Source organism: Corynebacterium zhongnanshanii, assembly GCF_014490575.1.
Taxonomy (GTDB): Bacteria; Actinomycetota; Actinomycetes; order Mycobacteriales; family Mycobacteriaceae; genus Corynebacterium; species Corynebacterium zhongnanshanii.
The window spans coordinates 1,614,543-1,845,228 of the sequence record NZ_CP061033.1 but is presented as its reverse complement, the minus strand read 5'-3'; the positions used below and the strand labels follow the sequence as shown (position 1 = coordinate 1,845,228).

Annotated in this window: 221 protein-coding genes, 1 tRNA gene and 1 pseudogene (2 of these 223 only partly in view); 157 read left to right on the top strand and 66 right to left on the bottom strand. The window is 61.1% G+C overall.

Features of this window, described 5'->3' with window-relative positions; translation table 11 throughout:
• Positions 1-647, top strand: the final stretch of a protein-coding gene (locus IAU67_RS08290) for a UDP-glucose dehydrogenase family protein (RefSeq protein WP_151842198.1). The gene continues 766 nt to the left of window position 1, outside the view; 647 of the gene's 1,413 nt are visible here — the last part of the coding sequence; the start codon falls outside the window, past its left edge; its stop codon occupies positions 645-647.
• A gap of 22 nt (positions 648-669) precedes the next feature.
• On the opposite strand, the gene IAU67_RS08285 is transcribed toward IAU67_RS08290, so the two are convergent.
• Entirely contained in the window at positions 670-1,623 is a 954-nt protein-coding gene (locus IAU67_RS08285; RefSeq protein WP_151842197.1) for an esterase/lipase family protein, read from the bottom strand.
• Positions 1,624-2,007: 384 nt separating this feature from the next.
• Here IAU67_RS08285 and rplJ point away from each other — a divergent pair, with 384 nt between their 5' ends.
• The 14 genes from rplJ to tuf all read left to right on the top strand — a co-directional run bounded on the left by rplJ (position 2,008) and on the right by tuf (position 21,003).
• The gene (rplJ, locus tag IAU67_RS08280; protein ID WP_151842196.1) at positions 2,008-2,523 is read left to right on the top strand and encodes a 50S ribosomal protein L10; all 516 of its coding nucleotides are present in this window, start codon (positions 2,008-2,010) and stop codon (positions 2,521-2,523) included.
• Positions 2,524-2,634: 111 nt separating this feature from the next.
• Entirely contained in the window at positions 2,635-3,021 is a 387-nt protein-coding gene (rplL, locus tag IAU67_RS08275) for a 50S ribosomal protein L7/L12 (RefSeq protein ID WP_151842195.1), read from the top strand.
• A gap of 113 nt (positions 3,022-3,134) precedes the next feature.
• On the top strand, positions 3,135-4,109 hold the full coding sequence (gene pgfA, locus IAU67_RS08270) for a cell envelope lipid trafficking protein PgfA (protein WP_151842194.1): 975 nt from the start codon (positions 3,135-3,137) through the stop codon (positions 4,107-4,109).
• 357 nt (positions 4,110-4,466) lie between these two features.
• The gene (gene rpoB / locus IAU67_RS08265; RefSeq protein ID WP_151842448.1) at positions 4,467-7,979 is read left to right on the top strand and encodes a DNA-directed RNA polymerase subunit beta; all 3,513 of its coding nucleotides are present in this window, start codon (positions 4,467-4,469) and stop codon (positions 7,977-7,979) included.
• 79 nt (positions 7,980-8,058) lie between these two features.
• A complete protein-coding gene (locus IAU67_RS08260; RefSeq protein WP_151842193.1) occupies positions 8,059-12,027 on the top strand; it encodes a DNA-directed RNA polymerase subunit beta' in 3,969 nt (1,322 codons plus the stop codon).
• 194 nt (positions 12,028-12,221) lie between these two features.
• A complete protein-coding gene (locus IAU67_RS08255) occupies positions 12,222-13,355 on the top strand; it encodes a hypothetical protein (RefSeq protein WP_151842192.1) in 1,134 nt (377 codons plus the stop codon).
• A 36-nt stretch (positions 13,356-13,391) separates the two neighbouring features.
• Positions 13,392-13,982, top strand: a complete 591-nt coding sequence (locus IAU67_RS08250; RefSeq protein WP_151842191.1) for a hypothetical protein — start codon at positions 13,392-13,394, stop codon at positions 13,980-13,982.
• Positions 13,983-14,038: 56 nt separating this feature from the next.
• Complete coding sequence (locus tag IAU67_RS08245) at positions 14,039-15,007, top strand: phytoene/squalene synthase family protein (protein WP_342355612.1); 969 nt, start codon at positions 14,039-14,041, stop codon at positions 15,005-15,007.
• Positions 15,004-15,558, top strand: coding sequence for an isopentenyl-diphosphate Delta-isomerase (gene idi, locus IAU67_RS08240; RefSeq protein WP_151842190.1), 555 nt, complete (start codon positions 15,004-15,006; stop codon positions 15,556-15,558). The genes IAU67_RS08245 and idi overlap by 4 nt, the downstream gene beginning before the upstream one ends.
• 60 nt (positions 15,559-15,618) lie before the next feature.
• Positions 15,619-15,801, top strand: coding sequence for a DUF4236 domain-containing protein (locus IAU67_RS08235; protein WP_151842189.1), 183 nt, complete (start codon positions 15,619-15,621; stop codon positions 15,799-15,801).
• A 341-nt stretch (positions 15,802-16,142) separates the two neighbouring features.
• A complete protein-coding gene (gene rpsL, locus IAU67_RS08230) occupies positions 16,143-16,514 on the top strand; it encodes a 30S ribosomal protein S12 (RefSeq protein ID WP_112768809.1) in 372 nt (123 codons plus the stop codon).
• A gap of 3 nt (positions 16,515-16,517) precedes the next feature.
• Positions 16,518-16,988, top strand: coding sequence for a 30S ribosomal protein S7 (gene rpsG / locus IAU67_RS08225; RefSeq protein ID WP_151842188.1), 471 nt, complete (start codon positions 16,518-16,520; stop codon positions 16,986-16,988).
• A 308-nt stretch (positions 16,989-17,296) separates the two neighbouring features.
• Positions 17,297-19,411, top strand: a complete 2,115-nt coding sequence (fusA, locus tag IAU67_RS08220) for an elongation factor G (protein ID WP_151842187.1) — start codon at positions 17,297-17,299, stop codon at positions 19,409-19,411.
• 401 nt (positions 19,412-19,812) lie between these two features.
• Entirely contained in the window at positions 19,813-21,003 is a 1,191-nt protein-coding gene (gene tuf / locus IAU67_RS08215; protein WP_151842186.1) for an elongation factor Tu, read from the top strand.
• Between the two features lie 248 nt (positions 21,004-21,251).
• Here the strand turns inward: tuf and IAU67_RS08210 are convergent, their stop codons facing one another.
• The 4 genes from IAU67_RS08210 to IAU67_RS08195 form a co-directional block, all read right to left on the bottom strand.
• Positions 21,252-21,851, bottom strand: a complete 600-nt coding sequence (locus IAU67_RS08210) for a hypothetical protein (protein ID WP_151842185.1) — start codon at positions 21,849-21,851, stop codon at positions 21,252-21,254.
• 120 nt (positions 21,852-21,971) lie between these two features.
• A complete protein-coding gene (locus tag IAU67_RS08205) occupies positions 21,972-22,778 on the bottom strand; it encodes an SDR family NAD(P)-dependent oxidoreductase (RefSeq protein ID WP_151842184.1) in 807 nt (268 codons plus the stop codon).
• Between the two features lie 26 nt (positions 22,779-22,804).
• A complete protein-coding gene (locus tag IAU67_RS08200) occupies positions 22,805-23,212 on the bottom strand; it encodes a carboxymuconolactone decarboxylase family protein (protein WP_151842183.1) in 408 nt (135 codons plus the stop codon).
• Positions 23,213-23,224: 12 nt separating this feature from the next.
• Positions 23,225-23,968 carry a cyclase family protein gene (locus IAU67_RS08195; RefSeq protein WP_151842182.1) on the bottom strand — a complete coding sequence of 248 codons (744 nt, stop codon included), beginning with the start codon at positions 23,966-23,968 and terminating at the stop codon, positions 23,225-23,227.
• Positions 23,969-24,236: 268 nt separating this feature from the next.
• On the opposite strand from IAU67_RS08195, the gene IAU67_RS08190 reads away from it, so the two are divergent.
• The 3 genes from IAU67_RS08190 to IAU67_RS08180 are packed head-to-tail and all read left to right on the top strand — an operon-like array spanning position 24,237 to position 26,781.
• The gene (locus IAU67_RS08190; RefSeq protein ID WP_151842181.1) at positions 24,237-25,028 is read left to right on the top strand and encodes an ATP-binding cassette domain-containing protein; all 792 of its coding nucleotides are present in this window, start codon (positions 24,237-24,239) and stop codon (positions 25,026-25,028) included.
• Positions 25,025-26,221: a hypothetical protein gene (locus IAU67_RS08185; RefSeq protein ID WP_151842180.1), complete on the top strand. Its 1,197-nt coding sequence runs from the start codon at positions 25,025-25,027 to the stop codon at positions 26,219-26,221. The genes IAU67_RS08190 and IAU67_RS08185 overlap by 4 nt, the downstream gene beginning before the upstream one ends.
• Complete coding sequence (locus tag IAU67_RS08180) at positions 26,218-26,781, top strand: hypothetical protein (protein WP_151842179.1); 564 nt, start codon at positions 26,218-26,220, stop codon at positions 26,779-26,781. The genes IAU67_RS08185 and IAU67_RS08180 overlap by 4 nt, the downstream gene beginning before the upstream one ends.
• On the opposite strand, the gene IAU67_RS08175 is transcribed toward IAU67_RS08180, so the two are convergent.
• The gene (locus IAU67_RS08175) at positions 26,778-27,155 is read right to left on the bottom strand and encodes a hypothetical protein (protein ID WP_151842178.1); all 378 of its coding nucleotides are present in this window, start codon (positions 27,153-27,155) and stop codon (positions 26,778-26,780) included. The two genes, IAU67_RS08180 and IAU67_RS08175, sit on opposite strands and share 4 nt — an antisense overlap.
• Before the next feature lie 600 nt (positions 27,156-27,755).
• On the opposite strand from IAU67_RS08175, the gene rpsJ reads away from it, so the two are divergent.
• The 16 genes from rpsJ (at position 27,756) to IAU67_RS08095 (ending at position 38,486) form a co-directional block, all read left to right on the top strand.
• On the top strand, positions 27,756-28,061 hold the full coding sequence (gene rpsJ / locus IAU67_RS08170; RefSeq protein WP_010120790.1) for a 30S ribosomal protein S10: 306 nt from the start codon (positions 27,756-27,758) through the stop codon (positions 28,059-28,061).
• Between the two features lie 47 nt (positions 28,062-28,108).
• Positions 28,109-28,765, top strand: coding sequence for a 50S ribosomal protein L3 (gene rplC, locus IAU67_RS08165; RefSeq protein ID WP_151842177.1), 657 nt, complete (start codon positions 28,109-28,111; stop codon positions 28,763-28,765).
• A complete protein-coding gene (gene rplD / locus IAU67_RS08160; RefSeq protein WP_151842176.1) occupies positions 28,762-29,415 on the top strand; it encodes a 50S ribosomal protein L4 in 654 nt (217 codons plus the stop codon). Before rplC ends, rplD begins: the two co-directional genes overlap by 4 nt.
• Positions 29,415-29,717: a 50S ribosomal protein L23 gene (gene rplW / locus IAU67_RS08155; RefSeq protein ID WP_151842175.1), complete on the top strand. Its 303-nt coding sequence runs from the start codon at positions 29,415-29,417 to the stop codon at positions 29,715-29,717. The genes rplD and rplW overlap by 1 nt, the downstream gene beginning before the upstream one ends.
• 36 nt (positions 29,718-29,753) lie before the next feature.
• A complete protein-coding gene (gene rplB, locus IAU67_RS08150; protein ID WP_151842174.1) occupies positions 29,754-30,596 on the top strand; it encodes a 50S ribosomal protein L2 in 843 nt (280 codons plus the stop codon).
• 16 nt (positions 30,597-30,612) lie between these two features.
• Positions 30,613-30,891, top strand: coding sequence for a 30S ribosomal protein S19 (gene rpsS / locus IAU67_RS08145; RefSeq protein ID WP_151842173.1), 279 nt, complete (start codon positions 30,613-30,615; stop codon positions 30,889-30,891).
• A 2-nt stretch (positions 30,892-30,893) separates the two neighbouring features.
• The gene (gene rplV / locus IAU67_RS08140) at positions 30,894-31,253 is read left to right on the top strand and encodes a 50S ribosomal protein L22 (RefSeq protein WP_151842172.1); all 360 of its coding nucleotides are present in this window, start codon (positions 30,894-30,896) and stop codon (positions 31,251-31,253) included.
• Positions 31,254-31,257: 4 nt separating this feature from the next.
• On the top strand, positions 31,258-32,004 hold the full coding sequence (gene rpsC, locus IAU67_RS08135) for a 30S ribosomal protein S3 (protein ID WP_151842171.1): 747 nt from the start codon (positions 31,258-31,260) through the stop codon (positions 32,002-32,004).
• 5 nt (positions 32,005-32,009) lie between these two features.
• Positions 32,010-32,426 carry a 50S ribosomal protein L16 gene (gene rplP / locus IAU67_RS08130; RefSeq protein ID WP_151842170.1) on the top strand — a complete coding sequence of 139 codons (417 nt, stop codon included), beginning with the start codon at positions 32,010-32,012 and terminating at the stop codon, positions 32,424-32,426.
• Positions 32,426-32,659, top strand: a complete 234-nt coding sequence (gene rpmC, locus IAU67_RS08125) for a 50S ribosomal protein L29 (protein ID WP_151842169.1) — start codon at positions 32,426-32,428, stop codon at positions 32,657-32,659. Before rplP ends, rpmC begins: the two co-directional genes overlap by 1 nt.
• Entirely contained in the window at positions 32,656-32,934 is a 279-nt protein-coding gene (rpsQ, locus tag IAU67_RS08120) for a 30S ribosomal protein S17 (RefSeq protein ID WP_151842168.1), read from the top strand. Before rpmC ends, rpsQ begins: the two co-directional genes overlap by 4 nt.
• Positions 32,935-33,487: 553 nt before the next feature.
• Positions 33,488-34,237 carry a methionyl-tRNA formyltransferase gene (locus IAU67_RS08115; protein ID WP_187767890.1) on the top strand — a complete coding sequence of 250 codons (750 nt, stop codon included), beginning with the start codon at positions 33,488-33,490 and terminating at the stop codon, positions 34,235-34,237.
• 62 nt (positions 34,238-34,299) lie between these two features.
• Complete coding sequence (locus tag IAU67_RS08110; protein ID WP_151842167.1) at positions 34,300-35,316, top strand: iron-siderophore ABC transporter substrate-binding protein; 1,017 nt, start codon at positions 34,300-34,302, stop codon at positions 35,314-35,316.
• Between the two features lie 217 nt (positions 35,317-35,533).
• Entirely contained in the window at positions 35,534-36,589 is a 1,056-nt protein-coding gene (locus tag IAU67_RS08105) for a FecCD family ABC transporter permease (protein ID WP_151842166.1), read from the top strand.
• Complete coding sequence (locus IAU67_RS08100) at positions 36,589-37,683, top strand: FecCD family ABC transporter permease (RefSeq protein WP_151842165.1); 1,095 nt, start codon at positions 36,589-36,591, stop codon at positions 37,681-37,683. Before IAU67_RS08105 ends, IAU67_RS08100 begins: the two co-directional genes overlap by 1 nt.
• A 38-nt stretch (positions 37,684-37,721) precedes the next feature.
• On the top strand, positions 37,722-38,486 hold the full coding sequence (locus IAU67_RS08095) for an ABC transporter ATP-binding protein (protein WP_187767999.1): 765 nt from the start codon (positions 37,722-37,724) through the stop codon (positions 38,484-38,486).
• Between the two features lie 689 nt (positions 38,487-39,175).
• On the opposite strand, the gene IAU67_RS08090 is transcribed toward IAU67_RS08095, so the two are convergent.
• Entirely contained in the window at positions 39,176-39,682 is a 507-nt protein-coding gene (locus tag IAU67_RS08090) for a hypothetical protein (RefSeq protein ID WP_151842163.1), read from the bottom strand.
• Positions 39,683-40,402: 720 nt separating this feature from the next.
• On the opposite strand from IAU67_RS08090, the gene rplN reads away from it, so the two are divergent.
• The 3 genes from rplN to rplE are packed head-to-tail and all read left to right on the top strand — an operon-like array spanning position 40,403 to position 41,664.
• Positions 40,403-40,774 (top strand): 50S ribosomal protein L14, encoded by a 372-nt coding sequence (gene rplN, locus IAU67_RS08085; protein WP_151842162.1) that lies wholly within the window; start codon positions 40,403-40,405, stop codon positions 40,772-40,774.
• Between the two features lie 3 nt (positions 40,775-40,777).
• The gene (rplX, locus tag IAU67_RS08080; RefSeq protein ID WP_151842161.1) at positions 40,778-41,092 is read left to right on the top strand and encodes a 50S ribosomal protein L24; all 315 of its coding nucleotides are present in this window, start codon (positions 40,778-40,780) and stop codon (positions 41,090-41,092) included.
• Between the two features lie 2 nt (positions 41,093-41,094).
• On the top strand, positions 41,095-41,664 hold the full coding sequence (gene rplE, locus IAU67_RS08075; RefSeq protein WP_151842160.1) for a 50S ribosomal protein L5: 570 nt from the start codon (positions 41,095-41,097) through the stop codon (positions 41,662-41,664).
• Between the two features lie 113 nt (positions 41,665-41,777).
• On the opposite strand, the gene IAU67_RS08070 is transcribed toward rplE, so the two are convergent.
• From IAU67_RS08070 to IAU67_RS08060, 3 genes are read right to left on the bottom strand one after another with little or no spacing between them, the layout of a single operon-like run.
• Positions 41,778-42,806 (bottom strand): ABC transporter substrate-binding protein, encoded by a 1,029-nt coding sequence (locus IAU67_RS08070; protein WP_151842159.1) that lies wholly within the window; start codon positions 42,804-42,806, stop codon positions 41,778-41,780.
• A 53-nt stretch (positions 42,807-42,859) separates the two neighbouring features.
• Positions 42,860-43,651: an ABC transporter ATP-binding protein gene (locus IAU67_RS08065; protein ID WP_151842158.1), complete on the bottom strand. Its 792-nt coding sequence runs from the start codon at positions 43,649-43,651 to the stop codon at positions 42,860-42,862.
• Positions 43,648-44,643, bottom strand: a complete 996-nt coding sequence (locus tag IAU67_RS08060; protein WP_151842157.1) for a FecCD family ABC transporter permease — start codon at positions 44,641-44,643, stop codon at positions 43,648-43,650. The genes IAU67_RS08065 and IAU67_RS08060 overlap by 4 nt, the downstream gene beginning before the upstream one ends.
• A gap of 368 nt (positions 44,644-45,011) precedes the next feature.
• On the opposite strand from IAU67_RS08060, the gene IAU67_RS08055 reads away from it, so the two are divergent.
• From IAU67_RS08055 to rplO, 9 genes are all read left to right on the top strand, one after another.
• The gene (locus IAU67_RS08055) at positions 45,012-45,686 is read left to right on the top strand and encodes an ATP-binding cassette domain-containing protein (protein WP_151842156.1); all 675 of its coding nucleotides are present in this window, start codon (positions 45,012-45,014) and stop codon (positions 45,684-45,686) included.
• 13 nt (positions 45,687-45,699) lie between these two features.
• Complete coding sequence (locus IAU67_RS08050; RefSeq protein WP_151842155.1) at positions 45,700-47,148, top strand: hypothetical protein; 1,449 nt, start codon at positions 45,700-45,702, stop codon at positions 47,146-47,148.
• On the top strand, positions 47,145-47,453 hold the full coding sequence (locus tag IAU67_RS08045; protein ID WP_151842154.1) for a hypothetical protein: 309 nt from the start codon (positions 47,145-47,147) through the stop codon (positions 47,451-47,453). The genes IAU67_RS08050 and IAU67_RS08045 overlap by 4 nt, the downstream gene beginning before the upstream one ends.
• Before the next feature lie 281 nt (positions 47,454-47,734).
• Positions 47,735-48,133, top strand: coding sequence for a 30S ribosomal protein S8 (gene rpsH, locus IAU67_RS08040; RefSeq protein ID WP_151842153.1), 399 nt, complete (start codon positions 47,735-47,737; stop codon positions 48,131-48,133).
• A 15-nt stretch (positions 48,134-48,148) separates the two neighbouring features.
• A complete protein-coding gene (gene rplF / locus IAU67_RS08035) occupies positions 48,149-48,685 on the top strand; it encodes a 50S ribosomal protein L6 (protein WP_151842152.1) in 537 nt (178 codons plus the stop codon).
• A 2-nt stretch (positions 48,686-48,687) separates the two neighbouring features.
• Positions 48,688-49,095 carry a 50S ribosomal protein L18 gene (gene rplR / locus IAU67_RS08030; RefSeq protein WP_151842151.1) on the top strand — a complete coding sequence of 136 codons (408 nt, stop codon included), beginning with the start codon at positions 48,688-48,690 and terminating at the stop codon, positions 49,093-49,095.
• A gap of 37 nt (positions 49,096-49,132) precedes the next feature.
• Complete coding sequence (rpsE, locus tag IAU67_RS08025) at positions 49,133-49,777, top strand: 30S ribosomal protein S5 (RefSeq protein ID WP_151842150.1); 645 nt, start codon at positions 49,133-49,135, stop codon at positions 49,775-49,777.
• Between the two features lie 3 nt (positions 49,778-49,780).
• Positions 49,781-49,966, top strand: coding sequence for a 50S ribosomal protein L30 (gene rpmD / locus IAU67_RS08020; protein WP_151842149.1), 186 nt, complete (start codon positions 49,781-49,783; stop codon positions 49,964-49,966).
• Positions 49,967-49,968: 2 nt separating this feature from the next.
• A complete protein-coding gene (gene rplO / locus IAU67_RS08015) occupies positions 49,969-50,418 on the top strand; it encodes a 50S ribosomal protein L15 (RefSeq protein WP_151842148.1) in 450 nt (149 codons plus the stop codon).
• A 142-nt stretch (positions 50,419-50,560) separates the two neighbouring features.
• On the opposite strand, the gene IAU67_RS08010 is transcribed toward rplO, so the two are convergent.
• Positions 50,561-52,648, bottom strand: a complete 2,088-nt coding sequence (locus IAU67_RS08010) for an acyltransferase family protein (RefSeq protein ID WP_151842147.1) — start codon at positions 52,646-52,648, stop codon at positions 50,561-50,563.
• Positions 52,649-52,938: 290 nt separating this feature from the next.
• On the opposite strand from IAU67_RS08010, the gene secY reads away from it, so the two are divergent.
• The 13 genes from secY to IAU67_RS07945 all read left to right on the top strand — a co-directional run bounded on the left by secY (position 52,939) and on the right by IAU67_RS07945 (position 66,601).
• On the top strand, positions 52,939-54,264 hold the full coding sequence (gene secY, locus IAU67_RS08005; protein WP_151842146.1) for a preprotein translocase subunit SecY: 1,326 nt from the start codon (positions 52,939-52,941) through the stop codon (positions 54,262-54,264).
• Positions 54,261-54,806 (top strand): adenylate kinase, encoded by a 546-nt coding sequence (locus tag IAU67_RS08000; RefSeq protein ID WP_151842145.1) that lies wholly within the window; start codon positions 54,261-54,263, stop codon positions 54,804-54,806. The genes secY and IAU67_RS08000 overlap by 4 nt, the downstream gene beginning before the upstream one ends.
• 110 nt (positions 54,807-54,916) lie before the next feature.
• On the top strand, positions 54,917-55,711 hold the full coding sequence (map, locus tag IAU67_RS07995) for a type I methionyl aminopeptidase (protein WP_151842144.1): 795 nt from the start codon (positions 54,917-54,919) through the stop codon (positions 55,709-55,711).
• Between the two features lie 162 nt (positions 55,712-55,873).
• Positions 55,874-57,079, top strand: coding sequence for a dicarboxylate/amino acid:cation symporter (locus tag IAU67_RS07990; RefSeq protein WP_151842143.1), 1,206 nt, complete (start codon positions 55,874-55,876; stop codon positions 57,077-57,079).
• 158 nt (positions 57,080-57,237) lie between these two features.
• Entirely contained in the window at positions 57,238-57,459 is a 222-nt protein-coding gene (infA, locus tag IAU67_RS07985) for a translation initiation factor IF-1 (RefSeq protein ID WP_005519800.1), read from the top strand.
• Positions 57,460-57,667: 208 nt separating this feature from the next.
• Positions 57,668-58,036, top strand: a complete 369-nt coding sequence (gene rpsM, locus IAU67_RS07980) for a 30S ribosomal protein S13 (RefSeq protein ID WP_151842142.1) — start codon at positions 57,668-57,670, stop codon at positions 58,034-58,036.
• A complete protein-coding gene (rpsK, locus tag IAU67_RS07975) occupies positions 58,036-58,440 on the top strand; it encodes a 30S ribosomal protein S11 (protein ID WP_151842141.1) in 405 nt (134 codons plus the stop codon). The genes rpsM and rpsK overlap by 1 nt, the downstream gene beginning before the upstream one ends.
• Positions 58,441-58,465: 25 nt before the next feature.
• Positions 58,466-59,071 carry a 30S ribosomal protein S4 gene (rpsD, locus tag IAU67_RS07970; RefSeq protein WP_151842140.1) on the top strand — a complete coding sequence of 202 codons (606 nt, stop codon included), beginning with the start codon at positions 58,466-58,468 and terminating at the stop codon, positions 59,069-59,071.
• Positions 59,072-59,167: 96 nt separating this feature from the next.
• Positions 59,168-60,181 (top strand): DNA-directed RNA polymerase subunit alpha, encoded by a 1,014-nt coding sequence (locus tag IAU67_RS07965; protein ID WP_151842139.1) that lies wholly within the window; start codon positions 59,168-59,170, stop codon positions 60,179-60,181.
• A gap of 47 nt (positions 60,182-60,228) precedes the next feature.
• On the top strand, positions 60,229-60,777 hold the full coding sequence (rplQ, locus tag IAU67_RS07960; protein ID WP_151842138.1) for a 50S ribosomal protein L17: 549 nt from the start codon (positions 60,229-60,231) through the stop codon (positions 60,775-60,777).
• 134 nt (positions 60,778-60,911) lie between these two features.
• Positions 60,912-61,823, top strand: coding sequence for a tRNA pseudouridine(38-40) synthase TruA (gene truA / locus IAU67_RS07955; RefSeq protein ID WP_151842137.1), 912 nt, complete (start codon positions 60,912-60,914; stop codon positions 61,821-61,823).
• Positions 61,824-61,828: 5 nt separating this feature from the next.
• Positions 61,829-64,186: a DUF6541 family protein gene (locus IAU67_RS07950; RefSeq protein WP_151842136.1), complete on the top strand. Its 2,358-nt coding sequence runs from the start codon at positions 61,829-61,831 to the stop codon at positions 64,184-64,186.
• A gap of 1,167 nt (positions 64,187-65,353) precedes the next feature.
• Positions 65,354-66,601: a type VII secretion protein EccB gene (locus tag IAU67_RS07945; RefSeq protein WP_151842135.1), complete on the top strand. Its 1,248-nt coding sequence runs from the start codon at positions 65,354-65,356 to the stop codon at positions 66,599-66,601.
• A gap of 215 nt (positions 66,602-66,816) precedes the next feature.
• Here IAU67_RS07945 and IAU67_RS09985 read toward each other — a convergent pair.
• Together IAU67_RS09985 and IAU67_RS07940 are read right to left on the bottom strand one after the other, a co-directional pair.
• Positions 66,817-67,596, bottom strand: a pseudogene (locus tag IAU67_RS09985) (S8 family serine peptidase); the annotation flags it as partial.
• On the bottom strand, positions 67,593-68,729 hold the full coding sequence (locus IAU67_RS07940) for an EsaB/YukD family protein (RefSeq protein WP_151842133.1): 1,137 nt from the start codon (positions 68,727-68,729) through the stop codon (positions 67,593-67,595). The pseudogene IAU67_RS09985 and the gene IAU67_RS07940, both read right to left, overlap by 4 nt.
• 311 nt (positions 68,730-69,040) lie before the next feature.
• On the opposite strand from IAU67_RS07940, the gene IAU67_RS07935 reads away from it, so the two are divergent.
• From IAU67_RS07935 to IAU67_RS07875, 14 genes are all read left to right on the top strand, one after another.
• Complete coding sequence (locus tag IAU67_RS07935; RefSeq protein ID WP_151842132.1) at positions 69,041-72,229, top strand: FtsK/SpoIIIE domain-containing protein; 3,189 nt, start codon at positions 69,041-69,043, stop codon at positions 72,227-72,229.
• A gap of 13 nt (positions 72,230-72,242) precedes the next feature.
• The gene (locus IAU67_RS07930) at positions 72,243-73,595 is read left to right on the top strand and encodes a type VII secretion-associated protein (RefSeq protein WP_187767889.1); all 1,353 of its coding nucleotides are present in this window, start codon (positions 72,243-72,245) and stop codon (positions 73,593-73,595) included.
• Positions 73,596-74,327: 732 nt separating this feature from the next.
• Entirely contained in the window at positions 74,328-74,456 is a 129-nt protein-coding gene (locus tag IAU67_RS10050; RefSeq protein ID WP_255441108.1) for a hypothetical protein, read from the top strand.
• Positions 74,456-74,701, top strand: a complete 246-nt coding sequence (locus tag IAU67_RS07925) for a hypothetical protein (protein ID WP_151842130.1) — start codon at positions 74,456-74,458, stop codon at positions 74,699-74,701. The genes IAU67_RS10050 and IAU67_RS07925 overlap by 1 nt, the downstream gene beginning before the upstream one ends.
• A gap of 790 nt (positions 74,702-75,491) precedes the next feature.
• Positions 75,492-75,779 (top strand): WXG100 family type VII secretion target, encoded by a 288-nt coding sequence (locus IAU67_RS07920; RefSeq protein WP_151842129.1) that lies wholly within the window; start codon positions 75,492-75,494, stop codon positions 75,777-75,779.
• An 87-nt stretch (positions 75,780-75,866) separates the two neighbouring features.
• Positions 75,867-76,148, top strand: a complete 282-nt coding sequence (locus IAU67_RS07915) for a WXG100 family type VII secretion target (RefSeq protein ID WP_151842128.1) — start codon at positions 75,867-75,869, stop codon at positions 76,146-76,148.
• Between the two features lie 353 nt (positions 76,149-76,501).
• A complete protein-coding gene (rplM, locus tag IAU67_RS07910; RefSeq protein WP_151842127.1) occupies positions 76,502-76,945 on the top strand; it encodes a 50S ribosomal protein L13 in 444 nt (147 codons plus the stop codon).
• Positions 76,945-77,463, top strand: a complete 519-nt coding sequence (rpsI, locus tag IAU67_RS07905; RefSeq protein ID WP_151842126.1) for a 30S ribosomal protein S9 — start codon at positions 76,945-76,947, stop codon at positions 77,461-77,463. The genes rplM and rpsI overlap by 1 nt, the downstream gene beginning before the upstream one ends.
• 767 nt (positions 77,464-78,230) lie before the next feature.
• The gene (gene bioB / locus IAU67_RS07900) at positions 78,231-79,214 is read left to right on the top strand and encodes a biotin synthase BioB (RefSeq protein ID WP_151842125.1); all 984 of its coding nucleotides are present in this window, start codon (positions 78,231-78,233) and stop codon (positions 79,212-79,214) included.
• Between the two features lie 11 nt (positions 79,215-79,225).
• Positions 79,226-79,495, top strand: coding sequence for a biotin synthase auxiliary protein BsaP (gene bsaP, locus IAU67_RS07895; protein ID WP_151842124.1), 270 nt, complete (start codon positions 79,226-79,228; stop codon positions 79,493-79,495).
• Positions 79,496-79,638: 143 nt separating this feature from the next.
• Positions 79,639-80,979: a phosphoglucosamine mutase gene (glmM, locus tag IAU67_RS07890; protein WP_151842123.1), complete on the top strand. Its 1,341-nt coding sequence runs from the start codon at positions 79,639-79,641 to the stop codon at positions 80,977-80,979.
• Positions 80,980-81,180: 201 nt separating this feature from the next.
• Positions 81,181-81,477 (top strand): hypothetical protein, encoded by a 297-nt coding sequence (locus tag IAU67_RS07885; RefSeq protein ID WP_151842122.1) that lies wholly within the window; start codon positions 81,181-81,183, stop codon positions 81,475-81,477.
• Complete coding sequence (locus IAU67_RS07880; protein ID WP_151842121.1) at positions 81,474-82,871, top strand: hypothetical protein; 1,398 nt, start codon at positions 81,474-81,476, stop codon at positions 82,869-82,871. The genes IAU67_RS07885 and IAU67_RS07880 overlap by 4 nt, the downstream gene beginning before the upstream one ends.
• Positions 82,865-83,134 (top strand): hypothetical protein, encoded by a 270-nt coding sequence (locus IAU67_RS07875; RefSeq protein ID WP_151842120.1) that lies wholly within the window; start codon positions 82,865-82,867, stop codon positions 83,132-83,134. The genes IAU67_RS07880 and IAU67_RS07875 overlap by 7 nt, the downstream gene beginning before the upstream one ends.
• 125 nt (positions 83,135-83,259) lie before the next feature.
• On the opposite strand, the gene IAU67_RS07870 is transcribed toward IAU67_RS07875, so the two are convergent.
• Positions 83,260-84,156 (bottom strand): dienelactone hydrolase family protein, encoded by an 897-nt coding sequence (locus IAU67_RS07870; protein WP_187767888.1) that lies wholly within the window; start codon positions 84,154-84,156, stop codon positions 83,260-83,262.
• 86 nt (positions 84,157-84,242) lie between these two features.
• Between IAU67_RS07870 and glmS the strand changes: the two genes are divergently transcribed.
• From glmS to groL, 11 genes are all read left to right on the top strand, one after another.
• The gene (glmS, locus tag IAU67_RS07865; protein WP_151842119.1) at positions 84,243-86,105 is read left to right on the top strand and encodes a glutamine--fructose-6-phosphate transaminase (isomerizing); all 1,863 of its coding nucleotides are present in this window, start codon (positions 84,243-84,245) and stop codon (positions 86,103-86,105) included.
• Positions 86,106-86,129: 24 nt separating this feature from the next.
• Entirely contained in the window at positions 86,130-87,338 is a 1,209-nt protein-coding gene (alr, locus tag IAU67_RS07860) for an alanine racemase (RefSeq protein ID WP_151842118.1), read from the top strand.
• A complete protein-coding gene (tsaE, locus tag IAU67_RS07855; protein ID WP_225723485.1) occupies positions 87,328-87,873 on the top strand; it encodes a tRNA (adenosine(37)-N6)-threonylcarbamoyltransferase complex ATPase subunit type 1 TsaE in 546 nt (181 codons plus the stop codon). The genes alr and tsaE overlap by 11 nt, the downstream gene beginning before the upstream one ends.
• Before the next feature lie 242 nt (positions 87,874-88,115).
• Positions 88,116-89,045, top strand: coding sequence for a DMT family transporter (locus IAU67_RS07850; protein ID WP_151842116.1), 930 nt, complete (start codon positions 88,116-88,118; stop codon positions 89,043-89,045).
• A gap of 125 nt (positions 89,046-89,170) precedes the next feature.
• On the top strand, positions 89,171-89,908 hold the full coding sequence (locus tag IAU67_RS07845) for a hypothetical protein (protein WP_151842115.1): 738 nt from the start codon (positions 89,171-89,173) through the stop codon (positions 89,906-89,908).
• 15 nt (positions 89,909-89,923) lie between these two features.
• The gene (locus IAU67_RS07840) at positions 89,924-90,607 is read left to right on the top strand and encodes a hypothetical protein (protein WP_151842114.1); all 684 of its coding nucleotides are present in this window, start codon (positions 89,924-89,926) and stop codon (positions 90,605-90,607) included.
• Between the two features lie 31 nt (positions 90,608-90,638).
• Positions 90,639-92,057, top strand: coding sequence for a serine/threonine-protein kinase (locus IAU67_RS07835; protein WP_225723484.1), 1,419 nt, complete (start codon positions 90,639-90,641; stop codon positions 92,055-92,057).
• Between the two features lie 133 nt (positions 92,058-92,190).
• Positions 92,191-92,715 carry a CAP domain-containing protein gene (locus tag IAU67_RS07830; RefSeq protein ID WP_151842113.1) on the top strand — a complete coding sequence of 175 codons (525 nt, stop codon included), beginning with the start codon at positions 92,191-92,193 and terminating at the stop codon, positions 92,713-92,715.
• Between the two features lie 64 nt (positions 92,716-92,779).
• Positions 92,780-95,182: a tRNA (adenosine(37)-N6)-threonylcarbamoyltransferase complex transferase subunit TsaD gene (gene tsaD / locus IAU67_RS07825; RefSeq protein ID WP_151842112.1), complete on the top strand. Its 2,403-nt coding sequence runs from the start codon at positions 92,780-92,782 to the stop codon at positions 95,180-95,182.
• 171 nt (positions 95,183-95,353) lie between these two features.
• Positions 95,354-95,650 carry a co-chaperone GroES gene (groES, locus tag IAU67_RS07820; RefSeq protein ID WP_151842443.1) on the top strand — a complete coding sequence of 99 codons (297 nt, stop codon included), beginning with the start codon at positions 95,354-95,356 and terminating at the stop codon, positions 95,648-95,650.
• Positions 95,651-95,662: 12 nt separating this feature from the next.
• Entirely contained in the window at positions 95,663-97,279 is a 1,617-nt protein-coding gene (groL, locus tag IAU67_RS07815; RefSeq protein ID WP_151842111.1) for a chaperonin GroEL, read from the top strand.
• Positions 97,280-97,443: 164 nt separating this feature from the next.
• Here groL and IAU67_RS07810 read toward each other — a convergent pair whose 3' ends face one another.
• Positions 97,444-97,800 (bottom strand): WhiB family transcriptional regulator, encoded by a 357-nt coding sequence (locus IAU67_RS07810; RefSeq protein ID WP_151842110.1) that lies wholly within the window; start codon positions 97,798-97,800, stop codon positions 97,444-97,446.
• 284 nt (positions 97,801-98,084) lie between these two features.
• Between IAU67_RS07810 and shbA the strand changes: the two genes are divergently transcribed.
• Complete coding sequence (gene shbA / locus IAU67_RS07805) at positions 98,085-98,672, top strand: RNA polymerase sigma factor ShbA (RefSeq protein WP_151842109.1); 588 nt, start codon at positions 98,085-98,087, stop codon at positions 98,670-98,672.
• 48 nt (positions 98,673-98,720) lie between these two features.
• Positions 98,721-99,659: a hypothetical protein gene (locus IAU67_RS07800; RefSeq protein ID WP_151842108.1), complete on the top strand. Its 939-nt coding sequence runs from the start codon at positions 98,721-98,723 to the stop codon at positions 99,657-99,659.
• 85 nt (positions 99,660-99,744) lie between these two features.
• Here the strand turns inward: IAU67_RS07800 and IAU67_RS07795 are convergent, their stop codons facing one another.
• Entirely contained in the window at positions 99,745-100,146 is a 402-nt protein-coding gene (locus tag IAU67_RS07795) for a DUF5319 domain-containing protein (protein WP_187767887.1), read from the bottom strand.
• A 137-nt stretch (positions 100,147-100,283) separates the two neighbouring features.
• Between IAU67_RS07795 and guaB the strand changes: the two genes are divergently transcribed.
• The 4 genes from guaB to IAU67_RS07775 all read left to right on the top strand — a co-directional run bounded on the left by guaB (position 100,284) and on the right by IAU67_RS07775 (position 105,611).
• A complete protein-coding gene (guaB, locus tag IAU67_RS07790) occupies positions 100,284-101,816 on the top strand; it encodes an IMP dehydrogenase (protein ID WP_151842107.1) in 1,533 nt (510 codons plus the stop codon).
• A gap of 21 nt (positions 101,817-101,837) precedes the next feature.
• Positions 101,838-102,992 (top strand): GuaB3 family IMP dehydrogenase-related protein, encoded by a 1,155-nt coding sequence (locus IAU67_RS07785; protein ID WP_151842106.1) that lies wholly within the window; start codon positions 101,838-101,840, stop codon positions 102,990-102,992.
• 46 nt (positions 102,993-103,038) lie between these two features.
• A complete protein-coding gene (guaA, locus tag IAU67_RS07780; protein ID WP_187767886.1) occupies positions 103,039-104,619 on the top strand; it encodes a glutamine-hydrolyzing GMP synthase in 1,581 nt (526 codons plus the stop codon).
• A 245-nt stretch (positions 104,620-104,864) separates the two neighbouring features.
• Complete coding sequence (locus IAU67_RS07775; protein ID WP_151842105.1) at positions 104,865-105,611, top strand: hypothetical protein; 747 nt, start codon at positions 104,865-104,867, stop codon at positions 105,609-105,611.
• A 74-nt stretch (positions 105,612-105,685) separates the two neighbouring features.
• Here the strand turns inward: IAU67_RS07775 and IAU67_RS07770 are convergent, their stop codons facing one another.
• Entirely contained in the window at positions 105,686-106,087 is a 402-nt protein-coding gene (locus IAU67_RS07770; RefSeq protein ID WP_151842104.1) for a hypothetical protein, read from the bottom strand.
• Between the two features lie 225 nt (positions 106,088-106,312).
• On the opposite strand from IAU67_RS07770, the gene IAU67_RS07765 reads away from it, so the two are divergent.
• Genes IAU67_RS07765 through IAU67_RS07755 form a run of 3 tightly spaced genes read left to right on the top strand, consistent with a single transcriptional unit; the run spans position 106,313 to position 109,812 of the window.
• The gene (locus tag IAU67_RS07765; protein ID WP_151842103.1) at positions 106,313-107,047 is read left to right on the top strand and encodes a hypothetical protein; all 735 of its coding nucleotides are present in this window, start codon (positions 106,313-106,315) and stop codon (positions 107,045-107,047) included.
• Positions 107,044-108,723 carry a Y-family DNA polymerase gene (locus IAU67_RS07760; RefSeq protein ID WP_151842102.1) on the top strand — a complete coding sequence of 560 codons (1,680 nt, stop codon included), beginning with the start codon at positions 107,044-107,046 and terminating at the stop codon, positions 108,721-108,723. Before IAU67_RS07765 ends, IAU67_RS07760 begins: the two co-directional genes overlap by 4 nt.
• 36 nt (positions 108,724-108,759) lie before the next feature.
• A complete protein-coding gene (locus IAU67_RS07755; RefSeq protein WP_151842101.1) occupies positions 108,760-109,812 on the top strand; it encodes a ferredoxin family protein in 1,053 nt (350 codons plus the stop codon).
• A gap of 60 nt (positions 109,813-109,872) precedes the next feature.
• Here the strand turns inward: IAU67_RS07755 and IAU67_RS07750 are convergent, their stop codons facing one another.
• The 4 genes from IAU67_RS07750 to IAU67_RS07735 form a co-directional block, all read right to left on the bottom strand.
• Positions 109,873-110,982 (bottom strand): hypothetical protein, encoded by a 1,110-nt coding sequence (locus tag IAU67_RS07750; protein WP_151842100.1) that lies wholly within the window; start codon positions 110,980-110,982, stop codon positions 109,873-109,875.
• A 279-nt stretch (positions 110,983-111,261) separates the two neighbouring features.
• The gene (locus IAU67_RS07745; protein ID WP_151842099.1) at positions 111,262-111,942 is read right to left on the bottom strand and encodes a methionine ABC transporter permease; all 681 of its coding nucleotides are present in this window, start codon (positions 111,940-111,942) and stop codon (positions 111,262-111,264) included.
• Entirely contained in the window at positions 111,939-113,006 is a 1,068-nt protein-coding gene (locus IAU67_RS07740) for a methionine ABC transporter ATP-binding protein (protein ID WP_151842098.1), read from the bottom strand. The genes IAU67_RS07745 and IAU67_RS07740 overlap by 4 nt, the downstream gene beginning before the upstream one ends.
• Before the next feature lie 169 nt (positions 113,007-113,175).
• Positions 113,176-114,042, bottom strand: coding sequence for a MetQ/NlpA family ABC transporter substrate-binding protein (locus IAU67_RS07735; protein WP_151842097.1), 867 nt, complete (start codon positions 114,040-114,042; stop codon positions 113,176-113,178).
• A gap of 195 nt (positions 114,043-114,237) precedes the next feature.
• Between IAU67_RS07735 and IAU67_RS07730 the strand changes: the two genes are divergently transcribed.
• Positions 114,238-117,558: an error-prone DNA polymerase gene (locus tag IAU67_RS07730; protein WP_151842096.1), complete on the top strand. Its 3,321-nt coding sequence runs from the start codon at positions 114,238-114,240 to the stop codon at positions 117,556-117,558.
• Positions 117,559-117,687: 129 nt separating this feature from the next.
• Positions 117,688-118,911, top strand: a complete 1,224-nt coding sequence (locus IAU67_RS07725; protein ID WP_151842095.1) for a CE1 family esterase — start codon at positions 117,688-117,690, stop codon at positions 118,909-118,911.
• A gap of 6 nt (positions 118,912-118,917) precedes the next feature.
• Here IAU67_RS07725 and IAU67_RS07720 read toward each other — a convergent pair whose 3' ends face one another.
• The gene (locus IAU67_RS07720; protein ID WP_187767885.1) at positions 118,918-120,024 is read right to left on the bottom strand and encodes a DUF4272 domain-containing protein; all 1,107 of its coding nucleotides are present in this window, start codon (positions 120,022-120,024) and stop codon (positions 118,918-118,920) included.
• Between the two features lie 108 nt (positions 120,025-120,132).
• Here IAU67_RS07720 and IAU67_RS07715 point away from each other — a divergent pair, with 108 nt between their 5' ends.
• From IAU67_RS07715 to IAU67_RS07705, 3 genes are read left to right on the top strand one after another with little or no spacing between them, the layout of a single operon-like run.
• Positions 120,133-120,618: a tRNA (cytidine(34)-2'-O)-methyltransferase gene (locus tag IAU67_RS07715; RefSeq protein ID WP_151842093.1), complete on the top strand. Its 486-nt coding sequence runs from the start codon at positions 120,133-120,135 to the stop codon at positions 120,616-120,618.
• 27 nt (positions 120,619-120,645) lie between these two features.
• Positions 120,646-121,500 carry a bifunctional methylenetetrahydrofolate dehydrogenase/methenyltetrahydrofolate cyclohydrolase gene (locus IAU67_RS07710; protein WP_151842092.1) on the top strand — a complete coding sequence of 285 codons (855 nt, stop codon included), beginning with the start codon at positions 120,646-120,648 and terminating at the stop codon, positions 121,498-121,500.
• 22 nt (positions 121,501-121,522) lie between these two features.
• The gene (locus IAU67_RS07705; RefSeq protein WP_225723483.1) at positions 121,523-121,888 is read left to right on the top strand and encodes a DUF3017 domain-containing protein; all 366 of its coding nucleotides are present in this window, start codon (positions 121,523-121,525) and stop codon (positions 121,886-121,888) included.
• A gap of 32 nt (positions 121,889-121,920) precedes the next feature.
• Here IAU67_RS07705 and metX read toward each other — a convergent pair whose 3' ends face one another.
• The 3 genes from metX to IAU67_RS07690 form a co-directional block, all read right to left on the bottom strand.
• Entirely contained in the window at positions 121,921-123,087 is a 1,167-nt protein-coding gene (metX, locus tag IAU67_RS07700) for a homoserine O-acetyltransferase MetX (protein ID WP_151842091.1), read from the bottom strand.
• Between the two features lie 21 nt (positions 123,088-123,108).
• A complete protein-coding gene (locus IAU67_RS07695) occupies positions 123,109-124,434 on the bottom strand; it encodes an O-acetylhomoserine/O-acetylserine sulfhydrylase (RefSeq protein WP_151842090.1) in 1,326 nt (441 codons plus the stop codon).
• A gap of 140 nt (positions 124,435-124,574) precedes the next feature.
• Positions 124,575-126,791, bottom strand: a complete 2,217-nt coding sequence (locus tag IAU67_RS07690) for an NADP-dependent isocitrate dehydrogenase (protein ID WP_151842089.1) — start codon at positions 126,789-126,791, stop codon at positions 124,575-124,577.
• 177 nt (positions 126,792-126,968) lie between these two features.
• Between IAU67_RS07690 and IAU67_RS07685 the strand changes: the two genes are divergently transcribed.
• From IAU67_RS07685 to IAU67_RS07630, 12 genes are all read left to right on the top strand, one after another.
• Positions 126,969-128,243: an MFS transporter gene (locus tag IAU67_RS07685; RefSeq protein WP_151842088.1), complete on the top strand. Its 1,275-nt coding sequence runs from the start codon at positions 126,969-126,971 to the stop codon at positions 128,241-128,243.
• A 24-nt stretch (positions 128,244-128,267) separates the two neighbouring features.
• Positions 128,268-129,335 (top strand): exodeoxyribonuclease III, encoded by a 1,068-nt coding sequence (locus tag IAU67_RS07680; RefSeq protein WP_151842087.1) that lies wholly within the window; start codon positions 128,268-128,270, stop codon positions 129,333-129,335.
• The gene (locus IAU67_RS07675; RefSeq protein ID WP_151842086.1) at positions 129,335-130,069 is read left to right on the top strand and encodes a trimeric intracellular cation channel family protein; all 735 of its coding nucleotides are present in this window, start codon (positions 129,335-129,337) and stop codon (positions 130,067-130,069) included. Before IAU67_RS07680 ends, IAU67_RS07675 begins: the two co-directional genes overlap by 1 nt.
• Before the next feature lie 11 nt (positions 130,070-130,080).
• Positions 130,081-131,130, top strand: coding sequence for a tryptophan--tRNA ligase (gene trpS / locus IAU67_RS07670; protein ID WP_151842085.1), 1,050 nt, complete (start codon positions 130,081-130,083; stop codon positions 131,128-131,130).
• A 140-nt stretch (positions 131,131-131,270) separates the two neighbouring features.
• A complete protein-coding gene (locus tag IAU67_RS07665; protein WP_151842084.1) occupies positions 131,271-132,371 on the top strand; it encodes a YhjD/YihY/BrkB family envelope integrity protein in 1,101 nt (366 codons plus the stop codon).
• Between the two features lie 33 nt (positions 132,372-132,404).
• Positions 132,405-133,691 (top strand): adenosine deaminase, encoded by a 1,287-nt coding sequence (locus tag IAU67_RS07660; protein ID WP_151842083.1) that lies wholly within the window; start codon positions 132,405-132,407, stop codon positions 133,689-133,691.
• Between the two features lie 70 nt (positions 133,692-133,761).
• Positions 133,762-134,793, top strand: coding sequence for a substrate-binding domain-containing protein (locus IAU67_RS07655; RefSeq protein ID WP_151842082.1), 1,032 nt, complete (start codon positions 133,762-133,764; stop codon positions 134,791-134,793).
• Positions 134,790-135,794: an ABC transporter permease gene (locus IAU67_RS07650; RefSeq protein ID WP_225733019.1), complete on the top strand. Its 1,005-nt coding sequence runs from the start codon at positions 134,790-134,792 to the stop codon at positions 135,792-135,794. The genes IAU67_RS07655 and IAU67_RS07650 overlap by 4 nt, the downstream gene beginning before the upstream one ends.
• Positions 135,791-136,606, top strand: a complete 816-nt coding sequence (locus IAU67_RS07645) for an ATP-binding cassette domain-containing protein (protein ID WP_151842081.1) — start codon at positions 135,791-135,793, stop codon at positions 136,604-136,606. Before IAU67_RS07650 ends, IAU67_RS07645 begins: the two co-directional genes overlap by 4 nt.
• A gap of 247 nt (positions 136,607-136,853) precedes the next feature.
• Positions 136,854-137,795, top strand: coding sequence for a hypothetical protein (locus tag IAU67_RS07640; protein WP_151842080.1), 942 nt, complete (start codon positions 136,854-136,856; stop codon positions 137,793-137,795).
• Positions 137,796-137,936: 141 nt separating this feature from the next.
• Positions 137,937-138,962 (top strand): hypothetical protein, encoded by a 1,026-nt coding sequence (locus IAU67_RS07635; RefSeq protein WP_187767884.1) that lies wholly within the window; start codon positions 137,937-137,939, stop codon positions 138,960-138,962.
• A 20-nt stretch (positions 138,963-138,982) separates the two neighbouring features.
• The gene (locus IAU67_RS07630; protein WP_151842079.1) at positions 138,983-139,984 is read left to right on the top strand and encodes a hypothetical protein; all 1,002 of its coding nucleotides are present in this window, start codon (positions 138,983-138,985) and stop codon (positions 139,982-139,984) included.
• Positions 139,985-140,139: 155 nt separating this feature from the next.
• Here the strand turns inward: IAU67_RS07630 and IAU67_RS07625 are convergent, their stop codons facing one another.
• Genes IAU67_RS07625 through IAU67_RS07610 form a run of 4 tightly spaced genes read right to left on the bottom strand, consistent with a single transcriptional unit; the run spans position 140,140 to position 142,891 of the window.
• Positions 140,140-141,399 carry a hypothetical protein gene (locus tag IAU67_RS07625; RefSeq protein ID WP_151842078.1) on the bottom strand — a complete coding sequence of 420 codons (1,260 nt, stop codon included), beginning with the start codon at positions 141,397-141,399 and terminating at the stop codon, positions 140,140-140,142.
• A 24-nt stretch (positions 141,400-141,423) separates the two neighbouring features.
• Positions 141,424-141,600, bottom strand: a complete 177-nt coding sequence (locus IAU67_RS07620) for a hypothetical protein (RefSeq protein WP_187767883.1) — start codon at positions 141,598-141,600, stop codon at positions 141,424-141,426.
• 51 nt (positions 141,601-141,651) lie between these two features.
• The gene (locus tag IAU67_RS07615) at positions 141,652-142,596 is read right to left on the bottom strand and encodes a C40 family peptidase (RefSeq protein ID WP_223111903.1); all 945 of its coding nucleotides are present in this window, start codon (positions 142,594-142,596) and stop codon (positions 141,652-141,654) included.
• A 7-nt stretch (positions 142,597-142,603) separates the two neighbouring features.
• Positions 142,604-142,891, bottom strand: a complete 288-nt coding sequence (locus IAU67_RS07610) for a hypothetical protein (protein ID WP_151842077.1) — start codon at positions 142,889-142,891, stop codon at positions 142,604-142,606.
• A 134-nt stretch (positions 142,892-143,025) separates the two neighbouring features.
• Here IAU67_RS07610 and upp point away from each other — a divergent pair, with 134 nt between their 5' ends.
• Positions 143,026-143,676 (top strand): uracil phosphoribosyltransferase, encoded by a 651-nt coding sequence (upp, locus tag IAU67_RS07605; protein ID WP_151842076.1) that lies wholly within the window; start codon positions 143,026-143,028, stop codon positions 143,674-143,676.
• On the opposite strand, the gene IAU67_RS07600 is transcribed toward upp, so the two are convergent.
• Both IAU67_RS07600 and IAU67_RS07595 read right to left on the bottom strand, forming a co-directional pair.
• On the bottom strand, positions 143,669-145,081 hold the full coding sequence (locus tag IAU67_RS07600) for a phospho-sugar mutase (protein ID WP_244960851.1): 1,413 nt from the start codon (positions 145,079-145,081) through the stop codon (positions 143,669-143,671). The genes upp and IAU67_RS07600 overlap by 8 nt on opposite strands.
• 185 nt (positions 145,082-145,266) lie before the next feature.
• Positions 145,267-146,076, bottom strand: coding sequence for a purine-nucleoside phosphorylase (locus IAU67_RS07595; protein WP_151842075.1), 810 nt, complete (start codon positions 146,074-146,076; stop codon positions 145,267-145,269).
• Positions 146,077-146,135: 59 nt separating this feature from the next.
• Here IAU67_RS07595 and IAU67_RS07590 point away from each other — a divergent pair, with 59 nt between their 5' ends.
• Entirely contained in the window at positions 146,136-147,350 is a 1,215-nt protein-coding gene (locus IAU67_RS07590; RefSeq protein WP_151842074.1) for an amidohydrolase, read from the top strand.
• Here IAU67_RS07590 and IAU67_RS07585 read toward each other — a convergent pair.
• The 4 genes from IAU67_RS07585 to IAU67_RS07570 all read right to left on the bottom strand — a co-directional run bounded on the left by IAU67_RS07585 (position 147,337) and on the right by IAU67_RS07570 (position 152,345).
• Positions 147,337-147,930 carry a DUF1707 SHOCT-like domain-containing protein gene (locus IAU67_RS07585; RefSeq protein WP_151842073.1) on the bottom strand — a complete coding sequence of 198 codons (594 nt, stop codon included), beginning with the start codon at positions 147,928-147,930 and terminating at the stop codon, positions 147,337-147,339. The genes IAU67_RS07590 and IAU67_RS07585 overlap by 14 nt on opposite strands.
• Before the next feature lie 59 nt (positions 147,931-147,989).
• Complete coding sequence (glpK, locus tag IAU67_RS07580) at positions 147,990-149,540, bottom strand: glycerol kinase GlpK (RefSeq protein ID WP_151842072.1); 1,551 nt, start codon at positions 149,538-149,540, stop codon at positions 147,990-147,992.
• Positions 149,541-149,552: 12 nt separating this feature from the next.
• Positions 149,553-151,331: an acetyl/propionyl/methylcrotonyl-CoA carboxylase subunit alpha gene (locus tag IAU67_RS07575; RefSeq protein ID WP_151842071.1), complete on the bottom strand. Its 1,779-nt coding sequence runs from the start codon at positions 151,329-151,331 to the stop codon at positions 149,553-149,555.
• 129 nt (positions 151,332-151,460) lie between these two features.
• Positions 151,461-152,345: a sulfurtransferase gene (locus IAU67_RS07570; RefSeq protein ID WP_151842070.1), complete on the bottom strand. Its 885-nt coding sequence runs from the start codon at positions 152,343-152,345 to the stop codon at positions 151,461-151,463.
• 145 nt (positions 152,346-152,490) lie between these two features.
• Between IAU67_RS07570 and IAU67_RS07565 the strand changes: the two genes are divergently transcribed.
• On the top strand, positions 152,491-153,555 hold the full coding sequence (locus IAU67_RS07565) for a Cj0069 family protein (protein ID WP_151842069.1): 1,065 nt from the start codon (positions 152,491-152,493) through the stop codon (positions 153,553-153,555).
• Here IAU67_RS07565 and IAU67_RS07560 read toward each other — a convergent pair.
• The 3 genes from IAU67_RS07560 to IAU67_RS07550 are packed head-to-tail and all read right to left on the bottom strand — an operon-like array spanning position 153,552 to position 155,793.
• The gene (locus IAU67_RS07560) at positions 153,552-154,178 is read right to left on the bottom strand and encodes a Maf family protein (RefSeq protein ID WP_151842068.1); all 627 of its coding nucleotides are present in this window, start codon (positions 154,176-154,178) and stop codon (positions 153,552-153,554) included. The two genes, IAU67_RS07565 and IAU67_RS07560, sit on opposite strands and share 4 nt — an antisense overlap.
• Positions 154,179-154,194: 16 nt before the next feature.
• Positions 154,195-154,389 carry an acyl-CoA carboxylase epsilon subunit gene (locus IAU67_RS07555; RefSeq protein ID WP_151842067.1) on the bottom strand — a complete coding sequence of 65 codons (195 nt, stop codon included), beginning with the start codon at positions 154,387-154,389 and terminating at the stop codon, positions 154,195-154,197.
• A gap of 12 nt (positions 154,390-154,401) precedes the next feature.
• Complete coding sequence (locus IAU67_RS07550) at positions 154,402-155,793, bottom strand: acyl-CoA carboxylase subunit beta (protein WP_151842066.1); 1,392 nt, start codon at positions 155,791-155,793, stop codon at positions 154,402-154,404.
• A gap of 65 nt (positions 155,794-155,858) precedes the next feature.
• On the opposite strand from IAU67_RS07550, the gene IAU67_RS07545 reads away from it, so the two are divergent.
• Genes IAU67_RS07545 through purE form a run of 4 tightly spaced genes read left to right on the top strand, consistent with a single transcriptional unit; the run spans position 155,859 to position 158,898 of the window.
• Positions 155,859-156,647, top strand: a complete 789-nt coding sequence (locus IAU67_RS07545) for a biotin--[acetyl-CoA-carboxylase] ligase (protein ID WP_151842065.1) — start codon at positions 155,859-155,861, stop codon at positions 156,645-156,647.
• Complete coding sequence (locus IAU67_RS07540; RefSeq protein WP_151842064.1) at positions 156,644-157,180, top strand: hypothetical protein; 537 nt, start codon at positions 156,644-156,646, stop codon at positions 157,178-157,180. The genes IAU67_RS07545 and IAU67_RS07540 overlap by 4 nt, the downstream gene beginning before the upstream one ends.
• A gap of 6 nt (positions 157,181-157,186) precedes the next feature.
• Positions 157,187-158,359: a 5-(carboxyamino)imidazole ribonucleotide synthase gene (locus tag IAU67_RS07535; protein WP_225723481.1), complete on the top strand. Its 1,173-nt coding sequence runs from the start codon at positions 157,187-157,189 to the stop codon at positions 158,357-158,359.
• 14 nt (positions 158,360-158,373) lie between these two features.
• A complete protein-coding gene (gene purE, locus IAU67_RS07530; RefSeq protein WP_151842063.1) occupies positions 158,374-158,898 on the top strand; it encodes a 5-(carboxyamino)imidazole ribonucleotide mutase in 525 nt (174 codons plus the stop codon).
• Positions 158,899-158,904: 6 nt separating this feature from the next.
• Here the strand turns inward: purE and IAU67_RS07525 are convergent, their stop codons facing one another.
• The 8 genes from IAU67_RS07525 to IAU67_RS07490 all read right to left on the bottom strand — a co-directional run bounded on the left by IAU67_RS07525 (position 158,905) and on the right by IAU67_RS07490 (position 167,364).
• Positions 158,905-159,720, bottom strand: a complete 816-nt coding sequence (locus IAU67_RS07525) for a slipin family protein (RefSeq protein ID WP_151842062.1) — start codon at positions 159,718-159,720, stop codon at positions 158,905-158,907.
• A 5-nt stretch (positions 159,721-159,725) separates the two neighbouring features.
• Complete coding sequence (locus IAU67_RS07520; RefSeq protein WP_151842061.1) at positions 159,726-160,349, bottom strand: hypothetical protein; 624 nt, start codon at positions 160,347-160,349, stop codon at positions 159,726-159,728.
• A 14-nt stretch (positions 160,350-160,363) separates the two neighbouring features.
• Positions 160,364-162,727, bottom strand: coding sequence for a nitric-oxide reductase large subunit (locus tag IAU67_RS07515; protein ID WP_151842435.1), 2,364 nt, complete (start codon positions 162,725-162,727; stop codon positions 160,364-160,366).
• A 241-nt stretch (positions 162,728-162,968) separates the two neighbouring features.
• Positions 162,969-163,163: a hypothetical protein gene (locus IAU67_RS07510; protein ID WP_151842060.1), complete on the bottom strand. Its 195-nt coding sequence runs from the start codon at positions 163,161-163,163 to the stop codon at positions 162,969-162,971.
• Positions 163,164-163,982 carry a carbohydrate ABC transporter permease gene (locus IAU67_RS07505; RefSeq protein ID WP_151842059.1) on the bottom strand — a complete coding sequence of 273 codons (819 nt, stop codon included), beginning with the start codon at positions 163,980-163,982 and terminating at the stop codon, positions 163,164-163,166.
• A gap of 3 nt (positions 163,983-163,985) precedes the next feature.
• Positions 163,986-164,942 (bottom strand): carbohydrate ABC transporter permease, encoded by a 957-nt coding sequence (locus IAU67_RS07500; RefSeq protein WP_151842434.1) that lies wholly within the window; start codon positions 164,940-164,942, stop codon positions 163,986-163,988.
• 47 nt (positions 164,943-164,989) lie between these two features.
• Positions 164,990-166,231, bottom strand: coding sequence for an ABC transporter substrate-binding protein (locus IAU67_RS07495; protein ID WP_151842058.1), 1,242 nt, complete (start codon positions 166,229-166,231; stop codon positions 164,990-164,992).
• A 68-nt stretch (positions 166,232-166,299) separates the two neighbouring features.
• Entirely contained in the window at positions 166,300-167,364 is a 1,065-nt protein-coding gene (locus tag IAU67_RS07490) for an ABC transporter ATP-binding protein (RefSeq protein ID WP_151842057.1), read from the bottom strand.
• Between the two features lie 32 nt (positions 167,365-167,396).
• On the opposite strand from IAU67_RS07490, the gene IAU67_RS07485 reads away from it, so the two are divergent.
• The gene (locus IAU67_RS07485) at positions 167,397-168,620 is read left to right on the top strand and encodes an ATP-binding protein (protein WP_151842056.1); all 1,224 of its coding nucleotides are present in this window, start codon (positions 167,397-167,399) and stop codon (positions 168,618-168,620) included.
• The gene (locus IAU67_RS07480; RefSeq protein WP_151842055.1) at positions 168,621-169,295 is read left to right on the top strand and encodes a response regulator; all 675 of its coding nucleotides are present in this window, start codon (positions 168,621-168,623) and stop codon (positions 169,293-169,295) included.
• Here IAU67_RS07480 and IAU67_RS07475 read toward each other — a convergent pair.
• Positions 169,287-170,393 carry an HNH endonuclease signature motif containing protein gene (locus tag IAU67_RS07475; protein WP_151842054.1) on the bottom strand — a complete coding sequence of 369 codons (1,107 nt, stop codon included), beginning with the start codon at positions 170,391-170,393 and terminating at the stop codon, positions 169,287-169,289. The two genes, IAU67_RS07480 and IAU67_RS07475, sit on opposite strands and share 9 nt — an antisense overlap.
• A 213-nt stretch (positions 170,394-170,606) precedes the next feature.
• Between IAU67_RS07475 and IAU67_RS07470 the strand changes: the two genes are divergently transcribed.
• Entirely contained in the window at positions 170,607-171,575 is a 969-nt protein-coding gene (locus tag IAU67_RS07470) for an ABC transporter ATP-binding protein (RefSeq protein ID WP_187767882.1), read from the top strand.
• Positions 171,565-172,317, top strand: a complete 753-nt coding sequence (locus tag IAU67_RS07465) for an ABC transporter permease (RefSeq protein ID WP_151842053.1) — start codon at positions 171,565-171,567, stop codon at positions 172,315-172,317. Before IAU67_RS07470 ends, IAU67_RS07465 begins: the two co-directional genes overlap by 11 nt.
• Here IAU67_RS07465 and IAU67_RS07460 read toward each other — a convergent pair.
• On the bottom strand, positions 172,314-172,955 hold the full coding sequence (locus IAU67_RS07460) for a TIGR03089 family protein (protein ID WP_151842052.1): 642 nt from the start codon (positions 172,953-172,955) through the stop codon (positions 172,314-172,316). The two genes, IAU67_RS07465 and IAU67_RS07460, sit on opposite strands and share 4 nt — an antisense overlap.
• Before the next feature lie 11 nt (positions 172,956-172,966).
• A complete protein-coding gene (locus IAU67_RS07455) occupies positions 172,967-174,508 on the bottom strand; it encodes an LCP family protein (RefSeq protein WP_151842051.1) in 1,542 nt (513 codons plus the stop codon).
• A 47-nt stretch (positions 174,509-174,555) separates the two neighbouring features.
• Here IAU67_RS07455 and rfbD point away from each other — a divergent pair, with 47 nt between their 5' ends.
• The 4 genes from rfbD (at position 174,556) to IAU67_RS07435 (ending at position 178,097) form a co-directional block, all read left to right on the top strand.
• Positions 174,556-175,425 carry a dTDP-4-dehydrorhamnose reductase gene (gene rfbD, locus IAU67_RS07450; RefSeq protein ID WP_151842050.1) on the top strand — a complete coding sequence of 290 codons (870 nt, stop codon included), beginning with the start codon at positions 174,556-174,558 and terminating at the stop codon, positions 175,423-175,425.
• A 10-nt stretch (positions 175,426-175,435) separates the two neighbouring features.
• Positions 175,436-176,311 carry a glycosyltransferase family 2 protein gene (locus IAU67_RS07445; RefSeq protein WP_151842049.1) on the top strand — a complete coding sequence of 292 codons (876 nt, stop codon included), beginning with the start codon at positions 175,436-175,438 and terminating at the stop codon, positions 176,309-176,311.
• Positions 176,312-176,372: 61 nt separating this feature from the next.
• Entirely contained in the window at positions 176,373-177,461 is a 1,089-nt protein-coding gene (gene manB, locus IAU67_RS07440) for a mannose-1-phosphate guanylyltransferase (protein ID WP_151842048.1), read from the top strand.
• Positions 177,462-177,758: 297 nt separating this feature from the next.
• Entirely contained in the window at positions 177,759-178,097 is a 339-nt protein-coding gene (locus IAU67_RS07435; RefSeq protein WP_151842047.1) for a WhiB family transcriptional regulator, read from the top strand.
• Between the two features lie 3 nt (positions 178,098-178,100).
• Here IAU67_RS07435 and IAU67_RS07430 read toward each other — a convergent pair whose 3' ends face one another.
• Positions 178,101-178,568 (bottom strand): metallopeptidase family protein, encoded by a 468-nt coding sequence (locus tag IAU67_RS07430; RefSeq protein WP_151842046.1) that lies wholly within the window; start codon positions 178,566-178,568, stop codon positions 178,101-178,103.
• Positions 178,569-178,608: 40 nt separating this feature from the next.
• Between IAU67_RS07430 and IAU67_RS07425 the strand changes: the two genes are divergently transcribed.
• From IAU67_RS07425 to manA, 3 genes are read left to right on the top strand one after another with little or no spacing between them, the layout of a single operon-like run.
• Positions 178,609-179,061 (top strand): DUF3499 domain-containing protein, encoded by a 453-nt coding sequence (locus IAU67_RS07425; protein WP_151842045.1) that lies wholly within the window; start codon positions 178,609-178,611, stop codon positions 179,059-179,061.
• A gap of 20 nt (positions 179,062-179,081) precedes the next feature.
• Positions 179,082-180,458, top strand: a complete 1,377-nt coding sequence (locus tag IAU67_RS07420; RefSeq protein ID WP_151842044.1) for a phosphomannomutase/phosphoglucomutase — start codon at positions 179,082-179,084, stop codon at positions 180,456-180,458.
• Between the two features lie 26 nt (positions 180,459-180,484).
• Complete coding sequence (manA, locus tag IAU67_RS07415) at positions 180,485-181,615, top strand: mannose-6-phosphate isomerase, class I (protein ID WP_151842043.1); 1,131 nt, start codon at positions 180,485-180,487, stop codon at positions 181,613-181,615.
• Positions 181,616-181,624: 9 nt separating this feature from the next.
• On the opposite strand, the gene IAU67_RS07410 is transcribed toward manA, so the two are convergent.
• Positions 181,625-182,311, bottom strand: coding sequence for a hypothetical protein (locus IAU67_RS07410; protein ID WP_151842042.1), 687 nt, complete (start codon positions 182,309-182,311; stop codon positions 181,625-181,627).
• A 138-nt stretch (positions 182,312-182,449) separates the two neighbouring features.
• On the opposite strand from IAU67_RS07410, the gene IAU67_RS07405 reads away from it, so the two are divergent.
• The 9 genes from IAU67_RS07405 to secA all read left to right on the top strand — a co-directional run bounded on the left by IAU67_RS07405 (position 182,450) and on the right by secA (position 193,449).
• Positions 182,450-182,821 (top strand): DUF4259 domain-containing protein, encoded by a 372-nt coding sequence (locus tag IAU67_RS07405; protein ID WP_151842041.1) that lies wholly within the window; start codon positions 182,450-182,452, stop codon positions 182,819-182,821.
• A gap of 98 nt (positions 182,822-182,919) precedes the next feature.
• Positions 182,920-184,392, top strand: coding sequence for an adenosylhomocysteinase (gene ahcY, locus IAU67_RS07400; protein WP_151842040.1), 1,473 nt, complete (start codon positions 182,920-182,922; stop codon positions 184,390-184,392).
• 4 nt (positions 184,393-184,396) lie between these two features.
• Complete coding sequence (locus IAU67_RS07395) at positions 184,397-185,083, top strand: dTMP kinase (protein WP_151842039.1); 687 nt, start codon at positions 184,397-184,399, stop codon at positions 185,081-185,083.
• 3 nt (positions 185,084-185,086) lie between these two features.
• Complete coding sequence (gene mtrA / locus IAU67_RS07390; RefSeq protein ID WP_151842038.1) at positions 185,087-185,761, top strand: MtrAB system response regulator MtrA; 675 nt, start codon at positions 185,087-185,089, stop codon at positions 185,759-185,761.
• Between the two features lie 10 nt (positions 185,762-185,771).
• A complete protein-coding gene (gene mtrB, locus IAU67_RS07385; protein WP_151842037.1) occupies positions 185,772-187,436 on the top strand; it encodes an MtrAB system histidine kinase MtrB in 1,665 nt (554 codons plus the stop codon).
• Positions 187,423-189,162, top strand: a complete 1,740-nt coding sequence (locus IAU67_RS07380) for an LpqB family beta-propeller domain-containing protein (protein WP_151842036.1) — start codon at positions 187,423-187,425, stop codon at positions 189,160-189,162. The genes mtrB and IAU67_RS07380 overlap by 14 nt, the downstream gene beginning before the upstream one ends.
• Positions 189,163-189,189: 27 nt before the next feature.
• A complete protein-coding gene (locus IAU67_RS07375; RefSeq protein ID WP_151842035.1) occupies positions 189,190-189,894 on the top strand; it encodes a ComF family protein in 705 nt (234 codons plus the stop codon).
• Positions 189,895-189,991: 97 nt separating this feature from the next.
• Positions 189,992-190,645, top strand: a complete 654-nt coding sequence (gene hpf / locus IAU67_RS07370) for a ribosome hibernation-promoting factor, HPF/YfiA family (RefSeq protein WP_151842034.1) — start codon at positions 189,992-189,994, stop codon at positions 190,643-190,645.
• 203 nt (positions 190,646-190,848) lie between these two features.
• Positions 190,849-193,449, top strand: a complete 2,601-nt coding sequence (secA, locus tag IAU67_RS07365) for a preprotein translocase subunit SecA (RefSeq protein ID WP_151842033.1) — start codon at positions 190,849-190,851, stop codon at positions 193,447-193,449.
• Positions 193,450-193,464: 15 nt separating this feature from the next.
• Here the strand turns inward: secA and IAU67_RS07360 are convergent, their stop codons facing one another.
• Complete coding sequence (locus IAU67_RS07360; protein ID WP_151842032.1) at positions 193,465-194,031, bottom strand: hypothetical protein; 567 nt, start codon at positions 194,029-194,031, stop codon at positions 193,465-193,467.
• Positions 194,032-194,143: 112 nt separating this feature from the next.
• On the opposite strand from IAU67_RS07360, the gene IAU67_RS07355 reads away from it, so the two are divergent.
• Both IAU67_RS07355 and IAU67_RS07350 read left to right on the top strand, forming a co-directional pair.
• Complete coding sequence (locus IAU67_RS07355) at positions 194,144-194,554, top strand: HAD family hydrolase (RefSeq protein ID WP_151842031.1); 411 nt, start codon at positions 194,144-194,146, stop codon at positions 194,552-194,554.
• 3 nt (positions 194,555-194,557) lie between these two features.
• Positions 194,558-195,064: a DUF6912 family protein gene (locus tag IAU67_RS07350; protein WP_151842030.1), complete on the top strand. Its 507-nt coding sequence runs from the start codon at positions 194,558-194,560 to the stop codon at positions 195,062-195,064.
• 15 nt (positions 195,065-195,079) lie between these two features.
• On the opposite strand, the gene rsgA is transcribed toward IAU67_RS07350, so the two are convergent.
• Together rsgA and aroA are read right to left on the bottom strand one after the other, a co-directional pair.
• The gene (gene rsgA, locus IAU67_RS07345; protein ID WP_151842029.1) at positions 195,080-196,072 is read right to left on the bottom strand and encodes a ribosome small subunit-dependent GTPase A; all 993 of its coding nucleotides are present in this window, start codon (positions 196,070-196,072) and stop codon (positions 195,080-195,082) included.
• Entirely contained in the window at positions 196,065-197,360 is a 1,296-nt protein-coding gene (gene aroA / locus IAU67_RS07340) for a 3-phosphoshikimate 1-carboxyvinyltransferase (RefSeq protein ID WP_151842028.1), read from the bottom strand. Before aroA ends, rsgA begins: the two co-directional genes overlap by 8 nt.
• A 39-nt stretch (positions 197,361-197,399) precedes the next feature.
• Here aroA and IAU67_RS07335 point away from each other — a divergent pair, with 39 nt between their 5' ends.
• Genes IAU67_RS07335 through rsrA form a run of 3 tightly spaced genes read left to right on the top strand, consistent with a single transcriptional unit; the run spans position 197,400 to position 198,987 of the window.
• Positions 197,400-198,041 (top strand): SOS response-associated peptidase, encoded by a 642-nt coding sequence (locus IAU67_RS07335; protein WP_151842027.1) that lies wholly within the window; start codon positions 197,400-197,402, stop codon positions 198,039-198,041.
• A 36-nt stretch (positions 198,042-198,077) separates the two neighbouring features.
• Entirely contained in the window at positions 198,078-198,743 is a 666-nt protein-coding gene (locus IAU67_RS07330; protein ID WP_370451942.1) for a sigma-70 family RNA polymerase sigma factor, read from the top strand.
• Complete coding sequence (gene rsrA / locus IAU67_RS07325) at positions 198,736-198,987, top strand: mycothiol system anti-sigma-R factor (RefSeq protein ID WP_151842025.1); 252 nt, start codon at positions 198,736-198,738, stop codon at positions 198,985-198,987. The genes IAU67_RS07330 and rsrA overlap by 8 nt, the downstream gene beginning before the upstream one ends.
• 62 nt (positions 198,988-199,049) lie before the next feature.
• On the opposite strand, the gene IAU67_RS10115 is transcribed toward rsrA, so the two are convergent.
• Positions 199,050-199,124, bottom strand: coding sequence for a 50S ribosomal protein bL37 (locus IAU67_RS10115; RefSeq protein ID WP_106015642.1), 75 nt, complete (start codon positions 199,122-199,124; stop codon positions 199,050-199,052).
• A gap of 74 nt (positions 199,125-199,198) precedes the next feature.
• The gene (locus IAU67_RS07320; RefSeq protein ID WP_151842024.1) at positions 199,199-199,465 is read right to left on the bottom strand and encodes a WhiB family transcriptional regulator; all 267 of its coding nucleotides are present in this window, start codon (positions 199,463-199,465) and stop codon (positions 199,199-199,201) included.
• A gap of 332 nt (positions 199,466-199,797) precedes the next feature.
• On the opposite strand from IAU67_RS07320, the gene IAU67_RS07315 reads away from it, so the two are divergent.
• Complete coding sequence (locus IAU67_RS07315) at positions 199,798-200,217, top strand: hypothetical protein (RefSeq protein WP_225723480.1); 420 nt, start codon at positions 199,798-199,800, stop codon at positions 200,215-200,217.
• Between the two features lie 42 nt (positions 200,218-200,259).
• On the opposite strand, the gene IAU67_RS07310 is transcribed toward IAU67_RS07315, so the two are convergent.
• The gene (locus IAU67_RS07310; RefSeq protein ID WP_151842023.1) at positions 200,260-201,501 is read right to left on the bottom strand and encodes an Rv3212 family protein; all 1,242 of its coding nucleotides are present in this window, start codon (positions 201,499-201,501) and stop codon (positions 200,260-200,262) included.
• Entirely contained in the window at positions 201,501-202,736 is a 1,236-nt protein-coding gene (locus IAU67_RS07305; RefSeq protein ID WP_342355611.1) for a DEAD/DEAH box helicase, read from the bottom strand. Before IAU67_RS07305 ends, IAU67_RS07310 begins: the two co-directional genes overlap by 1 nt.
• A gap of 111 nt (positions 202,737-202,847) precedes the next feature.
• Between IAU67_RS07305 and IAU67_RS07300 the strand changes: the two genes are divergently transcribed.
• The 7 genes from IAU67_RS07300 (at position 202,848) to IAU67_RS07270 (ending at position 215,043) form a co-directional block, all read left to right on the top strand.
• Positions 202,848-203,075: a DUF3107 domain-containing protein gene (locus IAU67_RS07300; RefSeq protein WP_151842021.1), complete on the top strand. Its 228-nt coding sequence runs from the start codon at positions 202,848-202,850 to the stop codon at positions 203,073-203,075.
• Positions 203,076-203,083: 8 nt separating this feature from the next.
• Positions 203,084-204,019 (top strand): DUF3152 domain-containing protein, encoded by a 936-nt coding sequence (locus tag IAU67_RS07295; RefSeq protein ID WP_151842020.1) that lies wholly within the window; start codon positions 203,084-203,086, stop codon positions 204,017-204,019.
• Positions 204,019-204,894, top strand: coding sequence for a TIGR02569 family protein (locus IAU67_RS07290; RefSeq protein ID WP_151842019.1), 876 nt, complete (start codon positions 204,019-204,021; stop codon positions 204,892-204,894). The genes IAU67_RS07295 and IAU67_RS07290 overlap by 1 nt, the downstream gene beginning before the upstream one ends.
• A gap of 109 nt (positions 204,895-205,003) precedes the next feature.
• Positions 205,004-208,237 (top strand): ATP-dependent DNA helicase, encoded by a 3,234-nt coding sequence (locus IAU67_RS07285; RefSeq protein ID WP_151842018.1) that lies wholly within the window; start codon positions 205,004-205,006, stop codon positions 208,235-208,237.
• Positions 208,238-211,828, top strand: coding sequence for an ATP-dependent helicase (locus tag IAU67_RS07280; RefSeq protein WP_151842017.1), 3,591 nt, complete (start codon positions 208,238-208,240; stop codon positions 211,826-211,828). It abuts the gene before it with no gap.
• Positions 211,829-211,888: 60 nt separating this feature from the next.
• Positions 211,889-212,965: a potassium channel family protein gene (locus tag IAU67_RS07275; RefSeq protein ID WP_151842016.1), complete on the top strand. Its 1,077-nt coding sequence runs from the start codon at positions 211,889-211,891 to the stop codon at positions 212,963-212,965.
• The gene (locus IAU67_RS07270; RefSeq protein ID WP_151842015.1) at positions 212,965-215,043 is read left to right on the top strand and encodes an ATP-dependent DNA helicase UvrD2; all 2,079 of its coding nucleotides are present in this window, start codon (positions 212,965-212,967) and stop codon (positions 215,041-215,043) included. The genes IAU67_RS07275 and IAU67_RS07270 overlap by 1 nt, the downstream gene beginning before the upstream one ends.
• Positions 215,044-215,071: 28 nt before the next feature.
• Here the strand turns inward: IAU67_RS07270 and IAU67_RS07265 are convergent, their stop codons facing one another.
• Both IAU67_RS07265 and IAU67_RS07260 read right to left on the bottom strand, forming a co-directional pair.
• A complete protein-coding gene (locus tag IAU67_RS07265; protein WP_151842014.1) occupies positions 215,072-215,956 on the bottom strand; it encodes a hypothetical protein in 885 nt (294 codons plus the stop codon).
• An 80-nt stretch (positions 215,957-216,036) separates the two neighbouring features.
• Positions 216,037-217,419: a zinc-dependent metalloprotease gene (locus tag IAU67_RS07260; RefSeq protein WP_151842013.1), complete on the bottom strand. Its 1,383-nt coding sequence runs from the start codon at positions 217,417-217,419 to the stop codon at positions 216,037-216,039.
• Positions 217,420-217,528: 109 nt separating this feature from the next.
• On the opposite strand from IAU67_RS07260, the gene IAU67_RS07255 reads away from it, so the two are divergent.
• A complete protein-coding gene (locus IAU67_RS07255) occupies positions 217,529-218,590 on the top strand; it encodes a YlbL family protein (protein ID WP_151842012.1) in 1,062 nt (353 codons plus the stop codon).
• Positions 218,591-218,622: 32 nt separating this feature from the next.
• Here IAU67_RS07255 and IAU67_RS07250 read toward each other — a convergent pair whose 3' ends face one another.
• Positions 218,623-219,201, bottom strand: a complete 579-nt coding sequence (locus IAU67_RS07250) for a PPA1309 family protein (protein WP_151842011.1) — start codon at positions 219,199-219,201, stop codon at positions 218,623-218,625.
• Between the two features lie 119 nt (positions 219,202-219,320).
• Between IAU67_RS07250 and IAU67_RS07245 the strand changes: the two genes are divergently transcribed.
• Both IAU67_RS07245 and IAU67_RS07240 read left to right on the top strand, forming a co-directional pair.
• A complete protein-coding gene (locus IAU67_RS07245) occupies positions 219,321-222,269 on the top strand; it encodes a UPF0182 family protein (protein WP_225723517.1) in 2,949 nt (982 codons plus the stop codon).
• 116 nt (positions 222,270-222,385) lie between these two features.
• A tRNA-Met gene (locus tag IAU67_RS07240) sits at positions 222,386-222,459 on the top strand.
• Between the two features lie 97 nt (positions 222,460-222,556).
• Here the strand turns inward: IAU67_RS07240 and IAU67_RS07235 are convergent.
• From IAU67_RS07235 to IAU67_RS07225, 3 genes are all read right to left on the bottom strand, one after another.
• On the bottom strand, positions 222,557-223,720 hold the full coding sequence (locus IAU67_RS07235) for an MFS transporter (RefSeq protein WP_151842009.1): 1,164 nt from the start codon (positions 223,718-223,720) through the stop codon (positions 222,557-222,559).
• Between the two features lie 244 nt (positions 223,721-223,964).
• Positions 223,965-224,288, bottom strand: a complete 324-nt coding sequence (locus IAU67_RS07230) for a ribbon-helix-helix protein, CopG family (protein ID WP_151842008.1) — start codon at positions 224,286-224,288, stop codon at positions 223,965-223,967.
• Positions 224,289-224,697: 409 nt separating this feature from the next.
• Positions 224,698-225,681: a bile acid:sodium symporter family protein gene (locus IAU67_RS07225; protein ID WP_151842007.1), complete on the bottom strand. Its 984-nt coding sequence runs from the start codon at positions 225,679-225,681 to the stop codon at positions 224,698-224,700.
• A 513-nt stretch (positions 225,682-226,194) separates the two neighbouring features.
• Between IAU67_RS07225 and IAU67_RS07220 the strand changes: the two genes are divergently transcribed.
• The 4 genes from IAU67_RS07220 (at position 226,195) to IAU67_RS07205 (ending at position 230,125) form a co-directional block, all read left to right on the top strand.
• Positions 226,195-227,439, top strand: coding sequence for an inorganic phosphate transporter (locus tag IAU67_RS07220; protein WP_151842006.1), 1,245 nt, complete (start codon positions 226,195-226,197; stop codon positions 227,437-227,439).
• Between the two features lie 51 nt (positions 227,440-227,490).
• Entirely contained in the window at positions 227,491-227,793 is a 303-nt protein-coding gene (locus tag IAU67_RS07215) for a hypothetical protein (RefSeq protein WP_151842005.1), read from the top strand.
• Between the two features lie 75 nt (positions 227,794-227,868).
• On the top strand, positions 227,869-229,194 hold the full coding sequence (locus IAU67_RS07210) for an acid phosphatase (RefSeq protein WP_225723479.1): 1,326 nt from the start codon (positions 227,869-227,871) through the stop codon (positions 229,192-229,194).
• Positions 229,195-229,321: 127 nt separating this feature from the next.
• Positions 229,322-230,125, top strand: a complete 804-nt coding sequence (locus IAU67_RS07205; RefSeq protein ID WP_225723478.1) for a S1 family peptidase — start codon at positions 229,322-229,324, stop codon at positions 230,123-230,125.
• Here IAU67_RS07205 and IAU67_RS07200 read toward each other — a convergent pair.
• Both IAU67_RS07200 and IAU67_RS07195 read right to left on the bottom strand, forming a co-directional pair.
• A complete protein-coding gene (locus tag IAU67_RS07200; protein WP_151842004.1) occupies positions 230,122-230,322 on the bottom strand; it encodes a hypothetical protein in 201 nt (66 codons plus the stop codon). The genes IAU67_RS07205 and IAU67_RS07200 overlap by 4 nt on opposite strands.
• A 125-nt stretch (positions 230,323-230,447) precedes the next feature.
• Positions 230,448-230,686 carry the 3' portion of a chorismate mutase gene (locus IAU67_RS07195; RefSeq protein ID WP_187767881.1) on the bottom strand. The gene runs 61 nt beyond the window's last position, so the window shows 239 of its 300 coding nt (coding positions 62-300); the start codon falls outside the window, past its right edge; it ends in the stop codon at positions 230,448-230,450.

Here is a 230,686-nt window from a genome sequence, read left to right as displayed (position 1 = left end):
CCCTGGGCCTGGACGCGCGCATCGGCCCGAAGTTCCTGAACGCCGGCCTGGGCTTCGGTGGCGGCTGCCTGCCGAAGGACATCCGCGCGTTCATGGCGCGCGCGGGTGAGCTCGGCGCCGACCAGACCCTGACCTTTCTGCGCGAGGTGGAGGCGATCAACATCCGCCGCCGGGACAAAACCGTTGATATTATCCGACGCCGACTCGGCGGATCCTTAATCGCTCACCGCATCACGGTGCTGGGTGCTGCCTTCAAGCCGAACTCCGATGACGTGCGCGATTCCCCCGCGCTGAACGTTGCCGGGCAGCTGTCCCTGGGTGGTGCGGCCGTGACGGTGTACGACCCGCAGGCGATGGAGACCGCCCGTGCCGCGTTCCCCACACTGCACTACGCGGACAGTGCGGAGACCGCGCTGGAGGGGGCGGAGATTGTGCTGGTGGCGACGGAGTGGGACGAGTTCCGGCAGCTCGACCCCGTGGACGTGGCGCGCCGGGTGGCTGGCGTGGACGTGGGGGAGGGGCCGGGGGCGCGGCGGCCGGTGGTGGTGGATGCCCGTAATTGCCTCGACGCCGAGGCGTGGATACGAGCGGGGTGGGACTACCGCGCGCTGGGGCGTGGACAGACGCTCGCGCCGCGTGAGAGCTAGGTGTGAGGGTGAGGCGCGGGAGCTACCTGCGGCGGCGTGGGAAACGCGGACGGTGGACAGCACCCATCATGGGCACGACCACGCCACGCTTATATGGATTGGCGGTCCGATAGGCAGCCCTGCCTCCGGCGTCGGGGTGCAATGCCTCCTTGACCAGGTCCACCACGCGCGGCGAATACAGCATGGAGAGGTGGCTGGACCAGTCGAAGATGTTGCCCTCGTCCTGCACTCCGATGTTGTAGACCACGGCGCCCTCGCCGGCGACCATGATCTGGTCGCGCCAGGGGGTGGCGATGCCGTCGAACTTGGTGGTGATCATCGTGTACTCCACGCCGGGGACGGTATCGCCATCCTTGTTGAGGTACTCGCCGAACTCGCTGCCCTTCGCCTGATCCGTGGCGGCGCCGCCCAGGATGGCGTGGATCAGCGGATAGGACTTCTTCCCGCGGTCCAGGCTGTGAGCGAGGGTGGACACGCCACTGAGGGTGGTGCCGTGGTGCGCGGGGCCGAGGCCGACGATACGGCGGACGGGGTTGAGCCCGTCTGTGGCTTCCTCGTGGGCGTCCTGTGCAGCGAGCTCAGCGGCGAACTCCGCGGCCACCATCCGGCACTGAGCCACACCCTGCGAGTGGCCCACAAGATCCACCTGCTCCGCACCCGTGCGCTCCAGTACCTCGCGCACAAATGCGATGACCTCTTTGTATGCCTCCCGCAGGAAGTTATTCGCATACACACCCGCGGCCTTGCCCACGAAGGACTGGGGCTCCTTGCCATAGTTCACCGCAAACACGGCATGGCCGGTCTCGATCAGGTGACGAGCCAGGTAGTCAAAGGTGTTGTACGCGTTCAGCCACGTGCCGTGAATCAGGATCACCGGCACCCGACCGTTCAACGGTTCGTCCCACTGGTTCACGCCCTCCGGCAGAGGATTGGGGCGGGCTACACTTTTCAGAAACTTCGGAATAAACGCGTCCATGTGCCAACCCTAACCCATAGCACCTACACACAATTTGGGAATTCGCCGAATTGCCTGTACAGTCTGCTGAGGAAGTTTGAATAACGTTCAAAGTTTCACCGAAGACCGTCGGTCATTGCGGATCCCATCAGTTTCCTGGTGGATGCGCGATTGAAGGTTCATCGCTTGTATACGATGACGGCCCACGCAGGTAACACGAGACGTATCACGAAAGCTTAACGCGGCCACGATGGCCCGCACAGAAGCTAGCATGAGCGCCCTGTTCCCCCTGCGGGTACGGGGCGCCTTGTTGTATGAAGTGTTGCCTTTCATATGATCAACGGTGCATGTACACACGTACACCAAGCACATTTATTGCGCACTTTTATGGAAGGAGGCGAGAGTATGGCAAACCCAAAGAATCAGGCATCCCTGGCTGAGCTGAAGAACCGTTTCGAGGGCACCACGACCACTCTGTTGACTGAGTACCGTGGCCTGTCCGTAGCGGAGACCACTGAGCTGCGCCGCGCACTGGGTGCTGATGTGACCTACTCCGTCGCCAAGAACACCATGATCAAGCTGGCTGCTCAGGAAGCCGGCGTGGAGTACGACGAGGCTCTGCTGACTGGTCCTACCGCCATCGCATTCGTCCACGGCGAAGCCGTTGACGCTGCGAAGGCCATGAAGAACTTCGGCAAAGACCACAAGAACTTCGTGATCAAGGGTGGCTACATGGACGGTAACGCGCTGTCCGCTGAGCAGGTGGAAGCACTTGCTGAGATGGACAACCGCGAGACCACGCTGGCCAAGCTGGCTGGCGCCATGCAGGGTTCCTTGGCAAAGGCTGCTGGACTCTTCAACGCTCCTGCATCTCAGATCGCACGCCTCTCGGCTGCACTGCAGGAAAAGAAGGGCGAGTAGTTCCCACCCACCCAGGCTTCTGGGTGGCACAACATGTACACAAACCTGTGCCCGCTGCATCACTTTAAGTAACAACATCGCAGCAGGCACGAAGAACGAAAGGATGCCATCATGGCTAAGTTCACCAACGATGAGCTCATCGAAGCTTTCAAGGAAATGACCCTCATCGAGCTGTCCGAGTTCGTGAAGCTGTTCGAGGACACCTTCGACGTAACCGCTGCTGCTCCAGTTGCAGTTGCAGCTGCCGGCGCTGCTGGCGGCGAGGCTGCTGCTGCTGAGGAGAAGGACGAGTTCGACGTTGTTCTGGAAGACGGCGGCGCTAAGAAGATCGGCGTTATTAAGGTCGTTCGCGAGATCGTCTCCGGCCTGGGCCTGAAGGAAGCTAAGGAGCTGGTTGAGTCCGCTCCTAAGGCTATCCTGGAGGGTGCTTCCAAGGACGACGCTGAGGCTGCCAAGACCAAGCTGGAAGAGGCTGGCGCAAAGGTCTCCCTCAAGTAATCTCGTCTCTCGACGGATCCAACCCCACGCACTCGGTGAGTGCGTGGGGTTTCCCTTATGCTCTGCGCTGAAACCTCTTCACGGTGTGTGTGCAAAGGGCTATAGTGGTCGCTATGCGCTCGAAACTGTACCCCATCGCGATCGTCACGCTGATCATCGGCGTGGCTCTGCTCACCGCGGGGTATCTGCTCCCACAAAAAGTCACCGAGGAAAAGCCGCTCCCATTGCAGCTTGCTACGTCTACGCTCACGCTGGAAGACGACGAGGCCAGCGTCGGATCTGCATATCCAGCAACGGGCGGCAAGACCATCAAGGCCCCCGTCATCAAGCAGTATGATATGGCGCTGGGACAGCCGGCGTCTGAGGATTCCGCGGCGGCGAAGGTGGGCGTGAGCGTGGCGCGTGGCGACATCGACGAAGATGAAAAGGCACTGCTGAACGCGCAGATCTGGAGCTTTACCGTGGACCGCTTCACGGGGGAGGTGCGGGGTCAGGCGAAAGTCTCGGATACTCCGGCCACGCCGCCGACGGCCGTGGACAACATGGGGCAGTGGGTGAAGTTCCCGCAGGAAGTGGAGCAGCGGGACTACGAGTACTTCGACGACCAGGTGCGCAAGCCCGTCAAGGCCGCCTACCAGGGCACCGTGACCCACCAAGATCAGGCCGGCAAGGATGTGGAGTTGTACGTCTTCAAGCAGGAGATTCCGGACACGGATGTGTCCTCTCAGTACGACTCCCTGTGGAACACGCAAATGCTGCGCAAGGATGGCAGCGATGAACGGGTGGAGGGGCACCTGACGTACTCCGGGACACGCACCATCACGGTGGAGCCACGCAGCGGCATGATCGTGGCGCTGGACGAGAACCTGAATGCCCGATACCTGGACGATCAGGGCAACAAGCTGGATGACCTGCTGGTTTTCAACGGCCGCACCACGGAGAAAGTGGAGCACGACATGCTTGCGCAGGCGCAAAAACTGGGCGAATTTCGGCACACCTCGTCGTGGGGATTTGGGCTGACGGGTTTGGGTGCTATTGTGACTGCAGCATCGCTGATCGCGCTTGTTGTGTATAGGCGCCGTCCGTAGCGCCGCGCGGGCGTCGGAGGACGGGGCGCGGGAGTTCCCCCGGGCGCCTCGAGGGGCGGCCACATGGGCGTCGGTTTTCTTCCTGCCCAGCCTAGACATGCGGCCATATCTGTAATACAATGTTTCTTTGCGCTGGAATAATTTTCAGGCGCACGGCCGCGATCAGGCACTATGGTGCACATATCACCACTTTAAGGCTTTGTCAGAATGCACACTACGCGATTTGACAAGGTCGTTTAGTCATTCCATCGCTGCGGTGTGTCCTGTCGGTTTATTCCAACTAAATGACCATCACTACTCAGTACACACACCCGATCAGGGGTAGCGCTGCTCCACCATGCGGACCCTTGTGACGTGGTGCTGGAAGGACCCATCTTGGCAGTCTCCCGCCAGACAAGTTCAGTGGCCGGAATCCCTGGAGCATCTCAGCGACACTCGTTCGCGAAGATTGATTCTCCCATCGAGGTTCCAGGCCTTCTTGACCTCCAACGAGAGTCCTTCGCTTGGCTCGTTGGCACCCCTGAGTGGCGTGCCCGTGCACAAGCCGAGGCAGGGGAGGGCGTTCGCATCACCAGCGGACTCGAGGACATCCTCGAAGAGCTTTCCCCGATTGAAGATTATTCGGAGAACATGTCCCTGACCCTCTCCGAACCACGCTTCGATGAGGCAAAGTCCACCATCGACGAAGCGAAGGAAAAGGACATTAACTACGCGGCACCACTGTACGTGACCGCGGAGTTTACCAACGCGATGTCTGGTGAAATTAAGTCCCAGACCGTGTTCATCGGCGATTTCCCGATCATGACGGAAAACGGCACCTTCATCATCAACGGCACCGAGCGTGTTGTTGTGTCCCAGCTGGTGCGTTCCCCCGGCGTGTACTTTGACGCGTCCATCGACGCGACCACGGAGCGTCCCCTGCACGCCGTGAAGGTGATCCCTTCCCGTGGTGCATGGCTGGAGTTCGACGTGGACAAGCGCGATACCGTCGGCGTGCGCATCGACCGCAAGCGTCGCCAGCCCGTGACTGTTCTGCTGAAGGCCCTGGGCCTCAGCACCCAGGAGATCACGGACCGCTTCGGCTTCTCCGAGATCATGATGTCCACCCTGGAAAAGGACGGTGTGGCCAACACCGACGAGGCACTGCTGGAGATCTACCGCAAGCAGCGCCCAGGCGAGTCCCCCACGCGCGACTCCGCACAGGCTTTGCTGGAGAACTCCTTCTTCAAGGACAAGCGCTACGACCTGGCGAAGGTGGGTCGTTACAAGGTCAACCGCAAGCTGGGTCTGGGTGGCGACCACGAGGGCAACATGACCCTCACGGAAGAGGACATCCTCACCACCATCGAGTACCTGGTGCGCCTGCACGCGGGTGAGAAGACCATGACCTCCCCAGAGGGCGTGGAGATCCCTATCGGCGTGGATGACATCGACCACTTCGGTAACCGCCGCCTGCGCACCGTGGGTGAGCTGATTCAGAACCAGGTGCGTGTGGGTCTGTCCCGCATGGAGCGCGTGGTGCGCGAGCGCATGACCACGCAGGACGCGGAGTCCATCACTCCAACGTCCCTGATTAACGTGCGCCCTGTGTCCGCCGCGATCCGTGAGTTCTTCGGTACCTCGCAGCTGTCCCAGTTCATGGACCAGAACAACTCCCTGTCTGGCCTGACGCACAAGCGCCGCCTGTCCGCACTGGGCCCGGGTGGTCTGTCCCGTGAGCGCGCTGGCCTGGAGGTCCGTGACGTTCACCCATCTCACTACGGCCGCATGTGCCCGATTGAGACTCCTGAGGGTCCGAACATTGGTCTGATCGGTTCCCTGTCTTCCTACGCTCGCGTGAATAGCTTCGGCTTCATCGAGACGCCGTACCGTCGCGTGGTGGATGGCAAGATCACCGACGAGGTGGAGTACTTCACCGCGGATGAGGAGGATCGCCACGTCATTGCCCAGGCGAATACTCCGTTCGACGCGGATCACAAGTTCACCGAAGACCGTATTGAGGTCCGTCTGCGCGGCGGCGACGTGGAGGTCGTTCCGGCAGATCAGGTTGATTACATGGACGTGTCGCCGCGTCAGATGGTTTCCGTGGCGACTGCGATGATTCCGTTCCTGGAACATGACGACGCCAACCGTGCGTTGATGGGAGCGAACATGCAGCGTCAGGCTGTGCCACTGATGCGCTCCGAGGCTCCGTACGTGGGTACCGGTATGGAGTTGCGTGCGGCCTACGATGCCGGTGACATGATCATCGCTCCGAAGGCCGGTGTGGTGGAGTACGTGTCCGCTGATTACATCACCGTCATGGATGACGATGGTGTGCGTGACACGTTCATGCTGCGCAAGTTCGAGCGTACGAACCAGGGCACCAGCTACAACCAGAAGCCTCTGGTTGACGAGGGTGACCGCGTGGAGGCCGGCCAGGTTCTGGCTGACGGCCCGGGCACGGACAACGGTGAGATGGCACTGGGTAAGAACCTGCTGGTTGCCTTCATGCCGTGGGAAGGCCACAACTACGAGGACGCGATCATCCTGAACCAGCGCATGGTGGAGGAGGACGTTCTGACGTCCATCCACATCGAGGAGCACGAGATTGATGCTCGTGACACCAAGCTGGGACCGGAGGAGATCACCCGCGACATTCCTAACGTGGGTGAGGACGTTCTGAAGGACCTGGATGAACGCGGTATTGTCCGCATCGGTGCGGATGTTCGCGATGGTGACATCCTGGTTGGTAAGGTCACCCCGAAGGGTGAGACGGAGCTGACCCCTGAGGAGCGCCTGCTGCGCGCCATCTTCGGGGAGAAGGCCCGCGAGGTACGCGATACTTCCATGAAGGTACCGCACGGTGAGACCGGTAAGGTCATCGGCGTGCGCGTGTTCTCCCGTGAGGACGACGACGATCTGGCAGCCGGCGTGAACGAGATGGTTCGCGTGTACGTGGCCCAGAAGCGCAAGATCCAGGACGGCGATAAGCTGGCCGGTCGCCACGGTAACAAGGGTGTGGTGGGCAAGATTCTGCCTGCTGAGGACATGCCATTCCTGCCGGACGGTACTCCGGTGGACATCATCCTGAACACCCACGGTGTGCCTCGCCGTATGAACATCGGCCAGGTGCTGGAAGTGCACTTGGGCTGGTTGGCGAAGGCCGGCTGGAAGGTTGATACGGAGTCCCAGGATCCAAAGATCCAGGCGATGCTGGAGACCCTGCCGGAGCACCTGTACGACGTTCCTGCAGATTCCCTGACGGCTACCCCTGTGTTCGACGGTGCGTCGAACGCGGAGCTGTCCGGTCTGCTGCGTTCCTCCCTGCCGAACCGTGATGGCATTCGCCTGGTGGATGATTTCGGTAAGGCCCAGCTGATTGACGGCCGTTCCGGCGAGCCGTTCCCATACCCGGTGGCTGTGGGCTACATGTACATCCTGAAGCTGCACCACTTGGTGGATGAGAAGATTCACGCTCGTTCCACGGGTCCTTACTCCATGATTACCCAGCAGCCTCTGGGTGGTAAGGCTCAGTTCGGTGGTCAGCGCTTCGGTGAGATGGAGGTGTGGGCTATGCAGGCGTATGGTGCCGCCTACACGCTGCAGGAGCTTCTGACCATCAAGTCCGATGACGTGGTGGGCCGTGTGAAGGTCTATGAAGCCATTGTGAAGGGTGAGAACATCCCTGATCCTGGTATCCCTGAGTCCTTCAAGGTGCTGTTGAAGGAGCTGCAGTCCCTGTGCCTGAACGTTGAGGTTCTGGCCGCGGATGGTACTCCGATGGAGCTGTCTTCCGACGACGACGATGAGCTGGACAGCGCTAACGCTGCCCTGGGCATCAACTTGTCGCGTGATGAGCGTCCGGATGCTGACTTAGAGGTCGGCTAGAGCGCCGCTACAAGCTTTTAGAATTTGACCTTCGTTACATTTTCAAGGCCCTCCGAAGAGGAGGGGAAAGGAAGTTCACGTGCTGGACGTTAACTTCTTCGATGAGCTTCGCATCGGACTCGCTACTGCTGACGATATTCGTCGTTGGTCCCGTGGTGAGGTTAAGAAGCCTGAGACCATTAACTACCGTACTCTCAAGCCTGAGAAGGACGGTCTGTTCTGCGAGCGTATTTTCGGACCTACCCGCGACTGGGAGTGTGCTTGTGGTAAGTACAAGCGTGTCCGCTACAAGGGCATCATCTGTGAGCGCTGTGGTGTAGAGGTCACCAAGTCCAAGGTGCGCCGTGAGCGCATGGGCCACATTGAGCTGGCTGCACCTGTGACTCACATTTGGTACTTCAAGGGTGTTCCTTCCCGCCTGGGTTACCTGCTGGACTTGGCTCCGAAGGACCTGGAGAAGATCATCTACTTCGCTGCCAACATCATCACCTCTGTGGATGAGGAGGGTCGCCACAACGACCTGACCACCTTGGAGGCAGAGATGCTTCTGGAGAAGAAGGAAGTGGAGGCTGACCGCGATGCCGAGCTGGCTGAGCGTGCTCAGACTCTGGAGGAGGATCTGGCTCAGCTGGAGGCCAATGGTGCCAAGGCTGACGCGAAGAAGAAGGTGCAGTCCGCGGCTGACCGCGAGATGCGCCACATCCGTGAGCGTGCGGAGCGTGAGATCGACCGTTTGGACGAGATCTGGAACACGTTCGTGAAGCTGGCTCCGAAGCAGATGATTGTGGATGAGAACATCTACACCGAGCTGCAGGACCGCTATGAGGATTACTTCACCGGCGGCATGGGTGCGGAGGCTATCCAGACCCTGATCCGCGGCTTCGACTTGGAGGCCGAGGCCGAGTCCCTGCGTGAGGTCATCCGCGATGGCAAGGGCCAGAAGAAGCTGCGTGCTCTGAAGCGCCTGAAGGTGGTTGCCGCCTTCCTGCGTTCCGGTAACGACCCTGCGGGCATGGTGCTGGATTGCATCCCTGTGATCCCACCAGAGCTGCGTCCGATGGTTCAGCTGGACGGTGGCCGCTTCGCCACGTCCGACCTGAACGATCTGTACCGCCGCGTGATTAACCGCAACAATCGCCTGAAGCGCATGCTGGATCTGGGTGCGCCTGAGATCATCGTGAACAACGAGAAGCGCATGCTTCAGGAGTCCGTGGACGCCCTGTTCGACAATGGCCGACGCGGCCGTCCAGTCACCGGCCCAGGTAACCGTCCGCTGAAGTCTCTGTCTGACCTGTTGAAGGGTAAGCAGGGCCGCTTCCGCCAGAACCTGCTGGGTAAGCGCGTGGACTACTCCGGTCGTTCCGTGATTATCGTGGGTCCTCAGCTGAAGCTGCACCAGTGTGGTCTGCCGAAGCTGATGGCCCTGGAGCTGTTCAAGCCATTCGTGATGAAGCGTCTGGTGGAGAAGAGCTACGCGCAGAACATCAAGTCCGCTAAGCGCATGGTGGAGCGTCAGCGTTCCGAGGTGTGGGATGTGCTGGAAGAGGCCATCGCCGAGCACCCTGTGATGTTGAACCGTGCACCAACGCTGCACCGTCTGGGTATTCAGGCCTTCGAGCCTGTCCTGGTGGAGGGTAAGGCTATCCAGCTGCACCCTCTGGCCTGTGAGGCCTTCAACGCCGACTTCGATGGTGACCAGATGGCTGTGCACTTGCCACTGAGTGCTGAGGCGCAAGCCGAGGCTCGTATCCTGATGCTGGCCTCCAACAACATTTTGTCTCCTGCGTCCGGTAAGCCTCTGGCTATGCCGCGTCTGGACATGGTGACGGGCCTGTACTTCCTGACGATGCCGAAGGGCCGCGAGGAGTTCGGTGGTCAGGGTGCGTACACCCCTGCCACGGAGGATGCTCCTGCTCAGGGCGTGTACTCCTCCCTGGCTGAGGCCATCATGGCGTTCGACCGTGGTGTGCTGGGCCTGCAGGCTCCCATCAAGGTGCGCATCAGCCACCTGCGTCCGCCTGCGGACATCGAGGCTGAGCTGTTCCCCGATGGCTGGCAGCGTGGCCAGACCTGGTTGGCGGAGACCACCTTGGGTCGCGTGCTGTTCAACGAGCTGCTGCCGTGGAACTACCCGTATGTTGAGGGTGTGATGGCGAAGAAGCCTCAGGCTGCCATCATTAACGACTTGGCTGCGAAGTACCCGATGATTACCGTGGCACAGACCGTGGACAAGTTGAAGGATGCTGGTTTCTACTGGGCTACTCGTTCCGGTGTGACTATCACCATGCATGACGTGCTGGTTCTTCCGAACAAGCGTGAGATCCTGGACTCCTACGAGGCCAAGGCTCGTGTGATTGAGAGGAAGATGGCGCGAGGAAAGATCAACGAGTCCGAGCGCTACCAGTCCCTGGTGGACCTGTGGAAGGAAGCTACGGACTTCGTGGGTCAGTCTGTGGAGGACCTGTACCCGGATGACAACCCAATTCCGATGATCGTGAAGTCCGGTGCTGCCGGTAACATGCGTCAGATTTGGACCCTGGCAGGCATGAAGGGTATGGTCACGAACTCCCTGGGTGACTACATCACCCGTCCGATTAAGACCTCCTTCCGTGAGGGCCTGTCGGTGCTGGAGTACTTCAACAACTCGCACGGTTCCCGTAAGGGTCTGGCGGATACAGCTCTGCGTACCGCGGACTCGGGTTACCTGACTCGCCGTCTGGTGGATGTGGCGCAGGACGTCATCATCCGCGAGGACGATTGTGGCACCAAGCAGGGCGTGGTCATGAACGTGGCCGATGCTGTGCTGGATGCTGAGGGCAACCCCACGGGTCAGTTCACTCGCGCGGACTTCGTGGAGACGTCTGTGGCTGGCCGTTACCTGGCCGCCGACGCCACGAACGCTCAGGGCGACGTGCTGCTTGCTGCCGGTGAGGTGATTAATGATTCTGATATCGACGCCTTTATCGCCGCGGGGGTTGAGACCGTCAAGGTTCGTTCCGTGTTGACCTGTGCTACCGCGACGGGCGTGTGCTCGACGTGCTACGGCAAGTCCATGGCGACGGGCAAGAAGGTGGACATCGGTGAGGCTGTGGGTATTGTGGCCGCGCAGTCCATTGGTGAGCCCGGTACTCAGCTGACGATGCGTACGTTCCACCAGGGTGGTGTTGGTGGCGACATTACGGGTGGTCTGCCTCGTGTGCAGGAGCTGTTTGAGGCTCGTGTGCCGAAGGCGAAGTCCCCGATTGCCTCCGTGGATGGCCGCGTGAAGATTGAGGACGACGATAACTTCTTCACCTTGACCATCGTCCCTGATGATGGTTCCGAAGAGGTTGTGTACGAGAAGCTGTCGAAGCGCCAGGGCTTGGCTACGCTGGCCAACGGTGGTGTGGAGCGTCCGATCCGCGATGGCGATAGCGTCAAGATGGGTCAGCAGTTGCTGAAGGGCTCTGCGGATCCGCATGAGGTTCTTCGTGTGATGGGCCGCCGTGGTGTGCAGCAGCACCTGATTAACGAGGTGCAGAAGGTGTACCGCGATCAGGGTGTGGCTATCCACGATAAGCACATTGAGATCATTGTGCGCCAGATGCTGCGCCGCGTGACGGTGATTGATTCCGGTTCTACGGAGTTCCTGCCTGGTTCGTTGGTGGAGCACGCTGATGCTGTGGCTGCGTCCAAGGAAGCTGTGAAGTCCGGTGGACGTCCGGTGGAGGTCCGTGCGGAGATCATGGGTATCACGAAGGCCTCCCTGGCTACGGAGTCCTGGCTGTCTGCTGCGTCCTTCCAGGAGACCACTCGTGTCCTGACGGATGCTGCGATCAACAAGCGCTCCGATAAGCTGATCGGTCTGAAGGAGAACGTGATCATCGGTAAGCTGATCCCGGCTGGTACGGGTATCGCGCGTTACCGCAACATCACGGTGGAGCCTACCGAGGAGGCGCGCGCTGCAGCGTACTCGCTGCCATCGTCCTTCGGTGATGGCTTCTATGGTGATGACGCCTACGGTGACTTCACCGGAGCTGCAGTTCCGCTGGATGACCTGCAACTCTAAGGGGTCCGCTGCCGTGAGAAAGGCTTAGCTTTCTCCCGGTAGTGTGACTTCATACACGAGCACGCCGTCCCACTGACATGTGGGACGGCGTGCTCGTGTATTTGCGGGGGGGGGGGGGGAGGCGGAGTATTAGACTGACCGGAGATTACTCACTGACGTTGTGGATGAGTGTACGGAAAAAGAGAGTCTCTGCTGTGACCCTACTGACTAAGAAAATAGTGTTATCCGCGGTGATCGCCGTGGAGGTTGTGCTCCTGGCGATGGGCGGGACGGCGCTCGCGACGCGCGACTCCGGCTCGAAGAACGCTGACACGCAGGCTGCGCAGCCTGCAGGCAACGATCCACAGCCGGAGGAGGGTGGCCCTGCTCCCGAGGCTGGGTCCGAGGACCAGCCCACCGAGGATTCCGGATCCAAGCTGGCTGATCTGTACGCCGGTGTGTTGGATAACCCCTCCCAGGTGGACTTCTCTAACGCGGACATGGGCGAGTACGGGGGAATGGGCACCGGGGAGTTGCAGTACGCGCTGCACGACGTGAACGGTGATGGCCAGCCGGAGCTGCTGCTGAAGGACAGCCAGTCCGTGGTGCGTGTGGTGGGTGCGAATGATTCCAAGGACGCTATCGTGCAGTACGATCCCACCTTCTGGTTGGGAAGTGGTCCGAGCGGACGGCGCCGCGCGGCCCTGTCTGTCGAGAGTAGCGGCAGTGGAGTGATCTACACCGAGACCGAAGGCATGTCCGGGGACACCACCTCTACTCCGTATTCCGGCCAGGGCAACAGCCTGGTTCCGAGTGGAGAGAGTTGGAACTACCGCATCGACCAGACCCCTGGGGATCTGGCAGGCCGCGAGGAGCAGATTAACTGGATTTCCGCCGGGGATCGCTCCGCGTTGGACGCTCTGCGCGGTGGTGGCTCCGGTGCGCCGTCCGGTGACGGCCAGCCTGTGCCGCAGGCCCAGCCCGCTCAAGAACAATCCAACGGTTGGGGTCCACCGTCAAATCCGAACAATGAAGTAACCGGAACAATTCGTGAGCTAACTGCCCAGGAAATAGTGGACCTCCAAGGATTGGACGGATTTCCAAACGGAAAGTCAGATGCCAATCGTACGTATGTTGTTTTGATCTTGGATTCGCCAACGGAAATAAATGCATACTCCTGGGGTCCTAAAGATATTAAAACGGGTGTTACAAAGATGATATTCCTCTACAAAGAGAGCCCAAGTAAAGCGGGTAAGCATGTGACCACTCAGTTAAACCCTGATAAAACAACGTGGGCAAGTGACGCTGGTCTGCCTTTAAAGGAGCCCCGAAGTGATCTAACCTTCTAGGATGACCATGCAACCCCACCGACGGACGAGCGAACCATGACAGAGAATCAGAACCCACCCCATCAGCAACCCGCGAACTGGCAATACCAGGGCCCGTATCAGCAGGGCCAGCCCTCCCCGCAGAATCAGCCTGCGCAGAAGGATCAGCGGATCGTCACGATCCTCGCCACCATCGCAGCGGTGCTGGCCGTAGCGCTGCTGGCGGTGGGTGGCCTGCTGCTGTTCACCGGCCAGGACGAGGAGTCCCTACAGGCAGGCACCTTCTCCGAGAAGGCGGACGGTGCTTCCTCGAGCGACGCTTCCGAGGAGCCGAAGGAGAAGGACAAGGGTCGCCCCACTAAGTCCGAGCTCCCAGCCGGTGTGGTGGCAGTCAACGATGCCGCCCGTAATAACGAGCCGGTAGGCAACCTGAACTCCGTGTGGAAGTCCGGCCCCACATCGGTTCCCTTTGCCCAGGCCGTGCGCAACGAATACGTGAAGAAGTGGTCAGAGAAGAAGGACAACTACAACCTGACCATCGATGTGTACAGTCCGGTCATGTACACCACGTACACCATGAACTGCCAGGATAAGGGCAGCTACGTCCACTGCACGGGCGGTAACAACGCGAACGTGTACATCGCCTAACACCCGCCCAGTGCGACCAATGTAGTAAGCTGCCGTGAAGCCCACCTGTCAACCGCGTGGGAACACAACTGGAGGTGGAGGTGAACGTGCGGACGCACCAACAACCCCCGGCCGGCCGGCTCTACACCGCGATGGCCACCCGCTCGGCAGCGCAGGTCATCGCCGCCTATTCCACCAGCTTCAGCCTTGCGACCCGCCTGCTGGATGCACAGACCCGCCAGGACATCCGCAACCTCTACGCGGTGGTCCGCATCGCCGATGAGATCGTCGATGGGGCCGCCGCCACCGGCACCTCGGAGCAAGCACAGACCCAGAAGGCAGCGCTGCTGGACGCCTACGAACAGCAAGTCATGGACGCTCCCGCACACCCCTTCCACACCGACCCGGTGCTGCACGCCTATGCGGACACCGCCCGCCGCTGCCACCTCGAGCCCGAGCACATGCAGGCCTTCTTCGCCAGCATGCGAATGGACATCCGCACCACGGAGCACTCCCCGGAAAGCCTCCAGAGCTATATCTATGGCTCCGCAGAAGTCATCGGGCTGATGTGCCTGGCGATCTTCCTGCGCGGACAACATCGCTGCCCAGCAGAGCTTCGGCAGTTGCGCGCCGGCGCGCAGGCGTTGGGCTCGGCCTTCCAGAAGATCAACTTCTTACGGGACCTCGGCGACGATTACGCGCACCTGGGCCGCCTCTATTTCCCCGCCGCCGCGCAGAGCACCGAGACCACCGCACACAACGGGCACACCCTCACCGACGCCACGAAAACCCACATCGTTGAAGAGATCCGGGGGGAGGTGCGCTTGGCGTCGGAGGCAATAGATCTTCTCCCGCTGCGCCCGCAGATGGCAGTGCGCGCGGCCACGGACCTCTTTGCCACCCTGCTGGAGGACATCAACGCCACCCCCGCCGCCGCCCTGCCGCACACGCGCGTGTCCGTCTCCACCCCGCGCAAAGCCGGCATCGCGCTGCGCGCCACCGCCACCACACTGCGCCGATGGCGGCCACACAGGAGGACACCATGACTCACCCCCACGCCAGTACCGACGAGCTGGTGGTGCTGCTTAGCTCCGACGGCCACCCCATCGGCACCCACCCCAAGGCCACCGTCCACACCCATGACACCCACTACCACCTGGCCTTTTCCTGCTACCTGGTGAACCAGGCCGGGCAGGTGCTGATCACCCGCCGCGCCCTGACTAAGGTGGCGTGGCCGGGCGTGTGGACCAATTCCGTCTGTGGTCATCCGGCGCCGGGGGAGAGCTTCGCCGATGCTATCCGACGCCGGGCGCGCCACGAACTCGGCATGGACATAGAACCACCGGAGCTGGTGCTGGGCGGCTTTTCCTATCGCGCCGTGGACGCCAGCGGGATCGTGGAATGGGAGAAGTGCCCTGTGTACGTGGCCAGGGCTGCGAGCGAGTGTCAGCCAAACCCGGACGAGGTGTGCGACTTTCAGTGGGTGGAGGCGGCGTCCGTGCTGCGGGCGGTGGATGCGATGCCGCGGGCGTTCAGCCCGTGGATGGGCGAGCAGCTGGCGCACCAGGAGCTGCGGGCGCGACTGGAACGCGGCTAGGCAACGACGGCTAGACAACGACAGCCCCCAGTGTGCGGGCGGCTTGCTACACTAGCGCCCATGGGTTTTGGATATCGTAAAACAAAGAAAATCGGTCCCTTCCGCTTCACCGCCAGCAAGTCTGGCGTGAGCTCGTCAGTGGGCGTGGGGCCATTCCGCATCACCCGCAATGCGCGCGGCAAGATCAGCACCAGCTCCCGCACCGGCATTCCCGGGTTGAGCTTCCGGAAGCAGTGGAAGTAGCGCGGCGCTGGGCGTCGGTTTCATGGGGGATAGGGGGATCGCGCACGGTGAGGTTGCTGCAGGAGCGCGGGAGGATCGCAGCAGGTTTGGTGAAACCGCCGCGCTCTAGTAAACTGCTTCTTTAGTCCCTAAACAAGAGGATCATCCGGCGGATTGAATGTCGCAGCCAGCGAAGAACAATCCCGTGTGGCCATGGGTCACCGCATCTGAAAACGCGCAGGATTTTTACCCCGTAGGCCAGCGAAAGCGGCTGACGGGCTTACGCACGTTTACAGAGGATATCCTCACTGGCCGTCAACGGTGAATGGGAAACGACAAGCCACAAAGAAGAAAGTCGGTACATGCCAACTATTCAGCAGCTGGTCCGCAAGGGCCGTCACGACAAGACCGCCAAGGTCAAGACCGCTGCGCTGAAGGGCTCCCCTCAGCGCCGTGGCGTGTGCACCCGCGTGTACACCACCACTCCAAAGAAGCCTAACTCCGCACTGCGTAAGGTCGCCCGTGTGCGCCTGACCTCCGGCATCGAGGTATCCGCATACATCCCAGGTGAGGGCCACAACCTGCAGGAGCACTCCATGGTCCTCGTCCGCGGTGGACGTGTGAAGGACCTCCCAGGTGTTCGCTACAAGATCATCCGCGGTTCCCTGGACACCCAGGGTGTTAAGGACCGCAAGCAGGCTCGCTCCCGCTACGGCGCAAAGAAGGAGAAGTAAGACATGCCACGTAAAGGTCCTGCACCATCACGCCCATTGCCCAAGGACCCAGTATACGGCGACGTTATCGTCTCCCAGCTGGTGAACAAGGTCCTGCTGGACGGCAAGAAGTCCACCGCAGAGCGCATCGTCTACGGTGCCCTGGAGACCTGCCGTGAGAAGACCGGCACCGACCCAGTGCTCACCCTGAAGAAGGCTCTGGACAACGTCAAGCCAGCCCTCGAGGTTCGCTCCCGCCGCGTGGGTGGCGCAACCTACCAGGTTCCTGTTGAGGTTCGCCCAGGCCGCTCCACCACCCTGGCACTGCGTTGGTTGGTGACCTTCACCCGCCAGCGTCGCGAGAACACCATGACCGAGCGTCTCGCCAACGAAATCCTGGACGCATCCAACGGCTTGGGTGCATCTGTGAAGCGCCGTGAGGACACTCACAAGATGGCAGAAGCCAACCGCGCATTCGCACACTACCGCTGGTAGTCGCACGCGCCGCTGTTGCGCGCTGCGTGTGACTGCGTGGCTGCCGCGCACTGACGCGCTGCGAGGCATGACCACGCCCAGCGAGTCGCGCGACGGCGCGCACCGCAGCCCGGTGGGAAGAATCGATCACTTCCCACGGCTACGTAGACAGCATGAAACCACGTGGCGTCGTTGAACAAGCGAAAACGCACCACACGTGGCAAAATAGATCGAGTACGTAAACATCCTGCGGCACAACTCACCACGCAGCCTCCACGCAGGCGCCGTGCGAAAGTGTCGCTCAACAATGAAACGAGCGGGGAATCCCTGTGGCACTTGAAGCGCTGACTGACCTGAAGAGGGTCCGTAACATCGGCATTATGGCGCACATCGATGCTGGTAAGACCACCACCACCGAGCGCATCCTTTTCTACACCGGTATCAACCGTAAGGTGGGCGAAACCCACGACGGTGCATCCACCATGGACTGGATGGAACAGGAGAAGGAGCGCGGTATCACCATTACCTCCGCAGCTACCACCTGTTTCTGGAAAGACAACCAGATCAACATCATCGACACCCCTGGTCACGTTGACTTCACCGTCGAGGTGGAGCGCTCCCTGCGTGTCCTGGATGGCGCTGTCGCCGTATTCGACGCCAAGGAGGGCGTGGAGCCACAGTCCGAGCAGGTGTGGCGCCAGGCTTCCAAGTACGACGTCCCACGTATCTGCTTCGTCAACAAGATGGACAAGCTGGGCGCTGACTTCTTCTTCACCGTGGACACCATCGTTGAGCGCCTGGGCGCCAAGCCACTGGTGATGCAGCTGCCTATCGGCGCTGAGGACGACTTCGACGGCGTGGTCGACCTGCTGGAGATGAAGGCTCTGGTCTGGGAGGGCGTTACCCCCATCGGTACCGAAGCATCCGTTCAGGACATCCCAGCAGACCTGCAGGAGAAGGCTGAGGAGTACCGCGAGAAGCTCATCGAGACCGTTGCTGAGTCCGACGAAGAGTTGATGGAGCGCTACTTCTCCGGTGAAGAGATCACCATCGACGAGCTGAAGGCTCAGATCCGTAAGCTGACCGTGAACTCCGAGGTCTACCCGGTCTACTGTGGTTCTGCCTACAAGAACAAGGGCATCCAGCCCATGCTGGACGCAGTGGTGGAGTTCCTGCCTAACCCAATGGACGTTGGTTCCATCAAGGGCACCGAAGTTAACGACACCGAGAAGGAGCTCATCCGCAAGCCTTCCAAGGATGAGCCATTCTCCGCACTGGCCTTCAAGGTCGCCGTGCACCCATTCTTCGGTAAGCTCACCTACGTTCGCGTGTACTCCGGCTCCGTGGAGACTGGTGCTCAGGTCACCAACTCCACCAAGGGTAAGAAGGAGCGCGTGGGTAAGCTGTTCCAGATGCACTCCAACAAGGAGCAGCCAGTAGACAAGGCCTCCGCAGGCCACATCTACGCCTTCATCGGTCTTAAGGAAACCACGACCGGTGACACCCTGTGTGACGCCTCCAACCCAATCATCCTGGAGTCCATGGACTTCCCAGACCCAGTGATTGAGGTGGCCATCGAGCCTAAGACCAAGTCCGACCAGGAGAAGCTGGGTACCGCTATCCAGAAGCTGGCCGAAGAGGACCCAACCTTCACTGTGAAGCTGGACGAAGAGACCGGCCAGACCGTGATCGGCGGTATGGGTGAGCTTCACCTGGACGTGCTGGTGGACCGCATGAAGCGCGAGTTCAAGGTGGAAGCAAACGTGGGTGCCCCACAGGTTGCCTACCGCGAGACCATCCGCAAGCCAGTCGAGAAGCTGGAGTACACGCACAAGAAGCAGACCGGTGGTTCCGGTCAGTTCGCTCGCGTGATCATCTCCATCGAGCCATACGAGCCAGAAGAGGGATCCGAGGAGACCTACGAGTTCGCAAACGCCGTCACCGGTGGTCGCGTTCCTAAGGAGTACATCCCATCCGTTGACGCTGGTATCCAGGACGCCATGCAGTACGGCTACCTGGCTGGCTTCCCGCTGGTGAACATCAAGGCCACCCTGGAAGACGGCGCCTACCACGAGGTTGACTCCTCCGAAATGGCCTTCAAGCTGGCCGGTTCCCAGGCCCTGAAGGAAGCAGTTGCCAAGGCAAAGCCAGTGCTGCTGGAGCCAATGATGAACGTTGAGGTTGTGACCCCTGAGGAGTACATGGGTACCGTTAACGGTGACATCAGCGCTCGCCGTGGCCAGGTGTACGCCATGGAGGACCGCTCCGGCGCGAAGGTTGTTCGCGCGAAGGTTCCACTGTCCCAGATGTTCGGCTACATCGGTGACCTGCGTTCCTCCACCGCGGGACGTGCGAACTTCTCCATGGTGTTCGACTCCTACGCAGAGGTTCCATCCAACGTGGCAGCGGACATCATCGCTGAGCGCACCGGCGGTCAGTCCTAAACTTCTGACCCCACAGGACACTACCTAGAAGCTTCGGCGCCGGGTGGGCACGTGCGGTGCACGTGCCCACCGGAAGCGCTGACAGTCTCCAGGGTAGGGGCCTGCACGTCACATCCTTCAGCACTCCTTCCCCATGAGCTAGTAAAGCCGGGGGAGGTGTGAGAGCCCTAAATTGTCTCTAGGGTGTAAATGCCGTAGGATGCGGTGTGCTGGCCGTTACCCATCGGCACGGAAGAGCGTGTAACCTGGACAAGGTACATGCCGTCTTCACAACCCGATTGTTACAACGGCACTAACAAAGCAAGCCGGGGAAGCTCCTCACCGGGAGCAGGTACGGCGAATTAAGGAAACACATGTGGCTGCGAGAGTCGTAGCCACCGAGAAGTCCAGGAGGACACAAAGTGGCGAAGGCTAAGTTCGAGCGTTCCAAGCCGCACGTTAACATCGGCACCATTGGTCACGTCGACCACGGCAAGACCACCACCACCGCTGCGATCACCAAGGTTCTGGCTGACAAGTTCCCAGAGGCCAACAAGTCTTTCGCTTTCGATGCCATCGACAAGGCACCGGAAGAGAAGGAGCGCGGCATCACGATCAACATCTCCCACGTGGAGTACGAGACTGAGAAGCGCCACTACGCACACGTTGACGCTCCAGGTCACGCTGACTACATCAAGAACATGATCACCGGTGCTGCTCAGATGGACGGCGCTATCCTGGTTGTCGCTGCAACCGATGGCCCAATGCCACAGACCCGTGAGCACGTGCTGCTGGCTCGCCAGGTTGGCGTTCCTTACATCCTGGTTGCACTGAACAAGTGCGACATGGTTGACGACGAAGAGCTCCTCGAGCTCGTCGAGATGGAAGTTCGTGAGCTGCTGGCTGAGCAGGACTACGACGAAGAGTGCCCAGTTGTGCACATCTCCGCTCTGAAGGCTCTCGAGGGCGACGCTGAGTGGACCGAGAAGGTTGTCGAGCTCATGCAGGCTTGCGATGACTCCATCCCAGACCCAGAGCGCGAGACCGACAAGCCATTCCTGATGCCAATCGAGGACATCTTCACCATCACCGGCCGCGGTACCGTTGTTACCGGCCGTGTTGAGCGTGGCGTTCTGAACCTCAACGAAGAGGTTGAGATCCTGGGTATCCGCGAGAAGTCCACCAAGACCACCGTCACCTCCATCGAGATGTTCAACAAGCTGCTGGACACCGCAGAGGCCGGCGACAATGCTGCACTGCTGCTGCGTGGTCTGAAGCGCGAGGACGTTGAGCGTGGCCAGATCGTTGCTAAGCCAGACGCTTACACCCCTCACACCGAGTTCGAGGGCTCCGTCTACATCCTGTCCAAGGACGAGGGTGGCCGCCACACCCCATTCTTCGACAACTACCGCCCACAGTTCTACTTCCGCACCACCGACGTTACCGGTGTTGTGAAGCTGCCAGAGGGCACCGACATGGTTATGCCAGGCGACAACGTTGAGATGTCTGTCACCCTGATCCAGCCAGTCGCTATGGACGAGGGTCTTCGCTTCGCTATCCGCGAGGGTGGCCGCACCGTTGGTGCAGGCCGCGTGACCAAGATCAACAAGTAATCAACCATTACTTGCTGTTCGGTCCTGAGGGCTAGCGTATAGCCCGACCACAGTGAAGCCCGCCGGCTATTCCTTTAAAGAGGATGGCTGGCGGGTTTCTTTTTGCTTTCTATGGCTGGTTCTGGTCTTCCTCGCGGTGGTGCTTCTCCCAATGCCGACGGTTGATGTAGAACACTGGAAACACCAGATATTAGGCGAAGTAGACAGCATTTCCGAATAACAAGGCTGTGTTTCCTATTTTCGGATGATCAGGGCAGTTTCTCGTTGAGTGCACATTTTCCAGCCAGTATGGCGATTGACGCCGCCAAACCCGCAGGACCTCCGAGGGCTGAAAATCCATAAGTTAACGCGGCACTGGCTCCGGAAAGCGCAGCCATACCGAGTATTTTTTCGGCAGCTTTTCTAAATTGTTTGCCTTGTACTAGGTGTGCAATCTCGATTGCGTCAGATGTTGAAATAGGACTGCCTAAAACACCTGTGGCAATGCATTCACCATAGCTTGCCCAGCCTCTGAAGGATGTGTCGCCAGGCACAGGCGCGTTCATGAAGTCCGCGAGGGTCTGTGCGTCGTCTGTTGAGATTCCATGCCGGGCCGCGGCTGCAGGGTCAGCATGCCAATTGCCGAACTCGTCTTCGATCACAACTTCGCTGAACAGTGTCTCAAAACCTTGTTCGAGCTCATCGACCAGAGCTTGCTGATCCGCTGTGGTTTCGGGACTTGTGGTCGCGGCAGTGGTGGAGTTGGTGTCTGCAGCGGTGTCGGCTGCGGTGGCAATGCCTGGCGTGACGAGCGTGGCAGTCAACAGCAGGCAACTGGTTGTGGCGGTCAGTTTCTTCCAGGGTCTCATGGTGTCTCCTCTGTAGGTGGGGCGAATTCTTGAGATGTCCGTTGGAGGAGATCTCAAGAATGTGATGTACGTCTCCCACTGTAACGACAATGCAGGAAGCTTGCTACCCTTATAAAACTATTAGAACCGCAAACCCATACCGCCGGCCACATCAATGGATGCTCCGGTGATATAGCTGGATCGGGCTGACGCAAGAAAGGTGACCACGTCCCCTAGCTCCTGAGCATCGCCAATACGCCGCAGGGGAATGTCCTCGGACACCGTCTTGCTGAAAAACTCCTCCATGCTGAGCTCAGGTGCTCGCTTGGATCGGATATTCTCCCACTGAGGAGTTTCAATCACGCCGATATTCACAAGATTTACCAGGATGCCCTCTGATGCCAGATGCGCGGCCCATGTCTTGGTGAGATTCTCATCAGCTGCTCGGAACACTGAAGTGGAAAAGAATCCAGGATCCGGCACGCGTCCGTACACCGAACCGATATTGATAATGCGAGGCTGATCCGATTTCCGTAGGTAGGGAAGTGCTTCCTTAATGAGCCTTTGCCACGAAAGAACCTTAATATTAAAATCCGCCTCAAAAGCCTCATCGGTGATCGTTGAGGGGGAACCAGGGTGAGCTCCACCGGCGTTGTTCACCAGGATATCCACTGCGCCGAGATCCTGTGCAGCGGCGCTAACGAACTCGCGCACAGCTTGCCCATCGCGTACATCCGCCGTATAACCGACGACCCGCGGGGGAACTTCGGGAAAAGTGGAGTGCGCTGTTTCACGGAGGCTGTTGACGGCGTCGTTTATCTCAGATTCGGTACGGGAGCATATCGCAACATTCGCACCCTCGGTGACTAAAGCGGCGGCAGTGGCGAAACCCAGCCCCTTCGATCCGCCGGTGACAATGGCGGAACGTCCGCGTAATCCTAAATCCATGTTTTCCTTTCGAGTTTGTCGTTGAGTCAGGCCAATGCGTCATCGACGGGAACCTGCAAGCCCACCATCAGGCTATTGGTTTTGCTGGCAACGCCAATCACGCGATGAAGCTCAGCTAATTGAGCATCCGTTAAGCCTAACTGACGAGCAGCCGCCGTGTGACTCCGCACGCAATACGTGCACCCATTGGCCACAGACACAGCAATGTAAATCAATTGTTTCGTGAGTACGTCCAATTCGCCGTCAGGACTCAAGACGGATTTCACATCCGCCCAGGTTTCCTCGAGCAGTGTGTCATTATTCGCCAGTACTCGCCAGACGTTATTTACATAGTGTGTGGAACGAGTAGTGCGAATATCCTCGAACACTTTCTGTGCGCGTTCGGACAGCTCGTCGTCCTTCAAGACGGGCATCAGGGGAGATAATTGTTCCATGTGCACGCTCCTTTAACGGGGGACAACGGCGAAAACGCGCGCAGGGAAACCCGTGCCATCCTTCGGTTTCGCCCAGGTAGCAACAATCAACGCGCCAGCTTCTGGAAGATCATCCAGATGAGCCATCAATTCGATTTGCCAATGATCCATCTTCAACCAATACAGCTCGCGCTCGAAGTTTCCCTGATCGATGGATGAGCCGGGGTCGGTGTCCGTGGTTTCATGCCCAATGGCGGTCACCCCACGCTGATGGAGCGCCTCTAACGCCTCCAGCGACCAGCCCGGGCAATTATTGTGCCCGTCCTGATCCTTGCCGTACAGATCGTCTGTATCCCACCGCTTATGCCAATCGGTACGCAAAGCTACAAAAGAGCCGGCAGGAATGGGGCCGTGCTCAGCCTCCCAGCGTTCAATATCCTGCGTAGAGACGGCGTAATTCGGATTATCTTGAACGGCGTCCACAAGATTGAGAACAACAAGCGGCAAGATCATGTCCTCCACGCTCAGCTCGTCGAGGGTGCGAGCGTTATTCACAAAGTGAATCGGTGGATCAACGTGAGTTCCCCACTGGCCAACAAGGGAATACCGGTCCACGGTGAAACCTTGCTCGTCGACAGTGAAAATGCGGGTGGTTTCCTGATCCGGCAGCATCGCGAACTTCGGCTGGCCGGGGAAGAAGGTGTGTGTGAGGTCGACGAAACGGAAGTCAGAGGAATGCAAGCGTGCTGCAATGTCCCAGAGTTCGTGCTGAGTCATGGGGTGCTCCTGAGTGAGATGGTGATGTGGGTGATTGGGGCAATGTGCCTACGAGCCATAGTTTAGGGTTCGTCCTGCGGTATTGGGGTATGCCACGGAGTTTTTGGTTGCGAAGGGGAATCAAGGTCTGGAAAGGGGTGTTCGGGTGCTACCCCCGCGGCGGGATGGGGTCAGACAAGGTATTGAGCCTGCCATTTCCCATAAGCTAAGGTAAACCTTACCCAAACGGTCAAGCTTGGGTCAGTTCCTGGTCACATGAGAAGGAATCATGGCTAATCACATACCAGAGCACTTCCCAGCTCAACCACCCCAATCACCCCAACCAACCTCATCGCACGTATCTCCACCGCAACAGCCCCGGGTCCGCCCCACGAGCCTCTCATTCTCTTTTCACCACCCAGGAGGGGCTGGGGTCGTCGCAGCAGAGGACCTATCAATCACTGGGGAGCCGACCCTGCTCCTCGGCGCTAACGGCGCAGGAAAAACCACCTTGATGAGGATTCTTGCCGGCCAGCTTCGTGTGCGTGGACTCGACCGATCCGGCCTTCCGGCTGTCAGCTATGTTCCTCAATTCTTCACCCCAATCCGCGGATTCACGGTGCGCGAGCACGTCTCTTATGTGGCCTGGCTTGACGGGCAAAAGAGGGCAATGGCCACGAAGAATGCTGATCAGTGGCTAGATTTCGTGGGCCTTGGTGGCCTGGCGAACCGGAGTTGTGCGCAACTGAGCGGTGGTCAGCAAGCAAAGGTGCAATTGGCCACAGCGCTGAACAGCGGTGCTCAACTCTTGCTGCTTGATGAGCCGAGTGCATCACTGGACCCCTTGGCTAAGCGTGAACTCCAGGACCTATACAACAGTATCGTCGCTGCTCACACTGGCGTGTGGGTCTCAACCCACCAGCCGCACGAGGTGGCTGATCCGTTCACTCGCGTCATTGTGCTGCACGAAGGGACGGTGCGCTACGACGGTACGATAGACGGCTTTCGTGCCCTTGGCAGCGGCGCAACTGCCGATGGCGATCCAGCCGTTGTGGCCCTAGCTCAGGCGACGGTCCGATGAACGCGCTGAAAAATTGGACAGCGTTTCGATGGTGGTTAGGGCCAGTGATTATGGTGGTGGCCGCTGTGCTCGGTTACTACATTGTGCACGCAAATTTCCCCGAAATTTCCAACGGATATGACGGCATTTCCCGTGGCCTTGGCTACTTTTTCTCGTTAGGCCCGGCGCTAGCAGGGTTCGCGGCCTGGGATATTTCCCGCTTTCGTGAACTATTGGCATTACGCGGTCGGACGAGTGAGTTGTGGCGAATTATCCTCCGCCGCCTTAGCGTATCGGCTGGTGTTGCTTTATTCTCTGTTGTCCTCGTCATGGCTTATTACGGAGGATTTTCGGTCTCCCAAGGCTGGGCCGGTAGTGCACTAGCTGTGCTTTTAGCCAGCCTGTGGGTGCTATTTGGCGCTGCCCTTGGAGTATATGTATCGCCCGTTCTGTCTTTGCCTATTGCGGTATTTATCCCATGGGTGCTGAGTACGTATCCGCAGGCCATTCCTGATCCTGCGTGGAGACAGATGTTTGGCCAACCATTGGGCGGTTGCTGCGGCGTGGAATCCATGATTGATGCGGTCACACTAAGGTCTTCAGCCGTGACTTTGACTTCGCTGGTCGTGGTCTGTGTACTCCTGATTCATGTCCGGCTGGCACCACGTCCACTCCGCATTGGCGGGATCGGTGTTGCTGCGATTCTCACTGCCGGAGGTTTAACCCTAGGTTACGCGCTGGGTGGGCCTGGTAACTTCCATAATTCTCAACCGCGCCCAGTCTCTGAACGCATCTGCGACGACCGACTCTGTATGTGGCCCGAAACGGACCGTTCCATCGCCGAATTAAATCGACAGGCGGCCGACCAATTAGGCGTTCCTCACAATATCCCCATAATCGACGCCGAACCTCTCAGCCCCAACGAATTACGTATGTCTCAGGCTTCAGATGTCACCGGGGTTGAACAACAACTCATTATTCAACTCCTCCAACGTGCGCAAGAACTGCAGGCAGCAGAGTCCTGCTGGACGGATGATAGCGGCCGTCGTCTGAGCATGGCTGAGGAGGCTGACGTGCTTGTGGACACTCCCGACCTCATCCGGCTTGCTACCGGACCTGATGGCCGCTTCCTCTCCTATAGTGACAGTGCCAATCCCCAGGCGTGGGAAGGCCTCAAGGAACTCATCAGCGGAAAGCTCGGGTGCTCGGCGTGAGACAGTACATCACACTGTATGCCGTGGGGCATAGGGGCGGTCGAGCGTTCGGCCTGCTGGTGCTGGCGATCGTCATCTCCATCATCACGGGAAGCACCAGCATTCCGCTGCCATGGCTCTCCGAGGGATCGCTGGATCTATCCGTAAACCATCTGCTGGCCGTCGCACTTCTCGCAGCGCACATCACACTACTGACGGGGGAGTTGTCCCATCGCGAGGAATCTGGAGCCCGTTCCTGGTGGTGGGCAGACAGCCTCGGACAGATGGCGCTTCTCAGCGCGCCCGTGATTCTGGCGCTGACTGGGAGCGCCGGGCTGCTTCAAAATACGCTGCTGTACCTGGTACTTTTCTTTAGCCTAAGCCTGCCCCTGGGGCCGGAGATCGCGTACCCCGCAGTCATTGTCCTTATTGTTATTCAGACGATGGCTGTGGCGCTGGTTTCCAACCACGAGCGCATTCCCCTGTTCTGGGCGCCAGATAGTCGCATCATCGGAGTGCTTTTCCTCCTGGCGCTTGTTACGTTCGCGATGGCGCGCCGCAGGATAAAGATCGCCCGCTAACTGAAAAACTTACGGACGTTGTTCATCGAGCGGGCGGCTTTGCGTGCCAGATCCTCCAATACAGAATCATTGCTCGAATCCTTGAGGCTCTCCCTGGACGAGGGCCGTACACGTTCCTCCACGCGCTGGGCGGCAGACGCGGCCCAGCGCTCCGCGGAACGATACGCCGCCTCCGCCTTCTCCCGGGCATCATCCGGCAAAAAACTCAAAGAATCAAACACCCGGGCAGCAGGAAACGCTCGGGTATAGCGCTCATCAAGCTTCTGCAGTTCGGAAATGAGCTTTTCGTCGCTACCGCCGGCGTCGGGATGATATTGACGGATGATCCGCCGCCTCTCCTTGATATAGGCAGGATCGGTTTTGTAATTCTCCATGAGCCCACTGTAGAGAAAGAACGACAGCAGCGGGCGAACCCGGCGACGGCCACACAGCAGTCACGAGACAGTCTTGAGACAGCCCCAACGTGATTGTGCACACATGATTTGCATACACGCCCCACCCTGTGGTTATATAACGGACGTTGCTTTAACACGGTGCATGAGTCACAGACCGCACGGTCGCAGACAAGAAGGTACCGCTGGTGAAGTGAGCATGATCCATCGTCAGTAAAGACCCGCAAGGGTAGCTTTGCTGTGCGGTACTTTCAGCGGAGACGGCAAGACACGCCCGACCGCGGGTGCCGGAGTGGGACATGGTAAATGAACAGCGGCAGTAAGCGAAGCCCGCACTGAATAAATTTTCAGCAGCGGTCACTTCCAAGCGAAGAAACGCCTCCACACTATGGGGGAGTTCTGGTGTGTGCATGACATTTATCCTGGACCGCGAAGAAGGCACAGATAAGTAAATGTAAACACCAAGCGAACTGGCGACTGGACCAGGCCACCCACGGCCGGACAGCGTTAAGACAAAAGAGTAAGAGGCGTAACAGCCTGCACACGCGCAAGCGAGCAGGCACGCTGAGGAAGAGGACAAGCGTGGCGGGACAAAAGATCCGCATTAGGCTCAAGGCCTACGACCACGAGGCAATCGACGCTTCTGCCAAGAAGATCGTCGAAACGGTCACCCGTACCGGCGCCCGTGTTGTTGGCCCAGTGCCACTGCCAACTGAAAAGAACGTGTACTGCGTCATCCGCTCTCCGCACAAGTACAAGGACTCGCGTGAGCACTTTGAGATGCGTACCCACAAGCGTCTGATCGACATCCTGGATCCAACCCCGAAGACGGTCGATGCCCTGATGCGCATCGACCTGCCGGCCAGCGTCGACGTCAACATTCAGTAAGCAGCAACCACACACAGTCTGAATACTGAAGGCAGCGGAGAAGAAATATGAGTGATATTGAGATCAAGGGCATCCTGGGCACAAAGCTCGGCATGACCCAGATCTTCGACGAGGACAACCGCGTTGTGCCGGTCACCGTCGTAGAAGCTGGGCCTTGTGTCGTAACCCAGGTACGCACCCAAGAAACTGATGGCTACGAAGCCATCCAGATCGCCTTCGGCGAGATCGACCCACGCAAGGTAAACAAGCCAGGCACGGGTCACTTCAAGAAGGCCGGCGTAACCCCTCGCCGCCACGTACGGGAGATCCGCGTAGAGGACGCTTCCGCCTACGAGGTTGGCCAGGACATTACCGTTGAAATTTTCAACGACGTCAAGTTCGTCGACGTAACCGGAACCACCAAGGGTAAGGGCTACGCAGGTGCCATGAAGCGCCACGGCTTCGCAGGCCAAGGTGCTGCACACGGTAACCAGGCAGCGCACCGCCGCGTCGGTGGTATTGGACAGGCAGCCACCCCAGGCCGCGTGTTCAAGGGCAAGCGCATGGCAGGCCGCATGGGTAACGACCGCGTTACCCTGCAGAACCTGAAGGTCGCAAAGGTCGACGCAGAGTCCAACCTGCTGCTCATCAAGGGCGCAGTACCAGGCGTCAACGGCGGACTCGTCGTTGTCAAGACCGCAGTGAAGGGCGGTGCACACGCATGAGCAATCTAAAGCTTGATGTCCACACCGCTGACGGCAAGACCAATGGCACCATCGAGCTGCCAGCCTCCATCTTCGATGCCGAGGCTAGCGTTGCTCTGATGCACCAGGTCGTCACCGCTCAGCTGGCAGCAAAGCGCCAGGGCACCCACGCAACCAAGACCCGTGGCATGGTATCCGGCGGTGGCCGTAAGCCATTCCGCCAGAAGGGAACCGGTCGCGCACGCCAGGGCTCCATCCGCGCACCACACTTCACCGGTGGTGGCACCGTACACGGCCCACAGCCACGCGACTACTCCCAGCGCACCCCAAAGAAGATGAAGGCAGCCGCCCTGCGCGGAGCCCTCACCGACCGTGCGCGCCACAACCGCATCCACGTGGTTGAGGAACTGGTTGCAGGACAGACCCCATCCACCAAGTCCGCACGCTCCTTCATCGAGCGTCTGACCGACCGCAAGTCCGTGCTGGTCGTTCTGACCCGTGAAGACGTGACCTCGTGGAAGTCCGCACGCAACCTGCCAGGCGTACACATCCTGGTAAACGACCAGCTGAACACCTACGACGTGCTCAACGCAGACGACGTAGTGTTCTCCGTAGAAGCACTGAACAACTTCATCAGTGCCGCTGACAAGAAGACCGAGGAGGCTAAGTAATGACTGTCGCAGATCCACGCGATATCATCATCGCTCCAGTTGTGTCTGAAAAGTCCTACGGGCTGATGGAGCAAAACGTCTACACGTTCCTGGTTCACCCAGACTCCAACAAGACTCACATCAAGATTGCCGTCGAGCAGATCTTTGGCGTCAAGGTAGCAAGCGTCAACACCCTCAACCGCGAGGGCAAGCGCAAGCGCACCCGCACCGGCTACGGCCGTCGCAAGGCAACCAAGCGCGCCATGGTGACCCTGGTCGCCGGCAGCGATCCGATCGACATCTTCGGTGGCTCCGCCGCTTAAGCGGTAGAAGCCGAAAGGTAAAGAGGAAGCACAAGTATGGCTATTCGTAAGTACAAGCCGACTACGCCGGGTCGCCGCCAGAGCTCTGTCTCCGAGTTTGATGAGATCACTCGTTCGACTCCCGAGAAGTCTCTGCTGCGCCCGCTGTCGAAGACCGGTGGCCGTAACGTACACGGCCACATCACCACCCGCCACAAGGGTGGCGGACACAAGCGCCGCTACCGCGTGATCGACTTCCGTCGTAGCGACAAGGACGGCGTGCTGGCAAAGGTTGCTCACATCGAGTACGACCCAAACCGCACCGCGAACATCGCGCTGCTGCACTACCGTGACGGCGAGAAGCGTTACATCATCGCCCCACGCGGCCTGCAGCAGGGTGCCCTGCTGGAATCCGGCGCCAACGCAGACATCAAGGTTGGAAACAACCTGCCACTGCGCAACATCCCCACCGGTACCACCATCCATGCAGTGGAGCTGAAGCCAGGCGGCGGCGCAAAGCTCGCCCGCTCCGCAGGCTCCTCCATCCAGCTGCTGGGTAAGGAAGGCAAGTACGCAATCCTGCGTATGCCATCCTCCGAAATCCGCCGCGTGGACATTCGTTGCCGCGCAACCGTCGGAACTGTCGGAAACGTGGACCAGATCAACATCCGCTGGGGTAAGGCCGGCCGCATGCGCTGGAAGGGCGTTCGCCCAACCGTGCGTGGTGTTGTCATGAACCCTGTGGACCACCCACACGGTGGTGGTGAAGGTAAGACCTCCGGTGGTCGTCACCCTGTCTCCCCATGGGGACAGCCAGAGGGCCGCACCCGCAAGCCAAACCGTCCAAGCGACAAGCTGATCGTCCGCCGTCGTCGCACCAACAAGAACAAGAAGCGCTAAGAGGAGGTAGTAGAGAATGCCACGCAGCCTCAAGAAGGGCCCATTCGTCGACGAACACCTCCTCGCGAAGGTGGACGCACAGAACGACAAGGGTACCAAGCAGGTCATCAAGACCTGGTCCCGCCGCTCGACCATTCTGCCCGATTTCATTGGCCACACCTTTGCCGTCCACGATGGACGCAAGCACGTGCCAGTGTTCATCGATGACTCCATGGTCGGCCACAAGCTAGGTGAGTTCGCCCCAACGAAGACCTTCAAAGGTCACGTTAAGGACGACAAGAAGGGCCGTCGATAAACATGAGTGACACCGTGAATTCCGCACGCGCAACTGCGCGTTTCGTCCGCGTCACCCCAATGAAGGCTCGCCGCGTCATCGACACGATCCGCGGCAAGTCCGTTGAAGACGCACTCGCAATCCTGAAGTACGCACCACAGGCAGCATCCGAGCCTGTCTACAAGGTCGTTGCTTCCGCAGCAGCCAACGCCGAAAACAACTTCGGCTTGGACCCACGCACCCTGGTTATCTCCGAAGCATTCGCCGACGAGGGACCAACGATGCGTCGTTTCCGTCCACGCGCACAGGGACGTGCATTCCACGTCCGCAAGCGCACCAGCCACATCACCGTGGTTGTTGAAAGCCAGAATGGAGGTGCTTAAGTCAATGGGACAGAAAATCCATCCACACGGCCTCCGTCTGGGCATCACCGCAGAGTGGCGTTCCCGCTGGTACGCCGACAAGCAGTACGCTGATTACATTGCTGAAGACATCAAGATCCGCGACTTCCTGTCCAAGGGTCTTGACCGCGCCGGCATCGCCGACGTTGTTGTAGAGCGCACCCACGACCGCGTTCGCGTCGACATCCACACCGCCCGTCCGGGCATCGTGATCGGCCGCCGCGGCGCCGAGGCAGACCGCATCCGCGGCCAGCTGGAGAAGCTCACCGGCAAGCAGGTACAGCTGAACATCCTGGAAGTTAAGAACATCGACGCCAACGCTCAGCTGGTGGCACAGTCCATCGCAGAGCAGCTGACCAACCGCGTAGCATTCCGCCGCGCAATGCGCAAGGCAATCCAGGGCGCAATGCGTCAGCCACAGGTAAAGGGCATCAAGGTTGTCTGCTCCGGCCGTCTGGGCGGTGCAGAAATGGGTCGCACCGAGCGCTACCACGAGGGACGCGTTCCACTGCACACCCTGCGCGCCGAGATCGACTACGGAACCTACGAAGCACACACCACCTTCGGCCGCATCGGCGTGAAGGTGTGGATCTACAAGGGTGACGTTGTCGGTGGTCGTCGCGAAAGCCTGATGAACGCACGTGAGGACCGCGGTGGACGCGGTGCTCGTCGTGAGCGTCCACGCCGCGGTGGCGCACGTCGCCAGCGCGCAGAGCAGAATCAGGAGGGCTAAGAAACATGCTTATCCCGAAGCGCGTTAAGTACCGTCGCCAGCACCGCCCAACCCGCACCGGTGTGTCCAAGGGTGGAAACCGCGTGACGCACGGCGAGTACGGACTGCAGGCACTGGAGCCAACGTACATCACCAACCGTCAGATCGAATCCTCCCGTATCGCCATCAACCGTCACCTCAAGCGTGGCGGTAAGGTATGGATCAACATCTTCCCTGACCGCCCCCTGACCCAGAAGCCACTCGGTGTGCGTATGGGTTCCGGTAAGGGCCCAGTGGAGAAGTGGGTTGCTAACATCAAGCCAGGCCGCATCCTGTTCGAGGTGTCCTACCCGAACGAGGACATGGCAATCGAGGCCCTGCGCCGCGCTGGCAACAAGCTGCCATGCAAGGTTCGTATCGTGAAGAAGGAGGATCAGTTCTAATGGCTACCGGAACCCCGGCACACGAGCTCCGCGAGCTCAACAACGAAGAGCTGACCACCCGTCTGCGCGAGGCCAAGGAAGAGCTGTTCAACCTTCGCTTCCAGATGGCCACCGGCCAGCTAACCAACAACCGTCGTCTGGGTGTTGTCAAGCGCGACATCGCCCGCATCTACACCGTCCTGCGTGAGCGCGAGCTCGGTTTGTCTACTAACCCAGGTGGTGACGCAGCATGAGTGAGGCTAACGTGACTAAGAAGGAAAAGGGCGCACGTAAGGTTCGTACCGGCTACGTTGTATCCGACAAAATGAGCAAGACCATCGTGGTTGAGCTCGAGGACCGTAAGCAGCACGCTCTGTACGGCAAGATCATGCGCAAGAACTCCCGAGTGAAGGCGCACGACGAGAACGAGACCGCCGGAATCGGCGACCGCGTTCGCATCGAGGAGACCCGCCCGCTGTCCAAGGACAAGCACTTCCGTCTCGTCGAGATCGTGGAGAAGGCACGCTAAGGCCTGCTGTTTCTGCGAGAGCTTGAGAACCCCGCCTTTGGCGGGGTTCTTTTTGGTTTCTGGTGCTGTGTTCGGCTATGGGGGTTATGGCGCTGTGCGCGGCTAGGGGGTTATGGGGCTGTTCGAGGCAGTGGTTTTGTGCTGTTGTGGTGCTGAACTTCTCGACTGCTGCGCCGCTGAGCAGCTGCCCTTCTTGGCAGCTTTGCCGTTTGCTGCGGCATTGTCCAGCTACCCAGTCGCACAGCCTCATTGTTTGAAGCCGTTGTGCGCTGTGGTTGTCTTAGAACGTCGACTCGATGCTTTGTCCCACAGACCCAAAACGCCGTGACCTGGGCTTTTAAATATCTGCCGAAAACCGAAACGACGTTCCCAGACACTTCTTACCGGAGGCAGGGAAAGCGGGCGGTATGAACTGAGGGTTTTGTGAAGTGCCCGAGCTAGCCACTTGGGTATGCACCGGCTCATGAGCTACCGCGGATTACAGTTTCACCGCGCTAGAGTACACAACAGTCATGATTGACTAAATAGGTAATGCTAAGCTAATATAGCTTGCGTGCGAGTTGCTGTTTTCGGCTACCAGTCGTGGAGACACCGGACGTTGTCTGCGGTCATCAATGCTGGTCATGAAGTAGCTTTAGTGGTTACCCATCCTAAAAGTGAACATCCTTATGAAAAGATGTGGGCAGATTCTGTCGAGGATCTAGCCAAGGAGCATGAGCTGCCGGTATGTGTTGCAGAGCGCGTGGGAGAAGACGTTCTTAAGGCGCTGAGAGCCTCTGCACCGGATGTCATCGTGGCTCAACAAGCTATCCCCGTGGGATCGGTTGATACTACCACTGATCTTGTAGCTAAGACCATTGATCTCATTGAACCGCTTGTGGAACGGGCTTTGAATGACATTGCTCAAGGTACTGCCACGAAGCAACCCCAAGATCTCACCAGAGCAACCTACTTTCATAAACGAAGTGAGCAGGAATCTCGCATCGATTTCAACCAACCTGCGGAAGATATCGCCTTGTTGGTGAGGGCACAGTCCGATCCGTATCCTAACGCCTACTTTGAATTTCGAGGCCAACGCATTCGTGTGCTTTCCGCACACGTCTCTCAAGGTCGATTTGGTGGTACTCCCGGGCGCATCACGATTCCTTACGAAGGAGGTATTGCAGTGGTGTGCGGGTCGCGGCGGGCCAATGAACCCAGTCCAGCGATTGTGCTAGATAGGGTTCGGCTCGATGATGACTCGGAGTTACCCGCTACTGAGTTCTTTGGGCACAGAGCCGGATATATCGAACCAAGGGTTTAACCTTCCCAACCGTGAACGACCCAGTTGAGTATGGAACCGTTCACCGATCCCATAGGAGAATCATGAAACTTAAGAAGATTTTCGCGAGCACAGCGAGCGTGCTGGCACTTGGCTTAGTGCTTGGAGCTTGTTCGACCGGCGATGAAGCAAGTAACTCAAGCGAGACTAGAGCCGCGAATGCGGAACAGGGCGCATTCCCCACCACCATTCAGCATCGGTATGGTTCCACAGAAATTAAGGAAGCCCCCCAGCGAGTGGTTTCTTTGGGATACACCGATCAAGACGCATTGCTGGCACTTGGTGTCACTCCAGTATCCGTAAATTACTGGGATGGAATGACCCCGGAGGGGCAGGCTGCAGGTAATTGGTCGAAGGACAAGATTGAAGGCGAGCAGCCACGGATCGATAAGGATACTGAGATCAATGTGGAGGCTATTGCCAAGGACAATCCAGATTTAATTGTGGCTGTGTACTCCGATCTGGATGAAGATACCTATAAAAAATTATCAGAAATCGCACCTGTCGTCGTCCAAAAGGGTGAATACGACGAATTGCAGCAACCGTGGGATGTTACCACAGAGCAAATCGGCCAAGCGGTGGGTAAGCCTGAAGAGGCTAAGCGTCAAATTCAGCAAGTTAAAGAGAAGTTCGCTGAACTAAAGAACCGCCACCCAGAGTGGTCCGAGAAAGAACTCGGTGTCGCAACCATCGAAGATGAGAAGCTCGCCGTCTTTTCCGAAGGTGACCCACGTAGTCGCTTCTTTACCGAATTAGGCTTTAAGATCAATCCCGAATACGCAGGAATCACCAAGGGTAAATTCTACGGTGAGGTATCCAAGGAGAACGCTGACCGCGTCAACTCTGACGTGCTGATCTGGGACCAACTGTCTTACTCGCCAAAGCAGAGCAAGGCATCCGTGACTGAAGATTCGATCGTGGGTAAGCTCCCAGCCGTTAAAGATGGGCACAGTGTCTATCTAGAGGGTGATTTGGAGAAGGCCTTCGGTTGGCAGACTGTCCTGAGCTTGAACTACTTGCTGGACAAGATCGAGAAGCTGCTGGTTGATGCCACGAAGTAGATGCCGCCACTTCAGTGCTGTCCTGCGCGGAAGCGTAGGACGAGCCGTGAAGTCGGGCGTGTAGAAATTCTGGTCGTCAGGGAGTAGACATTGGTTCTCTGACGAAGAAGCTACTTTGTTTAAGTTTACCTGCATCATGTAGGATTTCTCTCATTATTCTAAAGAATTGCCCCTTGTTGTCTATAGTTAGGGAACTTTATGCCTAAAGGAGGAGGGTTTGGCTACGTCTAATCCGACCACACAGTTTCGTAGAGGCTCCCTTCGTCATCTATCAGGCTTGGGTGTTCTTTTTCTCTTGCTCCTCGCTAGTGTGCTAGCCAGCATATTCTTTGGCGCCCGCTCAGTTCCTTTTGGCGAAATCTCTAATGTCTTGCGTGACCCCTCTATTCTGTTTGGTCATCCAGATGCCTTGAACGTAGGTCAGCGAGTATTAGTTGAACTGCGTGTACCACGAACATTATTGGGGTTGGTCGCTGGGGCTGCACTTGGGGTTTGCGGTGCTCTCATTCAAGGACATACACGTAACCCGCTCGCAGATACAGGAATTCTTGGCATTAATTTTGGCGCTTCGTTGGCTGTTGTGGTCAGTTTTTCTCTATTCAGCGTTACCTCTGTGTGGGCTATTAGCCTGTGGGCATTCGTTGGAGCAGTTATTGCCACGGGTGCGGTGTTTAGTCTTTCCTTGGTAGGAGGAGGTCAGGCTAACCCGCTCACTTTAGTGCTTGGTGGTGCAGCATTATCTGCAGTTCTTAGTGCCATCATTAGTGGTTTTATTCTTACCAAGGATGCGAATTTGAATCACATGAGGTTTTGGACTGTAGGATCCATTGCGGGCAGAGATCTCACTGTCTTTTACGGGGTACTTCCGTTCATCGTGGTGGGCATTGTACTGGCTTTGGCCACTGCGCCTCAGCTCAATCTCCTCAATCTGGGTGATGATATCGCTTCAGGGTTGGGGGTGAATACACAGCGTGCTCGCGTGATGGGCATGGCTATCATCGCGTTGTTGGCTGGTGCAGCGACTGCGGCGGCAGGTCCCATCACCTTCATTGGACTGGTAGTTCCACATATGGTTCGCGCAATCACAGGCCCCGATTATCGATGGATTTTGCCTTATTCAGCATTAGGCGGTGCGGTTCTGATGTTGATCGCCGACGTTGTTGGTCGGCTGATTGCTCGACCAGGTGAGCTGCAGGTGGGCATTGTCCTCGCTTTCGTGGGTGCACCATTTTTCATTTTCCTCATTTATCGACGCCGAGTGGTGGCGATTTGATGAATTCCTCCGTTGATCACTCTGTCACTCCAGCGGTTCCTAAGCGGCCACCCTTTCGCGTCGGTCCTCTCTCTCTTGTGTGGCGGCCACGCGCAGTTGGAGTATCGCTGATTCTGCTTTTAGGAACAGTTTTCTTGGCGGCTGTGTCCATTGGCGTGGGGGAGTACCCAGTGTCTCCTTTGCGTGTATTGGAGGTGTTGTTTACTGGGCAGGGTTCTCACGTGGAAAGGCTAGTGGTTTTGGATTGGCGGATGCCGCGAGCTCTGACTGCGATTTTCGTTGGGTGCGCTTTCGGGCTTTCTGGTGCCCTCACGCAGTCTGTAGCTCGAAATGCGCTGGCCAGCCCAGATATCCTCGGATTTACCACCGGCGCTTCAGCCGCCGCAGTTACCGTCATCACTTTAGGTGGTGGCGCTGGTGGCTTCCTTGGTTGGCTTAGCAGCATTGGCGTCCCTTTGGCTGCGGTTTTGGGGGCGGCAGTTACAGCGATTTTGATGTGGGCCTTGGCTTGGCGGACCTCTACTGATTCTTTTCGGCTCGTGCTTGTCGGCATAGTCCTGACAGCGCTCTTGTCGTCCTATATCAACTTCTTGATGGTTCGCGCTGAGCTACGTGATGCTTCGGCAGCTCAGTTTTGGCTCACAGGGTCGCTGTCTTCCGCAGATTGGTCAAAGACTTGGCCGATCGCCGTTGCAGTGCTGGTAGTGACTCCGTTGCTAGCGTGGATTGGGCATCAACTATTGGCCACTTTGCTTGGCCCGGATACAGCGCGTGCCCTCGGTCAGAACGTCAAGGCTGTTCAGGTGGTACTTCTAGGATCGGCTGTTGCGTTAGCGGCTGTAGCAGTCTCGGCAGCAGGTCCGATTGGCTTTGTCGCGTTTGTGGCACCGCAGGTGGCCTTGCGCTTATGTGGTGCTTCTTCTCCGCCGTTGTTAGCTTCTTCATTGAGTGGAGCAACCTTGCTTCTTTTGGCGGATATTTGTTCTCAAACACTACTACCTGTTGAACTGCCGGTGGGTGTACTTACATCCGCAATTGGGGGCGCATTCTTGGTCTATGTGCTTGTTCAACGGAATAGGAATGTCACAGTATGAAAAATGGCATAGATAGACGCTTGACGCAGAACGACAGCATGTCTGCTTGCGACCTCTCGGTAGACTACGGCGATCGGCGGGTCATTGAAGGTGTGGACGTGAGCTTTCCTCGGGGGCAGGTTACTACAATCGTTGGTGCGAACGGCTGTGGAAAGTCCACGCTGCTTAAGGCCATGTCTCGCCTCATCCCAGTCAGCGGGGGAGAGGTCCTACTCAATGGTCGTGATATTTCGACGATAAAACGTAAGGACCTTGCGCAAACCGTTAGCGTGCTCCCACAGTCTCCCGTTGCTCCGGAGGGCCTGAACGTTGCTGACCTAGTATCTCGTGGGCGCCATCCTCACCAGTCGTGGATCCGGCAGTGGTCGTCTACGGACGAGGTCGAAGTATATAGGGCTTTGGACATGACTGGATCTTTAGCTCTTGCGGAGCGCACTGTGGATTCTCTTTCGGGTGGGCAAAGACAGCGCGTGTGGATCTCCATGGTGCTTGCTCAGAATACAGAAATCCTATTTCTAGACGAGCCCACTACCTACTTGGATCTCGCTACTTCTGTGGAAATCTTGGAACTGGTCCGAAATTTGCGGCGCGAACTGGATCGCACTGTGGTGATGGTGTTGCATGATCTCAATTTGGCAGTACGCTATAGCGATCATTTGGTGGTGATGAAGGGTGGACAGATCCTCGCCACCGGTCACCCCAGTGACGTCATTACTTCTGAGCTTCTGTTAGAGGCGTTTGCGCTCGACGCGCTGGTGGCTGAGGATCCCATCACCGGTGGACCATTGGTTGTTCCACGATAAGGTTTGGTTGCGTCCGCTAGCGCGGAGTATCTGAAATTCCCATGCTCCTGCGCAGCCGCACAGCCTCCATGTTGGAGGCCGCTTGCGTGGTTTGTCTTAGAACGTCGACTCGATGCCCTGCTCCTCAGAGTCAAAATGCCGTGACCTGGGCTTTTGAAAATCCGCCGAAAATCGAAACGACGTTCCCAGACACTTCCCCTTAAAGACTTGGGGAGGCGCAGGCTATGGACGGAGGTATTTCGTAAGTTCAGCAGCAGCGCAGCGCCGCCGACCTACAGTCAGCTTGTCTGTCTGCAGCTTGCTGGTCGGGATTGTAGGCAGCATTCCGGTGCCGTTCGGCACAACGAGAGGATTCTGCGGCACTTAGCTTTGCGTTTCCCCAGGTCGAGCTCTAGGAAAAGCACAATAGTCCTACGGCTGTGCCAGAAGCGCTCGTTGTTGACGCATGCGCGGCTATCTTCTCTTTTCGCTTGGGCCTGTTCCTTGTTTGGGCTAACGCAGTGGCTGGGAAGTAGAGAGTCTCTGCGGTAGGGAAGTGGAGAGGCACTGCGTCGAAGAAGTTGGACAGGTGCAGGTAGGGGAGGGAGCATGGCTATAAACAAAAGAACAGAGCCTCTCCGGGGCGGAGAGGCTCTGTTCGGCTTAGCGTCAGAAAACTAAGCCCAGAAGAGAGGTTGTTGAGGCGCTAATTACTTAGCGAAAGCGCCGAAGATCTTCTCGAAGACACCGTTCAGGCTGGACAGGCCGGTGAAGATGCCAACGATGGTGGCGATCAGCTTACCGATAGCCTCGAACTTCTGGAATCCCGTGGTGTTGTCATCCCAGCCGAAGAACTTGTTGGTGTTCTCCTTGCGATCCTTCTTGGCCTGATCGGAGGAAAGGTCGGACTTCTTGTTTGGGTCTCCAGGGTTGTTGTTCTGGCCAGCGCCGTCGGTGTTGTTTGCGTCAGCCTTCTCAGCCTGGTTCTTCTTAATCTGAGAAGAGAGCTGATCGAATGGGTTCTTGGTGTCGTTGTTGTTGGCGCCCTGGTCAGCCTTTTCGCTGCCGCCTGCGTTGTTCTGACCGGTGGCGGCGGTCTGGTTGTTGTTAGCGCCCAGGGATCCCCAGTCGCTGTCGGCAGCGAATGCAGCCGGGGTGCCAGCAACAGCAACTGCGGCAGCGGTGGACAGAGCAAGAAGGGACTTCTTCAACTTCATGGTTAATCCTTTTCGAAGGTGTCGTGGAGTGTGTTCACAGTGTGTCGTGGTGTACCTCGGAAGCTGGACTGTGCCTCCGCACCGCTTGACGTCGATGACATTAACACGGTCACAAACGGCTGTCACTACCCAATTTTTCACAATCGCTGATGACAACAGTGTTCATATTAGGTGATCCTTACTGATTCAACCGCAAGGCTTGTCTCGAAAAACTGCACGTCAACGGGTAAAAATTTGCCCCACAAGGCTTCGCCTGAATCCATTTAGCTCTCGTAAACTAGGTAACGAAACTTGCGCCCAAACGGGGGTAGTGAGTTCGCTTCCTGTTCACTTTGCTCACGCTCTCGTAACTGAAATGAGCGCTACATGTAACTGAATGTGTAACTGGATTGAGCGCTTTGGCCTAACCGTCGGTGCGTTTCCGTGTAGAGGTGTGGAGACGCGCGCCCACCACAATTTTGGTTTTCCGCCTCCGTCATGGGATAATCTTCAGGTTGCTTTTCATGCTCCTGTGGAAGCGTGATTCAGAGCTGCGGACGGTGAAGGCGCAAGGCCAGAAGCTCCAAGACTAGACGTCGCAAGGCCAGAAGCCCCAAGATCGCAAGCCCAACGCTCCACACTCGCCAACCCCCACAGGAACACGAAAAGCTAGTGACCATGTGCGCGAGGGTCGGAAATCCCACGCACGCCAAACATCTAGGTCTACTTAAGGAGACTCAAGTGATTCAGCAGGAATCGCGTCTGCGAGTCGCTGATAACACCGGTGCCCGTGAAATCCTGGTCATCCGTGTTCTCGGCGGTTCCACCCGACGCTCCGGCGGTATCGGCGACGTTGTTGTCGCCACTGTGAAGGAAGCAACCCCTGGCGGCACGGTGAAGGCCGGCGACGTCGTGAAGGCTGTTGTTGTCCGCGCGAAGAAGGAAACCCGCCGTCCAGACGGTTCGTACATCAAGTTCGATGAGAACGCTGCCGTCATCATCAAGGCTAACGACAACGATCCTCGCGGCACCCGTATCTTCGGTCCTGTCGCGCGTGAGCTTCGCGATAAGAAGTTCATGAAGATCGTTTCCCTCGCTCCGGAGGTGCTCTAACTCATGAAGATCCGTAAGGGCGATACCGTTATCGTTATCTCTGGCCCAGACAAGGGTGCTAAGGGCAAGGTCATTCAGGCTTTCCCGAAGACCGAGAAGGTTCTGGTTGAGGGTGTTAACCGTATCAAGAAGCACGTTGCAAACTCCGCTCCAGAGCGTGGTGCCGAGTCCGGCGGCATTGTGACCCAGGAGGCTCCTATTCACGTGTCGAACGTGATGATTGTGGACTCCGAGGGTAACCCCACCCGCATCGGTTACCGTTTCGATGAGGACGGTAAGAAGATCCGCGTCTCCAAGCGTACCGGGAAGGACATCTAACGATGAGCGATAACTACACCCCACGCCTGAAGACCCGTTACCGTGAGGACATCCGGGAGAAGCTGAACCAGCAGTTCAGCTACGAGAACGTTATGCAGATCCCTGGTGTGACGAAGATTGTTGTCAACATGGGTGTTGGCGATGCTGCTCGTGACTCCAAGCTGATCAACGGCGCTATCGAGGACCTGACCCTGATCACGGGTCAGAAGCCACAGATCCGTACTGCGAAGAAGGCTATTGCTAACTTCAAGCTGCGTGAGGGAATGCCGATTGGTGTTCGTACCACGCTGCGTGGCGATCGTATGTGGGAGTTCCTGGATCGTCTGCTGACGGTTGCGTTGCCACGTATTCGTGACTTCCGTGGTCTGTCTGACCAGCAGTTCGATGGCCACGGTAACTACACTTTTGGTCTGAGCGAGCAGTCCATGTTCCACGAGATCGACGTCGATAAGATCGATCGTCCTCGCGGTATGAACATCACTGTTGTGACCTCTGCGACGAACGATGATGAGGGCCGTGCGTTGCTGCGCGAGCTGGGCTTCCCATTCGAGGCTGGCGTCAACAAGCGCTAAGAACCTGCGCGCCGTTGTTCCTTTTATGAACGACGCCCAGCGCACCCCATGAAGCAACCCTCCATCCCAGGCATGGGATGGAGGGTTGCTTTGTGTGCGTTAAAACGACAGCCCTATTTGGCCAGGGCCTTGATGATCGTTTCGTAGCCGGCGGTGGTGTGGAGCCCGGAGACCGCGGATGCGTCCTTCATGGGAATCACGTACACCCGGTCGTTTTTGATGGCGGGTACGTCTGCGACCGCGGGGTTGTCCAGCAGGCGTGCGTAGGCTTGCCGCCCGCCGCCTTGGAAGTCCTCCAGGAAGAGGATGTCGGGCCGTGCGGTGAGGAGTTGTTCGGCGTCGATGGGTCGGGTGTTGTGCACGCCGAGGGCGTCGCCGGCGTAGGTGCCTCCGGCACGGGTGATGAGGGTGGGGATCATCAGACCGGAGTCCATCACCATGGTTTTGGGGCCGCGCACCATCAGTGCCAGGGTGCTGGGGGAGTGCTTCTGGTCTGAGCTCTGCGCGTTATCGTTGGCTTTGGCCTGTTCGTCCAGCTCAGCCAGCTCCTTCTCGAACGTGGAGGCCAGCTGGTCTGCCTTGTGAGGCTGACCGATCGCCTCGCCGATCTCTCGCGTGGCCTTGGCGATCCCCTCGGGGGTGTTGAACGCGTCCGGTTCCAGCACCAGCGTGCGCACCCCGGTGGCTTCCAGCTGCTCGGAGAAGGTCTTTTCGCCGCCGTGGCGCGCGGTGGCGAGCACGAAATCTGGCTCGTAGGACAGCACCTGCTCTACTTCGGGGTGTGTGCCGGGAGGCAGCGTGCCCTGGACCCCACGGGCGTAGCGGGCCGACGCCCCCGCGGCGTCTGACTTCGCCGTGGCCGGCACAGCGACCACCCGCTCGCCCTCCGTGATCTGCAATAGCAGTGCGGCCACGTCGCTGGTGGCAGCGACGATGCGCTGGGGGCCTTCGGTGGGGTTGTCGGCGTCGGTGATGCCGTCGGAAGCGGCGCTGGAGTTCGCGCCGCCAGAGTTAGCCGAGCCGCTCGAACCAGCCGCGCTACCCGAACCGCCCGAGCCGTCCGAGCTGCACCCCGCCATAACCAAGGCGGACGCGGCCACACCGGCCACAAGCGTGCGGGAAAGTGTACGTGAGAGTGTCATGGTCTCTGTCCTTTTCTGTGTTCTGTGTCTTTAGTCTCTGTCCTGACGCGCGCTTAGCGCACCGTAATCGTGGGCCAGCCGCCGGGATGCACCCCCACGTCCACGTCCACGCCAAACGCTGCCCGCAGATTCTGCGTGGTCAGCACCTGCGCCGGCGTGCCGTGCGCGTGCACCCGACCCTCATGCAGCAGCGTGAGCGTGGAGCAATAGCGCCCGGCCAGCTCCAGGTCATGCAGCACCGTCACTACGGTCCGCGGCTGTTCGCCGACCTCGATCCACGGCCGCAGCAGCTTGATCGTGGCGTGCATATGGGAAATGTCCAGCGCACTGGTCGGCTCATCGAGCACCAGCACCTGCGGCTCCTGTGCAATCGCGCGCGCCAGATTCACCAGCTGCTGCTGCCCACCGGAGAGCTCCCGCAGGGGAGTGTGAGCCAGCGGCGCCGTCCCGGTGAGGTGAAGTGCGTGGTCGATAGCCTCGGCGTCGGATAAATTCATGGGACGGAAACGCCGCACACGGGCGTAGCGGGCGAGTTCCACGTAGCGCCGGGTGGTGAAATCGATATCCGACGCCCAACTCTGCGGCACATAGGCCATCATCCGCGCCCGGCGCCGGGGCGTGAGGGTGCGCGTGTCCGCGCCGAGTGCGGTGATGGAACCGCGGTAGGGCACGAGCCCCAGCAGTGCTTTGACCAGTGTGGACTTGCCGGCGCCGTTGGGGCCGATGATTCCGTGGATGCCGCCGGCGGGAAGGGCGAGGGTGATCGAGTCCAGGAGCGGGGCTGTGTGGCCGGGGTAGCGGATGCTCGTGTGCTGGAAGTCGATGGCGGGGGTGGGTGTGGTCATGGGGTGGCCTCCGAGCGTGCGGAGCGCAGGATCAGGACCAGGAGGAACGGGGCGCCTAGCAGAGCGGTGACCGTGCCGGTCTGTAGTGCGACGGGGTGCCAGAGCATGCGGGCGGCAATGTCCGCGATGGTCAGGCCGGCGGCGCCGAGCAGCGCGCTTGCGGGGAGGAGGAAGCGGTGGTCGCTTCCGAACATCAGCCTGATGAGGTGGGGGACCACCAGACCCACGAAGGAGATGATGCCGGTGATGGCCACGCCGGCGGCGGTGGTGAGGGCGGCGCCCAAGAGGACCAGATGTGTGGTGCGTTGGACGTGCAGGCCAGTGGAGTGTGCGATGGCTTCCCCGAGGGAGAGGAGGTTCAGCTCTGAGGCGAAAAACAGGACGATGGCTGCCCCGAGTGCCAGGGGGATGGCCACGAGGACGAGCGCGTTCATGGTGCTGCCGGTGAGGTCGCCGTTGAGCCAGAACATGGCGGAGCGGGCGTCTTCGGAGTTGACGGCGTTGGCGATGGTGGCGGCGATGAGCGCGCCGAGGAAAGCGTTGATGGCGATGCCGACCAGCAAAATGGTGTGTGAGCTGCGGTGGGCGCCGAGGATGTGTACGAGGAAGACCGTGGTGAGCGCGCCGGCGAAGGCACCGGCGGGCAGGATGGCGGGGTGGATGCTGGCCAGCCCTGTGGTGATGAGGAGGACGGCTGCTACAGCGGCGCCGCTGGAGACGCCAGTGATGCCAGGCTCGGCCAGCGGGTTGCGGAACACGGCTTGCATGGCGGCGCCGGCGAGGGCGAGGGCGGCCCCGACGGCGAGTGCTGTGAGCGTGCGGGGCAGACGGACGTGAACGATGAGGGTGTGGCTGGGGTGCTGTGGATGTGCCAGGGAGGTGATGGAGGCGGCGGGGTCAAAGCCAGTGGGGCCGATGCTGAGGCCGAACCAGGCGGTGAGGGCGCAGAGTAGGGCCAGGCTCACGAGGGCGAGGAAGCGCGAGTGGGGCATGGGCGCGGTGGGTATCCCTTCTGGTGAGTGTGAGCGTGGAGCGGCAGTGTGGAATGACAATCATTCCTACTATGGATTGCGGGAAGTATAAGTCATGCGCTTGCTTGATGAAAGTGCTCGGGGTCATGGCAGCACCCCTACGTGTGACGGGTGGGGTGACTGACCGGCGGGCAGTGATTGATTATTGAAGGAAAGAGCCCCTCCAGAAGGGGGGGGGCAATAGGCCTGCGGCGAAAACTATTGTTTGGCGGTTGTGGTGGAGATAGGATTGCTTCACGTCTCACATTGTTCCGAGAGTGAAATCAAGACCCGAAAGAGTCCCAGGAGAAGAGTATGCGCGCGCTGATTTACCATGAGAAGTGCGTGAGATGACGATGTTCGAGGTTAATCAGCTCCGCTTCGCCTACTCTCGCCGTAAGTTCATCTTGGACGAGATTAATCTTCATGTCGAGCAGGGGGAGATTGTTGGGCTATGGGGCGGAAATGGTGCTGGAAAGTCCACTCTTTTGAAGTTGTGCTCTGGTCTACTGAAGCCAACATCGGGAAGCATTCGCATCGATAACGAGGACGTCTCGACGCTCAACGCACACAAGAAAATACTCTTCCTTGGTGGCAACGATACGGTGCCGGAATATCTCACCGGCAAGGAATTGATTGATACCTTTAGTGCCTTATACGGGCAGGAGATCAAGCAGGAGGACTACGACAAGCTGATTCGCCTCTTTCAACTCGACAACGATGATAATCAGCTGATCGAGAACTACTCCCACGGAATGAAGAAGAAGATTCAACTTCTGGCTGCTGTGCTCTTGCGGAGAAAGCTCACCATCTTGGATGAGACGCTCAATGGTTTAGACGAGCAGGCCATGGATTACATGGTCGGAGAGCTGGCGGCATTGAGCCGTGACTCGGCGGTAGTGATTGCCTCTCACGACCGTCGGTTGCTTAGTAAGGTCTCTACCAGGCTCGTTGTGTTGAACAATGCCTCCATTGTGTACGACGGCGACGTGGAGGCGGGACTTCAGGCTCTGCCGACATGTTAAGTGAGGGGCACTAGTGAACGTCATCGACAAACCCGTCACTGTTTTATATAGATTCTATCTCAAACAACAAGTCCGCCAATTAGGCCATGATGGAATATTTTCCTCAGGATGGGTGAAGGCGGCAGTGGCATGCGTCGCGCTTCTCATGATGGTGACGCTGACGGCTATAGCCACTATATTTTATTCGACAGCAGAGGCTAGCCCGAAAGTGTTGGATATCCTCCTGGCTTTTTCTAACCTTACGCTTCCGATTTGGGTGATCGTTGGCTTCATTGTATCGAAGGTTCTCCTGGTGAACTCGCCGGATCTGATGAGCGTGACCGCCTCTTTTCCTGTCACGAATAAGCAACGCGGAATAGCTGTTCTGTATCTGGAAGCGACCATCGCCGGGTTGGTTACTGTCACGTTCTTTGTGCCATCGCTAGCGCCTTTGCTCTTTATCTATGGCCTTCCTGCACTCGGACGGATATTCTTGGCTATCGTCTTTCCAGGCCTCATATTATTTTTGCTGGCACACTTGGTCTTTAACCTGACGGTGGCTCTTGCCAGCCGGCTGAGGATGATCGGCCTGTCCCACTACGTGGGGATGGCGATCGTTATTGTATTGGCATACCTCTCTGCACTAAAGATGCCGAATCATTCCATCGCGCTATCAGAGGCATATTACTCATCGCACCCTTATTGGGTGTGGTCCAATGTGCTGCTGAAGGTGTACGTGGAGCACGGGCTGGCTGTGGCTATCGGGGCGTTTGTTATCGCAACGGCCACACTGTTAATGCTCGTGCGTTCCACTGCACCAGGGTGTACGTCCGTCGCGGTGAAGTATGTGCATCTGACGTTGCGGCCTCAACGCGGTCTGCGCAGAATGACAGCACGCCGTGCTATCCTGCACACCGCAGTGAGAAACCTTGTTCGCGCCAGACATACCTGGTTCGCTGTAGCTGCGTCCTGCGCAGCCTTCATTCTGCTCATGGACAGTCAGATTCTTCCGGCAGCGCTCTCCCTTGAAGTAGTCAGTTTCATGTCCCTGTATCTGTACTCGGATCTTCGGCGGTTTCGAAGGATGTACCAGGGGTTTGTGAAGCCGTGGTGGGAGTATCTGAGCCTCAATCTGGCCATGATGCTTCTGACCGTTCCCATTGGGGCTATATTCCTCGGTATTCAAGCGCTCCGTGGCAGATATTCAGAGCAGAACTTATTTCTGGTTATAGGTTGCCTTTTCTCCATACCCCTGTTGGTGACTTTAGGGATCCTGCTTCCCACAGTGAAGCAGAATCCGCTGGCGAGCCTGGCGGCGATAGGTTCGTTAGGTGTGTTGCTTCTCGCTACGGCATGTGCACTCTCCATATTCTCGCTCACGACAGTTCACATGCTGGGGATCGGTGCGCTCCTTATTGCGACGTTTGTTGTGGTCGGTATTCGCACTCTTCATGATTCAGGAAAAGGAATGACAGTTCTATGATGAAGCAAGCGTTCTTCTCTGTGGTGTTTGGTTTCTTGGTGGTATGCAGCATGGCAGTCGTGACCATGCTCTACATCGCGTTTTCGGCTGACGAGCAGGCGTTTTTTAGAACCGGGCTTTTCGGTGCAGTCTATGTTCACGTAAGAGATAACGCACAGGGCAACCTGGAATTGAGCTTAGGTATTCATAACGGTGGCATCCTGCTGATTCTCATTGCTCTCGCCTCGCTCGTGACCTTCTTCGGCATCCTTGCTGTGAAGGCTGGGCTGGGGCGTCGCTCCACTCGTGACGACTCGATGCAGTAGCGGCTGTAGTCTCCGCTGTGACGGTTTGGATGTCCTGCTAGCAGGCTGTATAGTAAGGCGGTCTGCGCTCTGCACAGTTAACGTGTGCGATTGAAGGGCGTAGCGTTCATACGAAAACATCCACTTTGTTGTAGGCCCCTCGCCCGAAGCGGCCGCGTAACTAAAAGGCAGCGAGCTTCCCTCACTACTGAGTGAGGGCGGCGACAAGTGGCCGAGAAAAACGCGGTGCACGCCACTGGGTGGGCCGGGAACCGCAACGAGAAAGGCACAGGTCACAATCAATGACCATGACTGATCCAATCGCGGACATGCTGTCCCGCGTACGGAATGCCAGCAACGCATTCCATGAATCCGTCTCCATGCCTTCCTCCAAGCTCAAGGTGAACATCGCCGAGATCTTGAAGAAGGAAGGTTACATCGCTAACTACACCGTCTCCGACGACAAGGTTGGCAAGACCCTGGAACTGGAGCTGAAGTACGGCTCCAACCGTCAGCGCTCCATCGAGGGTGTTCGTCGCGTATCCAAGCCAGGTCTGCGTGTCTACGCAAAGTCCAACAACTTGCCAAAGGTCCTGGGCGGCCTGGGCGTGGCTATCATCTCCACGTCCCACGGCCTGCTGACCGACCGTGAGGCCACGAACAAGGGTGTGGGTGGGGAAGTCCTCGCCTACATCTGGTAAGAGGGAGGTACAAGCATGTCTCGAGTAGGCAAGGCACCAATCGCCGTCCCATCTGGCGTCACCGTGAACATCAATGGTCAAAGCGTTGAGGTGAAGGGAACCAAGGGAACCCTGACCGTCGACGTTCCAGCACCTATCGCCGTATCCCAGGAGGGTGACGAGGTTATCGTTACCCGCCCGGACGATCACCGCAAGAACCGTTCCCTGCACGGCTTGTCCCGATCCCTGATCAACAACGCAGTTGTCGGCGTGAGCCAGGGCTACACCATCAACATGGAGATCTTCGGCGTCGGTTACCGTGTTCAGGCCAAGGGTAAGAACCTCGAGTTCGCCCTGGGTTACTCCCACCCTGTACTGATCGAAGCTCCAGAAGGCATCACCTTCGCAGTGGACGGCAACACCAAGCTGTCCGTATCCGGAATCGATAAGCAGCAGGTTGGCCAGGTCGCCGCGATTATCCGCCGTCTGCGTAAGGACGATCCTTACAAGGGCAAGGGTATTCGTTACGCCGGCGAGCAGGTCCGCCGCAAGGTCGGAAAGACTGGTAAGTAAGCATGAGCAACAACGAAAACAACAACGGCAAGCGTCTGCCAGTGGGCAAGGACATCTCCACCCGCCGTCGTACCGCACGTGCACGCCGTCACTTCCGTATTCGCAAGAACCTCGCTGGTACCCCAGAGGCACCACGCTTGGTTGTGCACCGCACGTCCCGCCACATCCACGCTCAGCTCATCGACGATGTTGCAGGCCACACCCTGGCAGCAGCATCCACCCTGGAAGCTGAAGTTCGTGCGATCGAGGGCGACAAGAAGACTCGCGGCGCAAAGGTTGGCCAGCTGATCGCTGAGCGCGCAAAGGCCGCAGGCATCGAAAACGTTGTCTTCGACCGCGCTGGCTACAAGTACCATGGCCGCGTCGCCGCTCTGGCCGACGCAGCTCGCGAAGGTGGTCTGAAGTTCTAATGATCACCGTCAACAACATCAACGGAAGGACTGCGTAGTGTCGGAACAAGACCGTAACGGCGGACGCTCCGCTGACAACCGCAACGATCGCAACGAGCGTGGCGGCCGCAACAACGACCGCGGTGGTCGCAACGACCGTCGCAACAACCAGCAGCAGGACGAGCGCTCCCAGTACATCGAGCGCGTTGTCACCATCAACCGCGTATCCAAGGTGGTTAAGGGTGGTCGTCGCTTCAGCTTCACCGCACTCGTCATCGTCGGCGATGGCCAGGGCATGGTAGGCGTAGGCTACGGCAAGGCCAAGGAAGTGCCTGCTGCAATTCAGAAGGGTGCCGAGGAAGCTCGCAAGAACTTCTTCCGCGTCCCAATGATCAACGGCACCATCACCCACCCAGTTCAGGGTGAGACCGCTGCCGGTATCGTAATGATGAAGCCAGCCGCACCAGGTACCGGTGTTATCGCCGGTGGTGCAGCACGTCCAGTTCTGGAGTGCGCTGGTATTCAGGACATCCTCTCCAAGTCCCTGGGCTCGGACAACGCTATCAACGTTGTGCACGCAACCGTGCACGGCCTGAAGCAGCTGGTCCGCCCAGAAGAGGTTGCCGCACGCCGTGGCAAGTCCTTGGAAGAGGTTGCTCCAGCCGCTATGCTGCGTGCACGCGCTGCAGGACAGGGGGCATAACCCATGGCACTGAAGATTACCCAGCTGAAGGGTACCGTCGGAACCAAGCACAAGCAGCGCAATTCCTTGCGCTCCTTGGGACTGAAGCGTATCGGACAATCTGTTGTTCGCGAGGACACCCCCGTCGTCCGCGGCCAGATCAACACCGTGCGCCACATGGTCTCTGTTGAAGAAGTGGCAGGAGAGTAAACATGAGCGATCCAATCAAGCTCCACGATCTCCGTCCATCCAAGGGCGCCAACAAGGCCAAGACCCGCGTGGGTCGTGGTGAGGCATCCAAGGGTAAGACCGCAGGTCGTGGTACCAAGGGAACCAAGGCTCGTAAGCAGGTATCGGCAGCATTCGAGGGTGGCCAGATGCCACTGCACATGCGCCTGCCTAAGCTGAAGGGCTTCAAGAACCCTGCAAAGATCACCTACCAGGTCGTCAATGTTGCTGACCTGGAGAAGGCCTTCCCACAGGGCGGCGAGATCGCTGTTGCTGACATCGTGGCAGCAGGCCTCGTCCGCGCGAAGCAGCCAGTGAAGGTTCTGGGCAACGGTGACCTCAGCGTGAAGCTGAACGTTACTGCTCAGAAGTTCTCCAAGTCTGCTCAGGAGAAGATCGAAGCTGCAGGCGGCTCTGTCACCGAGGCTAAGTAAGCCCTTTCAGACAGCCTGCAGAGCAGCGTAACAATCCCGCCCCGTCCTCTCACTGTGAGAGGGCAGGGGCGGGATTTTCTTTTTATAAAAATCGACGCCCAGCGCGATGTGCGCCAGGCGTCGGATAACAGTACGGGGAGGATTAGAATCCTGAACGGACAATTTTATCGTCCGACGGAGCACCATCCTTGTCCAGCGGGAATGCATACGCCAAGGCGGCAGCAAAACGGTAGGAACGGCGAGAGTTTCCGTCCGTGCTGTAATGCGCGTAATCGCCAGGGGCGTACCAATCCGGCTGAGCCTCGGCAGCCCAATCAAACAGGCGCAATTTCGGGTAGCGATCCTGCGCGCGGCGCAAGGCCTCGTTGAACTCCTGCATGTGGGAATTGGCGTAGTAGCCGTCGTTGGTATTCGTGCGGGTGGTTGCCCACATCACGTCCTGATCCTTGAGGAGCTCCATCATGGCGTCGATGCGCTCATCGGGAGAGGAGGTGGCGCCCGCTGCGATATTCGCCGCATCATTCACGCCGGTGGCGATGACCCAGCAGGTGTTCGGGCCGCTGTGCTGATCCACCAGCTCGGTCACGGACTCCACAGCGGAGGGGTACTTCGCGGAGCCGTCCGGGGCATCCCAGCCCTCGATGGTGGAGCGGGCGCCGAACACGCTGTCCACCACGTCCTGGGCGCCGTAGGCCCGGTATTGCACGAAGGCGGTATCGTCGGGGCCGTTGACCATGTCGGAGCTGAACATGCCGATGGAGGTGGAGTCACCCACGTGCACGACCTTCGTGCAGCTCATCACGGGGCGGCCCGCGGCCTGGGCGGCTGCCTTATTCTCTTCGCCGGTGGCGTCACCGGCGCCGTCGGAGTCAGCACCGGCCGCACCGGCACCCGCACCTGCGCCGTTCGCCGCTTGACGGTTCGCGTCCGTGATCTCCATGGCCTGCATCTTCGCAGCCTGGCTGGAGTTATCCGGCGCAACAATCACGTGCGGCAAGGCAATGGCGATCAGCGCCACAAGGATAACGGTCGCCGCGGCGGGGAAGTAGCTGGGGAAGCGGCGGCTGGCCACGGTGGTGGCCTGCGCTGGGGACACACCAATTTCCTTGGCGGCCCGGCGGCTGCGCGCCCATTCCTTGATCGGCCCCACGATGCCGTTGCGGCGGATCGGGTCCTCGATGATGGACCAGCTCAGCGCGGCAAGCCCAACAGACACCACCACAGTAATCACGCCACCGAGCACGCGGTTCTGGTCGAACCATGGCTGGGGCAGGAACGCGATAACTGGCATGTGCCACAGGTAGATGCCGAAGGAGCGCTCGCCGATCCAGCGCAGCGGCTCCCAGCCCAGGAACTTATTCCAGAAGCCGTCGGGGTGCAGCACGGAGAAGATCGCCAGCACGGTAGCGACCGACAGCAGTGCCAGGCCACCGTGGTAGAGGAAGAAGCTTTCCTGCTCTACCAGGACGATCAGGGCGATGATGCCGGCGATACCGATGGCACCCATGACCGTGGAGACCTGCCGCTGCGGCAGCACGGACTGCCCCTTGTGCTTGCGGGCGGACAGCCACAATGCCAGGCAGGCACCCAGCAGCATTCCGCCGGCGCGGGTATCCGTACCTTCGTAGATGCGGGTGGGGTCCATGCCCGGCTCCACCAGCATCCACATCCACACGAAGGAAGCCACAGCTACCAGGAACGTCAGCACCATCGCGATCATGCGCTTGCGGAACACAGTCAGGAACAACAGCAGGAGCAGAGGCCACACCAGGTAGAACTGTTCCTCCACGGACAGGGACCACATGTGGCTCAAAGGGCTGGGGCCGCCGAAGTTGTCGAAGTAGGACTTCTCCTTAAAGATCATGTGCCAGTTGTTGACGTAGAACAGGGCCGACACACCCTCCATGCCCCATTCGCTGAGCTTGTGCCGGGCCAGCGCCGCGGTCAGCAGCACCGTCACAATAATCGTAATGACCGACGCCGGCATCAGCCTGCGAAAGCGCCTCAACCAGAAGGTCTTCAGCCCCAGGTTGCCCCGGGTATCCCAGGCGCGCATGAGGTTACTGGTGATCAGAAAACCAGAGAGTGTGAAGAACACACCCACGCCCAGCAGCCCGCCGACCACGCCGGGAACATGCAGGTGATAGAGGATCACAGCAGCAACGGCAAGGGTACGCAGGCCATCGAGCCCAGGGATGTAGTGTTGTTCGGACTTAATCGGTTTTGGCATGGCTTTGAAGCTTTCAACACGTGCTCAGAGAGACGTTGGATCAACAATCGAAACAGACCTAAGAAGAATAACGCACACCAGGGGTTCTAAGGCAATTCTTATGGAAACGTTAGGTAGGAGAGCCCCCGATCGCACCCTGGTTGAGGGAAACTAAACAGTTTAAGGTTTCAGGAACTGCGAAAGGCTGCTATTCTTTTGGGGTTATTGTCACCCAACGCCACAACTGACAGGGTGAGGAACGTTAACAATCTGTGCCGCGTGGCAAGGCACAGCGTTTTCAGGAGGCCAGTTTGTCCGCCATTATCTCGGCGTTCAAAGATGTTGATCTCCGCAAGAAGCTGCTGTTCACTCTTGCGATGATCATCCTCTACCGCGTGGGCGCACAGATTCCAACCCCTGGTGTGGATTACGCAAACATCACCAAGCAGATCAAGGATCTGACCAGCCAGAACTCCATGTACTCGCTGATCAACCTGTTCTCTGGTGGTGCGTTGTTGCAGCTGTCCATCTTCGCGGTGGGCATCATGCCATACATTACGGCGTCCATCATCGTGCAGCTGTTGACTGTGGTGATCCCGCGCTTCGAGCAATTGAAGAAGGAAGGATCCACCGGCCAGGCGAAGATGACGGAATACACCCGTTACCTCACCGTGGGACTGGCCATGCTGCAGTCCGCAGGCATTGTGGCGCTGGCTGACCGCAAGCAGCTGCTGGGTCAGGGGATCCCCGTCCTGAAGGACAACGTGGGCATCTTCGGCCTGGTGGTCATGGTTCTGGTCATGACCTCCGGTGCCGTGCTGGTGATGTGGATGGGTGAGCTGATCACCGAGCGCGGTATCGGTAACGGTATGTCCCTGCTGATCTTCGCCGGTATTGCCACCTCCATGCCGGCCCAGGGCATGACGATCCTGAACACCTCCGGCGGCTTCACTTTCAGCGCCGTGGTGATTGGTGTGCTGCTGCTCATCATCGGCGTGGTCTTCATCGAGCAGGGCCAGCGCCGCATCCCCGTTCAGTACGCCAAGCGTATGATCGGCCGTCGCCAGTACGGTGAGACCTCCACCTACCTGCCACTGAAGGTGAACCAGGGTGGAGTGATCCCTGTGATCTTCGCCTCCTCTCTGCTGACTGTTCCGATCCTCATCACCCAGATCATTCAGTCCAATGATCCGGCCAATGCGAACGTGGATAACTGGTGGAACCGCCACGTCATCGCCACCCTGTCCAATCCGGGTGCTTGGCAGTACATCGCGGTGTACTTCGCGCTGATTATCTTCTTCTCCTACTTCTACGTGTCCGTGCAATACGACCCGTATGACCAAGCGGAGAACATGAAGAAGTATGGTGGATTTATCCCTGGTATCCGCCCGGGTCGCCCCACCGCGGAATACCTTGGCTACGTGATGAACCGCCTGCTGCTGGTCGGTTCCATCTACCTGGGCTTGATCGCCGCACTGCCGAACTTGCTGCTGCACATGGGCATCGGCGGTGGTCAGTCCTCGCAGATGCCATTTGGTGGTACCGCGATCCTGATTATGGTGTCCGTGGCTCTGACCACCATCAAGCAGATTGAGTCCCAGCTCATGCAAGCAAACTACGAAGGATTTTTGAAATGAGACTAGTACTTCTCGGCCCTCCAGGTGCTGGCAAGGGCACCCAAGCATCCCTGCTCTCCGACTCCCTGAAGATCCCACACATCTCCACTGGGGACTTGTTCCGCGCCAACATCTCCCAGGGCACGGACCTGGGCAAGCAGGCACAGGAGTACATGGACGCTGGAAAGCTGGTCCCAACCTCCGTGACCGCCAACATGGTTCGCGACCGCCTCGCCGAGGAGGACGCCGCCGACGGCTTCCTGCTGGACGGCTTCCCCCGCACCATCGAGCAGGCCGAGCTGCTGGAAGAGATGCTGCAGGACTCCGGACAAGCGCTGGACGCCGTGGTGAACTACGTAGTCTCCGAGGACGTTGTGGTGGAGCGCATGCTGGCACGCGGCCGTAACGACGACAACGAGGACACGATCCGCACGCGCCTGTCCGTCTACCGCGACGAGACCGCGCCGCTGATCGACCACTACGAGGATATCCTCATTAATATCGACGCCGAAGGCACCGTGGAAGATATCTCCACGACAACTCTGGACGCTCTCGATAAGTAAGGCGCGTCGCCCCAAGCAAATCGAAGGCCCTACATCCTGCGTGAACAGTGCGGAATGTGGGGCTTTTGGCGTCGTATAAAAATATCAACAACACAGACAGTAGGGACATCATGGGATTTCGCAAGAAGACAAAGACCATCCCGGCCAAGACCCCAGAGCAGCTGAACAGCATGCAGGCGGCGGGGGAGATCGTCGGCCAGGCGCTGCAGGCGGTGAAGGCCGCGGCGAAGCCGGGCATGAGCACCCTTGACCTGGACGCCATCGCTGAGGACGTTATCCGCAGCGCCGGCGCCACCCCGACCTTCAAGGGCTACCAAGGTTTTCCTGGCTCTATTTGCTCCAGTGTCAACGACATGATCGTGCACGGCATCCCCAGTGCTGACGTGATCCTTAAAGAGGGCGACCTGGTCAGCATCGACTGCGGCGCTACGCTGAATGGTTGGGTGGGGGACTCGGCCTGGACGTTCGGCATCGGTGAACTTGCCGAGGAACATAGGCTGCTGAACGAGGCTACGGAATGGGTGCTGCACCAAGGGATCAAAGCCATGGTCCCCGGAAACCGCCTGACCGATATTTCCTGGGCCCTGGAAGAAGCCACGAGTAAGGCCGAAGTGAAGTTCGGGGTGGATCTGTGGATCGTGGACGGCTACGGCGGCCACGGCATCGGGCAGACCATGCATGAGGATCCGTACCTCGCGAACGAGGGCAGGCCAGGGCGTGGGCCCGTGATCCAAGAGGGAAGCACGCTGGCTATCGAGCCGATGCTGGCGCTGGGCACCGCGGACTCGCGGGTGCTGGATGACGAGTGGGGAGTGGTGACCGTGGACGGCACCTTCGCGTCCCACTGGGAGCACACCGTGGCAGCCACGGCGGGTGGGCCGCGGATTCTCACGCCGCGCGTGTAGGGCGCGGGAGGTACCCAGGGGCGGCAAGGGTGAGTTTCTTTTGCCGAAAACTTTCGTTGTGGCGAATAAGGGGAGTATTCTAAGCGGGACGTTTTTCAAGTTCGCCAGCTTAACCTCCGTGGTCGATGAGCTGGCCCAGAGTGCCCATGGGACTTATCCACTATGAGCGGTAACCGCATCTTTAATTCACTGTTGTTCAAGATCATCGTTGGAATTATCTTGGGCTGCCTGTGCTCCCTGTTCTTCCCTGAATGGCTGGCCCGAGTGTTCGTGACCTTCAACGGTTTGTTCTCCGGCTTCCTGGGATTCTTCGTTCCCGTGCTGATCTTCGGCCTGATCACTCCGGCTATCGCCAGCCTGGGGCAGGGCGCGGGTAAGTGGCTGGGCGTGACCGCAGGCGTGGCCTACCTGTCCACCATCATCTCCGGTGCAGCAGCTTACCTGCTGTCCCAGGCGCTGTACCCCACTCTGCTGGCCACCAGCGATCTGATGGAAGCAGGCGACATTGACAAGGCTGCTCTGTCTCCCTACTTTTCCGTGGAAATGCCCGCTCCATTTGAAGTGATGCCCGCGCTGCTGTTGGCGTTCACCGTGGGTATTGCCATGGCAACGCTGGGTACCAAGACGCTGACCCAGGCCTCCGTGGAGCTTCGCGACGTCATCATGAAGGTCGTGGAGGCGTTCATCATCCCGCTGCTGCCGATCTACATCTTCGGTGTGTTTCTCTCCATGGGCATGAACGGCGTGCTGCTGGAGACCGTGTCCCAGTTCGCCAAGGTACTGGTGCTGGCGATCGTGATGACGTGGGTTGTGCTGCTGGTTCAGTACCTGATCGCAGCTCCACTGTCCGGCCGTAACCCCTTCGTGGCACTGAAGAACATGCTGCCTGCGTACTTCACGGCTCTGGGTACCTCCTCTTCTGCTGCGACGATCCCTGTCACCCTGAAGTCCACCAAGCGCAACGGTGTGAGCGATTCCGTCGCGGACTTCGTAATTCCGCTGTGCGCCACGATTCATCTGTCCGGTTCCATGATGAAGATTTCCCTGTTCGCCTTCGCGGTGGTGTTCATGTCTGGTTCGGAGGTGTCCGCTGGCACGGCCATCGGGTTCATCCTGTTGCTGGGCATCATGATGGTGGCAGCCCCTGGTGTGCCGGGCGGTGCGATCATGGCGGCCGTGGGACTGCTGCAGTCCAACCTGGGCTTCGACGAGGGTCAGGTTGCGATCATGATCGCCGCCTACATTGCCATCGACTCCTTCGGAACGGCCTGCAACGTCACCGGCGATGGCGCCATCGCGATGGTGGTCAACAAGCTGGCCAAGGGCGACCTGCAGGCGGAGAAGCCTGCCGAGCTCGCGCAGAACTAACCGCGGGCACCACGCGAAGTTGATGTTTCTGCAGGTCGCGTGTAATGTTGATCGCTGGTGCACCCACCGTATGGCCTGCATGGGCACATGCGCACGGAGTGAACCAGTAGCAAGATATCACCCATCCAGCGGTTTGAGCTGGGGAAACGTTTGAGGTTATGGCAAAAAAGGAAGGCGCCATCGAGGTTGAGGGCCGCATCGTCGAGCCCCTACCAAATGCGATGTTCCGTGTTGAGTTGGACAATGGCCACAAGGTCTTGGCACATATCTCCGGCAAGATGCGCCAGCACTACATCCGCATCCTCCCAGAGGACCGAGTGGTTGTGGAGCTCTCTCCATACGACCTGACCCGTGGACGTATCGTCTACCGCTACAAGTAAAACGTAAGCCTCCACACATCCAAACGCCGGGAGAGGAACACAGTCCCGGTGTGCAACACCTCTGGCCGCGGCGGCCGGAGCCTCTCCCTTGACGCATCACATGCAGGTTAGTGCATGGCACTGCAGTGAGCTGGAAACGACCAGCATGCTGTCAAGGGCAGGGGATGAGTGTGGAGAAAACCGCCGCTAAACCGGAAGGAACTGCCCTATGGCACGCCTTGCTGGTGTGGACCTCCCACGCGAAAAGCGCATGGAGGTCGCACTGACCTACATCTTCGGAATCGGCCCAGCCCGTTCCAAGCAGTTGCTGGACATGACCGGCATCTCTCCTGACCTGCGCTCCAAGGATCTGACCGACGAGCAGGTTACCGCCCTGCGTGACGCTATCGAGAACACCTTCAAGGTTGAGGGTGACCTCCGTCGCGAAATCCAGGCTGACATCCGTCGGAAGATCGAGATCGGTTCTTACCAGGGCCTGCGTCACCGTCGCGGCTTGCCCGTACGTGGCCAGCGCACCAAGACCAACGCTCGTACCCGCAAGGGTCCTAAGAAGACCATCGCAGGAAAGAAGAAGTAATGCCTCCGAAGACTCGTTCCGGCGCACGCCGTACTGGCCGTCGCGTCGTCAAGAAGAACGTGGCCCAGGGCCACGCATACATCAAGTCCACCTTCAACAACACCATCGTGTCCATCACGGACCCATCCGGTGCTGTGATTTCTTGGGCATCCTCCGGCCACGTTGGCTTCAAGGGATCCCGCAAGTCCACCCCATTCGCCGCACAGCTGGCTGCAGAGTCCGCTGCCCGCAAGGCAATGGAGCACGGCATGAAGAAGGTTGACGTTTTCGTTAAGGGTCCAGGCTCCGGCCGCGAGACCGCCATCCGTTCCCTGTCCACTGCAGGTCTTGAGGTTGGCACCATCGCTGACGTCACCCCTCAGCCACACAACGGTTGCCGCCCACCGAAGCGTCGTCGCGTTTAAGACAAGAAAGGATAGGGATTAAACAATGGCTCGTTACACCGGCCCAGCTACCCGCAAGTCCCGTCGCCTCCGCGTCGACCTCGTCGGCGGCGACAGCTCCTTCGAGCGCCGTCCATACCCTCCAGGACAGGCTGGTCGCGCTCGCATCAAGGAGTCCGAGTACCTCCTGCAGCTGCAGGAAAAGCAGAAGGCAAAGTACACCTACGGCGTGCTGGAGAAGCAGTTCCGTCGTTACTACGCCGAGGCCAACCGTCGCCCAGGCAAGACCGGTGACAACCTGGTCATCCTGCTGGAGTCCCGCCTGGACAACGTGGTCTACCGCGCAGGTCTGGCACGCACCCGCCGCCAGGCACGTCAGCTGGTTTCCCACGGTCACTTCACCGTGAACGGCAAGAAGATCAACGTACCTTCCTTCAAGGTATCCCAGTACGACATCGTGGACGTTCGCGAGAAGTCCCGTTCCATGCTGTGGTTCGAAGAGGCACAGGAGCGCCTGGTTGACGCTGTTGTTCCTGCTTGGCTGCAGGTCGTACCATCTACCCTGCGCATCCTCGTGCACAAGCTGCCCGAGCGCGCTCAGATCGATATTCCGCTGCAGGAGCAGCTGATCGTCGAGCTTTACTCGAAGTAAGAGTTTTTCTTCACTTCGCACCCGTTGTCACCATCCGGTGGCGATAAACTTCTACCGACGTCATATAGCGGTCGTCGACAAAGGAGCACTTCAAGAATGCTTATCTCACAGCGTCCCGCGCTGAGCGAGGAGTACATCGATTCCTCCCGTTCCAAGTTCGTCATCGAGCCACTGGAGCCAGGATTCGGCTACACCCTCGGCAACTCCCTGCGCCGTACCCTGCTGTCCTCCATCCCAGGAGCAGCGGTGACCTCCCTGCGCATCGAAGGTGTACTCCACGAGTTCACCACGATCCCAGGCGTGAAGGAAGATGTCTCAGACATCATCCTGAACATCAAGTCCCTGGTTCTGTCCAGCGACTCCGATGAGCCTGTCACCATGTACATCCGCAAGGAAGGTGCCGGTGCAGTCACCGGTGCAGACATCTCCACCCCAGCGGGTGTAGAGGTCCACAACCCAGACCTGCACATCGCCACCCTGAACGAGCAGGGCAAGCTGGACATTGAGTTGGTTGTTGAGCGTGGCCGCGGCTACGTCCCTGCAGCCAGCGCCTCCAACGAGATTGGCCGCATTCCTGTCGACCAGATTTACTCCCCAGTGCTGAAGGTCAGCTACAAGGTGGAAGCAACCCGTGTGGAACAGCGCACGGACTTCGACAAGCTGATCATCGACGTGGAGACGAAGAACTCCATCACCGCCCGCGATGCCCTGGCATCCGCAGGTAAGACCCTGGTGGAGCTGTTCGGCCTGGCACAGGAACTGAACTACGAAGCAGAAGGTATCGAGATCGGCCCATCGCCACAGGAAAGCGAGCACGTCGCTGCCTACGGCATGCCTATCGAGGACCTCAACTTCTCCGTGCGTTCCTACAACTGCTTGAAGCGCGAAGAGATCCACACGGTGGGCGAACTGGCTGCCCGCACGGAGTCCGATCTGCTGGATATCCGCAACTTCGGCCAGAAGTCCATCAACGAAGTGAAGGTCAAGCTGGCTGGCTTGGGCTTGGCTTTGAAGGATTCCCCAGAAGGCTTCGACATCAACGACATCGAAGGCTACGACGCCGAGACCGGCGAGTTTATCGACACCGAGGGCGAGGACATCGCGGAGTAAAGGCTCACTTACACGCGCTCACCTAAACATCCACACGAGGAGAACACATGCCTACCCCAAAGAAGGGCGCCCGCCTTGGCGGTTCTGCTTCCCACCAGAAGAAGATCCTGGCCAACCTCGCAGCTCAGCTGATTGAGCACGGCGCCATCAAGACCACGGACGCCAAGGCCAAGCTGCTGCGTCCATACGTTGAGAAGATCATCACCAAGGCCAAGCGTGGCACCCTGGCTGATCGCCGCAACGTTGCCAAGCTGATCACGAACAAGGAAGTTGTTGCTTACCTGTTCAACGAGCTGGCTCCTAAGTTCGAAGGCCGTCCAGGCGGATACACCCGCATCATCAAGCTGGAGAACCGCAAGGGCGACAACGCCCCTATTTCCCAGATCTCTCTGGTGACCGAGCCACTGGCTTCCACCGAGGCTGAGCGCGCCACCCGCGCAGCTGCATCCAAGAAGGCTGCAGAGGCTGAGGAGACCAAGGCCGAGGAGACCGCCGCTGAGGAGGCTCCAGAAGTAGAGGCTGACATCGCTACCGACGCCGACGCCGAAGCAGAAGCTGCTGAGGCTGACGCTGAGGAGAAGGCAGAAGAGAAGTAATTCTCTGAAGCTGTGAAGGCCCCGTGAGACCCACGGGCCTGTCTTGCCCAAGGGCGACCACCCGTCACACGACATCCGTGAGACAGGGCGGTCGCCCTTGGTGCATGTATGACGTGCGCCGTACAATAACCCTTATGCTTTCACCGTCCCTTCGTGTCCGCCTGGACATCGCCTACGATGGCACCGACTTCCACGGGTGGGCCACGCAACACGGCCTGCGCACCGTGGCTGGCGTGCTCGAAGAGAAGCTCTCCCTCGTGGTCCGCGAACCCGTGACCTTGGTGGTGGCCGGACGCACCGACGCCGGCGTTCACGCCAACGGCCAAGTCGCCCACGTCGACCTTCCCACCAGTGCGTTCGAGCAACGTTCCCTGACCCGCCCGGAAGACCTGGTCCGCCGTCTGTCCCGCATGCTGCCCCACGATATCCGCCTGCATAGCGCCACTCGCGCCCCTCAAGGATTCGACGCCCGCTTCTCTGCCCTCCGCCGCCACTACATCTACCGGCTCACGACCCACCCGGCCGGGCCTCTTCCGGTGCGGGTGAGGGACACGGCGCGGTGGCGTCGACCCATCGATCTGGACAAGGTGCAGGCGGCGAGCAACGCCATGCTCGGGTTGCAGAACTTCGCCGCCCTGTGCAAGGCCAAGGAGGGGGCAACGACCATCCGCGAACTGCAGCGATTCGAGTGGGTGGATGTATCGACCGACGCCGAGCCTCAGACCTACGAAGCGCACGTCACCGCTGATGCGTTTTGTTGGTCGATGGTCCGTTCCCTGGTGGGGGCAGTGATGACCGTCGGCGAAGGCAAACGAGACGTGGGCTTCGCCGCCGAGTTGATGGGGGAGAAGCAGCGTAGCTCGGTGGTGCCTGTCGCGCCGGCTGAGGGGTTGAATCTGGTGAAGGTGGATTATCCTGCCGATGAGGACCTTGCCGCGAGGGCTCGCGCGACCCGCGCGATGCGCAGTGAGGCGGAGCTCGGCGACAGCGCTGCGGCTGAGACCGACCCAGCTGGCGCAGACACAGGCAGAGAAGAACGGGAGTAGACACAGTGGCTCTTGAACCGACGTGGCACCTGGTGCTCATAGCGCTGCTAGTGTGGGCGCTTCCGGGCGCGCTGCTGTCCATGGCCGCGGGGCTGAAACCGCACCGCGCGTTGGTGGCTGCGCTGCCGGTGACGGCCGGCGTGTGGGGCAGTCTCGCTGCGCTGTATGGCGCGCTGGGTATTCCGTTTACGCAGCTCAGCGCCTGGATCGGAACCGCGGTCGTGGTGCTGCTGATGCTGGGCTGGCAGGTGTTCTTCGGGCGTGCCGCGCGCGCCGCACGGGCACGGCGAGCCACCGGCGGCGGTGAGTTGGGTGAGGCGGGTGAGTTGGCGTCGGATTCAGAAGGGACATCACCACAGCCGGCGCGGGATTGGATGGCAACGCTGCGCACGGTGAGTCGGCCCCTGCTGCCCGCTCTCGGCGTGGTCTCCGGTGCCTACCTGATGATCTCGCGCGGGCTGAACTCCATGGTCAACACGCCGCGCGGGCTGGAGAGCGTGTTCCAGGGGTGGGACGGTCAATGGCACGTCTCCACCATCCGCTTTATCATGGAGACCCACACCGCCAGCTCCACGCACATGGGCGAGCTGCAGAACGTGGAAACGAAAGCGCAGCTGTTCTACCCTGCGGCGTGGCACACCATGGTGTTCATGTTCCGGGAAGCCACCGATATTAGTCCTATCGCGGCCGTGAACATTGGGGCGAAGGTGATGCCGGCGGTGGGGATCGCGCTGACGGTGTCCCTTCTGGCGTGGCTGATGGTGCGCGGAGCGACGCGTCGGGCGGGGTTGGGGACGGCCGTGGCGGCGTTCCTCGCACCCATCATCGCAGCGGGTGTGCTGCCGCTGTATTACGTCAGTTTCTATGTGGGCATGTGGCCCTATGCCTCCGCGATGTCCCTGATCGGGCCGGTTATCTGGCTGTTCTGCCGCATCCCGTCCAGCCCGCGCATGATCGTGCCGGCGGCGGTGGCGCTGGCTGGCGTGGGCATGATGCATCCAGCGCCGATCACGCACATCGTGTTGTTCGTGGCTGTGTGGTGGCTGGGCGAGGGAGTACTCCGCCGGCAGTCGGACGCCAGCTGGGGTGTGACGAACAAGTACCTGGCGCCGGTGGTGTCCCGGCTGCGAGCCACGCTCTACATCGCCGGGGCTGGACTGTGCGCCGTGGCTATCTTCCTGCCCCAGCTGCTGGTGGGGTCCAACCAGACCAGCGAGGTCAGCCAGTTCAACACGGGCGAATCGGACACCACACGCACGGGAAGCTGGATGAGGATCCTGTACCTCCAGACCCGGCACGCGTGGGAATACGGCGTGGACTGGTGGTTCCTGTGGGCCGCAGCGATCGGTGCCGTGATCCTGCTGGCGTGGCGCAGGAACCTGTGGCCGCTGGCCGTGTTCCTGATCTTCGCGGTGATTGCGGTGGATGCGGTGAGGAGCTTCGCGGATCCGCTGGGCGCTATGGCCTCTGCGGTAGGCGCCCTGCACTACAACTCGGCACACCGCCTGGTGATGCCGGTGGCCATCCTCATGATCGTCTTCGCTGCCGGTGCGGTGGGCTTCGTGTTCCATCTGGTGTTCCAGATCATTCCTACGGCGGTGAAGAAGAACGGTCAGAGCATCCCACCATTAGTGGCTTCTACAGTGACCGTGGGGGCAGTGCTCGCCCTCGTGGTGGGGGCGCAGATTCCACCGCAGCACCAGGAGGACAAGACCGTAGGGATGGACCACCTCCTCGCCTCGGCCTACGATCCACGCATGGTGGACACGGCAGACCTGCGTGCCTTCGATTGGCTGGCGACACAGCCCAAGGCCTACGACGGGCTGATCCTGAACAACCCCGACGAAGGCAGCGGCTGGATGTATGCCTACAATGGCCTGCCTGCGCTGCACCGCCACTACCTGTTCCCGTCGGTGGGGCAGGAGTCCGCAACCACGCTGCTGTACTGGCACCCGGACGTCCTGGGCCGGGGTATGCCGCCGGTGCCTGGCTCGCCCGCGGAGGCCGCTCTGGCAGAGGGTCGCTCCGCCAAGGGGCTGGAGGGCGATCGCTCCGACTACAAGAACACGGTGGATAAGGCCGTGGACGAATTAAACGTCAACTACATCGTGTTCGGGCCGCCGCACTTCTGGTCCTGGCAAAAGGACATCATCGGCCAGGGGCCGTTCCTATACGACGCCCCGGGTGTCACCCCGATCTACCAAGACGGGGCGCTCTACATCTACGCGGTGAACGCCCACTTCACCCAGGATGAACTGGATCAGATGGTGAAGGACTCCCCGCGAAAGCCCACGCATCCGCCCGTGCAGGCTCCCGATGCGGTGAACTCTGCGCCGGCGAAGCCTCACGGGGCTGAGCACTAGCGGGGGAGTGGAGCTCCTCGGCATGTGGCATCGCGGGCTGCTCGGTGACTGGCGCGGCAGGCGCGGCGGGCTCACTGACTGGTGTGGCAGGCGCGGTGGGGCGCAGGTCGCAGGAAAAGTGCATGCGCGAGCCGTGGCTGTTGATGGTGGAGTGCCCCAGGGTGCTGTCCACCAGCGTGACCGTGGTGGTCACGAAATGCTCTGGGATCTCGTTGTCCAGCGGTTCCGTGGTCAGAATGACGCGCATAGTGTGGGGATCCCACGCGTCCTCCCAGTGTTGACGAAGGCTGGTGTGGGGCGCCGCGCCGGGCGTCGGGGGAAAAGGATCGGTGGGGTGCGGAGATCGACGGATAATGCTGACGGTGCCGTGGGGCCAGGGGATGGCGGCCATGCAGGCGTCGAGCATCGTGGGATCGCCCGTGATGACCACGGTCGCTCCGGGGACTACGTTGATTCCCATCGAGTGGCCGGTGGAGCCCACCCCCAGGATGAGCGCGGGTAGTGGCTGGATGGTCCATTCGGCGGGCAGACCCTTCATCCACACGGTGGGTTTCGTAGACGTGGGAAGGGCGACCACCCCGCAGCCCGCCGCGGCGAAGGGCACTCGGTGTGCGTAGTCGCTAGAAACGGCTACCACGGTGGTGCTGCGCTGGTGGGCAATCCTGCTGACCGCCCCGCCAGACTGCTGCAGCGACTCCGAAGGATGGTGCACCACAGAAGAATGCCGTAGGTCAGAGGCATCCAGGCCGAGCCCTTGAGCGAAGTGGTTCCCATCAATGTGTGCCACGGGCGCGGAACTTAACGTGGAGGTGGCCACCGCCCACACGTAGAAGATCTGGTGCTCGCTGCGCTGGACAGTGCGCGTGCGCAGAAGGAGCCAGCCTGTCCCCGCGGCGCAGAGCAGCATGATGAACAGAGATAGAAAAAGCATGCGTCCCCCTTGTGCATGTGGCTCTGATCTGTGGCGCTTGAGCGCGAAACTTAGATGTGAAACCCCCAATAGCTATATCTTATACAAAACTATCGACTACTGTCTAGAGATGTGGCATGCTAAAGGCGCGAGTGCACACATGGTTTAAGGCACGAGTGCACACATGATGGAAAGCATGCTGCACCGTGTGCGGGGGCACACGGCAGGTTGATTCTTTGCGAGGGGGAAAGAACGTTATGCGTACCACCGGTATTCAGGTCTCCGGTTTTGGGTTTTTGTTGAGGCGCCTGGAGTTAGCGTTGGTGATTGGTGATGCGCGCATGGCGCATGATCCTTTGCGCAACCAGCGCCGGGCCTTGGCGGTGGGGCTGTTGATGAGCCTGCTGATCGCGGGTGGCGCGGTGATGCTGGGTCTGCTCAAACCGAAGCCCACCTTGGACGGGGATCTGGTGGCGGATGAGTTCGGGGGTCTGCACGTGCGCCTGGGGGAGACGTACCACCCGATCACTAATGTGGCGAGCGCCCGCTTGGTGCTCGGCGCGCCGGTGGACGCCACGAAGTCCACCGCTGATCAGCTGGCGGCGGCTCCCCATGGCGCGCCGATGGGTGTGGGGCATGTTCCGGGGTTGGATCAGGCGGAGAAGAGCTCGTGGTTTCTGTGCTCTGGTCAGGGGGAGCTGGTGAGCGTCCATGCGATTCCGGAATCGGACGCGCACATGCACACTCGTCGCGTGGCGGTGGCGACTGATGGGCAGGAGTTGTGGCTGCTCAATGGGCAAAGTCGCACCTTGGTGGATCCGTCGGCGGCCAGGGCGTTGGGCGTGGATACGGTGGCCGTCAACCAGGGGTTCTTGAAGCAATACGACCTGAAGGATCCATCGCTGTTGCCGCAGGGGCCAACGGGGCTGCCGGCGCCGTTTGACGAGGCGGGTGTGTTGCTGAACGCCGGTGGCCGCGTGTTCATGACCGCCCCGGGTGGTGTTGCTGAGCTGAAGGGCGCGCAGCGTGCCTATGCCGAGGGGCTGAGCGCCGCCCCACCTCGTGCAGTGGCGCTTGCGGATGTGGTGGCGCAGCCAGGCGCAGACGTGTGGCCGTTTGTCCCGCGGGAGGATGTCCGCGCGAGTGACTGGGCGTCTGCTCCTCACGATTCCTCCTCGCTGCCGTGTGCGGGGCAGCAGGGCACGGCCGTGTTGCCTGCCCCGGAGGGTACGGCGACGGACTCTGGGTTCGTGGGGCCACGCGGAACCTCCCCTGTGGTCACGGAGCGTGGATTGTTCTTAATCGACGACGCCGGGCTTCGCTATTCCGTAGGCACCTCCGAAGAATTGTCGGCCTTAGGTTTTAAGGACCCTGTGGGTGTGCCGTGGCGGACCATCGCAGGACTCACGGACGCTGGCCTGCTGAGTGGTACCACGGCCCGGCAGACGGTCACCGCGATGAACACCAGCGAGAGCAGCACTGCTAAGGACACCGGAACGATGTAGCTGGTGGCTTCGGGTGTGAAGGCAACGTCCGTGACCGTGGGCGGCAGTGGCTGTACTGGTCCGTAGGCCTGGGGTACAGCGTGTGCGTCCACACCAGAGGTATCTGCAGTGCGATGTTGTTCGCGCAGCTGCAGGGATGCGTTGATCGCGGCCTGGGTATCGACCACCTTGATGGGCTGCTGCATGCCCGGTGCAGCGCCACCAGGCGAGGCTGTGGCGAGCAGGATGGCCGTGACGGTGTCCGCTGTGGCTTGGGGAAGTATCTCCCACACCCGGGCCGCCGTGCCGGAGACCACGGGTGTGGCGAAACTGGTTCCTATGAAGGGATCTGGTGAGCCCACGAAGGTGGTGACCACTCCGGGTTCTTTCTCGGGATCCCTTTCCACGCGGGCACTGACGGGGCCTCCGCTGGCGTAGAGCATGGCCCAGGGACCTGCGGCGCTGTAATCGGCTGGGATCCGTCCAGAATCGGAGACGTGGTCCGCACTGTCACGCGCATCCACGGCTCCCACCGCTAACACCCCTGGCAAGGACGCCGGATAGGGTACTTGGTCTTCCTCGCACTGACCCGTATTTCCCGTGGATGCGACCACTAACGCCCCTGTGGATTGAGCGCGTGTGATCGCCTCGCGCAGCTCCACGGTATCTTGGCAGGCCACCATCGAGATATTGATGATGCGGGCCGGGTGCGGTTCTGCAAGGGCTGCGTCGATCGCCGCAACGAGATGGCTCACCGTGCCCTCGCTTCTCTCGGGCGAATCTGAGTGGAGGAACGAGGCGATAGGCGCGCCGGGAGCTACCTGCTGAATCACACTGGCCACGGCACTGCCGTGGAGAATACAGAAGTCCCGATCACCACTGACCCCAGGCGCGGCAGAGCCCGTATCAATCACGGCGATGGGCACATCATGGCCGCTTCCCGGGGTGGTCTCCGTGGCGCTGTGATCCACCGGAATCTCTGGGCCGATGAGTCCTTCTTGGCAGGTGTTACTCATCCGATGCCCCTAATGAGACCAAATACGCCGGTGGCATGCAGCGCGAGTGGAACTGCAAGGGCAAAGGTCAGCATCTCCACCCAGTCAATGATTCGTCCCAGCATTGGGGAGCTAATGCGTAGCGCCGGAAGTGCAACCAACCCCAGGAGAACCACCCCGGCCGGGCTATGGAGCGCTAACCACAACCCCACGAGGGCGGCCATTGTGCTGACGGCTACCGCGTGAATGGGACGGGCGCCGCGTGCAGTCACACCCAGCAGTGCCACCGCGATCAGGAGTGCCGTGGTCCAGCCGTCGATGGGACTATTCCACGGTGCTATCTGCACCACGCAGGCGCAGATCACCACGCATAACGCGCTGATCAGTGAAGAATGGACGTCCACCACCGCACCAGCAGAAGAATGCACCGGCTCGCTGAAGATCCCTGTTGCGGGGACCTTGGGAAGTTTGATCCTCTGGATCGCAATGGCGATCTGTCCGGCGTATGCCAGCGCAAAGAGGGTCACCACCAGGGTCACTCCGGGCGAAAAGTTCATGACTGCCGCCAGCATCAGCGTGCATGTGATGACGCGTGCCGCTCCTGCGCGCCAGACCACCAGAGCTGCCGCCACACATCCGCACAGCACGTTAATGTGCAGACCCACTCCGAAGGCAACGATGGGAGCTATCCAGGAAAAGCGCTGATCGTGCAAGCTTGCGGCAGCAAGGCCCAGAGCGGCTATCGCGCCAACAACTACGGTGAGGAGTTGCGATTGATCCCAGTTTCCGGGGCTGTAGAAGTCCACAGGGTGCCACAGTGGTGCGACCTGCCACGTCACCACCGCTGCGATAGCGGCGACGATCCACACCGCGGGGTTGTCGGCAATCGGCCCGCTGAGCTCCTCGACCGCCTCGGCCGGAGGAGCGGGCGCGCTCGCGATATCTAACTCCAGCGCCTCACCTGGTATCACTCCAGCATCTGTCAGTGTGTGTTCAGGCCGTATGCTTCCCACCGCTCGTTTGAGGACCCAGTGTTCACCCGGCGTGATGTCCTCCACGAGGTGCGGTATGAGTTCTGCGACCGGTATGTGGTCGGCCACAGCAGCATTGATGGTGGTGCCACGACGAGGCACCGAAATGCTCACGGCAAGCATGGGCAATCCCTCCCTTGAATGATCCCTGTATACAACGCACCACCCCTTGGCGCGTTGGGTTGTAGCACACCCCCGTGGTGCGCGTGTGAGTCATAGCGTAGCGTGCACGTCCTACATTCGCATTCGCGGTCAACTTTTATGGACCTGACCAGCGCAAATGAGAGCGTTCAATTTTTTGTTGGCAAAACATGATGTTCCATGGCAAGCTGAAAAGCACATGAGCGCGGTCGCGCACGGTGGTGATGGCCCCTCGGGGGAGGGATACGCCACACCCAACACGCTGTGTGCCGCGCTGGATTGGGGGAACATCGATGCAGACTCAAGCGCCACCGACGCTGCCGAAAGACAAGCAGCCATTCATCCGCTTGCTGATGCCTGCGGTCATGCTCGTGGCCGTGGTGGGCATGATCGCCGCCATGGTCCTGTCTGGTGCCGGACGCTCACCCATGACGTTCATTTTTCCGCTGATGATGCTGGGCAGCATGGCGATGATGTTCACGCCTGGGGGCAACGTGGACGAAATCCGTCGATCCTTCCATCGTCATATCGACGCCCTCACGGACGGCCTCAAACGAAAACACGAGCTGCAGCGCCAGCAGATGGAGGCCGCACACCCCAACCCTCATACCCTGTGGTCGTATATCCACACGGGGACTGAGGTCACTGCAGAGCCGGGAGTTGTGCGGCTAGGCATGGCTGTGCAGACTCCCGAGGAGACCTTAGAAATACCGGTCAACGACCCGCCGGAGGATTTGGAGCCGGTCAGCGCGATGGGCCTGCGTGACTTGGCGATTCGCTATTCGACGATTGAGGCTCCAGTGAGCGTGGACTTGGCGTCGTTCCATTGCGTTGTCATGGTGGGGGACGGTGCGGCCGGGCTGGCGCGTGCGATGCAGGCGCAGGTAGCGATGCAGGACGCGGATGCGTTGACGGTGACGGGGCCCTATGACCAGTGGCTGCCGCACGACGGGCCGCGGACAGTGCGCTTTTGTTCCGGGGAAACTCCGGTGACGGCGGGGTCCGTTGTGGTGGATCCAAGTCCAGAATGGGTAAACACGGCCATCTCTCAGGGGCTCTACCTGCACGTCACCGGTGAGGACGAGGGGTGCGTGTTAAGCGCCTGGACGGTTGATGGATGGGCACCATTCGGGGTGGCGGACCAGCTCAGTGAGGTGGAACTGGCTCAGATCTGCCGGTCTCGCTCGACGGTGCGATCAAGCACCTCGCTGCTGGAATTGCAGGGCGGAGATCTGCGGGCACCGATTGGTTTTAGCGGCTCCCCGGTGTATCTGGATATCAAGGAATCAGCGCTCGGGGGAATTGGGCCCCACGGCCTCTGCATCGGAGCGACGGGAAGTGGAAAATCGGAATTTTTGAAAAGTGTGGTGGTGAGTTTTGCCCACAATCATACCGCGGAGGAATTGAACTTCATTTTGGTGGACTTTAAGGGTGGTGCCACGTTTATGGGGCTGGAACGGCTTCCCCATACTTCGGCGGTCATTACCAACCTGTCGGAAGAATCGACCCTGGTAGATCGTATGCAAGATAGTTTGCTGGGAGAGATGCATCGTCGCCAAGAACGGCTCCGTGCTGCCGGAATGACCACCGCCATTGAATTCAATAAAGCATTTCCTGGGAAAATGCCCGCCCTGTTCATCATTGTGGACGAGTTTTCAGAATTACTTCATGCCCGCCCGGAGTTTGCGGACGTGTTTGCGGCCATCGGGCGCCTGGGGCGCTCGCTGAGGATGCATCTGCTCTTGGCGAGCCAGAGGCTGGAAGAAGGACGCCTGCGTGGCCTGGAATCACACCTAAGTTATCGGATCGCTTTGCGCACCTTTTCGGCGGCGGAATCGCGAGCGGTGATTGGTAGCACTGCTGCCTATGAGCTTCCGCCCACACCGGGCGCGGCCATCCTCAGCGCACAGGACACGATCCGCTTTCAATCGGCTTACGTATCGGGACCGGAGCTTCCGCGTGACCAGCGCCTGGTGCAACTCCTGGGAAGCACAGTCACCGCGGAGACCACCACCTTGGATCTGGTGGTCGAGCAATTGGAAGGCCCTAACCACAACCCGGTCTGGCTGCCACCTCTGCCGGAGACGCTGCACGCCCACGAAGTTATGGAGCCCGTCGCGCCGGGCATCGCCCGGATTGGCCGAGAGGATCTCCCGTTCGAGGGGCTGCAGCCCACCTATGACATCGACATCAATCGACGCCACTGGGCCATCGTTGGCCAGCCGCAATCGGGCAAAACGATGACGCTGCGCAGCCTTGTGCTCGGGCTCGCGTTGAGCACTCCGGGCCTGGCCATATATGTGTTCGATCCGGGCGGGTCGTTGCGCGATCTTGCGCGGATTCCTCAGGTTGCGGCCGTTGTTGGGGCAGATGGGCTCAGCCGTCTTCTGGATGAGATGGAGCACACCACGGGTGCGCGCCTGCTGGTCATCGATGGGATCGACCAAGTCGGTGACGAGGAGCAACGCCTCATCACGCTGGCCACAACTGGGCTTGAGAAGGGACTGCATGTGGTGGTGACCAGCCTGCGATGGAATCTGCGCCCCAGCCTCCGGGATGTGTTGACAGGGCAGATGGAGCTGCGTATGACACCACTGGACTCGGTGTTTCGCGATGCTCAGAAGAGCTTGCCTGACCTTCCCGGCCGGGGAGTGAGCCATCGGGGAAAGCACGTACAGATCGCATGCAGCGCTGCTCAGGATGTGGAACACGTCCGTCAGGTATGTCATGGGCGGCAGGACGAAGAACTCTCCATGAGAGTGCTTCCACAATGCATCACGACCCGCGAGGCTGCTGCGCCACACGCGTTCGCTATCGGCGGCCCGCGGCTGGAACCCGTGGCATGGAACTGGATGGAGTTTCCACATTTCGTGGCTGTGGGACAGTCCCGCGCGGGAGCGACGACAGCGCTACGCAGCGTGATGAACAGCATTCGTTCCCGTGATCCGGAGGCAGTGGTGATCGCTACGGATGCTCGGCGAGGACTGCTGGGAATCGACGGATACATGGTGGCGCAGGACTTCCGGCAGTGCGTCGAAGGCTGGATGACCACCCTGAGGGAGAGGATTCCAGGCCCTGACGTGAGTAGCGAACAATTGGCCGCTCGCTCGTGGTGGTCCGGGCCTGAGGTGTTCGTGGTGGTCGACGATTCGGACACAGACCCCGGTCTGGATGTGCTGTTGCCGCTTCTTCCGTACGCCGCAGATATTGGCCTGCACCTGGTTCTGGCTCGCCGTTCCGGGCCGTTCCAACGCAGCAGTTTTCAACCACTCATGCAGGCAATCCGTGACCAGACAGCCTGGTTGTTGCTGTCCGGGCCACGGGAAGACGGCCCGATTGCAGGCCAACGTTTAGAAAAGCGTCCGCCCGGCAGGGCAATGTTTGTGCACTCTGAGCCGTGGGTAGTTCATGTCATTACTTCCGATGGGGACGAAGCTTCCGATGAGGATGAGGGCACGCAGGAGGGAAGAGATGAGACCTAGTATCAAACAGCGTATGCAGATAAAAGTGAAGCCACCGAGCCTGGAACATACCAGCATCATTGCGCAAGCCATGAGCCTCCAGGAATCCGGCATTTTGCTGCATGGAATGGAAGTCACGGATCTGTCTACGGGCTACTGCAGAACCGGATCCGCGGAGATGCAGCAACCCGGTTATCTAACGTTCATACGCGGGGACAATTCCCTGGCGGACGCGGTAAGAGAGGATGGCGGGACAAGCCAGTACAGTGCGGTGGACTATCCCTACCGGGCTAGCGGCTTAAGTATGAGGCGCCTTGAGAAACTGCTTGTTCTGGTGAAAGACGTTGCTGCCCAACGAGAAGCCAACAAGGAATGGGCTAGCGTCAATCCGCCGGCACCGCGCAACGCCTTCCCTTGGGGGCTGGGATTAGATAAACCCGACATTCTGGTGACGAAGGACACTGAGGCGGCCGAGGGAATTATTGCCTTCCTTCGACAGCGAGGGTTCCGCGCGAGGAAAGTTGACCCTTCAGAAGCCTGTGAGATTCTGGCTGACTTGCGCGAGATAGAACTTGAGCGCGAGCACGGACGTGATGAGGAGGAGTGTCAGGAGACTGACCAGGAAGAGTCTGGAGCATGGGGCGACTACGTTGGTTCGCGGGTGTCTAAGAAGTTTGTGCTGGCTGCCGCCGCTATCGCATTGGTGAGCCTCGCAGGCTTAGCTGCGATATACCTGCCCGGTAGTACTCGAGAGGTTACGGCGAGCGAGGCGGCGTCGGATAGTAGTGCAGGAAGGTCTGGCACGTCCACGTCGTCCGCGGCGCCGAGCGCAGCAGCACAGCAGCAGGCCGCAACTCAGGGGAACGGTAAGGGGAAGGAGCAGCATCCGCCACCGGCAGAAAAGCGAGCCTTTGAAGAACATCGCAAATCAGGGGACAACGCCCCGGCGCCTGCGGCGGAACGTGCAGCCATTCCCGTGGCCATCGACGTGGCAGGATGGCGGCGCGTGGGCGCTACACAGGGCCGGGAAGAGTTCATGTCGGATGATCCAGACATGCGCATCCTGGTAGCGGCGGCGCCGGCACCCGTGGAGTCGCAAGAGCAGTTGGACCAGGCGGTGCTCACCGCGATTGAGAAGACCCGGCACGATACCGGGAAAAGCGACCTTGAGGTGGTGGGGGTGTCCCCAGCCGCGTACAAGGAGGTGCATCCCACGTCGCACACACAATGGACCGTTCGGCTGGTAGACGGGCACCAATTGTCCGTGGGTTGCCAGATCCGAGACACCGGGGAGGTGCTTCCGCGTGTGGCGGATGCCCGGGGGAAAGCATGTCAGCAGGCGATCGACACCGCGCACCTGGAACGTCTGGAGCGTGCCGGGACATGATCGCGCTGGCGTTGGTGGTGGGCGTTGTACTGCCTGTGTTGGTCAGCATGCATGAGGAAGAGATGGTGTTTTTTGGGGGGGGGTTGTGCCGAACCCATGGACCGAGCGTGAGAACAAACAGGTAGCTCTAAGTCCAACTAATTCGCCCCATCATTACCTACGCAGACACCGGCCGCGAACTCTGGCGTGTCCAATACCGCGCCCTGACGAGGTTAGTCATGGCCGTCTTGAATTCAAACAAGGCGCCGCATAGCTCGCACCACGTACAAAAATATGGGCAGAGAAGAGAAGTGATCAGTACTTTCAAACAGCTTTTGAATGTTCTTGCTCAGAGCGGATCGATGAATCCTGCAATCAGGGTATGACTCTCACTGTTGAGATGCAGAGTAGGTGGCTTGGATTGTGATCGCACCTATTTCTTTCAGGGCTTTCAGTATTGACGCTATTAGAACATTTTGTATAGCTTATATTGCTGCTGTTTTTAGCATGAACGTCTGGCGTGACCAGTTGACGTATAACGCCATGTCATGTTATGCTAGTTCTCGCGCGGAGTAAAGCGCGCTATAAAGGGAAGTGAACAGTGTGAATTGTGTCTATGTTGTCAGCTATGCTGACGCTGGTAGTCGCAGTCATCATTTTTCTAGATACCAGGAATAAATAAAGAAGTCCCCACCCGCAAGGTCTAGCTGGGAGGGGGCTTCCCGCCGGAACACGCGAAAGGATACGTTAATCATGCGTTTCACACTCCTCGGGGCATGTGCAGCCACAATCATGACACTGGCTGGAGCCTCTGCTTTCTTCATTCCCGCCTTCCTTGCCGTCGGATACGCCATCGACCGCAATGAAAAGGCAGCCAGCTAATGCGCCCTATCATTACCGATGCCGATACCGGGCGCGAACTCTGGACAGGTGAAGACTGCGCAAAATATGTCGGCATTACGCCAGCAACATGGCGCAATTACAGTGCCAATCACCGAACGCCTGCTAATGTGGCCACAATTCTCGGAAAAACTCGCCTTTGGGATGCCGAGGACGTTAAGACCTGGCACGCCAACCGTCCTGGCTCTCCCGTTAAAAACCATCCAACCGCACATGGTGAGCATTAAGAAATAGAAGAAAGCCAAAGGCTGCGCCCAGTCGGGGCTAGCCATGTCTGCCTCCAACTCAAGCAAGGCATCGTATGGCCCGCGTCACGTACAAAACTTAACCAGAGAAAAACGCAATCTGCACTTTCAAACAACTTGTGAAAGTACTTGCTCGGAGCGGATCGGTGAATTATACAATCTCGATATGATTCTCACTGTTGGGGACAGAGTAAGCGGCCCCGATGGTAGTCTCACTAATCGATTTCCTGTCTTTCCATTGTTTTGGAATTTTCCCTTGTGGGGAGAGTAGCGGTCATCGTCGGCTCGCGTATCCACGTCGGGACTCCAAAAATATATAAGGAACGTACGGTAGTCCCGAGTTGTGCGTTGACCCGAGCTTCCCAAGGGGAACCGTCCATGGGGTACGGCACGTCGCGGCTGAGCTACTCGTGTTAGAAGGCGCGAACGTGGCGATGGTGCAATGCCAACTTAGCCACGCTCGGGCTTCACTGATCCTGGATGCTTATGCCGACCTGGCTAGCGTGGCGTCCGCGATGTACTGCTCGTTTCGAGCATTGGTGTAGCGCTCGTGTGAATAAGGAGTTAGTTCTGTTTATCCAGGTCAGGGGTGTTTAATGGGAGGGGTTGAGCTGTGCAGAGGGGGTAGCAGTAAAAAAATTTAAAAAAGTGTGAACCTTTTGCGGATTTCCGGAGTCTAACAAAGGGAGACAAACGCCGCGTGACGCGTTTGCTCGTTACACACAACAGTCACGATGACAAGACTCACGTCAACAAGAGCAGGGGGAACCTGATGAGTTTTAAAACTGATGTCGCCACCATGACCTCGGCGGCAAGCAACGTAGACAACATCAATGGGGAAGTGCAAGGCGAATTGAGCCGTCTGCAAAACGTGGTGGACAGCGTGTCAGGCGCATGGAAGGGGCAAGCGCAAGGCGCATTCCAAGGCCTGATGGAGCGCTGGAACCAGTCTGCACGCGAACTGAATGAGGCTTTGATGAGCATCTCTGACAACCTTCGGGCCAATGCACACGCATTCGACGACACGGAAATGGCCAATGCTGCAGCCTTCAACGGCTAAACGTCGCCAGCCACCGTTGTGGCCGCAGCCTTCAACGGCTACACCACGCTGTCACACTTGTGACACTTCAACCACCTAGGGGGATACATGATCCATTACAACTTTGGAACCATCGCGCAAGCCGCCGATGACATCAACCGAACCAACGGAAACATCGACCGCATCTTGGGAGACCTCAAGTCCCAGCTGCAGCCACTCGTTGCCGAATGGGAAGGAGAAGCAGCCGAGTCCTACAACGCAGCCCAAGCAAAATGGGATAAAGCCGCAGCGGAACTCAACCAGATCCTGGCGCAGGTGTCCACAGCAGTGCGTCAAGCCAACGACCGGATGAGCGAGATTAACCAGAGCGCGGCGCGAAGCTGGGCTTAAGGAGGGCTATTGAACACACGCTAGCTATTTGTTCTTCGTGGTAAGGGCAGCGGCTCCACAGACGTGACGGCGACGCCGCAGAGGTGAGAAGGCGTCACGGGTGGGGTCGCTGACCTGTGCGCGGTGCTCGCTGGCCTGTGTGCGGGGAGCCTTTGACATCTGCGTGAGAGAAGATATCGCCGATGCGGGTACATCTGCATCAATTTGGGTAGATCCGCAGCATGCCGTAATATTAGCGAGGTTGTGATCCTCACGAAGGGTCAGCAGACGGGTCTCCACCGGCCGCCGTCTGCAATCTACGCACGTAGATCCAATTCTGGCTGGCAGTTCCAAGAAGACCAAGGAGTCCCTCTGTGACTACTTTCCACCCAAAGAGCGGTGACATCTCCCGTAAGTGGTATGTCATTGACGCTACTGATGTGGTGCTTGGCCGTCTTGCTGTGACCGCAGCTGACCTGCTGCGCGGCAAGAAGAAGCCATACTTTGCACCAAACGTTGACTGCGGTGACCACGTCATCATCATCAACGCTGACAAGGTACACATTTCCTCCAACAAGCGTGATCGCGAGATGCGCTACCGTCACTCCGGCTACCCAGGTGGCCTGAAGTCCATGACCCTCGGTCGCTCCCTGGAGCTGCACCCAGAGCGCGTTGTGGAAGAGGCAATCCGTGGCATGATGCCACACAACAAGCTGTCTCGCGCTTCCCTGAAGAAGCTGCGCGTTTTCGCTGGCCCAGAGCACACCTTTGAGGCTCAGAAGCCAGAGACCTACGAGATCAAGCAGGTGGCACAGTAATGACTGAGTACAACGAAGAAAACTACACCGCTGCAGACGCAGTGAACGAAGAGTTCGTTGCAACCATCGGTGATGCTGTTGCAGCTGAGAACACTGAAGAAGCTGCCGTTGAGGCAGCACCAGCGCTGTTCGAAGGCACCATCCAGACCGTTGGTCGTCGTAAGGAAGCAGTTGTCCGCGTCCGCATGGTTCAGGGCTCCGGCCAGTTCATCTGCAACGGCCGCACCCTGGAGGACTACTTCCCCAACAAGCTGCACCAGCAGCTGATCAAGGCACCACTGGTGCTGTTGGAGCGCGAAGAGCAGTTCGACATCGTTGCAAATCTGACCGGTGGTGGACCATCCGGCCAGGCAGGCGCATTTCGCCTGGCTATCGCCCGTGCTTTGAACAAGTACAACCCTGAAGAGCGCAGCGCCCTGAAGAAGGCAGGCTTCCTGACCCGTGACGCTCGTGCTGTTGAGCGTAAGAAGGCCGGTCTGCACAAGGCACGCCGTGCACCTCAGTACTCCAAGCGCTAAGCCTTATCGCTGGTGCGCTCAGCTCGTGGCTGCGTAGACCGCGTCAGAGCAACGCTGTGTTAGCGCGGCAACTGAGCAGTGAGTACAAGGGCCTGGTGCCCGATAGGAAACTATCGGGAGCCAGGCCCTTTCGCTGTGTCACATCGCGCCCCAAGCCTCCAAAGAGAAGGATTATGCGACAAAAAAATGTGCCTGCTGCCGGGGGTGTCGCGGTCTTTTTAGGAAGTGCCCTGGCACAACTATAGGATTATTTCGCTCTTCCGAGATTTTGTCCTGGGGAAATGCGCAAGAACCGCAACAAAGTCCTATGGTCGTGCCAGCAATCCTCACGGCCGGCGGGGTAGGGGGAGTTCCCACCGTGGTTGATGCAATGGTATGGAGTATAGAACACCATCGCTGCACACCACATGGTGGGTGCAACACCGGGGAGCTCTGATGGAGTAGCTCGATTCTGTTCGATGCCACGCTCCTGACTGTGCACACAAAGAGGATCATGCTGAAGGAAAAGTTCGTCACATCCGCTCCCCAAGCCTCCCATGAATGTACATGTATTTAGACATGTGTGTCGTGCACGCGCGCGCGGCAGGCCCCAGAACACGCATGGCACCTAGCCCCGAAAGTGGGCTGTGGTGGGGTGCGCTTCGGCGTCGGATATAGGGAATGACCAGCGCACACGGCGAACAACGCACAACGGCCAGGAAAATGGATTGAACGATGTTCACGGATTTCTTGAATGGTGTTCAAATATTCAGCTAGCGTGCACAGGTATGACTGAGATCCTCGACATCGCACGCGACAAAGCCCTTGCCACAGGTGTGGGACTCACCCGTGACGAACTGCTCCGCGTCCTCGAACTACCCGACGACCGCCTGGAAGAAATGGCCGACGTGGCCCACCAAACCCGCCTGAAATGGTGCGGCCCAGACGTGGAAGTAGAAGGAATCATCTCCATCAAAACCGGCGGATGCCCCGAAGACTGCCACTTCTGCTCCCAATCCGGCCTCTTTGAATCGCCCGTGCGCGCAGCACGGCTCAACATCCCCGACCTCGTGGAAGCCGCCCGACGCACCCGCAAATCAGGAGCCACCGAATTCTGCATCGTCGCCGCCGTCAAAGGCCCCGACCAAGCCCTGCTGGACCAAGTGGGCAACGCAGTGGAAGCCATCAACAAAGAAGTGGAGATCGACATCTCCTGCTCCCTGGGAACGCTCACCCTGGACCAAGCCCAACAACTCAAAGACATGGGCGTGCGCCGCTACAACCACAACCTTGAAACGTCGCGCAGCTTCTTCCCCAACGTGGTAACCACTCACACCTGGGAAGAACGCCGCGAGACCCTGGAGAATGTTCGCGCCGTGGGGATGGAAATCTGCTCCGGCGGCATCATCGGCATGGGCGAAAGCCTGGAACAGCGCGCAGAATTCGCATCCCAGCTGGCGGAGATCGAGCCGTGCGAAGTGCCGATGAACTTCCTGGACCCACGCCCGGGAACCCCCTTCGCCGACCGTCCCCTGGTGCCCATGGGAGAGGGCCTTCGCGCCGTAGCGATGTTCCGCTTCGCGATGCCACGCACCACGCTGCGCTTCGCAGGAGGACGCGAGCTATCCCTGGGCGACGACGGCACCGAAAAGGGCCTGCTGGGCGGAATCAACGCCATCATCGCTGGCAACTACCTCACCACCCTGGGGCAGGCCATCGAAAAGGACGTGGACATGCTCAACCGCATCGACCTGCCCATTAAGGCGCTGTAAAGGGGCGCGCGGTGGCACGACACAACCTCGACAGCACAGAGCTGGAACAGGCCGTGCTCCTGGGGCAGGCGCCGCTGTTCCACCCCAACACTGGGCAGAACCTAAGCGACGTCGCGGACATCAGTGCAGTGAACGTCCACTTTGCCGCGGCCGCTGGACTGGATGTGCCGCGCTACTGCCAACTGTGCGGGCGGCGGATGGTGGTGCAAGTCCGGCCCGACGGATGGTCGGCGTGCTGCTCGCGGCACGGGACGGTGGACTCGTCGATTTTGGATCGTTAGGGGAGCGGGCGCTGCGGGTGCGGTACCGCTGCGCCTTGGCCGTTGCGCCTTGGCCACGCCGCCACACCGCAGCCACACCGCCACGCCCCAGCCACACCAAGCCGCCCTTCGACCTCAGTAGCAGCTGTGTAGAATGAGCCACTATGGCAAAACTCTTTGGAACAGATGGTGTGCGAGGCCTCGCCAACCACAAGTTGACGGCCCCGCTGGCAATGAAACTTGGAGCGGCTGCAGCGCGCGTGTTGGTCTCTAAAGAAGAGCAAGGCCGCCGCCCTACGGCCATCATCGGCCGCGACCCGCGCGTCTCCGGCGAGATGCTGGGTTCCGCGTTGGCAGCTGGAATGGCTAGCCAGGGCATCGACGTACTGGATGTGGGCATTCTCCCCACGCCCGCGGTGGCTTTCTTGACCGATGATTTCGGCGCGGACATGGGCGTGATGATCTCCGCATCGCACAACCCTATGCCGGACAATGGCATCAAGTTCTTCGCCGCCGGCGGTCACAAGCTGGATGACGAGATGGAAGACGCCATCGAAGCCACCATGCTGGACCTGCCGGAAGAGGGCCCCACGGGTGCAGCCATCGGCCGTATCTTGGACGAGTCCGCCGAGGCCCTGGACCGCTACCTGGCGCACCTGCGCGAAGCCGTGCCCACGCCGTTGGACGGCATTCGTGTGGTGGTGGACTGCGCACATGGCGCGGCGTTCCAAGCCGCTCCCGAAGCCTACCGCCAGGCTGGCGCGGAAGTCATCCCGATCAATAATGAGCCGAACTCCTTCAATATCAACGATGGTGTGGGCTCCACGCACATCGAGGTCATCCAGCAGGCTGTGGTGGAGCATCACGCCGATCTGGGCCTGGCGCACGACGGCGATGCTGACCGCTGCTTGGCTGTGGATTCCGAAGGCAACGTGGTTGATGGCGACCAGATCATGGCGATCCTTGCGTTGGCCATGAAGGAAGACGGCGAGCTGAAGAAGAACATGCTGGTGGCGACCGTCATGTCTAACCTGGGTCTGACGTTGGCTATGCGCGAACATGGCATTGATCTGCTGCAGACGAAGGTGGGCGATCGCTACGTGCTGGCGGAGCTCCGCGCGGGCGATTACTCCCTGGGCGGCGAGCAGTCCGGCCACGTTGTCATCCCTGAGCATGGAACGACCGGCGATGGCACCCTGACTGGTTTGTCGTTGATGGCGCGGATGGCGCGCACGGAAAAGCCATTGAGTGAGCTGGCTCAGGTGATGACCGTGCTGCCGCAGACGTTGATCAACGTGCCTGTGTCCGACAAGTCCAAGATCATGCAGGACAGTTCTGTGCAGGCCGCGATTGAGCAGGCGAAGCAGGTGCTGGGCGATACGGGCCGTGTGCTGCTGCGTCCGTCGGGCACGGAGGAGCTGTTCCGCGTGATGGTGGAGGCTGCGGATTCTGATTCTGCCCGGAAGATCGCGGGCCAGCTCGCTGCGGTGGTTGCGGCCGTCTAGCTGGATTAATACCGACGCCGGGCGCGCTGTTTGACAGCCTCCGCCCTGCGAGGTTCTCTACCCCAAAAAGGTTCACACAAAATTTGTGTGAACCTTTTTCGCGTCTGTGGAGTCTAACAATGTGGGATCTCAGTTGGACCGCTTAAGGCAACGGGACTGATGACAACGGGATTGTAGACAAGACAGGGAAAGGGGAAGAGTATGGAGCACTCAGCTTTGTCCTTGGACGTGGCGCAGGCGCTGCAGCAGCTAGCGCAGCTCAAGGAGACGCAGAGGTTGAGGGGAGACTTCTTGGACGGCGAGCGCCCGGAGGTTCCGCTTCATGCGTTCGGCCAGGGGTTATCCGGTTTAGCTGAGCAGTGGGCCGCAAGCCTCGCGCGTGGGCATGACGTGGGTGTGGAGTATGCTCGTCGCGTCCACACAGTGACTTCGGAGAGTGAGGCTGTGGTTCGTCGCGTGGATGCCGCCGACACGTTGGATGGCGGTGGCGCATCATGATGGATCCGCAGGCTCGGGTGGAGCAGGATTTATGCACGTTAGAGGATCTTGGCGCGCCGGTGGAGCCGGCCCGGTCGCAGGCGCAGTTTAGCGCCGGGCTGGACGTGGGGGTGCTTGTCCAGTGGGCGCAGGCGCTGAACGGTTTCGTGACGAGCGACCAGTGTGTTCCGGTGCAGAGCTCTCAGCAGGTCGTTCCGGCGTTGCAGGGTGTGGGTCAGGGCTCGGTGTGCGCGTCTCTCGCCCAGGCTGTGCAATCGTTGTGTCAGCATCATCAGGCGATGCACGATGCGGCGATGTCCGCGGGTCACTGTGTGGAGAGGGTGGGGGCCGTTGTGAATCAATGTGCCGACGCCATCAGCGCGATCACCACCGGCCTCCAGGACGTGACGCGTCTCATTCAGGCGCTGGCCCCTGCCCCTCATGGGGAGTGTATTGTCCAGACGCTGTTGACCCAGGCCGGGCTGGCAGTGGAGGGGTTGTTGCAGTCTCGCAATGGCACGTTGGAGGCGCTCTGTAGTCAGGCTATTGCGGATGCGGAGCCAGCACACCAGGACGAGCAGTGCCACTGTTCTCATCAGTCGCACGAGGCTGCTCCTGTGGTTTCTCACGAGCCGCCCCAGTCTCCGGTGAGCGTGGCCCAAGCGCCCGCGCAGACGCCATGTGTAGAGATGACCCATGCTCCAGGCGTAGGGATGACTCATGTAGCGGTGAGCGTGGCCCAAGCGCCGGTAGTGGAGGTGTCTCACGCGACGGGGGCGGCGACGTGCCCACCGCTGATTTCTCCGCAGCAGCTGGTGTCCACGGTGCAGAATCACGTGAACATGGCGGCGTCTGTGTGGCATCAGTGCCTGTCGCAGGCAGCGGACATGCTGTGTCCAGAGGCCATGGCTGAGAGTCACTGCCCAGTGCCGGAGGACGCGTCGCCCTGCTCGCACGAGGCGCCCGCGCCCGACCCAGCGCCTGAGCAGAAGCCCGACCGGGCGCCCGAACCAGCACCCGAGGCGAAGGCGCCGTGCCCACACGAGGCGTCAGAGCAGAAACCAGAGCAAGCTCCGCAACCAGTGCCCGAGGCGAAGGAGCCATGCCTAGACGAGGCTACAGAGCAGAAACCGGAGCCAGCTCCGACGCTTGCTCCAACGCCGGCCCCCGAACCAGCACCTGCGCCAGCTCCAGCGCCGGCCCCGGAAGCGGTTCCGGCTGCATCGTCTTCGTCGTCGTGGGCACCAGACATTTGGGTGGATGTTCACGCCAACGTGGCGGTGGCTTCCGAACTCTCCACGAGTGCCACAGGCAGCGCGGCCGCGGCAAGCCCTGTGGAGTTAGCAACATCAGGAACCGGTGGCGCCGTGGGGTCGGCTGCTACCGTCCATCTAGCAAGGAGCGAACAGTGGTGAGCGAACACACCAGCAATCCCTACGACCGCATCGTGGAAGACTTTGCCCATCAGATGACGGCCATCACCGCCGAGTTTGAGGACAACTTAAAACAGGCAGCGCAGCAGGTAGGCAAGCTACTAAAAGACTTGGAGGGGCTTGAACTGCCGATCGACGCCGCGCAGCACGATAGCCTGCCTGCACAGGTCTCACACCGTGGCGATGCATCCGGCAGCGCGCCGAAGTCAGCTCCAGGAGGTCCGAATATCTTTCATCACGCTTGAGCAACGTTGGATGAGCGGCGCTGGCTGTGCAGCGCCGCCTACCAGCCGTGTGATGTGACGCTGACCTCGTGCACGATGCCCTAGCGCACTCCGACCTAGTGCACGCTGCCCTAGCGCACGCTGGCTCACTTGAAGCTGAGCTCCTGGATACGTTTTTGAATATCCGCGTTTTCCGGCAGCTCGTCGACCAGTTCCTTCTTCGTGGCGACCAGGGTCCGCTTAAGCTCAGCGGTGTCATCGCGGAAAGCGGCGTACTTCTTATCCGTCTCCGCCAGAATGAACCCGGTCATCAAGGCACGTGCAAGATCCTGATTGCTGAACTCAGGCAGCCCCTTGCCCATCAACAATTTTTTGGTGATTTTTTCATTGAAGCCCTGAGCGGTGGCGCGCTCTAGGCGTCGGTAAACAACGTCACCCTTCCACTGCGCGGCCATGCGCGTGGCATCACCCATGGGGATCTCGCCGATCGCTCCGGCATTCAGGACCAGGCCAGGAGCCTCCACGTACTTTGCGGCCTCGTAGGAGGACGGCGACGTATCGGACGGGTAGATCGCAACTACACCGGCCAGCAGTGCCTGATTCTCATAGGTCTTCACGCCCTTGTGAGAGGCGGTACGTCCCGTCGCTGCCAGGACAGCGGAGGACGCACCGAAACCGTGACCCGCGAGGAACAGCTTGGTGGGATCAACCGAGATGTTGCCCTGGCCGAGCTTCACACCAGCCAGGATCTGCAGAGACGTCTCCAAATCAGAGGCAAACCCGCGCGCGTTGGGAGCAAAACCCCTCTCCGTATTCGGCGCTGCCACGGCAATGCCCCAGCTGGCGAGGTGACGCAGCGTTGCGTGGTACGCCTCAATGCTTTGGCGCCAATCATGACCAAAAGCAACGGCGGGGATGCCCTTGCCCTCGGCAGGAGTGTAGACGCGACCGGGGATGCCGGCAAACTCAAGCTCGCCAGTGAGCACGCGGTGCGGTCCGCGCTTTCCGAGACGGGGGATCAGGTTCTTCAACTTGTCAGCCACAAGAAACAAGATTAACAGAAGAGTGTGACGAAGCACCCGTGCTCAGGCACTACCCGCACAATTTTATGCCGTGTAGAATCACCGGCATGTGTGCAATCGTTGGATATGTCGGTAATTCCGGTGCTCTGCAAATTGGCCTCGATGCGCTGAAGCGCATGGAATATCGCGGATATGATTCCGCCGGTATTGCCGTAGTAGGACAAGGAACACTGAAGGTAGAGAAGAAGGAAGGCAAACTAGACAACCTTCTCAACCGCATTGATGAGGTTGGCCGTGACGAGTTTTCCGGCACCGCCTGCATTGGGCACACGCGTTGGGCAACCCACGGCTCGCCCAACGACGTCAATGCACACCCACATAAATCCTTCGACGGCAAAGCTGCCATCGTGCACAACGGCATTATTGAAAACTTCGCAAGCCTGCGCGAGGAGATCGAATCCCACGGGATTGAGCTGGAATCGGAAACGGATTCCGAGGTTGCGGCACACCTTGTAGCTCTGGCATACAACGAAGGCCCCACGGCCGGCGACTTTGAAGCCTCCGCGCTGAACGTGCTGTCCCGCCTGGAAGGCGCGTTCACGGTGCTGTTTACCCACGCGGACCACCCCGGCACCATCGTGGCGGGCCGCCGCTCCACCCCGCTGATCGTGGGTGTAGGCGACGGTGAAATGTTCATCGGATCCGACGTGGCAGCCTTCATCGACCGGACGAAGAACGCCGTGGAGCTGGGCCAGGACAACGCTGTGGTCATTACCGCGGAGGGCTACAACCTGTACAACTTCGCCGGCGAGCCGGTGGAGGGCACCCCGTTCACCATCGACTGGGATCTGGAGGCCGCACAGAAGGACGGCTTTGATTCCTTCATGATGAAGGAGATCTACGAGCAGCCTGCCGCCGTGCGCGACACTCTGGCCGGTCACTTTGTGGATGGCCGCATCGTCTTGGACGAGCAGCGCCTGTCCGACGATGACCTGCGCAACGTATCCAAGGTGTTCGTGGTGGCCTGTGGCACCGCATACCACTCGGGCCTGTTGGCGAAGTACGCCATCGAGCACTGGGTGCGCGTGCCCGTGGAGATCGAGGTGGCCTCCGAGTTCCGCTACCGTGATCCGGTGCTGGATCGCTCCACCCTGGTGGTGGCGATCTCCCAATCGGGTGAAACGGCCGACACCTTGGAGGCCGTCCGCCACGCAAAGGCCCAGGGCGCCCGCGTGCTGGCGATCTGCAACACCAACGGTTCCCAGATCCCGCGTGAGGCCGACGCAGTGCTGTACACACATGCCGGCCCGGAGATCGGTGTGGCATCCACGAAGGCATTCCTGGCGCAGATCGTGGCCAACTACCTGGTAGGTTTGGCGCTGGCCCAGGCCCGCGGTACGAAGTACTCCGATGAGATCGCCGTGATCTTCGACGAGCTGGAGGCCCTGCCGGAGAAGATCGAGAAGACCCTGGAGCTGCGCGATACCGTCCTGGACCTGGCCAAGGAGCTGGGCGCTATCCCAACCATGCTGTTCCTCGGCCGTCACGTGGGCTTCCCCGTGGCCCTGGAGGGTGCACTGAAGCTCAAGGAACTGGCCTACATCCACGCCGAGGGCTTTGCCGCCGGTGAGCTGAAGCATGGCCCGATTGCCCTGATCGAGGATGACCTGCCGGTGGTGGTGGTTGTTCCATCGCCAGAGGGCCGCCCGGTGCTGCACTCGAAGATCGTGTCCAACATTCAGGAAATCCGCGCCCGTGGTGCGAAAACCATCGTCGTGGCCGAGGAGGGGGACGACGCCGTCAAGCCTTACTCCAACTGGCTGTTGGAAATCCCTCGCACCTCCACGTTGGTCCAGCCTGTGCTGTCCACCATTCCTTTGCAGTTCTTGGCCGCAGACATCGCCCGTGAGTGCGGTAACGAGGACATTGATAAGCCACGTAACTTGGCGAAGTCCGTGACGGTGGAGTAGTACCCACGTACTAGTCTTGTGGTCATGACAACCTCCGCCTCGCCCAGCGCACAGCCCACAGCCTCTAACCACCCGGTGTTGGCAGAGGTGATTGTGGATACCTCTGCGATCCGGGCCAATGTGCGCACGCTGGTGGACAAGGCCGCGCCCGCGCAGGTGATGGCTATCGTGAAGGCCGATGGCTACAACCACGGGGCGTCCGTGGCCGCCCAGGCGGCCCTGGACGGCGGGGCACAGATGCTGGGCGTGGCCACGTGCGCGGAGGCCCTGAGCCTGCGCACCCAGGGCTTCACATGCCCCATCACCGCGTGGATGTGGATTCCCGGCGAACCACTGGAGGATGTGTTCGCTGAAGACATCACCGTCGGTATCCCGTCCCTGGCACACGCCGAGGCGTTTGTGCAGGCAGCAGCCGCGGCTTCTGAGGCCAGCGGCATCCGGCCGAAAGCGGGGTTGATGGTGGACACGGGGCTGTCCCGGTCAGGGATCAGCCCCGTGGAGCTGGACCAGGTGATCGACTTTCTGGCCCAGCACGCACAGACCTTCGAGATGACCGGCGCTTTTTCACACTTGGCGTCTGCCGACATGGACGCCGGCCGCGAGGTTACCGACCTGCAAGCCGCCCGCTTCAACGCGGCCATCGCGAAAGCCGAGGCCGCGGGCCTGGAGATGCCTGCCAACCATCTGGCGAACACCCCGGCGCTACTCAGCAGGCCAGACCTGCGCTACCAAGTGGTTCGACCAGGCGTGAGCGTGTACGGCATCGACCCGATGGAAACCCCCACAGACACCCACTTCGCCCCGGCGATGACCCTCCGGGCACGGGTCGTGACAACCCGCACCGTCCAGGCCGGCGAAGGCGTGAGCTACGGGCATCTCTGGCACGCGCAGCAGGACACCACCACTGCGGTGGTGGCTTTGGGGTACGCCGATGGGATCCCGCGCTCGGCGTCGGGGAAATTTTCGGTGGCGATCAACGGCACACGGTACCCACAGATCGGGCGAGTATGTATGGACCAGTTCGTGGTGGATCTGGGGCAGGACCACAGCGTGAAGCCGGGCGATTGGGCGGTCGTGTTCGGGCACAACGGGCCGCATGTGGATGAGTTTGCGCAGGCCAGCGGCACCATTTCCTATGAGAACCTGACGTTGCCGCGAGGGCCTCGGGTGGCTCGGCGCGTGGTGAACAGCGCGGAGGAGATTGATGGGAATGAGGCGGCCAATGATCGTTAATTTTAACGACGCCCACGGGCGCGCGAACGCAGCGACAGCGCAGGACATGCGGGAGCTGGGCCGGCAGCTGGGCAGCCAACTCACGGCCGGGACGGTGGTGGTTCTGACCGGGCCGCTGGGCGCTGGGAAAACCACGCTTACCCAGGGGATCGCCGACGGGCTGGGTGTGAAGGGGCGCGTGCAATCGCCAACGTTCACCATCGTGCGGACACACAAGTCCGGTGGGCCCGGCAAGCCTGGCATGCTGCACATGGACGCCTACCGGCTGCTGGGACAGGACGTGGCCGACGGAGTACAGCCGGGGCTGCATGTGGATCGCGCGGAGGTGCTGGATGCGCTGGAAAGCCTGGATATTGATGTGAACCTCGATGGTGAGCTGGGCGGCGACGTGGTGATCGCCGAATGGGGCAGGGGCGTGGTTGAAGTGCTGTCCACCACGGTGCTGGATGTGGAGATCACACGAGCCGAGGTAGCCGAGGCGGAGCTAGACCTGGAGGCAGAACAACCCCGCACCCTGACGTGGCGGTGGCTATAAAAGCGCCCCTAGAAGCGACCTCGAAAGCTAGCCCCGAAATAGTGTGTTTGTTCCAAAGGGGTCCCGAAGCCGGTGCTTCTATGTTTAGATAATCTCGAAACACCGTGAGGGGTGCTTCACAAGGACCTCCAGCACACTGGGTCCGATCAACCCGCTGGTTGAATAAATTCCTAGAAGGTTTACTGCGAGAACCTCCTAGGAATTTCTTGTATCTAGAGTTTTGTGGGATGGGGTAGTAGGCCATGATGTGGATCGTGATCGGTGTACTGGCGGGTGCGGTGATGCCCGTTCAAACAGTGGCGAATACCCGGTTGTCCCGATCGACGGGAACGCCGCTGTCCTCCTCCCTGATCTCCTTTTTGGTGGGGACGCTGACGCTGGCGTGCGCCCTGATGCTGTTGAACCACGGGGAGATGGGGCTGGCGAACGCGCTGGGTGGACCCTGGTGGATGTGGCTGGGAGGCCTCCTTGGGGTGGTGGCCCTGACCGGCAACATTTTGATGTTCCCACGCCTCGGGGCGGTGCAGACGGTGGTCCTGCCCATCGCCGGGCAGATCCTGATGGGGCTCATCATTGACCACGCCGGCCTCTTCCATTCCTTGCAGTCGCCGATCACGGTCCCGCGCGTGGTGGGCGCAGCCATTGTTATGGCAGGAGTGCTTCTGACCGTTGTGAGTGGGGCGGGGAGACGGGGAACTGTGGCGTCGGGGGATAAGGGGGACACAAGGGACACGCGGCTGAGCGCGTGGGCGTGGAGGGGATTCGGCGTGCTCTGCGGCGTGCTGTTTGCGTCCCAGGCGGCGATCAACGGGCATCTGGGTCAGGTGATTGCGGGGCCGATTGCGGCGGCGCTGGTGAGTTTTTCTGTGGGGCTCGGCGCCCTGATTGTGCTGAATGTGCTGCAGCGGTGGAGGCCGCGCGCGACGGCTCTGGAGGGGGAGAAGAATCCGTGGTGGATGTGGATCGGCGGCGCGCTCGGGGCGGCGTATGTGCTGCTGAATGCGCTGCTGGTTCCGCAGATCGGCACGGGGCTGACGGTGGTGACGGTGCTGTCCGGGCTGATGGCCGGGTCCGTGGTGGTGGAGCGTGTGCGGGGGCAGGAGATCAGCCCGCGGCAGCTGGTGGGGCTGGTGCTGATTTTCGCCGGCGTGATGGTGGTGGATGTGCTGTAGCTGGGGATTTAGGGTTTGCTACCCCCTCATAAAGAGGGGGCTAGGCGGGATATTGGCCAACGGGCAGATTCAACCTTATAATCTCATAAGATTTACTCAGAGTTTGCTTCACTTGAGGAGTGCCCATGTCCTACCCTCGCCGCGCTATGACAGCCACGATGGCTGCGGCCATGCTGCTTTCTGTCGCTGCCTGCTCGAAGGATGCCCCACCGAAGGAAGAGCAGACGTTTGCGCTGCAGTCTTCCTCGCAGACGGCTTCGTCCAGCGACTCTACTTCGGAGTCTTCCACCGAGTCCGAGGCTGATTCGGCCTCCGAGTCTGTGTCGAAGAATGGAAAGAAGAGCAAGGAACGCGAGGCGGAGCCCACCCCTATCGATGAGGATGAGCCGCGAGCCTTGTCTGATGGGTCGTTCCTCCTGACTGAAGACCCCATCGGCCCGGGTTCTAACGAGACCATTATTTCCGACTATAAGGACCTTGAAGAGCAGGGTTTTAGTTTCTTGCGTGTGGAAACCTCTGAAGCGGGCCGAAACGGTGTGATGCAATTCCTCGCTGGAAAGCAAATGGAATTGGCGTTCTGGGCCGCAGGTTTGAACGGCTATGGGCTATCGGGCGAATGGGGTGACGCTAAGGTTGAGCTCCTGAATGAATCTGGACGTGACGTCTTAAACGGCGGTGATGCTGTTAAAAAGAGCTTTCTTGTGCACCTAGATGGAAAGACGCCTCCGGTGGAGGGTCGTTACACAAACTTAGATTTGGACATTAAGCTCGACAAACCAGGTAAATACACGCTGAAAATCGAGGTTCGCCAGCCTGGTTATGCTCCATTCAAGATCCGCCAGCCCATTGTGGTTGTTGATTAAAGCGTAGGACTGTGTATGGATAAGATGAAAAGATCAACGTATCTTTTTGTCGATGACCTTGTGGGTAATCGGGTAATGGTCACGCAAGGCCACACTGTTACCCTTGGCCGAGCCTCAGAGTTCCGGGTAGGACACGATGACCCGGCCATGCACCGGGCATTCCTCCATGTGTGGTGCGACCATGGCATGTGGATGATTCGCAATGTGGGCAGTTTCCTGTCTGCCACTATTCAGCCATCTTTGGGTGGCACTGCGTATTCTCCCGTGCGGTTATCGCCTGGGGTGCAGTGGCCTCTTCCTGCAGGTGTGAATTCGATTCTGTTCGCCACGAAAAATATGCGTTATGAGCTCGAGGTGACGGTTGTGCGTCCCGTTCAGCCGGTGCCGCGAATGGATGTTCCCGTGGCGCCGCTGACAACGGATACGTTTTCCCCGAACCGTGAACAACAGCAGGTGCTGGCCGCGTTGGCGGCTCCGTTGCATCGTGACCCCAGTGCCAGTCCACGCATTGCCGTTCCCTCCGTGGCTGATTTGGCGCGGCAGTTAGGGTGGGGTGAAAAGAAAACGTCGCAGAAGATTCAGCACATGGCTGAAACCCTCAATGAGCTTGGTGTTCCTGAGTTTCAACAGGGCGTTAATGTCCCGTGGCGAATTGTTCTGGCACGTTTTGCGGCGGAGAACCCGCAGTTCTACGCATAAGCCTTAACTCTCAGCCTCAGTGTTGGTGTTCATGATGGATTCTTCGCATTCGCAGCTCAGTCCCGCTGACTTTCGCAATGAACTCAGTTCCCTGGGCTACTCGAATATTGCCCAGCTTGGCCAGGGTGGAATGGGTACGGTGTTCCGCGCCTATAAGCCAAACCTGGACCGGACCGTGGCGATCAAGGTGGTGTCCGAACACTGTGTCTCCAATGCTGCGTATGTTCAGCGGTTTCATGCAGAAATGCGCACCATGGCAGCCCTGGATCATCCTGCGATTGTGCCTGTGTACGACGGGGGAGTGACCGCCCGCGGCATTCCGTACTTCGTGATGAAATACATTGCAGGCGAGAACGTCCATGATTTTTTATATCGACGCCGAGCCTCTCATCAACCACTGTCCGTCCTAGAGGTAGCGCATATCTTGGCGCCGATTGCGAGCGCGCTTGATTACCTCGCCGCGCGTCCCAACCCCGTGGTTCATCGCGATATTAAGCCGGCGAATATCCTGCTGCCAGCGGCGGGGACGGGTGGCCCTGCGGCGATGTTGACGGACTTTGGCATCGCGGTGGATCGCGAATCCACCCGCATGACCCGGCTGGGCATGCGCATGGGGACCGATGGGTACGCGGCCCCGGAATTGTTGGCCACGAAGGATGTGACTCGTCCGCCGCAGCCAAATGCGGTGAGCGAGCAGTATTCCCTGGGACTTGTCGCCTTCGAAATGCTGACCGGCATTTATGTTCGGGAATCGGTCTCTGACGAGCAATGGGTGGTGAAGCGGCCCGTGCCGGAGCTCAAGGCTCCATGGATCCACCCATCGGATGTTCCGCATATAAAGGACATCAACCGTGTGTTCTCGCGGGTGTTGGCGATTGATCCGCGGAAGCGATTCCCTACGGCGGCGGCGTTTGTGGAGGCCTTGCACAATGCGGTCGCGCTGGCGCAACTTGAGCCTCAAGGTAACCGCACAGGTAAAGGCCGTTCATTTGGAAAGACAATCGCTGCGCTGGGTGTGGCCGCCGCGACTATCGCGGCTGGACTTGTCGTGGTGCCGAACCTCCTCGCAGATTCTTGGGACGGTGAGGACGCTCGATTAGCCGCCACATTCCCGAAGATTGTGAGCGCAGAACCAGGTGGCCAGGGCTGGCGATCCACACACTGTGAGCGCCGCGACCCGAACCCGGGAGAATTAGCCCGCATTGCCTGTAACTCAGAAGAATTAAGCGTGGTCCTCGCTCATTTTGAATCGGCGACGGCACGTGACTCTGTGATGCCCACTGGCGATATTCAGACTATGACGTCCGATCGCTGCAGCGCATATACGATGCCCATGAATTCGAGCGGTCGGGCCTTTGGCGTATTTCCAACGGAATCGCTCGATACGTACGGGTTGATTGTGTCCGGACGGGATTCAGAGTCGCTCCGATTGACGCTGCCAATATGTTAGGTCATATGCTAGTTGATATGTCATTCGATATGTGAGGGGAGTGCTCCCCATACAGTAATGTAGTGAGCATTACCGCATTTTATTCTGTAACTACCAGCGCAGGGCTGGGATTGTTTCAAGAAGGGATTAACTCATGGCTAACCCACTCGCCGGAATTAGCACCATTGTTCTGTCACTCCTCGGAAGTCTCGCTCCTAATCTTCCTATTCCCAGCATCGACCTGGGCTCGCTGTCTCCCGAGGTGGCACAGCACGCTACTCACAACGTCAGCCAGGAGACCCCAAATCACCAGATCACTCAGGCTGAGCTGATCAATGCTCTGAACGATTACCGCCGTCAGCACAACCTGCGTCCATTGAAGGCTGATGCGCACTTGAACAACGTTGCTCAGGACTGGTCTCAGCGCATGGCTCGTGAGGGTAAGTTGCATCACCGTCCTAACTTCATGGCCTCCTACGCTCCTGGAGCGCGCACAGGAGCTGAAAACTGCTTGATGTCATACGCTGGTGCCTCTGCACAGGACCTCATCAAGGCATGGCACAACTCTCCGGGACACCGGGCGAACATGCAGAATCCTGAGATGACGCACGTTGGCGTGGGCGTGGCCTATGCCGCCAACGGAACGGTGTGGGCAACCCAGAACTTCGCGGCCTACTAAACCGCCACAGCTCTCACCCGCCACAATTCGAACTGACCACCCGATCGGCCTACACTTAGTCACCATGATTACCGTGCTGGCCATCGACACCTCCACTAACTACGTCACCTGCGGCATCGCCCAGGTGGCGTTAACTGGTTCCGTGGAGATTCTGGCCGAACGCGAGGTAGATAATGCCCGCGGCCACATGGAGCTTCTCACTCCGAACATCCTGGACTGTCTGCAGGAAGCGCGCCTGCGCCCCTCAGACGTGAACGCCGTCGTGGTGGGCTGCGGCCCCGGGCCGTTCACGGGTCTGCGCGTGGGCATGGCCACCGGCGCCGCCTTTGCCGATGCCCTGGGCGTGCCCGTCTACTCCGTCCCGTCGCTCGCCGCCACCGCCTGGCAGCACGTCGCCACCCGTCCCATGGTGGGCTCGGCGCCGCGTCGCATTGTTGTCCTGGCCGACGCCCGCCGCCGCGAGTGGTACCACGCCTCCTTCGAACTCCAACCGTCCCGCGCGGGCGTGGAGTGCCGCTGCGTGTCCCCGTCGGCGGTGTCCGCGCCGCAGGATGTGATTGCCGCCCACGGCTTGGCGCACGACTCCTCCGCGGAGGTGCTCTGTAGCGCGTCCATCGCCGATGCGGTCACCGAGGGCGTGTCCAGCTCCGACACCGTTGTCCCGGACGCCCACCCCACCACCACCGGACTCATCCGTGCGGCCATCGCACAGGAACATTCCGCGGTTGGCCTTCTGCGCCCCACCGATCCGCCGCGTGCCCTGTACCTTCGTAGACCCGACGCCGTGGTTCCCCATCTCAAAGGCGTGTCCCAGGCCGTGAACACCGCGGCTGTGGAGGCCCATGAGCTGGCCGAACACCAGCGCTACGACCGTGAGGGCGATGGCGGCGGGGCGGAAGAATGGCCTGCCATCGACCCCGCGCAGGTCCGTATCGAACCACTGGAACCGGACCACGCACCCCTGGTTGCTGCACTAGAGAAGCGCTTGTTCGCCGACGAAGCGCCGTGGTCCGCAGAGACCGTGCGCATGGCCATCGGCACCCCGTTCACCTCCTTCCTGGGCTTGTTTCGGGGAGACGAGCTGGTGGGCTACGCGGACCTCGCCGTGCTGGGGTCCCCGCAGGACGCGGAAGCAGAGGTGCAGAACATCGCCATCGCCCCGGAGCATCAGGGCAAGGGCTACTCCCGATTGTTGATGGACCAGATGATGGCGATCGCCGATCGCCTGCATGCCCCAGTGTTCCTGGAAGTGCGCACGGATAACCGCCCGGCCATCGGCCTCTACGAATGCTACGGTTTCCAGATCCAGGGCACCCGCCGGGGCTACTACCAACCCTCCGGCGCGGACGCGTACACCATGATGCGTCCGCCACACGCGCCTGCCGAAACCGAACAGCCTGCCGAGGGCAACCCACGCTTCATCATGGGGGTGGAAAGCAGTTGCGACGAGACGGGCGTCGGAATAATTGAGATAAACGGGGACGGTGACGGGGCAACGCTTCGCATCGCATCAGATCAGGTGGCAAGTTCGATGGAGCAACACGCGCGATTCGGTGGCGTGGTTCCGGAGATCGCCAGCCGCGCGCACCTGGAGGCCATGCAGCCCGTGATGCGTGCGGCGCTACAGGTGGCAGGGATCGAGAAGCCCAGCGCCGTGGCGGCAACGATCGGGCCGGGACTCGCCGGGGCGCTGCTGGTCGGCGCGGCCGCCGCGAAGGCCTACGCCGCGGCATGGGAGGTGCCGTTCTACGCGGTGAACCACCTGGGCGGGCACGTGGCTGTGGACACCCTCGTGGACGGCGTGGACACCTCCACCCTGGACAACGCCATCGCCCTGCTGGTCTCCGGCGGGCACACGCAGATCCTGCACGTGCAGGGCGTGGGCAAGCCCATGGAGGAACTGGGATCCACCCTGGACGACGCCGCCGGCGAGGCCTACGACAAAGTCGCCCGCCTGCTGGGGTTGGGGTATCCAGGAGGCCCGATTATTGACCGGCTGGCGTCGAAGGGAAACCCGGATGCGATCAAATTCCCGCGCGGGATGATGCGGCCGCAGGATGCCCGCTATGACTTTTCCTTCTCGGGCCTGAAGACGGCCGTGGCGCGGTATGTGGAGCAGGCCGAACGGGCGGGGGAGACCATCCTGGTGGAGGACCTGTGCGCCAGCTTCCAGGAGGCGGCCGTGGACGTGCTGACGGTCAAGGCGTTGCGGGCGTGTGAGGATAAGGGCGCTCAAGTTCTGCTGCTGGGCGGCGGCGTGAGTGCGAATCGGCGCCTGCGTGATCTGGCCGCTCAGCGCTGTGCCGAGGCGGGTGTGGAGCTGCACGTGCCGCCGCTGGAGTTATGCACGGATAACGGCGTGATGATCGCGGCGCTGGCGAGCCATCTGATTCTGGCGGGGGAGAGTGCGAGCGACCTGCACGTGGCGACGGATCCGTCGTTGGATGTGGAGACGCCGCTGTTGTGAGCGTGGTGGCGGCCAAGTTGCCGCCTGGTTGCCGCCATTGTTGAGGGTTAGCACTCTCAGGGGTAGAGTGCCAGTAGGTTGTTTTTGACACACAGTTGTTCACCCGCGACGACGACTGTGCACGGAAAAACACCGGCACAATCGAAACCTAACAACATGAGAGGTATTCCCGTGGCGAACGTCAACATCAAGCCGCTTGAGGACCGCGTCCTCGTTCAGATCGTCGAAGCTGAAACCACCACCGCATCCGGACTGGTCATCCCAGACTCCGCAAAGGAAAAGCCACAAGAAGCAACCGTGATCGCCGTCGGCCCAGGCCGCTGGTCCGATAACGAGCGCGTAGCCCTGGACGTGAAGGAAGGGGACACCGTGATCTTCTCCCGCTACGGTGGCACCGAACTGAAGTACAACGGCGAAGAGTACCTGCTTCTTGCCCAGCGTGACATCCTCGCTGTCATCGAAAAGTAAGCGGGGCGCTTAATGTCCAAACTCATTGCATTTGATCAAGAGGCCCGCGAAAGCCTGCAAAAGGGCGTGGACGCACTCGCCGACGCAGTGAAGGTAACTCTCGGCCCGCGCGGCCGTAACGTCGTGTTGGCCAAGGCCTTCGGTGGCCCAACGGTCACGAACGATGGTGTGACCATCGCTCGTGACATCGACCTGGACGAGCCATTTGAAAACCTCGGCGCACAGCTGGTGAAGTCCGTGGCGATCAAGACCAACGACATCGCCGGTGACGGAACCACCACCGCAACGCTGCTGGCACAGGCCCTCATCCGCGAAGGCCTGCGCACCGTCGCAGCAGGTGCCAACCCCATCGCCGTGAACCGCGGCATCGAAGAAGGTGTGGACCTGGTGCTGAAGAAGCTGGCTGAGGCTGCTCAGCCGGTGGCGGACACCGCCGCGGTCGCCAACGTGGCGACCGTGTCCTCCCGTGACGAGAAGATCGGCGCGATGGTTGCTGACGCCTTCGACAAGGTAGGCAAGGACGGCGTGGTGACCGTGGAAGAGTCTCAGTCCGTGGAGGACGAGGCCATCGTCACTGAAGGTGTGTCCTTCGACAAGGGCTACCTGTCCCCTTACTTCGTGACCGAGGAAGAAACCGGCCACGCTGTCCTGGAGGACACTCTGGTGCTCCTCGTGCGCGAGAAGATTTCTTCCCTGCCAGACTTCCTGCCTGTTCTGGAGCAGATCGCCCAGTCCGGCAAGCAGCTCCTCATCATCGCCGAGGACGTGGAGGGCGAGCCGCTGCAGATGCTGGTGCTCAACGCCATCCGCAAGTCCCTGAAGGTCGTTGCCGTGAAGTCCCCATACTTTGGTGACCGACGCAAGGCGTTCATGGACGACCTGGCCATCGTGACCGGCGGCATTGTGGTGGACAAGGAATTGGGCCACAACCTGTCCGAGGTCACCCTGGACCAGTTGGGAACCGCGCGCCGCGTCACGATCTCTAAGGACGACACCGTCATTGTTGACGGTGGAGGCTCCGCCGAGGACGTGGATGCACGCCGTAACCAGATCCGCAACGACATCGAGCGCACGGACTCCACCTGGGACAAGGAAAAGTTCGAGGAGCGCCTGGCGAAGCTGTCCGGTGGTGTGGCAGTGATCCGCGCCGGTGGCGCGACGGAGACCGAGGTCAACGAGCGCAAGCTGCGTATCGAGGACGCCATCAATGCGGCCCGCGCCGCTACCCAGGAAGGCGTGATCGCCGGTGGCGGATCTGTCCTGGTACAGATCGCCACCGAGGTGGAGGCTTTGGCTTCCGAGCGTTCTGGTGACGAGGCCATTGGTCTGCGCGCACTGGCCGCTGCTCTTCGCCGTCCTGCGTACTGGATTGCGGACAACGCTGGCCTTGACGGTGCTGTGGTTGTGTCCCACATCGCCGAGCAGCCCAACGGTTCCGGCTTTAACGCCGCAACCTTGGAGTATGGAGACCTGCTGAGCCAGGGCATCATCGACCCTGTGAAGGTCACGCATTCTGCGGTGGTGAACGCGTCTTCCGTGGCGCGTATGGTTCTGACCACCGAGACTGCGATTGTGGATAAGCCTGAGGCGCCTGCAGCTCCTGCGGCAGGCCACGGCCACGCCCACTAAGCGGTTAGAGATGAAGCCCAGCACAGCCGTGCTGGGCTTTACTTCTGTCCGCTTCCCGGGCTGTGCTGCTACCTGCTTCCCGGATCGAGGGCACGTTGCTGTTATTTCCGGCAAATAACAGCAACGTGCCCTCGATCCAGGAAACCCTGGGGTGTATCGAGCCCTCAGCTCGCCTCAGCGCGCACGCTCAAGATCTCCTCCCGCTCGCTTTCGCTCAGCCCACCCCAGATGCCATAGGGCTCGCCCACGCGCAACGCGTGGTCCCGGCACTCTTGCATCACGGGGCACTGCGCGCAGATGGCTTTCGCCCGAGCTTCACGCCGCGCTCGGGCTTGACCGCGCTCGCCGTCGGGGTGGAAGAACTCTGTGGAGTCCGCTCCTCTGCAGGATCCTTGCATCTGCCAGTCCCAGTGGTGGGTGGCGCTGCCGGGAAGTGAGCCGTAGGTGCGAAGGATAGGCGTGGAACGGCGTGTCCGAGTTGTTCGGGACGTGCGCTGCGAAACATCGGTTGTGAGCGTCATGCTTCCAAGGGTGTGCGGTGAAAGTGAACGCGTGTTAACGCACACATTGCGCCCAGCGAAACGAACGAACCGCATCACCCTCTCAAGACCCCGCGACCTGCTTAAACACCCACTGGTGAACGTTAGTTGAACTATTGGTGAAGGCCCCGTGTGTGCCCTACCGTGGGGGGATTCCCCGGACGTATAAACATTAGCCGTGGCTATGGGTAAAGTAAGTGCAGACTGATCGCGGAACCCTTTTTCCCGTGGATGTCCCTGAGCCGTACTATTTTCGAGGATTGCGCATGACGAACGCGAGCGAGCAGGACGCTGCTATTCAAGCGCTTGTTCCTGCTGCGAGCAGTGGTGATCCTCGGGCTCTGCAGAAACTCATTAATCTGATTCATCCGCAGGTGGTGCGGTATTGCCGCGCGCGGGTGGGGGCCACGAAGTATCCCACGGCTGATGACATTGCCCAGGAGGTCTGTTTGGCCGTGGCCCGGGCGATGCCGGGTTATGAGGATAAGGGGTTGCCGTTCATGGCGTTCGTGTACCGCGTTGCTGCTAATAAAATTGTCGACGCCCGGCGTTCGCAATCTCGGGATCTCTCCCAACCTGTGGAGGACGTGCCTGATGGGGAGTCTAGGGCGGACAATCCTGAGTCGGAGATGTTGATGTTGGACTCGTGTAACGATGTGTCGAAGCTGCTCGATGTAGTGAGTGATAAGGCACGAGAGATTCTTACTCTCCGCATCTTCGGTGGTTATACGGCGGAGGAGACGGCCGACATTCTGGGAATGTCTGCCGGTGCGGTGAGGGTTGCTCAGTTCCGTGCTCTGGCGAAGCTTCGTGACCATGTTGAAGCTCGGAGCATAGACGCGGATGTGGGCTAGGGATCGGTAGTACGTCGGACAGTTCGTTTACTCTTTTTAAGGAAAGCCATGGGCCACAAGGACCTCCCTCAAGGAGTTGGAGAGCAGCTCTCCGAGATTCTTGACGTGGATCGAGTGTTGGATGAACTCGGTCGGGGTGCGTCTGTTGACGGTGGACAGGATCCACTGTTGAACCTGCTTGCTGCAGCGCGTGCTGAGGCTGATGCTGATATGCCGGAACCGCCGCTGGTGTCGGAGGGTGTGGATGATCCAGCGCCTGGTGGGGGCGGGCGGCGTCTGTTTGGACGGCGCCATCTGCGTCGTGGTGGCGTGTTCGCGGCCACGGCCGGTGGCGTGGGTGTTGCGAGCATTCTGGTGGCCGGCGTTGCTGCGGCCACCATCGCGGTGGGCGGTATCGCAACTTACAACTTCATCCAGCCTCGGCTGGAAAAGCCCGTGGACAGCCCGGAGGTTGCGCCGAATGAGCCCGGCGTGGACCAGGACGGCGACGCAACTGATGCCCTGAAGGCGAAGAAGACCGCGGAGCCCGGGGCGGGGGAGAAGTCTCCGGAGGAGGACGCGGCGAAGGACTCGCGCGAGGACGCGCCGAAGGATCCCGCCGAGGACCCATCGAAGGACCCAGCGGCTGATGCTGATGACTCCACGAAGGACCCGGCGACGAGTGCCGCGGAGACCTCCACGGTGGACGCCACGAAGGATTCCTCCACGGGCACTGCCACCGGCGTTGTCACGGGCACCGTCACAGGTGCTCCGGGAGAGTCCACGGCACCCATGCCGGCAGCGGAACCGTCCCCACAGGCACCGTCCGCGGGAGCTACCCCCGGTGCCCCAACGGGCGGTGCGAACACCGCGCCGGCCGCACCGCGCGGCACGCAGCCTTCGGATCTGTCCACCCTCAGGGATACTCTGGGCGGGCGTATCGCGCCGGCCCCCGCTCCACACGAACCAGCCACAGCGATGGGGGCGACGGCTCGCACCTCGGTGTAAAAGCCTCTCGGTATCAAACCCCCGGTGTGCACAGAACACAAAGGCCGAGCCTCCCAGCTCGGCCTTCTCATATTCCCCCAAGCCCCTACCAGGGGAATTTCAGGTGGGTACCGCGAGTGTAGTACTCGGCGGCGTCGGTATATCCCAGGCAGTAATCCCAGGTCACGTAATCATGAGGATTCGGCTGCACCAGCGGCTCGTGCACGGGCATCGGCTGGTCCTCCAACATGAGCGTGATGTTGGACTCGATGATGTTCCAGTCGTAGAAGTGCGGCTCATCGCATTCCTCGCAGAACATCGTGATCCCGCGGACGTGGCGCGGCTCCAGGAGTTTGCGGAACTCGCGGACGAATTTCAGGTCCTGGCGAAGCCCCACCTTTTCTTCCTCGGTGACGGGAATATTGTCCTCGTCAGGCTCCAGGAAAGAGGCGGGATCGTTGGGGTCGTCGGCGAAAGGATCCGGCGGCATACGGTCGTTGAAATTCACACCTTAACCGTACCGTGCAAGCGGTTCAGCAGAAAACCACAGGCGAATATCGCGAACTTGACCGACCGACTATTGTGATTAGGAAGAGCACCCGTTTTCACACTTTCGCCATTGCGCGCATAGGAAGGTCACCCTACATGACTAACGCAACCCCAGTGTCCACCGGCGGCGACGACCCACACAAGGTAGCCCTTGTAGGTCTTACCTTTGACGATGTCCTTCTTCTTCCCGATGCGTCGGACACCATCCCGTCCGAGGTCAACACCAAGACGAAGCTGTCTCGCAACATCGAGCTGAATATCCCCATCCTGTCCGCCGCGATGGATACCGTGACGGAAGCCCGCATGGCGATCGCGATGGCGCGTCAGGGTGGAATTGGTGTGCTGCACCGCAACCTGTCCATCGAGGCACAGGCCCAGCAAGTAGAGATCGTGAAGCGTTCCGAGGCGGGCATGGTGACCAACCCCGTGACCGCGTCTCCGGACATGACCATCCAGGAAGTGGACGAGCTGTGCGCCCGGTACCGCATTTCCGGCCTGCCCGTGACGGACGAGGCCGGCACGTTGGTAGGTATCATCACGAACCGCGACATGCGGTTCGAGGCGGACTTCAACCGCAAGGTGGAGGAGGTCATGACCACCACGCCGCTGATCGTGGCGCAGGAGGGCGTGTCTGCGGAGGCGGCGCTGCGTCTGCTGAGTGAGAACAAGGTGGAGAAGCTGCCGATCGTGGATGCGAAGGGCACCCTGACCGGCCTGATTACCGTGAAGGACTTTGCGAAGCGGGAGAAGTACCCGGATGCGGCGAAGGATGCGTCCGGTCGTCTGCTGGTGGCTGCGGGTATCGGTACGGGCGAGGATGCCTGGACGCGCGCCGGGTCGCTGGTGGATGCCGGCGTGGACGCGCTGGTGGTGGACACGGCTCACGCGCACAACTCCGGCGTGCTGAACATGGTTGCCCGTGTGAAGAAGGAGTTTGGGGACAAGGTTGATGTGATTGGTGGAAACCTGGCCACTCGCTCTGCTGCGCAGGCGATGATCGACGCCGGCGCGGATGCCATCAAGGTGGGCATCGGACCAGGCTCTATCTGCACCACTCGCGTGGTCGCTGGTGTGGGCGCTCCACAAATTACGGCGATCATGGAAGCTGCTGTGCCAGCGCACAAGGCTGGAGTGCCGATCATCGCCGACGGCGGCATGCAGTACTCCGGCGACATCGCCAAGGCGCTGGCCGCCGGCGCGTCCACCGTGATGCTGGGATCCATGCTGGCCGGTTCCGAGGAAACCCCGGGCGAGACCGTGACCGTGAACGGCAAGCAGTACAAGCGTTACCGCGGCATGGGCTCCATGGGCGCGATGCAGGGCCGTGGCCTGACCGGCGAGAAGCGTTCCTACTCCAAGGACCGCTACTTCCAGGCCGACGTGAAGAGCGAGGAGAAGCTGGTTCCCGAAGGTATCGAGGGCCGGGTTCCTTTCCGCGGCACCGTGGATGCGCTGCTGCACCAGCACGTCGGTGGTTTGCGCGCTGCCATGGGCTACACGGGCGCGTCCACCATTTCCGATATGCACAAGGCTCGCTTCGTGCAGATCACCGGCGCTGGCCTGCGCGAGTCTCACCCTCATGATGTTCAGGGCATTATGGAAGCCCCTAACTACAACCCGAACCGCTAGTCGGAAACCTTAGGACGTGACATGCAGGATTTTGTAGATATCGGACGCGGCCGGACGGCGCGCCGCGTGTACGGCCTCAACCAGGTCGATATCGTTCCCTCCCGCCGTACGCGTAGCTCCCACGACGTAGATATGTCGTGGAAAATCGACGCCTACCAGTTCGACATCCCCGTGATGGCGCACCCTTCGGACGCTGTGGTCTCCCCACAATTTGCTATCGAGTTCGGGAAGATGGGCGGTTTGCCGGTCATCAATGCCGAGGGTCTGTGGGGGCGCGCTGAGAACTTAGAGGCTGCCCTGCAGGAGATCGTGGAAGCCTCGCTGCAGGAGATCGCGGAAGCCTCGCTGCAGGATGAGTACGTCAATGACGCGAACCTCAGCAACCGGGTACTGCAGAAGTACCACGCGATGCCGTTGAACAGGGAGCTGCTGGCCGAGCGCCTGCAGACCGTGCGGGATTCGGGCGTGCGTTTTGGTGTGCGTGTATCTCCTCAGAACGCGCGTGAGCTGGCTCCGTTCGTGATTGCTTCCGGTGTGGATCTTCTGGTGATTCAGGGCACCCTGGTGTCCGCTGAGCACGTGCACCGCGACGGTGAGCCGCTGAACTTGAAGGAGTTTATTGGCTCCTTGGATGTTCCTGTCATCGCCGGTGGTGTGGTGGATTACACTACGGCGTTGCACTTGATGCGCACCGGTGCGGCGGGTGTGATTGTTGGTTCGGGACCGACCACCAACAACGACGTGTTGGGCATTGATGTGCCGATGGCCACGGCTATTGCGGATGCGGCCTATGCGCGCCGGGATTACCTGGACGAGACCGGTGGACGGTACGTCCACGTCATCGCTGATTCCGCCCTGAGCACCTCGGGCGATATTGCCAAGGCATTGGCCTGCGGTGCGGACGCTGTGTCCCTGGGAGCGCCTCTGGCCGCAGCGGACTGCGCCGGCACTCCCAATGTGTTCTGGCCGTCCACCGCGGCGCACCCCAGCGCGCCGCGCGGCGTGATCGAATCCGTGGGTGTGCAGGAACCCGTGTCTCTGGAGCGGTTGCTGTTCGGACCGACCTCCAGCCCGTTCGGTGATGAGGACTTGGTGGGCGCGGTGCGTCGATCCATGGCCAAGTGCGGATACACCGATGTGAAGAGCTTCCAGAAAGTGGGTTTGGTCGTCCGCTAGGGACTGTCCAGGGGAACTATTAGGCGAAAAGGTAAGCTGAAGTATCGTGACGAATGAACACTCCACTAATGCCCCGCGCCCAGTCCTTGTTGTGGACTTCGGCGCGCAATATGCACAGCTCATCGCGCGCCGCGTGCGTGAGTGCAACTTGTATTCTGAGGTGATTCCGCACACCGTCAGCGCCGAGGAGGTTGCGGCGAAGAACCCGGCGGCGCTGATTCTGTCCGGCGGACCGTCGTCGGTGTACGAGGATGGAGCCCCAGCCTTGCAGGATGGTCTGCTGGACCTGGGCGTTCCCGTGTTTGGTATCTGCTACGGGTTCCAGGCCATGACCAACGCCCTGGGTGGCACGGTGGCGAAGACCGGCCTGCGGGAGTACGGCCGTACCGACATGCAGGTCAGCGGCGGTAGCCTCCACACCGGCTTTGAGGATACGCACCAGGTGTGGATGAGCCACGGCGATTCCGTCTCTGAGGCGCCCGAGGGCTTTGATGTCACCGCCACCACCGAGGGTGCGCCGGTCGCCGCCTTCGAGTGCGAGACCCGGCGCATGGCCGGTGTGCAATACCACCCCGAGGTGCTGCATTCCCCTCACGGCCAAGAAGTGCTACGCCGCTTCCTCCTGGACTTCGCGGGCCTGGAGCCTACGTGGACAGCAGGCAACATTGCCGAGCAGCTGATTGAGCAGGTGCGTGAGCAGGTGGGGCCGGAAGGCCGCGCGATCTGTGGACTGTCCGGCGGCGTGGATTCCGCCGTGGCGGCAGCTCTGGTGCAGCGCGCCATTGGGGACCGCTTGACCTGTGTGTTCGTGGACCATGGTCTGCTCCGCCAGGGCGAGCGCGAGCAGGTGGAAAAGGACTTCGTGGCAGCCACCGGCGCGAAGCTGGTGACGGTGGACGAGCGCGAGGCGTTTTTGAACAAGCTCGCCGGCGTGACGGACCCAGAGGCCAAGCGCAAGGCGATCGGCGCGGAGTTTATCCGCTCCTTTGAGCGCGCTGTGGCCGGCGTGCTGGAGTCCGCTCCGGAAGGCTCCACGGTGGACTACCTGGTGCAGGGTACCCTGTACCCGGATGTGGTGGAGTCCGGCGGGGGATCGGGTACCGCGAACATCAAGAGCCACCACAATGTGGGCGGCCTCCCTGATGATGTGGAGTTCGAGCTGGTGGAGCCGCTGCGCCTGCTCTTTAAAGACGAAGTGCGCGCGGTTGGCCGGGAGCTGGGCCTGCCGGAGGAGATCGTGGCACGCCAGCCATTCCCCGGCCCTGGCTTGGGAATCCGCATCATCGGTGAGGTGACGGAGGAGCGCCTGGAGATCCTGCGCGTGGCGGATGCCATCGCACGTGCCGAGCTGACCGCCGCCGGCCTGGACAACACCATCTGGCAGTGCCCAGTGGTGCTGCTGGCGGATGTCCGCTCCGTGGGCGTGCAGGGTGACGGCCGTACCTACGGTCACCCGATTGTGCTGCGCCCTGTATCCTCCGAGGACGCGATGACGGCCGACTGGACGCGCGTGCCGTACGAGGTTTTGGAGAAGATCTCCACCCGCATCACCAATGAGGTGGACGGGGTCAACCGCGTGGTGCTGGATGTGACGTCCAAGCCACCGGGAACTATCGAGTGGGAGTAAGCTCACGCGCGTTGTGTGAGAGCTCCTGCCTTGAAGGAGAAGCCCCCGTGGGATCCGCGCCGCGCCAGGCGCGGATGTCCCGCGGGGGCTTTCCGCGTGCGCTGTGCGCGGGGCAGCTGAGCCCAGGCAGCAAGGGGTAGGGGGTAGGGAAACGTAATCCTTTTCGCGCGTTTATATTTCTTTAAGAAAAGGAAACGGTTATGCTCTCTCATGACGTTGTTTTCCTTTAAGAAAGGACCTTACTCATGGCTCGTAAGTTGTTCCGTGGGGCCGCGATTGTAGCGACCGCCGCGGCCTTGTCGTTCGGCACCGCAGGTGCTGCTTCTGCGCAGGGATCTCTCGGTAATCTGGGCGGCGCGATCGGCTCCTTGGGCGGTGGCGACCTGGCGGTGCCAACCGGCCAGAAGGTGCGCTTGGGTAACGTGGGCGGGCCGGCTTGGAATGCGGACGTGTACAGCCAGATCCACGGCGCCTCCACGGTCGCTCCTGGCGCGGAGGTGAAGGTGCGCGTGGAAATTGTTGGCGTGACCAACAATGAGACCGCCGTCCACGAGGTGGTGGACTGGATGCCGGCGGGCTTCACGCTGACGAAGGTGGAGACTTTCAAGAATGGCCTGCTGGGAAGCGCTCCAGCTGTCTTGAAGCAGGGCGAGTACTCCTCTGTGACGGAGAAGGATCGTCAGGTGGCACGCGTGTCCCTGAAGGAGGGTCTGCTGATCAAGCAGTCCGTCAAGGTGTCCCCATCGAAGCCACTGATCGTGGACTTCACCTGGAAGGCTCCAGAAAAGGAGGGCACCTACAAGAATGGTGCTGGCGCTCGTGTGGGAGCTGCTTTCAACAACTACAAGGTCTTCGACAATGGTCAGCCTGTGGTGGTGGCGAAGTCGGCACTGGGCAGCGGTTCGAGCGGCTCCAGCAACTCTTCGGGTTCGGGTAACACGGGTGGCGCTGGCGGGTTGGGCTCCCTGAAGTCCGCCTTCGGTAGCAGCTAGTTTTCCTGTCGCGACCCGGTGAGGGGTGCGCTGGGCGTCGATCTCTATGCACTAAGGGGATCGGCGCCCTCTTTTTATCGACGACGCAGGTGCGCCGTGCCATCAATGTGGGGGACGACGAGGTAGCTGTATCCTGCCGCAAGAAGATATACGACGCCGGCCGTCACCCACGCGGCGGTCGTCGAGCTGAAGTGCACGGTGGGCAGGGCCATGAGCGCGAGCCAGAGGGGGAGCAGCGGCATGACCTGGTTTGCTGACGTGCGATAGGTGGCGCCGCGGGCCTCCACGGCGGCGCGGACGTCGCGGCGGTAGGGGTGGTTGAAGATCAGCAGGAGTGCCGCGGCGGCGGTGAGGGTGAGTGCGATCATTTTGAAGCCAACACCGACGGGGGCTGCCGTGGCGGCGACGGCGAGGCCGAGGAGTGCTGCGCTGCCCACGCGGACGGGTTGTGGAGTGGTTGGTGTTGGTGGGGTCATGGGTGACCAGTGTAGTGGACGGAGGTGGTGTGTCGGGGCTGATTTGCCGCTTGACGGGGCGCAGGGGCTAGTTTATTCTATGTTTTATAGAACGGGTGTTCTAAAAAAATTCTACCACAAGGGCTTTCGTGATGATGCGGGGAGGTCAGTGTAGGACGTGGCCTGTACAACAGGATCAGTACTGATCATTGCGGATGATTTTCGTTGAGTGAAGGAGGATAAGCAATGGGGGTCGCACTCAATCATAATAACGAACACACGTTGGATATGCTTCGCAAGAAAATCCGGGGCATCGAATCAGCGGGGCAGGGGCCGCGGGCTGCGGACCTGCAGGTATCGTCGCCTGCGCCGGTGCCGCCGTGGATGGAAGATGTTCTGGATCTCGGCGGGCTGCCGCGTGGTGCCGTGACGCAGGTGTCTAATTGCCCGGCAGCGTTGGTGAGCATGCTCGCAGCACTCACCGCCCACGGAGGATGTGCGGCCGTGGTGAATCACCCCAACCTGGCGGTGGCTGCCGTGGAAGCGGCAGGTGGTGACATCGAGCGCTTGGTGCTGGTTCCCGATGCGGATCCGCACGCGGCGGCAGTGCTGGCCACGCTGGTTGAGGGGATGGACATGGTCATGTACAAACCCCCGCTGGGGGAGGTGGGAGTGAGCCCCACGTTTGCCCGCCCGGTCGAGGCGCGGCTGAACAAGAGCGAATGTGCCTTGGTGGTCTGCGGGGGACAGTGGCCGGGCGCGCGCGTGCACATAGACATGCACGTGAGCGGAATCGTGGGCCTGGGCCGCGGGAGCGGACGAGTGCGGGCTGTAGAAGTGGCCGGGCGCGCCTGGGGTAAGGCACAGCCACCGCGGCGCTTTCACGCTCACGTGGGTGCACGGTGGAATGACCCGGCAGGGGATGAGCTCGCAGCTCCTGAAGGCATGAGGGCAGAGCAGCAGGAGAGGATAGCCCGATGAGCGCGCTACCTGTGAGCAACGCCGCCCCTGCCCACGTGCACAGGCGAGTGACGGTGCTGTGGTTTCCGGACTGGCCGGTGTACGCCGTGGGGCAAGCCCTGGGCTGGAATGTTCTGGAACCGGCAGCTGTGATCGCGGAACACAAGGTGATGGCGTGCAATGCGGCAGCGCGGAGGTGTGGTGTGCGCATGGGCATGAAGCAGCGCCATGCGCTGGCCGCCTGCCCCACGCTGAACATCGCCCCCGATGACCCGATGCTGCAGGCGGCCACCCATGAAGATGTTGTGGCCGCCCTGGACAGTGTGTCCGCGTGCGTGGAGACCATCCGGCCTGGCCTGTTGGCCTTCCCCATGGGGTCCTTGGCGAACTTCTATGGATCGGAAGACGTGGCGGTGGAAAAGCTACTGGACGCCGCAGTGAGGATTAACGCTGATTGTCTCGCCGGAACCTCGGACGATGTGGTGTCCGCAGTGTGGGCGGCACGCTCGGGGAAGAACATACCGCCAGGGCAGGTCGGCCACTTCATCGAGCACCTTCCCTTGGCGATGATGAGCGTGGAACCGGCGCTGGACGCCCCCTATGCGTTGGTGCATACCCTGCAGCAACTGGGCATGAAGACCATGCGGGACTTTGCCGCGTTGGACCGGGCGGATGTAGCAGCACGCTTTGGCAGCGATGCGGTGCCATGGCACCGCATCGCCTGCAACGAGGACAGCCGCACCATCGCGCCACGAGCCCGCGAAGAGCACGTGGAGGTGCGCCATGAGGCAGAGCATCCCATCGCCAGCACAGAGACCGCAGCCTTCGTGGCACGCCACGTGGCATCGCAGCTTCATGCGGAACTGAGCGCTGCCGGTGACGCATGCCTCAGGCTCGCGGTGCGCGCCTATCTCACCGCGCCCGCAGGATACGAGGGGCCAACGGTCATCGAACGCATCTGGCGATGCCGGGAACCCCTGACAGAGCAGGACACAGCTCAGCGCGTGCGCTGGCAACTCGATGGATGGATCACCCGCCTCGGCTCAGTGCTGCACGATCAGGAGTACGAACACGTGCCGGCGGGTATCCAATGTCTCGAACTGGTCCCGTTGGACACTGTCCCCGCCGGAACCATCGATATGCCCCTGTGGGGCGGCCCCGACGAAGGCATCCGGGCAGCTCGCGCCGCCGCGGGCCGAGCCCAAGCGCTGATCGGGATGAATGCCGTGCAGCGCCCCATTCACCAGGGCGGGCGGGCTGTGGCCGGCCGCATCGTGACGGTGCCCTACGGGGAGGAGGATCCCGAGGCAATCACAGCCCTGCCCACCCGTGCGTGGGAAGGGCAGCTGATCTCGCCTCTGCCGGCGCTGATCGGAACGCCTGCGGCGGCGCCCGCGGACAGCAACGCCCCTGCCGTACACCCCGCTGCGCGTGTGCAGGTTGTAGACAGTGACGGCACCGCGCTGTACGTGACGGGACGGGGCATGCTGAGTGCCCGCCCGTCCACCCTCCAGTGGGGTGCTCGCCGCTACACCATCACAGGGTGGGCAGGGCCGTGGCCCGTCGATGAACAGTGGTGGGCCGAAGGAAAACGCTACGCGCGCCTGCAAGTCAGCGCCGAAGATGCCGACGGTACCACCAGCGCATACCTACTTGTCAGCAAAGGAACACAGTGGAGGATAGAAGCAACATACTGAAAAAGCGGGCCACCACCGCAGTGATAGCCTAAACACATGCCCACACAGAGAAACCCCCGCGCAGGACAGTGCGTCACCCCACCCGGTGCGCGCACAGACGTGAGCGAGAATCTTGACGCAGCCACACTGTGCTCGTCAGGATCGAATGAGCCTCTGCCGGGCACGGCCAAACCCGGCCGTGTTGTCCTCGCACTGGAACACTTCGGGGGATGGGGACGGGACATCCTCGACGGGGAAGCGCTCGGCGAAGAGCTCACAGCCCAGGTGAAGGCCTACCTCGCCGAGCATGGGGCCCAACTACAGTTCATTCGCAAGCCGGGCAAAGCCGGTCAAGAGCGCCAAGAAAGAAGCACCCGCAGCCTCTACATCGCATGGTGCACCGGCACTACGGACAGCACCCCAGTGCTTGAGCGCCTCGAGATCACCGAGCCTGCCGACCTTCTCAGCGTTGACCTCAGCCAGCCTGGGAACACACCAGGAGCCGAACGCGAAGATGGCTCCCTGCTGCTGGTATGCACCCATGGAAAACGAGACCGCTGCTGCGCCGTCTTCGGGCGGCCCGTCGCCCTGGAGCTCGCGCAACGCTACTCCAACGTGTGGGAATCCTCCCACACAAAAGGCCACCGCTTCGCCCCGTCCATGATCCTGCTGCCCAGCAACTACTCCTACGGGCACCTCACCACAGACCAAGCCGCCGCCGTCCTGGACGCCGCAGCCACCAACCGCATCGCTCTCACCGGCAACCGCGGGAAGGGAACCCTGGATCCCGCCAGCCAAGTGGCCGAACTCGCAGTCCTCACCGAGTTGACCGACGACCACACGGTGGATGCCGACCTCCTGAACGTCTACCGCCCAGGTGACACCACCCCAGCACACCTGGCAGGAAAAGGGCCCAAAGAAAAGGAACGCACCACCCGTACTGTGGAGCTGGATACCGACACAGCAGAGCTGGGTGCGGACAGTGCTACGCCGACGCGGTGGACGGTGCACCTCGAACAGCAGGTCGTGGGCCCCGTCATCAGCTCCTGTGGCGACCCCTCCAAAAACTCCACCGTATGGGTTCCCGTCAGCGTGACTCCGCTGCCCTGATTGGACCTGGCTGCGCCGATTGGACCCGGCTGCGCCGAGAGGACTAGAACCGCACGGGTCCTAGAGCGAAAACTCCTCACGGAACGCCGCCACACTCCGGCGCGTCAACACCGCGCCGCCCAGTCCATAACGCTCCAACTGGCCCAGCGTCATACCGGTCTTCGCAGCCACATGGAACAGCGAGCGAAGCAGCCACTGTGGCTCCTGATCCCCAATGTTCACCAGGGAGACGGTGGTGCCGTCCTCTGAGAAGTTCAACTCCGTAATGCGAGCCAGCATGGCCTCCAACAAGTCCTCGGGGGTTTCACCCAACACCACGCCGGTCTCTACCGTCAGCACCGTATTGTGAACGGTCATATCCACGCGGTCACCCTTCCAGTCGAAGGATGCATGCCGCACTCCCTCGCCGGAATCCACCAACGTCTCACGCCAGTCATCACCGCCCACGAATGTTTGCGCCAAACGCTCAGGATTCACCGGCTCAAGATCATCAGACTGGGGCAGAAGGTGGAAGGCATTGCCGTGCGTCGCCAGCGGCTCCAGCTGCGCACTGACGGACTCCAACGAGCGCACCGCCGCCGGATCCACCAGCGCCGTGCCATCAATGAACTCGTTCGGATTGCCCGGAAGCCCCGCGCGCACCTCGGCCACAACCTCAGCGGTACGATCCACCTCGGCACCAGGCCACACAGACTCTGCATAGCGAGCAACACCCACGGCACCGCCCGCAGCGTGCAAAATCCAATCACTGAGCTGTGCAACCGTCCAGCCGGCAGAACCCAACAGCAGAGTATCCGCGCTCACGCGGTGGTTGCCTCGAGCATCCTTCGCCACCTGCAAACGCGGCCACGAGAAATTCGCATTCCACTCATTGACCGCAAGGTTGACCTCAAGATCCTCCTCGCCGGAAATGGTGCCCAACCAGTGAGTGGTCGCACGCACACGCAAAGGATTGGTCTCCACAGCGGCATGGAGCATCACGTCAGGACACTCAAAACCAGAAATCTCAAAGGCACAGCTGGACACCGGGGTGATCCGCAGTCCAGTGGTAATGGCCGCGGTTAATAACAGCTCCGCGACCTTCTGTTGCGTAGGAGCCTCTTCAGCTTGACCGGCACGGTCCTGTTCAGCACGCGCCTGATTCTTGCTGTCTTTACCAAAACCCAGCATTAGTATCCTTTGTTGCTTTTCCTTCACGCTGTCGGCCCATGGTCACGGGCACGAACCTTATGCACAAGCCCTATGCAGCCTTATGGACACGCCTCGGCACAAGGTTTTCATGAATACGCCACAGTCTACTAGGCACTTTGCCTCCGTAACGAACCGGCTGTCTCCAGATCGCGCCGGGAAGGAGGGGAACCGTGGGCGTCGTCAATAAAAATAAAGATCCGCGTGCCCTCACAAGGACAACGCGGATCCACAACGGCGATCGGTGGCGATCAGCAGCGACTAGCGGCGCATGACCTTCTTCGCCAGCCAGTTACCGAACAGCTGAGCCACCTGGACGATCACGATGATCACCGCAACGGCGAACCACGTGACCTGGTCGTTAAAGGCGCGGTAACCGTAGACGATGGCGAAGTCACCCAGACCGCCACCGCCGATGTAACCGGCCATCGCGGACATATCCACAATCGCAATGAACATGAACGTGAATCCCAGAATCAGCGGCCCCAGAGCCTCCGGGATAATCACGGACCAAATGATGCGGAACGGGGAGGCACCCATCGCCTTGGCGGCCTCGATCACACCAGGATCAATCGTCACCAAGTTCTGCTCCACAATGCGGGCAGCGCCGAACGTCGCGGCAATCACAATGCCCACAATCGCGGCCTTCGTGCCGATACGCGTGTCCACAATCAGCTCCGTCAACGGGCCAATCGCCGTCATCAAAATGATCGTAGGGATCGGGCGCACAAAGTTCACGATCACGTTAATGATCCAGTACACAGGCTTATTCGCAAGAATGCCGCCCTCGCGCGTGGTGTACAAAATAATGCCCAGGATCAGTCCCACAAAGCCCGCGGCAAGCAAGCCCACGCAGACCATCAGCATGGTCTGCTGGAACGCCGTCAGGAACGTGTCACCGAGGCGATCCCAATCCATTTGTGCGGAGTACGTGGTGGTCATCGGATCTCCTCAATCTCGGTGTTGGTGTTCATCGTGGAATAGAAAGTCTCAATGGCCTGCTCGCCCTCCTGGGTGTGGGCAGTCAGGCGCAGGGTGAGGCGGCCAAAGGAGTGGTTTTGCAACGTGGTCACGCCACCGTGGACGATGTTGACGTCCACGCCGGCAGAGGAGAGCTCGGCCACCGAATCGAAAAAGCCGATGCCCTCGGCCATCGTGATGGTGAACAGGCGGCCCGTGCCGGAGTTCAGCTCCTTGGCTTCCACCTGGTCCGGGGTGTTGCGCAGGGACGTGGCCACGAAGCTGGCGGCCACCGGGGTGGTGGGGTTGGAGAACACGTCGTAGACGGATCCCTGCTCCACCACCTCGCCGTTTTCCATCACCACAACGTAGTCGGCGATAGAGCGGACCACCTCCATCTCGTGGGTGATGACCACGATGGTGATGCCCAATTCCTGGTTCACGCGGCGCAGCAGCTCCAGGACGTCCTTCGTGGTGGACGGGTCCAGGGCGGAGGTTGCCTCGTCCGCAAGAAGAAGGCTGGGGTTCGTCGCCAGGGCGCGCGCGATACCCACGCGCTGCTTCTGTCCGCCGGAGAGCTGCTCGGGGTAGGACTTGCCCTTGTCCTCCAGGCCCACGAAGTGCAGGAGCTCCTCCACGCGAGCGTTACGCTCGGCCTTGTCCATGCCCTGCAGCTTCAGGGGGTAGGCGATGTTCTTGGCGACATTGCGGGAGCTGAACAGGTTGAACTGCTGGAAGATCATGCCGATGTCGCTGCGCAGAGCACGCATCTTGGATTCAGGCAGGGAGACGATGTCCTGCCCATCCAGGAGGATCTGGCCGCTGGTGGGGCGGTCTAGGCCGTTGATCTGGCGCACCAGGGTGGATTTACCTGCCCCGGAGTAGCCGATGATGCCGACGATGGAGCCGCCGGGGATGGTGATATTGACGTCTTTGAGGGCGTGAACTTTCTTCTTGCCCTGCGTGAAGATTTTGTTGACATCACGGAACTCGATGGTGGTGCCCTTCGTCGTGCCCTGTGTGGTGTCATTCATGGTGTCCGCCATGGGTGCCTCTTTTGGTGCTTTCGTGTTCATACTGGTGTGCGGAGCATACCGCGTGGTGCGCACTGTGTAGTCCCGCGGGCGCGCTCGCTACGCGTGGCAAGAATCAAAAAGGTTAGCCGCACGGTTGTCGTGCAGGCTAACCCTTATGTTGCTCGTGCTGCGCCGGTAACTAGCCCTGGTCCTTCAGCTTGGCCTGGGTGTCCTCCAGGACCTTGTTGAGCTCCTCGCCATCCATCGTGACTTCCACGGAGGTTCCCTTGGAGGAACGCTCCAGGGCGTCCTGAACTGGCTTGGAGTGCCAGATCTCGACGAGCTTCTTCAGCTCTTCGTCATTCTGGTGCTCCTTGGTGGTCACGAAGCCGTTGATGTACGGCTGCGCGGATGGGTCCTTCGGATCATCCTTGGCGATGGCGTTGGTGGGGTCGATGTTGCCGGCCTCCAGGAAGGAGTTGTTCACCACGGCTGGGGTGCCGTCGTGGTAGGAGGTGGCGGTCTGGGCTGCGTCCACAGGTACCAGCTTGACCTTGGACTTGGAGTCGTCCACGTCGGCTGGGGTTGGGGTGAGCAGCCCCTCCTTCTTCAGGGTCACCAGCTTGTTGGCTGCCAGCAGGTTGATGGCGCGTCCCTGGTTGGATGGGTCATTCGGGATCACGACCTTGCCTGCCTTGGCAACATCATCCAGGGACTTTCCGTCCTTGTAGTACAGGCCCAGTGGGATGATTTCGGTGGCGCCGACCGGCTTGAGGTCCTGGTTGTTCTTGTTGTTGTAGGTTCCCAGGAACATCATGTGCTGGAAGTTGTTGACGTCGATTTCTCCGTCAACCAGTGCCTGGTTGGGGATGTTGTAGTCGGAGAAAGGAACCAGCTGGGCCTTGATGCCGGCCTTTTCTAGTTCTTGTTCGAAGACCTTCCAGTGTTCTTGTTGGATGTCGGTAGAGCCGATCTTCAGGGTGTCATCGGAACCACCGCAGGCGGTCAGGGCAAATGCGGTAGCAACTGCCACGGCGGCCGCGGATACCTTGCGACGTAGAGACATGATGTGTCCTCCTACTTAATGAAAACGTTGTTGCTAGTCAAATTAGCAACAAAACTAAAGATGAACAACTTGGTCTATCTATATCTAGCTGTGATGAAGCACTGATCGGATGCTGGCAGTGCTGCCATGATCGTCCCTCACCGTGTTCGATTTTCATTTATAGAACATGTGAGCTAACTGTGCTAGCCTGTCGTCATGTCAAAGAATCCGTCTTTCTCCAATGCTCGGCCGCTGTCCTGGTCGCGCCTTGAGCAGGTTCTTTCTGGCCGACATGCAGGTTCTTTGACGGCATTCGGAATGGGGGAGGGGCAGCGTGTTTCCCATTTTCCTACTGGCACGCAGGGGCAGGATGCTTCCCCGAAGCATCCCCATGAACATATAGTCGATTTTGCTGAATTACACGCGTGTAGTTCGTATAACTTCCTGCGCGGCGCCAGCGACCCCGAGCAGATGGTCGCCACAGCCCAGAAGCTGGGATTGACGGCCATAGCCTGCCTGGATAGGGATGGCCTCTATGGTGCGTCCCGCTGTGCGCTGGCCGCCGCGGAGGCAGGCGTGGATACCGTCTTCGGAGCGGAGCTCAGTGTGCAGTGGCAGGACTGCCCAGATACAGCCGGCCCCGCCACAGATGAGGGCACCGTGACCGTGCTGTGCAAGGGCCAGGAGGGGTACCGTCGCTTGAGTCACGTGATCACGGATGCGGCGATGGCCGATCGCGATAAAGATGTGCACCGCTATCCACCCCGCAAGGACATGGCGGCTGCTGCGGCGGGGCAGTGGTATGTCCTGATCGATTGGCGCTGGCTGCCCTATGCCGCGGAGCTGGTGGAGGATTTCGGGGCGGAGAACTGCCTGGTGGAACTGCAGCACACCATGAATCCCGCGGACTGGGACCGCAATGAGGCTCTACACGGGGTGGCCACGCGCTGGGGGTTGCGGGAAATCGTCAGTGCGTGTGCCACGTGCGCCGATCCCTCCGACGCCCGGCTTGCGGGAGCAAAAGCCGCCCTCCACCGCACGATGGACGTGGCAACAGCATTGCCGGTGACCGCCCCGACCGGCGGTCGCTGGCTGCGCAGCGGCCAGGAGATGCTCCAGCTGGCAGGGGACTGCACGTGGTTGGCGGAGGCCGTGGAGACCAGTGCCCAGGTCGCGCGGGAATGTGCGTTTACTTTGAACCTCATCGCGCCGAACCTTCCCCACTTCCCAGTGCCGGAGGGCTATACGGAGATGACGTGGCTGCGGCATCTGGTGGAGACCACGGGTGTCGTGCGCTACGGCCCCAGGCCTCACAGCGGGGCGCGTACCAGGGCCACGGCCGCGCAGACCAAGGCATGGGCCGTGATAGATAAGGAGCTGGCGGTGATTGAACAGCTCGGCTTCCCCGGCTATTTCCTGATCGTTCATGACATCGTGGACTTCTGCCACCGCAGCAATATTCTGTGCCAGGGGCGCGGGTCGGCGGCGAACTCGGCGGTGTGCTTCGCACTGGGCATCACCACAGTGGATGCGGTGGCCGGGGGCTTGTTGTTTGAGCGCTTCTTGTCCCCGGAACGTGACGGCCCACCTGATATCGATGTGGATATTGAATCGGGTCGCCGGGAGGAGGTGATCCAGTACGTGTACTCCCGCTATGGGCGGGATAATGCCGCACAGGTAGCCAATGTGATCACCTATCGCTCCAAGGGCGCGTTAAGGGACGCAGCCCGGGCGTTGGGCTATGCGCCCGGCCAGGTGGATGCATGGAGCCGGGGAGTGGAGGAACCCCCGGCCGTGGTGCGCCACATCGCGGACCAGCTGAAAGGCCAGCCGCGCCACATGGGTATCCACTCGGGCGGCATGGTGATCTGCGATCGGCCCATTGCCGATGTGGTCCCCACGGAATGGGCCCGGATGGACAACCGCAGCGTGGTCCAGTGGGATAAGGACGACTGCGCCACGGTGGGCCTGGTGAAGTTCGACCTGCTGGGCCTCGGCATGCTGGAGGCATTGCATCACGCGATCGACCAAGTGCAGGAACACCGTGGACGCACGGTGGAGTTGTGGCGCCTAGAGCCCACCGAGCCGGAGGTCTACGAGATGCTGTCCCAGGGGGACGCCGTGGGCGTGTTCCAGGTGGAGTCCCGCGCGCAGCTCAATACCCTGCCGCGTCTGCGTCCCCGGAGGTTCTACGACCTGGTGGTGCAGGTGGCACTGATCCGCCCCGGCCCCATTCAGGGCGGCTCGGTACACCCGTTCATTCGCCGGCGCAACGGGCAGGAACCGGTGACGTTCGATCACCCGTGCCTGGAGCCGGCGCTGACGAAAACGCTGGGGATTCCCCTGTTCCAGGAACAGTTGATGCAGGTGGTGGTGGATGCCGCCGGCTTCAGCGCCGCGGAGGCTGACACGCTGCGCCGGGCGATGGGGTCGAAGCGCTCCCCGCAGAAGATGGCGCGCCTGAAAGAACGCTTCTACCAGGGATTAAAGGAAGAAAACGGCATCGTGGGCGAGGTCGCCGATCGCCTGTGGGACAAGATCGTGGCCTTCGCCAGCTATGGCTTCCCGGAGTCCCACGCCCAGTCCTTTGCGGTGCTGGTCTACTACTCGGCGTGGTTTAAATACCACTATCCCGCCGAGTTTTGCGTGGCGTTGCTGCGCGCTCAACCCATGGGCTTTTATTCGCCGCAATCCTTACTAGCCGACGCCCGGCGTCACGGCGTGCAGGTCTTGCCCGTGGACGTGAACTTTTCAGGGGTCGAGGCAGATACCGTCGTGGCAGAGGCTGATCGTTCAGGGATAGGTGCCATACGTTTGGGGCTGGCGTCGGTGAAAGGGATCGGCGCGGACGTTGCCGAGCGCATCGTGCAGTCGCGATCCAGGGTGGGTACGTTCCGGGCGGTATCGGATCTGTCGCGGGAGGCGGATCTGCGGGTGGATCACGTGGAGCAGCTGGCGCGCGCGGGAGCGCTGGAGTCCCTGGGGCTCACGCGACGGCAGGCGATGTGGGCGGCCGGGGTGGCGGCGACGGAACGGCCGGGGATGCTGGCGGGGACCTCGCACATCAACAGCCCATCGCTGCCGGGGATGAGTGCTTTCGAGCTGACCGCGGCTGACCTCGCGACCACCGGCGTTACCCCGCAGGGTCATCCTGTGGAGCTGCTTCGGGAGGTGCTGGATCAGTGGGCCGAACGGCGCGGGGGCGTGCGCGTGCTGCCCGCCAATCAGCTGCTGGACGCGCCGGACGGCAGCCGCATTCGGGTGGCGGGGGTAGTCACGCACAGGCAACGCCCCATGACCGCAGGTGGAGTGGTGTTTTTCGGCTTGGAGGATGAGACGGGGCTAGCGAACGTGATGATCAGCCCAGGGTTGTGGGCGCGGCAGCGTACTCTGGCGCTCAGCACAAAGATCGTGGTGATCCGCGGCATTGTGCACAATGCCAACGGTGTGGCGTCCGTGACTGCGGACCTCATTGAACCGGTGCCGTTGCAGCAGCAGATGTATCAGGCGGTGGGGGATGCCCGGAACTTCCGCTAAAGGCGCTATACCGACTGGTCACACTCACCAGGCTGCACCAGGCCGGCTGGTCACAATATCGTCACAATACCGATACGGAACGACGAAGGAGGGTTGACTATCGGAGCGGCTCCCAGAACAATCAGAGGGGTGCATTTTCCCCCATCCCGCGACGGCGTTCCCCGTGGCGACGTTCCCCGTGACGACGTGAAGCGTCGGCGTTGCCATGCCATCGCCGGTGTGATCGGCGCCGTTGCGGCAGTCGCGCTATCGGCAGGGGTGGGTGCCGCCGTCCAAAAGTACACGGGCTGGAACCAGGCGGACTGGGATCACCACATCAGCATCCAAGAGCCCGGCATGCTCCCGCCGCTGCAGCAGGCCGTGGGTGTGAAGGAAAGCGGACCGTCGGCGCAGGATATTCCCGTGCAGCTGCGCCTGGTGGATAATCCCCGACCGCTGGAGAACCTACCGGAACCGGGGCGCATCTCTGAGGTGCGGATCAACTCCGCGGGACTGGACCGGCGTTACCTCGTTTACGTTCCCGAGAACGCGCAGCGCACCGGCGCGGACATAGCCGATCCGCTTCCCCTGATCCTCACTTACCACGGCTACAACGAATCCCCGCAGGACATTTCCCGCTACTCCGGGATGGAGCGAGCCGGTGGGATCGTGGTCTACCCGCTGGGCGTCAAGAAGTCCTGGGCGGGTGCTCCCTACGCGAAAAGCACGAAGGAGCAGGACCAGTGGTTTACTCGGGACATCATCGACCAGATCGCGTCCACGTATCAGGTGGACAATAACCGCATATTCGCCGCCGGCATGTCCAACGGTGGCGGCTTCGTGTACGAGATGGCGTGCGACATGCCGGACATGTTTGCCGCGGTGGCGTCCGTGGCGGGCGCCTACTACACGGACACCTGGTCCGGCTGTGCCGGCCAGCAGGATGGCAACTCTGGCGGTGCGAACCCCCAGGACACTCAGTTCCCCCGGAACACGTCCATCCCGTTCCTGGAGATTCACGGCCGCCAGGACGACCGCATCAAGTACGAGGGTGGGCACCGCTACCGCACGGACTACCTGGCCGCGCCGAAGGCCACGGCGTTGTATGCACAGCGCTCAGGTTGCGAGGCCGCGCCCACCACCACCGCGGCAACGCCCCGTGTGTTGCGCACGCAGTGGACGAACTGCGCCGAGGGCAACGAGATCGTTCATCTTGCTATTACCGACGCCGGCCACGTCTGGCCTGGGGAAATCCAACAATTGAGCGGCGCCTCGGCCCTGGGGGATGCCCCGCAGGACACCACGGCGGTGACCGCCACCAGCGAGATCATCGCGTTTTTCACTCGCCATGGTCTGCAGAAGGCGCAGGGCTAAGACAGCCTACACGTCCAGTTCAATGTCATCCCACGGGGTGTGGGGGCTGCTCAGCCACGTCAACGCGTGCAGGCGCGCGCTGATAAAGCTGGACAGGGATGGGGTTTGTGGGTGCTCCACATCCCACCAGCGCATGCACGTGGAGTACTCCAGGTTGTCGGCCACCAGGTCCAGCTGTTGCATCGGCAGCTGAGAGGCATCCTTGCCCTCTCGATCCACGCTGCGCAGTGCCTTGCGCATGGCGGGGATGTTCGGCGTGTTGATCTCGCGGGGGGCTTGCAGCGTCAATCCCACAACCCAGCCCAGCGTTTCCGCCGCTGCAAAGGCGAAGTCCTGGCATGGCTGGGCGGCGTCGATCAGTTTGGGTCCATACGTCACGGGCTGCTCGACTTCGCCTGCATCGGCGGGTTGGGCGCGGCGGACGGCGTCGACGAAACTGCGTTCCTGGTCCGTGAGATGCGTGAACGTCCGCTTCGAGCCAGCCTCGATGGTCTCGAAGGGTACGCTCTTGCCCTCGGAGACGTGCTTGGCGATGGAGCCCAGCACGGACAGGGTGACGGCGCGGTTAAACACGCTTTCGGCGTCGCGCAGCAGCAGCTCATCTTCGCTCCACACGGCCGGCAGGTTCTGCGGAATCTTGATGCCTATGTTCCACAGGTCTCCACGGATGGTGCGCATCCTCACCATCGCGCTGCCTGGGCGGGGCGCGGTCACCGCGTTCGACCCGTACGCCACCTGGGGGTCCAGCAGGTCAACGCCGCGGGGGTCGCGCACGGAGAAATCGGGCATGACGAACACGGAGTTCGACGCCTCAGCCCACTCCCGAAAGACTTCCAAATCTTCCACGGTGAATGAGTCGGGCACCTCAAAGACGTAGTGGCAATGAGTGTTTCGAATGTGATTACGGGTGGCCAGCAGCGTGGCGGTCATCGTTCCTGCTCGTTCAAAGCCTTGGCGCAGGATGAAGTTCTCAAACTGGTAGAGGTGTTCGACTTCCTCGCGGGTGTCCGGGTCCGCTGCCGAGGCAGTGACGGCGCGGAAGCTGCTGGGCTCCAGCGGGAACCCGCCCACGGTGCGGGTGACGGTGGAGTAGGCGTTCAGAAAAGTGCTCATGGTTGTTGATGCTAGTGGATGCGCCGCCGGGGCATAAGGGGTTTGGTGAACGGCTGTGAAGAAAGGTGTAGAGCGCGGGGTGTAGGGGCAAGGGGTTAGAGTGGGTGCGTGACCACACCGCCATTTCACATTGTTTTTGACCAGCCGCAGATCCCCCAGAACACCGGCAACGCCATCCGCTTGGCCGCATGTACCGGCGCGGTGCTGCATCTGGCGCGCCCGTACCTATTCGACTTTCAGGACAAGAACTTGAAACGCGCCGGACTGGACTACCACGACCTGGCTGTTGTTGAGGAGCACGACAGCCTGGATGAGGTGCTGACTCAGCTGGCTGACCAGGGCGGAGCCCGGGTGTTTGCCTTTAGTTCGCATGCCACTACGCCGTTTACGGATGTGGAGTTTCAGGCGGGGGATGTGCTGCTGTTTGGCTGCGAATCGGATGGGTTATCCCAGGAGGCCTTGGCGGATCCACGGATCACTCAGCAGGTGAGGATTCCCATGCTTCCAGCCCGGCGCAGCATGAATCTGGCCAATTGTGCGTCCATCGCGGCTTATGAGGCGTGGCGTCAGCTGGGGTACCCCGGCGGGAGTTAACGCCCGGCTCGTGGAATAATTGTGGTCATGGCTGCAACCAAACTTGATGGAAAGATGTTCCGCGATGAGATTTTCGCGGATCTCGAACAGCGCGTCGCTGCGCTCAAGGACAAAGGCATTACCCCTGGCTTGGCCACGGTGCTGGTCGGCGATGACCCCGCCAGCCACTCCTACGTGCGCATGAAGCACAAGGACTGCGAGCAGATCGGCGTGAAGTCCATCCGCAAGGATCTGCCGGCGGACATCTCCCAGGAGGATCTTCACGCGGTGATCGACGAGCTGAACGCGGACCCCGAGGTCACGGGCTACATTGTGCAGCTTCCCCTGCCGAAGCACCTGGATGAGAACGCCGTGCTGGAGCGCATCGACCCTGCCAAGGATGCCGATGGCCTGCACCCCGTGAACCTGGGCAAGCTGGTGTTGAACGAGCCGGCACCCCTGCCGTGCACGCCCAACGGTGCGATCAGCCTGCTGCGTCGCTATGACATCCCGCTGGACGGCGCCAAGGTGGTCGTCATCGGCCGCGGCGTGACTGTGGGACGCCCCATCGGGCTGATGCTTACTCGCCGCAGCGAGAACGCCACCACCACGCTGTGTCACACGGGCACCCAGGATCTGGCGGCGGAGACCCGCAACGCCGACGTGATCGTCGCAGCTGCTGGCGTACCACACATGCTGACGGCGGACATGATTAAGCCAGGGGCGGCCATCTTGGACGTGGGAGTGTCCCGCGGCGAGGACGGCAAGCTGGCTGGCGACGTGGCCCCGGAGTGCTGGGATGTGGCCGGGTTTATTTCCCCGAACCCTGGCGGAGTGGGCCCGCTGACCCGTGCGTTCTTGGTGTCTAACGTAGTGGAGCGTGCCGAGCGCGCTACGCAGTAACGCGCGAGGGAAAGAGTTCGAGGTGTCATCGCACAAGGAGCAGCCGGAGCATCCGCATATTGGTAGTGCCCGTGCCCAACTGTTGGAGAACCCCCATGATCGGGCGGTTCCCGCATCTAAGTTGGGCAGCGGCCTCCAGCGGGCGTTGGTGTTTCTCTTTGTGGCGGCCCTGGTGGGGGTGGCAGTGCTGTTGCTGCTGGATCACTGGCGACGCGGCTCGATGCTGCTGAGCCTGGCGTTGGTGTACCTCGGGCTGATCCGCTGGGTGGTGGATTCCCGCATCATGGGGGTGTTGGCTGTGCGCTCGCGGAAGTTTGATTGCTGCTTCACGCTCAGCCTGGGAGTGATGATCGGCTTCTTGGCCTTGAGCGTGGACCCGCTGATTTAACCCAGCACAGGCCCAGCCCTACCAGCCCAGCACTACTCCACAGGCTTGGCGCTCAGCTGCTCCACTTTCCCCAGGAACTTCACCAGAATCTGCCCCATCTGGCGGCTTTCGATCAGGAAGCCATCGTGGCCGGTGGGGGAGGTGATCTTGGACAGCCCAATGAAGTCGCCCAGATTACGGGAGAGGTGTTCCTGCTGGTGCAGTGGGTACAGGATGTCCGTGTCCACGCCCACCACCATAGTCGGCACCTGGCTGGATCCCAACGCGGCGTTCATGCCGTTGCGTCCGCGCCCCACGTCGTGGCGGTTCAGAGCATCCGTCAGTACTGCATAGGTGCCGGGGTCGAAGCGCTTCTTCAAACGCTCGGCGTGCAGGTCCAGGTAGCTCTCCACGGCAAAGCGCTGGTCGGGGCTGCGGTAGGGGCCCAGGGGATTTTCGCCCACCTGTGGGTCGGTACCGAAGCGCTCGTCGATTTCCAGCTCACCGCGGTAGGTGAGGTGCGCGATGCGACGGGCCTGGCCCATGCCTTCGGAGGGGGTGAGCCCGGTGCCGTAGTAGTCTCCACCTTGCCAGTGCGGGTCCGCTTCGATGAAGCGGATCTGGGTGGATTGGATTCCGATCTGCCAGGCCGAGGCGCGGGCGGAGACCGCGATCGGCAGCGCCGCCAGCACCGTGTCCGGGTACATCAGCGTCCACTCCAGGGTGCGCGCCCCACCCATGGAGGCGCCGATGATGGCGTGGACCTGGGTGATGCCCAGAACGTCTAGCATCTTCTTCTCCGCGGTGACCATGTCGCGGATGGACAGGCCGGGGAAGCGTGAACCCCACGCCTTGCCGTCGGGGTGTGGGCTGCTGGGCCCTGTGGAGCCGTCGCAGCCGCCCAGGACGTTGGCGCAGAGCACCAGGTAGCGGTTTGTGTCGATGGGCTTGCCTTCTCCCACCATGTCTTCCCACCAGTCCACCACGTTGCCGTTGCCGGTCAGGGCGTGTTCCACCAGGATGATGGGCCGCTGGCGCAGATCGGTTCCGGGCAGCGGTCCTGCCGAAAACTCGGCGTAGTCCGCATCGCCCTCGGTCGCGGTGTAGAACGCGTGCAGTCGCAGGCTGACCTCGGGGATGGTCACACCGGCCTCGGTGACGAGGTCTCCGATGGCGATGTCCGTGTAGCCACCCGTGGCGGGGAGAAGATCGTAGTGCATGGGGGATCCTTAGGAGAGGCCTTATGAAATGGCGGCGAAGCCCTTGTCCAGGTCGGCGAGGATGTCCTCAATGTCCTCAATACCCACGGACAGGCGAACGGTGGCCTGGGAGATACCGGCGTTAGCCAGGTTCTCCTCCGTGGACTGAGAGTGCGTGGTGGAGGCCGGGTGCACCACCAGCGAGCGCACATCACCGATGTTCGCCAGGTTGGAGTGCAGCTGCAGGGCGTCGATGAACGCCCAGGCGGTGGCCTTCGGATCCTTGTCGCCGGTGTTGAGGTCGAAGGACAGGACGGACCCGGTGTACTCCAGGCCCAGCTTCTCCTTCACGCTGTACCAGGGGGAGCTTTCCAGACCAGCGTAGTTGACCGTGGCCACCTGCTCCTTGCCCTGGAGGTACTCCGCCACCTTCCGGGCGTTGGCGTTGTGCTGACGCACGCGCAGGCTCAGGGTGTCCAGGCCTTGCGCCACAACCCAGGCGTTGAAGGGGGACAGTGGGGCGCCGGTATCGCGCAGCAGGCCCGCGCGGGCCTTGAGACCGTAGGCGGTGGGGCCCAGGTCTGCGTATTTCAGGCCGTGGTAGGCGGGATCCGGGTTCACGAAGTCGGGGAACACGGGCTCGCCGTCTACCTCGACGGTCCAGTCGAAGGTGCCGCCGTCCACCAGGATGCCTCCGATGCCGGAGCCGTTGCCGGTGTAGAACTTGGTCAGGGACGCCACCACAATGTCCGCGCCCAGTTCCAGCGGGCGGGCCAGCACGGCCGTGGCGATGGTGTTGTCCACGATCAGCGGCACGTTGTGGCGGTGGGCAACCTCTGCGACGGCTGGGATGTCCAGCACGTCGGCCTGCGGGTTGGCGAAGGTCTCTCCGAAGAAGGCTTTGGTGTTGGGCTGTACTGCGGCGGCCCAGGACTCGGGGTCGTCAGGGTTGTCCACGAACGTGGTGGTGATGCCGAGCTTCGGCAGGGTTACCAGCAGCAGCGTTTCGGTGCCGCCGTACAGGCGGGGGCTGGCCACGATGTGGTCGCCGGAGCGGGCCAGGTTCAGAATGGCCGCGGTTTCGGCAGCCATTCCGGAGGCGAAGGCTACGGCGTATACGCCACCTTCGAGGTTGGCGATACGCTGCTCGACCACGTCCACGGTGGGGTTGGTTAGCCGAGTGTATATCGGGCCGGGGTCTTCCAGCGCGAAGCGTTGTTGCGCATGCTGGGCGTCGTTAAAAACGTAGCTGGAGGTGAAGTGTATGGGGAGGTTGCGCGCCCCCGTCTCGTCTACGCTCTGGCCGGCGTGGATTTGGCGGGTGGCAAAGCCCCAGTTGGACAGGTCATCATTGTTGTACTTAGGCATGTGACTAAGATTACGTCACCGAACCACCTAAAGTAAACCGCTCTGTCTATTTTTTTATTTTCGACGCCAAGTTTCCCCTGTTCGCACCCCCTCAACCAAACTGAACAGCTTGGTCTATTTTGGGGGTGCGCTGTGCGCGGCTAGCGCTTCAGATCGTCGATGATCTTGTTGAAGGTTGCCGACGGGCGCATCACGGCGCTGGCCTTCTCATCGGAGGGGCGGTAGTAGCCGCCGAGGTCGGCAGGGGAGCCCTGCTTCTCCTCCAGCTCAGCCGCGATGGTCTTCTCCTCGGCCTCCAGGGCCTCGGCCACGGGGGTGAAGATCTCCGCCAGTTCCTTGTCCTTGGTCTGCTCAGCCAACTCGCGAGCCCAGAACTTCGCCAGGTAGAAGTGGGAACCGCGGTTGTCGATCTCGCCCACCGAACGGGAGGGGGACTTGTCCTCGTTCAGCACGGACTCGGTCGCCGCGTCCAGGGCGTCGCCCAGGATCGGGGTGCGTGGGTTGTTGTCCGTCTCCTGCAGCTTGCGCAGAGACTCGGCCAGGGCCAGGAACTCTCCCAGGGAGTCCCAGCGCAGGTGGTTTTCCTCCTGGAGCTGCTGCACGTGCTTCGGGGCGGAGCCGCCGGCACCGGTTTCGAACAGTCCACCACCGGCGATCAGCGGAACCACGGACAGCATCTTGGCGGAGGTGCCCAGCTCCATGATGGGGAACAGGTCCGTCAGGTAGTCGCGCAGCACGTTACCGGTCACGGAGATCGTGTCCTCGCCCTTGCGGATGCGGTCCAGGGAGAACTGGCACGCCTCCTCTGGGGACATGATGCGGATGTCCAGGCCGTCCGTGTCGTGATCCTTCAGGTACTTCTTCACCTGGTCGGCCACGTTGCGGTCGTGAGCGCGCTGCGGATCCAGCCAGAACACCGCGGGAGCTCCGGTGGCAGCGGCGCGGGTTACGGCCAGCTTCACCCAGTCCTGCAGTGGGATGTCCTTGGTCTGGCATGCGCGCCAGATGTCTCCGGCCTCTACCTCGTGCTCCAGCAGTACGTCACCGGCGGAGTTCAGGACCTGGACGCGGCCGGCGTCGCTGATGCGGAAGGTCTTGTCGTGGGAGCCGTACTCCTCGGCCTTCTGTGCCATCAGACCCACGTTCGGCACGGAGCCCATGGTGGTGGGGTCGAAGGCGCCGTTCTTGCGGCAATCGTCGATGACCACCTGGTACAGGCCTGCGTAGGAGGAGTCCGGAAGGATAGCCAGGGTGTCCTCGGTCTCGTTGTTCTTGTTCCACATCTGGCCGCTGGTGCGGATCATGGCTGGCATGGAAGCGTCCACAATCACGTCGGATGGGACGTGGAGGTTGGTGATGCCCTTGTCTGAGTTCACCATGGCCAGGCGAGGGCCATCGGCCAGGGCCTTGTCGAAGGCCTCGCGGATCTCCTCGCCGTTGTCCAGGTCAGCCAGGCCGTCCAGGATCGCGGCCAGGCCATTCTCACCGTTCAGACCGGCCTTCATCAGCTCCTCGCCGTACTCGGCGTAGACATCGGAGAAGTAGGCGCGCACTGCGTGGCCGAAGATGATCGGATCGGAGACCTTCATCATCGTGGCCTTGAGGTGCACGGACAACAGCACGTCCTCCGCCTTCGCGCGGGACACCTGGGCGCGGAGGAAGGAATCCAAGGCCTCGGCGTTCAGCACGGTAGCGTCGATAATCTCCTGCTCCAGAACGGGAAGGGATTCCTTTAATACGTCGGTCTCACCATTCGGTTTCACCAGCTGAATTGTCAGGGTGTCCTCGGCGGGAATAATGACGGACTTCTCATTGTGGCGGAAGTCGTTGGCCTCCATGGTGGCCACGTTCGTCTTCGAGTCCGCGGACCACTCGCCCATGGAGTGAGGGTGCTTGCGGGCGAAGTTCTTCACCGCCCGCGGCGCGCGGCGGTCGGAGTTACCTTCGCGCAACACCGGGTTCACGGCAGAGCCCTTGACGGAGTCATAGCGGGCCTGGGCGTCCTTCTCTTCCTCCGTGGTGGCCTCGGAGGGGTAATCCGGGAGGTCGTATCCAGCGGCCTGCAGCTCGGCGATAGCGGCCTTGAGCTGCGGAATGGAGGCGGAAATGTTGGGAAGCTTGATGATGTTGGCATCAGGGGCCTTGGCGAGTTCGCCGAGTTCGGCGAGCGCATCGTTGACCTGTTGGTCCTCGGGAAGCGTGTCATTAAACGCTGCCAAGATGCGAGCAGCCAAAGAGATATCTCGCGTCTCGACCTCAACGCCAGTGGTGGAAGCGAAGGCCTCAACGATGGGCAACAAGGAGTAGGTTGCTAACAGTGGGGCTTCGTCGGTGCGAGTGTAAATGATCTTAGCCATTGGCTTGTGTCTCCCTAGCTATTGCGATTTTTCACGTTTACCTCACAACAATACGTCAAAAGACCAAACTGTGTATCTTACGGGTAGGGTTGGTGACTTGTCAGTAATATTCCGAAAGTTTTTATAACTATTTTTTAAGAGCATTTCCGAACTATCACGGGAGATACATCGAGATACATGGATAGCAATTCTTCCACCGCCAACACCCCCACGACCTCCCACACACCACGCCTGCGGCGGCGGCCCATCCCGCGCCAGACGGAGATGGGCCGTCGGCGTCGGATCATCACAATGATCGCCATGGCGTTGGGCGGGTTCGGCATCGGTACCACGGAATTCGTGGCGATGGGCCTGCTCAACCTGGTGGCCACGGACTTCGGCATCACCGAAGACCAGGCTGGGCATGCCATTTCCGCCTACGCACTGGGCGTGGTCGTGGGAGCCCCGCTGATTACAACGCTCACTGGATCCATTCCCCGTCGACGCCTAGCTCTCATCCTCATGGCCGCCTTCACCATCGGCAACGCCATGACGGTCTTTGCGCACTCCTATGAAGTCCTGCTGCTGTCCCGCTTCATCGCAGGCTTCCCGCACGGCGCCTACTTCTCCGTCACCGCCCTCATCGCCGCTTCCATGGCGCCGGAGGGCAAGCGCGGAAAGTCCATCGCCCTGGTGTCCATGGGCCTGTCCGTGGCCACCGTCATCGGCGTGCCTATCGCCCAATGGCTCGGCGTGCGCTTTGGCTGGAACACCGCGTTCCTCATGGTGGCCATTATTGGACTGGTGACCTTCACAGCCCTGTGGTTCACCGTCCCGCACATGACCCTCATGCCCAAGACCAAGCCCCTCACTGAACTGGGCGCGCTCGTCAACAGCCAGGTGCTGTTCACCCTGGCCATCGGCACAGTCGGCTTTGGCGGCATGTTCGCGGTGTACACCTACATCACCTGGACCCTGACGGAAAATGCCGGCTTCTCCGCCGACAAGATCTGGATCGCGCTGATGACCTACGGCATCGGCATGATGCTCGGCACCTACGTGGGTGGCCTGCTCGCCGACCGCAACCTGGAGTACACGATCTTAAGCACGCTGCTGTTTTTGATCGTGGTGCTCAGCGCGTTCTACTTCACCTCGCACAACGCGTTCGCGGGCATCGTGAACTTCGGCGTGATCGCCTTCGGTGGATCGGCGCTGGTGCCCAGCCTCCAAACGCGCCTGATGGACGTGGCTGGGGACGCCCAGACGCTGGCCGCGGCCCTGAACCACTCCGCGCTGAACGCGGCCAACGCCACCGGTGCCGCAGTCGGTGGCGCGGTGATCGCCGCGGGCCTGGGCTACTCTACCCCGGCGCTGGCTGGTGCCGTGATGGCGTTCTGTGGCGCGCTGATCTGGATCCCCGCCTTCCTGTTGCGCCGCAAGCACGGCGACAAAGCCAAGACACTTGCTGTGTAGGGCCACCGCGTTATGCTGGGGCATATGTCTGAACAAGCTGCTACTTATGGTTCGTTACGCACGCCGGCGTCGGATTCATTGACGGTCGCGACGGTCAACGTCAATGGCATCCGCGCGGCGGCCAAGGTCCGCAACGAGAACAACCACGGCATTCTGCCCTGGCTGGAGGACACGCCCGCGGACGTGGTGCTGCTGCAGGAGGTCCGGGCGGACCAGGATCAGGCCCACAAGGCACTTGGCCCTGCGCTGGACGCGGGCTGGCACCTGGAGCTCGCGCCGGCAGCCGCGAAGGGCCGCGCCGGGGTGGGTATCCTCTCCCGCCGCGAGCTGAGCGACGTGCGCGTGGGCTTTAGCGAGAAGGGCCACGCGGGCGCCGAGGAGTTCGATGATGCCGGTCGTTTCCTCAGCGCCGCCGTGGACACCAGCTTCGGCCCGGTTCGTGTGGCAAGCCTGTACCTGCCCAGCGGCAGCGTAGGCAGCGAAAAGCAGGACGAGAAGTACCGTTTCCTGGACAGCTTCTCCGAGTACCTGCATGACTACGCCACGGAGGCCGAATCCGGCACGGAGCTGGAGATGGTGGTCGGCGGCGACTGGAACATTTGCCACAGCCGCGCCGACCTGAAGAACTGGCGCGGCAACCGCGCGAAATCTGGATTCCTCCCCGACGAGCGCGCCTTCCTGGACAACCTGGTGGGTACCTTCCCGCATGCAGCCACCCAGATCGGCGACGAGCTGGACTTCGGCGCCAAGGGCAACCCCGGCGGCGTGCCCGGCCACTTCTTCGGGGCCGTGGACTACCAGCCCAGCGAGGCCGCCACGAAACGCCTGCACGACGGCGCGGCACAGTACCCGAAATGGTTCGACGTGCACCGCCGGATCTGCCCCGAGGAATCCGGGCCGTACTCGTGGTGGACGTGGCGCGGCCAGGCCTTTAACAACGACGCCGGCTGGCGTATCGACCTACAGCTCGCCACGTCCGAGCTTGCGCAGCGCGGAATCTCGGCCGCCAACGCCGCCGTGGACAAGGCCGCCACGGTGGAGGAGCGGTGGTCCGATCACTCCCCAGTTCTCATCGAATACGCGGCGAGCTGATGCTGAGCGTCCTCTACGTCATTGGAATCACCGCTGAGGCGATGACCGCTGCCTTGGCGGCGGGCCGGCAACGCATGGACATCTTTGGCGTGATGATGATCGCTGCCGTCACTGCCTTCGGTGGGGGTGTGGTCAGGGATGTGCTGCTGGACCACTACCCGATGCGGTGGGTCGCCGAGCCGATCTACCTGGTGATCGTGTTGGCGGCGGCGTTGCTGACGGTGCTCGCCAGCTTCCTGATGGACTATTTCCGAACCATCTTCCTGGTGCTGGACGCCATCGGCCTGTCGGCGTTTTCCGTGCTGGGTACGCAGGTGGCCATGTCCTTAGGTCACGGCCTGCTGATCGCGATCGTGGCCGCGGTGGTTACCGGCGTGTTCGGTGGAATCCTGCGCGATATTTTCTGCGACCGTGTGCCGTTGGTGTTCTCTGAGGAACTGTATGCCAGCGTGGCGATCGTGGCGGCGTGCCTGTACTTCGGGCTGGTGACCTTCACCGGCAGCACGCAGCTTGCAGTGATGGTGACGCTGGTGGTGGCGATTGTGCTGCGCCTGCTGGCGATTTACTACAACATCTCCCTGCCGGTCTTCGAGTACCAGGACAAGGAGTACCAGCGGGATCCCGCCGGGCGCCTGACGCTGTGGGTGCTCAATAAAGCCGGTGTTCGCCGGCGTGTGCGCAAGAAGCGGACGATCACCAATAGGCGTGGGAATCGGCGTGACCGAGGGGAGTAAAGTAGTTCAGCATGAGCAACCCCGACGCAGCCGAAGGTACAGCACCAGTGAAGAAGCAGCGAGTCGTCTCTGGCTTGCAACCCACCAGCGATTCCTACCACTTGGGTAACTACCTGGGAGCGGTGAAGCAGTTCATCCAACTGCAGGATGACTACGAGGCGTTTTACTTCATCCCTGACCAGCACGCCATCACGGTGCCGGGCTACAACCCCAAGGATCTGCGCACCCGCACGCTGGCGGGTGCGGCCCAGCTGCTGGCTTTGGGCATTGACCCGGAGCGCTCCACTCTGTTCGTGCAGTCGCACGTACCTGAGCACGCGCAGCTGGCCTGGGTACTCATGTGCATCACGGGGGACGGGGAAGCCCGCCGCATGACGCAGTTCAAGGACAAGTCCGCCAAGCAGGGCAATGACAACACCACCTCGGGCCTGTACGCCTACCCCATGCTGATGGCGGCAGACATCCTGCTGTACCGCCCACACCTGGTGCCGGTGGGTGAGGATCAGCGCCAGCACCTGGAGCTGACCCGCAACCTGGCCGAACGCTTTAACTCCCGCTACAAGAAGACCTTCGTGGTGCCGGAAGGGTTCATCCCCGAGGGAGCCTCCAAGATCTACGACCTGCAAAACCCCACCGCCAAGATGTCCAAGTCCACGGATAATCCCAAGGGACTCATCAACCTCTTGGATGATCCGAAGGTCTCCGCCAAGCGCATCCGCTCGGCCGTGACGGACAACGATGGTGAGATCCGCTACGACAAGGAACAGAAGCCGGGTGTGTCCAACCTTCTGGTGATCCAGTCGGCGATGTCTGGCAAGACCATTGAGGAGATCGTGGCCGGCTACCAGAACTCCGGTGCCGGATACGGCGACCTGAAAAAGGACACGGCCGAGGTGCTGGAAGAGTTCTGCGGACCGCTGCGCGCGTCCTTTGACGAGTACATGAACGACCGTGCGGAGCTGGAGCGCGTGCTGGCGCGGGGAGCGGAACGCGCACGTGAGATCGCCTCCAAGACGGTGGAGCAGGTCTACGAGCGGGTAGGGTTCCTCGCCGGCCAATAGGCCTGTGTGAGTGAGCCCGCTCGGGCGTCCCCAGTCTTCCTCGCCGATCCGTCGCCCCGCTTTAGGGTATTTTCGTTAGAGATGTAGCTTTTTAGAGCGATTGTGTATTTCTAGCGTTTTTGAGAGGACCCGTTTTCCCTATGCCCACGCACACCACAACCGGCCCGGCGAAGGAATCTTTGGATGACTACGGAGTGGAGCGCACGCGTCAAGATGAACCCGCAGCCCTAGAGAAGTACCGCGAGAAGTGGCCGTGGTTCGACCACGTCATGCGGATGCAGGAACGCTACACCGATCAGGGCGGCAACCAGTTCGCCGCCGGCATTACCTACTTCTCTGTACTGTCCATGTTCCCACTGCTCATGCTGGTGCTGGCCATCACCCTGATGGTCCTGGCCGGTAACCAAGAGATGATGGATAGCGTGACGGAGAAGATCTCCTCCATGGGCGAAGGCGGCATGGGGGACACGGTGAACTCCATCGTGGAACAGGCCACCGAGCAGGCCGGATCCATCTTCTCCATCGGTCTGCTCTTGGCTCTGTGGACGGGCCTGAGCTGGATTGGAAACCTGCGCATGGGCGCATCCTCCATGTGGAAGGTCTCCGGAACCGCCGATAACTTCATCAAGGGCAAGCTGTCCGACCTGATTGTGCTCATTGGCCTGCTGATCGCCCTGATCGTTGCGTTTGCCGTCACCACCATTGGTAACTCCGGTTTGACGCTCCACCTGCTGGACCTGGTGGGTCTGCAGGACATCCCCGGCATCCGGTACATCACCTTCGGTGTGGCCTTGGTGGTTGGTTTGCTGGCCAACTTCGTGGTGTTCACGTGGATGCTGGGCTCCCTGCCACGCGTCAAGACTCACCGCAAGTCCGTCTTCAAGGCAGCGGTGATCGGTGCCGTGGCTTTCGAGGTCTTCAAGCAGTTCGCCACGATGTTCTTCTCCAACGCGCTGAGCAATCCCGCCGGCGCGGCCTTCGGACCGATCATCGGTCTGATGGTGCTGATGTACTTCATCTGGCGCATCACCCTGTACTGCTCCGCATGGGCAGCCACCACCCCAGAATCTCTGGCGCTTCTGCCACCCGCCGTGCCGTCCGCCGCGGTCATCCGCGTGCGCCAGGAAGTGCGTACCGGTTCTAACGACTCCGTGCGCGCCGGGCTTGTGGGATCGGGCGCTGCCATTGGCGTGCTGATGGGCGGAGCCCTGGGCATGCTGCTGGGCGGACGTAAGAAGTAGCCCAGAGAACTAGCCCTTGTAGAATGGTCAGTCATGATTGATCCCAACGTGATTGCACAGCTTCCCAAGGTAGAACTCCACGACCACCTGGACGGCGGGCTCCGCCCGGCAACCATCGTGGAGCTGGCCGAGAAGATCGGCTACCAGCTGCCCACCACCGATCCCGAAGAATTGGAACAGTGGTTCTACGACGCAGCGAACTCGGGGGATCTGCCCACCTACCTCACCACCTTCGACCACACCACCGCGGTGATGCAGACCGAGGAGTCGCTGGTGCGCGTGACGCGGGAGGCCGTGGAAGACCTGGCTGCGGACAACGTGGTCTATGCAGAGCTGCGCTACGCCCCAGAGCAGCACCTATCCGAGGGGCTGTCCCTGCAGCAGGTGGTGGACGCCACCGTTCAGGGCGTGAAGGAAGGCGAGCGCCTGGTTGCAGAGCGCGGCGGCCAGATCCACGTCCGCTTGATCCTGTGCGCCATGCGCCACGCGGATCGCTCCGCAGAGATCGCCCAGCTGACCGTGGACAACTACGGCCCACATTCCCCAGGCGAAGGCTATGTGGTGGGATTCGACATCGCCGGAGCAGAGTTCGGATTCCCACCGTCCAAGCATGCCGAAGCCTTCCAGATCCTGCGGGAGAACCTGGTTCCGTTCACTATTCATGGAGGTGAAGCGGACGGCGTCGAATCATTAAAGGACGCACTGGGACAGGGAGCACGACGCATCGGTCACGGCGTACGGGTCTACGAGGATTTCGAGGCGACGATGAGCGGCATCGAATTGGGTCCCGTTGCGCGATTCATGCGCGATCAGCAGATTCTTCTGGAGGTATGTCCTACGTCGAATACGCAAACGGGAGTGTGCGATACCATCGCCGACCACCCATTTAATTTGCTCTACGATATGGGATTTAATCTCTCTATTAATACGGATAATCGCCTGGTTTCTGGAACCACTATGACCCAGGAATATGTGCGTTTGGCTGAGGATTTCGATTTCGAATATTGGCAATTCCTGGAATTCACCACGAATGCTCTGGATGCAGCCTGGGCAGATCAGGATCTGAAGCAGCACCTGCTGCGCGAGGTGATTTATCCAGCGTTCGCGGAGCTCGGGTTGGGTGCTTCTGCTGAGGATGAGGACGCGGACGACCAGCACGCTCACACCCACTCCCACGTGTCCCATGGTCTGAAGGGATTGCACGGCGCGCCTGCGTTGGGCGAGGAGGACGTGGAGCTGTCCATGGAGACGCTGAAGGCGGAATTGGAAACGCTGGGATTGAGCCTGGACGATGACGTTGAGTCCGACGAGGACAAGTAACGCGCACAAAAAGCCCGCTGAGGGTATCTGAATCGTTTTAGATAGTCCTGATGTAGTTTGACTAGCAGCTATGAGCTGCGAAAAACTACTTCCCGTGGACTGTGCAACAAAGAGAATAAAGGCCGTGGGCGCGGTGATCCTCGCCGGCGTCCTGTCCTTGGCCGCGGGATGCTCCGCCACCGGCGGGAAGCAAGCAAAAGAAGCCGCAGGCATCACCGGCGGAGGAGTGGACACTCCCCGCTACACCGTGGCCATGATTAGCCACGGCGCACCGGGGGACACCTTCTGGGACCTGGTGCGCGCCGGCGCGGAGGACGCCGCGAAGAAAAACAACCTGGAGCTGCGCTACTCCAGCAACCCCCAGGCGCCCGAGCAGGCGAACCTCGTGCAAAACGCGATCGACTCCCACGTGGACGGCATCGCTCTGACCCTGCCCAACGCCGACGCGCTCGGCCCCGTCGCGCGCAAGGCCGCACAGGACAACATCACCACGGTGGGGCTGAACGCCGGCATGAGCGACTACAGCAAGTACGGCATCTCTGCCTTCTTCGGGCAGGACGAAACCGTTTCCGGGAAAGCAGCAGGGGAGCGCCTGGCGAAAGAAAAGGCCCGCAAGGTGCTGTGCGTGATCCACGAGCAGGGTAACTCCTCCCAGGAGTCCCGGTGCGCTGGCGTGAAGAAGGGGCTGGGTAGCGCCGGCTCCATGGAGATCCTCTACGTCAACGGGATGGATCTGACCAGCGTGGAATCCACGGTGGAGGCAAAGCTTGCCCAGGACAAGAGCGTGGACTGGATCATGGGCCTGCAGGCGCCCGTGGCGATGACCGCGCAGAAGGCAGCGGACGCCGCCGGATCCCAGGCGAAGGTTGCCACGTTCGATACGGACTCCGCCCTTGTGAACGCCATCCAGCAGGGAAAGATTGCCTTCGCGATCGACCAGCAGCCCTACCTGCAGGGATACATGGCCATCGACGCCCTATGGCTGGCGAAGCGTAACGGCTCCATGCCGGGCGGCGGGCAGCCCGTCTACACCGGCCCCAGCTTCATCGATCAGTCCAACGTGGACACCATCGCCGACGCAGCACAGGCGGGGTTGCGATGACACTCAAAAACATGACGGTCACCGTGCTGAAACGTCCGGAGTTCACCAGCGTTCTGGGTGCGGTGGCGATTTTCATTCTGTTCATGATCGTGGCTGAGCCTTTCCGCCAGCTCTCAGCAGTGGCCACCGTGCTGTATTCGGCCTCCACCATCGGCATCATTGCCGTGGCGGTGGGGCTGCTGATGATCGGCGATGAGTTCGACCTCTCCTCTGGCGTGGCAGTGACCACCTCCGCGCTGGCGGCGACGATGCTGAACTACAACTTTGGCTTAAAGTCCTGGGTGGGCGTGTTCCTGTCCCTGCTCATCGCCCTGGCCATTGGCGCGTTCAACGGCTACATGGTCACGCGCACGGGCATTGCCAGCTTCCTGATTACGCTGTCCGTGTTCTTGGGCCTGCAGGGCATCAACCTGGCGGTCACCAAACTGGTGACCGGCCAGGTGGCCACTCCGTCCATTGCGGACATGGAAGGCTTTAACTCCGCACGGGCGGTCTTTGCCTCCTCCCTGACGATCGGTGGGGTAGAGGTCAAGATCACGGTGCTGTGGTGGCTGCTATTCGTGGCGATTGCATCCTTTGTGCTGTTTAAGACGCGCTTTGGTAACTGGATCTTCGCCGTCGGTGGTGACGCGGAAGCCGCCCGCGCCGTGGGCGTTCCCGTACGCCGGGTGAAGATCATCCTGTTCATGTTGGTCGGCTTCGCCACCTGGTTTGTGGGTATGCACAACCTCTTCGCCTTCGATTCCATTCAGGCCGGGCAGGGCGTGGGCAATGAGTTCATCTACATCATCGCGGCCGTGATCGGCGGCTGCTCCATGACCGGTGGCCGAGGAACCGCCATTGGCACAGCCGTGGGCGCCCTCATTTTCGGCATGACTAGCCAGGGTATTGTCTATGCCGGCTGGAACCCCGATTGGTTCAAGTTCTTCTTAGGCGCGATGCTGCTCTTTGCTGTGCTGACCAATAACTCCGTTTCTAAGTTCACCAAGGAGCGCAAATGAGTGACCACAACACGGCAGCGCCCGCCAACCCAGAGGCAGCATCCGCGAACTCCGAGGCCATTGTCCAACTAGTGGGCGTGGATAAAGCTTATGGGGATATCTCAATCCTGAAGGACATTAATCTCACTATTATTCCCGGCCAGGTGACGTGCGTGCTGGGAGATAACGGCGCGGGTAAATCCACGCTGATTAAAATCCTGGCCGGCCGCCACCCCCACAGCGCGGGCCAGCTTCTGGTGGATGGAGAAGAAGTCCACTTTAAGAGTCCGAAAGATTCCCTGGACCGCGGAATCGCCACGGTTTACCAGGACCTGGCGGTGGTGGGGCAGATGTCCGTGTGGCGCAATTTCTTCCTCGGCCAGGAACTCACCGGCCGCTTCGGAACTCTCAAGGCCGATCAGATGCGCCGCATTGCCGCCGACGAGCTGAAGAAGATGGGCATCGACCTTCCCAACGTGGACATGGAGATCGCGAACCTGTCCGGCGGCCAGCGCCAGGTGGTAGCGATCGCCCGCGCCTTGTACTTCGGCGCGCGGGTGCTGATCCTGGATGAGCCCACCGCGGCGCTCGGCGTGAAGCAATCCGGCATGGTGCTGCGGTTTGTGAAGGCCGCGGCGGATCGCGGCGTGGCCGTCATCCTCATCACCCACAACCCGCACCATGCCCATCTGGTGGGGCACCATTTCGTGCTATTAAATATGGGCCGCCAGACGCTGGACGCCAGCTACACCGACGTGACCCTGGAGCAGCTCACCCTGGAGATGGCCGGCGGCGGGGAATTGGATACTTTGTCCCACGAACTAGAACACTAGCCGTAGTGGATTTCGGTGACGATATCGCCGGATTGTGTGCTGCTGCGGCGGTGACCGGTGGGGGGTAATGCTCGGATCCTTAAGAACGAGGTGGCTTACTCCTCGCCGTGTTAGCCACACCTTATTGAGGGGAGGGATCCCCAAAGGGGCGGTGCGGGGACCGCCGGCGGGCTATGCTGTGAAAGAATTGCAACATTCTGAGCGTTTTCTCAGGATGTTGTGTGTGATGTTCAAGCGAGGTGATGTAGTGGCACATTATGACCTGTATCGGAGTTTAGGGTTAAGCTCCACCGAATCCAGTGACTCTCTGCGGGCTGCGATTGATGCGATGTTGGCGTCCGGGACGTACCCGAATAAGGGCGGCAAGGCCGAGCTGGACATCGCCCGCGAGGTGCTGGGTAACGACCGTAAACGTACAATGTACGACGCCAAACTCTCCGACCCCCAGGCCTCCGACGTGACCGTGCGGGACTTGAAGAAGCTGGCTGAGATGCCCACGCCGGGTAGCGGCTCCAGTGCAGAGGCAAGCTCCAGCACGGACACTGGCGAGATTCCCGTCGTGACGCCGCGGAATCAGAAGCCGCAGCCGGAACCGCCACAGTATCGGCAGGCTCCGCCTACATTGCAGCAGCCGGACCCGCAGCAGGGCTACGGCTATGGTGCGCAGCAGGGTTACCAGGCGCAGTATCAGCAGCCTCAAGAGCAGCCGAAGAAGAAAAAGGGCGGGCTGATCGCCGCAATTCTTCTGGTGACGTTGCTGGCGCTCGGTGGCGCGGGGACGGCAGTGTACTTCTTCGTGCTCTCCCCGGAGTGGAAGGGCACGCAGCAGGAACTGAAGGAAGCGTTCCCCAAGCTGGTGAGTGAGCGTCAGAACGCGAAGGGCTGGCATGGGCTGAAGTGCCAAGGTGCGGATCCTGACAGGGATCAGACCGGCAAGATCCTGTGCGGAGATAAGGACACGGTCTTGAGCGTGGTCCAGTTCGATTCCGCGCAAGACCGGGAGAAGTACCTGCCGACCGAGGATGTTGAGACCCTGGACAACGGCAAGTGCACAGCGAAGTCCGCGGAAGTGCAGGGAAACTCCAAGCCCACATATGCCGTGTGGCCGACGGACCAGAATGATCTGGCGCTGTTGATCACCGGAAACGACGCAGAGACGCTGCGACTGCAGCTGCCTTTGTGTAAGTAAGCATCTGCGTAAATAGGTATCACGCTTCACACATCATCTACGTTAACCACAGCACGTGCGCTTATCGCAGTATCTTCGCTAAGCGCACCATGTATAAACATTCACGCCACGAGGAATGAAAGAGATAAGGACAAGCCACACATGACTACTCCTTCTGATGACAATGTGCAGGGCTCGGGGGCTGCTGATCCACAGCAGACTCCGGGTCAGCAGCAGTCGCCACAGCCGCCTGAGCAGCAGGGTTACCAGCAGTATGGTCAGCCACCGCAGGGCTACCAGCAGCCGTACGGTCAGGCTCCGCAGCAAGGCTTCCAGCAACAGTATGGTCAGCAGCCGCAGCAGAGCTTCCAACAACAGGGTTTCCAGCAACCGCAGCAGCAGTATGGTCAAGCTCCACAGGGCTTCCAGCAGCAGCCGTATGGTCAGCAACCTCAGCAAGGTTTCCAGCAACAGGGCCCCAATGCCTTTGACCAGGCCTCTCAGCAAGCGGCAAAACTAAGCGCCGGCCTGAGTTCGGTACCCCTGCAGACCTGGGGTTTCCTTCCATTGCTGGTCGGAACCATTATTTTTTCGATTCTGCACTTTTTTACATGGATTGAAGTGATCGTAACTGAAGATCACGAAAAATCTCGCGTGTCTTTCAACGGCTTGGGTGCAGCGTCGTTTCTTCAAAAGAACCTATTGGAGACTCAGTGGATAACAAGTCTCATAGCAATCCTTGTTCCGCTTTCTGCAGTGATTATTTTGCTGTGTGCTAGTTTTTTGTTTACGTCCGTAGAAAAGCAAAAACTCGCAGGGTTCCTTGCTCTCGTTGGTTCTATGCTTGGCTTGTACTGGACTACTTTAGGGGCGTTGGCTCTTAAGGCTTCCTTTGGTAATCTTGAAGAATTTGTAGATGTTATAAGTGTAATAACTGGTGATGATCTTGGTTCGATTTCAGCTGACAAAGTTGTGAGTGTTACTGGAGTCTACTGGTTTGCTGTTGTTATTGCTGTAGCTCTCTTCGCCCTGAGTGTGTTTCTTTTTGTCCGGGTCACGAAGGAAGATCATTCGTCGAGTAGTCAAGCGCCTGCGCAGCCCATGACGTCGTGGACTCAGCCTGATAGTGCACAATCCGTTCAGCAATGGGGATCTCAACCAGATTCCTCTGCTCCCGGTCAGAATTAGGAAGAGAGGAAACAGGAAACATGTCGACTCCACAACAACCATTCCAGCCCAATGGTCAGTTCTCTCAGGGGCAGGCGCCCAACGGGCAAGCGCTATATGGGCAGTCTGGGTTTGCGCAGCCTCAGTATACGCAACCTGGCTTCGGCCAAACTCCCTACGGGCAAGCCCCCTTTAATGCGCCTAATGGTCAGATGTCATCGGCGGGTGCAAGGGAAAAGATCTCCGCAATGTCCAATAAGCAGCTCTATGCTGTGTCTATGGCGTTCGTCGTGCTTGTACTCTGGGGGCTGAGATTCCTCACATGGGTCAAGGTTGTCGATGAGACTCAATCGGGAATGCTGTTTAAGGGAAATGGTGCCTTACAATATGTTAGTTCAGTGGCTGGCGGAAAATCTGCCAATATTCCCGTTAAGCCTCTCGGTATTTACACCACAGCTCTCTTGCTGGTGATGATTCTTTCCGTCATCTTATGCTTTTTCGATGTGCATTTTAAGCGCGCCGTCCGCTTGGGGGCGGTCGCTATCATTGCGTATCTGGTGGTGAGTTCGTTCCTGTATATTCTGACATGGCGGGCGTTATCGGATCCTGATATTCCCAAGATTGTTCCAGGTGTTGGATTGATATTTACATGGATCTTCCTGGCGTTGATTATCGGAGGTTATTTCTACTTTCTCCGTCCCGGACTGAGCGGAGCGTCGCAGGGACAGTCTGCCGCATGGACACAAGCTCCTCAGCAGAATCAATACCCCGGCTGGGCGCCAGCTCCACAGCCTCAGCAGCCTCAGATGAACGCGGCTCCTGCCGCCGCAGAGACGGAAGTGAACAGCTCCTGGCCATCTCAGAACCAGGCCGCACAGAACCCTGCGGCATCTGAGTCTGGTGTCGAGGCAGAGGCACTGGCAGAGACATCGGAAGCCGTACAGGGCAACACTGCTGCAGATTCCAGCGACGACGATGCCAATCCATGGGCTTCCCTGGAGGACGACTCCGAGGAAGACAACAACAAGAACCCGTGGGCATAGCCACTAGAGGACACAACTTCTAGGAATACACAAGCTACACAGAAGAAGGGCCTCCCCGAACTATCCGGGGAGGCCCTCCTTCGTGTTGTTTGTGCTTTCTGTGCTGGCAGCATTGGCCGCTCAACGCGCAGCGACCAGAACAGCCGCCACCAGCCCTAGAACTTCGAGAAGCGGCGGATCAAACCCTCTTCCAAAGCCTGCCAGCCCTTGGCCTCCTCATCGAAAGGAGCCGAAGGAGTAGTGGAGGACGGGGAACCCAGCATGTAGGCCAAGTAGTTCTGCAACCGTGGGTAGGCCAGCAGCACCTTGTTCACACCATCGTCCTGCGCCCAGTCAGCCGCATCCGCGAGCAGCTCGTATGCACGGGACAGCTGATCGGTGTCCACCTCGTCCACGTTCTTGCCAATGTCCTGGCGCAGCCCGGTGAACGCATACTGGTTCGTATCGTGGACCTTGATCTCCAGCTCGCCCGCATTAGCCGCGGTAACCAGGTCCCCCCATGTGGCGAGTTCCTCAAGGTCGTGCTGCGGGGCGTCGATGATCCAACGGACAAGGGAGCGGGAGTTCGGGAAGGTGAAGATCTCCCCGTTGTGGCCCAGGAACACAGGTCGGTTGCCCACGTAGGTGCGCAGAGTGTAGACGTATTGGCCATTGAGGCTCACGCGGATAGGGTCGATGCCGGATTGGGCCCACAGGGTGGAATCATAAGGATCCGTGGCTTCCGCCTGCTTCTCCTTGTCCTTGTTTGCCTTCTCCGCAGCGGCAGCTGCCTTCGCCTCCCGATCCGTTTTAACCTGATCCAGTTGCGCCTGCGCCGCCCGCACAGCCTCCTCAGAGACCTCCGGCGTGGTGAGGAACGGCACAACCTCGGCGGTCATGCTCTTCCAGCGGTCCAGCACGGTGCGGCCCACGCCCGTCCATTCCTCAAGGCCGTTGCTGGAGGCGTAGTGCTCTGCACCACGGCGGGTGTTGTGCAGGATAGAGAAGGAGTGGAACCAGTTGTTAATGCTGCTGATGCCCAGCACGTTGCCGAAGGAGGCCAGCAGGTCGAAGCCTTGGGTGACCTTCAGGGTGGAGTCGTATCCCGGGCGCTTCGCCAATTCGCGAGGCAGCTCCACAAGGGACACGGTGGTGAACTTCTCCGGAGACAGGTTTTCCACCAGCTTCCGCGAGAAGTCTTTCCACTTCGCGTGCTCGGCAAGATCATTGCGGCCGCCCGCATTGAGGTAGCCCAAAAGCTGCGCCGGGGATTCGAAGGCGTAAATGTGGTCATCATCACCCAGGAAGGCTTGCCAGCTTTCTCCCCGGACGATCCATTGAGGAGCCCACAGCGTGTACCAGGTTCCGCTGGTGAGCTCCATTTCGAGTGCAACGATTCTGTTGCCGAATGACCTCTTATTTTTGTCTACTGCCATAAGTTCAAAGTTTACCTGGTTCGGCTACGTATCTTGCTGCAGGCCGTCCTTTCTGCGCAATGCGTCCGTCAATACCGGGGGAACGGTGGCGGGTTGCTCGCCTAAGAATTGGGCCACCAGGTACTCCCGTTTCTCCGGTGTGCTGACAATTCGGGCGAGTCCTCCCTGGTGCCGCCCGTGTGACCTGTGGTTGTTGTTCATGTGTTTCCTTTCCTTAAAGCTTCTGTGAGCCGTGAATTACTGTGCCGTGAATTACTGTGCAGCAGGCCGATAAAACCCCTTGAAATTCATGCCCATGTTTGTTTCCCGGATGGGGCTGATCTGGATGGGATCGCCGGCCTCAATGAAATGCCCGCTGTCCACCACCATCGCAACGTGCCCATCCCACACTGCCAGGTCCCCAGGCTGGACCTGTCCGCGGGGGATCGCCGGCCCGACGGCTTGGGCATCTGCGGTGCGCGGGATGTCCACTCCCGCCTGCGCATAGGCCCAGTGCGTGAGCCCGCTGCAGTCCATGCCCACCCCGGGCGTGTTCCCGCCCCACTGATACGGTGTGCCTAGCGCACTCTTGGCTGCAGCCACCGCCGCCTGTGCTTTCAACGACGCCCCACCGTGTGCCGCTTCAGCCACCCCACCGTGCGCGGCCGTCGCGCTCATCGACGCAGATGCCGCCGGATCCCTGCTCCGCGCCGCCGCCTCGCCCACCGTGGGGATGTCCACAGCCGCCACTCTGTTAGCCAAGTGATCCAGCTCAGCATGCAGCTGCTGCAGCCGCACCTCCGCCCGGGCATAATGCTCCTGAGCAATCGGCACGAGCACCGCCATCAGCGCTGCGGGGTGTGCTCCCGCCGGGGAGGACACCACGCACGCCGCCGCGGCCTGCATCAGCCGCGCCCCACACTCCTGCGCCAGCCGCGTGATGTCCACGATCGCCGCCTGCACGGCGCCACGAGCCTGTTCACCCAGCGCGTCCAAAAGCTCCCCGGCAGCGCACGCCTGCATTAACTGCTGCGCATCGCGCTGCGTAGCTCGCGCCACCGTCTCAGCGGCCATACCCGTCAGCCCATCAGAAGCCATGCGCTGCACGTCCTGCGCCAGCTGCTGTACATCGCCATCGCCGGGAATGACGGCGCGCAGCGGCGTCGATAAAGGTTGCGGGATCGCCGCAAGCAGAGGTTCCACCAGGTGCGTCAACATGGGCGGATCATCCTAGGGCGGCCAGTGCGGTGGCATGGGTGACGTCGTGCACAGACGTGGCCGCGGACAACGACCGCAAACCCTGCGCGGCGGCCGAATAATGCTCGCCCAGATCCCTCAATGCGGCATGGTGACGCTCGTACGCCCTGGTCAGTGCCGTCACAAACCTCGACGCCTGAGGTATCGCAACCACCTCAGCGTGCGGACGTGTTGAACTTCTCAACGCCTCGGCCACCTGCTCCGCGCGGGCCGCCGCCGAATCCACCACAGACTGATCGATAGAAAACTCACTCATGCCTTTGTTAGACTCCCGCGGCGCCGAAAAGGTTCACGGAAAGGCGAAACTTTTTCCAGAAACTTTTGTGATACGCCTTCTCACACCTTCTTCGGGCACAGCAGTGTGAGGCCGTGTGGGTAGGATGAGGAACCATGGACATTCACGTCATCACACACCCTCTGGTGGCCTCCCGCCTCACGCTCATGCGCGACAAGCGCAGCGATAACGCCGCCTTCCGTGCCGCGCTCAAAGACCTGGGCGCGATGCTGATCTACGAGGCGGCCGCGGACCTGGCTGTGGACACATTCCCCGTCGACACACCCGTCGCCACCGCCAGCGGCACCCGCCTGAACACACCGCCGATCATCGTGCCCGTCATCCGCGCCGGGCTGGGCATGGTCGATCCCGCCCTCTCCATGATCCCCGACGCCCAGGTGGGCTTCATCGGCCTCGCCCGCGACGAACACACCCACGAGCCCGTCCCGTACCTCGAGGCGCTGCCGGAGGACTTAAGCGGCCAGCCGGTCTTCCTCGTCGACCCGATGCTGGCCACGGGGGGCTCCCTGCTGCATGCGATCCGTCTGCTGGTTCAACGTGGCGCCGACGATATCACCTGCATCTGCATGGTCTCGGCGCAGCCAGGGGTGGACGCGCTGACGAACTCCGGCTTGCCCGTCAAAAAATTGGTCACCGCCACCATTGATCCGTCTCTGGACGACGCCGCCTACATCGTTCCCGGTTTAGGCGACGCCGGCGATCGTCTCTACGGCCCACGCAACATCGACCTGGACAGCCTCACCTAAGCGCAGCGGCCAGCTTCTCCAGCAGGGCTTCCACATCCTGCGCCTGGTCAGCAGGGCCGTGCACCTCCAGGTAGAACTTCACCTTCGGCTCCGTGCCGGAGGCCCGGCAGATCACGCGCGCGTGCAGCTCACCGGCCCTGCCGGTGAGCTTCACACCGTAGTCAGTCTGCTCCGCCTCTAACTCCACTCCCGCCAGGGTCGCTGGAGGCTGCGTGCGGAACTCCTCCGCGGTGGCGGCGGCCTGTTCCGCCGAGTCGTAGCGCACAGAGACCTGCGTGGTGCGGAACGCGCCATAGGTCGCCTCTAGATCGGACAGCTCATCCGTGAGGCTTCGCCCCTGGCCCTTCAACTCCGCAGCCCAGACCGCCGTCACCAAGGCCGTGGCGATCCCGTCCTTATCCGCCACCAAATCCGGGAAAGGACACGTGCCCAGCGCCTCTTCGTACGCGAAGGCCAGCTCTCCCGGGCGCTCCTCGGCCGCCTTGGACAGGTACTTAAAACCGGTCAGCGTCTCCTGGTAATCCCAACCGCGATCCTCAGCCAACACAGACAGCAGTTGAGAACTCACCACGGTGGTCGCCACCACCGGGGCAGCCTCGGCGTCAGCATGCACATACTCCTCCAGAACATGCGCAGCGAGCAACGGGCCCGTCTGGTCGCCACGGAACATGCGCCGTGGGATACCGACCGCGCAGCGGTCGGCGTCGGGATCCAAGGCAATCAACAGATCCGCGTCACACTGCTTACCCAGCTCTAGCAGCAGATCGGTCGCCCCCGGCTCCTCCGGATTGGGGAAATCCACGGTGGGGAACTCAGGATCGGGCCAGCGCTGCTGCGTCACCGCGTGAATATCCGAAAAACCAGCCTGGCGCAGCGCAGCCTCCAGCGTGGAACCACCCACGCCATGCATCGGCGTGTAGGCGATACGCAGGTCCCGGCGCAGCTGCGCCTTATCCAAATTGCCGTTCGCCACCTTGCTGCACAACGCATTGACATAGCCCGTGACCACGGATTTATCCACGGAAATGACATCCACCCGCGGGATCTCCGGCGCGGCGGGCTGGCGTGCAATGTGCTCCTCGATCTCCCGATCCGCTGGGGAAATCAGCTGAGAACCGCCGGCCAGGTACAGCTTGTAGCCGTTATCGCCCGCGGGGTTGTGGGAGGCCGTGATCTGCACGCCCGCATCCAGCCCACGGTCGCGCACCAGCCACGCCAGCACCGGGGTAGGGGCCGGCTCGCCGATCAAGGTGACCTCGTAGCCCGCGCCGGCGAAGACCTGCGCGGTGGCCAGGGCCATGGAGCTGGAGCCATAGCGGGCGTCGTACCCCACGGCGACTCGCTTGTTGTCACCCAGCCAGCTGGCCACACCAGCCGTGGCGCGCGTGACCGTGGACACGTTCATCTGATCAGGGCCCGGGCCTACGGACGCGCGCAGGCCGGCGGTGCCGAAGCGCAGAGCAGGGGAGTCCGTCGAAGTAGTGGACGTGGGGTGGGAAGAGTTCACGAAAAAATCATCGCCTTAAAACAAGTGTGTGAGAGTTCGAAAGAGTTCGACAGAGTTGGCCAGAGAGCGCGACTGACCGGCTTCTACAGGCTGGCCACCAGCTGCGCCAGCAGGCCGCCCATGTCCTCGGCGGCATCCTTGCCGGCCTGGAGCACCTCTTCATGGTTTAGTGCCTCGCCGGTCATGCCTGCGGCAAGGTTCGTGACCAGGGAAATGCCCAGGACGTCCATGCCGGCCTCGCGGCTGGCGATGGTCTCATAGACCGTGGACATGCCCACCAGCCCGGCGCCCAGGGTGCGCAGCATGTGGATCTCCGCCGGGGTTTCGTACTGTGGTCCGGGCATCATGGCGTACACGGCCTGGCGCATGCCGGGGCGCATCTGGGTCATGGTCTCCCGCAGCTCGGGCGAATACGCGTCCACCAGGTTCACGAAGCGCGCGCCCACCAAGGGCGTTTTGGCGGTGAAGTTAATGTGGTCAGAGATCAACACCGCTTCGCCTACGCGCATGCCGTCGATCAGCCCGCCGGCGGCATTGGTGAGCACCACGCGCTTCGCGCCTGCCGCCGCGGCCGTGCGCACGGCGTGGACGGAGCGCCACAGCTCGTGTCCTTCATAGGGGTGGGTACGGCCCAGCAGAACCAGCACGCGCTGGGACCCGATCGTCGCCAGACGCAGGGTTCCCCCGTGTCCCTCGGCAGTGGGCGGCAGGAAACCGGGGAACTCCGCCATGGGGAACTCCTGGACGTCGGCGCCGCGCAGCAGGATATCGGCGGCGGGCTTCCAGCCGGATCCCAGCACAATGGCCAGGTCAACGGCCTCGTAGCCGGATTTGTCCATGATCTGCGCGGCCGCCTGAGAAGCCTGCTCATAAGGGTCAAAGGTCGTACTCATGTTTCCCACGCTACCGCAGGGCGCTACGATAGGGGTCTACGTCTTGGGAAGGAAGTGCAGTGAGCGCCCTATCAGTTTCAGCCTTTGTCACTGAATGGTTAGCTAATCACGAGCCGAAGGTCATCGAGTGGCGCCGGCATCTGCACCGCAACCCTGAACTATCCCACCACGAGACGCAGACCACCCAGTTCATCGTGGAGACGTTGTCCGCTGCGGGGCTCGATCCCGTGGTCCTGCCGCACAAGGGGGTGCGGGTGGACGTGGGCCCTGCCACGGGGCCGATCATTGCTTTCCGCGGGGATATCGACGCCCTCCCCGTCTTCGAAGAAACCGGACTAGAGTTCGCCTCGCAGAAACCCGGTGTGATGCATGCGTGTGGTCACGATATGCATACCGCGATTGTGTTGGCGTTGGCGGTGGCGTTGGCGCAGTTTACCCAGTGCTATGGGGCGGATGCCCTGGGCGTGCGCGTGCGCTGTATTTTCCAGCCTGCCGAGGAGGTCATGGACGGTGGTGCGGTGGACGCCATCGCCTCGGGCGTGCTGGAGGGCGTGACCCAGATCTTCGCGGTGCACTGTGAGCCGAAGCTGCGCACGGGAGAGATCGGCGTGCGCACCGGCGCTATTACCTCTGCCTCCGACGTGGTGGAGATCGTGCTGCGCGGCCACGGTGGGCACACCTCCCGTCCGCACATGACCGCGGACCTGGGCTATGCCGCAGGCTTGCTGCTTACGCAACTTCCGGGCATGGTGGGTCGCACGGTGGATCCCCGCAGCGGAACCGTGGTGGCGTTCGGCTCCATCAATGGTGGAAAGACGTTCAACGCCATTCCGCGGGAGATCCGCCTGCTGGGTACAGTGCGGACGATGCAGACCTCTGTGTGGCGGAAGTCCGAGGACATGATCCGCTCCCTGGTGGAACAGATTGTGGCCCCCACCGGCGCAGATGTGGAGGTCATCTACACCAAAGGCGTGCCACCGGTGAACAACAGTGATGTGGCCACCGCCCTGCTGGCGCAAGCGGTGAACCAGATTGATCCTCTGGCCTTGAAGGAAGCATCCCAGTCCAGTGGCGGTGAGGACTTCAGCTGGTACCTGGAGGAAGTATCCGGCTCCATGGCGCGCTTGGGCTGCTGGGACGGCACGGGGGAGCACCGGCCGGATCTGCACCAGCCGGATATTGTCTTCGATGAGCGCGCCCTGTCCATCGGCGTGCGCCTGTTCGCCTCCACGCTGGATCAGTGCGTGTCGGGGCTGAGTATCAGCGACGCCTAATGCGCTCGTGCGCAAAGCGCATCGCAGATTCGGTCAGGTCGCTACCGATTTCCTTACGGATCGCCCGCCGCTTTATCTGGTTGAGTTTCTGCTCCGCCTTGAAGGCCTGGAGGCGTTGGCGTTCCAGCTGGCGGGGGCTCGGGGCATGCCATGAGGCGGGGCCAACGTTCAGCATGTAGAGCAAGATAAATGCCGTGGGGATCAGAAACAGCCACAAGAAGCTCCCCGCAACACTCGTCAAGACCAGCGACCCCACGGTGGTGAGCGCCAGCAATCCCGCTTTAGTTTTGTGCCCCGAGTTGCTGGCTCGCTCCAGATCGGCCGCGGAGTACATCGGCATCAGTGCTGAGTCTTTGGTGAGCGCGGGAAGATCAGTGAAGAGGTGGTCCAGTTCCTGCTGGGTGCGAGCCTCGGTGGCAGAGCTGATACGCTCGTCGTATTCCTGCAGGTCAAGCCTACCTTCGGCGAAGTGAGATCCCAGGGCTTCGATGGCGGTGGTCCGCTCCGCGTCGGAAATGCGAACGTGGGAATGGGCTCCATGTGCCGTGGGGTGAGAAGCGCTGTCGCCGGGATTGATCATGAATCCACTATATATCCAGAGCTTTTTGAGGGCTACCCCTCAAACTTACTCAAGCCAACCTAAGCCCAGTCAAACGTCCGCTGCACCGCCTTGGTCCATTGCGCAAACTCCGCATCGCGCACTTCGGGGCTGATGTCCGGAGAATACGTGCACTTCTCCTGCCACAGATCCCAGATGGCGTCCAGGCTGGGGAAGAAGCCCACGGCCAACCCGGCTGCGAAGGCCGCGCCCAGCGCGGTGGTTTCGGAGACCTTCGGCACAGTCACGGGCACGCCCAGCTGGTTGGCCTGGATCTGCATGAGCAAAGTGTTTTCCACCATGCCGCCATCCACCTTCAGAGCTTTGAGTGGCACGCCGGAGTCCTTGTTCATCGCCTCCACAACCTCGCGGGTTTGAAACGCGGTGGATTCCAGCGCCGCTCGCGCCAGGTGCGCCTTCGTGACGTAGCGCGTGAGCCCCGTGATCACGCCGCGGGCCTCGGGCCGCCAGTGCGGGGCCAGCAACCCGGTGAACGCCGGCACGATGTAGCAGCCGCCGTTATCCTCCACGGAGCGGGCGAGCGGCTCGATGTCGCGCGCCTGGTTGAAGAACCCCAGGTTGTCCCGCAGCCACTGAACCAGGGACCCGGTCACCGCGATGGACCCTTCTAGCGCATACACGGCCGGCTGCTGGCCGATCCGGTAGGCCACCGTGGTCAGCAGCCCGTGCTCGGAGAACTGCGGGGTGGTGCCTGTGTTGAGCAGCAGGAAGTTGCCGGTGCCGTAGGTGTTTTTCGCCTCGCCGGGCCGGTGGCAGGCCTGCCCGAAGCTGGCGGCTTGCTGATCCCCCAGGATGCCCGCGATGGGCACGCCGTGCAGCGGCCCCTTGCGCTGGACACGGGCCACCACCTCAGAGGAGCTCACGATCTCGGGAAGCATCGCGCGGGGAATGTCCAGAATGTCCAGCAGTTCCTGGTCCCAGTCCAGCGTCTCCAGGTTCATCAGCATGGTGCGGGACGCGTTCGTCACATCCGTGATGTGGACGTACCGTTTATTCTTGCGCGCCAAATCCCACACCAGCCACGTGTCGATGGTGCCGAACACCAGCTCGCCACGTTCTGCCCGTTCCTGAGCTCCCTCGACGTGGTCCAAAATCCAGCGGATCTTCGGACCTGCGAAATATGTCGACGCCGGCAGTCCCGTCTTCCGGCGAAACGTCTTCTTCTGCTCCTCGGTCAGACGGTTGATGATCGGATCCGTGCGGGTGTCCTGCCACACGATGGCGTTGTAGATGGGCCGGCCGGTCTCCCGCTCCCACACGATGGTGGTTTCGCGTTGGTTGGTGATGCCCAGCGCGGCGATGTCGTGGGTGGTGATGTCCGCTTGGGCCGCGGAGTCCGCCAGCACGCGCCGTACATTCTTGCGGATCTCCTCGGGGTCGTGTTCCAGCCACCCGGGGTGGGGGAGGATCTGCCGGTGTTCCAGCTGGGAGCTGGTGACGATCTCGCCGTGGGCGTTGAACACGATCGATCGGGTGGAGGTGGTGCCTTGGTCGATCGCCATGACGTATCCACGGCGGCCGGTGGTCCATCGTGCGAATTGCTCGCTGAGCTGGTTAGCCAGGTTGTCCATGGGGTCCTGAGCCTAGTCCGACAGGATCTCAAGCATGGCGAAGTTCTTCGTCACGCCGGTCCCTGCGGTCACGCTGAGGTTGGTGACCACACCGGACTTGTGTGCCTTCACGGCGTTTTCCATCTTCATGGCCTCCAGGACCAGCAGGATGTCACCCTCGGCAACGGTTTGGCCTTCCTCGACATCCACCTTGATGACCGTGCCCTGCATCGGTGCTGCCACGGTATCGCCGGTGATGGCGATGGATCCGCTGGCGGAGCGTCGGCGCACGGCGCGCTGCACGCCACCCTGGCCCGCGACCAGCTCGCCGGGCACTTTCACCTCAACGCGCTTGCCGTTGACTTCCACAACGATGAGTTCGGGTGGCAGCGCGGAGGCGTCGGCGCTGTCCTCCTCAGACACGTCATCCGCAGCCTCCAGCTGGTTGTCCCACTCCTCTTCGATCCAGCGGGTGTAGACCTTGTAGGTGCCGTCCTCGGCAGCGAAGGCCGGGTCTTGCAAGATCGCCTGGTGGAACGGGATGACCGTCGGAAGGCCCTCCACGTCGAACTCGCTGAGCGCGCGCAGGGAGCGGCGGATGGCTTCCTCGCGGGTCGCGCCCGTGACAATCAGCTTGGCCAGCATGGAATCAAACTGGCCGCCGATCAGGGCGCCTTCCTCGATGCCGGAGTCCACACGCACGCCAGGGCCCGCAGGCTCGCGGTAGGTGGTGATGCGTCCCGGTGCCGGCATAAAGTTGTTCGCCGCATCCTCGCCGTTAATGCGGAACTCGATGGCGTGGCCCCGGATCTCCGGGTCGTCGGTGAGCCGCAGAGCCTCGCCCTCGGCGATGCGGAACTGCTCGCGCACCAGGTCCAGGCCCGTGACCTGCTCGGTCACGGGGTGCTCCACCTGCAGGCGCGTGTTGACCTCCAGGAAGGAGATCAACCCATCGGACGCCACCAGGTACTCCACCGTGCCCGCCCCGTAGTAGCCAGCCTCCCGGCAGATAGCCTTCGCGGACTCGTAGATGCGCGCATTTTGCTCCTCGCTCAAAAACGGCGCCGGAGCCTCTTCCACCAGCTTCTGGAAACGGCGCTGCAGCGAGCAATCACGCGTGGACCCCACCACAATATTGCCGTGCTTATCCGCCAGAATCTGCGCCTCCACGTGGCGCGCCTTATCCAGGTAGCGCTCCACAAAACACTCGCCACGGCCGAACGCGGTGATGGCCTCACGGGTAGCGGACTCAAACAGGTCCGGAATCTCCTCCATCGTGTAGGCCACCTTCATGCCGCGGCCACCGCCACCGAAGGACGCCTTAATAGCCACCGGCAGCCCGTGCTCCTCTGCGAACGCCACTACGTCCTCCGCGGTGGACACGGGATCCTCCGTACCCGGAGCCATCGGCGCATTGACCTTCTTCGCAATATTGCGCGCGGTGACCTTGTCACCCAGAAGCCGGATGGACTCCGGTGATGGCCCAATCCAGATCAGGCCGGCGTCGGTCACAGCCTGCGCGAACTCCGCATTCTCGGACAGGAATCCGTAGCCGGGGTGCACTGCGTCGGCACCCGTGGACGTGGCCGCGTGGATGATCTTGTCCATGTCCAGGTAGGACTCGGCGGACGTCTGGCCACCCAGCGCGAAGGCCTCGTCGGCCATGCGTACGAACGGCGCGTCCGCGTCCGGCTCTGCATACACTGCAACGCTGGTGATATTCTCGTCGCGTGCAGCGCGAATCACTCGTACAGCAATCTCGCCCCTGTTGGCGATGAGTACCTTGGTGATCTTCCGTGCCTGCTCCGTCACGTGCTCTCCTCCAGCCTGTTGTGCCAGCCTCTAACCGCAGCTTTAGTGTCAGCGTCTAGTGTCCAATTCAACTTTCTGACGTTACACGTTCTTTATCGAAAAGGGTGGATGAATTGCTACATCGCTGTGTCATTCCTGGCCAGCGCCACGCTCGATCGGCACGCGCATCATGTTGCCCCACTCAATCCACGAGCCGTCGTACACACGCACGTCCTTCCACCCCAGCAGATGCTTCAGAATGAACCAGTGCTGCGCGGCCCGCCCGCCGTCCACGCAATACACCACGGTGGTCTTGTTCGGGTCCAGGTGCTCATGAATCCTCTTCAGATGCTCCGTGGTGGCGAAGCGGGAGTTTGGCAGCAGGCACGCATTCGTGTCCAGGTTGATCGCGCCGGGAATGTGGCCCGTGCGGGCGGTCGGGATGCCCCCGGTGCCGATCGCCCCGCGGCCCTGCTCCTGCCCGGCGAAGTCCTCCGGCTCGCGCAGGTCGATGATTTGAATGTCATCCAGACGTTCGCGCAACTCGTCGACGAAGATGCGATCTGCGGCGTCGTCCCTCTGATTGACCGAATAGGTCGACGCCGGCAGCGTGGGCACGGAGTAGGAGATTTCCCGTTCCTCCTGCATCCACGCGTCACGGCCGCCGTCGAGCAGGCGCACGTCTGGATGGCCGAATAGCTCGAAGATCCACAGGGTGTAAATGGCCCACAGATTCGCGTGATTGCCATAAATAACCACGGTGTCCGAACGGGAGATTCCTTTTTCCTCCATCATGGCCGTGAAATCAGTTATGCCGATCACATCACGGTGAATCTGATCGGACAGTTCCTGCTTCCAATTCAGGCGGATAGCCGTGGGGATGTGGCCAATGTCATAGAGCATCGAATCCTCGTTACTCTCGATGACTTTTAAGCCCGGCGTGCCCAGCTTCGCCCCCAGCCACGCGTTCGTGACCAGCTTGTTTGCGTTCGCGTACTGTGCGAGGTGTGGGCTGGGGTCGGCTTCGATTCCCATGATGAACCGCCTTCCTGTGCAGTGGATGCCTCATAGTGTAGTGCGTGACACAGTTTGTGCGGAAATAGTAGAGGTTAAACCGGATTACAATTGGATAGTAGAGGAACGGGTACCACCGATCCTGCTCACCAGAAAGGCATATGCAGTGCACAAGAATATTGTTGTTTTTGAAGTTCAGGGTGGAAACGACAAAGGGGAAGACGGTCACCGCAGGGACACCATGCCCATCGTCAACGCAATCCGCGACAAAGGGTGGGGCGCCGAGGTTGTCTACTTCGATCCAGACAAGGCTGACGAAATCTACGCCGACGTCGCCGAGACCTACGACGGCTACATCTCCCGCGTGAACCCCGGCCACATCCCCGGCGGCGAGAAGGTGTACTTCGAGATGCTCACTAAGCTCTCCGAGGAGGCCGGCCTGGTGGGCATGTCCACCCCAGAGGAAATGATGGCCTACGGCGCCAAGGACGCTCTGGTGAAGCTGAACTCCACGGACCTGGTGCCGTCGGACACGGTGGCATACTACAAGGTGGACGAACTCCACAAGACGTTCCCCACCTCCCTGTCCTACGGCGAGCGTGTGCTGAAGCAGAACCGCGGATCCACCGGCTCCGGCATCTGGCGCGTGCAACTGGAAGATAAGGAACTGGCGCAGAGCATCGAGCCGGGCACGGAGCTTCCACTGGACACCAAGCTCAAGTGCACCGAGGCCGTGGACAACCACACGGAAATCCGCGAGCTGGGCGACTTCATGACCTTCTGCGAGCAGTACATCGTGGGCGACAACGGCATGCTGGTGGACATGCGCTTCATGCCCCGCATCGTGGAGGGCGAGATCCGCATCCTCATGGTGGGCCCACACCCTGTGTTCGTGGTGCACAAGAAGCCAGCCGAGGGTGGCGACAACTTCTCCGCCACCCTGTTCTCCGGCGCGAAGTACACCTACGACAAGCCGGAAGCCTGGCAGGAGCTGGTGGACATGTTCGCCGACGTGCGCCCCGTCATCGCCGAGAAGCTGGGCGGCGACAACATCCCGCTGATCTGGACGGCGGACTTCATGTTGGACACCGCAGAGGATGGCTCGGATACCTACGTGTTGGGCGAAATCAACTGCTCTTGCGTGGGCTTCACCTCTGAGCTGGACATGGGCATCCAGGAACTGGTCGCCGAGGAAGCCATCAAGCGCTGCGAGCAGGCGAAGGGAGCCTAGCGGTTCCAGAACTGGCTGACGTTATAGCCGAACACCGTCAGGCCCCGGCGTAGCACCGGCAAGGACAGCCCGATCACGCTGGACGGGTCCCCCTCGATCCGGTCGATAAACCATCCGCCGAGGGCCTCCAGGGTGAACGCCCCGGCGCAGCCGAAGGGCTCGCCGGTGGCGGCGTAGGCCGCGATGTCCTCGTCGGTTGCCTGGGCGAACTGGATTCGGGTGCGGGATACCTCAGTGAACACCACTGACTCGGCCATCATCGCGTGACCCGTGATCAGCTCTGCGGTCCGCCCTCGCTGGTTGCGCCAGCGTCGGATGGTTTCTTCCTCCGTATGCGGCTTGCCCTGCAACTCCCCGTCGATGAGCAGCATCGAATCAGCGCCGACGATCACCAGACCTTCGGGGAGTTCTTCTGCCTCATAAGTCTGCGCCACCGACCGCGCCTTCGCCGTGGCCAGGGCGCGGACCACGTCCTCGGGGGAGGGGTTGTGCAGGGCCGCGACCACCGCATCCTCGTCAACCCCGCTGGGAGCCACCTCCGGCTCCACCCCGGCGCTGCGCAGAATAGACAGCCGTGACGCGGACGTGCTCGCCAGCACCAGACGGGGAGATGTTCCTGCCATAATGAGCCTTTCCCCTTTAGCGGCGGGGGAGCGGCGGATTGCGGAACCCCAGAGGGTTATCGGTCAGACCCGTCGCACCCCACAGGCCCCGGGTATCCGGCTTCGCTGTGCGCGCGGCCTCAGCTTCCTGAGCCATAGCATCCAGCACCGTCTCCAGAGCGTGGTGCTCCGTGGGGTCCAGTTCACCCTTCACGATCGTGTACTTGCCCATGTCCCGGCCCTCCTACAGCGGCATGTTGTCGTGCTTGCGGGGCAGCGTGTCCTCCACCTTGCGCTCCAGCAGACGCAGCGCCTCGCCGATCCTCTGACGGGTCGCCGACGGCGGGATGACCGCGTCCACCAGGCCACGCTCGGCAGCGATATAAGGATTGATCAGCTCATCGGTGATGACCTGCTCATCCTTGCCCACGGCCTCCGCGATGGTCTGCGCATCCGCCACGGAAATCTCCGCGGTTGGCCACGCCAGCACCACGTCGAAGCCAAGGCGCTTCGCGCCGAACGCAACATAGGCGGGGCCGAAGGACTTGCGGGTGACCAGAGAAATCTTGCCCACGGAGGCGTTGGCCGAGGCACTAATCAGCTTCGCCGTGCGGCGTACCACGTCGGCCTCCTCCACGAAGCCTGGGGTGTCCACCACCGTGACGATCGGGATGTTGAACGCATCGGCCATGCGCATGAAACGCGCCGCCTTATCCGCGGCCTCCACATCCAGGGCGCCAGCAGCCACCTGGGGCTGGTTCGCCACGATGGCCACGGAGCGTCCCTCAACCCGGGCAAAAGCCGTCACCAGGTGTGGCGCAAACTGGGGCTGCAGCTGCAGCAGGGATCCGTCGTCCACCACCAGGGAGAGCAGCTCCGTCACGTCGTAAGCCACGTGGCTCTCATCGGGCATGAAGGCGTCCAAGGCGCTCACGTCGATGTCCTCGTACTCCGCCTCCAGCGGAACGGAGCGATTGTTGGACGGCAGGTAGCTTAAGATATTCGCCACTGCCTCCAACGCGGCAGAGTCATCCTCCACGGTCACATGGCTCAAGTTGAACTCTGTGGCCTGCTCGCCCAGCTGGACCGTGCCCTGCTCGGCCACGCTCACCACCACATCGGACAGCGCCACCGCGTGTGCCTGAGCGCCGCTGGTCTTCCCCGTGACTACCGCGATCTGAGGAACCACGCCGGAGATCACCGCCTGCTGACGGTAGATACGCGTGAAGAACTCCATGGCCGCAAGGTTTTCCTTCATGCGCGCGCCGGTGCCGTCGTAGAGCGCTACCAGTGGGGTGCCGGACTTCGCGGCAAGCTCGGTGACCTTCAGGATCTTCTCGCCGGCGGTCTCGCCCAGCTGCCCCTCGAAAATGCTCTGGTCCTGGGCAAACACGCACACCGGGCGGCCATCAATAGAGCCGTACCCACTCACAATGCCATCGGTGAGTGGCCGCTTCTTATCGGCGCCGAAGGCGGTGGCGCGGTGGCGAGCGAGGGCGTCGATCTCCACGAAGCTGCCGTCATCCAACAGACTCTCAACGCGCTCCCGTGCGGCAGGACGGCCTGTGTCATCCAAACGGTTGCGAAGGTCGGCGATTTTGCCCGCGGTGGTGGACATATCCGGTGTAGCAGTCATAACACTCTACAATACGTCATGACAGGACTGATTATTACACCGAGGAATTATTACACTAAGGAACTATGAGCACGCCCATGAACCGCACGCCCTTGAACGCCGACAGTCTCTCCCGCAGACTGGCCGCCGCGGGCTACGCGCACGTTGACGTGGTCCAGTCCACAGGCTCCACGAATACAGACATGGTCCGCGCCAACCCGCCCCACCTCAGTGTTGTGCTGGCCGAAGAGCAAACCGCCGGCAAAGGGCGCCTCGGCCGCCAATGGGTCTCGCCCGCGTACAGCCAAGTTATCTGCACCGTGGTGGTGGAGCTCGCCGGGGTGAAGCCCGCCTCCTTAGGCCTGGTTCCCCTGCTCACGGCCAACGCCCTGGCCACCGCGGTAAACGAGGACGTGGCCACCGCCGTGAAGTGGCCGAACGACCTGCTGGTTCACGGCCGGAAACTCGCGGGCATCCTGGTCGAAGCCATCCAGATCACCCCCACTCCGAAGCTCGCCATCGGTTTCGGCCTGAACTACGACCTAGAGCGCCCGGAACTGCCGGTCGAGCACGCCACGTCCTACACCCTCGAGGGCGGGAACCGCTCCCGGGAGGACCTGATAGTCGTCCTGCTCACGCACCTCCTCGAAGCCGTCCAGCGCTTCATGTCCATGGGCGGCGCCCCCGCCACCGTCCTGCCGCGCTACCGGCAGCTCTCCGCCACCCTGGGCACCCAGGTGCGCGCCCTGCTGCCCGGCGGAGACGTGCTGGAAGGCACGGCCGTGGACATCGCCGACGATGGCTCCCTCACCATCACCACCCCCTCCGGCCACGCCACCGTATCCGCAGGAGATGTGGAGCACCTGCGCTCATGACCAAAATCAGCTTCGACCCCGACGAGCGCGTCCTCGCCGAACTCTCACCCAGCCGCCGATCTCTCCTGTTTCCCGTGCTGGAGATGCTGCTCATCACCGGCCTGATCTGGCTGTGCATCGGCCTGATCGACGACCACTTCATCAAAGTCTCCACCCTCGCCTTCGGCTACCACATGTCCCCACCGAGCGCGGTCGTGAACTTTCTCGACAACCCGGAGTTGGTGCCGTTGCTGTGGACGCGCCGGGGATTGCTGGTGCTGTGGGTATGGCTAGCGTGGCGTCGATGCATTAAGGACATGATCTACCGCCACCGTGCCCGCATCATCGTCACGGATCGACGCGTGATCGTCGCGTCCGGGCACCTGCGCAGCCACATCGATACCATCCCCATGCACCAAATTGTCGACGCCCGCGCGCGTGGCAGCAAGCTCGACATCTACATCGCCGGCGCGCGGATGCCCTACCATCTGGTGGACGTTCCCCACGCCAAGCGGATCACCACGATGATTCACCAACGCACTCGTCTATACTGATGTGCTGTGACTACTCCACCTCTCGTGACGATTATCGGCGACGGCCAGCTGGCCCGGATGATGCACCAAGCAGCTATCGAACTGGGAGTGACCTCCCGCGTGCTCGCCGGAGCCCCGGACTCCTCCGCCGCCCAAGTGACCGGCCAAGTAGAGATCGGCGACTACACGCAGTGGGAGGACGTCAACGCCGTCTCCCAGGGTGCCGACGCCGTCACCTTCGACCACGAACACGTCCCCAATGAGTTCCTGGATGGCCTGATCGAGCAGGGCCTAAACGTTCAGCCGCAGCCCACAGCCCTGATTAACGCGCAGGACAAGCTGGTCATGCGCAAGCGCCTCAGGGAACTGGGGATGCCCGTGCCTCCCTTCATGGAGATCACCTCGGTGGAGGACGCCCGCGAGTTCCACCGCGCCACCCAGGGCAACGTGTGCCTGAAGGCGCGCCGCGGCGGCTACGACGGCAAGGGCGTGTGGTTCCCGGACAGTGAAGAGGACACCGCAGAGCTGGTGGCAGAACTGCTGGACAAGGGCACGCCGCTGATGGCGGAGAAAAAGGTGCAGCTGGTGCGCGAACTGTCCGCGATGGTTGCCCGCCGCCCCTCCGGCGAGACCGTGGCCTGGCCCGTCGTGGAATCCGTGCAGGAAGACGGCATCTGCGTGGAGGCGATCGCCCCGGCAGACAACCCCTCCCGCGCAGCGGAGCTGGCCGTGAGCATCGCCGAGGAACTGGGAGTGACGGGCGCGCTGGCCGTCGAGCTGTTCGAAACCCGCGACGAGGCCGGACAGCCGGAGATCATCGTCAACGAACTGGCGATGCGCCCCCACAACACCGGCCACTGGACGCAAGATGGCTGTGTGACCAGCCAGTTCGAGCAACACATCCGAGCCGTGCTGGATCGCCCGCTGGGCTCCACCGCAATGCTGGCCCCGCACACGGTCATGTCCAACGTGCTGGGTGCGGACTTCGAGCCGGACACTCCGATCGACGCCCGGATGGACGCGGTGTGGCGTCGGTTCCCTCAGGCGAAAATCCACATGTACGGCAAAGGCTGGCGCCCACGCCGAAAGATGGGGCACGTCAACGTCACCGGTGAATCGGTGGAAGACATACGACGCATCGCCCGCCTCTGCTCGCACTACATCGTGACCGAGCAGTGGGCAGACGGCTGGAGCGAATAGAGAAAGGCGCGCAGATGAGCGAACAGCAGAGCGAACAACAGGGACCCTTGGTCGGCCTGATCATGGGGTCGGACTCCGACTGGCCGACGGTGGAACCCGCTGCCGAAGTACTCGCCGAGTTTGGCATCCCCTTCGAAATCGGAGTGGTCTCCGCGCACCGCACCCCTGAGCGCATGCTGGACTACGCCCGCGCGGCGCACACCCGCGGCGTGAAGGTGATCATCGCTTGCGCAGGCGGCGCCGCCCACCTGCCGGGAATGGTCGCCGCGGCCACGCCGTTGCCGGTCATCGGCATCCCGCGCGCGCTCGGCAACCTGGACGGGCTGGACTCCCTGCTGTCGATCGTGCAGATGCCCGGCGGCGTGCCCACCGCCACCGTCTCCATCGACGGGGCGAAGAACGCAGGACTGCTGGCGGTGCGGATGCTGGGCGTGGCCGATAGCTCCCTCACGGACGCCATGGCTCAGTACCAAGACAGCATGCGCGACGCGGTCCTGGAGAAGGACCGCGCGCTCAAAGAACGGCTGATGGGGGAGTAGGGCGAGCTAGTTCCCGTTGGTGGCGGAACGGTCGGAGCGGTCGGCGTCGTTAAAAAGCGTGCTCGCGCCCTTCATCAGCGGGCCAATGGCGTCCACCGGCAGGGGGAACACCACCGTGGACGATTGATCCGCACCCAGCTCCAGCAACGTCTGGAGATACCGAAGCTGCAATGAGGCGGGGGACTGGCTGAGGATATCGGAGGCCTCCTTGAGCTCCTCCGCAGCCTGGAGCTCGCCCTTCGCGGAGATGATCTTTGCTCGACGCTCACGCTCGGCTTCCGCCTCGCGCGCCATGGCACGCTGCATGATCTCCGGGATCTCCACATCCTTGATCTCCACCACACGCACACGTACGCCCCAACGGCTGGTGTGCTTGTCGATTAATTCCTGCAACTCGTCGTTGAGGCTTTCGCGATGCGCCAGAAGATTGTCCAGATCCTCGCGGCCCAGCAGGGACCGCAGCGTGGTCTGGGCGATCTGAGACGTCGCCACCGCATAGTTTTCCACCTCAAGCACAGCCTTGAGAGGATCCACCACCTCGAACATCACCACCGCATTGACGCGAGCGGAGACATTGTCCTTCGTGATGATCTCCTGGGGAGGGATCGTGAGCGTCACCACGCGCAGATCCACTTTGTCCATACGGTCCACGCCGGGGATCAACAGATGGAAACCAGGCTCCAATGGCGTGCGGATGTGTCCGAAGCGGAAGTTGATGCCGCGCTCGTATTCCTTCACGATCCGGACACTGAAACTAGCCACGGTCACCAACAGGCCGATGACGAGCAGACCCATGATGGGCCAGAAAGCGAGTGAACTCATGGGGATTAACCTTTCTTAGCAGTGGAGCTGCGATACGTGGCAGCGTAGCGATCATGGCGAACCGCACGAAGCGCCTGCTCATCCGTGTGGTGGGGGACAGCCTCGGGAAAACCAGAGGGGGTGTTCCACAGGTGCCGAGCCAGCGGGATGATGCCTCCGCCGATTGCCAACAGCGCAGCTGCGGACAGGACCACCACATCCATCGTGTGGTTTTCTGACAACAGCATGGCCGCTGGAAGCACAGCACCGAAGCAGGCAATCGTCAGCGCGACTCCACGGTGGAATCGGCCCGATTCGCTGTGCGGCCAGGGGTCAATCTCACGCGTCACCTCGCGGCCGTGGTTCGTGACCGTGCACGTCTCCTTCACAGGGCAGGCATTGCACACGGTGGGATTCGCACGGTAGCGCATGACGCGGTTTTCGGGGTCGAAGCTGGTGGGCCACAGCCAGTGGTCCTTGGGGCACAGCCAGGCGTCGTGCGACTCGTGGTAGGTGAAATTGTTGGTACGCCACCCCGCCGACCGCGCAGCGGTGCGTTTGGCCATGTGGTCGAAACCCCACGCCACGGCAAGGAGCAGCACCGTGTACGCGGCAATGCCCAACGCAATCACCGAAGGAAAGTTCTGCATGATGCGTCAGCTTTCTACTGGTCAGTTGTGCGGTTGTTCGTAATCAGAACATCGCCTTCGGTGGCTTCCTTGGGCGCCAGCTCTTCATACAGCGGGTGCTCTGGCATTTCATCCACCAGCTTCGAGGAGCGGAAGTGGATAAGGCCCTTGACCGCCATCCATACAAACGGGATGATGCCGGCGATGAAGATCAGGTCGCCAGGAAGGCGCAGCCATTCAAGCACCGAGTTGCCCGGTTGGGTCAAGTAACCCAGGGAGCGGGCCTCCACGTACCCTTCAGAGACGGAGTGGTGCAGCTGAGCGATACCCAGTGGCAACAGGGTGATGAAGCACATCCACAGCAGACCGATGTTCTGAAGCCAGAAGGCCCACTTCATGGCCTTATCCGACCAGTATTTCGGCGGCAGGATATAGCGCAGTGCGAACACGGACATGGCCACGGCAAGGAAGCCGTACACTCCCATCATCGCGGCGTGCGCATGGTTTGCCGTCAGGGCGGTGCCGATTTGGTAGTAGGACACGATCGGAAGGTTCACCAGGAATCCGAAGATGCCGGCGCCCAGGAAGTTCCAGAAGCCAACAGCGACCAGGAACATCACGGCCCAGCGGTGTGGGAAAGGATTATCACCCGTAGCGCGCTGGCGGGAGCCGAGCTGCAGGAAGGTCCATGCTTCCACGGTTAGTAGCGTCAGTGGCACAACCTCCAGGGCGGAGAAGAACGCGCCCAGGGCCATGTGCTCTACCGGAGTGCCGGAGAAGTAGAGGTGGTGCATGGTTCCCAGCACACCACCCGTGGAGTACAGGATGATGTCCAAGAAGATGATGCCTAGTGCGATGCGTTCCCGAATCACACCCAGCAGCACGAAGATGTACGCCACCATGACGGTGCTGAACAGCTCCAGGAAGTCCTCCACCCACAGGTGCACAACCCAGAAGCGCCAGAAGTCAGCAACGGTGAGGTGGCTGTCGCCACGGGCCATCATGCCCACGGCGTAGAACACAGGGATGGCCAGGCCGGTGTAGAAGAACAGCCACGGCATGTTGGACTTGTGCTCACCCTTCAGGCGGCTGCGCAGGCTGCGGAAGATGATGATGATCCAGAAGAACATGCCCACGATGAGCAGGAACTGGAACAGGCGCGGCAAGTCTAGGTATTCCCATTGCTGGGATAGCCACGTTCCTTCGCCCACGATGCCGAAGGTGGACAGGGCCTCGAATGCCAGGGATCCAAAGACCACGATGGCCACGGCGCCGAGCAAGAGGTAGGTGAGCGTGGTGGTGCCCTTCGGCTCCTTTCCTGCAATGAATGGGGTGAGGAACAGGCCTGCGGCCAGGAAGCCAGCTGCAGTCCAGAACAGCGACAGCTGAAGGTGCCAGGTGCGCGCCAAGTTGTACGGCAGGATTTGGGCGAGGTCGATGCCGAAGAAGCTGGTGAGGTCCGAGCGGTAATGCTGGATGGCACCACCAAGGAGGGACTGGCCCAGGAACAGGATGGCGATGACCACCACGAACCACGCCACGGCGCGTTGGGAGCCGGTCAAACCGACGTCACCAGGTTGCTTGAAGCGCAGGTTGGGGGACTCTTCGGAGTGCCAGCCGATCTTGCGGGACCAGCGGCCGTAGATGGCGAAGATCAGGCCGGTACCGCCGATCAATGCGATCAGGGACAGGACGGACCACACCACGATGTCTGCGGTCGGTGAGTTTTCTACACGGGGCTCGGAGGGCCAGTTGTTGGTGTAGGAGTAGTTGGTTCCGGGGCGTTCAGCGGCTGAGGCCCACGCGGTCCAGGTGAAGAAGTGCGTGAGGTCCTCGATGTCTTTGCTGTCGGTGATGAAGTTCGGTGGGAGACCGTACTTGGTGGTGGGCTCCCCGAAGTAGTCGGCGTAGTGCTTGCGCACTGCGGCGACGGCTTTGACCTGCTCGTCGGTGAGGACGAGTGTCTTCGTCTCCTCGTTGTAGCGGTTGGTGCGGAACATGTCGGCGACGGCCTTGGAGACGTCGGTGGTACGCGCGTCCACGATGGCTTGAGTGTCGCCCGAATTTTCGGCCTTGGTGATAGCCTCAGTGCGTTCCTTTTCCAGCTGGGAGGTGACGTTCTCCGTCATGAGGCGCAGGGACTCAGCCGTGTAGTCCGGGCCGAGGTAGGCGCCGTGTCCCACGATGGAGCCGTATTGCTGGAGGCCGCGTGCCAAGTAGATTTCTTGTCCGCGGGTGATGTCCTCGTGAGTGAAGAGCGTTTCGCCAGATTCGGTTGCCACGGTGTCCGGTAGTGGCATGGAGTCTGAGTAGGTGCGATAGGTGAGCAGCCCCATGACAAAGAATCCAAAGAGCATGACCAACGCCACGCCCTGTACCCATCCGCGGCCCACAAGCATCGTCGGGTGCTTGCGTGCTTCGTAGCCGGTGGGGTTCTCCTTGTAGTCACGGGGGTCTGAAGATCGACGTGCAGTTGCGTCCATGGTTCATATCCCTGTTCGGTTGTCTTGAAATCGTCAGTGGCACAGCGACACATATAACATGCATCCAAAATGCCTCTTTAAAGTATGAGGGATGACATGGGGGAACACAACACGTCAGGAGAGCTTACGAAAAAAAGGTGCCAATCGGGGGCACCTTTTAGAGTCTGCGGTACCGGCGCCACACAGCAGCCGTGGCGACCAGCAGCACCAGCAGTAGCAGGCTGGGCAGGATCGACGGGTCATCCTGGAAGACATTCCAGATGGCCTGAATCAACGCGACCACGGTGAAGAAACCCAGGAATCCCAGCAGGGATTCCCACACCAGTTTCTTACGCCGCGAGTCCTGATCCATTTACTTAATTCCACCCTGTGTCAGGCCAGACACGATGCGGCGCTGGAACAGCAGCACCATAATCACCAGGGGAACGGTCACGATCGCGCCGGCGGCCATCGTGGCAGCATAGGGAAATTCGAACGCGGAAGCTCCCGAGAAACGCGCAATCGCCACGGTCACGGGCTCCGTCCGCCCATTAGACAGCTGATTCGCCAGCATGAATTCATTCCACGTGGCAATAAACGCCAAAATAGCGGTGGTAAAAAGCGCTGGGGCCGCTAGCGGCAGAATGACCGTGCGGAAAGCTAGCCCACGGGACGCCCCATCCACGCGCGCTGCTTCCTCCAATTTCCATGGCAGCTCACGGAAGAAACTCGTGAGCGTGTACACCGTCAGCGGCAGCACGAAAGAAATATTCGGAATAATCAGCGCCTGATACGTGCCGATCCATCCCATGTTGGAAAACAGCTGGAATAGCGGCGTGACCAGGGCAATGCCTGGGAACATCGACGCCGCCAGGATCACACCCGTCACCAGACCCTTGCCCCGGAAATCGACCCGGGCTAACGCATACGCCGTGAACACTCCCACGATCAGCGCGATAAAGGTGGTGGCAGCGCCGACAATCAACGAATTGCCGATCGCCCGCAGGAAGTTATTCCCGCCGTCAGTGGCCAAAGCATCCTGGAAGTTTTCCAACGTGACATGGCTGGGTAGAGGATTCGCGCTAAACGTGTGGTTCTTATCCCGGAATGCGGTGACGAGCATCCAATAGAACGGCGCAAGGCCCCATAGCAAAATGAGGACCACGGCGACATAATTGCGAACAGTCTTCATCGCTTAGGCCTCCACCTTGGTTCGTTTCTTTTTCTTCGGAGTATCTCCCGCGCCGGAAATATCCGCTCCCAGGAACTTCACCATCACGAATGCTACCGCGAAGATCAGCAAGAAAATCAACGTAGACATTGCCGACGCCGAGTTGTAATTACCCTGCTTCACATCCGTAATCACCAGCTGTGAAATCACCGCGGTGGGGGAGTTCGAGGAACTGGAAATCATGATAACCGGCAGGTCATACATGCGCAGGGCATCCAGCGTGCGGAATAGCACCGCCACCATCAGGGCCGGCCGGATCAATGGCAACGTGATCTGCGTGAACTGCTGCCACTTCGATGCGCCATCCACACGCGCGGCCTCATACACTCCCTGCGGAACCATCTGAAGCCCCGCGAGAATCAGCAGCGCCATGAAGGGGGCCGTCTTCCACACATCGGCGATGATGACCGCGGAACGAGCCGCCCAGGGGTCGGTGGTCCAGTGGATCTGCGTCCCCAGCACCGCGTTCACGATGCCGTCGTTGGCGAAGATGAACTGCCACAGCTTCGCCGTGACCGCCGTGGGGATGGCCCACGGCACCAACACGGCCGCACGCAGCAGCCCGCGGCCGATGAAGCTGCGGTTCATCACCAGAGCCATCCACAATCCCAGCACTGTCTCCAGTGCAACCGTGACCACCACGAAGAACAGCGTGATCTTCACGGCAGGCCAGAAATCCGTGGACAACTGACCCGGAGCACACGTGATCACCTCACCGCTGGGGCTCATGCAGCGCTGCGTGATCCAGTACAAGTAGTGCTGGAAACCCGCAAAGCCGCCGTCCACGAACATGCCGGTGTCGGGGTCGAGGTGCCTATCGGACTGGAAGGAAAGATAGATCGCGCGGATCACAGGGTATCCAATGACAATGGCTAGTAGGGCCATAGACGGCCCAACTAGCCACAGTGGTCGCAGATCCATCTTCTTCTTGGAGGAGGAAGATGTAGTCACGTTACAAGTTTTCCGGTTTAATTTCCGCTGGTGTTCTTAATCGCGTCACCCATGTCCTTCACTGCCGCATCGACGGACTTGCCGGACGTGAGAGCCGCGTAAGCGTTATCCTGAATAGCCTTCGATAGCTCATCGTACCGTGGAGAGGCGGGACGAGGCTTCGCGTTCTCCAACGAGGTCTTCAGAGCAGGCAGGTATGGGAACTCTTCCTGCAGCGCAGGGTCATCGTAGATGGACGCCAGCACTGGTGGGAAGGAAGCCTTCGCGAAGGACTTCTGGTTCTCCTCGGAGATGATGAACTTCATGAAGTCCAGCGCAGTGGCCTTCTTCTGAGAGTTCACGTTGATGCCGTTGTTGTATCCACCCAAGGTGGACACACCCACGCCGTCCTTGGCGACCAGTGGGGAGACATCGAACTTGCCCTTGACCTTGGAGCTGTCCTCCTCAGAGTTGGTGTACATGTATGGCCAGTTGATGGCCATAGCAGTCTTACCCTCGGTGAAGGCCAGGTTGGTCTCTTCCTCCGTGGTGGAGGTGGAGGACGAGGAGATCGTCTTGTCCTTGTAGGCATCCACCAGAGCCTGCAGGCCGTCCTTGGATGCGTCGTCGGTGACGGTGATGTTGCCGGCGTCGTCGGTAATTCCGCCACCCCAGCCGGACATGAAGCCAGCGGTGTTCACGGTGAGGCCCTCGTACTGCTTCAGCTGGGTGGTCAGGCAGTCCTGGTCCTTTACCTTCTTGCAGGCTTCCTTCAGCTCATCCCAGTTCTTCGGGGCATCGGGGACCAGTTCGGTGTTGCGGTACAGCAACTGGCCGTTGGTGTTCTGAGGAAGAGCGTAGAGCTTGTCGCGGTAGGTGGCGGACTCAACCGTCGGCTGCAGCAGATCAGAGGTATCAACCTTCAGGTCGCCCTCCAGCGGAGCCAGCCAACCATTCGCCGCAAACTGCGCGGTCCACACCACATCGAGCGCCATGACGTCGATATCGGAGGAACCAGCCTGCAGCGTCTGAACCAGCTTGTTGCGCTGCTCATCCGATTCACCCGCCAGCTCCTGGACCGTGACCTTCTCCTCGGGGTGGTCAGCGTTCCACTTTTCGACGATAGGCTTGATCTTGTCGATATCGTTCTTGCCCATGGCAAAGGTGATGTTGCCGCGGCCATCGGCGGAGGCTTCGGAGGAACCGCCGTCGCCGCAGGCAACCAGCACCAGGCCGGAGGCTGCCAGAAGACCGATAAGCTTCTTAGTGTGTGGAGTCATAGGGACCCTTTCTCTCTTGAAACCGAGGCTTAGGGGAGAGTCTAACCACACCTGGGTGTATTGCCTAGTTAAGAAACGGCAAGTGAGGCGATGCGCTCTTCCGTATTGGCATCAAAGTAGTGCACAAGCGCCCCCTGTTGAGGGTGAATAGTGACCGAAGAGTTCACCGTCGGTGCCTCGCGCGTATCCCCGCCGCGTGCCACAATCTGCCCAAACTGGGTATCTGCATATATATAAGAGTCCGCGCCGAGTTCCTCCACCATCGTCACCGTGCCCTGCAGACCGGCACCCGATTCGGCGGACACACGTAGCCCTTCCGGACGCAGGCCCACGATAACCTCCGAGCTCCCCGCACCATCTGGCGTAGGAAGGTCCCACCCGTCCACGCTGCCGTTGACCCGCAGCAGATTCATCGCCGGGGAGCCAATGAACCCAGCCACGAATGCGTTGGCAGGCTCCTCATATAGCTTCTTCGGGGTGTCCACCTGCTGCAGATCGCCCTTATTCAATACGGCCACGCGATCTCCCATCGTCATGGCTTCCACCTGATCGTGCGTGACATACACGGTGGTCACAGCCAGGTCTTTCTGCAGCTTCACGATTTGGGCACGTGTTTGGACGCGCAGTTTGGCGTCGAGATTTGATAAAGGTTCATCCATCAGAAACACCTGCGGCTGGCGCACGATCGCACGACCCATCGCTACTCGCTGACGTTGACCGCCGGACAGGTCCTTGGGCTTACGGTCCAAAAACTCCTCCAGCCCCAGAATCGACGCCGCCTCCCGCACCCGCTGCGCAATCTCCTTCTTCGGCCTCTTCGCCACCTTCAACGCAAAGCCCATGTTTTCCGCCACGGACATGTGCGGGTACAGCGCGTAATCCTGGAACACCATCGCGATGTCACGGTCGCCCGGTTCCTTGGCGGTGACGTCCTCGCCGCCGATGCGGATGCTGCCACTGGACACCTGCTCGAGGCCCGCCAAGGCCCGCAGGGTGGTGGATTTTCCGCAGCCTGAAGGTCCCACTAACACCAGGAATTCGCCATCGCCGATGGTCAGGTTCATGTCCTCGACGGTTGCGGTGTCCGCGCCGGGGTAGCGGATCTCGACATTCTGGAACTCAACAGTAGCCATGGGATCAGATCTTACTTGAGTACACTGACTTCATGACCTCAAGCCTCTCCGCTTCTGTGAAAGAACCTATGTTCTGGGTCCGGGCTGTGGCGTCCGTGGCGGCTTATTTTCTTTTGGCCTCCATCTCGGTGTCCATCGATACTGACTACTGGTATGGATGGTGGAATGAGGCATTGTTGTGGATGGGCATCGTTGGCGGGTGCGTCGGCCTTCTGACTCAGCGTTTCAAGCCCGTGACAGGGTTGTGGATCACCGCAGTGTCCATGGCATTGATCGGACTCAGCGGTATGTTTGCCTTCAGCTTGGGGTACGCCGTGGTGTGTTACGAGGCCTATTTCATTTCCTCCCGCATCCGCTCGCATCGCCGAGCTTGGTTGGCTGCGCTGGTCGTGGGCAGTTTTGCCACTCTTGTGTGGTACATCATCTATAACGTTGTCTTTCGCCCGACTTTCCCCGTGCCGGAGTCTCCCACTGGTCTGTCCGCCTTGTGGAGCCTGTTCGGGGATGTCACGTTCTGGGTGTTTACGGTCATCGTGTCTTTCCTGGTGGTGGCGTCCATCGGCTCGGCGTGGCTCTGGGGGAAAACGGTGTTCCGCCGCAACCAGGAGGTCGAGATCCTGTCCGCGCGTGCCGAACTGGCCACGGTCAGTGAGCGCAACCGCATCGCACGCGAGATGCATGACATCGTGGCGCATTCCCTGACGGGCATCATCGCCCAGGCCGATGGCGGGCGCTACGCGGGCAAGAAGGATCCACAGGTGGCCATCGACGCCCTGGACACCATCGCCGCATCCAGCCGCGAGTCCTTGCGGCAGATGCGCAGCTTGCTGAGCGTGCTGCACGACGATACCCCACGCGACCGTGGTGCTGTTCCTGGTGCGGCCGCGCTCCCTGGATTGATATCCGACGCCCAGCGCAACGGCATTACAGTCTCCCTTCACACTGAAGGCATCCCGCTGGACGTTGATGAGGCGCAAAGCCTCACCATCTACCGTGTTGTGCAAGAGTGTTTGACGAACATTTTGAAGCATGCCGGCTCCGTGGAGGCGCAGGTGGTGGTGCGCTGGGAGCCGGATTATGTGAAGATCACGGTGGACAACGCCCCGGGCTCTGACAGTGGTGAGGGCAGCGGGCGTGGTTTGACCGGCATTCGCGAGCGGGTGCGGATTTATGGTGGCCGTGCGTCCTGGGGTGAGTCCGAGGTCTACGGTGGTGGTTGGAACGTGAGCGTGATGATTCCTGTGGAGGCGAAATAAATGTTGCGTGTGGGGCTGGCGGATGATCAGCAGTTGGTGCGCGCCGGGTTTTCGTTGGTGTTGGATTCCCAGGATGATATCGAGGTTGTGTGGCAGGCCAGCGATGGCCAGCAGGCGTGCGCGTTGGCACAGAGCTCTCCTGTGGATGTGATCCTGATGGATGTGCAGATGCCGGGCATGGATGGGATTGCGGCCACGCGCACCATTGTGGATGCGGGGGTGGATGTCCGGATTATCGTGCTGACCACGTTCGATAACGATGACTATGTGATGGGCTCCGTGGAGGCCGGGGCCAGCGGTTTTCTGCTGAAGGACGCGGATCCGCAGGAGTTGATCAGTGCCGTGCGCACGGTGGGGGAGTCCGCGGGCGTGATTAGCCCGAAGGCCACTGCGCGTCTGATGCGCCAGGTACGCGACATGAATCACGGTGAGCAGCTGCAGTATCCACCGATGGAGTTGCCGGATCCATTGACGCCCCGCGAGGAGGAGATCCTGCGGTTGATGGCATTGGGCAGGTCGAATCCTGAGATCGCGCAGGAGTTGTTTATTTCGCTGCCCACGGTGAAGACACACGTGAGCCGTGTGCTTCAGAAGACGGATTCCCGGGATAGGGTGCATGCGGTGTTGTTTGCGTTTAAGCATGGTCTGGTCTCTAACGGTGAGTTGTTAGCGTAGGCGCTGGGCGAAGGTGGGCCGGGCGAGGGGGCCGTCGGCGACGGTGGTGACGGTGTGGCCGTCGTTGATGGAGCTCCACGTTTCGCTGGAGTCCGGGTAGCGGGTGACGTCCCAGGCTCCTGCGGTTTTGAGCTTGTGGTGGTGCCGGCACAGTAGGTGCAGGTTGTCGGTGTGGGTGGGGCCTCCTCCGTCGTAGCGGTGAATATGGTCGATGTCGCACCGGTATGCCGGAACGCTGCACCCCGGGAAACGGCAGTGGACATCGCGCGCTTCGATGTAGGCACGCTGCGCCGCGGTGGGAGAGTAGGAGGACGTGCCGGACGGCGCGAGCGTTCGGGTATGCGTGACCTTGTCCAGCCATTTCTTCGTGGACTGTTCGTCGAGGATGGTGCCGGCGGCGACGAGAGGGGCGTCGGGATTATCGGCATGACGGAACAGGTTGAGGGTAATGGACACGTCCGCATTGCCCATGATGAGCAGGACGAGTGCCTCGGCCGCGGAGACATTGTGGGTGCGCGCGGTGGTGGCGATGAGTTTTTCGATGGCTTGCCCCTCGAGTAGCGGAACGCTGAGGCAGAAAGTGGTGCTGTTTTCTGAGCGTTTGATGTGCAGGTGTGTTTCCGGTGGCTCGGACAGGCGATTCTCCGGGCAGTAATCGTTGACGATAGGAAGGATGCGTGCGCTGATTTGGGCAGGGGTGAGTGGGTACTGGTTGGGAACCGTGGGGCCCAGGCAGTCGGTGACGTCCAGGTCCAGCGCGGCGGCGAGATCCTCGGGGATGCACGCTAGCAATTCGGCGAGGCGGCTGACCGAGCTGGGCAGGTACATCCCTGTGAGGAGCAGCTCCATCAGGGTCGGGAATTGTGCGAGCACGAGCGCTTCGAAGCTGATCTTCTCTGCGTGGTAGTTGCTGAGCCCCAGGCGGGCTGCGATGCACGTGGAATGATCGGCGATGAAGGCGTCAGCGACGGGTGTGGCCGCTTGGATTCTCTGGACGTGGATGCGGTTGGCGTCCCGCCCCACGGCGGCCAGCTCGTCATGCTCGTTCGCGAGGATCCAGCAGGCATCCGGGTGGATTCTTCGGATTCGGGTAGTCATATCAGCCTCCCCCAAGGCGTAGATGAAGTGTTCTATTCTTTCGTGTCTGGGTTTTAGTCTAGATCGCTCACCATACATACGCGCCTACAGATATGCATAAAATAGATCAAGTGTTCGATTTTAAAAATATAGCTGTGTGATACCCAGGTATGACACTCAAGATAGGCCTTCAGGCCGATGTATTCACCCGCCCACTCGAGCAGCATAGAAGACATGATCACAATAGATTCGCTTACCAAGAGCTACGGCTCCAAAAAAGTGGTGGACGCGCTCAGCTTCAGCGTCCCCGACGGCTCCGTCACGGGCTTCCTCGGCCCCAACGGCGCCGGCAAGTCCACAACCATGCGCTGCATCCTGGGCCTGGACAAGCCCACCGGCGGGTCCGCCACGTTTTCTGGAACGCTGCCTGATGGCAAGGCCTACGCGTCGGCCTTCTCTTCTCTCGACCATAAAACCCACGTCGCGGGCGCTGTCCTGGATGCGTCCTGGTTCACCCCCGGCCGCAGCGGGCGCAACCACCTCACGGTGCTGACGCTGAGCGCGGGGCTTCCTCAGTCGCGCGTGGAGCAGTGCCTGGAGATGGTCGGCCTGAACGGTCCCGCCGCGGATAAGAAGGTGGGCGGCTATTCGCTGGGCATGAAGCAGCGTCTCGGGCTAGCTGGGGCGCTCCTGGGTGACCCGCAGCACCTGATCCTCGACGAGCCGGTCAACGGGCTGGATCCGGAGGGCGTGACCTGGATCCGCCAAGTAATTCGACGCCAGGCCTCCGACGGCAAGGCCGTCCTTGTGAGCTCCCACCTCCTGTCTGAAATGCAATTGACTGCTGATCGTCTGGTGGTCATCGGTAAGGGGAAGCTGATTGGTGAATACTCGATGGACGAGTTCCTGGCCGACGGCACTCGCGTGATGGTGGAGGCCGCTGATCCCATTGCTTTGGCGGCACTGCTCAGTAACCAGGGCTTTGAGGTGTCTGAGGCTCAGAAGGGGAACCTGGCCGTGGCTGTGGGAGAGCACGGAGAGCAGGAGATTCGCCGAGCCGTTGCTCAGACTGCCTTGAGTAACAACCTCTTGATTACTGGTCTGCGCACGGAACAGGACAACTTGGAGAAACGCTTCTTGGCTGCCACCGCCGGTGCCCAGGAGTACACCACGAATGACAAGGAGAACAGCCATGCGCGCTGAACTGAAGAAACTAACAAGTCTGCGTAGTACGTGGGTGTATGTTGTCCTGCTCACGGGTTCGCTCTATGGACCCGCGGTGCTGATGAGCTTCCTGAACTCTGACCCTGAGGCAACCTTCGGCTGGGGTGATACCACACTGGGTGGCATGATCTTCCTGCTGGTCTTGCTGATCTTCGCCGCAAGTAGTACCGCCGGTGATATCAACGACCGCATGGTTGCCCATAGCTTCCTGACGCAGCGCCATCGTTCGCAGTGGTTGCTGGCCAAGGCCGCGCTGATCGTCATTGTTGCGGAAGTGAGCTACTGGATCGGCATCGCGATCAGCGCTGTGGTCCTGCACTTCTCTCTCGAGGGGCAGTGGACCGGAGGCGGTACGTATGACCTATGGATCTATGCCCTCTTTCTCCCGGTTTACGCCCTGATGGCTGTCGGGCTGGCGGGCCTGACCCGCAGCAAGATCATGGGTTCGGGTATCCCGATGGTGCTGTTCCTGGTGATTGAGCCGTTGCTCGCGGCAGCCGCTCAGCACCTGGAGTGGGTGAAGTACATTTACTACGCAATGCCCGGCACTCGACTTTCTGACCTCACGCAGTGGCACGCGCTGGAAGCTCAGGGCGACGATGTCCTCGACGCGGTGGGGTTGATGACCACACCAGCGCAGAGCGCGATCGTGATCCTGGCATGGGGTGCGCTCCTCTTCGGAGTTGCGATCCTGGCCAACAACAGGCGAGATACTCGCTAAAGCTCCAGCTCAGCCCCTTCTTTAGCGGCGAGCTCCTGCATCCGCTCCGTGGCGGTGTCCACCGACACCACCACGGAGCCTGCGTGCATCAAGGGCACCAGAGCCCTCGTTAACTCGGCCACGTTCTGCCATGGGCCGGTGAGGACTCGGCGGGCAGAGCCGGCGCCGGGGGCGCTCACACCCTCGGCAAGCTCCGGGCCGTCCACGGTGGGGGCATGATACTGGTCGGGGTGAATCCGTACCTCGGGGGAAAAGTCCGTGATGCCGAAGGGCACCTCGCCACCGCTTTCTTCCACGCCTCGGCCGAAGGGGTCTGAGGACAAGAGGAAAATCTCCTCGGCATCGGAGGCCTCGGCGCGGGCGGGATCGTCGGTGAAGAGGAGCTGGGCGTCGGGATTATCGGTCAGGACGGCACCCACGTGCCACGCCCCGATGGCGATCACGGCGGGCTGCCACCCGGTGTCCGCGATCAGGCCGATGCGGTCACCCGGCTGTACCCCGTAGGCGCGGAGCAGGTGGGCCACCTTGGACTGCCAGTTCGCCAGGGTCTGGCCGGACAGTTCCATGCGGCCGGCGGGGGTGTAGGTGGTTAGGCGCGGGGCGGCGGGGTCGGCGAGTAAGGGGGCGATGATGTCCATGAGGTCCTGTCCTAGTTCACACACATCGGCGTGTCCCCGCCGGCGTGGATCGGGCCGTCAGGGCCGCCGGTATCGTCGATGGAGCCCTCTTCGCCCACTACGTCGGAGTTCTCCTCGGGCTGGTCCTCAGGGGCCTCCTCGTCAGTGAGTCCTGGGCCGTTGTACGTGCTGGACAGGGAAACGGACAGTTCCTTGTCTCCCAGGCCTGGATCCTCCACAATCTTCAAGCCGCCAAGCTTCTTGGCCAGGTCTATAGCAGCGGGATCCTCGGCGTTGTGGGCGCTGACGAAGGATTCGAAATCGCCGGATTCCTCCGCATTGCCTACCTCGCCGGGTGTGAAGCCAAAGGACGCGGTGATCTCGGATACGCGGCTGGCCAGGCCTTGGGTGTCGGAGCCGTTCTTGATGGCCACCGTGTACTCGCGCGCAGGGTAGTTCGGGGCATCGGCCTTCTCACCGCCGTCTTCCTCACCCAGCAGATCCTTGAAGAACGCGTGGACCTGCTTCTTGTCCACGGTGACGATGGACTCGCCATAGTCGCCGGTTCCGTCGATGGAGGTCACGGGGATGGTCTGGAAGGACACGTTGCCGCCGGACAGGTTCTGCATCTGCGTGGCCAGCCCCATCACGTCCCAGCCGGAGTCCAGAACCACGGAGCGCTGCACGGCCCCACTGAGCTCGTTGAGCTTCGACGGGTTGGTGAGCGTGCCCGTGGACAGGATCTTGGATACCAGGCTGGCCATGTACACCTGCTGGCGGGTGATGCGGTCCAGGTCGCCGCGGGGGAGGTCGTGGCGTTGGCGGACGAAGCTCAGGGCGTCGGCGCCGTCTAGGGTCTGGGTGCCCTTCTTGAAGTTCGCGCCGGACAGCGGCTCGGAGACGTCGTTGTTTAGGCACACGTCCACGCCACCCACGGCGTTGGTGAGCAGCACGAATCCCAGCAGTCCCACCTCGGCGTAGTGGTCCACCTTGATGCCGGTGAGGTCCGCGATGGAGTTGATGAGCTCCTTACGCCCGGCTTCGGAGGATTCCTGCTGGATCGTTTTCTCGTCGGTCACGCCGGCCTGGACCATCTTGTCGGCGTGGTCCTGCTTCGCGATGCCATACACGCCGTTGAGCTTCGTGTTGCCGAAATTGTCGGTCTTGACGTAGGTGTCGCGGGGCAGGGAGACGGCCGTGGCGCCGGATCCGTCGTTGGGGATGCGGATTAGGACCATGGTGTCCGTGTTGGTGACTTCCTCCTCGCCGGCGCGGAGCATGTCGATTTCTTCCTGGGACAGCGGGTTGCCCTGGGCGTCCGTGCGGGAGTCCACGCCGGTGAGCAGGATGTCCATGGCGCCGTCGGTTTGTCCGCCGAGGTCCAGGCCGCCGGCGGAGGCGAGTTTGTTGTCGAGGCCTCCCAGCACGGAGTATCCCGCGCCGGTGACACCGAGGAGGACTGCGGACAGACCCGCAAGGATCGCCTTCGCTGGTTTGGAACCGATCTGGCGTGCCCCGGCGGTGACCGCTGGGTTGATGCGCCGAGAATGGCGGCTGATGTTGTCCTCACTCATGGCCACATACTTTAGCCCTTTGTCTTTTGTGTGGTCTACTTGTTCGTGTGTGTTCGCAGAAACTCATTGTTGTTGGTGCCGCGGGGCAGGTGGGCCGCGCGGTGTGCCAGCTGGTCCCTGACGCCGTCGCTCTGACCCGCCGGGAGCTGGACCTCACCGGGGATGTGCGCTCCGCGTGTCGTTTATATTCGACGCCAGGCGCCACCCTCCTGAACCTCTCCGCCTTTACCGCGGTGGATGCCGCGGAGGACGCTGCGCGTGCCGAGGAGGTGTGGGCTGTCAATGGGCGCGCGCCGGGGGAGTTGGCGCTGGCGTGCGCGGAGACCGGCATGCGGATGATTCACGTGTCCACCGATTATGTGTTTTCGGGCGACCGTCCGGAGGGGCAGCTCAATGGGGAGGCGGATCCTGTGGGTCCGGTCAATGAGTACGGGCGCAGCAAGTTGGCGGGGGAGCGGGCGGCGCTGGCGGCGGGTGCGACGGTGGTGAGGACGTCGTGGGTGTACACCGGGCCGGGGAACACCGGCGGGGATTTTGTGAAGACCATGGTGGGGTTGGCCGGCCGTGGCGTGGATCCTCGGGTGGTGGACGACCAGTGGGGAAGGCCTACGCGCGCGCTGGATCTGGCGCGTGTGTTGGTGGACCTGGCGGAGGCTGAGGTGGGTGATAACCAGCTGCTGCATATCGCGGGCTCCGGCGAGCCGATCACCTGGTTCACGTTCGCCCGGGCGGTGTTCGAGGAGGCCGGGTTCGATCCCGCGCGGGTTTCTCCGGTGTCCACGCGGGAGTACCCCACCGCAGCCCAGCGCCCGTTGAATGCGGCGCTGGACACTTCCGCATACGAAAAGCTGTGCGAATCTGTGAAGCTCACGCGGATGCCTGCGTGGCGCGAGTCTCTCCGGGAGGCGCTGCGGTAGGGTCAGCGCCATGGCACCTATCGCAATCGTTACCGTGACCTATTCCCCGGGGCAGCACCTGTGGGACTTCATTGATTCCGTACCACAGGCCTCCCAGCAGGGTGGCCATGTGGTGATGGTGGATAACGGTTCCACGGATGGCGCGCCGGAGGCGGTGGCGGCGGAGCGCGGGGCGGAGCTGGTGTACTCCGGCGGCAACATTGGCTACGGTGCGGGGATGAATCTGGGGGCGCGGCACTTGAGGGAGTTGCGGGACGCTGGCGGCGTCGATGATGAGTTTTTTGTGATCTCTAACCCGGATGTGGTGTTTGACGCGGGCGCGATTGATGAGCTGATCGCGGCGGCGCGGCGCCATCCGCGCGCGGCTGCGGTGGGTCCGCTGATCCGGGAGGCGGATGGGAGTGCGTACCCGTCGGCGCGTGCGGTCCCGGGGCTGGCCAGCGGCGTGGGGCATGCCGTGCTGGGGAAGATCTGGCCCGCCAATCCGTGGACGAAACGCTACCTGGACGACGAGAGGATGGACCAGGAGCGACCTGCTGGGTGGCTGTCTGGTTCCTGCCTGCTGATGCGCTGGGAGGCGTTCGACGCCATCGGTGGTTTTGACGAACGCTATTTCATGTACATGGAGGACGTGGATTTGGGGGACCGTCTGGGGCGCGCGGGCTGGTTGAACATCTTCACGCCGGCGGCGCAGATTCGGCATGCGCAGGGGCATGCGGCCAGTAAGCACCCGGAGATCACGCTGAAGGCGCACCACGACAGTGCCTATCGTTTCCAGGCGGATCGGCTTCCGGGATGGAAGAACGCGCCGCTTCGGGTAGCGCTGAAGGCCGGTTTAAAGGTCAGGGAATTTATAGCGATTAAGGCCGCCCACGGCGTGGGGTAGCACACTACGGCAGGGAAAGCTCTAGGCTGCAAAGGCGTAACAAGAAAGGGTGAAGACTGGAATGAACGCCGCAAATCTGGCCGCTGAGACTGATGCTGTGATTTTGGTGGGAGGCAAGGGGACCCGCTTGCGCCCGCTGACGAACTCCACTCCGAAGCCGATGTTGCCGGTGGCGGGCGCGCCGTTTTTGGAGCATTTGCTGGCCCGCATCAAGCAGGCCGGGATGACTCACGTGGTGCTGGGCACGTCCTTCAAGGCCGAGGTGTTCGAGGAATACTTTGGCGATGGTTCCCAGCTGGGCCTGGAGATCGAGTACGTGGTGGAGGAAGAGCCGCTGGGCACCGGCGGCGGAATCCGTAACGTGCTGGATCACCTGCGTTTCGACCGGGCGATGGTGTTCAACGGGGATGTGCTGGGTGGCACGGACCTGAACTCGGTGCTGCAGACGCACGTGGAGCAGCAGGCTGATGTGACGCTGCACTTGCTGCGCGTGCGCGACCCCCGGGCCTTCGGCTGTGTTCCAACGGATGCTGAGGGGCGGGTGTCCGCGTTCCTGGAGAAGACGGAGGATCCACCGACGGATCAGATCAACGCTGGTTCCTATGTGTTCCAGAAGTCGGTGATTGAGTCCATCCCGGCGGGCCGGCCGGTGTCTGTGGAGCGCGACGTGTTTCCGGACCTGTTGGATCGGGGCGCGCGGGTGTATGGCCACGTGGACCAGTCCTACTGGCGTGACATGGGAACGCCTGCGGACTTCGTGCGCGGTTCCTCGGATTTGGTGCGTGGTATTGCGCCGTCTCCTCTGCTGGACGGGCGTCACGGCGAGGCGCTGATCGACGATTCGGCGGCCGTGTATGGCGGCGCGCTGATCCTGGGCGGCTCCGTGGTGGGCAGGGGAGCGGAGATTGGTGCCGGCACGCGTATTGATACGTCCGTGGTGATGGACGGCGTGGAGATCGAGGCGGGAGCCACGGTGGAGCGCTGCGTGATTGGCGCCGGGGCACGGATTGGCGCGCGGGCCCACGTGGTGGACTGCGTGATCGGTGAGGGTGCCGTGATTGGTGCGCGCTGTGAGCTGGTCGACGGTGCGCGCGTGTGGCCTGGCGTGGTGCTGCCGGACGGCGGTTTGCGCTTCAGCCCAGATATGTAGGGGACCAAAATAGGGGTATTTAAAAATTTTTTAGAATTTTCCTACATCTTGTGGGATCCGCCTCAATTGTGAGGCGGATCTACTATATGTAGTGGTCGCCCTGAAAACTTTCCCCTTATGTGGTGGTCGCTGTAGAGGCTGCAGTCAATCATTCCTGTGACCCGCGGTGTTGATGTTGCTGATGTGGCTGATGTGGCTAAAGTGATTTGGCCGTCGCTTGACGGGATGTAATTACCTTTGTGTAATCTTGTGCTTACACCTCACCGCCCACCGCGAGTACAAAGATAGGAGCGCACTGTGGACAAGTCCCTGGAGACCACCTTTAGTGGCCCTATTTCCGAGGGTTCGGCGGCGATCGAGCGCCCACGGAACCTGTTCGAGATGACGGAGAACTTCGATCTCCTCTTTGACGCTGTAGAACAGGACTGGCAAGAACAAGCCCTGTGCGCCCAGACGGACCCAGAGGCGTTCTTCCCAGAAAAGGGTGGCTCCACGCGCGAAGCTAAGCGCATCTGCCAGGCCTGCGGCGTGCGTGATGAATGCCTGGAATACGCACTCGCGAACGACGAGCGTTTTGGAATCTGGGGCGGACTCTCCGAGCGCGAACGCCGCCGCCTCAAGAAGAAGATGGCTTAATTACTAGTCATCCCACGTGAACCGGGGATCAATGGCCTCCGGCACCGTATTTAAATACACCGCCACCAGGCGCACAATGATGTGACGCAACATCTGCTCCAGTTCCTGAGGTGAGCTGGTCCGAAGTTCCACTGGGCGTCGGAAAACAATAATACGAGGACGCGTGGGACGGCCCTGGCGGTCAACCCCCGCAGGCACCAAACGGCCCAGCGGCACAGCCCCATCAGCCACAACATCCTCAGGCCACGTGGACGCCCCATGGCTCAAGCGCATCCGCGGCACAATATCCACCGCAACATCCAGCGCCCCCAGCTCCGAGCGGAAGTGTTCGAGGTAGGGCTCGTAGGCGTCGATCACGGCATTATCGAAACGCTGCGAGCGCGTTTTATACCGAGGAAGATCCGGTAACAGCACGCCACGTAACCCCCGTCCTCGGGGATCATTGCGGGAACGCGAGATGTGTTGTGCCATGCCTAGGATGATAAGCCCGCTGTGACCCCAAGGCGCTACAATGACACCCGTGACTTTGATACGACAATGCTCCAGGCCCGGCTGCTGCACACCGGCTATTGCAACCCTGGAGTTCAACTACGCCTCCCAGATGGCGATCATCGGCCCACTGATCGCCGTGCCTAACCCACACCGCTGGGACCTCTGCGAGGAGCACGCGCGCCGCACCACGGCGCCGCATGGGTGGCAGCTCAGTATCACCAACCCCTACCTCCTCGGTGAAGCCGCCGACATCGACGATGATGAACTGAGCGCCATGGCCGAGGCCGTCCGTCACGCCCACGAACACGAAGCCGCCGATAGTATTAGGCTTAAAGAGCTGGAAGAAGAACACCGCGCGTCCCGCGTCCAACGACGGGACGACCATCCCGTGCCCACGGGACTCCACCCGGCACGACGAAATCTGCCGCGACCAACCCCACGTCGCCATCTGCGCGCAGTGCGTAACGACTAGTCAGCAGGAAGGCAATCGCAATGACTACCTACAAGCAGCAAGACCTGGACGCCATGATTAAGGCCTACGATGTGCGCGGCGTGGTGGGCGAGGGCCCCGGCCAGATCGGCACGGAGTTCACCCGAGCCGTCGGCGCGTCCTTCGGCCGCCTCATGCGCGAAGAAGGAGCGGACACGGTAGTTATCGGCCACGACATGCGCGATAGCTCTCCGGGGCTGTCCGCCGCGTTCGCTGAAGGTGTGAACTCCCAGGGCGTGGACACCATCACGCTGGGTCTCACCTCGACCGACGAGCTGTACTACGCCTCCGGCGTGAAGAACTGCCCAGGCGCGATGTTCACCGCCTCCCATAACCCCGCGAAGTACAACGGCATCAAGCTGTGCCGCGCCGGCGCCCGGCCCGTCGGTCAGGATTCCGGCCTGAACACCATCAAGGCCGACCTTCAGGATGGCATTGAGGATTACCAGGGCGAGCCTGGACACAATTCCGAGGAGGACGTCCTGCAAGGCTACGCGGACTACCTCACGGACCTGGTTCCGCTGGACATCCGCCCGCTGAAGGTCGCCGTGGATGCGGGCAACGGCATGGGTGGTCTGACGGTTCCCGCTGTGTTTGAGGGACAGCCCCTGGACCTGCATAGCCTCTACTTCGAGCTGGATGGAAACTTCCCCAACCACGAGGCCAACCCGCTGGATCCGAATAACCTGGTGGACCTGCAGAAGTACACCGTGGAGGTCGGCGCGGACCTGGGCATCGCCTTCGACGGCGACGCCGACCGATGCTTCATCGTAGACGAGAAGGGCGAGGCAGTCTCCCCATCCACCGTCTGCGCCATCATCGCCGAGCGCTACCTGAAGAATAACCCCGGCGCCACGATCATCCACAACCTCATCACCTCGAAGTCCGTGCCGGAGCTGGTCACGAAGATGGGTGGCCAGCCCGTCCGCACCCGCGTGGGCCACTCCTTCATCAAGGCCACCATGGCCGAGACCAACGCCATCTTCGGCGGTGAGCACTCCGCCCACTACTACTTCTCCGACTTCTTCAACGCGGACTCCGGCATGATCGCCGCCCTGCACCTGCTGGCCACCCTCGGCGGCCAGGACAAGCCGCTGAGCGAGCTGAAGAAGGCTTACGAGCTCTACCAGGCTTCCGGCGAAATCAACTCCGAGGTCAGCGACCAAGCAGGCCGCACCGAGGCCGTGGTGGAGGCCTTCGCAGACCGCACTGAGTCCGTGGACCGCCTGGACGGCGTGACCATTGAGCTCAAGGACGGCTCCTGGATGAACGTCCGCGCCTCCAACACGGAACCGCTGCTGCGCCTGAACATCGAAGCCCCCACCCAGGCCGAGGTGGACGCCCTGGTGGACGAAGCGCTCGCAATTATTCGCGCCTAGGCCCGGACCCGCGTAGTTTGGAACAAATGAACTGTCCACTTGAAGGAGTCATCCGCACGTACGCCTGGGGCTCGCACACGGCTCTGGCGGAACTGACGGGTCGCCCTGCACCCACGGAGCAGCCCGAGGCGGAACTGTGGCTGGGCGCCCACCCCGCGGCACCGTCGCGCGTGGGGGACACCGACCTCCAGCAGCTCATCGCCGCCGACCCCCAGGGACAGCTAGGGCCGGGCCGCGAGCAGCTGCCGTTCCTGCTGAAACTGCTTGCCGCCGAGCGTGCCCTGTCGATCCAGGTGCACCCCACCAAGGCGCAGGCCCAGGAGGGCTTCGCGCGCGAGAACCAGCAGGGTATCCCCCTGGACGCCTACGAGCGCAACTATAAGGACGATAACCACAAGCCGGAACTCCTCGTCGCGCTCACCCCCTTCGAGGCGCTCGCCGGCTTCCGGCCCGTGGACCGCACTCGGGAGCTGATCCAGGCGCTGGAGTGCCCAGAGCTGGATTCTTGTGTAGAGATGCTGGGGGAGGGCGAGCCGGCGTCGAATATTCGGGCGGTGCTCACCACCTGGATGACCATGCCCACAGACCAGCTTGACCCGCTGCTGGACGGGCTCGTGGCGGCGCTGGAGCGCGTCGATCGCGCGACGACCACGCCCTGGATCGCGGAGGTTGTGGGCGTGCTGCGTGTCCTCGCCGAGCAATACCCCGGCGACCGCGGCCTGCTGTGCGCCCTGCTGCTGAATTACGTGGTGCTGCAGCCCGGCGAGGCGCTGTTCCTGGACGCCGGGCAGCTGCATGCGTACGTGCAGGGCACGGGCGTGGAGATCATGGCGAACTCCGATAACGTGCTGCGAGGCGGCCTGACCAGCAAACATATTGACGTGGAGGAGCTGCTGCGGATTGTCCGTTGCGATCCGGTGGATGATCCCCGAATCCTTCCGACGCCCAGCGGGCTCTACCCCACCCCTGCTGACGAGTTTCAACTGCGCCATGTGAACGGCGAGCCGGTGCAGGTTTCAGGGCCGGCGATTGTCCTTGCGGCGGCGGAGTCTGTGTGTGTGGATGGCGAGGAGCTCGCGAGCGGCCAGGCACTGTGGGTTCCCGCGCGCAGCGCGGCTGAGTGCGGGCCGGGGGCGTTCGTGGCCCAGGTGCCTTAAGGCTGGAGGCTACTCCTCCGCGGAGTCATCCTCCGCGGTGCTGCGCTGAGAGCTCTGGTTGCCTGAAGGGTCACGCGGTGCAGGCTGGAAAAGGGGGAGGTCTGACGGGAACTGGAAATCATCCTTGAGATGGTGCATGCCATCCTTTTGCTGCTTCGGGATGCCGTTGAGGTAGTCTCCCAGCCAGTCGGGGACCTTGCCTCCAGCAGGAGTCTCCTTCTCTGCAGGCTCTTGCGCCTGCTGGGACGTCTGGGACGGCTCCATGGTCTGCTGCTCCGGCTCCTTGCCAGCCTCAGCTAGCCAGCGGGAGGTGGGCTGGACATTCGTGAGGCCGTAGTAGTTCGTGTCATTGTTGGAGGACGTCAGCGCATGCGGCGGCATGTACGGGTCATTGGTCGCAGTTGCCTGCGGAGGGACGACGTGCTGTGCCTGCTCGGGAGTGCTGTCCGCTTCGGTGGTGGGGGAGTGCGAGGTGCTGGACGGAGTGCTGGATCGGGTGCTGCTCTCCTGTGCAGTGCTGTGAGTCTGTGTGGTGACAGTCTGATTCGAGCGGTTCTCCACGGAATCGGCGGAGCGGATGGTCCACATGGACACGATCACAGCCAGGGCAATGCCCACGATGGCGAAGCCCGCGATGAAGCGACCGCCGACGTAGGTGTGGCGATCGTTGCGGCTCTGAGAAGTGTCAGTGTCCATGCGTGAAAAACTCCAGACGTAACGTCAAAGATGTTCGTCGACAGTGCTCGGGGCTAGGCCGTTGGCGAAGGGTGACTCCTAGGTCACAGTTGCAGTCAAATATAGCATGGTCACGAAACGGTTACTACTGTTGACACTATGAGCACATGGGACCACATCATTTTCGAAGACGAAGCCGTGCAGGAGTTCTTTGAGGACTTGGACGAGCTGGACTACACAGACCTCAGCATGGCCCTCAAGGACGCCATCGTGGACGCCACGAAAAACGCCGAACCAGGCCAACAGGATTACACCGTGGGGCTGGGGGCTTCCTCCCTGGTGGCGATCTGGAGCGGGGCGCCCTACGCCGTGGCGGACATCGCCGACCGCTTCCCCTTCGTGCGCGGCCACATCGGCCACGCCTCCCAGGAACTCGTGGACGCCGCCCTGGAGCTGCTCGATGGTGAACTGGAGCGCCTGGGCGACGACGCCCCGGAAGGGCTGGAGACCTACGTCGAGGCACTGAGCTAACACGCTCAACACAGTGAGTGTGTGGGCTCACTGTTACACTGGCAGTCGGTTTTAGTATCCCTTACATATCCCTTCGACATCAGGAGCTTCCGTCCCCCATGGCACACCTCACCCCCGACCGCATCGGCGATCTGGAATTCAAAGTTCGTGACCTCTCTCTCGCGGAATCTGGGCGCCACCAGATTCGCCTCGCAGAATACGAGATGCCGGGGTTGATGGAGCTGCGTCGGGAATACGCAGACGAGCAGCCGCTGAAGGGGGCGCGCATCGCCGGCTCCATCCACATGACGGTGCAGACCGCTGTGCTCATTGAAACCCTGACCGCGCTGGGCGCAGAGGTGCGCTGGGCGTCCTGCAACATCTTCTCCACCCAGGACGAGGCCGCCGCCGCGATCGTGGTGGGCCAGGGATCCCCAGAAGCCCCCGCGGGCGTACCCGTCTTCGCCTGGAAGGGCGAAAGCCTGGACGAATACTGGTGGTGCCTGCGCCAGATCTTCACCTGGGAGGACGGCCAGGATGCCAACATGATCCTGGACGACGGCGGCGACGCCACCATGGCCGTCATCAAGGGATCCGAGTTCGAGGCCGCCGGTCTTGTGCCAGAGCCGACGCCTGAGGACTCCGATGAATACACCGCCTTTCTCGGCATGCTCTCCACGGCCTACCAGGAGGACAAGGACCTCTGGACCCGCGCCAGCACCTCCGTGAAGGGCGTGACCGAAGAGACCACCACCGGCGTGCACCGCCTGTACCACTTCGCCGACCAGGGCGTGCTCCCATTTCCTGCCATCAACGTGAACGACGCCGTGACGAAGTCCAAGTTCGACAACCGCTACGGAACTCGCCACTCCCTGGTCGACGGCATCAACCGCGCCACCGACATGCTCATCGGCGGCAAGACCGTGCTGCTGTGCGGATACGGCGATGTGGGCAAGGGCTGTGCCGAAGCGCTGGCAGGTCAGGGCGCGATCATCAAGGTCACCGAAGTGGATCCCATCAATGCCCTGCAGGCCCTCATGGACGGCTTTGAGGTTGTGACCGTGGAGGATGCCATCAGCTCCGCGGACATCGTCATCACCGCAACCGGAAACCTGGGTATCATCACTTTCGAGCACATGCAGCAGATGAAGAACCACGCTGTGCTGGGCAACATCGGCCACTTCGACAACGAAATCGACATGGCCAGCCTGCTGCACCGCGAGGACGTGTCCCGGGTCAACATCAAGCCGCAGGTGGATGAGTTCACCTTCCCCGGCGCCGACGGCGAACCACTGTCCATCGTGGTCCTGTCCGAAGGCCGCCTGCTGAACCTGGGCAACGCCACGGGCCACCCCTCCTTCGTGATGTCCAACTCCTTCGCCGATCAGACGATCGCGCAGATCGAGTTGTTCACCAAGTCCGAGAACTACAACAACGAGGTCTACCGCCTGCCGAAGATCCTGGACGAGAAGGTCGCCCGCATCCACGTGGAGGCCCTGGGAGGCACCCTCACGAAGCTCAGCAAGGAACAGGCCGAATACATCGGTGTGGACGTGGAAGGCCCCTTCAAGCCGGAGCACTACCGCTACTAGTCCTATGATTATTTCCTTTGAAGGCGTAGATGGCGCAGGCAAAAACACGCTCGTCACGGCAGTAGAAGCGGAGCTCATCCGCCGCGAACTGCCCGTGGCGCGCCTGGCCTTTCCCCGCTACGAACACTCCGTCCACGCTCACCTGGCGCAGCAGGGGCTGTACCAGAAGATGGGTGACCTCACGGACTCCATCTACGGCATGGCCACCCTCTTCGCGCTGGATCGCTATGAGGTTGCAGACGAGCTCAGTGATCTGGATGCGGATGGGTATGTGATTCTGTTGGACCGGTATGCGGCGTCGAATGCAGCATATTCGGCGGCGAGAATCACCCAGCGGGAGGGGACACGGCCCGGCGATATGGCCTCCCACAGCATCGTGGAGTGGGTGGACAACCTCGAGTTCGCCACCCTGGGCGTGCCCGTGCCCGATCTGCAGATCCTGGTGGACGTCAGCGCCCAGCTGGCGCACAGCCGGGTGGCATCTCGGGAAGCTGACGACGGAGACCGCGTGCAGGACGCCTACGAGGCCGATCGCGACCTCCAGGAACGCACCGTGCAGGCCTACCGAGACCTCGCCGCAGCCAACTGGCGCAGCCCGTGGACGGTAGTGGACTTTTCCGGGGCCGACGTGACAAGCTGTGCTGAAGACATCGCAGACTCCATCCAAACACTTGTGCAAGAGGACAACTAAGCCATGGCAGCAACAATCCTAGTAGTGGACGATGACCCAGCAATCGCTGAAATGCTGACCATCGTTTTGCAAGGCGAGGGCTTCAACACGATCGTCGTGGGGGACGGCAACGACGCCGTGGAGGCGGCGCGCAACCACCAACCCGACCTGGTGCTGCTGGACGTCATGCTGCCCGGCATGAACGGCATCGACGCGTGCAAGGCAATCCGTGAGGACTCCACCGTCCCCATCGTGATGCTCACCGCCCGCACGGACACGGTGGACGTGGTGCTGGGCCTGGAGTCCGGTGCGGACGACTACATCCACAAGCCCTTCAAGCCCAAGGAGCTGGTCGCCCGCGTGCGCGCCCGCCTGCGTCGCACCCCCGAGGAGCGCCCCGAGTCCCTGGAGATCGCCGACCTATCCATCGACGTTCCAGGGCACCAGGTGCTCCGAGACGGCGAAGAAATCTCACTGACCCCTATCGAGTTCGAGCTGCTGGTGACCCTGGCCTCCAAGCCACGGCAGGTGTTCTCCCGCGAGCAGCTGCTGGAATTGGTGTGGGGCTACCGCAAGGCCAGCGATACCCGCCTGGTGAACGTGCACATCCAGCGCCTGCGTTCCAAGATTGAGGTGGACCCCGACGATCCGTGCATCATCCAAACCGTTCGCGGTATCGGATATAAGACCGGGGAGTAGTTCCTCAGTCATGTCCAGCCCCAACGACGTGACACCGGCCCCATCGCAGGAGGGCTCGTGGTGGGACCACACCAAGTTTTTCTTCAGCAATCCACCCGGAGCAACGCGCTCGGGGTGGAAAACCTTGCGCTATCGGTGGCGCACCTCTGTCCAGGTGCGCGTGGTGTGGAGCGTGTTCATCGCGTCCTTCGTAGTGATCTCCATCTTGGGCATCGTGCTGACGAGCTTTCTGGGCCAACAGCTGTTGAACGCCGAGCACGACTCCGCGGTCGAGGAAATGGATCGCGCCCGCGTGAAGGTGCAGGAGCAGATCGCGGCCACGAACCCCACGAACCCGGTGGCCATCAGGCTGACCAGCGCCCGGGCTGTGTTGGTGGATCGCAACCCGGCCGCGGAAAAGCGCACCACGGCGGTGTTCGAGCCGGTGTTGATCTCCTCGGACGTGAACAACGAAGAGACCGTGGTTCCCGATACGGCGACGATCCCGGAGGAGCTGCGGGACTTCGTGCGCCAGGGCCAGGTGGCCACACAGCATGTGACCATGCCCGTGGGAGGTAATCCTCGGGCGAAGGCTCTGATTATTGGGTCACCGGTGGCGTCGGATATCGCCAATGTGGAGCTGTACCTGATCTTCCCCCTGGATGCGGAGGAGTCCACGTTGAGCCTCATGCGCGGCCTGCTGATGTCCGGCGGGATCGTGCTCATCGTGCTGCTGGTGGTCATTGTGTGGATGTTCTCCCAACAGGTCACGGTGCCCATCCGCCGGGCCGCGCTTGTGGCCGAGCGTTTCGCGGACGGGAACCTGCGGGAGCGCATGGTGGTCAACGGCCAAGACGAGGTGGCCCGCCTGGGCTCCAGCTTTAACCAAATGGCGGAGAAGCTCTCCACACAGATTAGGGAGCTGAGGGAGTTCGGCTCGGTGCAGCAGCGGTTTACGTCGGACGTGTCCCATGAGCTGCGCACCCCGCTGACGACGGTGCGCATGGCCGCGGATCTGATTCAGGACAATGCGGACAACTTGGACCCGATGACCGCCCGGGCGTCCGCGTTGATGAGCAAGGAGCTCGACCGCTTTGAATCCCTGCTGGGGGACCTGCTGGAGATTTCGAGGCACGACGCCGGCGTGGCGAACCTATCCAACGAGCTGGTGGATGTGCGCGGCATCATCCGCTCGGCGCATCAGCAAGTGCACGCCATCGCAGAGGAGACGGGCGCGGAGGTGCGCCTGAACCTTCCCGACTCGGCCGTGATGATGGAGGTGGATTCCCGACGCGTTGAGCGCATCGTGCGTAATCTGATGGCCAATGCCGTGGACCATTCCGAGTCCCGGCCCGTAGACGTCACCCTGGCCGTGGGGGAGTCCTCCATGGCGCTGACCGTGGTGGATCACGGTGTGGGGCTGAAGCCTGGCGAGGAGAACTTGGTGTTCAATCGTTTCTGGCGGTCGGATCCGTCCCGTGAGCGACGGACCGGCGGTACCGGCTTGGGGCTGGCGATTGCGAAGGAGGATGCCGAGCTGCATGGTGGTCGCCTGGAAGCGATCGGCGAGCCTGGAGTGGGCGCGTGTTTCCGCCTGACCTTGCCGCGCAACAGTGGGGATGTTGTGGTGTCCTCGCCGTTGCCGTTGGCTGTGGATCGGACTCTAGACAACGGAGGTAGCGATGACGAGCAGTAAAACCGTGCGGTGCGTCACTGCCGCCGTGGCGGCGTCCAGCCTGTGGATGGCGGTGGGCTGCACATCCATTCCGGAGTCCACGAAGCCGGAGGCCATCAGCTCCTACGCGCCCACGCCCGATGTGGAGAACGTGCCCGTGCCCGTCGACGATCGCCCGTCTGACCTGCTGTTGCGCGACTTCATGAGCGCCAGCGCCCACCCCACGGGGCACCACAAGGCCGCCAGGGCGTTCCTGACCCCTTCTGCTGCCGACGCCTGGCGTGACGCGATCCCCATCATGATCTTGGAACGCACCGATATCACGTCCGTGGGTGCCTCGGATGGTGGCTCGATCACGTACCGGGTGCGAGGCAACATGGTGGGGCAACTAGGCGTTAATGGTGCGTTTCGGCCGGAGCTGTCCGATTTCGAGGCCGAATACCGGATGACGAAGGTGGATGGACAGTGGCGGATTTCGGACCTGCCCGATGTGGTGGTGATGGAGCGCAGTGATTTCGTGACGCACTACACCCAGCGGAAGCTGTACTTCATGGAGCAGGCGGGTAACGCTCTCGTGTCCGATCCGCGCTGGGTGTACAACGGGGTGGCCTCCGTGCCCAATACGCTGATGTTCCTGTTGACGTTGGGACCGTCGACTGAGTTGTCCCGTGGGGTGCGCTCGCTCATTCCGAGCGGCGTGACCGCGCGCGTGACGGAGGAGGAGCATCGCGGGTACTCCGTGGATCTTCTGGGCATGAGTGACTTGAATGCCGAGAGCTGGGAGATGCTGGCGGCACAGGTGGTGTGGACCCTGGCCAGCTCGGATCTGCGCGGTCCGTACAAGATCCTGGTCGAGGGGACCAACCCCGTGAGCCAACGCGAGGATGGCTGGCAGGTTCAGCATGTGTCCCAGTTTGATCCGAACATTGAGGTGGCGGAACCGCTGCGCATGGTGGCTCATGGTGCCGTGTACCGCCAGGAAAATGGTGCCTCCACGGCGGAGGGCGGCTGGCTGTCCGACCACTGGGTGGACTCCCTGGCGGTGAGCGGGCAGCGGTCGATGTTCGCCGCCGTGACCGGGGAGGGCGACGCCCAGCGTTCCCTCATGCTCGGCGAGGCCAATGGGGTTCCGCAGACGCTGCTGAAGGCCGATTCCATCACGCGTCCGTCGTGGACCCCGCTGACAGGGGACTTGTACGCCGTGTCCGACGGGGATACGATCCACCACTTCACTCAGGATTCGGCGTCAGGCGCGATGCAGCATCACAAGATTGACGCGTCGAGCTTGGAGGATCTGCACATGGAGGATCCCAAGATCAGCGTGTTCCGGGTGTCCCGCTCGGGCGCGCGGGCGTTGATGGTGATTAACGGGCGTGTGTTTGTCTCAGTGCTGGAGACGGGGGACAGCAACCGCAATACTGTGCTGGGCAAGCCGCTGGAGATTGGCTATCAGCTGGGCGATACCGCCGTAAGCGCGGACTGGCGAGCCGACGGCAGCATCATCGTGGGCACCCGCGCCAACGACGCGCCACTGTGGCAACTCAGCGTGGACGGCTCGGAGTACGTGCAGTTGCCGAGCCGTAACCTGAACGCCCCGGTGGTGGCCGTGGCAGCGGAGGGCAATACGCTCTACGCCACGGATTCGCGCGCGTTGATGCAATACAATTCCGTCTACGAGGACCAACGCTTCTGGCGCGAGGTCCCGTCGGTGCAGGGCTTGCGCTCGGTGCCGGTGCTGCCGTACTAACAGACAAAGCAGAAACGGGGAAAGGCTATGTGGGGGGACATCGCTGATCTTGTGCTCCGGGCGGACTGCGTGTGCTGCGGGCGCCTGGTGGTCTCGGCACATCCGGCGTGCCCGGAGTGCCTGGCGGACCTTTCAGCGCCCTGGCAGCGGTGGGATCCGCCCGTGGCCGTGGCGCCCGTCTACGCGGCGGGGGCCTATGGTGGGCCTCGCCGGAGCCTGGTGATCGCGGCGAAGGATCGGCTGCGTGCCGCGGCGATCGACTTGATGGGGCGGATGTACTACACGGGATTGCAGGGCATCGCCTCCCGCGGAGTGGTGCCGGATCCGCGCCTAGGGCCCGTGGCGCTGCTACCCGCACCGACCCGGCGTTCGGCAGAGAAGAACCGCGGCGGGGACGTCGTCACCCGCGCGGCACTCACCACCCGCGCCCTGCACAGCGCGCGACATCCGCAGGCGAGCGCGAACATCGGCGTGTTTCAGCTGGCGCACGTCAACGAGCGAGCACGGGATTCGGTGGGGCTTGGCCGGCAACAGCGACGAAGTAACATCGCGGCGTCGATTGACATGCATCCAGAACGGGTGAGCAGCGCACGCGAGTACCTCAGCCGGGGTGCCCGCGCGGTGATTGTGGATGACGTCCTCACCACCGGCGCGACCAGCGCGCACTTTGCATTGCCGCTGGCCAGCGTGGGGATTGTGGTGGACGCGATCCTCGTCCTCGCGGCCGTGTAGTTTTGCTATCCTAGAGGTGGAAAGAGCATCACAGCGGGCGCTGAGTAATCCCACCCAGTGACGCGTGGTGACCACGAGGATTGAAGGAGGTTGCGCGATGTCCAAGGACAACTCCGCACCAGTCAACCAAGAAGCTCCACAAGCACACGTTGAAATCACCGGCAGGAACGTTGAAGTTCCGGAGCATTTCGCAGATCGAGTCAATGCCCGCCTGGCGAAGATTGAACGTTTGGACCCAACGCTGACCTCTTTCCACGTGGAGCTGCAGCACGAGCCGAACCCGCGCCGTGCTGATGAGTCCGACCGCATTCAGATCACCGCATCCGGCAAGGGCCACATCGCCCGCGCAGAGGCCAAGGAAGACAGCTTCTACGCTGCCCTGGAAGTGGCCATTGGCCGCATGGAGCGCTCCCTGCGCAAGGTGAAGGCTCGCCGCCGCATCTCCCGCTCCGGCCACCGCGCGCCGCTGTCCACCGGTGAAGTGGCAGCTCAGCTGGTGGAGGAAGCAAAGCCACAGGAAGAAGCGCCAGGCAAGTACGATGTTGATCCGTACGAGGATCAGTTCAAGCCTGGCCAGGTTGTGCGCCGCAAGACCCACAAGGCTGTTCCGATGAGCGTGGATGACGCGCTGTCCGAGATGGAACTGGTGGGCCACGACTTCTACCTGTTCATCAACGAAGAGAACAACCAGCCGTCCGTGGTGTACCGCCGCCACGCTTACGACTACGGATTGATTGCCATTAAGGAGTAATCCTTAGCGAACCGATGGCACGCCCCGGCACCCTATGTTGACCCTTCAGCCGAAGGGTGCAATATAGGGTGTTTTTATGAATTGTGTGCGCTTAAGGTTCGCTCCGGGATGCAAACCGGAGTAGGATGCTTAGCATTGTGCAAGTAGCAGGGATGCTTTTTAAGGCTCTGCTCGACCCTCAAACGAAAAGGACCAACTGACCAGTGTTTGGACTCTCCAAGATTCTCCGTATCGGCGAAGGACGTAACGTCAAGCGCCTTGAGAAGATCGCTGAACAGGTGATGGATCTCGATGAGCAGTATGCACAGCTCAGCGATGATGAACTTCGCGAGAAAACTGCGGAGTTTCAAACGCGCATCCAGGACAAGGGCGAGTCCCTGGACGATGTTCTGCTAGAGGCATTCGCGACCGCCCGCGAGGCGTCCTGGCGCGTGCTGGGGCAGAAGCACTACAAGGTGCAGATCATGGGTGGCGCGGGCCTGCACTACGGTTTCGTCTCCGAGATGAAGACCGGTGAGGGTAAGACCCTGACCTGTGTGCTCCCCGCCTACCTGAACGCCCTGTCCGGCAAGGGTGTGCACGTGGTCACCGTGAATGATTACCTGGCGAAGCGTGACGCGGAATGGATGGGCCGTGTTCACCGTTTCCTGGGACTGACCACCGATGTGATTCTGTCCAACAAGCGACCTGCTGAACGACGCCAGGCGTACGCCGCAGACATCACGTATGGAACCAACAACGAGTTTGGTTTCGATTACCTGCGCGACAACATGGCGCACTCCCTGGATGACTTGGTGCAGCGTGGCCACAACTTCGCCATCATCGATGAGGTGGACTCCATCCTGATCGATGAGGCCCGTACCCCTCTGATTATTTCGGGTCCCGTGGGCGGATCCAGCGAGTGGTTTGTGGCGTTTGCGCGGATCGCTCCGAAGATGACGCGCGACATCCACTATGAAATCGACGAGCGGAAGAAGACCGTCGGTATCAAGGAAGAGGGTGTGGAGTTCGTTGAGGACCAGCTGGGCATTGAAAACCTGTATGCCCCTGAGCACTCTCAGTTGGTGAGCTACCTCAACAACTCCATCAAGGCTAAGGAGCTCTTCACTCGGGATAAGGACTACATCGTCCGTAATGGCGAGGTCATGATCGTGGACGAGTTCACAGGCCGTGTGCTGGAGGGCCGTCGTTACAACGAGGGCATCCACCAGTCCATCGAGGCGAAGGAAGGGGTGGAGATTAAGAACGAGAACCAGACGCTGGCGACCGTGACCCTCCAGAACTACTTCCGCATGTACGACAAGCTGTCCGGAATGACCGGTACCGCGGAGACCGAGGCTGCTGAGCTGAAGTCCACCTACGGCTTGGATGTTGCCCCGATCCCGACGAACCGGGAGAACCAGCGCGTGGACCAGGTGGACCTGATCTACAAGACTCAAGAGGCCAAGTTCGAGGCCGTGGCCGATGACATCTCCGAGCGCGTGGAGAAGGGCCAGCCGGTTCTGGTGGGTACCACCTCCGTGGAGCGTTCCGAGTACCTGTCCAAGCTGCTGCAGCGCCGCGGCATCCGGCACTCCGTGCTGAACGCGAAGTACCACGAGCAGGAAGCCGAGATCGTGGCCCAGGCGGGCCGTTCCGGTGCCGTGACCGTGGCAACGAACATGGCCGGCCGTGGTACGGACATCGTGCTGGGTGGTAACCCAGACATCTTGGCGGACATTAACCTGCGCGAGCGTGGCCTGGATCCCGTGGAGGACCCGGAGGCCTACGAGACGGCCTGGGATGAGGAGATCGCGAAGGTGCGTGAGGCCTCCAAGAAGGAAGCGGAGATCGTGCGCGAGGCCGGTGGCTTGTACGTGCTGGGCACGGAGCGTCACGAGTCCCGCCGTATCGACAACCAGCTCCGAGGCCGTTCCGCCCGTCAGGGTGACCCGGGTGAAACCCGCTTCTACCTGTCCATGCGTGACGACCTGATCGTGCGCTTCGTGGGACAGACCATGGAGGCGATGATGACCCGCCTGAACATCCCGGACAACGAGGCTATCGACTCCAAGATGGTCACCAACTCCATCAAGAGCGCCCAGGGCCAGGTAGAGGCCGCGAACTTCGAGATGCGCAAGAACGTGCTGAAGTACGACGAGGTCATGAACGAGCAGCGCAAGGTGATCTACCGTGAGCGTCGTCAGATCCTCGAAGGCGAAGACGTGGCGGTGCAGATCCGCGGCATGCTAAGGGACACCATCGCCGCGTACGTGGACGGCGCGACCGCCGAGGGCTACGTGGAGGACTGGGACCTGGACACGCTGTGGAACGCCCTGGAGGCGCTCTACGGGCCGTCCTTCACCCACGAGGAACTGGTGGAGGGCACCGACTACGGCAAGGCCGGCGAGCTGTCCTCCGGTCAGCTGCTGGAGGCTCTGCTCGAGGACGCCAATGCGCAGTACGACGAGCTGGAGGAGACGGTGGCTGCCATCGGCGGCGAGGAGCAGATGCGCGGCATGGAGCGCGCCGCTCTGCTGAACGTGGTGGATGAGAAGTGGCGCGAGCACCTTTACGAGATGGACTACCTGAAGGAAGGCATCGGCCTGCGCGCGATGGCGCAGCGCGATCCTCTGGTGGAGTACCAGCGTGAAGGTGGCGACATGTTCAACCGCATGAAGGAGGGCATCAAGGAGGAGACGATCCGCCAGCTCTTCCTGGTGCGCAAGCAGATGGCGCAGAACAACGCGTCCGGCTCGATGCCGCTGCACGATCCCGCGCAGCATGTGGAGACCCAGGAATCTAACTCCGTGACGGGTGGCTAACACGCGGTTGGCTAGCTAGATCACGTGGAGGGACTCGAGGCGCCATTGATTGGTGCCTCGAGTTTTTGTTGTGGGGGTGAGCCGGTCCAACGGCACCTTGAACTTGGAGCGCCGCAGGCACAGGGTTCCTGCGACCGCGCGGATGCGCCTGCCCACCACGATGGTGGCGCAGAAGCGCACCTCGTGCCGGTAGCCGCGCAGGCTGGACACAGGCGGTTGCAGGTGCAGGCTCTTGAGCGTGAGGCTGGTGCCCGGCGGAATCCTGCGCTGGACCTCGTACGTGTAGGGCGTGATGCGTGGGTGGAAGGGGCCCTTGGCCAGGATGTGCACCGGCCTGAGGCGCTGCAGGATCTCCAGCCAGAGGGTGAGCATGCCCGCGACGTGCTCGACCCGGGGCGGGGTGACGGAAGGGCCGTGATCTTCACTGCTGCCAGCTGTGGGTAGCGCGTTGCTGGTGGCGACGGTGACCGGGTGCGGCGGCGACGGGCGGCGCAGGATGGCGTAGCCCGGCAGCACGCAGGTGGCAGTGTGCTCGGTGTGCTCAGTAGGTTCAGTGTGCTCGGTCGGTACTGTGGCAGTCATCGATTCCCCCGATATCTGTGGTGACTGTCGTAAGACGCGCGCATACATGCGCGTACCAGGCAGCCTAGCGCATGTTCTTTCCACGCGTCTATTTCATGGCAGAATGGACACCATGCGTGCATTAATTGTTGACTATTGCGGTGTATTGGATGGTGCGGAAGAGGATCGTCGCCGGTGGCGCAAGTTGCTGACCGCCGCGCGCACCGAGGGCCTGGGCACGGCCATTTTGTCGAATGATCCCGGCGGAGATGCCGCCGCCCCGATCCGTCAGTGGCAGGAGGCAGGGTATGTGGACCACGTGATCCTGTCCGGCGAGGTGGGCGCCGAGAAGCCGTCGGAGGAGATCTTCACCATCACCGCCGACCGCCTGGAGCTTAACCGCAAGGACCTGGTGTTGGTGGACGATAACATCGTGAACATCCGCGGCGCTGTGGAGGCGGGCCTTGTGGGCGTGTACTACCAGCAATTTGACCGCGCAGTGGTGGAGATCCAGGGCCTGTTTGGCCTGGAGGGGGAGTTTTAGCCCATGCGTGTGTATATTCCAGCGACCTTCGACATGCTGAGCGCGCTGAAGGCGGACGGGGAGCACCCGATCCGCTCGGGCGTGGCGTTCGCGCTGACCCCTGCGGTGCGCGAGTTTTACACGGGTGGCGATGAGGAGGAGCTGGCGTACACCGCCTTTCTGGATGCGGCCCGCGCTTCGCTGCGCCTGCTGGCCTCGGGGGATGAGCAGCGTTTCCCGCACCGCCGCGTGGTAATCAGCGCGGACATCGCCGATAACTCCCTGCAGATGTCTCCGGCGGATGGGGAGTCCGTGGTGCGTGTGTCACCCGCCGTGCTCTCGATTGCGCAGCTGGCGGCGATTCACGTGGATGATGCCGACGCCGAAGCCGCCACCGCGAAAGCCATCACCTGTATTGACGAGGCCGATCTTGGTGATGAGGATGCCGAGTTGGCCCTGGGTGACGCCGAGGATAACCTGATGAGCTGGTACGACGCCAAGGAACTCGCGTTCCTGGTGGACCTGCTCTAGACAAAGGCAGCTGCTCTACAGCTCCCAGTGGTTGTTGGATCGCAGCGCTTCGAGCAGGCGGCGCACCGCGCTCACTCGGCGGGCGGACGCCCCCTCTAAGGTGTCCAGCTTGCATTCGGGATCGGCGGGAGGGCCGATGTGCGTGCACCCTCGCGGGCAAGTCTCGGCGACCTCGCGGAGATCGTCGAAGACCCCGATGATGGTCTCTGGGTCTACGTGGGCCAGGCCGAAGCTTCGGATTCCCGGGGTGTCGATGACCCACCCACCGCCGGGCAGTTTCAAGGCCACGGATTGCGTGGAGGTATGGCGCCCCTTGCCCACTCCGCTGACTTCTCCGGTGGCGCGCTCGGCGTCGGGGACAAGACGATTGACCAGGGTTGATTTGCCCACACCCGAATGGCCCACGGTGGCGGATACGGTGTTGTTCAGGCGGGCGACGAGGGGGGAGAGGTCGTCGTCCACGCCCGTCAGCAGGATCTCCAGGCCCAGGTCCACAAACTCGGCGGCGAACTCGCGAGGATCGGCGAGGTCGGATTTCGTCAGGCACAGGATCGGCCGCAGCCCGCCCACGAACGCGGCGATGAGCGCCCGCTCCACGAAGCCTGCGCGGGGAGGGGGATCGGCCACGGCGGTGACAATCAGCAGGTTATCGGCGTTGGCGACCACGATGCGTTCGTAGGGGTCGGTGTCATCCGCGGTGCGGCGCAATACGCTGGTGCGTTCCTCTAGCTTCACGATCCGGGCCAGGGTGTCCTTCTTCCCGGAGGTGTCACCCACCACGCCCACGCGGTCGCCCACCACCACCGCGGTGCGGCCCAACTCCCGGGCACGCATGCACGTCACTTCCACGCCCGTGTCCTCCAGGACCACGCCCCAGCGGCCGCGATCTTTGGAGATCACCATTCCCCGCTTCGCGTCCTTGTGCTCGGGGCGGTCCTTCGTGCGGGGGCGGGAGCGTTTGGAAGGACGGATCCTGATGTCCGATTCGTCCCAGTCTCGCCTAGCCACGGGAGCGTCCCAGCAGCTGGGCCCATCGCTCGCGGAAGCCCGGGAGGGTCTTTGCGGTGGTATCGATGTTCTCCACGTGGATGCCCTCGACCGTGAGGCCCAGGATCGCACCAGCGGTAGCCATGCGGTGATCCGCGTAGGACAGCCACGTGCCTCCCTGCAGCTGCTTCGGCTCGATGACCAGGCCGTCTGCGGTTTCCTTCACCTGGCCGCCCAAGGCGTTGATGTTGTCCGCTAGGGCCTTCAGCCGGTCGGTTTCGTGGCCGCGTAGGTGTGCGATGCCGTACAGGTGGGAGGGGCTGTGCGCCAGGGCAGCCAGCGCCACCACCGTGGGGGTGAGCTCGCCGATGTCGTGCATGTCCCACGTGATGCCCTGGAGTTCCCCCGTGCCGCGGACGATGAGCTCCTGGTTGTGGGCGTCGAAATCCACATCGGTGCCCATGTCCTCCAGGATGGTGCGGAATTGGTCGCCCGGCTGCGTGGTGCTCTGCGGCCACTGGGCGATGCGCACCGTGCCCCCCGTGGCGGCCGCAGCGGCCATGAACGGGGTGGCGTTGGACAGATCCGGCTCCACATTCCACGTGCGGGCGGCGATGGGGCCGGGCTGGACCGTCCACCGGTTGTGCGTCACCTCCACGGTCACGCCGGCGGCGCGGAGCATCTCCACGGTCATCTCCACATGCGGCTGGGAGGGCAGGGAGTCCCCGTCGTGAATGACGGTGAGGCCCTCGGTGTAGCGGGCGCCAGCGAGCAGGAGTCCGGAGACGAACTGGGAGGACGAGGAGGCGTCGATAACCACCTGTCCGCCGTCGATCGCGCCGGTGCCCTGCAGGAGGAACGGGAGGGACTGCGTAGGCGTGCCGGAGGTGGACTGGACTGCCGCGCCCAGGGCGGTGAGACTGTTGATGGTGGTGGCCATGGGCCGACGCCGGGCTTGCTCGTCACCGTCGAACTCCACCGTGCCCTGGGCCAACACAGCCACGGGCGGGACGAAGCGCATGACGGTGCCGGCCAGGCCGCAGTCAATGGTCCCGCCGTGCAGCGTGTCCGTGGGGACCACGTGGATGGTGGTGCCGTCGACGGTGATGGAGGTGCCGAGCTGGCGCAGGGCGTCCGCCATGAGGAGCGTGTCGCGACTGATGAGGGCGCCATTGATGGTGGACGGCCCGTCGGCCAGCGCGGAGAGGATCAGCGCACGGTTGGTGATGGATTTCGAGCCGGGGATGGCTACGGTTGCGTCGATGGGTTTCTCTGCGAGGGGTGCTGGCCACAAATCGTCAGTCGTCATGCCCTCTATTGTTCCAAATTTCCCGTCATAATGGGACATATGTGTGGCCGTTATGTGTTGTTTAGTTCGATGGAGCAGATTGCGTCCACTGTGGCGCAGCATCTGCCGCAGGGGCCGTGCCCTCAGACAGTACAGACGCAGGAATTGCAGCCGAATTTTAATGTGGCGCCCACGCATGTGGTGCCGATTATTCGCCTGTTTCAGGGCGTGCCGACGGTGGGGCCCGCGCAATGGGGCTATCCGCCGCGCACCGTGTTTAATGCCCGCGGTGAGACCCTGAAGGATAAGCCCCTGTTTGCAGGGAGTCTCCCGTGCGCGTTCGTGATGGACGGGTGGTACGAGTGGACGGGCGAGCGCGGGGAGAAGCAGCCGTGGTTCACCCATCGCGCAGATGAGCAGCCGCTGATCGTGGCAGGACTGTGCACGGTGCGCGAGGGGGTGCTGTATGCCACGATCGTCACCTGCGCCGCCGTTCCCGAACTGGAGTGGCTTCATCATCGCATGCCTCGCCTGCTGCTGGGGGAGGGGGAGCTGGACGCCTGGTTGCAGGGGGAGGACTGGTCTGTCCTTGCCACCATCGACGCCGAGGCGGTCGCCCACGCCGGTCTCACATCCAGGAAAGCCTCGCGGCAGGTCGGCAGCGTGCGCAATAATTCACCGGCGCTGATCGGGTGGGAATAAACTACTAGGGACAACGTTGATTGGAAGGTGACACAATTGCCTCAACGCACTGAAGAAACCGACGCCGAATTGCTGGCTCGTTTTGAATCGGATGCGCTGCCCCTGCTGGATCAATTGTATGGCGCCGCGTTGCGCATGACGCGCAATCCCGCGGACGCTCAGGATTTGGTCCAGGACGCCTACATGAAGGCCTATCAGGCGTTCGGTTCCTTTAAACCGGGAACGAACTTGAAGGCGTGGATGTACCGCATTTTGACGAATACGTACATCAACAATTACCGCAAGGCGCAGCGCCGGCCGCAGGAGTCCTCGGCTGACGAGATGACGGATTGGCAGGTGGCGGAATCCGCCTCCCACGATTCGGTGGGCTTGGAGTCCGCGGAAGTGGAAGCGCTGAAAAGGATTCCCGACCAGCGCATCCGCACAGCCCTGATGGATCTGGGCGAGGACTACCGCATGGTGGTCTACTACGCCGACGTGGAGGGGCTTGCTTACAAGGAGATCGCGGAGATCATGGACACTCCCATCGGCACGGTGATGAGCCGGCTGTCGCGTGGGCGTAAGCAGCTGCGCACGGCCTTGAAGGACGTGGCTGCGGAGCACGGCATTGCCGTAGACAAAGGCGCGAAGAATGCCAGCGCACAGAAGGCCAGCGCGAAGAATGCCAGCACTAAGACAACGAAGGAGCACGGCTATGTCTAAGAAATCCCAATGCGACGACCTGGTCCGAGCACTCTATGAATATGTTGATGGTGCTGGGGATGCGCAGGCTCGAGCGCAACTGAAGAAGCACGCGGAGGAGTGCCCAAGCTGTCTAGAAGCGCTGGGGATTGAGCAGCAGGTGCGGGAGATTCTCCGCTCCAGTTGCTGCGAGCAGGCCCCGACGGAGCTGCGGGCGAGAATCACCCGCAGCCTGCGTATCACGCGCGTGGAGTACCGGGCTTAACATGTGAAAAAGCGAGAACTGACGTGAAGTCAGTTCTCGCTTTTTATGCTCTACGGGGTGTGTTAAGCGTTTGGACGCTTACCGTGGTTTGCCTTGCCCTTGCGGCGGTCCTTGCGCTTACGGCCACGCTTGCTCATGTGGAAGCTCCTTTATGGGGTTTGATGTAGTAACCGCACTAGTCTAACGCGTGAGGTTCGCGTTAGGGAAATATTTACAGGGAAATGCGGGTGCGGTTGCGGGCGCGACCGCGGTTGTTGCGGCGCTTCAGGGCGCGGCGCTCGTCCTCGCTCATGCCGCCCCACACGCCGGCGTCCTGGCCAGACTCGATGGCCCAGTTCAGGCACTGCGTGGTGACGCTGCAGCGGTTGCAGACCAGCTTGGCCTGTGCGATCTGGGTGAGAGCTGGGCCGGAGTTACCTACTGGGAAGAACAGTTCTGGGTCCTCGTCGCGGCAGACTGCTTTGTGGCGCCAATCCATGTGGTAGGTCCTTTCATGACTGCGTGGGGGTACGCGAACGTGCCTCCCACTGTGTGGGGTGTTTTTCGTGGTGGGGACTGCGGCGAAGTGGCGTTGCCGAGTGCTTATGTGGTCCCGTGGCGGCTTCTCGCCGTAATCAGAGAATCCCCCTGGGTTTAACTGGCTGTTAAACCGAGTGACTCTTCTTTGTTACTTGGTACATACTGACATGTGAAAAGCTGCTGCGCTAGAGGTAGATGCGAAAATGTGATGAAGATCACACTGTTTTGATTTTGTGTTATTCAGAACCCAGAGTAGAGCCTAACCTACCCCACGGGCTACACTCAACACCTATGAAAGCGTCCTCCTTTATCTCCTCAGAGATCCCCACAACCATCAAACTCGCCGGCTTCTTTGGCGTCGTGGAGGGCCTCGCCGGCCTGGTCATCGCCGCAGTCCTGCTGGTTCGAGACCTCATGGGCTACGAATCCCCCGGAGCCGTCATCAGTGGTGCAGGAACCGCACTGTGGTTCCTGCTGATCTTCGGGGCGATCCTCGCCGCTGGCATCGCCCTGCTGACAGCCCACGCCTGGGGACGCGGTCCCATCGTCTTCTTCCAACTGTGTCTGCTGGGCGTGGCGTATTACATGTTCACGTCCTCCCGCCCAGAGCTCGGTGTTCCCACCGCCCTCATCGCCCTGGTGGGCCTGGCGCTGATCTTCCACAAGAACAGTGTGAACTGGATGATGCAGCGCTACGAGCAGCGCGACTAAAGACTCATGCGCAGAGCGATTAACGACCCACGCGCAGCGCGATTACGCCGACAGAACCACCGTCTCCTGGCCGCGCTGCTCCACCACAAACTTCCCGGCCACCTTCAGCGTCACCGGTCCGGAGTATCCTTGCCGGTCCACCGGAATAGTCCGCTCGACCTCGCCTGAGTGCCAATTCACCACAGCAATCCCCGCCGGCACCGGAACTAGCACACGGCCACCCATGGCGCCACCCGTACCTAAGGCGCCCTCCACATGCCACACGGGCCGCAGCGTGGACGGATCAAAGCCCACCAGCCGCTCACCATCCCACCACGTCATGTGGTGCGGAAGATCAGCCGTCACCGGGCTAAACCCATCGCCAGCTGCCTCCGCCAGGCCGGAAGGCTGAACCGGAAACGTATCCACGGTGTCCGTATCTGCGCGGTACACCTTCACCACCGGCCGGCCGTCATCCCCATGCATGTAGGCCGCCACACGATCCTGAGCCACCGCCACCAACTGGCTGCCCAGCGGCAGGTCCCAACTCTCGTCCTCCTCCGGCTCCGAGGACTCCTCCGGAGTAGTGGTCATGGCCCGCAACACGGAGCGGTTCTCCTCGGCGCAGGACTGTAGCACGGCCAGGAACTCCTTGCGCCACAACGCGCTGGCCATCCCGCACTCTGCATGAGCCTGCTTGTGCGGCTGGGTTGGCGCCTCTACCTGACCCACCTCCACCGTGCGCACCAGGTCCTTGCGCCACAGCTCCACCCGGCGATCGGAGACCGTGCCCACATTGTCGTTGCTCTGCTGCACGCGGACATCCTCGCTGGCCAGGGCGCTGCGCGTGGAATGATACTGGCCTGTGGCAGTCTTAAAACTCACCGCGTCCCCACAGCCCTTCGCTGACCGCATCAGCAACACCGTCACATTCCACGCCATCGCCGAACCGCACACATCGTGCGCCGCCGTGTAACTCCACGCATCCTCGCCCGTGGCCACGTGCTTCACCGTCACCGATCGGTCGTCATGCTGGATCAACACGCCGCCCTCATCCACGGACAGTCGCGACGCCACGTTCGGAGATCTCCACACCTCATGCAGTGTGTCCGGTACGAACCCCTCCGGAAGCTTCGACAATTCCGACGCCGCAATACGAGAGTCAGCGGGGTGGTGCTGAACGCGCCGGGCGTCGGAGGAAAAATAGGCAGAGACGGCCACCAGCACAACAGCAAGGACAATCGCGCACACGGCAACGACATCCCGCGTGGAACGGGACTCAGGACGGGGCAGCGGGACACGCATCAGTGGCGGCGCCTCCTTGATCGACGTCCGGGGGTGAGCCCAACGGATTCCAGGAAGTCCGGCGACTCGCTAAACCGCTGGGGCGGATCGACGAACTGCTGCAGGCCCAGGCTCTCCGCGATGGTATTCCAGCGGTGGACCTCATCCCAGCCCACCAGCGTAATCGCCATTCCCTCCTGTCCCGCGCGGCCCGTGCGGCCAATGCGGTGGACATAGGAGCGCTCGTCAGTGGGGCACTGGACGTTGATCACATGAGACACACCCTCCACGTCAATGCCGCGCGCCGCAACATCGGTCGCCACAATCACAGACACTTGGCCTGTGCGAAATGCCTTCAGGGAACGCTCACGCTCCACCTGCCGCAAACCCCCGTGAATACTGCAGGCCGCAAAGCCCCGCTTGTACAACTTCTCGCCCAGCATCCCGGCCTGCCGCTGCGTGCGTACAAACACAATCGTGCGCTCCACCTCCGCTGCACCAAGGATCTTCGCCAACGCCTCCTCGCGATCCAACTGATGAGACTGAAACACCACCTGGCGGGTGGACTCGTGCGTGGCCTTCGAGGAGCCAGAATCCGCCTGGATCCTCACCGGTTTGCGCATAAACTCACGCGTCAACTCCATGACCGGCGCCGGCAGGGTGGCGGAAAACAGCATTGTCTGGCGGTGGCCATGAGGCGGCTTGGCCAGCAAGAGGATCGTCCGCATGTCCTCAATAAAGCCCTGATCCAGCATCTCATCAGCCTCATCCAACACCAGAATCTCCACCGTGGACAGTGTCAGGTGTCCGCGACGGGACAAATCCAGCACCCGGCCGGGCGTGCCCACAAGAACATCCACGCCGGACTTCAGCGCGGCGATCTGTGGCTCAAAAGCCACGCCGCCGTAAACAGCCTTAATCTTTAGGGGAAGGTGCTCGCCCGCGGACACCAAATCCTCCGCCACCTGCGCGCACAATTCCCGGGTAGGGACAACCACCAGGGCTCGGGGTGTGCCGTCGGGGGCGGAGACTTCGGCGTCGTCAAACACACGATCCAGCAGTGGAATCCCAAATCCCAGCGTCTTTCCGGTGCCCGTCCGCGCCTGGCCGATGATGTCCCTACCCCGCAGCGCCACGGGAAGGGCCAGCTCCTGGATGGAAAAAGGCGTGCGGATGCCGCGGTCCTCAAGCGCCTCGATGATCTCCATCGCAACGCCGAGATCGGCAAAAGTCAAGGCAGTGGATCCTGTCGCCACGTGCACCCACCTTTCGGGCACTCTATGCTTATAGACGGCTATGATGGTCACACTACTGCACCGCCTGGTGCAGTGACACCTCGAGATCATGAAAAGGACGTGGGAAAACCCATGCAGATCAAGATTGGCTTCGTGCACAACGCACGCGAACTCGTACTGGAATCCGAGGAATCACAGGATGCGGTGGTAGAACGCGTAGAAACCTTCTTGGCAAGCACGCAAGACAACGCCACCCTCAGCCTGAGCAGCTCGAAGGGTGCGAAGGTTGTTCTGGTGCGCGACAAGATCGCCTACGTAGAGGTCGGAACGGAGACCAAAAACTCCGTGGGCTTCCTGTGATCGCCTAAATGGCCTCTCACCAGCGCTACGATCTGCCCCAGCCGCACAGCCACCCCGCCCCGAAAGAACCAGGGCGCGGCGTGAAGGCCGTGCTGCTGGGCGCTTTTGTGGTGGTCACTGCCTTGATCCTGGTTACCGTGTTGCGCGAAGGGGGCCAGGATGGTGTTCAGGATGGTCCTGCGGTGGGGGACACGGCGATGAGCGGCTCGGCGGCGGGGGAGTCTAGTGGGTCTGGCGGGGCAGGTCCCATCCCGCAGAGCATCTTCGATGACCTGCGCGTGGGTGAGCTGCCACCTGGCGGCCATTTCAGCACCAAGGGCTCACAGAAGTACCGGACGGTCGGCACGCCCGGCGAGCGCGCAGGCACTGGCACGAAGCATAAGTACACTTACGTGGTGGAGGTGGAGGATACGATCGACGCGGCCACTTACGGCGGGGACGACGCCTTCGCCGCGATCATCGACGCCACCCTCGCTAACCCCAAGTCCTGGATCGCCGATAAGGCCTTTTCCTTCCAGCACGTGGATGCGAAGAAGGTGAAGAATCCCGATTATCGCTTCCAGCTGTCCTCCACGGACACAACCCATGAGCTGTGCGGCAACAGCTACAAGCTGGAAACCAGCTGCTTCTACCGGATTGGCAACCGCGTGGTGATTAACCAGGCGCGGTGGGTGCGCGGCGCTGCCCCGTTCCACGGAGACCTGGGGTCCTATCGCCAATACGTCATTAATCACGAGCTGGGCCACGGCATCGGCTATGCCGCGCACACCCCCTGCGATAAGGACGGCGCGTTGGCTCCGATCATGATGCAGCAGACGTTGTCCATGCGCAATAGTGAGCTGTATAAAATAAATCCGGAAGAAAGCTACAAAAATAATGGGGATACGTGCCGCCCTAATCCGTGGCCGTACCCCTCAGGGAAAGTAACGGATGTGAAGCAGTAATGACTCAGCCACCCGCACATATCCTGACGAGTTTCCAGGTCCCGACCGCACGCCCCACGCGCGTGGAGGGCGCCTGGGCGGGTGGTTGGCGCTGCGATCATGCCGTCATTTCGCGGGCGGATGATCCTGCGCGTGCGGCGTGGATCTCCAAAACGATGACGAAGATCCGCCCCGTGGGGGTGTCCGTGTCTCGCCCGATTTCGTCGTCCGACGGGCGCTTTAGCGTGTCCGGGTGGCGGGCACGCACGTTTTTGAGTGGGGCGCCGTCGCCTCGTTTTGATGAGATGGCCGCCGCAGCGCTGAAGATTAATGATGCGTTGGCGGGGGAGGCTCGCCCGAGTTTCCTGCGACCGCCGGAGGTGGGCACGCCGTGGCGGTCGGCTGATATTTTCGCAGCGGCGGAGGAAGCGGCGTTCGTGGACAACGCCACGCAGTGGATCGCGCCGGTGCTGGATGCGGAGTCCATCCCGCGTGAGGATGTCGCGCAGGCTCTGATGAAGGCCGCGCATGTGCTGGACTTGCGGGAGGAGATTCACGCCGCCGACCAGGTCGTCCATGCCGATGTGGTGGGATGTGTGATGTTCGACGACGCCTCGGATCCCATTTTCACAGACATCGTTCCTACGTTTAGGCCTTATGCGTGGTCGGTGGCGCTGCTGGCCGTGGATTCCATCGCCTGGGCTTCGGCCCCGGATGCGCTGCTGGATCGGTGGGCACACCTAGAGGATTTCGATCAGCTGCTGGTGCGCGCTGTGGTGTACCGGTTGTGTGTGCACATCATGCACCCGGATGCGCGTTCTGAGGCGTGGCCGGGGCTGCAACGCTGCGCGGATGTGGTGGCTGGCAGGATCCGCCGGCAGCGGCACAGCGGTTAGGTGCAGCGGTTAGGCACGGCGGTCAGCGCGGGCCTCTCTACCTGCGTGTTCGATTTTTTAACGTCCGTTGTGGGGGACGATGTAGGACGAAGGTGCCACAATAGTGGACATGACTGACGGACAACAGCGCAACCGCACGGACGGACCGCCTCAGCTGCAGCTTGAAGAGCCCACGCGGGAGGCCGTGGAGCATGAGTACGCGGGGCTTCCCCTGGCTTTAGTGACTAATGATCCTTCACTGCAGTGGGAGACTCCCGCGGTGGTCCTGGGAGGACCCGGCACGGGCAAGTCCTCGCTGCTGGTGGACATCGCGGTGCAGCATGTCCGCGATGGGGGGAAGGCTGAAGAGATCATGTTTGTCGCCCCGTCGAAGGAAGCCGCTGCGGCGTTGCGGGAGGCGATCTTCCAGCGGGTTGTGGATCAGGAGGCTTATGCCACCACGGGCGCGTTGGTACGGTCGGTACACTCCTGGGCATTCGCTGTGCTGCGCGCCATTCGCATTGCCGAAGGGAAGGCTGCGCCGCGTCTGATCACGGGTGCGGAGCATGACATTCATGTCAGGACTCTGCTGCGAGGCTCTGTCGAGGACGGTGCCGTGAGTCAGTGGCCCGAGTATGTCCGGCCTGCCTTGAGCATGGTGGGCTTTGCCCGGAACCTGCGCGACCTCCTGCTGCGCGCGGCGGAACGCGGCGTGGGCAGCGCGGAGCTGAAGGATCTGGGGGAGCAACACGGTGTGCCGATGTGGTCGGGCGCGGGCGCGTTTCTCGAACAATACGAGGCCGTGCAGCGCCTGGCGGGCAATGACAACCTCAACGCCTCGGAGCTGCTTCACCAGGTACTGGCCGCGATGGACACTCCCACAGGTCGACGGATCCATGAGGATCTCCGTCACCACGTGCGCCTGGTGTTGGTGGATGATGCGCACAACCTGGACCCGGCGTCGGCACAATTCATCGAATCCTTCGCGGCGCCGGGCATGAGAACGATCATCGCCGGGGACCCCGATCAGTGCGTCTTCCACTTCCGAGGCGCCGATGAGGCCTTTCTGAATCAGCAGGTGGCGCGCAGTACCACTGTTGTGGAGCTCAGCCGTTCCTTCCGCATCACGTCCGACGTGGCGGAGGCGGTGAACGCGCTGCGCGATCATCTGCCCACGCAACGCGCGCGCGTTGAGCTCCGGGGACGGGACGCGACCGATCCAGGAGTGCAGGTGCTGGCTAGCTCCACGGAGACTGCCCAGCGCCTGCACGTGACGAATACTGTGCGCCGGGCGCACACAGAGCGCGGTGTGGAGTGGAAGGACATCGCCGTCATTGTGCGCGCCACCAGCGATATCGCGCCGTTGCGTCGAACGCTCATGAGCTATGGCGTGCCTGTGAAGATTGACTCCACCTCCATGGTGCTCGCCCAGCAGCCCCTCGTGACCATGCTGCTGCTGGCGATGGAATCTACCGTGAGAACCCTCACCCCGGGGGAAACGCAGACCCTGGTGGAGTCCGCGGTGGGCGGCGCGGACCCTGTCATGGTCCGCCGCGTCCAGCGCAACATTCATGCAGCTATGCGTGCGCACGGGAGAACCGCGGACAACGCGTGGCTCTACCTCAGTGAATTGCTGCAGGACCCGCGGGCGGAACGTAACGCGTGGATGATGGAGTTCATCGGGCCACGTGAGCATGACATCATTGAGCGCATCTCCGCGGTCATGATGGCAGGGGCCGAGTCGCGCCGGGCTGGAGACAGCGTGGAAATGACATTGTGGAAGATCTGGCAAGCCACCGAGCTATCCACGCGACTGCAGTGGCGAGCGCTGCGCGGGGGAACGGGAGGAGCCCAGGCCGACGAGGACCTGGACGCCGTCATGAACCTGTTCGACATGGCCGGAGACTTCGTGGAACGCAACCCGCAGGCCTCCGTGGCGACGTTCGTGGAGGAAGTGCGCGCCCAAGAACTTCCGACGGCTGGCCGCGACCGCCGAGGGGCCGAGGGCAACGCGCTGGAGATCCTGCCAGCCCACGCCGCGGCGGGCCGCGAGTGGGAAGAGGTCGTGATCGCCGGGGTGCAGGAAGACCACTGGCCGGCAGGCCCCACCGTGGGAGGATTGTTCTACCAGCAGGAACTGGTGGACCTGAAGGATCATGGGGTGGACCCACGTCAGCCCCATTCCCGCATTGCGGAGGCCGTCCAGGAGGAACGCCGTTTGTTCCTGCTGGCATTGAGCCGAGCGCGCTCGCGAACCACCATCACCACCATCAAGTCTGCCCACGATGCCCCACAGGTTCCGTCGCGATTCCTCGTGGAGATCGGTGTGCTCAACCACGATGACGTGGATGGGGACGAGCCACTGCAGGTGGGAGAGACCGTCAGCACGGATGTGCCGCGGATTCTGGCGCTGGATCCACTGATCGCAGAGCTGCGGGACGCGGTGGGGGACGAGTCTCGAGATCTCGCCGAGCGCCGCGCTGCCGCACGCAACCTTCAGCGCCTGGCGGACGCAGGCGTGGATGGCGCGGACGCGGCACAGTGGTGGGGAGTGCGCCCGCCGTCCACCACGGAACGGATCGTGGATCAGGGGCCTGACGGGCCAGAGATCACCTTGAGCCCGTCACGGTTGGAGAGGATTGATGGGTGCGAGCTGTCCGCATTCCTGAGTGCACACGGGGCCGTGGCGCCCACTACCATGCACATGCGCATCGGAAACATCATCCATGCCATCGCCGAACACATCGCGGGTGGCCTGAGCCTGGAGGACGCGCAGCTGACCATGCGTACCATGCTGCCGCAGGTCATCGACGGACCACAGTGGATGAAGGACCGTTATGTCGAGGAATGGATGGAAGGAATCGAACGCCTTCATAAGTGGATCAACTCGGTGTGCGCGGAAGCTGAGCGCGTGGAAACGGAACTGAGCCTGCGGACACATGTCGGTCACACCAGTAGCGGCATCAGCGTACACCTGGTGGGACGTGCAGACCTGGTGACGCACACATCGGAGTCCACGGTGAAGGTTTACGACTACAAAACCGCTAGCAGCCTCCCCTCGGTCAAGGACGCTGAAGTGAGCAAACAGCTCATGGCGTATCAGTTCATCCTGTCCTCTAACTCTGTGCTCACCCCTGCAGGAGCTGCGCTGGTGTTCCCCTTTGACGACAGTAGTAAAAGCATGACGGTGCGCAACCAGGCGGAGAAAACGCCGGAACAATTGCAGGAGTTTTCCAATGACCTGCTGAACCTTGCCGAACACTCCGCCGGCCCCAGCTACTCAGCACAGGTAGGGCCAGCCTGCAGCAACTGCGACTTTGCAACCCTGTGCCCTGCACAATCCGAAGGGAAGATGGTGATCTAAATGCGTGACATTTCACCCCTCGAACTCTCACAGAAGCTCAACCAACAGTTCCCGCCCACCGAACACCAGGCGGCCGTCATTGGCGCGCCGGGTACGGGGGCGATGCTGGTGGTTGCCGGAGCCGGTGCCGGAAAGACCGAAACCATGGCGGCACGCGTGGTATGGCTCGTCGCCAATGGATACGTCCGGCCTGAGCAGGTGCTGGGCCTCACCTTCACGCGCAAGGCCGCCGCTGAGTTGGGAAAGCGCATTCGAAGCCGCCTGCAAACACTGGCGCGCAGCAGCTTCATGCAGGACCTGCCAGCCGATGACCCACGGCACGAGATCCTGAAGAACATTTCGCCCGCGGTATCCACCTATGACGCCTATGCGGGCGACATCGTCCGAGAGTACGGCCTTCTGGCTCCCGTGGAACCCAGTGCCCGCGTGATCACGGATGCCGAGCGGTGGATGATTACTCGCGATGTCCTGAATGAGTGGAGGGAGCCACTACCCGGCCGCAACATGGGAACCATGATTAAGGACATCCACCAACTCAGTGATGAATTGGATAACCACCTCGTTGATATTCACGAGGCTGCAGAGGAAACCCGTGCGGCCATTGACAACCTGGTGAACCTGGACTCATCGAAGAAGGACAAGCCGGAGTACTTCAGCGGTGACAATCAGAAGTTCCTTAAGGCCCAGGAGAAACGCTTGGCGATTCTTCCCCTGGTGGAGGCCTGCCGGCGCAGGCTCACGGAGCTCAACGTGATGACCTTCGGTCAGCAGATGTCCTTGGCGGCGCGCGTGGTGGAGAACAACACCATCGTGGGGGAGGAACAACGCCGGCGCTTTCGCGTCATCATGCTGGACGAATATCAAGATACGGGGCACGCGCAGAGAATCCTGCTGCGCAACCTGTTTGGCAATGGGCTCGATGAACAGTTGTCCGTGACCGCTGTGGGTGACCCCATGCAATCGATCTACATGTTCCGTGGCGCGACCGCATCCAACTTGGAGAAGTTCCGTGAGGACTTCCCCGATGCACAAGGGGGGCCGGCACAGAAGCTGGAGCTCACCACCAGCTGGCGTAATCCCAAGGGAGTGCTGGACCTGGCCAACGTGACGTCGAGCTGGTCGATGGAAGATGGGGGACGCACGCGTCTGGTGTCTGCGCTCCAGCCTCGGGACGGTGCGGACGAGGGCGATATTCACCTGGCGTTTTTCGACGAACGAGAACAGGAGTTGGAGTGGCTGGCGGATAACCTCGAGCGCCAGTGGAAGGACAGGGCGGCGGCCGGACACGGTGCGGCAGAGCGCTCCTTCAGTGCCGCGGTACTGGTGACGAAGAATCGGGACGCCGTGCCGATCTACACCAAGCTGGTGGAACGTGGCGTGCCCGCCGAAATGACTGCTGGAGTGGGGCTGCTGTATATCCCCGAGGTTGCGGATGTCTTTGCCACGCTGCGCGTCCTGGTGGACCCGGAAGACGACGTGGCCATGTTGAGGATTCTCACCAGCCCACGGTGGAACATCGGAGCAGCCGATATCCGTGCGTTGCAGCGCCGGGCTAAGCAACTCCACAGGCACGCCAACGCGCAGGGGCTGGGACAGCACGCGGACAACGGCACGGACGACGAAGAGATCCCTGACGAACTACGTCACCTGCCTGAATCCCTGGTGCAGGAGGTCATTCATCACGTACCCGACCCCACGGAATCAGGAGTGTGCCTGGCGGACGCTTTGGCTGATCTTGGGCAGGCCACGGAGTTTGGTATGTCGCAGGAAGGCGCGACGCGCCTGACGGAGCTGGCCGCTGAATTGAGGGAGCTTCGGCAGTACTCCCTGCCCAAGTCACTCGTGGACCTCGTGACAGATGTGGAGCAGTCTCTGGGTGTGCGCACCGAGGTGCTGACCAGGTGGCATTCCGACCGGGAGACCTCCATTGGAACAAGCCACCTGGACCACTTTGCGGACATCGTCCGCAGTTTCTCTGAGGTGACCTCTGGGAACGCGTCCGATCTGGTGAGCTACCTGCTGGCCGCCCGCGACGAAGAGGGTGGACTGGAACCTGGGGAAGTGCAGAAGAAAAGCGATACCGTACAGATTCTCACCATCCACAAGGCCAAGGGCTTGGAGTGGGACATCGTTGCAGTACCCCACGCTGAGCGCGCCAACTTCGGTGACGCGGAGAAGCGCCCCTCGGTCAGTACCTGGGTGTCTCAGGCCTCCCGCATCCCCTCCAGCCTCCGTGGGGATGCCACCCCTGATCCCCGTATGGAGACCATGCCGGTGCTGTTGGAAGAAAACGAAGGGAAAAACGGGCAGCGTACCCGGGCACATCACAACAAGGATGTTGTGCAGTTCAAACAAGCCGTGGGCTGCTTCGAGGCTAAAGAGCGGGACCGCCTGTTTTACGTGGGCATCACACGTACGGAACGGGTGCTGTATGTCTCGGGTGCCGCCTACGGCCCTAACGACACCGGCTCTGACCCCTCTGTCGCCATGACCTTGCTGCGTAACCACCTTGCCGCGAAGCACGGTGTCCCCACCGGGGAAGAGGGGCTGGGAAGCTTCGAGCAGGTGCCGGAGATTGATCACTGGTCGTCGCTGGGCGGAGTGGTGAGTGCTTCGGCGATCAAGGCTTACGAGAAGGAGCAGGTGCACTCCCGAGAAACCGAACTCATGTGGCCCTCTGATGCGCTCAACGAATACCGCAAAGACTATCAGGAGAGGAGGAAAGAAGGACTGCTGGGTCCGGAGCCCGAGGGGTCGGTGGAAGAGTTGACGTGGCCGCGCCCGGCGTCGGAGAAAAGGATCAACGCCGCGGCCTTCTACGAGCAGGTCACCCGCAGCCCTCAGGAATCACAGGGTACAGATACAGGCGCGGACACGGATCAGATCCGTGCGTGGAACAGCGAGACGGACCTGCTCATCGAGGAGTTCCAACAGTCCGCCCGCACCACGGTGTCTATCCCTCTGGATATTCGCTTGACCGCCACAGAAGCGGTGGCGCTCAAGCGCGACCCGGAGGAGTTCGCCCGCAGGCGCCGCCGGCCGGTTCCGATGGAGCCGCAGCCTTACGCCAAGCGGGGAACGGCCTTCCACACGTGGTTGGAGAATTACTACGGCACCACCAGTCTGCTCGATGAGGACCAGCTGCCCGGGGCGGCCGATGCCACGCTCAATGATCCGGAGCTGGAGAAACTCAAAGAGGCTTTCCTGCGCTCGGAATGGAAGGACCGCACGCCACACGCGGTGGAGGGCGCCTACTCGGTCACGCTGGCAGGCCACGTGTACGAAGGTCGGATCGACGCCATCTTCAAGGATGGGGAGGATCCCACCACCGGTTGGATGGTCGTGGACTGGAAGACGGGTCGCAAACCCACGGCAGAGAACATGGCTGCGGCGGTCACACAGCTGGCGGTCTACCGGCTGGCGTGGGCGAAGGTGCTGAGCGCCCAGCTGGGCGTGACGGTGGACCCGGAGAATGTCCGCGCGGCGTTCCACTATGTGCGCACCAACGAGACCTTCGAGCCGGAGTACCTGCCCACCGCCGACGAGCTGCACGAGCACCTGAACTTCACCTCTGTCCTGCGGGAGAAGTAACATGAGCCACGCACCCATACCTGCAACCGCCACTACCTGTCACGAGGACTCGGAGATCTGATGAGGGATAGCTTAAGGAACCGCTTCCGGGTGGATCCTGAGATGGACTCGCTGCCGCCGCATGCGCTGCTGAGTATCGTCCGGATTCCGGATACCGTGGCCCAGAGTCCGTGGTGGTTGATCGCACGCCGATTCTTCTATGCGCTGATTCTGCTGTTCGCGACGGCCGGTATCGCGTATTGGGATCGTGCGGGCTACTCGGGGCTGTACACGTTTGTGGACGCCACGTACTATGCAGCAGTATCGCTATCTACTACGGGTTATGGTGATATTGCGCCGATCTCTCAACACGCGCGCCTCATCAACATCTTGGTCATCACACCGATGCGCATTGTGTTCCTGATCCTTCTGGTCGGAACCACGCTGAGCGTGTTGACGGAAGAATCTCGGAAAACGCTGCAACTACGCCGCTGGAGGAAGCACTTGCGTAATCACACCATTGTTGTTGGCTACGGCACGAAGGGCCGTTCGGCCATTGCCGCGCTGCTTGCAGACGGCGTCTCCCCGTCGCAGATCGTTGTGATCGACGTGGACCGCGACATGCTGGATCACGCCAGCGCCCAGGGCCTGGTGACGGTCCAGGGTTCCGCCACCCGTTCCGATGTCCTGAAGCTGGCTGGCGTGACCCGTGCCCGCGCCGTGGTTGTTGCCCCGAATCAGGACGACGCCGCCGTGCTGATTACATTGTCCGTTCGAGAGATTGCCCCGTCGGCCACCATCGTCGCCAGCGTGCGCGAATCCGATAACTCCCACCTGCTGCGCCAGTCGGGTGCGGACTCTGTGGTGGTGTCCTCGGAGACCGCAGGCCGCCTGATGGGCTTGGCGACGGTCACCCCGTCCGTGACGGAAATGATGGAGGACCTGTTGAGTCCCGACGAGGGCTTCTCGATCGCGGAGCGCCTGGTTGTGGAAGAAGAGGTGGGAGCCAACCCGCGTGTGCTGGAGGACGTGGTGCTCGGCGTGGTGCGTTCCGGTGAGCTGTACCGCATTGATGCGGCAGAGGCGGAGGCCATCGAGCCGGGTGACCGTATCCTGTATGTCCGTTCCAACACGGGACCAGAGGAGATTTTGTCCTAGTGCTACAACTGGATCCCGAACAGCTTCAGGCAGTGACCGCCCCGCGTGGGCCGGTGTGCATTATCGCAGGTGCGGGTACCGGTAAAACTCGCACGATCACCCATCGCATTGCCCACCTTGTGGAGGGCGGCTTTGTGAACCCAGATCACGTGCTGGCGGTGACGTTTACCAAGCGTGCCGCGTCCGAGCTTCGTGAGCGCCTGACGTTGATGAACGTGCCGAAGGTGCAGGCGAAGACGTTCCACTCGGCCACCATGCGACAACTGCAGTATTTCTGGCCGGCTTACGCGGGGGATGTGCAGTGGCGTTTAGAGAACTCCACGTATCGGCTCGTCCACGCGGCGGCGCGGAAGGTGGGCGTGGAGCCGTCCACGGAAACGGTGAAGGACCTCAATGAGGAGATCTCCTGGGCGAAATCGAGCCTGATTGTGCCGGAGGACTACCCTCGCCACGTGGTGCCTCAGCGCAGGGATTGCCCGGTGGAACCGGAGCGTTTCGTGAAGGTGTTTCGCGCATATGAGCAGTTCAAGGTCACGGACCAGGGTATTATCTGTGACTTCAATGATCTGCTGCTCCACATGACCGGGGCGATTGAGTCCCATCCGGGGATCGCCCAGGAGTTTCGGGAACGCTATCGCACGTTCGTGGTGGACGAGTATCAGGACGTCACGCCCCTTCAGCAGCGCCTGTTGGACGCGTGGTTGGGCGATCGGGACGACCTGACAGTGGTGGGGGACGCCAACCAGACCATCTATAGCTTCAATGGTGCGAGCCCTGAGTTCTTGTTGGACTTTTCCCGGAAGTACCCGGAGGCCACGGTGGTGCGCCTGCACCGCGACTATCGTTCCACACCGAATGTGGTCGGCTTGGCCAATAGAGTGATCGAGAAGGCATCCGGCAGGGCTGCGGGCACCCGCCTGGAGTTGGAGGGGCAGCGCCCGCCAGGTCCAGATCCGGAGTTCACGGAATACACGGACGACGCCGCCGAGGCCGAAGGCGTGGCGCAGCGTATCCAGGCGCTGATCAGCAAGGGCGTGGATCCAGGCTCCATCGCAGTGCTGTACCGCGTCAATGACCAATCCGCTGCGCTGGAATACGCGCTGGACCAGGCGGGGATTGGTTACGAGGTCAAAGGCGGGGAGGGCTTCTTTCAGCGCACGGAGATCAAGGAGGCGATGCGTGCTCTCACGCGCGCGGCGCAGCGTTTCCAGCCCGAGTACCATGACATCCTTCCCGCGGTGCAGCATGCATTGCAGCCGCTGGGCCTGGGCACGCAGGAACCGTCCGGGGCGCAGGAGCGGCGTCGGTGGAACTCGCTGAATGCGCTGTACCTGTTGGTTCGTGACATCATTCAGGAATCGACGACGGAGCTATCCTTTGCGACGGTGGTCTCCATGCTGAGGGAGCGCGCTGAGTCCAAGAATCCGCCGAAGGTCCAGGGAGTGACCCTGTCCAGCATTCACACGGCGAAGGGCTTGGAATGGGATGCTGTGTTCCTGATCGGGCTTGTGGAGGGCATGCTGCCGATTCGTTACGCTCTGAAGGGCAAGAAGAGTGAAGAGGCGATCGAAGAGGAGCGGCGCCTGTTCTACGTGGGTGTCACTCGAGCTCGTGAGCACCTGTACCTCTCGTGGGCCTCGGCGCGGGCTGCCGGTGGGAAGGCCAATCGTCGGCGTACCCGTTTCCTGGATGGTCTTGTCCCGGGGGAGCAGAGTGAATCTGGGGAGCGTTCGGCCCGTGGGAGGTCGGCTCATGGCACGAAGGGAGCCCCGAAGAACGCGTGCACGGTGTGCGGCACTCGTCTGGCCACCCCCGAGTTTAAGATTCTGGGGCGGTGCGGGGAGCACGTCAGCGAGCTGGATCATGTGCTGGTGACGGAGCTGCGCCACTGGCGTACCAGTGTGGCGTCGGACCGTGGAGTGCCTGCGTATGTGGTGTTCACGGATGCCACGCTGAAGGCCATCGCCCAGACCCTACCCAGCACCCGGGAGGAACTGGTGGGCGTACCGGGGATTGGCCCGGTGAAGGTGGAGGAGTTCGGCGACGACGTGCTCGCCATCGTCGATAACTTCAGCTAGGTCGTCAGCTAGATCGTCATCGAAGGCTTCAGCTCACGTGACGCACGCGTCGAACGGCACCATCCATGCGGGCGATGCTGCACACGGGGCAGGCGGGTTGGTAGGTGTCCACCGTGGTTTCCTCGTGAACGTCGAAGCTGCCGATGGTGATGACCCGGCGGTGGGTTACGGAGCGCGGAACGGCGGGGGCGTCTTCCGGCGTTCCGTTGTTCCACGCGGCACGATGCTGCATGGCCCAGGGGGCTAACTCATCGCGGACCAGGGTGGCGATGGCCAGGGCTGCGAAGTCAAGGTCGTAGCGATCACGGTGCGCGGGCTTAGCGCTGGCCTGAACCCGCATCGCATTCCACTGGGCATCCCCGGCGGTGTAGAGGCTATCGAAGCAGGTCAGGCATGGCGTGACCCCGGGAATGATAAGCGGCCCCATAACCAGCTTCCCGTCCACCAGGCCATGAGGGAAGTGAGCGATGCGGTGGGTCATGAGCGCGTAGTGGATGTCGTTGGGAACGAAGATCTCACCCCCGGTCAGCACCAGGCTGTTGCCGGCGATGGACGGATCGTCAATGAGGCGGTGGGGAATCCCCATGCGATCCAGTGCCTGGACGGTGTGCTTGGAGGATGCACCATTTTCCAACACATAGGTGGGCGTGTATCGGCGCGAGTGCGCCAACAGTACGCGGGCCTGCAGGAGCTCTTTAATGACCTCTTCCGCAAAGCCCTGCTGGAGCCCGCAGTGCCCAAGCCCTTTGACCAGGTCCTCGGCGCTGATGGGCTGCCGGGCCAGGCCAAACACCTGGGCCACCTGCCCCAAGGTGACGTCCTGCGGGAGAGGAAGGATGACGGCATGCTGTGGCAGCACCCCGAATTGGATGCCCGTGCGGGGACGCAGGAGCATGGTGACAGAAGCAGGCATGAAAATAGTCGGCACGAAGATCCCCCGAAATTGGTGCAGTGTCTTTTCGTACCGACTGTAGCAAGTGCCGAGCTGAGGAGCTAGGAGTCCTTCGGGTTCTCTGCGCCGTCGCCGTCGGCCCCGCCGTCGTTGTCGCCGTCGGAGTCCTCCTGTTGCTTGCGGAGCTCCTCCTCCAGCTTCTCGATCTCGGAGATGGGGTTGAAGTCCTTCAGATCATCGGAGTCCAGCGTGACGTGGCCAATGAACGCAGAAGGATTATCCAGATCCGAGGTGACGGGCAGGAAGTCCGGGTGATCCCACACCGCGTCGCGTTTCTCCGCTCCCACAGCTTGGTGGAGCTTGCGCCACAGTTCGGCGGCCTCATCGGCGCGTGGCGCGTTGAAGCTAATGCCCATTGCGCTGGTCATCGCATCCATCATCGGATTCTCATTCTGACGGAAGGACGACCACGCGGCACCAATCAGAGCAGCCTGGGGGAAGCGTTCGGCCAAGGCGTTGCCAACCACGAAGTCCACCCAACCCTCAACCAGGGACAGGCTGGTCTCCAGGCGCTCGCGCGCGTGATCGTTGGAGGACACAACCTTTGGAGACATGTCCTCACCCTGCAGGGAGTTCATCATCTCCTGGATCTTGGAAGGATCGTTGAGCATCTCCGGATTGAAATTGCGAGTGGCTTCCTCAATGCCCGAATAATCGAGGGTCAGTCCCGCCGCGAACTCCTCTACATCCAGGATCAGGCGCTCCCGCAGCCACGGGACGTGCTTAAACAGGCGGTGATGCGCCGCCTCACGAGCCGCGAGGTACACGAGCGCTTCCTGGCGCTCGCAGCCCAGCTTCTTCGCCATGTCCTCCAAATGGTAGGTGGCAATCGCGGCAGTGTTGCCCTCGGCCAGCGGGACGCCCCATTGGGTGGACGTGACCACAGTCTTCGCCATCTCACCCAAGGTGCCGCCCAGCTGCATGCCGAAGTTCATGCCATTGATCTGCTTCATCATGCCGGACATCGGGCCCATCTGCTCGCGCATCTCCTCGGGAACCCCACCCATCGCAGCATCGCCCAGCTTGTCTGCCAGGGGAGTGATAATCCGCTTCCACGTGGCGAAGGTCTCCTCCAGCCACTGCTCTGGGCCGAATGCCACGGAGCTTGTCGCCCCAGCGGGAAGGACCGTCGCCTCATCCAGCCACAACTCCACCAGACGAATGGATTCCGCCACCGCCTGCGAGTCCTGCTGGGTGGGGCGCTTCGCGCGGCCGATGTGCTGACGCGCGATCCTTTCCGCAAGGCTGTAATTGACGGGGCCTTGGGCGTCGGGGGAATTCATATCGGTGCCGAAGCCAGACAGCATGGCCCCGAACTGATTCAGGAAGTCGCCAAGGTTGCCCCCGCCGGGGTTGTTCTTGCGGCGCCCATCATCGGAGTTGTCATCGTCTGGACCCCAGAAACCAAAGCCAAAGTTGTACATGTCCTCCACCGTACAGATGAAAACAGGCCAGGTGGCTGTGCCCCGAAGATATTTTGTGTGCCCACAGCGAACAGTGGCATAGCTCGGGTGGGCTGGTAGGGTTTTTGAGGTGAACTTGTGGAATCGACGAAACCGCACCGTCATCGTAGGCGCGCTACCAGTCGTGGTTCTGTTGTCCCTCCTTGGCCTGCCCAAAGTGCCCGGAACGGATATCGACCTGACTGTGCCCTACGCAGCCGAAGGGAAAGGGCCTACCTTTAACACCTTGGGCGAGGTAGACGGCAAAGAAGTGGTGGAAATTAAGGGAGCCGAGGTGGACAAGACCTCCGGCAACCTGAACATGACCACCGTGGCGGTGCGCACCCACATGACCCTGGCCCAAGCCCTGACGCGCTGGGCGACCACGGACGACACGATGGTGCCGCTGGAAAACATCTTCCCCACGGGGGTGTCCCAGGAGGAAGTGGAGGAGCGCAACGCTGTGGCGTTTACGTCCTCGGCCTCTAACGCCACCATCAGCGCCATGAATTACCTGAACAAGCCCATTGAATCCGTGGTGGTGGACGTCACCCCAGACTCACCCGCGGATAAGGCCCTGAAAGTCAATGACATCGTGACGGCCGTGGATGACGAGAAGGTTGCCACCCCGTCCGACCTGGCCGAGATCATCCAGCACAAGAATCCGGGCGATACCGTCACCCTGACTGTCACCCGCCAGGCCAAGGACGAACGTATCCCCGTGACCCTGGGCGAGCGGAAGGTCGACGGTGATGCGGTGACGTTTTTGGGTGTGACGACGCTGGCTCAACCTGCCGGGGACATCACGGTGAACTATAACCTCAGTGATGTGGGCGGCCCCTCTGCGGGACTGATGTTCTCGCTGGCCGTGGTGGATAAGCTGTCCCCGGGGGAACTCACGGGCGGGAAGTTCGTGGCCGGCACGGGAACCATCAGCGCGGATGGTTCGGTGGGGCCGATCGGTGGCATTACCCACAAGATTGCCGCGGCCAAGGAGGCCGGTGCGGAGGTGTTCCTGGTGCCCGAGGGCAATTGCACCGAGGCCATGACCGCGAAGAATAAGCCCACGCTACTGAAGGTGGATAGCCTGGATACTGCGGTGAAGCAGCTGAAGGACTACGCGGCTGGCAAGGATGTGCAGACCTGCGGATAGGGGGTGTGCTCCTGGTTTAGGGGCTGGGCTTCCTAGTCCTCGAAGGTCGCGCGAAGCGTCGCGATGACGCCCGGGGCGATGTCTTCGCCACCCAGAAGTTGCGGCTTATCTTGCGCGAAAGGATCCGCGTCCAGCTCCTCCTCGGTGGGGCGTAGCTGGATGAGGGTGCGCTCAGCGCCGTCCTGCTGCGGGCCGGACAAGATTCCGGAATACAGTCGGGCGGCGCGAGGCTCGGCGTCGGTCCCCTCGGCAGTATTCACAAAGGTGATTTCTTGAGCGAGGATCGCACCCACCACCTGCTCAGGCCAACGGATCGTGGCAATGAACTCGCCGAGTTCCTCCGAGCCCGGGCGGATGTGCTCCGGGAGGTCCTCCTGAACAACCAGGGCGAGCGGGTTTTCCTGGGCGTCCGCATCCACAACATCGGCGATGAATGCGTGCGGGACCAGGGCAAACAGGGTGGCGGGGCGGTCCCACCCCTCGGCGTGCACAAAGTCCACCGCTTCCCTTAGGGCAGCGTTGAGGATGCGGTCGTCGTGGAGGTCCAGATCGGCGGTGTGATCGGAGGTGTGATCGGAGGAGTGGGGGGAATCAGATGAGGAAGGTGCCATGAGCTCATATTGTACGTAAGCTGGCTTCAATAGCATTGTGTAGAGGAGCCCGAGAAGCGTTGAGTATCCCGAATTTTGGTTCTAGTTCCCGCTCGAAGTCCCCCGGCAAGGGGGCATCCCTGACAGGCCGCCTCATCGGAATTGGTGCCGGTGTGGCTGTTGTCTTCTTTTTCATCGTCCCCATTTTTGTGGGCATGTACACGGATTTCGCGTGGTTTAGAAGCGTGGACTACCAGGGCGTGTTTGTGAATGTCCTGCTGGTCCGCGTGGCCATGTTTGTTGTCTTTGGTTTGGTTGCCGCTGTGCTGACATGGCTGGCCATCTTTGTGGCGTATCGAGCCCGTCCGGATGAATTCCAGCAGATGGGCAGCAGCTCGCCGCTTCAGGAATTGCGCCCGCTTATTAAGAAGAATTTGCGGCCATTCCTTGTGGGCATTCCCTTCGCTGTGGGTGCCGTAGCCGGAATAATTGCCCAGAGCAATTGGCGCACGGTGCTGCTGTTTTTAAATGGTAGCGAGTTCGGTCAGACGGACGCCCAATTCAACAAGGATCTGGGTTTCTACGCCTTCAACCTCCCGATGCTGACCCTGATTGTCACCTCCCTGTCTTTCATCCTGGTGGTGGCTTTTCTTCTGAATCTGATCACGCATTATTTTTTGGGTTCGATCACCACGGGTAATGCCCGGGTGGGGGAGAAGGCACACGTCTCCGATGTGGCGTTGCGCCAGCTTGCCGTGATTGCGGGTGCGTGGATGCTAGTGAAGGCACTGGATTATTGGTTCGCGCGTTACGAATTGCTGAATAGTTCCAATGCTACGTTTACGGGTGCTGGCTACACGGATATTAATGCTGTGCTTCCGGCAAAGATCGCCCTGTTGGTGATTTCCATTTTCGTGGCGGCGATGTTCTTCGGCACGATTGTTCTGAAGGACCTGCGTATTCCTGCCCTGGCAGTGGCCTTGATGGTGGGATCCGTGGTGACTCTGTCTGTGGGTTGGCCGGCGGTGCTGGAGCAATTCTCCGTGAACCCGAACCGTGCGGAAAAGGAAAGGGATTACATTGCCCGGAATATCGAAGCCACCCGTTTCGCCTATAACCTGGGCGACGACCATGTGACGTACGAACGTAATTGGGGAGCCGACGCCAAGCCTCACGATGACAAGGTGGACAATAACACCTTGAACAATATTCGCCTGCTGGATCCGCAGGTCCTAAGCCCAACGTTCACGCAGCAGCAACAGCTGAAGAATTTCTACGGTTTCCCCGACAAGCTGGCTATTGACCGCTATGACGTCGATGGGGAAATGCGCGATTTCGTGGTGGCTGCCCGCGAGCTCGACCCCAATGCGTTGGATGGCAACCAGCAGGATTGGATTAACCGCCACACGGTCTATACCCATGGAAATGGTCTGATTGCGGCTCCGGCGAACAAGGTCGATGAGGTGGCTCGCGATGTGGGTAGTGCCCGTGGTGGATACCCGGTGTACACCGTGGCGGATTTGCAGTCTTTGGAGTCGAAGAATCAGGGCGGCGAGCTGAAGCTGGATCTGAAGCAGCCGCGCATTTACTTCGGTCCGCTCATTGCGTCCAATGATGCGCCTAACGCGGATTACGCGATTGTGGGTAATCAGTCTGCCTCTACTCCTCAGGAGTACGACACGGATGCCAATAACTACACCTACACCGGAAACGGTGGTGTGGATGTGTCCAATTACTTCAACCGGTTGATGTTCTCTGCGCATTTCCAGTCCATGAATATGCTGCTGACGGACCGCATTGGTGAGGGATCGCGCATCCTGCACGAGCGTGATCCTCGCGAGCGAGTCCACAAGGTTGCTCCGTGGCTGACCACGGATTCCACCACCTACCCCGTGGTCCTTGACGGGCGCATTAAGTGGGTCGTGGATGGCTACACCACGTTGGACAATCTCCCATACTCCGAGCGCACGTCCCTGACGGACACCACGGCGGATGCCTTGAACCCAGAGGGCGTGAATCAGAATCAGATTGTGACCAACGATGTGTCCTACATCCGCAATTCGGTGAAGGCCGTGGTGGATTCCTACGACGGTTCCGTGGACCTGTACCAGTTTGATGAGAAGGATCCTGTCCTGAAGGCCTGGATGGGCGCTTTCCCGGATGTGGTGAAGCCTAAGGCGGAGATCAGTGAGGATCTGAATAATCACCTTCGCTACCCGTCGGACATTTTCAAGGTGCAGCGTGAACTGATTGCGAAGTACCACGTGTCCGATCCGGGTATCTTCTTCCAGAACGACTCCTTCTGGTCTGTGCCTACCGACCCGACGGCCGAGGAGCGGCGCCAGAACTTGCCGCAGCCTCCGTACTACGTGGTTGCTGCCGACCCGGAGACGAAGAAGTCTAGCTTCCAGCTGATCACCCCGTTCCGTGGTCTGTCCCGTCAGTTCCTGGCTGCGCACATGTCTGTGTCTTCCGATCCGGAAACCTACGGGCAGATTCACATTCGAGCGCTGCCAACGAGTACCCAGACGCAGGGCCCTGCACAGGCTCAAGACACCATGATGTCCTCTGACGAGATCGCTCGAGAGCGCACGCTGTTGAAGGGCTCCAATGAGCTGATCAACGGTAATCTGCTGACCCTGCCTATCGGTGACGGCAAGATCCTGTACGTGGAGCCGGTGTATTCCAAGCGTGCCGGCCAGGACTCTGCATTCCCGAAGCTGCTGCGTGTGCTGGTGAGCTACAACAACCAGGTGGGCTACGCGCCAACCATTGCTGAGGCCTTGGAACAGGTGGGACTGGATGCTTCTGCGGTGCAGGACCTCAAGGAAGTTGACGGCTCCGTGGTGAGTGGTTCGTCCCAGAGTGACTCCGAGAAGTCGGAGGAGAAGAAGAACGAATCCGGTCAGCAGAGTGAGGCTCAGAAGAACAACTCGCAGGGATCTGGTTCAGCCTCTCAGGCGTCTAAGAAGGTCCGTGACGCGATGGACAAGGTGAACCGTACGCGCGAGAGCGGAAGCTTTGAGGAGTTCGGTAAGGCCTTGGATGAGTTGGATAAGGCAGTGAGTGAGCTCCAGTCTGGCCAATAAGATCGTAATTACCGGTGCGTGAAACCGCCTGTGCGCAGGCGATTTCACTTCTCGGGTGAGATGCGTTAGAGTAGTGGAGTCGCTGACACAGACAATAGTTTGAGTCACGCACCCGACGCGGGGTGGAGCAGCTCGGTAGCTCGCTGGGCTCATAACCCAGAGGTCGTAGGTTCGAATCCTGCCCCCGCTACAAAGGAAAACCCCTGACCAGTAGAAATACTGGTCAGGGGTTCTTCATTTTTCCACCGCACATCGCGGTTGGGACTCACGGTGGGAGTCTAGCCCGCCTAACCCGCTCTACATCGGTCTAGCCTCCTGGTGCATAGGTAACTGCCCACAAGCACTAGGAGGCACAGGGCGGCGACGGTGAGCGAGGCGACAGCCGGGGAGGAAGCTTTCGACACAGCGGGGGTGAGGCCAGCGGTGAGTGAATAGCCGATTCCTCCTGCTGCATAGAGGTAGGAAAAGGCGGTGGCCTGTTGGCTTTTCGGCACTTTGTCCGCGATGATCTGCTGCCTGAAGATCATGGCAGGGGCCTGTGCAATTCCCAGAATGGCAGCAATGACTAGGAGGCTGGAGTAGGAGTAGGTAAGTCCCGTAATACCCAGAACCACAACCACCAGTAATGTACACGCGGACGCCTTGTGTTCTTTGCGCTTCCAGCGTGACTTTATCCCAAGTAGTGCCGACGCCACGACGCTGGCACCAGCCAGGACGGCCAGCACCCATCCGGCGCGTGAGTCCGTTCTTTCCCATTCGGTGAGCAGAATGGGAACCAACGTATCGAAGGAGGCCGTGACGGCCATAATTATTGCCGAGGCAACAACCGGGATAATGACAAGAGTGAACTGAGGTTTAGCGGTTGCGCCGCTTGATTGTTCGTAACCGTCTGCAATGGCTTTCGGGGTGGTGATCATGGACATGGTCAAGAAAGCTCCCAGTAAGCAGAATCCCGCGGTGGTTCCACAACTATGCACCATGGCCACGCCTAGAACTGGGCCAATGACCCAGCTGCTTTGATTGATCACGTTATCCAGGCTCATGGCGCGATCTGGGTTCCTGGAGAACTGGCTTATCGAAGAGCGAAGAACTCCAGGAATCGGAGCCGAGAGAGCACCGGTGAGGAACACCAAAAATGGGATTGCCGCCAGGTAGGACGTTCCACCAAGTGCCAAGAAACTGCACAGGAACAGCAAAGACGCACACAGTGCACAACCTTGCATGAGACGCATTTTCACCTTGTGCTGGGAAAACAAGGGAGTAAGGAAAATGGCTCCTACGGATTCCCCGATTGCGTAGGCGCCGGAGGCAACCCCACCGAGGATATAAGAACCACCGGCTGCTGAAATGCCTACGATGCTGACCATCGGCAGCGAGGTCACGGTTAGACGCGTGAGGATGGTCGACAGTAACCACGCCACGAAGGGGGCATTAGATGTCGATAGACGCATTGGAGTGTCCTAGGTTGTGTTCCGCTTGCGTAGATGGGAGGCGGTTATATCATAAGGTTCTTTCCAATCCTCGCCTCGCAACTTTTTAACGTGTGGGTAGGACTTTACGGGTGGCGAGTAGGCTGATTGAGATTTGGGAACAAACCGGGATTCGGGCATCGTCAACAGACTCAGACGGTGTCAGTCTGTCTGTAACTGCAATCCAACGCTCGGAGCAGCCCTGCTCCAGAGCTTGGATCAATGTCTAGGCAGCAGGGTTACTCAGGAATCGCTCTAAAGCCAGACGCATAATATGACTTGCTGATGTGCCAGTCTCTGCTGCGTATCTATCGAGTGCGTCATTGAGATCATGGGGTAGTCTTACCTGCCTGCGTGGCGATGCTCCGTTGCCCATGGGGTTGGCATTGAGTGAAGGGCGGCCAGCTCTGGCGAATTCTTGTTCGATAGTGTCGGATTCTTCTGTGCGATATTCGAGCCCTCGTGTCTGCACGGCATCCTCCACCGCGGCTACTGCTGCATCTGACTCAGCCCAAGCTGATAGATCGTCAAAGTCGGTGCGGTCGGTCATTGTTTAGTTCTCCTTGTTGCATAGGGCTTTGATCTTGTCGCGAGCTTTCACGCAATGAAAAATCACGATTTCATGGTTCGGCTGGACAGTGAACATTACTTCAATTTCTGTGAAGTGTCCCAGGTTTCGTTCCGTGTAAGTAGATAGAAAATCTGGACCAGATCGAAGAAGTCTGACAAGGAGGCCAAGGAGTTGGCTGTATGGGCTGGGTTTCTTCGGCGTGCAGTGCTACTCGATGAGTGTGTGAGAGAGATCCTCTAGCCGTATCACCCCGTGACTTAGCTAGGCGTGCTAGCCGGGCCGGTGACGTTGCGGCACAGCCGACCTAGAAGAAAAATGTTCGCCCATATCGCCAGATTTTGGCCGAAATCTGGCGATATGGGCGAACAATTTGTGAGTGGAGGGGGCCTTAGCTTTGCTCAGCCGGGTTCTCTACAGGCACCTTCCGCGCATCGGGTCTCCGGCAGATCGCAACGTAGATCGCGCCGGTGATGTTGTGGACCACTGCGGCAATAGCTCCCGGCAGGGCGGCTTCGGGGCTGAAGAACTTGGCGGACATACCGGAGGACAGGCCGGCCGATTGAGTTCCCACCTCGATGGCTAGGGTTCGCTTGCTGGCAACAGGCATGCTGACGAGCTTTCCAACGAAGTATCCCAGCACGTAGCCCAGGATGTTGTGAATTACCACCGCGGCAATAGCAATGCCTCCCACGATTGCTAGGCTGTGCGCGTTCTTGGCCACCGCGCCGAAGACCACGCCGCCAATGCCGAAAATAGATACCCAGGGCAAGATCGGCAGAATCTTATTGATGAAGGAATCTGCCACCACGCGGATCACAAGGCCACCCACCACTGGAAGCAGAACGGTTTGGCACAGGGTCCAGGTCATTCCCCAGGCGTTGATTTCCGTGTGCGTGTCCGCCAGGAACAGCATCAGTAGGGGCGTGACGATGGGGGACACCAGGGTGGACACACTGGTCATTGCCACAGAGAAGGCAACGTCGCCACGGGCAAGGTAGGCAATCACATTGGAGGACGTGCCTCCCGGCACGGATCCCAGCATCAGCAGACCGACCGCGAGGGCGGGGTTAAGGTTCAGTGCGTTGGCTACGAGGATCGCCAGCAGCGGCATGATCGTGAACTGTGCCAGCACGCCTAAGAGGATCGCTAGCGGGCGCTTTGCGACCTGCTGGAAATCGGGGATCGTGAGTGTCAATCCCATTCCGAACATGATGATCATCAGGAAGTACGTGATGAGGTCTGTGAGCGGAAGGAATGGGGTAGGGAAGAGGAACGCCAGGGCGGAGCCGATCAGGATGAAGGCGGGGAAGGCTAATACCTCAAACATCGCTGTGAACTTTGACTGTTCAGCGGTGTGTGATTCTGGGGACATGGGACGCTCCTGCATCACGGGACGGATCTGTGGTCTTCACGAGCTCGCGGGTTCGTGCGCGCACGACATGCTCACGCACGCACGCGCTTCTGCACGCCTCCGCGCACGCTTCTCCACGCGCACTCGCGAACTGCTGGCGAGATTCTAGCCCGCAGCCGCAGCCCTCAAGTAATCCTTGACCCTCTCGAAGGTTCTTTACCCCTATTGAGGTGAGTAAAACAATAGAGCGCTGCCTGCAGCATCGAGATTTGGTGAACAGAAAGTGAACTCTTGGTGACTAACTGCTAACCATTAGCATTACGAGTGGTGACTGAGTAGGGGCTATGCTGGCAAGGGGGTAAAGACCCCCTCTGTTTGTGCAGTTCAGCATATCTTTTTGGGGATGTTGTGTGATAGCGTTGTTGGTTATAACGTGAGTATTGCGAGGGAATCTTGCGCCTGCAAGTTCACACACCGTTAGACTGCATTTCTTGATTCATCCCAGGGCTTCACTCCCTAGAAAGGTGTTCGGTCGTGACAGCGACTTTACTCATCTTGGCCATTGTCGTGGTTACCGCCTTGGCGTTCGACTTCACGAATGGTTTTCACGATACGGCCAACGCCATGGCGACCTCCATCGCCACGGGCGCCCTGAAGCCTTTCACTGCAGTGGCACTGTCCGCAGTGTTGAACCTGATCGGTGCCTTTTTGTCCGTGCATGTTGCCGCGACGGTGGCCAAGGGCATTGTGAACTTGGATTCTTATGACTTATCTTCCGGCGCCAACGGCGTTCCCCTGGACGGCCAGGCACTGCTGTTGGTGGTGTTCACGGGCCTGATCGGTGGCATTATCTGGAACCTCTTCACGTGGCTTCTGGGCATGCCGTCCTCCTCGTCCCATGCGTTGTTCGGTGGCCTTATCGGTGCCGCGTTGGCCGCCATGGGCACTGCGGGTGTGGCGTGGTCGTCGATCGTTGGCAAGATTCTGATTCCTGCCGTGGCGTCTCCGATCATTGCCGCGCTCGTCTCGGCCACGGGCACCTTCGTGGTGTACTGGATCAGCAACACGATTCCCAGCAAGGTCAAGAACGAGCACTTCCGTCACGGACAGATTGCCACCGCGTCTTTGGTCTCCCTGGCTCACGGCGCCGGCGACGCTCAGAAGACCATGGGCGTGATCTTCCTCGCCTTGGTGGCCGCCGGTGAGGCAAACGCCGCCGAACGTATCCCCACCTGGGTCATCGTGGCCTGTGCCGTGGCGATTGCGTTGGGAACCTTGTCCGGTGGTTGGCGCGTGATCCGTACCCTGGGCAAGGGTTTGGTGGAGATCGAATCGCCTCAGGGAATGGCAGCCGAGGCGTCGTCGGCGGCAATCATCTTGACCTCCGCGGCGGGCGGCATGGCCCTGTCCACCACGCACGTATCCACGGGTTCGATTCTGGGTACGGGTCTGGGCAAGCGCGGCGCCGAGGTTCGTTGGGGCGTGGCGATGCGCATGGCCGCAGCGTGGCTGATTACCATTCCGTGCGCGGCGATCGTGGGCTTCCTGTCCTGGTGGCTGGCCACGGGCGTGACGAGCGTGTCCTCCATCACCGTGGGCGTGGTTGTGGACTTCATTTTGTTGATCGCCATGGCCGCCCTGATCTTCTTCCGTTCCCGCGTGAACCCCATCGACGCCAGCAACGTCAACGAGCAATGGGATGCCGACGCCGAAAGCGTCGATTCCTCCATCCGCCGCGCCGAACCCGCCGTTGCTGGTCCTGTGGCCCAGAAGCATTAATGCGGACAGCGCTAGTACAAGAAGCACTATAGGAACAGCAGGAATAATCGCATGGATTTTGCAGAAACGTTCTCTTCGATTCTTCGAGTTGCCGGGTTGGCGTTAGCTTTTGGCGCTGGAGTGCCGCTGCTTTTCGCTTTGGGTATGCGCTGCATGACTGGGGATGCCATTCGGGATGCCCAGGGTGTTGTGGTCGATCATCGTGAGGCCGCGCCTGGAATGAAGATGCTGGGGTGGCTGGTGTACGCCCTGCTGGTAGTTCTGGTGGTGGTGGCGATCACGTGGATTTCCAAGGATACGTTGAATCACTACCTGGGCTGGAACCTGTTCCCGGGGTTGTCCAGTAAGCACTAGCGTCAGTAGGCGCTGGCGCCAGCACGTACTAAGAGTTGCGCTGCGAGTTCGTGCGCGGGGTTGTACGTTGTAGCTATGTTGACTCCTCGCCCGTTCAATCACTCGCAGCGCAAGCCCGCACGCCTGCGTGCACACAGCCCAGCACATAAGCCCGTCCGAGCAGTCTCCGCCGTCATTGCCGCGCTCGGCCTTTCCTTGGAGCTCGCCGCCCCAGCTCAGGCGGAAGGCTCGATCGACAGCCTGCGGATGCCGCCCCTGGCCGGGCTAGAGACTCTGCCTGGTTATCCAGCGCCGGTGTATTACGACGACGCTCCCACCCCGCGGCCTTTCCCGCCGGAATATTTGGGTGGTTATATCTCGGACGTGAGCTCCTATTGTGGCGGCATTTATGCCGATGTGGTGAAGAGCTTTCAGGATCTTCGGGGGAATAAGGAGCTGATGCAGAAGAACCTGGATCTCACGGTCCAGGCTAATAATGCTGCGGCGAATGACCCTGCGGCAATTGAGCGGGCGCAGCGTGATGCGGCTGTGGATCAGGGCGGCCTGCTGATGGCGTTTTCTGATGCGTTGGGGGATGAGCTTGGGCAGGCGTTCCGGGATGCGCTGAAGGATAATCGCCTCCCGAAGACTCAGTATCTTCTGGGCAATGGGTACCTGGCCCGTGCCGGTGGTGTGGCGAGCTCCACGCTCATTGAAAAGGAATTGTTTGGGTTTGATCGCCCTTTTGTGGTCGCACCGGATCGGATTCATCGTTATGAGAGCCCCGAGCGGGATTTCTATAAGACTTCCAAGTCCTTCCCTTCGGGTCACACGAACCAGGCGACGTGGGTGACCACGCTGCTGGCGATGGCGTTGCCGGAGGTGGGCCCGCAGTTGCTGCTGCGCGGTGCTGAGGCTGGGTATCACCGCTTGGTGATGGGCGTGCATTACCCACTGGATGTGATTGGTGGTCGCATGACGGGAACTGCGGCAGCGGCTGATCGCTGGAATGATCCGCGCATGCGCGAGGCCTTGGGACAGGTGCGGGACGAAATCCGCGCGGAGCTGGCGTGGCGCACCGGCAAGGACGTTGCCGATGTTGCGGCGCAGCAGAGGCCTTATCGACCGACCGACGCCGCCGTCGATACCTATACAACATATATGACCCACGGGTTCGCGCCGGTGGGGGCTACGGATGCGCCGATGATTGTTCCTCAAGCGGCGCCGGATCTTCTGCTTCCTACGTATCCGGATCTGAGCTATGAACAGCGGGCGGAGATCCTCCGGCGTACGGCATTACCCGCGGGCTATCCCTTGGGCGATCAGGGCCCTGCAGGCTCTTGGCAGCGGATTAATCTGGCTGCAGCGATGGCGGCTGACGCGACGGTGAATGAGGACGGTAGTCTTACGATCAACCCATAAAAACCCAGGATAATGTGACGAATGGTGCGCATGTTTTCTGTGTTGTTTAGAGAATCGGGTTCAGGCGCGCTATCCTGAAGGGGGACTACGTTCCTGGCCAACACTTATCTCACTTTCGAGGACCCTCATGCGACCACATACTTTCACCCGGCACATACAGCGCATCGCCGTAGCAGCGATCATTGCCACCGGATGCCTCGCGGCTCCTGTTGCCTCCGCGCAATCCAGCGTGAGCGGAAGCCTGGACAACGTGCTTGCTGCGGGTCAGCCGGGACCGCATCGCGTGGAGGGGAACTACTTCACGTCCCCTACAGCTCCTGCTGAGCAGAAGGCTCAACCTGGCGTGGCGATTGTGGGGCCATCCACTCCCATCACTATGGGGGACAACGTGTGCACCATCGCCGTGGCGGGAACGGATGAAGCGGGTCGTGCGGTTGCCTTGACGGCGGGGCACTGTGGTGGCGTCGGAGCTGAGGTTCGTGCCATGGATGCACCTGCCGCCGGCGTAATCGGAAAGGTGGCACGAGTGGTTGCCGGGGATGTGGCTGTCATTGAACTGAACGACCACGCACGAGTGGCTGCGCACTACAACAACGTCGCCATTAATCAGGTTGGCGGCCCGTCTCCAGCGGCGCTCCAGGAGGTCTGCAAGACGGGTGTGGCGACGGGAACGTCGTGTGGTGCGACGATCAACGCCACGAATGACCGGCTGCTGGCGCACCTGTGTGGCTCGTTTGGCGACTCCGGAGCGCCGATCTACGCGGGTAATCGTCTGCTGGCGGTGCTCAATGGTGGATTGGCTGGATTGCCTGCATGCACCACCCCGCTCCAAGGGCCAGTGCATGCCCCGACGGTGGGCACCCCCTGGGCTAAGATCTCCGCGGATCTCAATCGCGGGGGAGTGGGAGCAGGCTTCCGCCCGGCGAACTAGCGCTGGCTGTTGTGTTGCGGTGAGTGCATTTGCCGGCAGTAGCTCAGGGCTAGTGTGAGTGCCGAGGCAAGCACCAGAGTTCCCATGGACCAGCGGGCCTGGTTCCAGTTGATTACATCTACGGCTGCAAGAAGCGCCATCACCGCCGCGATCGCCAACAGAATCAGCCAATTGTGTCTATTGCTGGATTTATTCATGACTTTCACCTGCATTTCACTGGTACACGAGTGGCGCGAAACGTATCTTTTCGATACTCAAATAGTGAACCTCGTGTAAGTATCGATGCTAGTAGCATTTCAGGCAGTGTGCCCAGGGCTGCGGCCTAGCCCAGGCGGCCGCGGCCGAGTTGCAGGAGAGCCTTGGCGATGTCCACGCCCTCACGGCCGAACTCGTCGTGGAACTGGTTGATAATGGCGACCTCACGGGTGTGAACCAACTTGGTTCCACCGGAACCCAAGCGGGTCTTGCCGATCGCGCGAGACACTTCCGTGCGGCGACGAATGGCGTCGATGATCAGCTCATCCATCCGGTTAATTTCCTCGCGGTAGGATTGGATTTCTG

Coding starts and splice junctions, on each gene's coding strand:
- IAU67_RS08285 (WP_151842197.1), bottom strand. CDS start 1,623: ATGGACGCGTTTATTCCGAAGTTTCTGAAAAGTGTAGCCCGCCCCAAT.
- rplJ (WP_151842196.1), top strand. CDS start 2,008: ATGGCAAACCCAAAGAATCAGGCATCCCTGGCTGAGCTGAAGAACCGT.
- rplL (WP_151842195.1), top strand. CDS start 2,635: ATGGCTAAGTTCACCAACGATGAGCTCATCGAAGCTTTCAAGGAAATG.
- pgfA (WP_151842194.1), top strand. CDS start 3,135: ATGCGCTCGAAACTGTACCCCATCGCGATCGTCACGCTGATCATCGGC.
- IAU67_RS08250 (WP_151842191.1), top strand. CDS start 13,392: ATGACAGAGAATCAGAACCCACCCCATCAGCAACCCGCGAACTGGCAA.
- idi (WP_151842190.1), top strand. CDS start 15,004: ATGACTCACCCCCACGCCAGTACCGACGAGCTGGTGGTGCTGCTTAGC.
- IAU67_RS08235 (WP_151842189.1), top strand. CDS start 15,619: ATGGGTTTTGGATATCGTAAAACAAAGAAAATCGGTCCCTTCCGCTTC.
- rpsL (WP_112768809.1), top strand. CDS start 16,143: ATGCCAACTATTCAGCAGCTGGTCCGCAAGGGCCGTCACGACAAGACC.
- rpsG (WP_151842188.1), top strand. CDS start 16,518: ATGCCACGTAAAGGTCCTGCACCATCACGCCCATTGCCCAAGGACCCA.
- IAU67_RS08210 (WP_151842185.1), bottom strand. CDS start 21,851: ATGAGACCCTGGAAGAAACTGACCGCCACAACCAGTTGCCTGCTGTTG.
- IAU67_RS08205 (WP_151842184.1), bottom strand. CDS start 22,778: ATGGATTTAGGATTACGCGGACGTTCCGCCATTGTCACCGGCGGATCG.
- IAU67_RS08200 (WP_151842183.1), bottom strand. CDS start 23,212: ATGGAACAATTATCTCCCCTGATGCCCGTCTTGAAGGACGACGAGCTG.
- IAU67_RS08195 (WP_151842182.1), bottom strand. CDS start 23,968: ATGACTCAGCACGAACTCTGGGACATTGCAGCACGCTTGCATTCCTCT.
- IAU67_RS08190 (WP_151842181.1), top strand. CDS start 24,237: ATGGCTAATCACATACCAGAGCACTTCCCAGCTCAACCACCCCAATCA.
- IAU67_RS08185 (WP_151842180.1), top strand. CDS start 25,025: ATGAACGCGCTGAAAAATTGGACAGCGTTTCGATGGTGGTTAGGGCCA.
- IAU67_RS08175 (WP_151842178.1), bottom strand. CDS start 27,155: ATGGAGAATTACAAAACCGATCCTGCCTATATCAAGGAGAGGCGGCGG.
- rplC (WP_151842177.1), top strand. CDS start 28,109: ATGAGTGATATTGAGATCAAGGGCATCCTGGGCACAAAGCTCGGCATG.
- rplD (WP_151842176.1), top strand. CDS start 28,762: ATGAGCAATCTAAAGCTTGATGTCCACACCGCTGACGGCAAGACCAAT.
- rplW (WP_151842175.1), top strand. CDS start 29,415: ATGACTGTCGCAGATCCACGCGATATCATCATCGCTCCAGTTGTGTCT.
- rplB (WP_151842174.1), top strand. CDS start 29,754: ATGGCTATTCGTAAGTACAAGCCGACTACGCCGGGTCGCCGCCAGAGC.
- rpsS (WP_151842173.1), top strand. CDS start 30,613: ATGCCACGCAGCCTCAAGAAGGGCCCATTCGTCGACGAACACCTCCTC.
- rplV (WP_151842172.1), top strand. CDS start 30,894: ATGAGTGACACCGTGAATTCCGCACGCGCAACTGCGCGTTTCGTCCGC.
- rpsC (WP_151842171.1), top strand. CDS start 31,258: ATGGGACAGAAAATCCATCCACACGGCCTCCGTCTGGGCATCACCGCA.
- rplP (WP_151842170.1), top strand. CDS start 32,010: ATGCTTATCCCGAAGCGCGTTAAGTACCGTCGCCAGCACCGCCCAACC.
- rpmC (WP_151842169.1), top strand. CDS start 32,426: ATGGCTACCGGAACCCCGGCACACGAGCTCCGCGAGCTCAACAACGAA.
- rpsQ (WP_151842168.1), top strand. CDS start 32,656: ATGAGTGAGGCTAACGTGACTAAGAAGGAAAAGGGCGCACGTAAGGTT.
- IAU67_RS08110 (WP_151842167.1), top strand. CDS start 34,300: ATGAAACTTAAGAAGATTTTCGCGAGCACAGCGAGCGTGCTGGCACTT.
- IAU67_RS08100 (WP_151842165.1), top strand. CDS start 36,589: ATGAATTCCTCCGTTGATCACTCTGTCACTCCAGCGGTTCCTAAGCGG.
- IAU67_RS08095 (WP_187767999.1), top strand. CDS start 37,722: ATGTCTGCTTGCGACCTCTCGGTAGACTACGGCGATCGGCGGGTCATT.
- IAU67_RS08090 (WP_151842163.1), bottom strand. CDS start 39,682: ATGAAGTTGAAGAAGTCCCTTCTTGCTCTGTCCACCGCTGCCGCAGTT.
- rplX (WP_151842161.1), top strand. CDS start 40,778: ATGAAGATCCGTAAGGGCGATACCGTTATCGTTATCTCTGGCCCAGAC.
- rplE (WP_151842160.1), top strand. CDS start 41,095: ATGAGCGATAACTACACCCCACGCCTGAAGACCCGTTACCGTGAGGAC.
- IAU67_RS08070 (WP_151842159.1), bottom strand. CDS start 42,806: ATGACACTCTCACGTACACTTTCCCGCACGCTTGTGGCCGGTGTGGCC.
- IAU67_RS08065 (WP_151842158.1), bottom strand. CDS start 43,651: ATGACCACACCCACCCCCGCCATCGACTTCCAGCACACGAGCATCCGC.
- IAU67_RS08060 (WP_151842157.1), bottom strand. CDS start 44,643: ATGCCCCACTCGCGCTTCCTCGCCCTCGTGAGCCTGGCCCTACTCTGC.
- IAU67_RS08055 (WP_151842156.1), top strand. CDS start 45,012: ATGACGATGTTCGAGGTTAATCAGCTCCGCTTCGCCTACTCTCGCCGT.
- IAU67_RS08045 (WP_151842154.1), top strand. CDS start 47,145: ATGATGAAGCAAGCGTTCTTCTCTGTGGTGTTTGGTTTCTTGGTGGTA.
- rpsH (WP_151842153.1), top strand. CDS start 47,735: ATGACCATGACTGATCCAATCGCGGACATGCTGTCCCGCGTACGGAAT.
- rplF (WP_151842152.1), top strand. CDS start 48,149: ATGTCTCGAGTAGGCAAGGCACCAATCGCCGTCCCATCTGGCGTCACC.
- rplR (WP_151842151.1), top strand. CDS start 48,688: ATGAGCAACAACGAAAACAACAACGGCAAGCGTCTGCCAGTGGGCAAG.
- rpmD (WP_151842149.1), top strand. CDS start 49,781: ATGGCACTGAAGATTACCCAGCTGAAGGGTACCGTCGGAACCAAGCAC.
- rplO (WP_151842148.1), top strand. CDS start 49,969: ATGAGCGATCCAATCAAGCTCCACGATCTCCGTCCATCCAAGGGCGCC.
- IAU67_RS08010 (WP_151842147.1), bottom strand. CDS start 52,648: ATGCCAAAACCGATTAAGTCCGAACAACACTACATCCCTGGGCTCGAT.
- IAU67_RS08000 (WP_151842145.1), top strand. CDS start 54,261: ATGAGACTAGTACTTCTCGGCCCTCCAGGTGCTGGCAAGGGCACCCAA.
- map (WP_151842144.1), top strand. CDS start 54,917: ATGGGATTTCGCAAGAAGACAAAGACCATCCCGGCCAAGACCCCAGAG.
- IAU67_RS07990 (WP_151842143.1), top strand. CDS start 55,874: ATGAGCGGTAACCGCATCTTTAATTCACTGTTGTTCAAGATCATCGTT.
- infA (WP_005519800.1), top strand. CDS start 57,238: ATGGCAAAAAAGGAAGGCGCCATCGAGGTTGAGGGCCGCATCGTCGAG.
- rpsM (WP_151842142.1), top strand. CDS start 57,668: ATGGCACGCCTTGCTGGTGTGGACCTCCCACGCGAAAAGCGCATGGAG.
- rpsK (WP_151842141.1), top strand. CDS start 58,036: ATGCCTCCGAAGACTCGTTCCGGCGCACGCCGTACTGGCCGTCGCGTC.
- rpsD (WP_151842140.1), top strand. CDS start 58,466: ATGGCTCGTTACACCGGCCCAGCTACCCGCAAGTCCCGTCGCCTCCGC.
- IAU67_RS07965 (WP_151842139.1), top strand. CDS start 59,168: ATGCTTATCTCACAGCGTCCCGCGCTGAGCGAGGAGTACATCGATTCC.
- rplQ (WP_151842138.1), top strand. CDS start 60,229: ATGCCTACCCCAAAGAAGGGCGCCCGCCTTGGCGGTTCTGCTTCCCAC.
- truA (WP_151842137.1), top strand. CDS start 60,912: ATGCTTTCACCGTCCCTTCGTGTCCGCCTGGACATCGCCTACGATGGC.
- IAU67_RS07945 (WP_151842135.1), top strand. CDS start 65,354: ATGCGTACCACCGGTATTCAGGTCTCCGGTTTTGGGTTTTTGTTGAGG.
- IAU67_RS07940 (WP_151842133.1), bottom strand. CDS start 68,729: ATGCTTGCCGTGAGCATTTCGGTGCCTCGTCGTGGCACCACCATCAAT.
- IAU67_RS07935 (WP_151842132.1), top strand. CDS start 69,041: ATGCAGACTCAAGCGCCACCGACGCTGCCGAAAGACAAGCAGCCATTC.
- IAU67_RS07930 (WP_187767889.1), top strand. CDS start 72,243: ATGCAGATAAAAGTGAAGCCACCGAGCCTGGAACATACCAGCATCATT.
- IAU67_RS10050 (WP_255441108.1), top strand. CDS start 74,328: ATGCGTTTCACACTCCTCGGGGCATGTGCAGCCACAATCATGACACTG.
- IAU67_RS07925 (WP_151842130.1), top strand. CDS start 74,456: ATGCGCCCTATCATTACCGATGCCGATACCGGGCGCGAACTCTGGACA.
- IAU67_RS07920 (WP_151842129.1), top strand. CDS start 75,492: ATGAGTTTTAAAACTGATGTCGCCACCATGACCTCGGCGGCAAGCAAC.
- IAU67_RS07915 (WP_151842128.1), top strand. CDS start 75,867: ATGATCCATTACAACTTTGGAACCATCGCGCAAGCCGCCGATGACATC.
- rpsI (WP_151842126.1), top strand. CDS start 76,945: ATGACTGAGTACAACGAAGAAAACTACACCGCTGCAGACGCAGTGAAC.
- bioB (WP_151842125.1), top strand. CDS start 78,231: ATGACTGAGATCCTCGACATCGCACGCGACAAAGCCCTTGCCACAGGT.
- glmM (WP_151842123.1), top strand. CDS start 79,639: ATGGCAAAACTCTTTGGAACAGATGGTGTGCGAGGCCTCGCCAACCAC.
- IAU67_RS07885 (WP_151842122.1), top strand. CDS start 81,181: ATGGAGCACTCAGCTTTGTCCTTGGACGTGGCGCAGGCGCTGCAGCAG.
- IAU67_RS07880 (WP_151842121.1), top strand. CDS start 81,474: ATGATGGATCCGCAGGCTCGGGTGGAGCAGGATTTATGCACGTTAGAG.
- glmS (WP_151842119.1), top strand. CDS start 84,243: ATGTGTGCAATCGTTGGATATGTCGGTAATTCCGGTGCTCTGCAAATT.
- alr (WP_151842118.1), top strand. CDS start 86,130: ATGACAACCTCCGCCTCGCCCAGCGCACAGCCCACAGCCTCTAACCAC.
- tsaE (WP_225723485.1), top strand. CDS start 87,328: ATGATCGTTAATTTTAACGACGCCCACGGGCGCGCGAACGCAGCGACA.
- IAU67_RS07850 (WP_151842116.1), top strand. CDS start 88,116: ATGATGTGGATCGTGATCGGTGTACTGGCGGGTGCGGTGATGCCCGTT.
- IAU67_RS07845 (WP_151842115.1), top strand. CDS start 89,171: ATGTCCTACCCTCGCCGCGCTATGACAGCCACGATGGCTGCGGCCATG.
- IAU67_RS07840 (WP_151842114.1), top strand. CDS start 89,924: ATGGATAAGATGAAAAGATCAACGTATCTTTTTGTCGATGACCTTGTG.
- IAU67_RS07835 (WP_225723484.1), top strand. CDS start 90,639: ATGATGGATTCTTCGCATTCGCAGCTCAGTCCCGCTGACTTTCGCAAT.
- IAU67_RS07830 (WP_151842113.1), top strand. CDS start 92,191: ATGGCTAACCCACTCGCCGGAATTAGCACCATTGTTCTGTCACTCCTC.
- tsaD (WP_151842112.1), top strand. CDS start 92,780: ATGATTACCGTGCTGGCCATCGACACCTCCACTAACTACGTCACCTGC.
- groL (WP_151842111.1), top strand. CDS start 95,663: ATGTCCAAACTCATTGCATTTGATCAAGAGGCCCGCGAAAGCCTGCAA.
- IAU67_RS07810 (WP_151842110.1), bottom strand. CDS start 97,800: ATGACGCTCACAACCGATGTTTCGCAGCGCACGTCCCGAACAACTCGG.
- shbA (WP_151842109.1), top strand. CDS start 98,085: ATGACGAACGCGAGCGAGCAGGACGCTGCTATTCAAGCGCTTGTTCCT.
- IAU67_RS07800 (WP_151842108.1), top strand. CDS start 98,721: ATGGGCCACAAGGACCTCCCTCAAGGAGTTGGAGAGCAGCTCTCCGAG.
- guaB (WP_151842107.1), top strand. CDS start 100,284: ATGACTAACGCAACCCCAGTGTCCACCGGCGGCGACGACCCACACAAG.
- IAU67_RS07785 (WP_151842106.1), top strand. CDS start 101,838: ATGCAGGATTTTGTAGATATCGGACGCGGCCGGACGGCGCGCCGCGTG.
- IAU67_RS07775 (WP_151842105.1), top strand. CDS start 104,865: ATGGCTCGTAAGTTGTTCCGTGGGGCCGCGATTGTAGCGACCGCCGCG.
- IAU67_RS07770 (WP_151842104.1), bottom strand. CDS start 106,087: ATGACCCCACCAACACCAACCACTCCACAACCCGTCCGCGTGGGCAGC.
- IAU67_RS07765 (WP_151842103.1), top strand. CDS start 106,313: ATGGGGGTCGCACTCAATCATAATAACGAACACACGTTGGATATGCTT.
- IAU67_RS07760 (WP_151842102.1), top strand. CDS start 107,044: ATGAGCGCGCTACCTGTGAGCAACGCCGCCCCTGCCCACGTGCACAGG.
- IAU67_RS07755 (WP_151842101.1), top strand. CDS start 108,760: ATGCCCACACAGAGAAACCCCCGCGCAGGACAGTGCGTCACCCCACCC.
- IAU67_RS07750 (WP_151842100.1), bottom strand. CDS start 110,982: ATGCTGGGTTTTGGTAAAGACAGCAAGAATCAGGCGCGTGCTGAACAG.
- IAU67_RS07745 (WP_151842099.1), bottom strand. CDS start 111,942: ATGACCACCACGTACTCCGCACAAATGGATTGGGATCGCCTCGGTGAC.
- IAU67_RS07740 (WP_151842098.1), bottom strand. CDS start 113,006: ATGGCGGACACCATGAATGACACCACACAGGGCACGACGAAGGGCACC.
- IAU67_RS07735 (WP_151842097.1), bottom strand. CDS start 114,042: ATGTCTCTACGTCGCAAGGTATCCGCGGCCGCCGTGGCAGTTGCTACC.
- IAU67_RS07730 (WP_151842096.1), top strand. CDS start 114,238: ATGTCAAAGAATCCGTCTTTCTCCAATGCTCGGCCGCTGTCCTGGTCG.
- IAU67_RS07720 (WP_187767885.1), bottom strand. CDS start 120,024: ATGAGCACTTTTCTGAACGCCTACTCCACCGTCACCCGCACCGTGGGC.
- IAU67_RS07710 (WP_151842092.1), top strand. CDS start 120,646: ATGGCTGCAACCAAACTTGATGGAAAGATGTTCCGCGATGAGATTTTC.
- metX (WP_151842091.1), bottom strand. CDS start 123,087: ATGCACTACGATCTTCTCCCCGCCACGGGTGGCTACACGGACATCGCC.
- IAU67_RS07695 (WP_151842090.1), bottom strand. CDS start 124,434: ATGCCTAAGTACAACAATGATGACCTGTCCAACTGGGGCTTTGCCACC.
- IAU67_RS07690 (WP_151842089.1), bottom strand. CDS start 126,791: ATGGCTAAGATCATTTACACTCGCACCGACGAAGCCCCACTGTTAGCA.
- IAU67_RS07685 (WP_151842088.1), top strand. CDS start 126,969: ATGGATAGCAATTCTTCCACCGCCAACACCCCCACGACCTCCCACACA.
- IAU67_RS07680 (WP_151842087.1), top strand. CDS start 128,268: ATGTCTGAACAAGCTGCTACTTATGGTTCGTTACGCACGCCGGCGTCG.
- IAU67_RS07675 (WP_151842086.1), top strand. CDS start 129,335: ATGCTGAGCGTCCTCTACGTCATTGGAATCACCGCTGAGGCGATGACC.
- trpS (WP_151842085.1), top strand. CDS start 130,081: ATGAGCAACCCCGACGCAGCCGAAGGTACAGCACCAGTGAAGAAGCAG.
- IAU67_RS07665 (WP_151842084.1), top strand. CDS start 131,271: ATGCCCACGCACACCACAACCGGCCCGGCGAAGGAATCTTTGGATGAC.
- IAU67_RS07660 (WP_151842083.1), top strand. CDS start 132,405: ATGATTGATCCCAACGTGATTGCACAGCTTCCCAAGGTAGAACTCCAC.
- IAU67_RS07655 (WP_151842082.1), top strand. CDS start 133,762: ATGAGCTGCGAAAAACTACTTCCCGTGGACTGTGCAACAAAGAGAATA.
- IAU67_RS07650 (WP_225733019.1), top strand. CDS start 134,790: ATGACACTCAAAAACATGACGGTCACCGTGCTGAAACGTCCGGAGTTC.
- IAU67_RS07645 (WP_151842081.1), top strand. CDS start 135,791: ATGAGTGACCACAACACGGCAGCGCCCGCCAACCCAGAGGCAGCATCC.
- IAU67_RS07635 (WP_187767884.1), top strand. CDS start 137,937: ATGACTACTCCTTCTGATGACAATGTGCAGGGCTCGGGGGCTGCTGAT.
- IAU67_RS07630 (WP_151842079.1), top strand. CDS start 138,983: ATGTCGACTCCACAACAACCATTCCAGCCCAATGGTCAGTTCTCTCAG.
- IAU67_RS07625 (WP_151842078.1), bottom strand. CDS start 141,399: ATGGCAGTAGACAAAAATAAGAGGTCATTCGGCAACAGAATCGTTGCA.
- IAU67_RS07620 (WP_187767883.1), bottom strand. CDS start 141,600: ATGAACAACAACCACAGGTCACACGGGCGGCACCAGGGAGGACTCGCC.
- IAU67_RS07615 (WP_223111903.1), bottom strand. CDS start 142,596: ATGTTGACGCACCTGGTGGAACCTCTGCTTGCGGCGATCCCGCAACCT.
- IAU67_RS07610 (WP_151842077.1), bottom strand. CDS start 142,891: ATGAGTGAGTTTTCTATCGATCAGTCTGTGGTGGATTCGGCGGCGGCC.
- upp (WP_151842076.1), top strand. CDS start 143,026: ATGGACATTCACGTCATCACACACCCTCTGGTGGCCTCCCGCCTCACG.
- IAU67_RS07600 (WP_244960851.1), bottom strand. CDS start 145,081: ATGAACGTGTCCACGGTCACGCGCGCCACGGCTGGTGTGGCCAGCTGG.
- IAU67_RS07595 (WP_151842075.1), bottom strand. CDS start 146,076: ATGAGTACGACCTTTGACCCTTATGAGCAGGCTTCTCAGGCGGCCGCG.
- IAU67_RS07585 (WP_151842073.1), bottom strand. CDS start 147,930: ATGATCAATCCCGGCGACAGCGCTTCTCACCCCACGGCACATGGAGCC.
- glpK (WP_151842072.1), bottom strand. CDS start 149,540: ATGGACAACCTGGCTAACCAGCTCAGCGAGCAATTCGCACGATGGACC.
- IAU67_RS07570 (WP_151842070.1), bottom strand. CDS start 152,345: ATGGGAATCGAAGCCGACCCCAGCCCACACCTCGCACAGTACGCGAAC.
- IAU67_RS07560 (WP_151842068.1), bottom strand. CDS start 154,178: ATGGCAGGAACATCTCCCCGTCTGGTGCTGGCGAGCACGTCCGCGTCA.
- IAU67_RS07555 (WP_151842067.1), bottom strand. CDS start 154,389: ATGGGCAAGTACACGATCGTGAAGGGTGAACTGGACCCCACGGAGCAC.
- IAU67_RS07550 (WP_151842066.1), bottom strand. CDS start 155,793: ATGACTGCTACACCGGATATGTCCACCACCGCGGGCAAAATCGCCGAC.
- IAU67_RS07545 (WP_151842065.1), top strand. CDS start 155,859: ATGAGCACGCCCATGAACCGCACGCCCTTGAACGCCGACAGTCTCTCC.
- IAU67_RS07540 (WP_151842064.1), top strand. CDS start 156,644: ATGACCAAAATCAGCTTCGACCCCGACGAGCGCGTCCTCGCCGAACTC.
- purE (WP_151842063.1), top strand. CDS start 158,374: ATGAGCGAACAGCAGAGCGAACAACAGGGACCCTTGGTCGGCCTGATC.
- IAU67_RS07525 (WP_151842062.1), bottom strand. CDS start 159,720: ATGAGTTCACTCGCTTTCTGGCCCATCATGGGTCTGCTCGTCATCGGC.
- IAU67_RS07520 (WP_151842061.1), bottom strand. CDS start 160,349: ATGCAGAACTTTCCTTCGGTGATTGCGTTGGGCATTGCCGCGTACACG.
- IAU67_RS07515 (WP_151842435.1), bottom strand. CDS start 162,727: ATGCTTGTGGGCCGCGGATGGGTACAGGGCGTGGCGTTGGTCATGCTC.
- IAU67_RS07510 (WP_151842060.1), bottom strand. CDS start 163,163: ATGGATCAGGACTCGCGGCGTAAGAAACTGGTGTGGGAATCCCTGCTG.
- IAU67_RS07505 (WP_151842059.1), bottom strand. CDS start 163,982: ATGAAGACTGTTCGCAATTATGTCGCCGTGGTCCTCATTTTGCTATGG.
- IAU67_RS07500 (WP_151842434.1), bottom strand. CDS start 164,942: ATGGATCTGCGACCACTGTGGCTAGTTGGGCCGTCTATGGCCCTACTA.
- IAU67_RS07495 (WP_151842058.1), bottom strand. CDS start 166,231: ATGACTCCACACACTAAGAAGCTTATCGGTCTTCTGGCAGCCTCCGGC.
- IAU67_RS07490 (WP_151842057.1), bottom strand. CDS start 167,364: ATGGCTACTGTTGAGTTCCAGAATGTCGAGATCCGCTACCCCGGCGCG.
- IAU67_RS07485 (WP_151842056.1), top strand. CDS start 167,397: ATGACCTCAAGCCTCTCCGCTTCTGTGAAAGAACCTATGTTCTGGGTC.
- IAU67_RS07480 (WP_151842055.1), top strand. CDS start 168,621: ATGTTGCGTGTGGGGCTGGCGGATGATCAGCAGTTGGTGCGCGCCGGG.
- IAU67_RS07475 (WP_151842054.1), bottom strand. CDS start 170,393: ATGACTACCCGAATCCGAAGAATCCACCCGGATGCCTGCTGGATCCTC.
- IAU67_RS07470 (WP_187767882.1), top strand. CDS start 170,607: ATGATCACAATAGATTCGCTTACCAAGAGCTACGGCTCCAAAAAAGTG.
- IAU67_RS07465 (WP_151842053.1), top strand. CDS start 171,565: ATGCGCGCTGAACTGAAGAAACTAACAAGTCTGCGTAGTACGTGGGTG.
- IAU67_RS07460 (WP_151842052.1), bottom strand. CDS start 172,955: ATGGACATCATCGCCCCCTTACTCGCCGACCCCGCCGCCCCGCGCCTA.
- IAU67_RS07455 (WP_151842051.1), bottom strand. CDS start 174,508: ATGAGTGAGGACAACATCAGCCGCCATTCTCGGCGCATCAACCCAGCG.
- IAU67_RS07445 (WP_151842049.1), top strand. CDS start 175,436: ATGGCACCTATCGCAATCGTTACCGTGACCTATTCCCCGGGGCAGCAC.
- manB (WP_151842048.1), top strand. CDS start 176,373: ATGAACGCCGCAAATCTGGCCGCTGAGACTGATGCTGTGATTTTGGTG.
- IAU67_RS07430 (WP_151842046.1), bottom strand. CDS start 178,568: ATGGCACAACACATCTCGCGTTCCCGCAATGATCCCCGAGGACGGGGG.
- IAU67_RS07425 (WP_151842045.1), top strand. CDS start 178,609: ATGACACCCGTGACTTTGATACGACAATGCTCCAGGCCCGGCTGCTGC.
- IAU67_RS07420 (WP_151842044.1), top strand. CDS start 179,082: ATGACTACCTACAAGCAGCAAGACCTGGACGCCATGATTAAGGCCTAC.
- manA (WP_151842043.1), top strand. CDS start 180,485: ATGAACTGTCCACTTGAAGGAGTCATCCGCACGTACGCCTGGGGCTCG.
- IAU67_RS07410 (WP_151842042.1), bottom strand. CDS start 182,311: ATGGACACTGACACTTCTCAGAGCCGCAACGATCGCCACACCTACGTC.
- IAU67_RS07405 (WP_151842041.1), top strand. CDS start 182,450: ATGAGCACATGGGACCACATCATTTTCGAAGACGAAGCCGTGCAGGAG.
- ahcY (WP_151842040.1), top strand. CDS start 182,920: ATGGCACACCTCACCCCCGACCGCATCGGCGATCTGGAATTCAAAGTT.
- IAU67_RS07395 (WP_151842039.1), top strand. CDS start 184,397: ATGATTATTTCCTTTGAAGGCGTAGATGGCGCAGGCAAAAACACGCTC.
- mtrA (WP_151842038.1), top strand. CDS start 185,087: ATGGCAGCAACAATCCTAGTAGTGGACGATGACCCAGCAATCGCTGAA.
- mtrB (WP_151842037.1), top strand. CDS start 185,772: ATGTCCAGCCCCAACGACGTGACACCGGCCCCATCGCAGGAGGGCTCG.
- IAU67_RS07380 (WP_151842036.1), top strand. CDS start 187,423: ATGACGAGCAGTAAAACCGTGCGGTGCGTCACTGCCGCCGTGGCGGCG.
- IAU67_RS07375 (WP_151842035.1), top strand. CDS start 189,190: ATGTGGGGGGACATCGCTGATCTTGTGCTCCGGGCGGACTGCGTGTGC.
- hpf (WP_151842034.1), top strand. CDS start 189,992: ATGTCCAAGGACAACTCCGCACCAGTCAACCAAGAAGCTCCACAAGCA.
- IAU67_RS07360 (WP_151842032.1), bottom strand. CDS start 194,031: ATGACTGCCACAGTACCGACCGAGCACACTGAACCTACTGAGCACACC.
- IAU67_RS07355 (WP_151842031.1), top strand. CDS start 194,144: ATGCGTGCATTAATTGTTGACTATTGCGGTGTATTGGATGGTGCGGAA.
- IAU67_RS07350 (WP_151842030.1), top strand. CDS start 194,558: ATGCGTGTGTATATTCCAGCGACCTTCGACATGCTGAGCGCGCTGAAG.
- aroA (WP_151842028.1), bottom strand. CDS start 197,360: ATGACGACTGACGATTTGTGGCCAGCACCCCTCGCAGAGAAACCCATC.
- IAU67_RS07335 (WP_151842027.1), top strand. CDS start 197,400: ATGTGTGGCCGTTATGTGTTGTTTAGTTCGATGGAGCAGATTGCGTCC.
- rsrA (WP_151842025.1), top strand. CDS start 198,736: ATGTCTAAGAAATCCCAATGCGACGACCTGGTCCGAGCACTCTATGAA.
- IAU67_RS07320 (WP_151842024.1), bottom strand. CDS start 199,465: ATGGATTGGCGCCACAAAGCAGTCTGCCGCGACGAGGACCCAGAACTG.
- IAU67_RS07315 (WP_225723480.1), top strand. CDS start 199,798: ATGAAAGCGTCCTCCTTTATCTCCTCAGAGATCCCCACAACCATCAAA.
- IAU67_RS07310 (WP_151842023.1), bottom strand. CDS start 201,501: ATGCGTGTCCCGCTGCCCCGTCCTGAGTCCCGTTCCACGCGGGATGTC.
- IAU67_RS07300 (WP_151842021.1), top strand. CDS start 202,848: ATGCAGATCAAGATTGGCTTCGTGCACAACGCACGCGAACTCGTACTG.
- IAU67_RS07295 (WP_151842020.1), top strand. CDS start 203,084: ATGGCCTCTCACCAGCGCTACGATCTGCCCCAGCCGCACAGCCACCCC.
- IAU67_RS07290 (WP_151842019.1), top strand. CDS start 204,019: ATGACTCAGCCACCCGCACATATCCTGACGAGTTTCCAGGTCCCGACC.
- IAU67_RS07285 (WP_151842018.1), top strand. CDS start 205,004: ATGACTGACGGACAACAGCGCAACCGCACGGACGGACCGCCTCAGCTG.
- IAU67_RS07280 (WP_151842017.1), top strand. CDS start 208,238: ATGCGTGACATTTCACCCCTCGAACTCTCACAGAAGCTCAACCAACAG.
- IAU67_RS07275 (WP_151842016.1), top strand. CDS start 211,889: ATGAGGGATAGCTTAAGGAACCGCTTCCGGGTGGATCCTGAGATGGAC.
- IAU67_RS07265 (WP_151842014.1), bottom strand. CDS start 215,956: ATGCCTGCTTCTGTCACCATGCTCCTGCGTCCCCGCACGGGCATCCAA.
- IAU67_RS07260 (WP_151842013.1), bottom strand. CDS start 217,419: ATGTACAACTTTGGCTTTGGTTTCTGGGGTCCAGACGATGACAACTCC.
- IAU67_RS07250 (WP_151842011.1), bottom strand. CDS start 219,201: ATGGCACCTTCCTCATCTGATTCCCCCCACTCCTCCGATCACACCTCC.
- IAU67_RS07235 (WP_151842009.1), bottom strand. CDS start 223,720: ATGCGTCTATCGACATCTAATGCCCCCTTCGTGGCGTGGTTACTGTCG.
- IAU67_RS07230 (WP_151842008.1), bottom strand. CDS start 224,288: ATGACCGACCGCACCGACTTTGACGATCTATCAGCTTGGGCTGAGTCA.
- IAU67_RS07225 (WP_151842007.1), bottom strand. CDS start 225,681: ATGTCCCCAGAATCACACACCGCTGAACAGTCAAAGTTCACAGCGATG.
- IAU67_RS07215 (WP_151842005.1), top strand. CDS start 227,491: ATGGATTTTGCAGAAACGTTCTCTTCGATTCTTCGAGTTGCCGGGTTG.
- IAU67_RS07210 (WP_225723479.1), top strand. CDS start 227,869: ATGTTGACTCCTCGCCCGTTCAATCACTCGCAGCGCAAGCCCGCACGC.
- IAU67_RS07205 (WP_225723478.1), top strand. CDS start 229,322: ATGCGACCACATACTTTCACCCGGCACATACAGCGCATCGCCGTAGCA.
- IAU67_RS07200 (WP_151842004.1), bottom strand. CDS start 230,322: ATGAATAAATCCAGCAATAGACACAATTGGCTGATTCTGTTGGCGATC.